168 protein-coding genes and 5 pseudogenes (1 of these 173 running past the window's edge) are annotated in these 190078 nt (G+C 72.1%); 105 read left to right on the top strand and 68 right to left on the bottom strand.

The features are described from left to right. Positions 1 to 726, top strand: a 726-nt coding sequence (locus tag ACZ7DL_RS23060) for a thioesterase domain-containing protein (protein ID WP_470776517.1), incomplete at its 5' end; no start/stop codon positions are given. A gap of 204 nt (positions 727 to 930) precedes the next feature. Here the strand turns inward: ACZ7DL_RS23060 and ACZ7DL_RS23055 are convergent. Continuing rightward, complete coding sequence (locus ACZ7DL_RS23055; RefSeq protein ID WP_470776516.1) at positions 931 to 1995, bottom strand: IS701 family transposase; 1065 nt, start codon at positions 1993 to 1995, stop codon at positions 931 to 933. A 646-nt stretch (positions 1996 to 2641) separates the two neighbouring features. Between ACZ7DL_RS23055 and ACZ7DL_RS23050 the strand changes: the two genes are divergently transcribed. After that, on the top strand, positions 2642 to 3259 hold the full coding sequence (locus tag ACZ7DL_RS23050) for an LmbU family transcriptional regulator (protein ID WP_470776514.1): 618 nt from the start codon (positions 2642 to 2644) through the stop codon (positions 3257 to 3259). A 239-nt stretch (positions 3260 to 3498) separates the two neighbouring features. Here ACZ7DL_RS23050 and ACZ7DL_RS23045 read toward each other — a convergent pair whose 3' ends face one another. Together ACZ7DL_RS23045 and ACZ7DL_RS23040 are read right to left on the bottom strand one after the other, a co-directional pair. After that, positions 3499 to 4446, bottom strand: a complete 948-nt coding sequence (locus ACZ7DL_RS23045; RefSeq protein ID WP_470776512.1) for an FMN-binding negative transcriptional regulator — start codon at positions 4444 to 4446, stop codon at positions 3499 to 3501. A 371-nt stretch (positions 4447 to 4817) separates the two neighbouring features. After that, a complete protein-coding gene (locus ACZ7DL_RS23040) occupies positions 4818 to 5507 on the bottom strand; it encodes a TetR/AcrR family transcriptional regulator (RefSeq protein ID WP_470776510.1) in 690 nt (229 codons plus the stop codon). Between the two features lie 262 nt (positions 5508 to 5769). Here ACZ7DL_RS23040 and ACZ7DL_RS23035 point away from each other — a divergent pair, with 262 nt between their 5' ends. Continuing rightward, positions 5770 to 6546: an SDR family NAD(P)-dependent oxidoreductase gene (locus tag ACZ7DL_RS23035; protein ID WP_470776509.1), complete on the top strand. Its 777-nt coding sequence runs from the start codon at positions 5770 to 5772 to the stop codon at positions 6544 to 6546. 489 nt (positions 6547 to 7035) lie between these two features. Further along, the gene (locus ACZ7DL_RS23030; RefSeq protein WP_470776507.1) at positions 7036 to 8001 is read left to right on the top strand and encodes an ABC-2 transporter permease; all 966 of its coding nucleotides are present in this window, start codon (positions 7036 to 7038) and stop codon (positions 7999 to 8001) included. A gap of 175 nt (positions 8002 to 8176) precedes the next feature. Here ACZ7DL_RS23030 and ACZ7DL_RS23025 read toward each other — a convergent pair whose 3' ends face one another. Both ACZ7DL_RS23025 and ACZ7DL_RS23020 read right to left on the bottom strand, forming a co-directional pair. Continuing rightward, a complete protein-coding gene (locus tag ACZ7DL_RS23025) occupies positions 8177 to 8872 on the bottom strand; it encodes a GntR family transcriptional regulator (RefSeq protein WP_470776505.1) in 696 nt (231 codons plus the stop codon). 41 nt (positions 8873 to 8913) lie between these two features. Next, positions 8914 to 10263 carry a sensor histidine kinase gene (locus tag ACZ7DL_RS23020; RefSeq protein WP_470776503.1) on the bottom strand — a complete coding sequence of 450 codons (1350 nt, stop codon included), beginning with the start codon at positions 10261 to 10263 and terminating at the stop codon, positions 8914 to 8916. On the opposite strand from ACZ7DL_RS23020, the gene ACZ7DL_RS23015 reads away from it, so the two are divergent. From ACZ7DL_RS23015 to ACZ7DL_RS23005, 3 genes are read left to right on the top strand one after another with little or no spacing between them, the layout of a single operon-like run. Next, positions 10262 to 10975, top strand: a complete 714-nt coding sequence (locus tag ACZ7DL_RS23015; RefSeq protein ID WP_470776501.1) for a response regulator transcription factor — start codon at positions 10262 to 10264, stop codon at positions 10973 to 10975. The genes ACZ7DL_RS23020 and ACZ7DL_RS23015 overlap by 2 nt on opposite strands. After that, a complete protein-coding gene (locus ACZ7DL_RS23010; RefSeq protein ID WP_470776499.1) occupies positions 10972 to 12420 on the top strand; it encodes a sensor histidine kinase in 1449 nt (482 codons plus the stop codon). Before ACZ7DL_RS23015 ends, ACZ7DL_RS23010 begins: the two co-directional genes overlap by 4 nt. Positions 12421 to 12444: 24 nt before the next feature. Beyond that, positions 12445 to 14430 (top strand): glycoside hydrolase, encoded by a 1986-nt coding sequence (locus tag ACZ7DL_RS23005; protein ID WP_470776497.1) that lies wholly within the window; start codon positions 12445 to 12447, stop codon positions 14428 to 14430. A 48-nt stretch (positions 14431 to 14478) separates the two neighbouring features. On the opposite strand, the gene ACZ7DL_RS23000 is transcribed toward ACZ7DL_RS23005, so the two are convergent. After that, entirely contained in the window at positions 14479 to 15342 is an 864-nt protein-coding gene (locus ACZ7DL_RS23000; protein ID WP_470776495.1) for an alpha/beta fold hydrolase, read from the bottom strand. A 337-nt stretch (positions 15343 to 15679) separates the two neighbouring features. Next, positions 15680 to 16759 carry an alkene reductase gene (locus ACZ7DL_RS22995; RefSeq protein ID WP_470776493.1) on the bottom strand — a complete coding sequence of 360 codons (1080 nt, stop codon included), beginning with the start codon at positions 16757 to 16759 and terminating at the stop codon, positions 15680 to 15682. Positions 16760 to 17000: 241 nt separating this feature from the next. On the opposite strand from ACZ7DL_RS22995, the gene ACZ7DL_RS22990 reads away from it, so the two are divergent. Next, complete coding sequence (locus ACZ7DL_RS22990) at positions 17001 to 17540, top strand: MarR family winged helix-turn-helix transcriptional regulator (RefSeq protein WP_470776492.1); 540 nt, start codon at positions 17001 to 17003, stop codon at positions 17538 to 17540. A gap of 272 nt (positions 17541 to 17812) precedes the next feature. Here the strand turns inward: ACZ7DL_RS22990 and ACZ7DL_RS22985 are convergent, their stop codons facing one another. The 4 genes and pseudogenes from ACZ7DL_RS22985 to ACZ7DL_RS22970 form a co-directional block, all read right to left on the bottom strand. After that, a complete protein-coding gene (locus ACZ7DL_RS22985) occupies positions 17813 to 18682 on the bottom strand; it encodes an NmrA/HSCARG family protein (RefSeq protein ID WP_470776490.1) in 870 nt (289 codons plus the stop codon). 117 nt (positions 18683 to 18799) lie between these two features. Next, a pseudogene (locus ACZ7DL_RS22980) lies at positions 18800 to 19092 on the bottom strand (ADP-ribosylglycohydrolase family protein); the annotation flags it as partial. A 357-nt stretch (positions 19093 to 19449) separates the two neighbouring features. After that, a complete protein-coding gene (gene gap / locus ACZ7DL_RS22975; protein ID WP_470776487.1) occupies positions 19450 to 20448 on the bottom strand; it encodes a type I glyceraldehyde-3-phosphate dehydrogenase in 999 nt (332 codons plus the stop codon). A gap of 105 nt (positions 20449 to 20553) precedes the next feature. Next, on the bottom strand, positions 20554 to 21510 hold the full coding sequence (locus ACZ7DL_RS22970) for a GlxA family transcriptional regulator (protein ID WP_470776486.1): 957 nt from the start codon (positions 21508 to 21510) through the stop codon (positions 20554 to 20556). Positions 21511 to 21931: 421 nt separating this feature from the next. On the opposite strand from ACZ7DL_RS22970, the gene ACZ7DL_RS22965 reads away from it, so the two are divergent. Both ACZ7DL_RS22965 and ACZ7DL_RS22960 read left to right on the top strand, forming a co-directional pair. Then, the gene (locus ACZ7DL_RS22965; RefSeq protein ID WP_470776484.1) at positions 21932 to 23617 is read left to right on the top strand and encodes a ribonuclease J; all 1686 of its coding nucleotides are present in this window, start codon (positions 21932 to 21934) and stop codon (positions 23615 to 23617) included. A 942-nt stretch (positions 23618 to 24559) separates the two neighbouring features. Further along, the gene (locus ACZ7DL_RS22960) at positions 24560 to 25402 is read left to right on the top strand and encodes an RNA polymerase sigma factor SigF (protein ID WP_470776482.1); all 843 of its coding nucleotides are present in this window, start codon (positions 24560 to 24562) and stop codon (positions 25400 to 25402) included. A 425-nt stretch (positions 25403 to 25827) separates the two neighbouring features. Here ACZ7DL_RS22960 and ACZ7DL_RS22955 read toward each other — a convergent pair whose 3' ends face one another. Both ACZ7DL_RS22955 and ACZ7DL_RS22950 read right to left on the bottom strand, forming a co-directional pair. Beyond that, positions 25828 to 26739, bottom strand: a complete 912-nt coding sequence (locus ACZ7DL_RS22955) for a YihY/virulence factor BrkB family protein (RefSeq protein WP_470776480.1) — start codon at positions 26737 to 26739, stop codon at positions 25828 to 25830. 253 nt (positions 26740 to 26992) lie between these two features. Further along, a complete protein-coding gene (locus ACZ7DL_RS22950; protein WP_470776478.1) occupies positions 26993 to 27166 on the bottom strand; it encodes a CsbD family protein in 174 nt (57 codons plus the stop codon). Positions 27167 to 27303: 137 nt separating this feature from the next. Here ACZ7DL_RS22950 and ACZ7DL_RS22945 point away from each other — a divergent pair, with 137 nt between their 5' ends. Then, positions 27304 to 27474, top strand: coding sequence for a hydrophobic protein (locus ACZ7DL_RS22945; RefSeq protein WP_470776476.1), 171 nt, complete (start codon positions 27304 to 27306; stop codon positions 27472 to 27474). Between the two features lie 314 nt (positions 27475 to 27788). Here ACZ7DL_RS22945 and ACZ7DL_RS22940 read toward each other — a convergent pair. Further along, positions 27789 to 28001, bottom strand: a pseudogene (locus tag ACZ7DL_RS22940) (DNA cytosine methyltransferase); the annotation flags it as partial. 268 nt (positions 28002 to 28269) lie between these two features. Here ACZ7DL_RS22940 and ACZ7DL_RS22935 point away from each other — a divergent pair. The 11 genes and pseudogenes from ACZ7DL_RS22935 (at position 28270) to ACZ7DL_RS22885 (ending at position 38135) form a co-directional block, all read left to right on the top strand. Beyond that, positions 28270 to 28758 (top strand): GNAT family N-acetyltransferase, encoded by a 489-nt coding sequence (locus tag ACZ7DL_RS22935; protein ID WP_470776474.1) that lies wholly within the window; start codon positions 28270 to 28272, stop codon positions 28756 to 28758. A 485-nt stretch (positions 28759 to 29243) separates the two neighbouring features. Continuing rightward, complete coding sequence (locus tag ACZ7DL_RS22930; protein WP_470776472.1) at positions 29244 to 29612, top strand: VOC family protein; 369 nt, start codon at positions 29244 to 29246, stop codon at positions 29610 to 29612. Positions 29613 to 29879: 267 nt separating this feature from the next. Then, positions 29880 to 30131, top strand: a pseudogene (locus tag ACZ7DL_RS22925) (hypothetical protein); the annotation flags it as partial. A 190-nt stretch (positions 30132 to 30321) separates the two neighbouring features. Further along, positions 30322 to 30561, top strand: coding sequence for a hypothetical protein (locus ACZ7DL_RS22920; RefSeq protein WP_470776470.1), 240 nt, complete (start codon positions 30322 to 30324; stop codon positions 30559 to 30561). Continuing rightward, entirely contained in the window at positions 30561 to 32834 is a 2274-nt protein-coding gene (locus tag ACZ7DL_RS22915; protein ID WP_470776468.1) for a heavy metal translocating P-type ATPase, read from the top strand. Before ACZ7DL_RS22920 ends, ACZ7DL_RS22915 begins: the two co-directional genes overlap by 1 nt. Continuing rightward, complete coding sequence (locus ACZ7DL_RS22910; RefSeq protein WP_470776467.1) at positions 32831 to 33352, top strand: copper chaperone PCu(A)C; 522 nt, start codon at positions 32831 to 32833, stop codon at positions 33350 to 33352. Before ACZ7DL_RS22915 ends, ACZ7DL_RS22910 begins: the two co-directional genes overlap by 4 nt. 166 nt (positions 33353 to 33518) lie before the next feature. Next, positions 33519 to 34187: a hypothetical protein gene (locus tag ACZ7DL_RS22905; protein ID WP_470776465.1), complete on the top strand. Its 669-nt coding sequence runs from the start codon at positions 33519 to 33521 to the stop codon at positions 34185 to 34187. Positions 34188 to 34366: 179 nt separating this feature from the next. Next, positions 34367 to 34981, top strand: coding sequence for a sigma-70 family RNA polymerase sigma factor (locus tag ACZ7DL_RS22900; protein ID WP_470776463.1), 615 nt, complete (start codon positions 34367 to 34369; stop codon positions 34979 to 34981). A gap of 183 nt (positions 34982 to 35164) precedes the next feature. Continuing rightward, positions 35165 to 36244 (top strand): ABC transporter substrate-binding protein, encoded by a 1080-nt coding sequence (locus tag ACZ7DL_RS22895; RefSeq protein WP_470776461.1) that lies wholly within the window; start codon positions 35165 to 35167, stop codon positions 36242 to 36244. Between the two features lie 2 nt (positions 36245 to 36246). Continuing rightward, on the top strand, positions 36247 to 37320 hold the full coding sequence (locus ACZ7DL_RS22890) for a FecCD family ABC transporter permease (RefSeq protein WP_470776459.1): 1074 nt from the start codon (positions 36247 to 36249) through the stop codon (positions 37318 to 37320). Beyond that, positions 37317 to 38135 (top strand): ABC transporter ATP-binding protein, encoded by an 819-nt coding sequence (locus tag ACZ7DL_RS22885; protein ID WP_470776457.1) that lies wholly within the window; start codon positions 37317 to 37319, stop codon positions 38133 to 38135. The genes ACZ7DL_RS22890 and ACZ7DL_RS22885 overlap by 4 nt, the downstream gene beginning before the upstream one ends. Positions 38136 to 38201: 66 nt before the next feature. Here ACZ7DL_RS22885 and ACZ7DL_RS22880 read toward each other — a convergent pair whose 3' ends face one another. Beyond that, positions 38202 to 38417: a heavy-metal-associated domain-containing protein gene (locus ACZ7DL_RS22880; RefSeq protein ID WP_470776455.1), complete on the bottom strand. Its 216-nt coding sequence runs from the start codon at positions 38415 to 38417 to the stop codon at positions 38202 to 38204. 347 nt (positions 38418 to 38764) lie between these two features. Between ACZ7DL_RS22880 and ACZ7DL_RS22875 the strand changes: the two genes are divergently transcribed. The 14 genes from ACZ7DL_RS22875 (at position 38765) to ACZ7DL_RS22810 (ending at position 52464) form a co-directional block, all read left to right on the top strand. Then, on the top strand, positions 38765 to 38929 hold the full coding sequence (locus tag ACZ7DL_RS22875; RefSeq protein WP_470776454.1) for a hypothetical protein: 165 nt from the start codon (positions 38765 to 38767) through the stop codon (positions 38927 to 38929). A 131-nt stretch (positions 38930 to 39060) separates the two neighbouring features. After that, a complete protein-coding gene (locus ACZ7DL_RS22870; protein WP_470776452.1) occupies positions 39061 to 40476 on the top strand; it encodes an MFS transporter in 1416 nt (471 codons plus the stop codon). A gap of 17 nt (positions 40477 to 40493) precedes the next feature. Then, positions 40494 to 42320, top strand: a complete 1827-nt coding sequence (gene asnB, locus ACZ7DL_RS22865; protein ID WP_470776450.1) for an asparagine synthase (glutamine-hydrolyzing) — start codon at positions 40494 to 40496, stop codon at positions 42318 to 42320. 11 nt (positions 42321 to 42331) lie between these two features. Then, the gene (locus ACZ7DL_RS22860) at positions 42332 to 43594 is read left to right on the top strand and encodes a cytochrome P450 family protein (RefSeq protein WP_470776448.1); all 1263 of its coding nucleotides are present in this window, start codon (positions 42332 to 42334) and stop codon (positions 43592 to 43594) included. Between the two features lie 149 nt (positions 43595 to 43743). Beyond that, the gene (locus tag ACZ7DL_RS22855; RefSeq protein WP_470776446.1) at positions 43744 to 44703 is read left to right on the top strand and encodes an L-tyrosine/L-tryptophan isonitrile synthase family protein; all 960 of its coding nucleotides are present in this window, start codon (positions 43744 to 43746) and stop codon (positions 44701 to 44703) included. A 537-nt stretch (positions 44704 to 45240) separates the two neighbouring features. Next, on the top strand, positions 45241 to 45852 hold the full coding sequence (locus ACZ7DL_RS22850; protein WP_470776444.1) for a transposase: 612 nt from the start codon (positions 45241 to 45243) through the stop codon (positions 45850 to 45852). Between the two features lie 3 nt (positions 45853 to 45855). Then, the gene (gene pcaDC, locus ACZ7DL_RS22845) at positions 45856 to 47190 is read left to right on the top strand and encodes a bifunctional 3-oxoadipate enol-lactonase/4-carboxymuconolactone decarboxylase PcaDC (RefSeq protein WP_470776442.1); all 1335 of its coding nucleotides are present in this window, start codon (positions 45856 to 45858) and stop codon (positions 47188 to 47190) included. Positions 47191 to 47229: 39 nt separating this feature from the next. Beyond that, on the top strand, positions 47230 to 47865 hold the full coding sequence (locus ACZ7DL_RS22840) for an MBL fold metallo-hydrolase (protein WP_470776440.1): 636 nt from the start codon (positions 47230 to 47232) through the stop codon (positions 47863 to 47865). 41 nt (positions 47866 to 47906) lie between these two features. After that, complete coding sequence (locus tag ACZ7DL_RS22835; protein ID WP_470776437.1) at positions 47907 to 48686, top strand: exodeoxyribonuclease III; 780 nt, start codon at positions 47907 to 47909, stop codon at positions 48684 to 48686. 15 nt (positions 48687 to 48701) lie between these two features. Next, on the top strand, positions 48702 to 49121 hold the full coding sequence (locus ACZ7DL_RS22830; protein WP_470776436.1) for a DUF6278 family protein: 420 nt from the start codon (positions 48702 to 48704) through the stop codon (positions 49119 to 49121). 138 nt (positions 49122 to 49259) lie between these two features. After that, positions 49260 to 50003, top strand: a complete 744-nt coding sequence (locus ACZ7DL_RS22825) for an amino acid ABC transporter ATP-binding protein (protein ID WP_470776435.1) — start codon at positions 49260 to 49262, stop codon at positions 50001 to 50003. An 18-nt stretch (positions 50004 to 50021) separates the two neighbouring features. Then, complete coding sequence (locus tag ACZ7DL_RS22820; protein WP_470776433.1) at positions 50022 to 50933, top strand: glutamate ABC transporter substrate-binding protein; 912 nt, start codon at positions 50022 to 50024, stop codon at positions 50931 to 50933. 11 nt (positions 50934 to 50944) lie between these two features. Continuing rightward, the gene (locus ACZ7DL_RS22815; RefSeq protein ID WP_470776431.1) at positions 50945 to 51589 is read left to right on the top strand and encodes an amino acid ABC transporter permease; all 645 of its coding nucleotides are present in this window, start codon (positions 50945 to 50947) and stop codon (positions 51587 to 51589) included. After that, positions 51586 to 52464, top strand: a complete 879-nt coding sequence (locus ACZ7DL_RS22810; protein ID WP_470776429.1) for an amino acid ABC transporter permease — start codon at positions 51586 to 51588, stop codon at positions 52462 to 52464. The genes ACZ7DL_RS22815 and ACZ7DL_RS22810 overlap by 4 nt, the downstream gene beginning before the upstream one ends. Positions 52465 to 52513: 49 nt before the next feature. Here the strand turns inward: ACZ7DL_RS22810 and ACZ7DL_RS22805 are convergent, their stop codons facing one another. Continuing rightward, positions 52514 to 54133: a CocE/NonD family hydrolase gene (locus ACZ7DL_RS22805; protein WP_470776427.1), complete on the bottom strand. Its 1620-nt coding sequence runs from the start codon at positions 54131 to 54133 to the stop codon at positions 52514 to 52516. Positions 54134 to 54242: 109 nt separating this feature from the next. Then, complete coding sequence (locus ACZ7DL_RS22800; RefSeq protein WP_470776425.1) at positions 54243 to 54989, bottom strand: hypothetical protein; 747 nt, start codon at positions 54987 to 54989, stop codon at positions 54243 to 54245. Between the two features lie 107 nt (positions 54990 to 55096). Here ACZ7DL_RS22800 and ggt point away from each other — a divergent pair, with 107 nt between their 5' ends. Next, on the top strand, positions 55097 to 56899 hold the full coding sequence (ggt, locus tag ACZ7DL_RS22795) for a gamma-glutamyltransferase (protein ID WP_470776423.1): 1803 nt from the start codon (positions 55097 to 55099) through the stop codon (positions 56897 to 56899). 79 nt (positions 56900 to 56978) lie between these two features. Here the strand turns inward: ggt and ACZ7DL_RS22790 are convergent, their stop codons facing one another. Next, the gene (locus tag ACZ7DL_RS22790) at positions 56979 to 59516 is read right to left on the bottom strand and encodes an ATP-dependent Clp protease ATP-binding subunit (RefSeq protein WP_470776422.1); all 2538 of its coding nucleotides are present in this window, start codon (positions 59514 to 59516) and stop codon (positions 56979 to 56981) included. Between the two features lie 161 nt (positions 59517 to 59677). Further along, positions 59678 to 60454: a type I methionyl aminopeptidase gene (gene map, locus ACZ7DL_RS22785; protein WP_470776420.1), complete on the bottom strand. Its 777-nt coding sequence runs from the start codon at positions 60452 to 60454 to the stop codon at positions 59678 to 59680. Between the two features lie 53 nt (positions 60455 to 60507). Between map and ACZ7DL_RS22780 the strand changes: the two genes are divergently transcribed. The 12 genes from ACZ7DL_RS22780 to ACZ7DL_RS22725 all read left to right on the top strand — a co-directional run bounded on the left by ACZ7DL_RS22780 (position 60508) and on the right by ACZ7DL_RS22725 (position 76786). Next, positions 60508 to 60759, top strand: a complete 252-nt coding sequence (locus ACZ7DL_RS22780) for a helix-turn-helix domain-containing protein (RefSeq protein WP_470776418.1) — start codon at positions 60508 to 60510, stop codon at positions 60757 to 60759. Positions 60760 to 60892: 133 nt separating this feature from the next. Continuing rightward, the gene (locus tag ACZ7DL_RS22775) at positions 60893 to 62476 is read left to right on the top strand and encodes a hypothetical protein (RefSeq protein ID WP_470776416.1); all 1584 of its coding nucleotides are present in this window, start codon (positions 60893 to 60895) and stop codon (positions 62474 to 62476) included. A gap of 205 nt (positions 62477 to 62681) precedes the next feature. Beyond that, a complete protein-coding gene (locus ACZ7DL_RS22770) occupies positions 62682 to 63524 on the top strand; it encodes a nitrilase-related carbon-nitrogen hydrolase (protein ID WP_470776414.1) in 843 nt (280 codons plus the stop codon). Continuing rightward, on the top strand, positions 63521 to 64813 hold the full coding sequence (locus tag ACZ7DL_RS22765) for an aspartate aminotransferase family protein (RefSeq protein ID WP_470776412.1): 1293 nt from the start codon (positions 63521 to 63523) through the stop codon (positions 64811 to 64813). The genes ACZ7DL_RS22770 and ACZ7DL_RS22765 overlap by 4 nt, the downstream gene beginning before the upstream one ends. Positions 64814 to 64866: 53 nt before the next feature. Then, positions 64867 to 66453 carry a PucR family transcriptional regulator gene (locus ACZ7DL_RS22760; RefSeq protein WP_470776411.1) on the top strand — a complete coding sequence of 529 codons (1587 nt, stop codon included), beginning with the start codon at positions 64867 to 64869 and terminating at the stop codon, positions 66451 to 66453. Between the two features lie 155 nt (positions 66454 to 66608). Then, the gene (locus ACZ7DL_RS22755) at positions 66609 to 67451 is read left to right on the top strand and encodes a nitrilase-related carbon-nitrogen hydrolase (protein ID WP_470776409.1); all 843 of its coding nucleotides are present in this window, start codon (positions 66609 to 66611) and stop codon (positions 67449 to 67451) included. 76 nt (positions 67452 to 67527) lie between these two features. After that, positions 67528 to 68931, top strand: coding sequence for a dihydropyrimidinase (gene hydA, locus ACZ7DL_RS22750; RefSeq protein ID WP_470776408.1), 1404 nt, complete (start codon positions 67528 to 67530; stop codon positions 68929 to 68931). Positions 68932 to 68942: 11 nt separating this feature from the next. Further along, the gene (locus ACZ7DL_RS22745; protein ID WP_470776407.1) at positions 68943 to 69962 is read left to right on the top strand and encodes a TIGR03842 family LLM class F420-dependent oxidoreductase; all 1020 of its coding nucleotides are present in this window, start codon (positions 68943 to 68945) and stop codon (positions 69960 to 69962) included. A gap of 113 nt (positions 69963 to 70075) precedes the next feature. After that, positions 70076 to 71602 (top strand): NCS1 family nucleobase:cation symporter-1, encoded by a 1527-nt coding sequence (locus tag ACZ7DL_RS22740; RefSeq protein WP_470776406.1) that lies wholly within the window; start codon positions 70076 to 70078, stop codon positions 71600 to 71602. Positions 71603 to 71790: 188 nt separating this feature from the next. Next, complete coding sequence (locus tag ACZ7DL_RS22735) at positions 71791 to 75468, top strand: CHAT domain-containing protein (protein WP_470776404.1); 3678 nt, start codon at positions 71791 to 71793, stop codon at positions 75466 to 75468. Beyond that, positions 75465 to 76136 (top strand): serine/threonine-protein kinase, encoded by a 672-nt coding sequence (locus ACZ7DL_RS22730; RefSeq protein WP_470776402.1) that lies wholly within the window; start codon positions 75465 to 75467, stop codon positions 76134 to 76136. Before ACZ7DL_RS22735 ends, ACZ7DL_RS22730 begins: the two co-directional genes overlap by 4 nt. A gap of 32 nt (positions 76137 to 76168) precedes the next feature. After that, entirely contained in the window at positions 76169 to 76786 is a 618-nt protein-coding gene (locus ACZ7DL_RS22725; protein WP_470776400.1) for an RES family NAD+ phosphorylase, read from the top strand. A 72-nt stretch (positions 76787 to 76858) separates the two neighbouring features. On the opposite strand, the gene ACZ7DL_RS22720 is transcribed toward ACZ7DL_RS22725, so the two are convergent. The 3 genes from ACZ7DL_RS22720 to ACZ7DL_RS22710 all read right to left on the bottom strand — a co-directional run bounded on the left by ACZ7DL_RS22720 (position 76859) and on the right by ACZ7DL_RS22710 (position 79912). Next, complete coding sequence (locus ACZ7DL_RS22720; protein ID WP_470776398.1) at positions 76859 to 78424, bottom strand: hypothetical protein; 1566 nt, start codon at positions 78422 to 78424, stop codon at positions 76859 to 76861. Then, complete coding sequence (locus ACZ7DL_RS22715; protein WP_470776396.1) at positions 78399 to 79160, bottom strand: hypothetical protein; 762 nt, start codon at positions 79158 to 79160, stop codon at positions 78399 to 78401. The genes ACZ7DL_RS22720 and ACZ7DL_RS22715 overlap by 26 nt, the downstream gene beginning before the upstream one ends. Before the next feature lie 71 nt (positions 79161 to 79231). Further along, a complete protein-coding gene (locus ACZ7DL_RS22710) occupies positions 79232 to 79912 on the bottom strand; it encodes a hypothetical protein (RefSeq protein ID WP_470776393.1) in 681 nt (226 codons plus the stop codon). Between the two features lie 237 nt (positions 79913 to 80149). Here ACZ7DL_RS22710 and ACZ7DL_RS22705 point away from each other — a divergent pair, with 237 nt between their 5' ends. Further along, positions 80150 to 80827, top strand: coding sequence for a 4Fe-4S single cluster domain-containing protein (locus tag ACZ7DL_RS22705; RefSeq protein ID WP_470776391.1), 678 nt, complete (start codon positions 80150 to 80152; stop codon positions 80825 to 80827). Here ACZ7DL_RS22705 and ACZ7DL_RS22700 read toward each other — a convergent pair. Continuing rightward, entirely contained in the window at positions 80802 to 81995 is a 1194-nt protein-coding gene (locus ACZ7DL_RS22700; RefSeq protein ID WP_470776390.1) for a macro domain-containing protein, read from the bottom strand. The two genes, ACZ7DL_RS22705 and ACZ7DL_RS22700, sit on opposite strands and share 26 nt — an antisense overlap. Before the next feature lie 167 nt (positions 81996 to 82162). Here ACZ7DL_RS22700 and ACZ7DL_RS22695 point away from each other — a divergent pair, with 167 nt between their 5' ends. The 4 genes from ACZ7DL_RS22695 to ACZ7DL_RS22680 are packed head-to-tail and all read left to right on the top strand — an operon-like array spanning position 82163 to position 89085. Further along, positions 82163 to 84826: a serine/threonine protein kinase gene (locus ACZ7DL_RS22695; RefSeq protein ID WP_470776388.1), complete on the top strand. Its 2664-nt coding sequence runs from the start codon at positions 82163 to 82165 to the stop codon at positions 84824 to 84826. Beyond that, entirely contained in the window at positions 84823 to 86457 is a 1635-nt protein-coding gene (locus ACZ7DL_RS22690) for a hypothetical protein (protein WP_470776386.1), read from the top strand. Before ACZ7DL_RS22695 ends, ACZ7DL_RS22690 begins: the two co-directional genes overlap by 4 nt. A gap of 59 nt (positions 86458 to 86516) precedes the next feature. Next, a complete protein-coding gene (locus ACZ7DL_RS22685) occupies positions 86517 to 88529 on the top strand; it encodes an AAA family ATPase (protein WP_470776384.1) in 2013 nt (670 codons plus the stop codon). Beyond that, the gene (locus ACZ7DL_RS22680) at positions 88504 to 89085 is read left to right on the top strand and encodes an FHA domain-containing protein (RefSeq protein ID WP_470776382.1); all 582 of its coding nucleotides are present in this window, start codon (positions 88504 to 88506) and stop codon (positions 89083 to 89085) included. The genes ACZ7DL_RS22685 and ACZ7DL_RS22680 overlap by 26 nt, the downstream gene beginning before the upstream one ends. A 90-nt stretch (positions 89086 to 89175) precedes the next feature. On the opposite strand, the gene ACZ7DL_RS22675 is transcribed toward ACZ7DL_RS22680, so the two are convergent. The 9 genes from ACZ7DL_RS22675 to ACZ7DL_RS22635 all read right to left on the bottom strand — a co-directional run bounded on the left by ACZ7DL_RS22675 (position 89176) and on the right by ACZ7DL_RS22635 (position 97605). Then, entirely contained in the window at positions 89176 to 89847 is a 672-nt protein-coding gene (locus ACZ7DL_RS22675; RefSeq protein WP_470776380.1) for a hypothetical protein, read from the bottom strand. A gap of 214 nt (positions 89848 to 90061) precedes the next feature. Beyond that, entirely contained in the window at positions 90062 to 91126 is a 1065-nt protein-coding gene (locus tag ACZ7DL_RS22670) for a lipoate--protein ligase family protein (RefSeq protein WP_470776378.1), read from the bottom strand. Positions 91127 to 91388: 262 nt separating this feature from the next. Then, positions 91389 to 92336, bottom strand: a complete 948-nt coding sequence (locus ACZ7DL_RS22665; protein ID WP_470776376.1) for a hypothetical protein — start codon at positions 92334 to 92336, stop codon at positions 91389 to 91391. Between the two features lie 141 nt (positions 92337 to 92477). After that, on the bottom strand, positions 92478 to 92750 hold the full coding sequence (locus tag ACZ7DL_RS22660; RefSeq protein ID WP_470776374.1) for a DNA-binding protein: 273 nt from the start codon (positions 92748 to 92750) through the stop codon (positions 92478 to 92480). Next, positions 92747 to 93466, bottom strand: a complete 720-nt coding sequence (locus ACZ7DL_RS22655; protein WP_470776372.1) for a hypothetical protein — start codon at positions 93464 to 93466, stop codon at positions 92747 to 92749. The genes ACZ7DL_RS22660 and ACZ7DL_RS22655 overlap by 4 nt, the downstream gene beginning before the upstream one ends. 52 nt (positions 93467 to 93518) lie before the next feature. Beyond that, complete coding sequence (locus ACZ7DL_RS22650; protein WP_470776370.1) at positions 93519 to 95594, bottom strand: hypothetical protein; 2076 nt, start codon at positions 95592 to 95594, stop codon at positions 93519 to 93521. Next, entirely contained in the window at positions 95584 to 95913 is a 330-nt protein-coding gene (locus tag ACZ7DL_RS22645) for a hypothetical protein (RefSeq protein ID WP_470776368.1), read from the bottom strand. The genes ACZ7DL_RS22650 and ACZ7DL_RS22645 overlap by 11 nt, the downstream gene beginning before the upstream one ends. 32 nt (positions 95914 to 95945) lie before the next feature. After that, on the bottom strand, positions 95946 to 96764 hold the full coding sequence (locus tag ACZ7DL_RS22640) for a hypothetical protein (RefSeq protein WP_470776366.1): 819 nt from the start codon (positions 96762 to 96764) through the stop codon (positions 95946 to 95948). A gap of 184 nt (positions 96765 to 96948) precedes the next feature. Then, positions 96949 to 97605, bottom strand: coding sequence for a Crp/Fnr family transcriptional regulator (locus tag ACZ7DL_RS22635; RefSeq protein WP_470776364.1), 657 nt, complete (start codon positions 97603 to 97605; stop codon positions 96949 to 96951). 276 nt (positions 97606 to 97881) lie between these two features. Here ACZ7DL_RS22635 and ACZ7DL_RS22630 point away from each other — a divergent pair, with 276 nt between their 5' ends. From ACZ7DL_RS22630 to ACZ7DL_RS22610, 5 genes are all read left to right on the top strand, one after another. Then, complete coding sequence (locus ACZ7DL_RS22630) at positions 97882 to 99729, top strand: gamma-glutamyltransferase family protein (protein WP_470776362.1); 1848 nt, start codon at positions 97882 to 97884, stop codon at positions 99727 to 99729. Between the two features lie 96 nt (positions 99730 to 99825). Beyond that, entirely contained in the window at positions 99826 to 100671 is an 846-nt protein-coding gene (locus tag ACZ7DL_RS22625) for an inositol monophosphatase family protein (protein WP_470776360.1), read from the top strand. Between the two features lie 98 nt (positions 100672 to 100769). Beyond that, entirely contained in the window at positions 100770 to 102179 is a 1410-nt protein-coding gene (locus ACZ7DL_RS22620; protein WP_470776358.1) for a phytoene desaturase family protein, read from the top strand. Next, positions 102176 to 102685, top strand: coding sequence for an O-acetyl-ADP-ribose deacetylase (locus ACZ7DL_RS22615; protein ID WP_470776356.1), 510 nt, complete (start codon positions 102176 to 102178; stop codon positions 102683 to 102685). The genes ACZ7DL_RS22620 and ACZ7DL_RS22615 overlap by 4 nt, the downstream gene beginning before the upstream one ends. Beyond that, a complete protein-coding gene (locus ACZ7DL_RS22610) occupies positions 102682 to 102981 on the top strand; it encodes a DUF7144 family membrane protein (protein ID WP_470776539.1) in 300 nt (99 codons plus the stop codon). The genes ACZ7DL_RS22615 and ACZ7DL_RS22610 overlap by 4 nt, the downstream gene beginning before the upstream one ends. An 80-nt stretch (positions 102982 to 103061) precedes the next feature. Here ACZ7DL_RS22610 and ACZ7DL_RS22605 read toward each other — a convergent pair whose 3' ends face one another. Then, positions 103062 to 104900 carry an aminotransferase-like domain-containing protein gene (locus ACZ7DL_RS22605; RefSeq protein WP_470776354.1) on the bottom strand — a complete coding sequence of 613 codons (1839 nt, stop codon included), beginning with the start codon at positions 104898 to 104900 and terminating at the stop codon, positions 103062 to 103064. 45 nt (positions 104901 to 104945) lie between these two features. Next, entirely contained in the window at positions 104946 to 105653 is a 708-nt protein-coding gene (locus ACZ7DL_RS22600; RefSeq protein WP_470776352.1) for a B3/B4 domain-containing protein, read from the bottom strand. 332 nt (positions 105654 to 105985) lie between these two features. Between ACZ7DL_RS22600 and ACZ7DL_RS22595 the strand changes: the two genes are divergently transcribed. The 3 genes from ACZ7DL_RS22595 (at position 105986) to ACZ7DL_RS22585 (ending at position 108959) form a co-directional block, all read left to right on the top strand. Further along, positions 105986 to 106792: a methylenetetrahydrofolate reductase gene (locus tag ACZ7DL_RS22595; protein ID WP_470776537.1), complete on the top strand. Its 807-nt coding sequence runs from the start codon at positions 105986 to 105988 to the stop codon at positions 106790 to 106792. A gap of 187 nt (positions 106793 to 106979) precedes the next feature. After that, positions 106980 to 108458, top strand: a complete 1479-nt coding sequence (locus ACZ7DL_RS22590) for an AlkA N-terminal domain-containing protein (RefSeq protein WP_470776350.1) — start codon at positions 106980 to 106982, stop codon at positions 108456 to 108458. Between the two features lie 9 nt (positions 108459 to 108467). Beyond that, positions 108468 to 108959 carry a methylated-DNA--[protein]-cysteine S-methyltransferase gene (locus ACZ7DL_RS22585; RefSeq protein ID WP_470776348.1) on the top strand — a complete coding sequence of 164 codons (492 nt, stop codon included), beginning with the start codon at positions 108468 to 108470 and terminating at the stop codon, positions 108957 to 108959. A gap of 5 nt (positions 108960 to 108964) precedes the next feature. Here the strand turns inward: ACZ7DL_RS22585 and ACZ7DL_RS22580 are convergent, their stop codons facing one another. Continuing rightward, the gene (locus ACZ7DL_RS22580; protein WP_470776346.1) at positions 108965 to 109702 is read right to left on the bottom strand and encodes an SIR2 family NAD-dependent protein deacylase; all 738 of its coding nucleotides are present in this window, start codon (positions 109700 to 109702) and stop codon (positions 108965 to 108967) included. A 130-nt stretch (positions 109703 to 109832) separates the two neighbouring features. Between ACZ7DL_RS22580 and ACZ7DL_RS22575 the strand changes: the two genes are divergently transcribed. Beyond that, positions 109833 to 110033, top strand: a complete 201-nt coding sequence (locus ACZ7DL_RS22575) for a DUF2191 domain-containing protein (RefSeq protein WP_470776345.1) — start codon at positions 109833 to 109835, stop codon at positions 110031 to 110033. Between the two features lie 4 nt (positions 110034 to 110037). On the opposite strand, the gene ACZ7DL_RS22570 is transcribed toward ACZ7DL_RS22575, so the two are convergent. After that, positions 110038 to 110532, bottom strand: a complete 495-nt coding sequence (locus tag ACZ7DL_RS22570; RefSeq protein ID WP_470776343.1) for an NUDIX domain-containing protein — start codon at positions 110530 to 110532, stop codon at positions 110038 to 110040. Positions 110533 to 110560: 28 nt separating this feature from the next. Next, a complete protein-coding gene (locus tag ACZ7DL_RS22565) occupies positions 110561 to 111634 on the bottom strand; it encodes an ADP-ribosylglycohydrolase family protein (RefSeq protein ID WP_470776341.1) in 1074 nt (357 codons plus the stop codon). Positions 111635 to 111784: 150 nt separating this feature from the next. Here ACZ7DL_RS22565 and ACZ7DL_RS22560 point away from each other — a divergent pair, with 150 nt between their 5' ends. Further along, positions 111785 to 112936: a glycerate kinase gene (locus ACZ7DL_RS22560; RefSeq protein WP_470776339.1), complete on the top strand. Its 1152-nt coding sequence runs from the start codon at positions 111785 to 111787 to the stop codon at positions 112934 to 112936. A 449-nt stretch (positions 112937 to 113385) separates the two neighbouring features. Here ACZ7DL_RS22560 and pssA read toward each other — a convergent pair whose 3' ends face one another. From pssA to ACZ7DL_RS22515, 9 genes are all read right to left on the bottom strand, one after another. Beyond that, positions 113386 to 114246 (bottom strand): CDP-diacylglycerol--serine O-phosphatidyltransferase, encoded by an 861-nt coding sequence (gene pssA / locus ACZ7DL_RS22555; protein ID WP_468381940.1) that lies wholly within the window; start codon positions 114244 to 114246, stop codon positions 113386 to 113388. Continuing rightward, entirely contained in the window at positions 114233 to 114889 is a 657-nt protein-coding gene (locus ACZ7DL_RS22550; protein WP_470776337.1) for a phosphatidylserine decarboxylase, read from the bottom strand. Before ACZ7DL_RS22550 ends, pssA begins: the two co-directional genes overlap by 14 nt. A 170-nt stretch (positions 114890 to 115059) precedes the next feature. After that, positions 115060 to 116265, bottom strand: a complete 1206-nt coding sequence (locus tag ACZ7DL_RS22545) for an acyl-CoA dehydrogenase family protein (RefSeq protein WP_470776335.1) — start codon at positions 116263 to 116265, stop codon at positions 115060 to 115062. 2 nt (positions 116266 to 116267) lie between these two features. Next, complete coding sequence (locus tag ACZ7DL_RS22540) at positions 116268 to 116780, bottom strand: MaoC family dehydratase (RefSeq protein WP_470776333.1); 513 nt, start codon at positions 116778 to 116780, stop codon at positions 116268 to 116270. A 4-nt stretch (positions 116781 to 116784) separates the two neighbouring features. After that, on the bottom strand, positions 116785 to 117747 hold the full coding sequence (locus tag ACZ7DL_RS22535) for an HpcH/HpaI aldolase/citrate lyase family protein (RefSeq protein ID WP_208897818.1): 963 nt from the start codon (positions 117745 to 117747) through the stop codon (positions 116785 to 116787). Further along, on the bottom strand, positions 117744 to 119771 hold the full coding sequence (locus ACZ7DL_RS22530; RefSeq protein ID WP_470776332.1) for a protein meaA: 2028 nt from the start codon (positions 119769 to 119771) through the stop codon (positions 117744 to 117746). Before ACZ7DL_RS22530 ends, ACZ7DL_RS22535 begins: the two co-directional genes overlap by 4 nt. A 9-nt stretch (positions 119772 to 119780) precedes the next feature. Next, complete coding sequence (gene ccrA / locus ACZ7DL_RS22525) at positions 119781 to 121118, bottom strand: crotonyl-CoA carboxylase/reductase (RefSeq protein WP_470776535.1); 1338 nt, start codon at positions 121116 to 121118, stop codon at positions 119781 to 119783. A 429-nt stretch (positions 121119 to 121547) separates the two neighbouring features. Then, positions 121548 to 122387: a TetR family transcriptional regulator gene (locus ACZ7DL_RS22520; RefSeq protein WP_470776331.1), complete on the bottom strand. Its 840-nt coding sequence runs from the start codon at positions 122385 to 122387 to the stop codon at positions 121548 to 121550. Between the two features lie 142 nt (positions 122388 to 122529). Then, entirely contained in the window at positions 122530 to 124344 is a 1815-nt protein-coding gene (locus tag ACZ7DL_RS22515) for a 3-hydroxyacyl-CoA dehydrogenase family protein (RefSeq protein ID WP_470776329.1), read from the bottom strand. A gap of 420 nt (positions 124345 to 124764) precedes the next feature. Here ACZ7DL_RS22515 and ACZ7DL_RS22510 point away from each other — a divergent pair, with 420 nt between their 5' ends. Continuing rightward, on the top strand, positions 124765 to 125346 hold the full coding sequence (locus tag ACZ7DL_RS22510; protein ID WP_470776327.1) for an adenylosuccinate lyase: 582 nt from the start codon (positions 124765 to 124767) through the stop codon (positions 125344 to 125346). Positions 125347 to 125353: 7 nt separating this feature from the next. Here the strand turns inward: ACZ7DL_RS22510 and ACZ7DL_RS22505 are convergent, their stop codons facing one another. The 4 genes from ACZ7DL_RS22505 to ACZ7DL_RS22490 all read right to left on the bottom strand — a co-directional run bounded on the left by ACZ7DL_RS22505 (position 125354) and on the right by ACZ7DL_RS22490 (position 129059). Further along, complete coding sequence (locus ACZ7DL_RS22505; protein WP_470776532.1) at positions 125354 to 125848, bottom strand: GNAT family N-acetyltransferase; 495 nt, start codon at positions 125846 to 125848, stop codon at positions 125354 to 125356. 20 nt (positions 125849 to 125868) lie between these two features. After that, positions 125869 to 126087, bottom strand: coding sequence for a hypothetical protein (locus tag ACZ7DL_RS22500; protein ID WP_470776325.1), 219 nt, complete (start codon positions 126085 to 126087; stop codon positions 125869 to 125871). Positions 126088 to 126305: 218 nt separating this feature from the next. Continuing rightward, positions 126306 to 127868, bottom strand: a complete 1563-nt coding sequence (locus tag ACZ7DL_RS22495) for an alpha/beta hydrolase (protein WP_470776323.1) — start codon at positions 127866 to 127868, stop codon at positions 126306 to 126308. Positions 127869 to 128015: 147 nt separating this feature from the next. After that, positions 128016 to 129059, bottom strand: a complete 1044-nt coding sequence (locus ACZ7DL_RS22490; protein ID WP_470776321.1) for an Rv2578c family radical SAM protein — start codon at positions 129057 to 129059, stop codon at positions 128016 to 128018. Between the two features lie 135 nt (positions 129060 to 129194). Here ACZ7DL_RS22490 and ACZ7DL_RS22485 point away from each other — a divergent pair, with 135 nt between their 5' ends. The 9 genes from ACZ7DL_RS22485 (at position 129195) to ACZ7DL_RS22445 (ending at position 141469) form a co-directional block, all read left to right on the top strand. Continuing rightward, complete coding sequence (locus tag ACZ7DL_RS22485) at positions 129195 to 129638, top strand: SRPBCC family protein (protein WP_470776319.1); 444 nt, start codon at positions 129195 to 129197, stop codon at positions 129636 to 129638. Between the two features lie 162 nt (positions 129639 to 129800). Next, complete coding sequence (locus ACZ7DL_RS22480) at positions 129801 to 132197, top strand: MFS transporter (protein ID WP_470776317.1); 2397 nt, start codon at positions 129801 to 129803, stop codon at positions 132195 to 132197. Between the two features lie 142 nt (positions 132198 to 132339). Then, entirely contained in the window at positions 132340 to 134802 is a 2463-nt protein-coding gene (locus ACZ7DL_RS22475) for an ATP-binding SpoIIE family protein phosphatase (protein WP_470776315.1), read from the top strand. 214 nt (positions 134803 to 135016) lie between these two features. Further along, positions 135017 to 135742: a methyltransferase domain-containing protein gene (locus ACZ7DL_RS22470; RefSeq protein WP_470776313.1), complete on the top strand. Its 726-nt coding sequence runs from the start codon at positions 135017 to 135019 to the stop codon at positions 135740 to 135742. Between the two features lie 32 nt (positions 135743 to 135774). Continuing rightward, on the top strand, positions 135775 to 136608 hold the full coding sequence (locus ACZ7DL_RS22465; protein ID WP_470776312.1) for a M55 family metallopeptidase: 834 nt from the start codon (positions 135775 to 135777) through the stop codon (positions 136606 to 136608). Continuing rightward, positions 136601 to 137905, top strand: a complete 1305-nt coding sequence (locus tag ACZ7DL_RS22460) for a M20/M25/M40 family metallo-hydrolase (protein WP_470776310.1) — start codon at positions 136601 to 136603, stop codon at positions 137903 to 137905. Before ACZ7DL_RS22465 ends, ACZ7DL_RS22460 begins: the two co-directional genes overlap by 8 nt. 16 nt (positions 137906 to 137921) lie before the next feature. Continuing rightward, positions 137922 to 139916, top strand: a complete 1995-nt coding sequence (locus ACZ7DL_RS22455; protein WP_470776308.1) for a dipeptidyl-peptidase 5 — start codon at positions 137922 to 137924, stop codon at positions 139914 to 139916. After that, entirely contained in the window at positions 139913 to 140836 is a 924-nt protein-coding gene (locus tag ACZ7DL_RS22450; protein WP_470776306.1) for a S66 peptidase family protein, read from the top strand. Before ACZ7DL_RS22455 ends, ACZ7DL_RS22450 begins: the two co-directional genes overlap by 4 nt. A gap of 81 nt (positions 140837 to 140917) precedes the next feature. Beyond that, the gene (locus tag ACZ7DL_RS22445; protein WP_470776304.1) at positions 140918 to 141469 is read left to right on the top strand and encodes a GNAT family N-acetyltransferase; all 552 of its coding nucleotides are present in this window, start codon (positions 140918 to 140920) and stop codon (positions 141467 to 141469) included. Between the two features lie 66 nt (positions 141470 to 141535). On the opposite strand, the gene ACZ7DL_RS22440 is transcribed toward ACZ7DL_RS22445, so the two are convergent. Then, positions 141536 to 141883, bottom strand: coding sequence for a VOC family protein (locus ACZ7DL_RS22440; protein ID WP_470776302.1), 348 nt, complete (start codon positions 141881 to 141883; stop codon positions 141536 to 141538). 81 nt (positions 141884 to 141964) lie between these two features. Here ACZ7DL_RS22440 and ACZ7DL_RS22435 point away from each other — a divergent pair, with 81 nt between their 5' ends. Next, complete coding sequence (locus ACZ7DL_RS22435; protein ID WP_470776300.1) at positions 141965 to 142390, top strand: phage holin family protein; 426 nt, start codon at positions 141965 to 141967, stop codon at positions 142388 to 142390. Positions 142391 to 142415: 25 nt separating this feature from the next. Here ACZ7DL_RS22435 and ACZ7DL_RS22430 read toward each other — a convergent pair whose 3' ends face one another. Beyond that, positions 142416 to 143372, bottom strand: coding sequence for an LLM class F420-dependent oxidoreductase (locus tag ACZ7DL_RS22430; RefSeq protein WP_470776298.1), 957 nt, complete (start codon positions 143370 to 143372; stop codon positions 142416 to 142418). 249 nt (positions 143373 to 143621) lie between these two features. Here ACZ7DL_RS22430 and ACZ7DL_RS22425 point away from each other — a divergent pair, with 249 nt between their 5' ends. The 13 genes from ACZ7DL_RS22425 (at position 143622) to ACZ7DL_RS22365 (ending at position 153445) form a co-directional block, all read left to right on the top strand. Then, complete coding sequence (locus ACZ7DL_RS22425; protein ID WP_470776530.1) at positions 143622 to 145238, top strand: NAD(P)/FAD-dependent oxidoreductase; 1617 nt, start codon at positions 143622 to 143624, stop codon at positions 145236 to 145238. 33 nt (positions 145239 to 145271) lie between these two features. Beyond that, positions 145272 to 147119, top strand: a complete 1848-nt coding sequence (locus tag ACZ7DL_RS22420) for a transketolase (protein WP_470776296.1) — start codon at positions 145272 to 145274, stop codon at positions 147117 to 147119. Next, positions 147116 to 148051 carry a non-homologous end-joining DNA ligase gene (gene ligD, locus ACZ7DL_RS22415; RefSeq protein WP_470776294.1) on the top strand — a complete coding sequence of 312 codons (936 nt, stop codon included), beginning with the start codon at positions 147116 to 147118 and terminating at the stop codon, positions 148049 to 148051. The genes ACZ7DL_RS22420 and ligD overlap by 4 nt, the downstream gene beginning before the upstream one ends. A 105-nt stretch (positions 148052 to 148156) precedes the next feature. Continuing rightward, the gene (locus ACZ7DL_RS22410; protein ID WP_470776293.1) at positions 148157 to 148534 is read left to right on the top strand and encodes a gas vesicle protein GvpO; all 378 of its coding nucleotides are present in this window, start codon (positions 148157 to 148159) and stop codon (positions 148532 to 148534) included. 62 nt (positions 148535 to 148596) lie between these two features. Continuing rightward, positions 148597 to 149019 (top strand): gas vesicle structural protein GvpA, encoded by a 423-nt coding sequence (locus ACZ7DL_RS22405; RefSeq protein WP_470776291.1) that lies wholly within the window; start codon positions 148597 to 148599, stop codon positions 149017 to 149019. Continuing rightward, the gene (locus ACZ7DL_RS22400) at positions 149016 to 149786 is read left to right on the top strand and encodes a GvpL/GvpF family gas vesicle protein (RefSeq protein ID WP_470776290.1); all 771 of its coding nucleotides are present in this window, start codon (positions 149016 to 149018) and stop codon (positions 149784 to 149786) included. Before ACZ7DL_RS22405 ends, ACZ7DL_RS22400 begins: the two co-directional genes overlap by 4 nt. 30 nt (positions 149787 to 149816) lie before the next feature. Next, positions 149817 to 150074, top strand: coding sequence for a gas vesicle protein GvpG (locus tag ACZ7DL_RS22395; protein ID WP_470776288.1), 258 nt, complete (start codon positions 149817 to 149819; stop codon positions 150072 to 150074). 1 nt (position 150075) lies between these two features. Then, a complete protein-coding gene (locus ACZ7DL_RS22390) occupies positions 150076 to 150711 on the top strand; it encodes a DNA primase (RefSeq protein ID WP_470776286.1) in 636 nt (211 codons plus the stop codon). After that, positions 150708 to 151892: an SRPBCC family protein gene (locus ACZ7DL_RS22385; RefSeq protein ID WP_470776284.1), complete on the top strand. Its 1185-nt coding sequence runs from the start codon at positions 150708 to 150710 to the stop codon at positions 151890 to 151892. Before ACZ7DL_RS22390 ends, ACZ7DL_RS22385 begins: the two co-directional genes overlap by 4 nt. Continuing rightward, positions 151889 to 152224 (top strand): gas vesicle protein, encoded by a 336-nt coding sequence (locus ACZ7DL_RS22380; protein WP_470776282.1) that lies wholly within the window; start codon positions 151889 to 151891, stop codon positions 152222 to 152224. Before ACZ7DL_RS22385 ends, ACZ7DL_RS22380 begins: the two co-directional genes overlap by 4 nt. Then, the gene (locus ACZ7DL_RS22375) at positions 152221 to 152982 is read left to right on the top strand and encodes a GvpL/GvpF family gas vesicle protein (protein WP_470776280.1); all 762 of its coding nucleotides are present in this window, start codon (positions 152221 to 152223) and stop codon (positions 152980 to 152982) included. Before ACZ7DL_RS22380 ends, ACZ7DL_RS22375 begins: the two co-directional genes overlap by 4 nt. Further along, entirely contained in the window at positions 152979 to 153167 is a 189-nt protein-coding gene (locus ACZ7DL_RS22370) for a gas vesicle protein (protein ID WP_470776278.1), read from the top strand. The genes ACZ7DL_RS22375 and ACZ7DL_RS22370 overlap by 4 nt, the downstream gene beginning before the upstream one ends. Beyond that, the gene (locus ACZ7DL_RS22365) at positions 153164 to 153445 is read left to right on the top strand and encodes a gas vesicle protein K (protein WP_470776276.1); all 282 of its coding nucleotides are present in this window, start codon (positions 153164 to 153166) and stop codon (positions 153443 to 153445) included. Before ACZ7DL_RS22370 ends, ACZ7DL_RS22365 begins: the two co-directional genes overlap by 4 nt. 6 nt (positions 153446 to 153451) lie before the next feature. Here ACZ7DL_RS22365 and ACZ7DL_RS22360 read toward each other — a convergent pair. The 3 genes and pseudogenes from ACZ7DL_RS22360 to ACZ7DL_RS22350 form a co-directional block, all read right to left on the bottom strand. After that, positions 153452 to 153622, bottom strand: a pseudogene (locus ACZ7DL_RS22360) (hydrophobic protein). A 43-nt stretch (positions 153623 to 153665) separates the two neighbouring features. Further along, positions 153666 to 154487: a class I SAM-dependent methyltransferase gene (locus ACZ7DL_RS22355; RefSeq protein WP_470776274.1), complete on the bottom strand. Its 822-nt coding sequence runs from the start codon at positions 154485 to 154487 to the stop codon at positions 153666 to 153668. Between the two features lie 119 nt (positions 154488 to 154606). Next, positions 154607 to 156100 (bottom strand): phosphatase PAP2 family protein, encoded by a 1494-nt coding sequence (locus ACZ7DL_RS22350; RefSeq protein WP_470776272.1) that lies wholly within the window; start codon positions 156098 to 156100, stop codon positions 154607 to 154609. Positions 156101 to 156181: 81 nt separating this feature from the next. Here ACZ7DL_RS22350 and ACZ7DL_RS22345 point away from each other — a divergent pair, with 81 nt between their 5' ends. The 3 genes from ACZ7DL_RS22345 to ACZ7DL_RS22335 all read left to right on the top strand — a co-directional run bounded on the left by ACZ7DL_RS22345 (position 156182) and on the right by ACZ7DL_RS22335 (position 159120). Next, positions 156182 to 156838, top strand: a complete 657-nt coding sequence (locus ACZ7DL_RS22345) for a histidine phosphatase family protein (RefSeq protein ID WP_470776270.1) — start codon at positions 156182 to 156184, stop codon at positions 156836 to 156838. A 73-nt stretch (positions 156839 to 156911) separates the two neighbouring features. Next, a complete protein-coding gene (locus ACZ7DL_RS22340; protein WP_470776267.1) occupies positions 156912 to 158531 on the top strand; it encodes an ATP-binding cassette domain-containing protein in 1620 nt (539 codons plus the stop codon). Positions 158532 to 158832: 301 nt separating this feature from the next. Beyond that, on the top strand, positions 158833 to 159120 hold the full coding sequence (locus tag ACZ7DL_RS22335) for a DUF6158 family protein (protein WP_470776265.1): 288 nt from the start codon (positions 158833 to 158835) through the stop codon (positions 159118 to 159120). A 63-nt stretch (positions 159121 to 159183) separates the two neighbouring features. Here the strand turns inward: ACZ7DL_RS22335 and ACZ7DL_RS22330 are convergent, their stop codons facing one another. The 4 genes from ACZ7DL_RS22330 to ACZ7DL_RS22315 all read right to left on the bottom strand — a co-directional run bounded on the left by ACZ7DL_RS22330 (position 159184) and on the right by ACZ7DL_RS22315 (position 162638). After that, a complete protein-coding gene (locus ACZ7DL_RS22330) occupies positions 159184 to 159726 on the bottom strand; it encodes a type 1 glutamine amidotransferase domain-containing protein (RefSeq protein WP_470776263.1) in 543 nt (180 codons plus the stop codon). A gap of 5 nt (positions 159727 to 159731) precedes the next feature. Continuing rightward, positions 159732 to 160385 (bottom strand): diguanylate cyclase, encoded by a 654-nt coding sequence (locus ACZ7DL_RS22325; protein WP_470776261.1) that lies wholly within the window; start codon positions 160383 to 160385, stop codon positions 159732 to 159734. Continuing rightward, positions 160382 to 160759 (bottom strand): DUF2795 domain-containing protein, encoded by a 378-nt coding sequence (locus ACZ7DL_RS22320; RefSeq protein ID WP_470776258.1) that lies wholly within the window; start codon positions 160757 to 160759, stop codon positions 160382 to 160384. Before ACZ7DL_RS22320 ends, ACZ7DL_RS22325 begins: the two co-directional genes overlap by 4 nt. Before the next feature lie 82 nt (positions 160760 to 160841). Then, positions 160842 to 162638 carry a thiamine pyrophosphate-requiring protein gene (locus ACZ7DL_RS22315; RefSeq protein WP_470776256.1) on the bottom strand — a complete coding sequence of 599 codons (1797 nt, stop codon included), beginning with the start codon at positions 162636 to 162638 and terminating at the stop codon, positions 160842 to 160844. 322 nt (positions 162639 to 162960) lie between these two features. Between ACZ7DL_RS22315 and ACZ7DL_RS22310 the strand changes: the two genes are divergently transcribed. The 3 genes from ACZ7DL_RS22310 (at position 162961) to ACZ7DL_RS22300 (ending at position 166416) form a co-directional block, all read left to right on the top strand. After that, the gene (locus ACZ7DL_RS22310; protein ID WP_470776254.1) at positions 162961 to 163854 is read left to right on the top strand and encodes a hypothetical protein; all 894 of its coding nucleotides are present in this window, start codon (positions 162961 to 162963) and stop codon (positions 163852 to 163854) included. Positions 163855 to 164092: 238 nt separating this feature from the next. Next, complete coding sequence (locus tag ACZ7DL_RS22305; protein WP_470776252.1) at positions 164093 to 165352, top strand: aminotransferase class I/II-fold pyridoxal phosphate-dependent enzyme; 1260 nt, start codon at positions 164093 to 164095, stop codon at positions 165350 to 165352. Further along, complete coding sequence (locus ACZ7DL_RS22300; RefSeq protein WP_470776251.1) at positions 165349 to 166416, top strand: MBL fold metallo-hydrolase; 1068 nt, start codon at positions 165349 to 165351, stop codon at positions 166414 to 166416. Before ACZ7DL_RS22305 ends, ACZ7DL_RS22300 begins: the two co-directional genes overlap by 4 nt. Positions 166417 to 166510: 94 nt before the next feature. Here ACZ7DL_RS22300 and ACZ7DL_RS22295 read toward each other — a convergent pair whose 3' ends face one another. Together ACZ7DL_RS22295 and ACZ7DL_RS22290 are read right to left on the bottom strand one after the other, a co-directional pair. Continuing rightward, positions 166511 to 167131 carry a DedA family protein gene (locus ACZ7DL_RS22295; protein ID WP_470776249.1) on the bottom strand — a complete coding sequence of 207 codons (621 nt, stop codon included), beginning with the start codon at positions 167129 to 167131 and terminating at the stop codon, positions 166511 to 166513. Continuing rightward, a complete protein-coding gene (locus tag ACZ7DL_RS22290; RefSeq protein WP_470776528.1) occupies positions 167128 to 167901 on the bottom strand; it encodes an MBL fold metallo-hydrolase in 774 nt (257 codons plus the stop codon). The genes ACZ7DL_RS22295 and ACZ7DL_RS22290 overlap by 4 nt, the downstream gene beginning before the upstream one ends. An 84-nt stretch (positions 167902 to 167985) precedes the next feature. Between ACZ7DL_RS22290 and ACZ7DL_RS22285 the strand changes: the two genes are divergently transcribed. The 4 genes from ACZ7DL_RS22285 to ACZ7DL_RS22270 all read left to right on the top strand — a co-directional run bounded on the left by ACZ7DL_RS22285 (position 167986) and on the right by ACZ7DL_RS22270 (position 172390). Continuing rightward, the gene (locus ACZ7DL_RS22285; RefSeq protein WP_470776247.1) at positions 167986 to 168417 is read left to right on the top strand and encodes a hypothetical protein; all 432 of its coding nucleotides are present in this window, start codon (positions 167986 to 167988) and stop codon (positions 168415 to 168417) included. A 138-nt stretch (positions 168418 to 168555) separates the two neighbouring features. Beyond that, positions 168556 to 170751 (top strand): phage holin family protein, encoded by a 2196-nt coding sequence (locus tag ACZ7DL_RS22280; RefSeq protein WP_470776245.1) that lies wholly within the window; start codon positions 168556 to 168558, stop codon positions 170749 to 170751. Positions 170752 to 170831: 80 nt separating this feature from the next. Further along, complete coding sequence (locus ACZ7DL_RS22275) at positions 170832 to 171839, top strand: ATP-binding protein (RefSeq protein ID WP_470776526.1); 1008 nt, start codon at positions 170832 to 170834, stop codon at positions 171837 to 171839. A 125-nt stretch (positions 171840 to 171964) separates the two neighbouring features. Further along, a complete protein-coding gene (locus tag ACZ7DL_RS22270; protein ID WP_470776243.1) occupies positions 171965 to 172390 on the top strand; it encodes an OsmC family protein in 426 nt (141 codons plus the stop codon). Positions 172391 to 172643: 253 nt separating this feature from the next. Here ACZ7DL_RS22270 and ACZ7DL_RS22265 read toward each other — a convergent pair. Next, positions 172644 to 172828 (bottom strand): annotated as a pseudogene (locus ACZ7DL_RS22265) (transposase); the annotation flags it as partial. A gap of 622 nt (positions 172829 to 173450) precedes the next feature. Between ACZ7DL_RS22265 and ACZ7DL_RS22260 the strand changes: the two are divergent. Continuing rightward, complete coding sequence (locus ACZ7DL_RS22260; RefSeq protein ID WP_470776241.1) at positions 173451 to 174752, top strand: cation:proton antiporter; 1302 nt, start codon at positions 173451 to 173453, stop codon at positions 174750 to 174752. A gap of 99 nt (positions 174753 to 174851) precedes the next feature. Here ACZ7DL_RS22260 and narJ read toward each other — a convergent pair whose 3' ends face one another. The 3 genes from narJ to ACZ7DL_RS22245 form a co-directional block, all read right to left on the bottom strand. Beyond that, positions 174852 to 175346, bottom strand: coding sequence for a nitrate reductase molybdenum cofactor assembly chaperone (narJ, locus tag ACZ7DL_RS22255; RefSeq protein ID WP_470776240.1), 495 nt, complete (start codon positions 175344 to 175346; stop codon positions 174852 to 174854). A gap of 216 nt (positions 175347 to 175562) precedes the next feature. Beyond that, positions 175563 to 176426, bottom strand: coding sequence for a helix-turn-helix domain-containing protein (locus tag ACZ7DL_RS22250; RefSeq protein ID WP_470776238.1), 864 nt, complete (start codon positions 176424 to 176426; stop codon positions 175563 to 175565). A 100-nt stretch (positions 176427 to 176526) separates the two neighbouring features. Then, complete coding sequence (locus ACZ7DL_RS22245; protein WP_470776236.1) at positions 176527 to 177354, bottom strand: helix-turn-helix domain-containing protein; 828 nt, start codon at positions 177352 to 177354, stop codon at positions 176527 to 176529. Positions 177355 to 177524: 170 nt separating this feature from the next. Here ACZ7DL_RS22245 and ACZ7DL_RS22240 point away from each other — a divergent pair, with 170 nt between their 5' ends. Together ACZ7DL_RS22240 and ACZ7DL_RS22235 are read left to right on the top strand one after the other, a co-directional pair. Further along, on the top strand, positions 177525 to 177830 hold the full coding sequence (locus ACZ7DL_RS22240; RefSeq protein ID WP_470776234.1) for a 4a-hydroxytetrahydrobiopterin dehydratase: 306 nt from the start codon (positions 177525 to 177527) through the stop codon (positions 177828 to 177830). 5 nt (positions 177831 to 177835) lie between these two features. Continuing rightward, entirely contained in the window at positions 177836 to 178621 is a 786-nt protein-coding gene (locus ACZ7DL_RS22235; RefSeq protein WP_470776232.1) for a class I SAM-dependent methyltransferase, read from the top strand. 83 nt (positions 178622 to 178704) lie between these two features. Here ACZ7DL_RS22235 and ACZ7DL_RS22230 read toward each other — a convergent pair whose 3' ends face one another. Beyond that, on the bottom strand, positions 178705 to 181362 hold the full coding sequence (locus ACZ7DL_RS22230; protein WP_470776231.1) for a cellulose binding domain-containing protein: 2658 nt from the start codon (positions 181360 to 181362) through the stop codon (positions 178705 to 178707). Positions 181363 to 181430: 68 nt separating this feature from the next. Then, positions 181431 to 184346 carry a glycoside hydrolase family 48 protein gene (locus ACZ7DL_RS22225; protein WP_470776229.1) on the bottom strand — a complete coding sequence of 972 codons (2916 nt, stop codon included), beginning with the start codon at positions 184344 to 184346 and terminating at the stop codon, positions 181431 to 181433. Between the two features lie 260 nt (positions 184347 to 184606). Here ACZ7DL_RS22225 and ACZ7DL_RS22220 point away from each other — a divergent pair, with 260 nt between their 5' ends. The 3 genes from ACZ7DL_RS22220 (at position 184607) to ACZ7DL_RS22210 (ending at position 188959) form a co-directional block, all read left to right on the top strand. After that, the gene (locus ACZ7DL_RS22220) at positions 184607 to 186082 is read left to right on the top strand and encodes a cellulase family glycosylhydrolase (RefSeq protein WP_470776227.1); all 1476 of its coding nucleotides are present in this window, start codon (positions 184607 to 184609) and stop codon (positions 186080 to 186082) included. A gap of 31 nt (positions 186083 to 186113) precedes the next feature. Then, entirely contained in the window at positions 186114 to 187874 is a 1761-nt protein-coding gene (locus ACZ7DL_RS22215; RefSeq protein WP_470776225.1) for a glycoside hydrolase family 6 protein, read from the top strand. A 179-nt stretch (positions 187875 to 188053) separates the two neighbouring features. Then, positions 188054 to 188959 (top strand): class I SAM-dependent methyltransferase, encoded by a 906-nt coding sequence (locus ACZ7DL_RS22210; RefSeq protein ID WP_470776224.1) that lies wholly within the window; start codon positions 188054 to 188056, stop codon positions 188957 to 188959. Positions 188960 to 188970: 11 nt separating this feature from the next. Here the strand turns inward: ACZ7DL_RS22210 and ACZ7DL_RS22205 are convergent, their stop codons facing one another. Further along, positions 188971 to 189666 (bottom strand): glycoside hydrolase family 75 protein, encoded by a 696-nt coding sequence (locus ACZ7DL_RS22205; protein ID WP_470776222.1) that lies wholly within the window; start codon positions 189664 to 189666, stop codon positions 188971 to 188973. A 208-nt stretch (positions 189667 to 189874) separates the two neighbouring features. On the opposite strand from ACZ7DL_RS22205, the gene ACZ7DL_RS22200 reads away from it, so the two are divergent. Next, positions 189875 to 190078, top strand: partial view of a hypothetical protein gene (locus ACZ7DL_RS22200; protein WP_470776220.1) — the beginning only. Its footprint extends 408 nt past the window's final position; 204 of the gene's 612 nt are visible here — the first part of the coding sequence; the start codon lies at positions 189875 to 189877; its stop codon lies off the right edge, out of view.

Below are 190078 nucleotides of genomic sequence, written 5' to 3'. Positions count from 1 at the left end.
TTCGCCCCGCTGCTTCACCTCCGCGGTGGTGGTGAGCGGGAACCGGTGTGGTGGATCCATCCCGGCGGTGGCATCTGCTGGCCCTACTTCGGCTTCGCCGCCCTGCTTCCGCAGGACCGCCCCGTCTACGGCATCCAGGCCCGCGGCTTCCTGCCCGGCAGCACGCTGCCGGGCTCGATCGAGGAGATGGTCACCGACTACACCGAGCAGATCCTCGCGGTCCAGCCGCACGGGCCGTTCCACCTCGCGGGATTCTCCGTCGGCGGGACCCTCGCCCACGCCGTCGCCTGCGAACTGCGCCGGCTCGGGCACCGGGTCGGTCTGCTCGCCCTGCTGGACTCCACCCCGGCCCACTACCTGGCCACCCACACCCCGCCCAGCCCCGACGAGATCCGCGCCTACTACGCCGAACACCTCACCAACGCCGCCGGCACCCAGGACTACCAGGCCTTCGTCGACAACGCCGTCCAGGTCATCGCCAACCACACCACCCTGATGACCCGCTACACCTCACCCGCCTACGACGGCGACGCCGTGCTCTTCAATGCCGTACCCAAACCCGAAGGATCCTTCGCCGGCCTCTGGCAGCCCCACATCCAAGGAACCCTCGAAACCCACGACATCCACACCACCCACGAGGACATGTACCTCCCCGGCCCCGCCACCCACATCACCCGCATCATCACCCGCAAACTCCAGACGGAACACGATGCGGCAGCGGGGTGAGAGCCGTAGCCCGACCGACCGATCAACCGCCCGCCCGACCGCTCGCCCGATCAACCTCCCGCCCGCCCGCCCGACCGGCCGCCGCAGCAGGCTCGTCCGGTGAGCGGGGCGGGGGGCGAATGGGGACAATGTCCTGTCGACAGGACGGCGATGGGCGAGGCGCCTACGCGTGATGTCCCGAGGGCCCCGTCCGGCAGCCGGGCGTCACGGAGCGGTACGGGTGAGGCGTGCGTAGGCGAAGGCGCAGGAGACGAGGCTCATGTGGTGGTGCCACCCGGGAAAGGAGCGCCCTTCGAAGTCAAGTAGCCCGAACCGACGGGCCATTGCGGACACCGCGGTGCCGGGGCCGTCCGCCGTGGCGGCCAGCGCCATGGCCTCCGGCAGGGCACGCGGGGGCAGGTTGGTGATCCACACGGGCCCTGGAGAGTTGTGCCAGCCGCCGTCCGTGAACAGCAGGTAGGGGCGTTCCGCCGGAGCACCACCCGTGGGCACGGAGAGGTGCACGGGTAGGGAGAAGCCAGGGGTGCCATGGTGCTTGGGTCCCCTCAGGGCGCTGGCGGGCAGAGGCCCCTGCTGGGCGCTGCTCTCGGCGAGCGGGGAGCGTTTGCCGAGCCACACCTGGAGGTGTGGGGGGACGGAGAGGACGAAGGTCTGTGCGCGCTGGTCGAGTTGGTGGGCCAGGAGGCCGGCGTCGGTGTCGTCGCTCAGATCGGCCACCACGGGTGCGGGTGTCGTGCGGGCGCGAAGCGTGTTCACCAGACTGAGAGCGTGGGCCCAGGGTGGACGGTACCGTTCGCTGTCCGGTATGCGGGTGGCGCGGCGCAGTTGGGGGTCGTCGCTCCAGGGCCCGGGCAGGGACAGCTCCCAGACGACCGGAACGAACTCCTCGCCGATGCGCAGGAACGCTCCATAGCCGAGCTGACAGTTCAGGGTCCGGCCGGTCGACGGGTCGTAGTGGCGGTGCGCGCCGACGGATCGGTCGCCGCGTTTGGGCAGCAGAGCCCGCCCGATCGACCACGAGAGCACCTGGCCCTGCTCGCCCGCCCAGTCGGTGAGGGCGTGGAGGACGGATTGTGAGTTCCACGGGCTGGCGTTGACGAATTGCCGTAGTGCCTGCGCGGTGGCCGGGGACGCCGAGATGCTGCGGGCGAGCCGGCGGATGGACTTCTTGCCCGGCGTGCTGAGCAGGGCGGTCAGATAGGCGAAGGCCCAGGCGCGCTGGTCGGCGCGCGCGAGGTCGGCGAAGAGTCGCTCGCTGAAGGCCTTCAAGGTCGGATCCTGTGCTATTGGCGCGGCAGCTTGCTTGACCGCATTCGCCGGCGCCTCCGCTGTATTCGCCATGGTTCCCCCGTCGTGCCGAACGTGATCCGGTGACTGACAGGCAGAATAAGCGACCATCCTCCGCACCGAGTGCAGACGGCGCCCTCACCTGTCGGTATTCCCGACGGTGGCTTGAACCGTGCGGTCGCGGGCGCTGTGTTGCCGGGTGATGCGTGAATTCCGTCGGTGAACATCATGGTTGGCGCTGTAATGTCTGATTTAGGGGTGAATAAAGTGGCCACCTGATCAAACATCGACAAGTCGCGTCGCGTACAGTTGTGACTCTTGCAACCTCGATGCCTGCTGGGTTTGACTGGATCCGGCCAGCTTGGTCTCGGTCGAGTAACGGGGGTGACGCGAGGATCGGCCAACGTGTCGTCGACTGACACGGTGAAGGCAGAAGGCTTTTGACCCTATCTTGAATGCGACGCGCTGACCAATCGTCGTTCTTCGGTTCCAGTTGCGGTGACATGGGGGAAATATGAGCATGGGCGATGCGCATTCGACCGGATCAGGTTCTCGTACCCGGTCGACGCCTCCCGTCTATCGAGAGGCGAGGCAATTAAGCCGGAATTCCTCACGCGCCGGTGGTGAGGTGCTGACCACGCGCGTAGGGTTGCAGATACCCATGGGTCTGAGTTTCGAGACCTGGGAGCGAGCCGGACGTCAACTGGCGGGAATCATCGATTCGTCCGCATGGTGGCTGGGTGACTGGCTCGTGTACGGCAAGGACAACTATGCCGATCGGTACCAGCGGGGAATTCGTGCGGCCGGACTGAAATATCAGACGCTGCGCAACTACGCATGGGTATCCCGGCGCTTCGAAATCAGTCGGCGCCGCCATCGGCTGACCTTTCAGCACCACGCCGAGGTCGCTTCGCTTCCGCAGGAGGAGCAGGAGCGCTGGCTGGACCAGGCCGAGAAGATGCGGTGGACCACCAAGCAGCTGCGTAACTCGATTCAGCAGACGCGGGACAGCGGCCGGAAGGTGGATGACCGGTCCACGGGGACGCGCCGTCTCGCCGTGCCGGACAATCACCTCGAATGGTGGCACAAAGCTGCCGAGCGGTCGGGAATCGACTTCGAGAAGTGGGTGCTCATCACCCTGGACCAGGCGGCCGGACAGGTTCTGGAGGACGACCCCGCCCTGGCGGAGCAGGAGGGGCTGGCGGAACTCGAGGTGCTGGAGCCGTCTTTGGACCGTAGCGCGTAAGCGGCAGGCGCCACCCCGCACAGGCGCCACCCACGCAAGCCCCACACACGCAAGCCCCACACACGCAGGCCCATCCCACCAGTCCCCACCCCGCCCGGTCGCCCCTTGCCGCTCCCCACCGGATGGCCGCAGGGCCGGCCGGGCGGTGCGGCCACGCATGGTCGGGTGGTGCGGCCCACGCCCGGCCGGGTGGTCCGGCCATGCCCGGCCGGGTAGTGCGGTCACGCCCGGGCGGCCGGTCAGGGCAGGCGGCTCATGAGGTCGGCGGTCTCCCGGTGGCGACTGCACGGCCGCTCGGCGAAAGAGCGCTGCACGCGGTCGCGGATCCCGGGCTCCTGTTCCTGGCTGAGTTTGAACATGCCTTCGGCCCGGGACACCGTCACGCGGAATGCCCCCACGCCGGGCACGATGCGGCGGAAGTAGTCGACGGACTGGGTCATGTCCCAGCCGGCGCCGAATTCCCCCTCGAATGCCCGCACCGTCGCCTTCACCACCTCCAGTGTCTCTTCCTGTGACTCGATTTTCTCGACCACGCCGTGCACATGCACCGATGTGAAGTTCCAGGTCGGTGCCGCCGGCGTGGTCCGGTAAACCGTCGGTGACACATAGGCGTGCGGCCCGGTGAAGACGAGCAGTACCGGATCGCCGTCCCGCAGGGCAGCCCAGTGCGGATTCTGCGCGTTCATGTGCCCGAGAAGGAGGGTGCCCGAAAGGTCGTCGGTCCGCTCGCCGGCCTGGTGCGGGTCGTGAATGACGGGCAGATGCGTGGCCAGCGGCCCGTGGCCCGCCGGGCCGTTGGTCGTCAGCAGGGCCAGCGGGCTCCGAGTGATCAGGTCGACCAGCCAAGACGCGTCCGGCTCGCGATATTGGTGGGGAACGAACACGAGGGTTCCTTTCGAGGGAAACTCCTTTTCTGGCACGGTAGTTCTCTTGAGCGGCCCGACGCCAGCGGCGAGCCCTCCGGATTGGCTGTCCGCTCTCATGTCCTGTTGCCGGGACATCAACACGCCACTGTCCGAGAACTGCTTGATCCGGCCTTTCTGGCTGATTTCTTCCGTTTCTTTCGGTGCTCGGTGATTGAGGGGGGGGTGTTTACCTTGCCGGCCCATTTCAGCGCCGCCCGCTCCACGGAGGCGATGACCGGAAACATGTTTATGGCGCATGCAGCGCACCCGTATCCGTGCCATGGCCGTCGCGTGCGCCGCGGTCCAGGGCTTCCTCTCCTCGTGCGTGCCAGCCCCCGTCGCAGGGCCGGCTGCGACACATGGGAATGTGAACCCTCGGTACGACACGCCACAGGTTGTAACGGCTGTCCGTGGGCGTCCATGTACGTCGACGACGGTCGCCGGCCTGCCCAGCATCACCACCGAGGACTTTGCCCGCTTCACCGGGCAGCCCTCTCGTTCCGCTGGCTTGATGGCGAGTGGCGTCGTTCCCGTCGCCGGCTGCCGAACGTTGCCCGCAACCCGGGGCCTGACCTGGCACTCAGGGCTGTCGTGCAACGATGCCGTCCGCCTTCCTTGTGGCCCCCGCTGCTGCCAGGGCGCCCTGAGCTGGTTCAGACGTTGGCGTGGCCCCGACCTAATTCCGTTTCCTTGGCGGTGTGGAGGTGGGCGGTGAGTTCTTCGTGGGTGGGGGCTGGGGGGAGCGGCTGGGTGCTGTCTGGGCGTAGGCCGTCGAGGAAGATGCGCACGTGGCGGGTGGCGAGGGCGCTGGCCTGTTCGGTGGGGAGGTAGGGCAGCGGGCGGCAGGCCAGCGCTGCCGTGGTGATCAGGTCCACTGCCGTCACGTCGGGGCGCACGTGGCCCTGGGAGCGGGCGGTGGTCAGGAGGTCTTCCAGGGCGGTGGCGATCTGCCGTTGGAGTTCGACGGCTTCGGGGGCGTCGACGACGGGACCGCCGATCAGGGGCAGGACGAGCATGTCCCGCTGGTCGACCAGGTGTAGGAGCAGTTCTTCGATGGCGGCCAGAGGGTCCCGCGAGGCGGTCTTCAGGGCGCTGCGAGCGGTTTCGAGTACCAGGGTGAAGCCGTCGATGACGACCTGCCGGACGAGGGCATCACGGTCGGGGAAGCGGCGGTAGAGCGTGGCGATGTTGACTCCGGCGCGGCGGGCGATCTCGTCCAGTGGGACGGCGGTTCCCAGTTCCCGGAAGGCGGTGCGTGCGGCGGCCAGGACCTGAGCGCGGTTGCGGGCGGCATCCGCCCGCAACCGCGGCCTGCCGCCCTGTCGGGATGCGTCGGGAGTCACCCGGGGCCCTTCCATTCGGTGATCGCGCTGGTGAACGTATCGAGGTTACGTCAGTGGTGAGCCACCCAGGACAGATAAGTGAAGGATTTCCTTCGGTTAATGTTAGGGTCGAAGACGCCGGTGACCTGGGCGGCACAACGCGAGGGACGCCCTTTACCTGTGGGTGGCCCTATCGCCCGGGCCGGTCCGGGCCCCGGGCGCCGAAGGCGTAGCCCGGCGATCTTTCCCCCACGTGTGCGAGAGAAGAGAAGTGGTGGCATCCGTGCAGAGCTCACGTTTCCAACGCAAGACGGCCGTGGTCACGGGTGGCAGCCGGGGCATCGGCGCGGCCGTCGCGAGGCGACTGGCCGCTGAGGGCGCCGCGGTCACCATCGGTTACCGGGGCAACAAGGAGGCGGCGGACACGCTGGTCGCCGAACTCAACGGCGCGGGCGGCCGGGCGGTCGCCGTGCAGGCCGACGCCGCCGACTCGGAGCAGACTCGGGCGCTGATCGAGCGTGCGGTGGCTGAGTTCGGTCGGCTGGACGTGCTCGCGTCGTGCGCCGGAATCGAGCATTTCGATGCTCTGGAGAAGATCACGCCGGCTCACTTCGACCGTGTCTTCGCCGTCAACACCCGCGGGCAGTTGTTCGCCGCCCAGTACGCCGCAGCACACATGAGCGAGGGCGGCCGGATCGTGCTGACGTCTTCGGTCAGCGCTTCCCGGGCGGTGTTCGGGCACACCCTGTACGCCGCCAGCAAGGCGGCGGTGGAGTCGATGGTGCTCAACCTGTCCGCCGAGCTCGGACGGAAGGGGATCACCATCAACGCGATCGCTCCGGGCGGTACCGCCACCGATATGGCCGCGGAGCACGGGGTCAGCTACCAGCACCCTGATCTCTCCGGAAAGATGTCCATGTCCGAGTGGCTGAACGTCCAGGTCGCGCTGCGGCGGCTCGCGGAGCCCTCCGAGGTGGCCGCCGCCTACGCCTTCCTCGCCTCCGACGACGCCGCCTACATGACCGGCCGCACCCTCCAGGTCGACGGTGGGATGTTCTAGCCGGACCCGGGGCATCGACCCGGCGAGTCCAGCCCGACCGCCCGCAGCCCCGGGGGAGTGGCACGCCACCCTCCCCTCGGGGCTGCGGGCCTGTCGGGCAGCGGGCGTGGCCGACAGGTGGAGGGCAGCCGCGATCGTACGACCGCAGTCGCCGCGATCTCCGGCCGATGAGCGCCATGTCTCGTAGTCCACCACTGCTCGCGGCGTCGGCGTCGGCCACGGTTCCGCACGCGAGTGACCACCCGTAGGTCCCACCGGTCACCACCCCGGCCGAGATCACCTCGCGCGCCATGCGCACATGCAGAAAGTCATTCCTTCATGCAGCACAGCACCGAATTTCCTCCCGCCGCGCCGTCGGCCCCCGAACCACACGATCCAGCCGCCCGACCGACGACCGATCGCCCTGCGCGCGCCCGGCACACCTTGGCCGATACGGAACCAGGCATCCCCGCCCCAGTACTCGCGGCAGCCGCCGGAATACGCAAGGCAATGCTGGTGCCGGTCGTCACCGCGCTGGCGATCGGCACTATATTCGTCGCCGTCTACCTGGCGGCCTTCCACGCACCCACGGCACGCCACCAGCCTCTCGGCATCGCGACGTCCGACACGGTGGCCGCCCACACGGAACTCGCCCTCAACAGCGCGTCTCCCAACGCCTACACCTTCTACCGTTACAAGGATGCCGAGGCAGCCCGCTGGGCCATCACCCACGACAAGGTTCCGGCCGTCCTCGTCGCCAACGGCCATCACTTCCGGCTGCTGGCAGCCGGAGCGCAGGGCCCGTCCACCATCTCAGGTCTCGCCGCGGCGGTGAACGAGGCAGTCGGTCATCCCGTTCCCGTAGACGACGTGAGGCCGTTGGTGGCGGGAGACGCTCGTGGGTTGTCGGCGTTCTACGCGGCCTTCGGCGTCGTGCTTGCCGGTTTTCTCTTCGCGGTGTCCTCTTACCAGATCGCTCCGCGCCTGCCGCTGACTGCCCGGATCGCGTCGATGATGGCCTTCGCCGTCGCCTCAGGAGTAGTGGTCGCGCTCGTCGCGCACACCGCCATGAATGCGCTCCCGGCATCCTTCTTCATCGTTGCCATGCTGGTGGGGTTGCTGGCGTGGGCGAGCGCCGCCGCGACCGGCGTGCTGCTGCGGTTGTTCGGACCGGTCGGCATGCCGGTCGCCTCCGTGGTGCTGCTGATCCTCGGCAACGCCACGTCCGGCGGCATCCTGCCCGCCACTTTCCTGCCCGCCTGGCTTTCCCCGCTGGCGCAGGTCCTGGCCCCGGCGGCCGCGATACGCGGCCTGCGCGGTGCCGCGTACTTCCACGATGCCCACCTCATCGGCTCCCTGCTCACCCTTGCCGCCTGGGTGGTGGGCTGCCTGACCTTCCAGTACGTTCTGGACCGGCTCGCCGCCCGCCGTGCCTCGATTCCGGTCCCTGCCCCCAGTATCACGGGGGGTCGATGAGCGCCATGCGGTTCGGCACTTATCTCGCTGTCTGCCTGATGTGAGAGAAGGCCCGCGTCGACGACGTGGGCCGGAGCATCGTCGAGGGCGGGGATCCCTGAAGGGCTGGGCTTCCCGCCGCCGGTCGGTGAGGAGCCCGGCCGTTCGAGTTGCTCCACGAGGGCGCGGGGATCGGTTACGACGGGGTGCCTTCCGGCCGGCTTGCGGCGTGGTCGAGGCGCTGGTTGACGCGCGCCCCGTGCTCATCGAGGTGTTGGAGAGCGCGGGGCCGGTCTCCTGTGGTGCAGGCGTCGAGGAGGGGGCCCCAGTCGGTTTCGTGGCCGCTCGGTGAGGAGAGGTGGAGGCGACGGGCTCGCTTCCATACGGGTGCGAGGTGGGTGACGGCGTCGTACAGGGGCCGGTTGACACAGGTGAGGACGATGGTTTCCCACAACGCCGCTTCATCGGCAGCGGCTTCGGAGCTGTCGCCGCGGGCGGCGGCTTCCGCGTGCGCGGCGGCGCAGTTGCGCAAAGCCTGGAGGCGGTCATCCGTCATGGGCCAGGGCGCGGTGAGCAGGGCGGTGCGGTACAGGCCGTGCAGGACGGCGGCGATGTGCCGGGCTTCGGTGATGTCGGTGTCGGTCACGCGCGCGGTTTCGGCGCCGGTGTACTCGACCAGCCGCTGGAAGGACAGGGCGAGCAGGGCTTCGCGTACGCCCGGGCGGGGGACGTGCAGCCGCCCGGCGGTGTGCTCCTCGTCCAGGTCGGTGCCCGGCGGCAGTGTTCCGTCGACGATCTCCATGAGCAGGCTCTCGTGGATGCGCGTGCGCAGGGCGTGGCGATCGTCGGCGCCGAAGCGCGGGGAGAGGGGAGTGCGTACTTCGTGGGTCATGGCGTCCTCGTGGGGTGCTGACGGAAAGGGAAAACGAGCGGTCATCGCGTCGTTGGCGGCAAGGGTGCCGGAGAGGGAGGGTTCGCGGTCGGTTGTCGGCGCTGAGGGGTGCCCGGGCCGGTGCCGGGATCGTGGACGGCCCGGTCGTCATGAGTGGTGAGGAGGCCGTCGAGGGGGAGGTGGGCGCTGACCCGGTATCCGCCTTCGGTGTCCGGTCCGGCGGTCAGCCGGCCGCCGAGCAGGGCGACACGCTCACGCATGCCGAGCAGTCCGTGTCCTGAGCCGGGGGAGGGTGCGGGCGGTGTGGTGGGCGCGGTGTTGGTCACCTCGATGCCCAGTGCCGTGTCGGTCTGGCGGAGGCTGAGGTGAACGTGTGAGCCGGGCGCGTGGCGCAGGCAGTTGCTGAGGGCTTCCTGCACGATGCGGTAGGCGGACAGCCCGGCGCCCGGCGCGAGTTTCCGGGGAAGCCCACCGGTGATGTCGGTGGTGAGGGACAGTCCGGCCGCGCGCACGTTGGCCACCAGCGCCTCCAGGTCGTTCAGGGTGGGCTGGGAGCCGTGATGGTCCTGGTGGCCGGCGACGTCCTCGGAGCGCAGTACTCCTAGCATGCGGCGCAGCTCGGTCAGCGCGTCCAGGGCGTTGTTCCTGATGCCCGCCAGATTCTGCGTCAGTTCCGCAGGGCTGTCGATCAGGTGCGGGGCGACCTGGGCCTGGATGGAGATCACTGGCATGTGATGGGCGACGACGTCGTGCAGTTCACGGGCGATACGGCCGCGCTCCTCCAGCAGGGTGCGCCGCGCCCTTTCCCCTTCGGTCAGATCGGCTTGCTCGGCCAGCCGGGTGCGGGCCTCGCGCCGGCTCCGCACAGTGATGCCGAAGATGACGGTGAGGCAGAAGATCACCAAATCGGGGAGGGAGTTGCTCTGGTGAGGACTCCCGCCGGCGGTGAGCTCGATCAGAGCGGGGATGAGGACCGACATGCCCAGGGCCGTGGCAGCCGAGCTGGTGGGCAGGCGCAGGGAGAGCAGCAGGAGTACCCCGGCGTGTGCGCACAGGCCGGGGACGGTCCGGGGCCAGGGCGTGTTCTCGATGAGATGGGGGGGCGCTGGCGTGGGCGGCGACGGCTGTTGCTGCCAGGCGGCCGGACCGTTCAAGAGCCGGCGGCGGTGATGCCCGTGCACTTCATCGCCTTCGATGTCCTGCAGATCGACGTCGGCCTGGAGGCAGTCGCCGCTGCCGTCACGGTGTTCGTGACGAACAGCAGCGGCTACTTCCACCACCGTCACCCGCTCGCCGAAGCCCGCCGCCACCTCGCCGCCGTTCTGCGCGGTCGGGCAGCGGTGGGCCTGGAAAGCGGTGGGCGAGACGGGGTTTGGCAGGCTGTTCTCCATGAGTACCGCTGGCGGCCACGTGAGAGCGCCGAAAATCCTGGTCGTGGACGACGAGCCCGAGGTGCGCGACGCCGTGCTGGACGGACTCGCCGTCGAGGGCTACGACGTGCGCGCGGCCGGGGACGGCTCGGCGGCGCTCGCTGCGGTCGGCGACTGGGAGCCCGACGCCCTGGTGCTCGACGTGATGATGCCGGGCCTCGACGGCCTCGCGGTCTGCCGTCGGCTCCGGGCCCTGGGGGACCGCACTCCCGTACTGGTACTGACGGCCCTGGACTCGGTGAGCGAACGGGTGGCCGGCCTCGACGCCGGTGCGGACGACTATCTCGTCAAGCCCTTTGCCTTGGACGAGCTGCTGGCACGCGTCCGGGCGCTGCTGCGCCGCAGCGCGCCCGCCGGGCCGGCGACCGGACCCGAGCAACTGGCCTTCGCCGATCTCGTGGTGGATCCGGCCACCCGGACCGGCCTGCGCGGACCACGCGCCGTCGAGTTCAGCAGGACCGAGTTCTCGCTGCTGGAACTGCTGCTCCAGCATCCCGGACAGGTACTGCCGAGGGAGACGATCCAGGAGCGTGTGTGGGGCAGCGACTTCGGCCACACATCGAATTCCCTGGCGGTGTACATCGGCTATCTGCGGCGCAAGCTGGAGGCCGGGGGCGAGCCACGGCTCGTGCACACCGTGCACGGTGTCGGTTATCGGCTGGATCTGCCGTGAGGGGCGTCCGCGGGCGCGCACCGCGGGAGGGCGGGCGCTCGCACGCCCGCTGGCCGCGCCGCCGGCCGCTGCGCGCCCGGCTGACCCTCGCGGCGTCCTGCGCTGTCGCGGCCGTGGTGGTCGGCGTGTGTGCAGCGGCGTTCCTGGTGATCCGTCACCAGCTGCTCCACCAGCTCGACCTTCACCTGACCCAGTCCGCCCGGCTGGACGCGCAGCAGTACCGGCGTGAACCTCTGGGCGTGGTGCAGGGCGAATGCCGCTACCTCGCCGCACCGGCCTGCGCCCAGATGGTGCCCGCGCGGCCCGGCGACGACCCCGCCACGCCCTATCTGTTGCCCGTGACCGGCGGCACCCGCCGGGTCGCCGCCGGGAGGCACGGCCCGTACTACAGCGGGATCCGCCTCGCCGGCCACCGTGCCCGGATGCTCACCACGCCCCTGGGCGAGGGCCGCGCCCTTCAGGTGGCGGTGCGCTCTGACACCGTCGACGAGGGGGTGCGGCAGGCCGCCGGCCTGCTCGCCGCCGTCGGTGCGGCCGGGGTGGTGCTGGCCGGTGTTCTCGGCTCCTGGGTCTCGCGTACGGGCCTCGCCCCCGTCAGCCGCCTCACCGCGACCGCCGAGCGCATCGCCATCACCCGCGATGCCCGGCACCGCATCGAGATGCCGCCGGAGCGCGCGGGCCGCGAGGACGAGATCACCCGGCTCGCGGCCTCCTTCAACACCATGCTCGAAGAACTGGAGAAGTCCGTCACCGCCCAGCGCCGCCTGGTCGCCGACGCCTCGCACGAACTGCGCACCCCGCTCACCGCGCTGCGCACCAACGCCGAGCTGCTCGCCCGCTCCGCCCGCCTCACCGACGCCCAGCGCGAGCGGGCGGCCGCGGCGCTCGGCCGCCAGCTGCGCGAGGTCACACTGCTGGTCAACGATCTGATCGAGCTGGCCCGCGAGGAGGAACCCGATCCGCTCGTCGAGCAGGTACGCCTGGCCTCGGTCGTGGCCCAGGCCGTCGAAGCGGCTCGTGACCACTGGCCGGACGTGCCTTTCGAGCTCTGCGTGGACCACGACGCGTACACCGCGACGATCGCGGGTGTCCCGGCCCGGCTCTCCCGCCTGCTGTCGAGTCTCCTCGACAACGCGGCGAAGTTCAGTCCGCCCGGTCGTCCCGTCGAGGTGACGCTCACCCGTCCCGCCGGCCGGCTGGACCTTGTCGTCCGCGACCACGGACCGGGCATCGCCGAGGAGGACCTGCCGTACGTCTTCGACCGCTTCTACCGCGCCCGCTCGGCCCGTGCCCTGCCCGGTTCCGGCCTCGGACTGGCCATGGCCCGCCAGATCGCCCGCGCGCACCACGCCGACCTCACCGTCGAACACGCCCCCGGCCGCGGAGCCCTCTTCCGCCTCCGCGTCCCGGCACCGACAGGGCCGGCGTTCTCACAAAGTTCTTAGTGCCCGTCAGCACACTGGCCGACCGTGAAGACGAGGAAGCTCAAGAGGACCAAGAACAAGGTCATCGCGCTGAGCAGTGCGCTGACGGTGATCGGTGTGGTCGGCGCTGCCACCGCGTTCGGCACGGGCACGGACCGCGCACGGGTCGACGTGCGAGGGGACCAGGTCGCCGTACGGGTTGCCGGGGGACGAGCGGTGCTGGACGTCGGCTCGCTGGCCGTGCGCGCGCAGGCCGACGACGGCTCCGCCTGGCAGCTCTCCGCGCCCGCGGCGGGCACCCTGGGCCCCGCCGGGAAGGTCTCGGTGCACGGCGCGACGGCCACCTGGCGTTACCCGGCGAAGGGGCTCAAGGTCACCGCGTCCGCGCGGGACGGCAGGCTCGCGGTGACCGTGCGCTCCACCCGGGAGGCCACCCTGAGCTGGCCTGTCACGGCGACCGACCCGGCCACGAAGGAGTTGCAGATCCCGCGCGGTGAGGGCTTGTCCGTGCCGGTCGCCGACCGGTGGTGGAACAGCGACTCGGCGGGGCTGGCCGGATCCGAGACGGGCATGGCCGACGGTCTGACCATGCCCTTCTGGGGAACCAGCCTGTCCGGGCGGCACGGTGTGAGTTATATCGCCGAGTCCGACATCGGGACCACGCTGAAGTTCGTCTCCTCCCGCGGTCGCCTGCACACCGAGACCGAGCACGCGTTCTCGACGCGGGAGGGTACGGGGCAGTACTCGGTGACCTTCGCGCTCACCGACGGTTCGCCGGTGGCCGCGGCACAGGACTACCGCGCGTGGCTGCTCCGCCACGGCGGCATCACGACGCTGCGTACGAAGATCGCCCGGAATCCCGAGGTCGGCAGGCTGGCGGGCGCCTTCCACGCCTACGTCTGGGGCCAGGCGCGCACTGCCGAGGGCGTACGGCGGCTGCGGGAGCTCGGCATCGGCCGGATGTGGCTCGGTTACGATGCCGACGGCTCCCCCATGAGCCGCGAGGCGACGACCCTCGCCGAGCGGGCCGGCTACCTGGTCGGACCGTACGACTCCTGGGCCAACGCGCAGGATCCCGCCACGGCCGACACCTCGGTGTCGAAGTGGCCCGCCCCGGTGTGGCAGGACGCCTGTGTGCACCGAGCCGACGGCAGGATGGTCACCGGTTTCGGTGGCCGAGGCTGCTATGTCAGCTCCGAGGCCCTCCGGCGCGCCGAGCCGTCTCGGCACTATCTGGCCGACCGTACCCGGCAGATGACCGCGTCGGGCGCCGACAGTTACTTCCTGGACGTCGACGCGGCCGGGGAGCTGTTCACCGACCACTCACCAGCGCACCCGATGACCCAGGCACAGGACCGCCGCAACCGCCTGCGGCGCATGGCGTGGCTGTCGGGCGACCGCAAGCTGGTGCTCGGCTCGGAAAGCGCCGGTTCCTGGGCGAACGGGGTGCTGTCCTTCAGCCACGGCTCCGGCACCCCCGTCGACGATCGGCTGTGGGCGCTGGAGCGGGACCGGCAGAGCTGGGGCGGATACGCGCCGGGCACGGCACCCGCGACCTTCTTCAAGCCGGTCCACCTCCCGGCCGACGTCGCGAAGGCGATGTACGACCCGAGGTACCGGGTGCCGCTCTACCAGACGGTGCTGCACGACTCGGTCATCAGCACCGAACGATGGGAGCTGTCCTGGTCGAAGCTGCCGGACCAGAGCCGCACCCGAGCCCTGCTGGCGATGCTCTACAACGTCCCCCTCAATCTCGTGCTGAGCCAGTCCGAACTCGATCGGCACGGCCGACAGATCGCCCGGCTGCAGCGGTACTTCGAGCCGCTGCACAAGACGGCGGCGACCGAGCCGATGACCGGCTTCCGCCGGCTGACGTCCGACGGTCTGGTGCAGCGGACGACCTTCGGCGACCACGCGCTGACCGTCACCGCCAACTTCTCCGCCACGGCTCACGACGGGCTGCCGGGCGGCTGCGTCGACGCGGTGCTCCACGGCGGCAAGCCGCGACGGCTCTGCCCGGCCGGGTTGTGACAGGCGGGTGTTCCGCGTCGGGCAGCCCGAAGTGGTGCCGTGCTGGGCTCAGCCGAAGAACTGTGTGAGTTCGTCGGTGAGTTCTTCGGGCTGCTCCTGGGACAGGTAGTGACCGGTGTCCTTGAACTCCACGTAGTGCACGTCGGTGGCCTTGCCGTCCAGCAGGGGGTGGACGAAGTCGAAGTTCATGCCGCCCATGGCAAGGACGGGCATCCTCAGGGGCTCGTAGGTGCGGGCGTCTTCGATGTCCTGGCCGAAGGTCTGGTACCAGGCGTTGGAGGCGCGGACCGCGCCGGGCTGCTCGTAGGCGGCGGCATAGATCCTCCGGCTGGTCTCGTCGATCGCGTCGGGGTCGCGGGTCTCGTTTTCGATGACGTAGTCGAGCAGGAGCCGGTAGCGGCCGGCGAGGAGCTTTTCGGGCAGGTCGTCGACCTGGTTGAAGGCGAACCACCACAGGTGCGGCCGGTCTGGCTGGGGCAGCATGCGCAGCTCGTGGAAGATCTCGCCGGGGTGCCCGACCTCCCACATGGCCAGTTTGTTCGTCGCCTCGGGGTGGTTGGCGGCGAAGGCGAAGGCGACCATCGCGCCGATGTCCTCCCCGGCGATGTTGACTTTCTCGTGGCCGAGGTGGCGGACGAGTTCGTAGACGTCGCGGGCCATGGTCTTCTTGTCGTAGCCCGCGTCGGGCTTGGCCGACGTGCCCATGCCCCGGACGTCGACGGCGATGACGCGGTAGCGAGCCGCCAGCGCGGGCATGATCTTGTGGAACTGCCACCAGGTCTGCGGCCAGCCCGGCAGAAGCACCAGGGGCTCTCCCTCACCGCCGGTTACGTAGTGCAACCGGGTGCCGTTCACGTCGGCGTAGTGGTGCGCGAATCCCTCGAGGGCGGGTTCCGGGGCGGGGGTGGTCATGTCGCTTCTCCTCATGTTCGAGTCGGGCAGGTGTGCGGGGCCGGGAAGTGGCCCTGCCTGGGCGTGCATCGGGTGGCCGGGTCTTCGGTGGACTCGCCGGAAACCTGTGCGGCATGTGCAGCGTCTGCTGCTGTCTCTGCGCGATCAGCCCACCATTGCCGGCGCGCATCAGGTCGGCGTACAGCACCACGCCAGCGGTTCTTCGTCATAGCAGGTTGCGCATCTGATCCGCGGCAACGGGCGAAAGAGGGCTTCGTGTCGTCGGCCGGCTGGCGGTCACGCGCCACGGGTGGCGCGTGACCATGCTTCGAGCCGTAGAGGCGCGCGCTCAGCAGGATCAGGCGGACAGGGCGGGGTAGTCGGTGTAGCCGCGGTCGTCGCCGCCGTAGAAGGTGCTCTGGTCGGGGGCGTTGAAGGGTCCGCCCGCCTTGAGGCGCTGGGGCAGGTCCGGGTTGGCCAGGAACAGCATGCCGAAGGAGACCAGGTCCGCAGTGCCGTCCTCGATCAGCGTCAGCGCTTCGGGGCCGGTGGGCTTGGGGTGGGTGAAGGGGTTGAGGATGAAGGCGTTCGGCCACGCCTTGCGCAGGCGCAGGGTGAGCTCACGGTCGGGACCCTCCATCAGATGGAGATAGGCCAGGTTCAGCGGTGCCAGCCTGTCCACCAGCGGACCGTAGGTGGCGTCCGGTTCCTCCTCGGCGATGTCGTTGTAGGGGTTGCCGGGAGACAAGCGGATACCGGTGCGGTGGCTGCCGATCGCGTCGGCGACGGCCGCGCTCACCTCGACGGCGAACCGGATCCGGCCCTCGACGGTGCCGCCCCAGATGTCGGTGCGCTGGTTGGTGTTGGGCGCGAGGAACTGGTGGACGAGATAACCGTTCGCGCCATGGATCTCCACCCCGTCGAACCCGGCGGCGATCGCATTGCGTGCTGCGGCGGCGAAGTCCTCGATCGTCCGACGGATCTCGGAGTCCGTCAGCTCCTCGGGGGTCACCATGTCCTTCGGGCCCTCGTGAGTGAAGACCTGGCCCTTGGCGGCGATCGGGGACGGCGCGACCGGAACCATCCCGCCGGGCAGCAGGGCCGGATGGCCGATGCGACCGGTGTGCATCAGCTGCGCGAAGATCACACCGCCTTCCTGATGCACCGCGTCGGTCACCGTCCGCCAGGCGGCAACCTGCTCGGGGGAGTGCAGGCCCGGCGTGTCGGGATAGCCCTGACCGACGACCGACGGCTGGACCCCCTCCGTGACGATCAGCCCGGCGCTCGCCCGCTGCGCGTAGTACGTGGCCATGGAAGCCGTGGGAGCGGCGCCGGCGCCGTAGGCGCGGCTGCGTGTCATCGGGGCCATCGCGATGCGGTTGGCCAGGCGCCTGCCGCCCAGTTCGAACGGTTCGAACGGTTCGAAAGTGGTCGTCATGATCAAGTCCTCCAGAGAAGCGGCCAGGACCTCCGCCTGACCGTCATTGCCCGCGGTAGCTGTCGCCCCGCACGGATTTACCTGTCTGAACAAGTAAACCGGATCCGGCATTCCTCGGCGTGCGTGACGCTCACCACGTGGCTGGTAAGGCAGGCGCAATCGCTGGTACCTCGCTGGCCGCCAGGGCGATGGCTATGCTGGGAACTGTCCGAACACATATGGGGAAGGTGGGTCGCGGAGCATGGATGAACCACCCAGCGAAGACGTCGAGGCCGCGGCGCAGGATGAGGCAGCGGGTGGCATGGCGACAGTCCCGCTTCCCTCGGCCGCCCGTACCGGCCGGATCAGCCACGCGATCTTCCGGGTCGCCCGCCTGCATCGCATGCTCGCCGGCCAGCTCCTGCGCCGTGTCGGCCTGCACCCCGGCCAGGAGCTGGTGATGATGCACCTGTGGGAACAGGGCCCCCAACGCCAGACCGACCTGGTGCGCCTGCTGGACTCCGATGCCGCCACCATGACCCGCACCGTCCGGCGCCTGGAACATGCGGGCTTCGTACGCCGCCGCCCCTGCCCCACCGACAAACGCGCTGCGCTGATCGAGGTCACGCCGGCCGGCCAGGCTCTGCGCACGGCAGTCGAACACGTCTGGGCCGAACTCGAAGCTCACACCACCGCGGATCTGAGCCCGGAGGACCAGGACACCGCCTTGCGCGTCCTCGAACGGTTCGAGCGAAACCTCACCCGCACCCCGCCGCCCTCAGGGGGCCCGGGAACGTCCTGACAGGACGGGCGGACGGGCGGCTTTCGATGCGGTCGCCCACCGGACCGCCCGGTCCGCGGACCCGCGCGGTTACCGCTCAGAGATCATTTCCGTCAGCCCTCGCCGCCCGCCAGGCTCCTCGAAGCCTCGTGGACGGGTCGCAGCTCCCTCGATCTGCCAGGGTGACCACGACATCTGGTCGATCGTCCTGATGCCGAGGCCGACTGTGCTCCGAGTCGGTGATCACTCGATGGAGGTGCTTCGGGGGCGCCGGTCTGCCGACGCTGTGACGGTCACGTATGCCAGGAGTGGGTGCGAAGGTAGCCTTCCAGCGACAGCATTCCTGGGTGGATCTCCCGCAGTCGGCCCGGGTCGGCTTCGTAGCCGCTGGTCTCGAACCACCGGTTCATGACGTACATCTCCTCGCCCTGCTGGGCGCGGAAGTCCTCCCATGAGATGTGCCGCACTTCGACCGGGCTCCGCAGGACCCGGGCGAAGGTATCGGCGGACTGCGCCATCGACAGTTCGTCCCCAGCCAGGTCCACCGATCGTCCCTTCCAGTGGTCGGGTCGGCTCAGTGCCAGGAGGGTGAAGGCGCCGATGTCCTCGACGCTGACCTGCTGCACCGGTCGCTCAGGCGACAGTGGGGTCACCAAACGGCCGCTTGTGATCTCCTGTCGGCGGCCCTCCCAGTTCTCCATCAAGAACACCGGTCGCAGCACCGTGTAGGGGACCGAGGCCTGCGCGAGATGCCGTTCGATCTCGTACTTGCTGTCGAAGTGCGGAATGCCGGTGTTCTTGTCGGCGCTGCCCACCGAGCTGAACACAAAGTGCCCGATCCCGGCCTGCGCGGCGAGGTCGACCATCAGCCGGCCCTGGGCCACCTCCCCCTCATAACCCGCTGTGAAGAACTGCGTCACGCAGAACACCGCATCTGTACCTGCCAAAGCCGCACGCAGCGAGTCCGCGTCCCCCAGATCACCGGCCACCACCTGCGCGCCTCGATCCGCCAGGACTCGAGCGGCCGGCTTGCCCGGATCGCGGGTCAGCGCCCGCACCGGCCAACCTGCCGCCAGCAGATGCCGCGCCACCGCTCCCCCCTGCTGGCCCGTCGCTCCGACCACCAGCACCACGCCGCGAGGCTCGTCGGCTTCAGACGTCATCGCTACCTCCCTCTCGGCCCGCCCAGCCCCACCGGGCACTTCGAGAGCAGTCCAATGCCCTTCAGCAGTAACGGCTCATCGGTACCACCAGCCGGTTGCAGGGCAAACCAAGGCAGCCGCACCGTTGAACTCGGCCGCCTGATCGGGGTGCCGGCCGGGCGTGAGGACTGTGGCGTAGCGGCCGCGGTGGTCGGGGTGGACAAGAGCCAGGAGGTCCGGGAGCGCGGTGAAAGAGTCGGTGTCCTCGCACGTACCGCGGATGAGTTCGTGGAAGATCGCGGTGCCTTCCCAGGCCGCGCGGTCACCGTGGGTGAGGCAGCGATGCGGCGGGCCGCGTCCATGGCGGCTTCTTGGCCGGCGGCCGCGCAGCGGACCGCGCAGGTCGATGCCCGCATCAAGGAGCCGTTTCCCCTGCTGGTTCACCTGCACCGCCTCCGCGCATCTCGTCTACGGAGGGGTTGGGGCTCCTTGGAAAAGCCCAGCCCTGCTCTTCGTCCCCGCTTGGTTGTGGGCTCGACCAGGGGGGCGGGTCCGTCTGACAGCCGCCAGATTCGAGGGGCGTCGCGGACTGGGGTGGCCATAGGCCATCGCGGGGCGACGCTCGAAGAGTGCCTTGACCGGCCGGGGCGCTCCCGCACCCTCCGGAAGCCGGGCGGACCCGCTTCTGTGACCGGGCGCGCTGGTCGGCCCGATTGGTCGACCAGAGCGCCCGAAGGAAGTGCCGGCCGGCGCGGTCGCCGGAGGCGGGGCACCACCCCGGCGTCCGGTCAGCGGGTGGCGAGGAACTCGAGCGTGTCGATCACGCGGTTCGAGAAGCCCCACTCGTTGTCGTACCACGCGACCACCTTGACGTGGCGGCCGTCGACGCGGGTGAGGGCCGAGTCAAAGATCGACGAGGCGGGATTGCCCGTGATGTCGGACGACACGAGCGGGTCGTCCGAGTACTCGAGGATGCCGGCGAGCGGTCCCTCCGCTGCGGCGCGGTACGCCGCCAGCACGTCGTCGCGCGTCACGTCGCGGGCGACGGTCGTGTTGAGTTCGACGATCGAGCCCACCGGCACCGGTACGCGGATCGAGTCGCCCGACAGCTTGCCCTCGAGGTTCGGCAGCACCAGGCCGATCGCCTTGGCGGCGCCGGTCGTGGTCGGCACGATGTTGACGCCGGCGGCCCGGGCGCGACGGGCGTCGCGGTGCGGACCGTCCTGCAGGTTCTGCTCCTGCGTGTAGGCGTGCACCGTCGTCATGAACCCGTGTTCGATACCGGCGAGTTCGTCGAGGACCGCGGCCAGCGGCGCGAGCGCGTTGGTGGTGCAGGAGGCGTTCGAGACGATCGTGTGCACGGCCGGGTCGTAGGCGTCGGTGTTGACCCCGAACGCGAGGGTGACGTCGGCGCCGTCCGACGGCGCGCTGACGAGTACCTTCTTCGCGCCCGCGTCGAGGTGGGCCCGGGCGGCCTTGGCCGAGGTGAAGCGGCCGGTGGCTTCCAGGACGAGGTCGACGCCGAGTTCGGCCCAGGGCAGCTGCGCCGGTTCGCGCTCGGCCAGCACCGTGATCCGACGGCCGTCGACGACGAGGGCGTCCCCGTCGACGGTCACCGGGCGCCCGAGCCGGCCGGCCGTGCTGTCGTAGGCGAGCAGCCGGGCGAGAGTGGCGGGCTCCGTCAGGTCGTTGACGGCGACGATCTCGAGGGCGCTGTCGCGCTCCAGCAGCGCGCGCAGCACATTGCGTCCGATGCGGCCGAATCCGTTGATGGCGATGCGAGTCATGAGTGATGTCCCTTTCCTTCGCCATCAGGCTCGCCCGCGGCCGGCGCCGCTGACAGTGGCGGGATCGCCACGGTTCAAAAGGATCTCGCCACGCGGCGCCGGGGGTCACTCGCCCCGGGTGAAGGTGCGCCGGTACTCGCTCGGTGTGGTGCCGAGGATGTGCTGGAAGTGCAGGCGCAGGTTCGCGCCGGTGCCGAGCCCGACGTCGGCGGCGATCTGTTCGACACTGCGCTGCGAGCGCTCCAGCAGTTCGCGGGCCAGGTCGATGCGGGCGCGCATCACCCACTGCATCGGTGTGTAGCCGGTCTCCTCGACGAAGCGCCGGGAGAACGTGCGCGGCGAGACCCCCGCCTGCCGCGCCAGTATGTCGAGGGTGAGGGGTTCGCCGAGCCGGTGCAGGGCCCACTCGCGGGTGGCGCCGAAGCGCTCGCCGAGCGGCTCGGGGACGCTGCGCGGCACGTACTGGGCCTGCCCCCCGCTGCGGTAGGGGGCCGCGACCAGACGCCGGGCCGCGTGGTTGGACGTTGCCACCCCGAGGTCGCCGCGCAGGATGTGCAGGCAGAGGTCGATGCCGGAGGCGGCGCCGGCCGAGGTGAGCACGCTGCCCTCGTCGACGAACAGCACCTTCTCGTCGACCTGGACGAGCGGATGCCTGGCCACGAGGGCCCGCGTGTAGTGCCAGTGCGTCGTGGCGCGCCTGCCGTCGAGCAGGCCCGTGGCGGCGAGCGCGAAGGCGCCCGTCGAGATGGCGGCGAGCCGCGCGCCCCGGTCGTGGGCGGCGATCAGTGCCTCGACGACGGCCTGCGGCGGGTCGTCGCGGTCCGGGAACCGGTAGCCGGGGACGAAGACGATGTCGGCCCACGCAAGCGCGTCGAGGCCGTGGGCGACGTAGTACGCGAGGCCGTCACCGCCGGTCACGAGACCGGGTGTCGCTCCGCACACCCGCACCTCGTACGGCATGCTCGCGCGGGTCGTGAAAACCTGCGCGGGAATTCCGACATCGAGCGGCTTCGCACCCTCGAGCACAAGGACGGCGACGCGATGCAGGCGGGGTGCAGGCACAGGAAGAGGTTACGTGAGGCGTGACTTCGATACGCCCACTGCGCGGACCGGGCAGACGACACACCGGCCGGGCCGTCTTCCACGTCGCAGCCCACCGCCTGACGCGTACCTGCGGGACAGCGGCTTCACAGCGCCGCCCGCGGGCTGCCTCGATACCGCCTGTACCTGAGTGGACCCGCGCCGAGGCGCACCAGGAGGCCGCGGAGACCGGCCACCACGACAAGGGGCACGAGATCTCCGCCGGCACACCCGGGCGTACGGCTCACCCACGGAAGGGGGTACCGCCTTCACCAGTCCCTGTCCGGCCGCCGGCGTCATCCGATCCATCCCGGGCACCCTTTGTGGTGCCCCGACCCTGTCGGCAGAAGAGATCACACAGGCAATGGATCACCCCGCCCCACTCTCCGGGTAACGTCAAGGTATGAGTCATCCGCACCCCGAACTTAAAGCCGCCCCGCCCCTGCCCGAGGGAGGGCTGCGGGTCGTCGCCCTGGGCGGCCTGGGTGAGATCGGCCGCAACATGACCGTCTTCGAGTACGCCGGCAAGCTGCTCATCGTCGACTGCGGCGTGCTGTTCCCCGAGGAGACCCAGCCCGGCGTGGACGTGATCCTGCCGGACTTCACCTCGATCCGGGACCGCCTGGACGACATCGTGGCCGTGGTCCTCACCCACGGCCACGAGGACCACATCGGCGGCGTGCCGTACCTGCTGCGCGAGCGGCGCGACATCCCCGTCGTCGGTTCCAAGCTGACGCTGGCGTTCCTGGAGGCCAAGCTCAAGGAACACGGCATCCGGCCGCGCACGGTGCGGGTGCGGGAGGGCGACCGGCGCGGCTTCGGGCCCTTCGACTGCGAGTTCGTGGCGGTCAACCACTCCATCCCGGACAGCCTCGCGGTCGCGATCCGCACCGGCGCCGGGATGGTGCTGCACACGGGCGACTTCAAGATGGACCAGTTCCCTCTCGACGACCGCATCACCGATCTGCGCGCCTTCGCCCGCCTCGGCGAGGAGGGCGTCGACCTGTTCCTCACCGACTCCACCAACGCCGAAGTACCCGGCTTCACCACTTCCGAGCGTGAGCTGAACCCGGCGATCGAGCAGGTGATGCGCACCGCGCCGCGCCGGGTCATCGTCTCCAGCTTCGCCAGCCACGTGCACCGCATCCAGCAGGTCCTGGACGCCGCCCACCAGCACGGCCGCAAGGTCGCCTTCGTCGGCCGGTCGATGGTCCGCAACATGGGCATCGCCCGTGACCTGGGCTACCTGAAGGTGCCATCCGGTCTGGTCGTGAGCACGAAGGAGCTCGAGAAGCTCCCGGAGCACCAGATCACTCTGGTGTGCACCGGCTCCCAGGGCGAACCCATGGCCGCGCTGTCACGGATGGCCAACCGCGACCACATGATCCGCATCGGCAAGGGCGACACCGTCCTGCTCGCCAGCTCCCTCATCCCCGGCAACGAGAACGCCATCTACCGGGTGATCAACGGACTCACCCGGTGGGGTGCCCACGTGGTCCACAAGGGCAACGCCAAGGTGCACGTCTCCGGGCACGCCAGCGCCGGCGAACTCGTCTACTGCTACAACATCGTCAAACCGCGCAACGTCATGCCCGTGCACGGCGAATGGCGTCACCTGCGGGCCAACGGCGACCTCGCCATCCGTACCGGCGTCGATCCCGACCGGGTCGTCATCGCCGAGGACGGCGTCGTCGTCGACCTCGTCGACGGGCGTGCGTCCATCACCGGCAAGGTCCCCGCAGGCAACGTCTACGTGGACGGCATGGAAGTCGGCGGCGCCACCGAAGCCTCCCTCAAGGACCGCCTCACCCTCGCCGCCGAAGGCGTGGTCACGGTGGTGGCGATCGTCGACGCGGACACCGGCGCCCTCGCCGAGGCCCCCGACTTCCTGGCCCGCGGCTTCGTCCACGACGACACCACCTTCGAGTCGGTCATCCCCGTCATCGAGAAGACCCTGGCCACCGCGGCCGAGGAAGGCGTCGGGGACGCGCACCAGCTCGAACAGCTCATCGCCCGCGCCGTGGCGAACTGGGCGTTCCGCACCCACCGCCGCAAGCCCCTCATCATCCCGGTCATCATCGACGCCTGAGCCACGGCCCGGCAGCAGAACCGATCTCACCGGCCGACATCCGTGGCATCGAAAGGCGCATGGATGAGCCCGCGTCTCGAAGAGATCGACTGGCGCCGGACCCCGCCGGAGGGAGGGGGACATCAGCTCGTGGCGTCGTGGCGTCGTGGCGTCGCGGCGTCCGGGGTCGGACGCCGATGTGTGCGAGGTGAAACCCGGCGACGAGTTCCTGATGTCCAGCCTCTTCACCGGCCCGCTGGGTCGGCCTGTACGAACAACCGCGCGCACTGCTGCACACCGGCCGCGTCGTACGCGTCGACCACCCCGCCCCGGCCTGTGGGCAGATGACGTCATCTCCCCGGCCCGGACGTAAGCCGTCTTCGTCCTCACGGCCACGGCCACCTCGCTCGCCGCCCTCGCCGGCAACGTACGGCTGTGTGGGCTGGGCCCGGACGCCGGCTACCGCCTGCGCCCGCTGTCTCCCGCCGACCGAGCGCCCGGCATGGAACGCGGCACCACCGCAGGCGCTCGACTTCGCGCGTCGAGTGCGCGGCGATCCTGGAGCACGCCCAGCTTGGTTGCCCTGGGGCTTTACCGCCTGCCGTCACTCGGTCGGCTTGTCTCCGGACCGCCGACATGTGGAGGTTACTGGCGATAGGTGCGGCGAGGGGAACGACCGGTGACCTGCGGCGGCGTCCGGGAGCAGTCGGGTCTGCCCGAGTTCGGCACCGTGCTCGCCCGCCCCGACGTCGTTGTCGCAGCCGAAGCGATCGGCATCACCGGCATCCGTGTGACCGACCCGGCCGGGAGAACGCCGTGCGACGCGCCTTCCCCACTCCCGGCCCACTGGGGGGCGACCGGGGACTGACAGCAGTTGGAGGAATGCCGGACGGTGACCGGGGTAGGCGAATGCTCGCCGGACGATGGACCGGCGACGACGAAGCGATCGAAGGGGAGGGACGCATGATGACGACGACCGTGCAGATCACCGGGCAGACGGTGGACGTTCCGGAGGTCGCGGACCCTTCCAGGGTCGCACCGAAGGACGCGCGGGAGTTGTCGAAGGTGTTCTTCGACCAGCTCGCGGTGCTGGAGGAGGGGACGCCCGAGTACCAGTACGCCCGTAACACGCTGATCGAGATGAACATGTCCCTCGTCCGCTACGCGGCCGGCCGGTTCCGCAGCCGCGGCCCCGAGGAGATGGAGGACATCGTCCAGGTCGGCATGATCGGCCTGATCAAGGCGATCGACCGGTTCGAGCTGACCCGCGAGGTCGAGTTCACCTCCTTCGCCGTCCCCTACATCGTGGGGGAGATCAAGCGCTTCTTCCGCGACACCTCCTGGGCCGTGCACGTACCGCGCCGCCTCCAGGAAGCCCGCGTCCAGCTCGCCCGCGCCAACGAGGAACTGCGCAGCCGGCTGGGCCGGACGCCGACGACCGAGGAGCTGTCCGAGCTGATGTGCCTTCCGAAGGACGAGGTCGTGGAGGCCCAGCTCGCCTCCAACGGCTACAAGTCCGCCTCGCTGGACGCGGCGATCAGTGGCAGCGAGGACGGTGAGGCCGCGCTGGCGGACTTCATCGGCGACGAGGACGCCGCGCTCGGCCTGGTCGAGGACTTCCACGCCCTGGCCCCGATGATCGCCGAACTCGACGAACGTGACCGCAAGATCATTCACTGGCGGTTCGTGGAGGAACTCACCCAGGCCCAGATCGGCGAACGGCTCGGCGTCTCCCAGATGCACGTCTCCCGGCTGATCTCCCGTCTCCTGGGCCGCCTGCGCGAAGGCATGCTCAGCACCGCCTGACGGCCGTCGGCCCGGCAGCCGGACGTCGCCCGATGTTCCTCGCGGAGCGGCGCAGAGGCCGGGCGTCGTGCCTCACGTCGCGGGGTCCTGCCGGTCGGGCGGGGCCCCGCAACGGCGGGCGAGGGCGCCGGTGCCGTGGCTGTACGCCGATGAGCGTGTCCCGTTCCGTCAGCTGGAAGATCAGCGCCACCGACCGGGCATCGTCGTCGGCCGTGACACGCTCTCCTTGGCGGACAGCGCCGGCAGACGGAGATCCGCCCCCTCACGCCCGAGGGGTCACGGAGGGCGAGGGCACCGCGTCGGTCAGCGGCAGCCCGGGCCGGGGAAGCGCCGCCAGGACCTGATCTGCCGCCTCCGCCTCCCGCGCTGCGGAAGCCCAGCTCACCGCGCCGCGCGACAGGCAGCCCCGGCGCGTGAGTGCCGTCTCATTCTCCTTGCACGGGTTCCCCTCGCACAGGCTTCATCAGCTCTGCGTTGAACTGAGCGCCGACCAGCAGAGCCAGGTTGGACAGCCACAGCCACACCAGGAAGACCACGACGCCTGCCAGTGAACCGTACAGGCGGTGATAGGTGCCGACATGGGCGGTGTAGAGGGCGAAGCCGAGTGAGGCGGCCAACAGGAGCGCTACCGCCAGTGTGCCGCCGGGCGCCATCTTCCCGACAGGGCGGGAGGACGCCGGGCCCGAACGGTACAGGACGAGCACCAGAGTGACGGCGACCACGGCCACGACCGGCCACCGCAGTGTGTCCCAGGCGTCCTGCAGCCCGGTACCCAGCTGCAGCGCCCGGCCCAGACGCCGGGCCAGGCTCCCGGTGAGAAACAACGCGAGGGTCGACGTGAGAAGCAGGAAGATCAGGACGAGCGCCGTGGCGATGATGCGCGGAGCGGTGCGCCAGACAGGCCGGTGCGCGCTGACTTGATGCATGGCGTGCAACGCCCGGCGGAAGACGCTCAGATAGCTGCATCCCGACCACAGGGCTCCCGCCCCTCCGAAGAAGATCAGCGTCCATGCCGCTGACGACTGTCCGGCCATCTGCCGCAGGGTGCTGCGCAGCAGCGCGCGGGACGCGACCGGGGCGGCCCGCGACATGCGGTCGATGAGCTCCGGCTGGGCCGTGGGCATGGTCAGCCCCAGGATCGAGACGATCACCAGCAGCAAGGGAAACAGGGCCAGGACCGCGTAATAGGTCAGCGCGGCTGCCCAGTCCGTGACGTCATCGTTCCAGACGGCCACCGGCGTCCGGCGCAGCGCCGCCCACCATCGAGCCCGGTGACCGTTTCCGTCATCCATGACGCGGATGCTCTCACCTTCGGTCAATGTGCGTGTGACCGGCACGCGTTCCGAGCCGCCGGTCCGGCCGGCGGACGGTCACAGCGGGCCAGGGCTTCTGTCCCTCGCCTCTCTCAGCCACCGTGCGATGGACACGGCCGTCGGCACGCTCCCGTGCTCGCCGGGAACGTGGGGGCGCGGACTCGGTGTCGACCTGGGCGACGGCCCGGGGAGCAACACGATGATGCCAACGAAAAGGGGCCCTCCCGCGATTACGCAGGGCAGGCCCCATTTCAAGATTCTCGGCGGGGAGGGGTGATCAGTGCTTGAACGCGTCCTTGGCCTTTTCCTTGGCCTCACGGGCATCCCCCGCGCTCTTTTCCGCCTGTCCCTCAGCAGCCATCCGGTCGTTTCCGGTAGCGCTTCCCAGGGCTTCCTTTGCCTTGCCCTTGGCCTGCTCGGTCTTCGCCTTGGCCTTCTCGCCGGCAGTCATGGAAAAGCACCTCCTGATAGGTCTGTCCGCTGTCGCGGTAACCCGCTTGTGCCCCGGCGTTCCCTTCACAAACAAAGCGTCGTGGACGAATGAAAGAGGATATGTGGGATAGGCGAGCGTGCGGGAGGTTGATAAACATGGTTCCCCTGCTGCTAGTTCTGCTTCTTGCACTGGTCCTCTTCGGCGCGGGCTTCGCCGTCAAGGTCCTCTGGTGGGTTGCTGTCGCCGTCCTGGTGCTGTGGCTTCTCGGCTTCGTCATGCGTTCCACCACAGCCGGTGGTGGCCGAGGCCGCTGGTACCGATGGTGATCTGACCCGCGTCACCCCTCATCACGGGGCCCGGCCGACATGTCGGCCGGGCCCCGTGGACTACTACATGGGGGCAGTGTGACAGCGGGTGATACGGCGGAGCCCCTTGGGAACCATCCGGAGCACCTTGCCGAGCCAGGCGCTGCGTTCGGTGTGCTCGGCCGGGCCAGGGGCGGACCGGGCACGCAGTGCGAACACGGCGGCGTGATCGGTGGTCTCGGCTGGATCAGGGGCCGGCAGGGCACGAATGCCGGCGGACACCTCGGCGTGCGCCGGGATGGGGAACGCGTCTCGGCCGCTGCCGGTCACGCGCACGCCTGGCACGGCGGAGAGGCGGTCAGCCCGGGAAACCGACCGGAGAAGATCCAGACGGTATAGCGGGCGACATCGGTCTGGATCCTCAACTGAACGACTCGAACCCGGGTTTTGCAGGCCCAGTTGTCCCACTCCAAGCCGATGTCCCGGGCCCCGGGGACGGTGAGGGCGTGGCTCCAGCCGCCGGGGCCGACGAACAGGTCGAGGATGATCCGCCTCACGAGGCCGGCTCTGAATTTTCCTGTACCAGCTCGGCTTCGCCCCGGCAGGCCCAGGGAGAGCAGCCGTCGAACCACGCCGTTCTCCAGCTGCTCCGCATCGGTTCGGGCATCCGGTCGCTGCCGGCGGGCGGCCGATTCGGCGGCAGTGCGGTGGCCGATCGGGGCCTGGGCGAGCGGTTCCCGGGAGCGGTGCAGGAACGCCTGCCCGAGCAGCCGACCCGCCGCACGAAGGCACTCCCCGGTGCGAAATACTCTCCCGATGAGTTCACGCACTTCCCCGACCAGCCGGCCGATCACGATACGGCGGGCCGTCGCGCGGGACGCCAAACGGCTCACGCGGCTCGTGCGTGGCTCAGGCGCCTACGAGGGTAAGTACGCAGCCGCAGTCGCGGGCTACCGGGTCGGTCCTGATTACATCGAAGCCCACCGCACCTTCCTAGCCGTCGGCGCCGACGAGCATGGAGGCCGGGTCATCGGGTTCTACTCGCTCGTCCTCGCTCCACCGGAGCTCGACCTGCTGTTCGTCGCCGACGAAGCGCAAGGACGGGGTATCGGACGGCTGCTCGTGGCGCACATGCAGTCCGAGGCCCGTGCCGCCGGGCTCGACCGTCTCAAGGTCGTGTCGCATCCTCCCGCCGAGGACTTCTACCACCGCGTCGGTGCGGTGCGGACCGGGACCGCGCTCGCGAACCCGCCCGCCGTGCCGTGGGACCGTCCCGAATTCGAGTTTCGCATTCCTTCGGAATGACGCGGTGCGCCGGTCCGCAGGGCACCGGCTCCGCCTGCATGGTGGCCGGCATGCAGGAGCCGCTGGACGCCGCGCGCTCCGTGTGTGCCGTCGACTCTGCCTTGGCGGGGGCGTCTGCGCCAGCGGCCTCTCCCGGCGACTCCCTCGCCTCCGGCATTCCCAGAGCGTTGAGCTCGTCCCTCAGCCTCTCCCGTTCAGGTGGCCGAAAACGAGAATGCAAAAGCACCACCTCCGGCCCGCTTCTGCGAACGAGTCTGTCCAACGCCGCCTGAACCGCCACGGCGCGCTCCACCGTGTTGAACAGTGAGGCTGCGCCCTCTTGAAGTGGCTGGTCAGCACGGGTGGTGTGCCCCCGCTTCGGGCTGCTCGTACAGGTCGCGGGCGGCAGTCTGGGGTGTAGATCGTCTGGCAGGGCGGTTTTGCCGATGAGTTCACCGTCCTCGAACGGTCCACCCAGCGACACGACCGTTCTCGACAGGAGTGCCATGTCCACCATCCAGCCAGTGATCATCACTGCCGACCAGGACGTCCTGCTCGGCTTCTATACGAAATTGTTCCGCGCCGAGGAGATCTTCCGGGTACCGGCGGAAGGCCCGGCCTTGTACCTCGGCTTGCGCATCGGCGACACCGACCTGGGGCTGGTGGCCAAGGCGAACCCGGGGACCGGGGCGGTACCGCGGATCCTGCTCAGCATCGGTGTTGAGGACGTCGACGAGACGCTCGGCCGGGTGGAGGCGCTGGGCGGCTCGGTCCGCGGCGCCCCCAACGACATGCCGTGGGGACAGCGCGTCGCCCACATCCAGGACCCCGACGGCAACCCGGTGAACCTCACTCAGCCGATCCCGGCCCGGTGACGCTGTTTTGGGGGCATGTGCTGATCGTGGTCTACCTGCGGTAGAGATCAATCGGATTGCACCTTGTCTTCGACGCCTGCGAGCCCCATCACGCCGCGATGGTCATGCACGGCATGCGGATGGTCCAGCCTCATGCGCTGACGCCGCACGCCACCGCCGCGCATGCCGGGGCGGCCCTGCTGCTGACCTGGTGGCTGCGGTGCGGCGAGGCGGCACTGTGGTCGCTGCTGCGGTGGGCGGTCGCGTTCGTGCCGGGGCTTGCCGCCTGGTGGCCAGGAGCCGGAGAACCCGGCCCCCGTGCTCAAGCTCACCGCCAAGGGCGCGGAGGACGGCGGTGGCACCTCGACCGCTTCGACGGCGAGTTCGAAGGGCTCCGAGAGTGCCAAGCCGACCGCATCGGCCAGCGACTCGACCGCCCGCGGTCTGGGCATCGCCGGGCTGGTCGTCGGCGTGCTGGGTTTGGCAGCGGCGGGCTTTGCTGTCGTGCGCGGCCGTTCCGCCGGGTCCCAGGCGGAGTAGCGCACCTGCCCTGCCGACGGTAGCCGTCGGCAGGGCAGCGTTCCGTAGCCGTGGCCCTCGCGCACAGTTGTCCCCTACGTGACGCGTACCACAACGCTGCTCCGGAACTCGTCCCCCGGCGGCCCCGACTCCTGATGCAGTACGGCGCGATCCGACCGACGCCGTACGACGTGATCTGGAGACGCGGTTGATGGACGAGTCCAGGCAAATCTCCTCCGGCGCGGGTGCGGTGTTGCGGAAGCCCGTGCCTCCGCCCGCCCTGTGCGGATTCCTTCTCCTGCTGGCGCTGATGTTCGCAGTGTCGTATGCCGTCGGTGCCGCCGCAGGGCCTGTCGCGCCCGGCATGCACAGCACCGACACGAGCCGGGGTGACGGCGATCCCGGCGGCACCACGGACGACATGGGAGACATGCACGGGGGTGGCCACTGATGGGCGGGGAATCAGTGGCCGTGGACCTGGTGACGACCGACCTGACCGTCGGCGGCATGACCTGCGCGGCCTGTGTGAGGCGCGTCGAGAAGAAGCTCGGCACGCTGGACGGGGTCACGGCGACCGTCAATCTGGCCACTGGACGGGCGCGTGTGAACCACCCGCCCGGGATCAACCCCGGGGAACTCGTCGCCGCCGTCGAGAAGGCCGGCTACACGGCTGCCCTTCCCGAAACGCCCGAACAGCCCGAGACGCGCGAGGGCAGGGACGCGGGCGAGCCCGAGGAAGCTCGCCAGGAGCGGGGCCGGCTGCTGATCACCGCGCTGCTCGCGGCGCCCGTGCTCGTGCTGTCGATGGTGCCCGCGCTACAGTTCCGTAACTGGCAGTGGCTGTGCTTCGCGCTGGCCGCGCCGGTCGCCGTGTGGGGCGCGTTGCCCTTCCACGTGCGTGCGGCGCGTGGGCTTCGGCATGCGGCGGCGACCATGGACACCCTGGTGTCGCTAGGAGTGGTGGCGTCCTTCTCCTGGTCTGCGTACGCGCTCTTCCTCGGCGGTGCGGGAGAGCCCGGCATGCGGATGCCGTTCACCCTGGTGCCCTCGGCTTCGGATGGTGCGGCGCACCTCTATCTGGAAGCGGCCGTCGGCGTACCTCTGTTCGTGTTGGCGGGGCGGTTCCTGGAGGCGCGGGCCCGGCGTGGGACCGGGGCGGCACTCAGGTCGCTGGCCCAACTCTCCACCAAAAAAGTGACGATCCGTGACGACAACGGCGAACAGCTTGTCCCGGTCGGGCGGTTGAGGGTGGGGCAGGTTTTCGTGGTGCGGCCGGGGGAGCGCGTGGCCACCGACGGCCAGGTCGTGGAAGGCAGTTCAGCCGTCGATCTGTCCCTGGTCACCGGCGAGAGCGAACCCGTCGAGGTCGGGCCAGGTTCGGCGGTGGTCGGCGGCGCCGTCAACGCCGGCGGGTTGCTGCTGGTGAAGGCCACGGCCGTCGGCGCCGACACACAGCTCGCCCGGATCACCCGGCTGGTGACCGAGGCCCAGGCCGGCAAGGCGCGGGCGCAGCGGCTGGCCGACACGGTGGCAGGCGTGTTCGTCCCCGTCGTGCTGACACTGGCCGTCACCTGTCTCGGCTTCTGGCTCGGCGCCGGCGCCGACCCGCAGGCCGCCGTCACCGCGTGCGTGGCCGTCCTCGTCGTGGCCTGCCCCTGCGCGCTCGGCCTGGCCACGCCGACCGCGCTGATGGCCGCGACCGGCCGCGGCGCCCAACTGGGCGTCCTCGTCAGCGGACCCCAGGCACTGGAGGGGCTCCAGCACATCGACACGGTCGTCCTGGACAAGACCGGCACACTCACCTCCGGCCACATGACCGTCGCCCGCGTCACGGTCGTACCCGACGGACCGGGCAAGGAGGCGCTGCTGCGACTGGCCGGGGCCGTCGAGCACGGCTCGGAGCATCCCCTGGGTCGCGCGATCGCCTCCTACGCCCGGCGGGAACTCCCCGAGAGGCCGCTGCCGGACGTGAGCGAGTTCGCCGCCGTGCCGGGGCGGGGCGTACGCGGCCTGGTCGAGGGCCGACTCGTGGAAGTCCTCTCCCCGGACGGTGAGTTGCCCACCATCCTGGAGGACGCGCTGTTGGGAGCGGAGGCTGCCGCCCATACCCCTGTTCTGGTGCGGGTGGACGGTGTGGCCGAGGCACTGATCGAGGTCGGGGACGTGGTACGGCCCGGAAGCTACCGTGCCGTCGACCGGCTGCGGCGCCTCGGCGTGCCTGCGGTGCTCGCCACCGGTGACCGTGAGGCAGCCGCGCAGGCCGTGGCCGCAGCCCTGGGCGTCGACGAGGTGCACGCCCGCTGCACTCCCGAGGCCAAGGCCGACCTCGTACGGGGCCTGCAGGAGCAGGGCTACCGCGTCGCGGTCATCGGCGACGGAGTGAACGACGCCGCAGCCCTGGCCGGCGCCGACCTAGGCATCGCCATGGGCAGCGGCACGGACGTGGCCATCGGGGCCGCCGACGTGACGTTGGTACGCGGGGACATCGAGGCGTTGGCGGACGCGGTCCGGCTCGCCCGGCGCACGCTGGCCACGATCCGGGCAAACCTCGCCTGGGCCTTCGGCTACAACCTCGTGACCGTGCCTCTCGCCATGGTCGGCCTGCTCAATCCGATGCTCGCCGCGGCGGCGATGTCGGTGAGTTCCCTCCTGGTCGTGGGCAACAGCCTGCGGCTGCGCGCCTGGCAGCCTTCGCCCGCTCCCGCCCGGAGGTACACCCGATGACCGAGCGGAACCTCTGGCGGCCCACTCGCCGCCGACTGACCGACACCCTCCTCGCCGCGCTCGCGCCCGTGGCCGCGTGCAGCCTCGCCCTCGGCGGGCTGACCACCTGGACCGGGGCCGGGAAGGCGGGCAGCCCGGCCCGGATCACCGTCTCGAACGGGCGGGTCCTCCTGCCGTACGGGGACAGCACGGACACCGCGGCGCTCTTCGACATCGCCAACGTCGGTGGCGCGGACGACCGCCTGGTGAACGTGACGTCCACCGCCACGCACGGCCGGATCACCCTCAGCGGGCACCGCATGCTGGGCGGCCGGGCCGCCTACAAGGCGGACGTAACCGCGGCCGCCGTCCCTGCGGGCGGCGTGCTGTCCATGTCGCCGCGCGGGGTGGACGTGACGCTGCGGGCGGGGGCCGGCTGGCGGGCAGGTGACCTCGTGCCGTTCACGCTGCACTTCGCGCGCAGCGCACCGGTCGAGACGATCGCGGTCGTGCTCCGGCCGAGCGACAGCGGTCCATGATCCCCCCGAGAGCGGAGAAGACCTCTCCTAGACGTCGGGGCAGAGTGTCGTCGAGTTCCAGCAGGTTGTCGTGGTCTGGATCACATCCTGCGGATTGAGTGCGGTCCCCCGTGGATGCCCGTACCCACGCATGACGAGCGAACCCCGGATGCGAGGATGAGGCGCCATGACAGCAGGGTGGTGTGCTCGCGCGATACGGGCCGCGGTGTTCGCGGCCATGTGCGTGCTGCTTGCTGCCCTGGGCCACGTCCTGATGTCGGGCAGCGACGTGCCGACGTGGGCGCTGGCGGCCGGCGGTGCCGTGACCGGGTTCGTGGGCTGGTGTCTGGCGGGGCGTGAGCGCGGGCTGCCGTTGATCGTGACGGTCGTGGTCGCCGCCCAAGCGGCGCTGCACGAGGCGTTCGCCTACGCCCAGTCGACGTCCGGCACGTCCGACGGCTCCGCCTCCATGGGCATGAGCGGCATGGGCTCCATGGACAGCTCCATGGACATGGGCGTCATGCCTATGCACCACACGGGCATGAGCCCCATGGATCACATGGGGCACTCCATGAACGGTGGTTCGTCGTCGTTCGGCATGCTCTCCGCCCACCTGCTCGCCGCGGTGCTGTGCGGCCTGTGGCTGGCGTGCGGCGAAAAGGCCGTCTTCCGGATCCTGCGGGCAGCGGCCGGATGGCTTGCGGCGCCACTGCGGCTGCTGCTCGCCCTGCCCGCCACCCCCGACCGCCCGCGCGCCCACCTGCGGCGCCGCCGCTCGGACCGGGCGCCGCGGCTCCTCCTCCTCGTCCACGCGATCACTTCTCGGGGTCCGCCCGTGGGAACGGCTGTCGTCTGAAGGCAGCTGCTTTCCCGAGGCCGCCCGGCTCCCCGTGTGCGCCCCGGGCCACGGCCGTACGCCCGCACAGGCGCTGTAGCGCCACAGCGGCGCCGTAGGGCCGTCTTTCCCACTTTCACCGGACCGCGCGCTGTCGCGCGCCCAGGTCCGGATCACGGTTGACCCGAGAAGGACACCACGTGATTACCTCTGCCCTGCCCACCTCGCGCACTCGGAGCGACATCCCGGCGGCGCTCGACGAATCGATCACCGCATGGGCGCTTGCCGCCCGAGGCGGTGACGCGCACGCGGTCGAGCAGTTCGTGCGCGCCCTGCACCGGGACGTCCAGCGCTATGTCGCCCATCTGTGCGGCGATCCGCAAGCTGTGGACGATCTGGCGCAGGACACGTTCCTGCGGGCGCTCGGCAGCCTGCACCGCTTCGAAGGGCGTTCCTCGGCCCGGGCCTGGCTGCTGTCCATCGCCCGCCGGGCGGTGATCGACAGCTATCGGCACGCCGCCACCCGGCCACGCCTGGCCGACGTACCGGACTGGCAGGTGGCCGTCGAGCTGGCCCAGCCATGCGACCTGCCCGGCTTCGACGACGGCATCGCCCTGCTCGATCTGCTGGCCTCACTGCCCGACGACCGTCGGCAGGCGTTCATCCTCACGCAGCTGCTCGGCCTGCCGTATGCGGAGGCCGCCGAGATGAGCGACTGCCCGATCGGCACGGTCCGCTCCCGCGTGGCCCGCGCCCGCGCAACGCTGATGGGCTTGCTGGACGAGGAGGACCAGCCTGCCGCGCTGGCGGCCTGACTGCCGGGAGGGTGCCGGTGCCGGCTGGAAGAACGGCACCGGCACCCTCGCTGGCGGAGTACCGGGAGCGGTTCACCTGAGCCGGATCGCCAACTGGCAGGGAACTCAGGGCACCTTCGCTCCGACTACTGGAGCGGGTGGCGAAGGCTCGCCCGTGTACCGAGTGGATCCGGGAGTTGTTCGATGCGTTCACGTGTGTGGGGCGGTACCGCGGCCGTCGTACTGGGCGGCCTGCTGGTGGCGGGCTGCGGCGGCGGGGGAAAGGACACGGCGGACGGGAACGCGGGGCAGGCCGGGAAGGCGGCTTCCGGCGGCTACCCGGTGTCCGTCACCGACTGCACAGGCGCCAGGACCACCTTCTCCAGCGCCCCGAAGAGAATCGTCACCAGCAACGCCTCCAGCCTGGAGCTGCTGCTGCGCCTCGGCGTCGGCGACCAGGTGATCGGCACGGGTTTCCCGCCCGGCAAGGGCACGCTGCCCGGCGCGCTCGACGCACAGGCGCAGAAGGTCAAGGTGCTCAGCCAGTCCGTGATCCCGAAGGAGAAGCTGCTCGGTTCCGGCGCCGACCTCTACATCGACACCTTCGCCTCCATGGGGAGCATGGGCGGCGGAGGGATGGGTGACGCGCCGACGGCGGAGGAGTTCCAGGCGGCTGGGATCAAGCACATCTACCTGAAGTCCACCGCCTGCACCGCCCAGAGCAAGACCCCGGTGACCGATCTGTCAGCTGTCGAGGCCGACATCACCTCCCTCGGCGCGGTCACCGGCACGAGCGCTCAAGCACAGAAACTCGTCGCCGGGATGAAGGAGAAGGTGGGCGCGGTCCAGAAAGTCGTCGGCGGTACGGCGGAGAGCAGCCGGCCGACGTACTTCTTCTTCGACTACGACGCCGGTACCAAGCAGCCCTCCGTCACCTGCAACCGCCAGGTCGCCAACGCCGTGATCACCCTGGCCGGAGCCCGCAACGTCTTCGCCGACTGCGACGGCGACTACAAGCAGGTCGGCTGGGAGGACGTCATCGCCAAGAACCCTGACTGGATCCAGCTAGGGGTGCGCAACCGGGGCAGCGAGGTGGCGAACAAGAAGGCGTTCGACGAGGCCGAGCAGTGGCTGAAGTCGAACCCCGCCACCAAGGGACTGAAGGCGGTCAAGGAGGGCCACTTCGTGCGCATCGGCTCCGAGCAGACCACCATCGCGGGAGTCGAGAACGCCGACACGGTCGAGGCCATCGCCAAGACCCTCTACCCCGGCAAGGTCGCCTGATCGTGGCCTTCACACTGGTGCGCCGGAAGGCCGTGGCTGCGCACGAGCGCGGCAGCCTGCCCGCTGGCCCGCTCGCGGCGGTTCTGACCGTGGCGCTGCTGGCCGCGCTGACGGCGGCCGTGGCCTGGGGCTCGACGTCCATCGCGCCCGGCGAGGTGTGGAGCGTGATGTGGCGACGGCTGTCCGGCGAGGCTCCGCGCCCCGGCACGGACGACCTCATCGTCTGGCAACTCCGAGTCCCTCGCGCCTTGCTCGCCGCCCTCGTCGGCGCCGGCCTCGGTCTCGTCGGTACGGCCGTCCAGGCGCTGGTGCGCAACCCGCTGGCCGACCCATATCTGCTGGGCATCTCCAACGGCGCCTCCCTCGGCGCGGTCGCCGCGATCGTCCTCGGCCTCGGCGCCGGCGGGGCACTGGGACTGGGGTTGTCCGGCGCTGCTTTTGCCGGTGCGCTGGCGACGTTCGTCCTGGTGTGGACGGTGGCCCGGCGCGGCGGGGGATTCGCGCCGCTGCGCCTGGTCCTGGCCGGGGTCGCGATCGGCCAGTTCCTCTCCGGGTTCACCAGCTACCTGGTGCTGCGGGCCGGGGACGAGCAGCAGACGCACAGCGTCCTGTTCTGGCTCATGGGCAGCCTCGGCGGAGCGACCTGGGATCTGCTCGCGGTACCCGCCGTCGCCGTTCCCGTCGCGCTGCTGTGGCTCCAGGCGCGTGCCCGGGGCCTGAACGCTCTGCTGATGGGAGACGAGACGGCCGCGGGACTGGGCATCGAAGTCACCCGGCTGCGCCGCGAGCTGTTCACCGTGACCAGCGTGCTGACAGGTGTGCTGGTCGCCGTCTCCGGCGCGATTGCCTTCGTCGCGCTGATGGTGCCGCACGCCTGCCGCCTGGTCGTCGGCGGCGACCACCGACGCCTCCTGCCGATCTCCGCATTGTTCGGGGCTCTGCTCCTGGTGGTGGTCGACATCGTGTGCCGTACGGCGATGGACACGCAGGAGCTGCCGGTGGGCGTGGTCACCTCGCTGCTCGGGGCTCCGGCCCTGCTGTATCTGCTGGACCGACGTTTGGGGAGCGGCAGTTGAGGATCGACATCGAGGACCTGTCCGTCGCCTACGCGGGCCGTAGGGTCGTCGCGGGTGCTCAGCTGATCGCGGCCGAGGGCGAGATCACCGGTCTGGTCGGCCCGAACGGCAGCGGCAAGTCCACGCTCCTGCGCACCGTCTACCGGCACCTGAAGCCCGCAGCCGGGCGGGTCCTGCTCGCCGGCACCGACCTGCGGGAGATGACCCCGCTCCAGTCGGCGCGGCACGTGGCGGCCCTGCCGCAGGAGCGGGGGAGCGACTTCGAGCTGGCCGTGCGCGAGGTCGTCGCCATGGGCCGTACGCCCTACAAGCGTGCCTTCGCCGGGGAGGACGCCACCGACCGGGATATCGTCGCCCGCGCCCTGGCCGACGTCGGCATGGCGGAGCAGGCCGGGCGCCGCTTCACGGCCCTGTCCGGTGGTGAGCGCCAACGTGTTCTGTTGGCAAGGGCGTTCGCCCAGGACCCGGACGTCCTGGTGCTGGACGAGCCGACCAACCACCTCGATATCCGCCACCAGGTCGACCTGCTCGCGCTCCTGCGCGCCCAGCGCCGTACGACCCTGGTGTCGCTGCATGACCTGAATGCCGCGGCCTCCGTATGTGACCGTCTCCACGTCCTGCATGATGGAGCGGTCGTCGCCTCCGGCCCGCCGCGGGAAGTCCTCACGCCTGCGCTGATGGCGGAGGTGTTCGGGGTGCGAGCGGCGTTGGTCGACCATCCCCTGACCGGTGACCCGCTCATCGCCTTCGACCACCGGGAGCCGGTGGACGAGGCACCGGCGGCTGTACCGCTGGAGACGCCCACCCGGGGATGAACGGGCTGATGAACGGGCTCGGGCAGGACGACGGTCGCGTCCTGCCCGCTCGGCCGTCTGCCGGGCTCAGGCGGCGATGGAGTCGGCGATGCCGTACCCGGCCTCGACGATCGCCGCGCGCAGCCGCTCGTCGTCAAGGTCCGTGCCGTGCACGGTGACGGCTTTGGCGGCGAGGTCGACCGCGACCTCGCTCACCCCGGGTACCTCGCAGACCTCTTCCCTGATGCTCGCCGCGCAGTGCTCGCAGCTCATTCCCGTGACGTTGTACTGCTTCTGCTCCATGGCGCAACTCCTGGATGCGGATGAGACTTCGGCGTGGCGTACGGGTGCCCGAACACGGATGTCCAGGTCGACGCCGTCGCCTCAGTAGTCGGCTGAGCGGAGCGTGGAGTTCCGCCGTAGGCATGCCGATTCGATGTCCGGTGGGAGGGAAGGAACCCTCCGCGGCACGCACCGGGCAGCGGGCGTGTTCAGCACGGTGGGGGGGGGAGGGCAGTCGGATGGCGCGGCTCCGGCACCACGTGCACGGCGGTTCCCACGCGGTATGGCCTTGGGATCCTGAGCCCAGGACGATCCGGACCGGCTGGGCGCGGTTCGACGGGGGAGCCTGGCCGTTGCTCTCGGCCACCGTGTCCGTTCTCGTAGCCGGGTACGGCCGGCTGGGATCCGTCGTCGACGGAGCGTTCGGCGCGGCTGTGGGCTGTGCCGCCGGGCTGATTCTTTGCGCGCTGCTGTACCTGCCGGTGGAGTCGGCCGTGTCGAGCATGCCGGCACGCGGCGGCCGCCGCGACTGATCGGCGCGGGCAGTTTCAGCCTGCCCGCCATGATTTTTGGACGTGCCCGGGAACTCGTATGCGATCCCTTCCGACTTGTGGGACGAGGCTGCCGTCCGGCAGCCCACCCACGACCGTGAGGGGCGGCAACGGTGACAGGCCACAGTCCCGGTTCGGAACAGCCCGGCCACATACCCGTCGGCGGCGAGGACCGCTGGCTGCTCGTTGCGGTGGCCGGCCTGCTGTCGTTCGTGGCGATGTTCGACATGAACATCGTCAACGTGGCCCTGGCGGACATCGCCGACAGTCTGCAGGTCTCCGCCGCGACCGCCCAGTGGGCGGTCCTGGGTTATCAACTGCCCGTGGCCGCCCTGCTGTTGCCTGCCGGCCGGTGGCTGGACGGGGTCGGGATGCGCTCCGCCCTGCTGGTCGCGACCGCGGGCTTCGGTCTGTGCAGCGCGCTGGCGGCCGCCGCACCCTGGGCGTCCTGGCTGATCGCCGCCCGCCTCGCCCAGGGCGCGTTCGGGGCCGTGCTCTTCGTGCTGATGCCGGTTCTCGCCCTGCGTTCGGTACGGCCGGAACTGCGCGCGCGGGCCATGAGCGTGCCCGCGACGCTGGGCCCGCTGGGCGCCGTGACCGGCCCGGCGGTGGGCGGACTGCTGCTGGACCACCTGGGCTGGCGCGCCGTCTTCCTGGTCAAGATCCCCTTCTGTCTACTTGCTCTGGTCGTGGCGGTGAGGGCGATGCCGAAGGACGGGGGCCTGCGCTTGCCCGACCGGCGGTCGGCGGCGGATGTGCTGCTGGTCGGTTCCGGGGTGGCCGCCCTGCTGCTGGCGCTGACCCTGGCGCCGGGAAGCCCAAGGGCGCTGGTGCTCGCGCTTGCCGCCGTACCGCCGTTGTGGTGGTGGCTGCGGGGACCGGGCGGCCGTCCGGTGGCCGGCGTACTGCGGGCGGCGGGGCTGTTCCGGGCGCACACGGCGGTGCTGGCGCTGGCGGCCGGGTTCGCGGCGATGCACTACGTCGTCGCCCTGCACCTCCAGCGCGACGACGGCGTCAGCGCCACCACGACCGGGCTGACCGTGCTCGCCTTCCCGCTCGGCATGGGGCTGGCCGGACCGCTCGGTGGTCGCCTCGCCGACCGGTGCGGGGCCCGGCCGGTGGCGGTCATCGGCGCCGCACTCACCGCCGCCGGTCTGCTCCTCCTCGTTCCGCTGGGGAGCGACTGGTCACCGGTGGACGTGGCCTGGCGGCTGGCGCTGGCCGGCCTCGGCATGGGCCTGAACGGCGGCCCCACCCAGGCCCTCGTCCTGGGCGCCGCCCCAGCGGACCGCACGGCGACCGTGGGCTCCTCCGTACAGCTGGCCCGCAGCCTCGGCTTCACCCTCGGCCCGGCCCTGGCCACCGCCGCCTGGGGCATGGCCGGCGGCGATAACGGTGTAACGGCCGGGCTGGCCCTGGCGGCAGCCGCCGCCTGTCTCGCCGTACCCCTGCTCGCACTGCGAGAACGCAAGCCGGCGCTCGCGCAAGAGACGTCCACCGACGCGGCTCCCGCCGCCCACCAACACTGACCGAGGAGTCGTTTTCCATGTGCGGAATCACCGGCTGGGCGTCCTTCCACAGCGACGCCCGCACCCAGGCCCCGGTCATCGAGGCCATGACCGCCACCCTCACCCCGCGCGGCCCCGACGCCGGAGGCGTCTGGCTCGGCGAGCGGGCCGCGATCGGCCACCGCCGACTGGCCGTCATCGACCTCGAAGGCGGCGTACAGCCCATGACCGACCGGCCCGACCGGCCGGCCATCGTGCTCAGCTACAGCGGCGAGGTCTACAATTACCACGCGCTGCGGACCGAACTGCGCGGCCGGGGCCATGTGTTCCACACGCGCAGCGACACCGAGGTGGTGCTGCGCGCGTACGCCGAGTGGGGCGAGGCGGTTGCCGAGCACCTGCAGGGCATGTTCGCCTTCGCCGTCTGGGACGACCGCGCCCAGCGGCTGCTCCTGGTCCGCGACCGGCTCGGGGTGAAGCCCCTGTTCTGGGCCGCCGTCGACGGCGGCCTGGCCTTCGCCTCCGAGCCCAAGGCGCTGTTCGCCCACCCGGAGATCCGGCCGCGGTTGGACGCGGACGGGCTGCGGGAGGCGTACAGCCTGCTGTTCAACACCGGTCCGACGGTGTGGTCCGGAGTCAGGGAAGTCGAGCCGGGTGGCGTGCTCGTCCTGGACGGGGCCGGCATCCGCGAACGCCGTTACTGGCAGCTGGAGGCCACCGACCACACCGACGACCAAGACACGGCCATCGAGCAGATCCGTGCCCTGGTCGGCGGCGCGGCCCGCAGCCAGCTCGAAGCGGACGTCCCGCTGTGCAGCCTCCTCTCCGGCGGTATCGACTCCACCGTCCTGACCGCCCTGCTCGCCGACGAACTCCGCTCGAGCGAAGGCCCGGACGCCCGCATCCGCTCCTACGCCGTCGACTACAGCGACCAGACGGAACGGTTCACCGGCGACGTCCTGCGCACCGGCCACGACACCCCGTACGCCACCGAGGCCGGCGCCTTCATCGGCACCGACCACAGCACCGTCGTCCTCGACCCGCGCGCCCTGCTCGACCCGGAGCACCGCAGGGCCGTCGTCGTGGCCCGCGACTCACCCATCGGTGTCGGAGACATGGATACCTCGCTGTACCTGCTGTTCGGCGAGATCCGCAAGCACTCCACCGTCGCCCTCTCCGGCGAGGCGGCCGACGAGGTCTTCGGCGGCTACCCCTGGTTCCACAACCCGAAGGCCCTGGCAGCGGAAACCTTTCCGTGGCTGCTGGTGACGGGTGACGAGGCCGCCATGCCGCTGAACCCCGAACTCGACCTGCGCATGGGCGAGTTCCGCGATGACACCTACCGCACCGCGCTGGCCGCCGTACCGCACGTCGACGGCGAGACCCCCGCCGAACACCGTCAACGCGAGATGCAGCACCTGTCCCTGACCCGCTGGCTGCGCCAGCTCCTGCACCGCAAGGACCGCCTCAGCATGGCCCAGGGCCTGGAGGTACGCGTCCCCTACTGCGACCACCGGCTCGTCGACTACGCCTTCAACGTGCCCTGGGCGCTGAAAAGCTTCGACGGACGGGAGAAGAGCCTGCTGCGCGCGATGGGCGTCGGCCTCGCTCCGGACTCGGTTCTGCACCGCCCCAAGAACCACTACCCGGCCACCCACCACCCCGACTACAACCGCGGCCTGCAGCAAATGGCCCGCGACGCGCTCGCCACCGAACAGGTCCGCGCCCTCGCCGACGAGACCCGCATCAAGCCCTGCCTCGACACCCCGCCCGACCGACTGGAGTGGGGCCACCGCCTGCGCCTCGAACGCGTCGTCGACCTCTCCCTCTGGCTGGACCACCACCGGCCCGAAATCGCCCTCTGAGGAGCCTCCCCATGACCTTCCAGGAACAGCAGCCAGTCCAAGATCCGGACACCCTGCCCGACCCGGTACCGCTGATGGGCTGCCCTTACAAGAGCAACCCCTACCCCCTGTACGAGCAGATGCGCGAGGGCGGCCCCGTCCACCGGGTCCTCTTCCCCAGTGGCGTCCGAGCCTGGCTCGTCACCGGTTACGACGCCGCCCACGCCGCGCTGAACGACGACCGCCTCGGCAAGAACCACGACCGCGGCAACGACCGCTGGCGAGCCCGCGCCTCGATCATGCCCGAGCCGCAGCACTCCCAGCTCCAGGTGCACCTCCTCCATCAGGACCCGCCCAAGCACACCCGGATGCGCCGCTTCGTGACGGACGCCTTCACCCCCCGCCGCGTCGAGCAGCTCCGCCCGCGCTTCCAGGAACTGGCCGACGCCCTCGTCGACGCACTGCCGGAGCACGGCCCCGCGGACCTCGTCACCGGCTTCGCCGCCCACTTCCCCTTCCAGGTCCTCGCCGAAGTCATCGGCCTCCCGCGGGAACTCGCGGCCCGCTTCGACCGCGACTGGGGCAAGGTCGTCCAGCCGGTCGGCCCCACCGACCCTGGACGCCCCCTCTACGAGGCACGCCTGTACGGCCTGCAGAGCTACATCGCCGACGTCGTGACCCACAAGCGCGACCACTGGGAAGACGACCTGCTCAGCCGCCTCGTCGTGGCCCGCGACCGCCGCGAACTGTCCCAGGAGGAGCTGGACTCGATGATCTTCCAGCTCCTCGTCGCGGGCCAGGAGCCGGTCACCAACCAGATCACCACCGCCCTGATCGCCCTGTTCCGCAATCCGCAGGAGCTCGCCCGCCTGCGCGACAACCCGCACCTGCTGCCCCGCGCCGTCGAGGAACTCCTCCGCTACGACAGCGCCTTCGAACTCACCACCTGGCGCTTCTTCGCCACGGACAGCGACCTGCACGGCACCGAGGTCCCGGCCGGCGACTCGGTGATCGTCTCCCTGTGCGCCGCCAACCGCGACCCACGCCGCTTCCCCGCTCCTGACACCCTGGACCTCGACCGCTCGCCCAACCCGCACCTCGCCTTCGGCCACGGCATCCACTTCTGCCCCGGCGCCGCCCTGGCCCGCGCCGAAATCAAGATCGCCCTCGGCACCCTCCTCGCCCGCCTGCCCGGCCTCCATCTGGCCATCAGAGACGAGGACATCGAGTGGATCCCGGCCGTCCTCGGCCGCGGCACCAACCACCTCCCCGTCGGCTACGAACGCCGCCTCTGACACCGACGTACCGCTGACCGGGCCCGGCCACACCAGCCGACCCGGCCCCAGCCAACCCACGCGCACCGACCCCAGGCGCCTGGCTTCCCCTCCCGCCACGGCGCCATGTCGACGTGCCCTCGTACGCCCTGTACCCCAGGAGGAACGACATGCCACTGACGACCGCGCCGGACACCCTTCCCACGAACATCGCCACCGAGATCCTGAACCTGCTCCTGCCCCACCACCGCACGACCGACCCCGCCCCCGCGCCAGCGGAAGCGTTCCCGCATCAGCTGCGCCGCATCGCCGCCTTCGTACGCGACGGCGGCCCCATCGTCTTCACGCTGCCCGGCTTCCCCTGCAAGTCCCCCAACCCGGCCAAGGTCCTCGGCCACCTCCCTGACCAGGGCGAACGCCTTTCCCTGGCCTTCCTGAACACCCTGTGCACCGAGATCGAGCGGATCTACCCGCCCGGCGCCCGCGTGATCATCTGCTCCGACGGCCACGTCTTCGGCGACCTCATCGGCGTCCCTGACGACCACATCGATGCCTACGCCGACGACCTGCGCATACAGATAGGCCGGATGGGCCTGCACAGACTGTCCGTCTTCGATCTCCGCGATGTCCTCGGCGACCTCCCCCACGACACGAAACGCACCCACATCCACGAGCGCTACGCCCCCACTCTGGAGGCCCTCCGCGCCGAGACCCGCGCCGACGACCAGGCCCTCGCCCTGTACCGGGGCATCACCCGCTTCCTCGTCGAGGACACCGCCGACTGGGCCGGAACCCGCTCCGCCCTCCAACGCGCCTGCCGACAACGGGCCTACGGCGTCATCCAACGCAGTCGCGCCTGGGGCACCCTGATCGCCGAACACCACCCCCGTGCCGTACGCCTCTCCATCCACCCCCAACCCGTCGGCGCCCCGAAATTCGGCATCCGCCTCCTCGACGCCTCCGACGCCTGGACGACCCCCTGGCACTCCGCCGCCTTGCGCCGTGGCGACGGTAGGTGGACTCTCATGCCCGTAGCCGAAGCCGCCCGGATGGGTCGACTGGTGCGGCAAGGCGGCAGAGACAGTCACTTCGACCAGAACCGGGCGGCTTGCCTGCCTGGGGCTCAGTGAGGATGCACCGACGTGACCCGGACGGGGGTGGCCCCGGCCGCGTTCGAGGCCGTTCGTGCCGTGGGCGATGAAGGACAGCCGGTAAGGCGGGCCACACGGCTGCCCGTCAAGGCCGTGAGTGGACGAAAAGTCCACGCAGTGTCAGCCCGTCCGGACCAGGTTGAGCACCGGTTCGAGCGAAGCCATCCGGCAGTGATCGAGTCATGCGGTTGTGTCCGGATCAATGCGACGGTTGCACAGTGCTGTCCCGGGCCCATGGTCTGACTCATGATATTTCTGACCGAAGCGTCTCGATCACACGGTGTCGGCTGTTGGTCGGGGATGGTGCGTTGCCGGTGCCGGGCTGGCGGGCTGTGTCCCGATAGGGGCCTGTCGATAGTTGTGGCGTCCTCACGATTCTGACCGTCCGACGCGGTCCGGTACCGGCAACGCGATACGCCATCGGGCCGGATCGTCGTCGGCGCGGTAAATCGGATCCGCTCGATGCCCGGAATGCTGCGCGAGCTGTGCTGAGCGGGCGGGCCTGTGCTCCCCGCCTTGCGGGAGGAGCTGGCCGGACTGGGCAATGCCGGACTCTTCCGCACCTGCGCGCGGTTCGCGGACGTGAGCGGTCACGAGGAGGCCGGTGAGGAGTCGGTGCTGCAGGCCACTCGGATCACGGTGGGTTGGCTGGCTCATCGGATCGGCCAGCTCTCCGAGCAGATCCGGGACGTGGAGACTCGTCTTGCCCGGCTCGTGGAATGCCGTGCGCCGCAGCTGCTCGGCGTGGTGGGGAACGGCCCGGACACAGCGGTCACGTTGCTGATCACGGTGGGGGACAACCCGGAACGCCTGGACAGTGAGGCGTCCTTCGCCGCGCTGTGCGGGGTCAGCCCTGTCGAGCGTTCCTCGGGCAGTCGGCAGTACCGTCGCCTCAACCGCGGCGGCGACCGGCAAGCGAACGCGGCCCTGCACTGGATCGTGCAGACCCGCCTGCGCGTCGACCCGCGCACCCAGGACTACTACGAACGCCGCAGCAAGGAGGGCAGGACCGACGCGAAATCGTCCGATGCCTCGAACGCTACGCTGCCCGGGAGGTCTTCCACCTGGTCAGCCCCGTACAGTCGTGCCCCCGTCATAGGGGCGGTCGTGAGACGTGAGATGGTCTGACGCGTGAGTGAGACACCCCCGAACACCCTCCAATACCGCTTTGACGGGCCAGAAGACGCTCCGGTCCTCATCCTGGGTCCCTCACTGGGTACCACATGGCACATGTGGGACCGCCAGGTGCCGGAACTGATCAAGCAGTGGCGGGTCTTCCGCTTCGACCTGCCCGGCCACGGCGGCGCCCCCGCCCACCCGGCCAGTTCGGTCGCCGAGCTGTCCGCCCGTCTGCTGGCCACGCTGGACGCGCTCGGCGTGCAGCGGTTCGGCTACGCGGGCTGTGCGCTGGGCGGCGCGATCGGCATCGAGCTGGCCCTGCGCCACCCCGAACGGGTCGCCTCGCTCGTCCTGGTCGCGGCCTCCCCCCGGTTCGGTACCGCCGACGAGTTCCGCCAGCGCGGCGTGGTCGTCCGGACCAACGGGCTGGAGCCGATCGCCCGGACCGCGCCCGACCGCTGGTTCACCGGCGGGTTCGCCGCCGCGCAGCCCGCGATCACCGAGTGGGCGGTGCAGATGGTCCGCACCACCGACCCCGGCTGCTACATCGCCGCCTGCGAGGCCCTCGCCGCGTTCGACGTCCGGTCCGAGCTGGGCCGGGCTGGCGTACCCACGCTGGTGCTGGTCGGCTCGGACGACCAGGTCACCGGCCCCGCCGAGGCCCGTACCCTGGTCGCCGGCATCCCGGACGCCCGGCTCGCGGTTGTCCCCGGCGCCTCCCACCTGGTGCCGGTCGAGCAGCCGGCCGCCGTCACCGACCTGCTCGTGCACCACTTCTCCACCGCCTGGCAGCAGCCCTTCGACACCGGGCAGACCGCCCTGCCGGGCGCCCCGGCCGTCCCGGTCCCGGCCGTACCCCCGCAGGCCGTACCCCCGCAGGCCGTACCCCCGCAGGCCGCGCCCCCGCATGCCGCGCCGGTCGCCGAGATCGCCCCGGCGGCCGTACCCGCTCAGCCCGCCGGACCGCCCGACCGGTACGAGACCGGGCTGAAGGTCCGGCGCGAGGTCCTCGGCGACGCGCATGTGGACCGGGCGCTGGCGCAGGCCGACGAGTTCTCCGGGGACTTCCAGGAGTTCCTCACCCGCTATGCCTGGGGCGAGATCTGGGACCGGCCCGGCCTGGACCGCCGTACCCGCAGCTGCATCACGCTCACCGCGCTGGTCGTGGGCGGCCACCAGGAGGAGCTGGCGTTGCACACCCGGGCGGCCCTGCGCAACGGGCTGACCCCGGACGAGATCAAGGAAGTGCTGCTCCAGGCGGCCGTCTACTGCGGCATCCCGGCCGCCAACAGCGCGTTCCGCGTGGCTCAGCAGGTCGTCAAGGAGGAGACCACACCCGCGGAGTAGTGCCGCGCAGCGCGGCGGTACGCGGCAGGATGGGGAGACATGAAGCTCACGAAGAAGTCCCACGCCTGCGTCCGGCTCGACAAGGAGGGGAGGACGCTCGTCATCGACCCGGGCGGGTTCTCCGAGGAGGACGCGGCGGTCGGCGCGGACGCGATCCTGGTCACGCACGAGCACCCGGACCACTTCGACGAGGGCCGGCTGCGGGCCGCGCTGGAGGCGAATCCGGCCGCCGGGATCTGGACCCTGAAGGCGGTCGCCGACCGGATCGCGGCGGCCTTCCCGGGCCGCGTGCACACCGTCGGCCACGGCGACACCTTCACCGCCGCCGGTTTCGACGTACAGGTCCACGGCGAGCTGCACGCGGTGATCCACCCGGACATCCCGCGCGTCACCAACGTCGGCTATCTGATCGACGGCGGGAAGATCTTCCACCCCGGCGACGCCCTCACCGTCCCGGACCACGCGGTGGAGACGCTCATGCTCCCGGTGATGGCGCCCTGGAACAAGATCGCCGAGGTGATCGAGTACGTCCGCGAGCTGAAGCCGCAGCGTGCGTACGACGTCCACGACGCCCTGCTCACCGACCTCGCCCGCCCCATCTACGACGGCCACATCGGCCGTCTGGGCGGCACGGACCACCAGCGGCTGGCGCCGGGGGCCCATGCCGACCTGTGAGCCGGGACCGGGTGTCACACCCGCCAGGTAGGTTGTGAGACATGCGCATCGCTACCTGGAACGTGAACTCGATCACCGCCCGCCTTCCCCGGCTGCTGGCCTGGCTGGAGAGCAGCGGCACCGACGTGCTCTGCCTCCAGGAGGCCAAGATCGCCGAGGAGCAGTTCCCGTTCGACCAGCTGCGCGAGCTGGGCTACGAGGCGGCGGTCCACGCGACCGGCCGGTGGAACGGCGTGGCGGTGCTCTCCCGCGTCGGTATCGAGGACGTGGTCAAGGGCCTGCCCGGCGACCCGGGCTACGACGGCGTGACCGAGCCGCGCGCCATCTCGGCGACCTGCGGCCCGGTCCGCGTCTGGTCGGTGTACGTGCCGAACGGCCGCGAGGTCGACCACCCGCACTACGCGTACAAGCTCCAGTGGTTCGAGGCCCTGAAGGCGGCCGTCTACGGCGACGCGCAGGGCAGCCGCCCGTTCGCCGTGCTGGGTGACTACAACGTCGCGCCGACGGACGACGACGTCTTCGACCCCGCCGCCTTCGTGGGCTCCACCCACGTCACCCCGGCCGAGCGCGCCGCGCTCGCCACCCTGCGCGAGGCGGGCCTGGGCGACGTCGTGCCGCGCCCGCTGAAGTACGAGCACCCGTTCACGTACTGGGACTACCGCCAGCTCTGCTTCCCGAAGAACCGGGGCATGCGCATCGACCTGGTGTACGGCAACGAACCGTTCGCCAAGGCCGTCAAGGACGCCTACGTCGACCGCGAGGAGCGCAAGGGCAAGGGTGCCTCCGACCACGCGCCGGTGGTGGTCGACCTGGACGTCTGATGCCACGCTGGGTCCATGCACCTTCCGTTCCTGGGCCCCCGGCACAAGAAGAACGGTGACACGGCGCTCCCCGCCGACCCCGAGGCGGTCGCCGCGCTGCTGTCCGAGTGCGAGCTGCTCCGCTCGCAGGCGGCCCGGGCCGGGGTACGCCTCGACGACACCCCGGCTTCCCTGGAGGCCCTGGACCAGATGGTCCCGCGCTGGCGGGACGACGCCGAGACGCTGCCCTGGCTGGGACATGACGCCGGGCTGTATCTGGGCACGGTCATGGTGCGCACCGTGCCCGGCGCCGCCTGGCAGATCCGGTCCGACGGCGAGCCCGTCGTACGGCTCGCCTCCGGCCGGGCGGTCGAGGTGGTGCCGGCCGGGCAGGAGTGGGCCGCGAGCGGTGTCCCCGAGCTGTCCCAGCTGTATGCCGAGATCGCCGAGAACTGACCCGGCCGGGCCCCCGGAGCCCACCCGAATGACGTAAATACGGCTAATGCCCGAAAAGTGCGTGTCGGTCGTCAACTCCGCTGCCGTCTGGATAGGTTGCGGCAACCACGACACAGCTGAGAGTGAGTAGGGCTGCGGATGGCCGTCGATCCGTTGATCGAACTGCGGAACGTCAACAAGTACTACGGAGAGCTGCATGTTCTGAGGGACATCGACCTGACCGTCGGCAAGGGCGAGGTGGTCGTGGTCATCGGCCCGTCGGGGTCGGGCAAGTCGACGTTGTGCAGGACGATCAACCGGCTGGAGACCATCCAGTCCGGCACCATCGCGCTCGACGGGCGGCCGCTGCCCGAGGAGGGCAAGGCCCTTGCCCGGCTCCGCGCCGAGGTCGGCATGGTCTTCCAGTCCTTCAATCTCTTCGCCCACAAGACGGTCCTCCAGAACGTCTCCCTCGCCCAGGTCAAGGTCCGCAGGAAGAACAGGGACGACGCCGACCGCCGCTCCCGCGAACTCCTCGACCGGGTCGGCCTGCTGAACCAGGCGGCCAAGTACCCCGCCCAGCTCTCCGGCGGCCAGCAGCAGCGCGTCGCCATCGCCCGCGCGCTCGCCATGGAACCCAAGGCGATGCTCTTCGACGAGCCCACCTCCGCCCTCGACCCCGAGATGATCAACGAGGTGCTGGAGGTCATGCGGCAGCTCGCCCGGGACGGCATGACCATGATCGTCGTCACCCACGAGATGGGCTTCGCCCGCGCCTCCGCCAACCGCGTCGTCTTCATGGCCGACGGCCGCATCGTCGAGGACCGCAGCCCGGAGCAGTTCTTCACGAACCCGAGCAGCGACCGCGCCAAGGACTTCCTCTCAAAGATCCTCAAGCACTGACCCGGGGGAGTGCGACCCGTGTTCCGTATCACCCGTGTGCCCCGCGCCCTGTGCGTTCTCCTTCCGCTGCTGGCCGCCGCCTGCGGCAAGGCGGGCAGCCCGCCGAGCAAGGGCCCGGCGCCCGAGCAACTCCCGCACTATCACGTCGCCCAGAACGTCACCCTCCCCGCATCCCGGACCTGGGCCCGGGCGAAGAAGCGCGGCTACTTCGTCGTCGGCGCCAAGGAGGACCAGCCCTACCTCGGCGAGCGGGACCCGGCCACCGGCACCTACTCCGGATTCGACATCGAGATCGCCAAGATGATGTCCGCCTCCCTCGGCTTCCCGCCGAAGACGATCCACTTCCGCACGATCGCCTCCGCCAACCGCGAGACCGCCCTGCAGAACGGGCAGATCGACTACTACGTCGGCACCTACACGATCAACGACAACCGGAAGAAACTCGTCGGCTTCGCCGGCCCCTACTACATGGCCGGCCAGTCGCTCCTGGTCCGCAAGGACGAGAACGACATCCACGGCCCGCGGGACCTCGCCGGCAAACGCGTCTGCTCGGCGGCCGGCTCGACGCCGTACCAGCGCATGAAGACCGACTACCCCGAGGCGATCCTGGTCGCCTACGACACCTACTCGGTCTGCGTCGACAACCTCCTCACCTACCAGGTCGACGCGGTCACCACCGACGACGCCATCCTGATCGGCTACGCGGCCAAGGTCCCCGACGAACTCAAGGTCGTCGGCAAGCCCTTCTCCGAGGAGCCGTACGGCATCGGCGTTCCGCGCACCGACAACGCCCTGCGCTTCGCCCTCGACGACGCACTCCGGGCACGCGAGGAGAACGGCGACTGGAAGAAGGCGTACGACGCCACGCTCGGCCTCTCGGGCGTGCCCGCACCCCACCCGCCCGCCATCGACCGCTACCCGGCGAGCTGAGCGAGGACGGCATGAACGTACTCACGGACAACTTCCCGACCTACTGGGAGGGCTTCCTCGGCACGGTGCAACTGACCGCCTACTCCTCCCTGCTGGCCCTCGCCCTGGGCTTCCTGATGGCCTCCTTCCGGGTCGCCCCCGTCGCCTCCCTGCGAGCCTTCGGCACGGCCTGGGTCACCGTCCTGCGCAACACCCCGCTCACTCTGCTGTTCTTCGCGGTGCTGCTCGGACTGCCCCGGTTCGGACTCGTACTGCCCTTCAAGGTCTTCGCCGTCCTCGCCCTCGGCTGCTACACCTCGGCGTTCATCTGCGAGGCGCTGCGCTCCGGTATCAACACCGTGCACAAGGGCCAGGGCGAGGCGGCCCGCAGTCTCGGGATGACCTTCGGGCAGACCCTGTCGCTGGTGGTGCTGCCCCAGGCGTTCCGGTCCGTGATCCCGCCCGTCGGCTCGACCCTCATCGCACTGGCCAAGAACTCGGCGATCGCAGGCGCGTTCAGCGTGACCGAACTGCTCGGCACGTACAAGACGATCAATGAACTCGGCTACAACATCGTCTGGACGTTCGTCTGGATCGCCGTCGGCTACCTGATCATCACGCTCGCCATCAGCGCCCTGTTCCGCGCGCTGGAACGGAAGTCCGGAGTCGCCCGATGACCGAGGCCACCGCGCTCTACGACGTCCCGGGCCCGCGCACCCGGCGACGGCACGCCCTCTACGGCGTCCTCGCCACGGTCGCCCTCCTCGCGCTCGTCGCCTGGATCCTGTATCTGCTCTTCGACTCCGGCCAGTTCACGCACACCAAGTGGATGCCCTTCGCGTACCAGGGCATCCAGGAACTGCTGCTGCGCGGCCTCGGCAACACCCTGAAGGCGTTCGCGTTCGCGGCCGTCCTCTCGCTCGCCCTCGGCGGGGTGCTGGCCACCGGACGGCTTTCGGACCACCGGCCGGTGCGCTGGGCGGCCACCCTCGTCGTGGAGTTCTTCCGCGCCATGCCGGTCCTGGTGATGATCTTCTTCATCTTCGTGGCGCTGAAGGTGCAGCCGCTGCCCGCGCTGGTCGCCGGACTCACCCTCTACAACGGCTCGGTGCTCGCCGAGGTGTTCCGCTCCGGCATCAACGCCGTCGAACGCGGCCAGCACGAGGCCGCGTTCGCGCTCGGCATGCGCAAGACCCAGGTCATGGCGCACGTCCTCGTACCGCAGGCGGTACGCGCCATGCTGCCCGCCATCATCAGCCAACTGGTGGTCGCGCTGAAGGACACCTCCCTGGGCTTTCTCATCACCTACGAGGAGTTCCTCCATGCCGGGAAACTCATCGCCTCCAACCTCGACTACGATTTGCCGTTCATCCCTGTGGTGATGGTGATCTCGCCGATCTACATCGGGATGTGCATGCTGCTCTCGTGGTTCGCCGGCTGGGTGTCCCGCCGTGAGCAGCGCAGCCCCAAGACCGAGGCCGTGGCGGTCGCCACGGCCGGCCCTGGGGCGCTGCTGCCAGGTGGGGAGCCCCCCATGGCCCCGAAACCGTAAGGGGGGCGGCAGTTCACACGGGCCAGGCTCGTCCGGCGGCAGCCGGAGATCACTGCTCGCCGAGCGGGACGGACACGTACGACGGGTCGTCCGCGGGCGAGGAGAAGGTCAGCTGCGCGCCGGACGGGTTGTGCTCGGCGTAGAGCGGGTCGACCGTGTCGACCACCAGCGCGAGGCGGTGCCCGGCGGGCACGTCGTAGGCCGTGGAGAACAGGTCCAGGTCGACGTCGAACGGTTCGCCGGGCGTCCGCCCGTGCCAGGTGTAGGGCGCGTGGGTGACCAGCTTGCCGATGCCGAGCGGGCCGACGTCGTACAGGTAGGCGATGAGCGTGCCGCTCTCCCTGGTGGGGGTGAGCGTGGTGTGCAGCGTGGTGGTGCCGCGCACCCGCTGGGCGCTGCCGGACCGCTCCGACTGCCACACCGCCGCCCAGCGGCGCGGCAGCAGCGGCATGGAGGCGAGGGGCGGCAGCTGGGCGACCTGGTCCAGGATGCTGGAGAGGAACACGATCCCACCGTCCGCGCCGGAGTCGACGTTCGTGTGGATGGTGGTCGAGCCCGCGAGCGCGATCTTCTTCCGGGTCGCGGTGACCGACTTCCAGTCCGGGTAGCCCTCGTATCCCCCCGCGCTACGGGACTTCAGCCGGACCGGCTGCTCGCGGTCGACGCCGTTGCCGGCTCCCTTGAGGTAGTGGTCGAACCAGCGCTCGGTGTCCGTCCACACGTCGTTGGGCAGCCCGAACAGGCCGGTCAGCTCCGGGGTCGCGTGGTCGCCGGGGCGCAGTTGGAGCCGCTTGGGGACGGTCAGCTTCTCGTAGAAGGAGGCGTACTGGTTCGCCGGGAAGACGGTGTCGCCCCAGGCGTTGGCGAGCATGACGGCGGGGCCGTTCTGGTTCAGCTGGTCGACATAGGTCGCGGCGGAACGTTTCCGCCCCCAGTCGATCATCTGCTGTTCCGTGGCCAGGTCCGAGGAGTAGAGGTTGTCGAAGATCTCGCGCAGCTCGGGGCTCTCGCGGCCGGTGAGGGTGGCCGCGCCGTCCAGCACGGCAGCCGCCTGGAGGTGCTGGGTGCGGCCCGAGTAGATCGAGTCGATCAGGTCGGCCCAGCCGCTCAGCGCGGCCACGGCCTTGACGCGCTTGTCGTGGGCGGCGGTGAGCAGGCTGATCCCGGCGCCGTACGACACCCCCGCCATGCCGATGTGCTCGGGGTCGGCCGGGGTGTGGGCGAGGGCCCAGTCGATGACCTTGGAGGCGTCCGCTACATCGGGCGGACCGGCCACTTCTATCCGGCCGCCGGACTGCCAGAAGCCGCGCACGTTGTAGGTGAGCACCACATAGCCGGAGTCGGCGAGTTTCTGTGCCTGGGCCAGGTACTCGATCTGGGGCAGGCCCCAGCTCGTGGGCAGCACGATGAGCGGGTAGTCGCGCGAGCCGTCGGCACCCTCGGGCGTGAGGACGTTGGCCTTCAGTACGGTGCCGCCGTCGCCGGCGATGTCCACGAAGCGGACGGACGGGGCGGCCTCGGCGGCCGGTGCCAGGCCGACGACGGTTCCCGCGACCAGCGCCGCCGATACGGCTCCGGCGGCTGCGGTGCGCAGAGCGGTGCGACCGTGCCCGCCCGTCGCCCGCCACGGCCCTGTTCGATGGTGCTTCGCGCCGCCCTCTTGAATCATGGGTCACTCCTTCACTCGTGTCAGTGCAAAGTGACCCGACGGTAACCTTTCGGCCTTACCGCAGGTAACCCGTCGGTAAGTTACGTACGGGTAAAGATTGTTGAACCGCTTACGGCGCCTCGGCGGTCTCGGGCTCCGGCAGGGGAGCCCGTGCCGCCCGGGTCACGTCGGCCACCAGCTCCACCACGTCGGGGCCGTACGCATGCGAGTTGACCACCTTCAGCAGCAGCACGAAGGAGCCGGTGCCGTACTTGCGGGCCAGCCGTTCGTGGTTGCGGGCGAGATAGCGCGTCGCGGCCTGGTTGGTGATCGCCCGCTGACCGCAGAACAGGAACACCGGCCGGCCGTCCCGCCGGGTGTTCGCCGTCAGCCGGGCGAGCAGCACGTATTCGCTGACGCCCCGGTCCATGCGGTACTGCTCGCCGCCGATGCGGAACGCGCCGCGCTCCTGTCCGGGTTCAGTGTCCACGTTCACCCGCACACCGGGCAGGAGCGAGGACAGGTGCGCGGCCATGCGGCGATTCGAGGAGGGGCCGCCGAGGCAGAACTCCGTGCGCTCGCCGAAGCCCTGCTGGGCGGCGTCGTGCGCGACCACCTGGGCATGCGCGTTGCAGTCCTTGATGAGGGCGGACAACTCCAGCAGAGCGAAGACGTCATGCCGGGTCACCGTCAGTTCCGGACCGCCCGCGTCGCGGTTGACCACCAGCAGCGACTCCGAGTTGTCCGGCATCCCGAAGAACGCCTGCTTGCGCCGCAGCCGGCGCTTCCACAGATACGTCCGGGACAGCCAGCCGAGCGCGGCGGAGACGCCGGCGGCTATGACCCCCAGGACGATGTTGCGCACGTCGTCGTTCATGGCCGCGCATGGTAGCGGGCCCGGGCGACGGCTACGGTGGCCAGGCGTACTGTCGGTAGTGCGGCAATCCGGTTACGCTGCGCGGACTGTCCCGACGGGAGGTTCGGATGGGTCGTCCTGGTACGCGGAAACTGGCGGTCCTGGCGGTCTCGGCCGCCGTGGTGTCGATGGGGGCGGCGGCGCCACCCGCCGCGACAACGGACAAGACGGCCGGCAAGGTTCCCGTGGCCGTCGGCTACGGCGGTGCCGTAGCCAGCGTCGACCCGGACGCCTCGGCCGCCGGTATCGAGGTGCTCAAGCGCGGTGGCAACGCCGTCGACGCGGCCGTCGCCACCGCCGCCGCGCTCGGCGTCACCGAGCCCTACTCCGCCGGCATCGGCGGAGGCGGCTACTTCGTCTACTACGACGCCCGGACCCGTACGGTCCACACCATCGACGGCCGCGAGACCGCGCCGCTGTCCGCCGACGCCGACCTGTTCACGGAGAGCGGCAAGCCGCTCGCCTTCGCCGACGCCGTCAGCAGCGGCCTGAGCGTCGGCACCCCGGGCACGCCCGCCACCTGGCAGAAGGCGCTGGACGAGTGGGGCAGCAAGAGGCTCGGCACGGTCCTGAAGCCCGCCGAGCGGATCGCCCGCGACGGCTTCACGGTGGACGACACCTTCCGTTCGCAGACCGCGGCCAACGAATCCCGGTTCCGCTACTTCCCGGACACCGTCAAGCTGTTCCTGCCGGGCGGAAAGCTGCCCGTCGTCGGCTCCACCCTCAAGAACCCCGAACTCGCCCGCACCTACGAGCAACTGGGCCGCGAGGGCGTCGGCGCCGTCTACCGCGGCGACATCGGCGACGACATCGTCAAGACGGTCGAACACCCGCCGGTGGACCCCGCCTCCGGCTGGAACGCCCGCCCCGGCAAGCTCGCCGAGAAGGACCTCGCCGTCTACCGCGCCAAGCTCCAGGCGCCCACCAGGACGTCGTACCGCGGCCTGGACGTGTACTCCATCGCGCCGTCCTCCTCAGGGGGCACGACGGTCGGTGAGGCCCTCAACATCCTGGAGAACACCGACCTCTCCAAGGCGAGCCAGGCACAGTACCTGCACCACTTCATCGAGGCGAGCCGGATCGCCTTCGCCGACCGCGGCCGCTGGGCCGGCGACCCCGCCTTCGAGGACGTACCGACGAAGCAGCTGCTGTCCCAGCGGTACGCCGACTCGCGGGCCTGCCTGATCAAGGACGACGCGGTGCTCAGCAGCCCGCTGGCGCCCGGCGACCCGCGCCACCCGGCGGCCTGCGGCCAGGGCGGCACGGCGGCCCCCACGACCTACGAGGGCGAGAACACCACCCACCTCACCGTGGCGGACAAGTGGGGCAACGTCGTCGCGTACACGCTCACCATCGAGCAGACCGGCGGCAGCGGCATCACCGTGCCCGGCCGGGGCTTCCTGCTCAACAACGAGCTGACCGACTTCTCCTTCGCCCCGGCCAACCCGGCCGTGCACGACCCGAACCTGCCGGGCCCGGGCAAGCGGCCGCGCTCCTCGATCTCCCCGACGATCGTCCTGGACCGGCACGACCGGCCCGTGGTGGCCGTCGGTTCGCCCGGCGGCGCGACCATCATCACCACCGTGCTCCAGACGCTCACCGGGTTCCTGGACCGGAACCTGCCGCTGGTCGACGCCATCGCCGCACCGCGCGCCAGCCAGCGCAATGCCGCCCAGACCGAACTCGAACCGGCCCTGTACAACGGCGACCTGAGGGCGCAGCTGGAGGCGCTCGGGCACAGCTTCAAGCAGAACCCGGAGATCGGCGCGACGACCGGTGTGCAGCGGCTGCCGGGCGGGAAGTGGCTCGCCGCCGCCGAGAAGGTACGGCGCGGCGGCGGCTCGGCGATGGTGGTGAAGCCGGCGCCGTAGCGACCGCTGGTCTCACACCTCGGGTAGCGACCGCAGGTCTCACACCTCGGGTGCGGGCGGCCGGTCGCGACCGTGGGTCTTACAACTCGGGTGCGGGCGGCCGGCTTTCCGCGCTGCGGAAGTCCAGCCGCCCGTCCGCGACGTCCACCGTCACCCGGCCGCCCTCGGAGACCGTGCCGTTCAGCAGCAGCCGGGACAGCTGGTTGTCCACCTCCCGCTGGATGGTGCGGCGCAGCGGCCGGGCGCCGTACTCCGGCTGGTAGCCGCGCTCGGCGAGCCAGTCGACGGCCGCGCTCGTGAACTCGACCGTGACGCCCTGCCCGTCCAGCAGCCGCCGGGTGTTCTCCAGCAACAGGTCGGTGATCTGCCGCAGTTGCTCGCTCGTCAGCTGCCGGAAGACCACGATCTCCTCGATGCGGTTGAGGAACTCCGGCCGGAAGTGCTCGCGCAGCGGCCTGAGGATCCGCTCCCGCCGCGCCTCCTCGTCCGCCTCCGCGCCCCCCGGGCCGAACCCGATCCCGCCACCGCCCCGGGTGATCGCCTCGGAGCCCAGGTTGCTGGTCATCACGATGACCGTGTTGGTGAAGTCCACCGTCCGGCCCTGGGAGTCGGTGAGCCGGCCGTCGTCCAGCACCTGGAGCAGGATGTTGAAGACGTCCGGGTGCGCCTTCTCCACCTCGTCCAGCAGGAGCAGCGAGTACGGGTGCCTGCGCACCACCTCGGTGAGCTGCCCCGCCTCCTCGTGGCCGACGTACCCGGGCGGCGCGCCCACCAGCCGGGAGACGGTGTGCCGCTCCTGGTACTCGCTCATGTCGAGCCGGACCATCCGGTCCTCGCTGCCGAACAGCGCCTCCGCGAGAGCCCGGGCCAGCTCTGTCTTGCCGACGCCGGTCGGCCCGAGGAAGAGGAAGCTGCCGATCGGCCGGTTGGGGCTCGCCAGCCCCGCACGGGACCGCAGGACCGCCTCCGCCACCACGGCGACCGCCTCCTCCTGGCCGACCACTCGCTGGTGCAGGTGCTCCTCCAGGCCGAGCAGCCGTTCCTTCTCCTCCTGGGTCAGCCGGCTGACCGGGATGCCGGTCTGCCGGGACACCACCTCGGCGATGGCCTCGGCCGTCACCTCCAGCTGCCCCTCGTCGGCCTTGTCGTCGTCGCTGGCCCGGGCGATCCGCTCCTTCAGCTCGCCGATCCGGTCGCGCAGCTCCTTGGCCTTGTCGTAGTCCTCGTCCGCGACCGCCTGGTCCTTGTCCCGGACCAGCTGTTCGACCTCGCGCTCCATCGCGCGCACGTCCGTGCCCTTGGTCCGGGCGCCGAGCCGGACCCGTGCGCCGGCCTGGTCGATCAGGTCGATCGCCTTGTCCGGCAGCCGCCGGTCGGTGAGATACCGGTCCGACAGCTCGACGGCGGCGACCAGTGCCTCGTCGGTGTACTGGACCTGGTGGTGGGCCTCGTACCGGTCGCGCAGCCCGCGCAGGATCTCGATCGTGTCCTCGATGGTCGGCTCCGGCACCAGGATCGGCTGGAAGCGGCGGGCCAGCGCCGCGTCCTTCTCGATCCGCCGGTACTCCTCCAGCGTGGTCGCGCCCACGATGTGCAGCTCGCCCCGGGCGAGGGCGGGCTTGAGGATGTTCCCGGCGTCCATCGCGCCGCCCTCCCCGCCCGAACCCGCGCCGACGACGGTGTGCAGCTCGTCGATGAACACGATCAGCCGGTCGGAGTGGGCGCGGATCTCCTCCACGATGTTGTTCAGGCGCTCCTCGAAGTCGCCCCGGTAACGGGTACCGGCCACCACCCCGGTGAGGTCCAGGGATACGACCCGGCGGCCCGCCAGGACGTCCGGCACGTCCCCGTCCGCGATCCGCTGGGCCAGGCCCTCCACGATGGCCGTCTTGCCGACGCCCGCGTCACCGATGAGCACCGGGTTGTTCTTGCCGCGCCGGGACAGCACCTCGATGGTCTGCTCGATCTCCATGTCCCGGCCGATGACCGGGTCGATCCGGTCCTGCCGGGCCAGTTCGGTCAGGTCACGGCCGTACTTGTCCAGGGTCGGCGTGCCGGTGGGCCGCTGCCGCTCCGGGCGGGGCTGGGTGCTCTCCTGGGCCTCGGGCGGGAGCGCGCCCGCCGAGAACCGGGCCGCGTGCAGGATGTGCCCGGCCGCCGAGTCCGGATTCGCGGCCAGCGCGCTCAGCACATGCTCCGGCCCGATGTACCCGGCGCCGCTGGCCCGGGCCATGTCGTGCGCGTCCAGCAGGGCCCGCTTGACGGCCGGGGTCAGCGACAGCGAGGTCGGCGGCGGCACCTCGCCCGGCGGATGCTGGACCGGGCCCGCCCGGTCGTCGATCTCCGTCGCGAGCGAGTCCGGGTCCGCGCCCGCCCGGCTCAGCAGGCTCCGGGTGGGCTCCGTCGACACGGCCGCGCGCAGCAGGTGCTGGGTGTCCAGGTCCCGGCTGCCGTGCTCGGCGGCGTACTGGGCGGCTCCTCTGACCAGCTCCCGGGCCGGCTGGCTGAGCAGGCGGCCGATGTCGATGTGGCGGCGCCCCTGCGCTCCGCCGACGGCTCCGCCGAAGAAGCGGGCCAGGAATTCACCGAAGGGGTCAGGAGGGTAGCCGTTGGTCATGGCGTTCCGTTCCTTCGCTGGCGACGTGCGGAGCGGCCGGGTAACCCGGGTGCGGGCTGTCCATGCCCACGATGACACGAGCTTTCGCGAAGGGCATGTGCAGGAACGCCCAAGTGAAGAGGTGCTTGCGCAGGTCGCGCGGGTGCGGATGGGATGGGTCCTCAGCGGTTTTCCCTTGCGGTCAGGATCCTGGGACCGTTCTCCGTGATCGCCACCGTGTGCTCCACGTGGGCCGCCCGGGAGCCGTCGCTCGTGCGCAGGGTCCAGCCGTCGTCCGCCGCGTGGTACGCGTCCCCGCCGCCCGCGATCAGCATGGGCTCGATGGCGAGGACCATGCCGGGCCGGAGCGGGAGGCCGCGGCCGGGGCGGCCCTCGTTCGGCACCTCGGGGTCCTCGTGCATACGGCGGCCCACGCCGTGGCCGCCGAAGCCGTCCGGGATGCCGTAGCCGGCCGTACGGCAGATCCGGCCGACGGCGTGGGCGATGTCGCCGATGCGGTTCCCGGCCACGGCCGCCTCGATGCCCGCCGCCAGCGCCCGCTCGGCGGTCTCGATCAGCCGCAGGTCCGCCGGGCGAGGGCGGCCCACCACGAAGCTGACCGCCGAGTCGCCGGCCCAGCCGTCCAGTACGGCGCCGCAGTCGACGGAGAGCAGGTCGCCGTCGCGCAGGCGGTACCGGGTGGGGATGCCGTGCACGATCGCGTCGTTCACCGAGGTGCAGATCACGGCCGGGAAGGGGGTCGGGGCGAAGGAGGGGCGGTAGCCGAGGAACGGCGAGGACGCACCCGCCTCCCGCAGCACCTCCCGGGCCACCTCGTCCAGCTCCAGCAGTGAGACGCCGACGCGGGCGGCCTCCCGTACGGCCGTCAGGGCCCGACCCACGACCCGGCCGGCCGCGTGCATCGCGTCGATGGACGTGTCCGTCTTCAGTTCCACCATGCCAATTACTATACCGGCTTTTAATGGGGTGGGGTGGCGGGCAGAATGGGGGCATGGTGCGCACCCCCCTCACCCCCGAAGAGCGTGAACGCGGCGAGCGGCTCGGGCGGCTGCTGCGCGAGGCGCGCGGCGGCCGGAGCATGACCGAGGTCGCCGCCGCGGCGGGCGTCTCGGCCGAGACGCTCCGCAAGATCGAGACGGGACGGGCGCCGACGCCGGCGTTCTTCACCGTGGCCGCACTGGCGGGCGCCCTCGGCCTGTCGCTGGACGAAGTCGTCGCCCGGTGTGCGCTGGTGGTCGTCTGAGGGGCGCCGCGCATCGGTCGGGATCCCGCAATGAGCTGTCCGCGCGCTGCCGGAAAACTCTGCGTAGCAAGCCCGTAACACACCTGGTGTTGCCTACCGGACGGAGTGCTGGCGGTCGGGCGGGAGCTGGGCGATGGCTGTGGAACAACTCCCCGTGGCGGTGCGGGAGTTCGCGAGCTACCTGGACGGCCTCCTGGCGCGCCTCGATCCGCGTGGCGGCTGGAGCGGGGTCTTCTGGCAGCGGGACCCCGAGGGGATGCGGGCCTGCCTGGACGGCCGCGAGGTGCCCCCGTGGGACGTCGTGGAGGCGCTGCTGGGGGACCTGGGCGCGGCGTACGGGCCCGCCGTCGCGGCGGCAGAGCGGGACCGGGCCCGCGCACTGCACGCCGCCGCGCTCACCGCGTACGACACCCGGCCCGGCGCCCGGGACGCCCTGGCCGACCGGCTCGACGTCATGCTCCGCGAGCAGCGGTACGCCGCCGAACGCCAGGCCGAACTGAGCCGCCTGCTGTCCGCGCCGGCCTCCGAGGAGGAGGCCCAGTCCCTCCGCCTCGACCTCGCCTGGGCCCGGGACGACCACGACCGCGCCACCGCCCGCTGCGCCGAACTCCGCGCTCGCCTCTCCCGCTTGGACCACCGGGTGACGCCCGGGGTGTGGGGTGCTCCCGGCGCAGAGGGGCCGCGTACCGAGCGGGTCGCCGGTGTCCGTCACTCCGGGGAGGGGGGCGGCCGGGTCGCTGATGGCGGTCGGGTGGGGCACGTTGCCCGGGAAGAGCAGGACTCCGGCGCGTCCGTGCAGGGGGGCACGCGAGTCGGAGAGGGCACCGGCGCGAGCGCGGGGGAGGGTGCGCGTGGCGGGTGGGGTGTTGATGGGGGGTCGGTGGGGGGTGCGGGGCATGGCGAGCAGGGTGCCGGCGCGAGCGCCGGGCAGGGCGTGCATGGCGGGTGGGGTGCCGAGGGGGGTCCGGTCGCTTCTGCCGTGGACCCCGCCAAGTCCCGCAAGCGGCGCCGTGGCAGTGCGCGGTTCGCCGGAATGGCCGAGGAGGAGGGGGGTGCCCCGGTCGTCGTGCCGCGGGAGCCCGCGCCGCCCGATGCCGCGGAGGGGCGTCGTGCGCCGCGCGGGGCCCGGTTCGCCGGGGCCGGGGAGCCCGGCGAGCCGGCGCCGCCCGACGCCGGGGTGGTGGACGAGGAGGCCGGCGCCGTGGTCGCCGGGGCCGTCGCGCGGCTGGCGCGGCTGCGGGCCGAGGGACGCAGTGGGGAGGCGCACGTGCTGCTGGTCGAGGCCACGCAATGGCCCGCCGGCCGGCTGCCGCTGCTCGCGGACGCCCTGCATCGGGCCGGGCTGGGTGCCGACTGGACCACGCTGCTGTGGGAGGCCGCCGCGCTGCCCGCCGAGCGGCTGGTCGCCGCCGCCGACGCGCTCGCCGCGGCCGGCCGGGACGGCGACGGCCGGCAGATGCTGCGGCAGGGCGTGGCGCGGCCCGCGGACCAGATCGGCGCGGCCGTGCTGCGGCTGGACGGCGAGGGGCGGCGCCGGGAGGTGCGGGCTCTGCTGGACGCCTACGTACGCGTCCGCGCCCCCGAGGAGGCCGCCCGGTGCGTCGCCGCCGACCCCCGGCGCCTCGTGCCCCTGCTGCTGGAGGCCGCGCTCGGCGTATCCGACGAGCGGCAGTGGGACCTCGTGCACGCGCTGCGCGTCGCCGGGCACACCACGTGACCGGAGGCGGTCGGCAGCGTCCCGATCTGCCCCGATCCGCCCCCTCGGCCGGAGGACAGGCTCACCCACAGGAGTGTGAAACGTGATCGACTCCGCGGGTTGACGACGATGGTCTTGGCAAGGGCCTCGCGGAGGCTTACGTTCGTGCCTCTACGGCCTGCTCTACGGGCGTAGAGGCTCTGACGTCGTGTCGAAGGAGCAGCTCATGGCCAACGTCGTCCGCGCCGCTCTGGTCCAGGCCACCTGGACCGGCGACACCGAGTCCATGGTCGCGAAACACGAGGAGCACGCCCGCGAGGCGGCCCGCCGGGGCGCGCGGATCATCGGATTCCAGGAAGTTTTCAACGCGCCCTACTTCTGCCAGGTCCAGGAGCCGGAACACTACCGCTGGGCCGAGCCGGTGCCCGACGGGCCGACCGTCCGCCGTATGCGGGAGCTGGCGCGCGAGACCGGCATGGTGATCGTCGTACCGGTCTTCGAGGTCGAGCAGTCCGGCTTCTACTACAACACCGCGGCGGTGATCGACGCCGACGGGACCTACCTCGGCAAGTACCGCAAGCACCACATCCCGCAGGTCAAGGGCTTCTGGGAGAAGTACTACTTCAAGCCCGGCAACCTGGGCTGGCCCGTCTTCGACACGGCCGTCGGCAAGGTCGGCGTCTACATCTGCTACGACCGGCACTTCCCCGAAGGCTGGCGTCAACTCGGCCTGAACGGCGCCCAGCTGGTGTACAACCCGTCGGCCACCCACCGGGGGCTGTCCGCCTACCTGTGGCAGCTGGAGCAGCCCGCCGCGGCCGTCGCCAACGAGTACTTCGTCGCCGCCATCAACCGGGTGGGCCAGGAGGAGTACGGCGACAACGACTTCTACGGGACGTCGTACTTCGTGGATCCGCGCGGGCAGTTCGTGGGCGAGCCGGCAAGCGACAAGACCGAGGAACTCCTCGTCCGCGACCTGGACTTCGACCTCATCGAGGAAGTGCGGCAGCAGTGGGCCTTCTACCGCGACCGCCGCCCCGACGCCTACGAAGGGCTGGTGCAGCCGTGAACGACCTGTACTCCCGCCACCGCAGGGTCATGCCCGACTGGCTCGCCCTGTACTACGACGACCCGATCGAGATCACCCACGGCGACGGGCGCCACGTCTGGGACTCCGCCGGCCGCAGGTACCTGGACTTCTTCGGCGGCATCCTGACGACGATGACCGCGCACGCGCTGCCCGAGGTGACCAAGGCGGTCAACGAGCAGGCCGGCCGGATCATCCACTCCTCCACCCTCTACCTCAACCGGCCGATGGTGGAACTCGCCGAGCGGATCGCCCAGGTGAGCGGCATCCCGGACGCCCGGGTGTTCTTCACGACCTCCGGCACCGAGGCCAACGACACCGCCCTGCTGCTCGCCACCGCCCACCGGCACAGCAACACCGTCCTGGCCATGCGCAACAGCTACCACGGCCGGTCCTTCAGCACGGTCGGCATCACCGGCAACCGCGGCTGGTCCCCGACCTCGCTCTCCCCGCTCCAGACCCTGTACGTCCACGGCGCCGTGCGCACCCGCGGGCCGTACGCCCACCTCGACGACCGCGCCTTCATCGACGCCTGTGTCGCCGACCTGAAGGACATCCTCGGCCACACCCGGCCGCCCGCCGCGCTGATCGCCGAACCCATCCAGGGCGTCGGCGGGTTCACCTCCCCGCCCGACGGACTGTACGCGGCCTTCCGCGAAGTGCTGAACGCGCACGGGATCCTGTGGATCGCGGACGAGGTGCAGACCGGCTGGGGCCGCACCGGCGAGCACTTCTGGGGCTGGCAGGCGCACGCCCGCAGCGGCCCGCCGGACATCGTCACCTTCGCCAAGGGCATCGGCAACGGCATGTCCATCGGCGGGGTCATCGCCCGCGCCGAGATCATGAACTGCCTGGACGCCAACAGCATCTCCACCTTCGGCGGCACCCAGCTCACCATGGCCGCCGGTCTCGCCAACCTCACCTATCTGCTGGAGCACGACCTCCAGGGCAACGCACGACGGGTCGGCGGACTGCTCATCGAGCGGCTGCGGGCCGTCGCCGTCCAGCTGCCCGGCGTGCGGGAGGTGCGCGGACGCGGACTGATGATCGGCATCGAGCTGGTGAAACCGGGCACCGACGAGGCCGATCCGCAGGCGGCCGCCGCCGTGCTGGAGGCGGCACGGGAGAGCGGGCTGCTCATCGGCAAGGGCGGCGGGCACAACACCAGCGCCCTGCGGATCGCCCCGCCGCTGTCGCTCACCGTCGCCGAGGCCGAGGAGGGCGCGGCGATCCTCGAACGCGCGCTGCGGAGCACGTACGAGAGCGGCTGAGCCACCCCCAGCACGCCGTCGGGGAGTACGCACGAGAGAACAGGTGTACGGCCATGACCACCACCCCGGAGTCCCGGCACACCGGGCGGCAGCCACCCGAACCCGCCCTCTCCGTGCGCCAGGTGCTGACCCTGGAGCGGGTGCTCGCCGGGGAGCCCGAGGTGGTGGCCGGTGCGGGAGGTCTCGACCGGGCGGTGCGCTGGGTGCATGTCGCCGAGGCCGCCGACGTCGGGGTGATGCTCAGCGGCGGCGAGATGGTGCTCACCACCGGGGTGCTCCTCGCCGGTGACGAGGCCAAGCAGGCCGAGTACATCCAGTCCCTGCACCGCGCGGAGGCCGCCGCCGTCGTCCTCGGCCTCGGGCGGGCCTTCCCCGCGCCGCCCGAGGTGATGCGGCGGGCCGCCGAGCGGTGCGGGCTGCCCCTGGTCGTGCTGCACCGGCCGTTCCCCTTCGCCGAGCTGACCGAGGAGGTCCAGTCCCGGCTGGTACGGCACAAGTTCGCCGCCGTCAGCCTGTCGGAGACCGTCCGCACCGCCCTGACCGGGCTGATCACGGCCGGTGCTCCGCTCCAGCGGCTGCTGGACGAGGTCGCCCGGCACAGCGGCTGCCCGGTGGTCCTCACCAACCTCGCCCACCGGGTCCTCGCCACGGCGGGGGAGCGGCCCGCGGTGGACGACGTACTGCGCGACTGGGAGCGGATCGCCCGGCAGGCCGGGGCCGCCGCGGGCGACGAGTGGATCAGCGCCGAGCTGGGCGGGCGCGGGGAGCGCTGGGGCCGGCTGCTGCTGTGCGGCTACCGGGGCGGGACGACCACCGGGCGGCTGCTCGCCGACCGGGCCGCCGAGGCGCTGGTCCTGCACCGCATGCTCGCCGGCGGCTCCGCGCAGAGCTGGGAGGAGCAGTCCGCACAGAGCCTGCTGACCGACCTCGTCTCCGGTGTCGTACCGGCCCGGCAGCTGCTGCCCCGGGCCCGGGCGGCGGGGCTGCCGGTCAACCGGCGCACCTTCGTCCCGCTCGTCGTACCCGGTGCCGATCCGGCCGGACTAGACCGGCTGCTGCGGGTGCTGGGGCTGTCCGGGCTGGTCGCCGAGCCGGCCGGCGGCGCCACCGCCGTGCTGCTCAGCCTCGCCCGCGACCAGGACGCCGAGGCGCTCACCGCGCACTTCGCGGCCCGGCTGCGCGGCGCTCCCGGGGCCGGGCCCGCGGTGGTCGCCGCCGCCGATCCACGCACCTGCTGGGACGACGTCCCGGCCGGGCTGCGCGAGGCCCGGCATGTCGCCGACGCCGTCGCCGACTCCGCCGCCGCGCTCGACCTGCCGGCCGTCGTGCGCCTCAAGGACGTCCATCTGCGCGGACTGATCCGGCTGCTGCGCGATGACCCGCAGGTGCAGTCCTTCGCCGAGCGCGAGCTGGACGGGCTGCTCGGCGAGGCCGACCCGGAACTCCTCGGCGTCCTGCGGACCTACCTCGCGACCGGCCGCAACAAGTCCCGCACCGCCCAGCTCCACCATGTCTCCCGGCCCGCCCTCTACCGCCGCCTGGAAGCCATACAGGCCCGCCTCGGCGTCGACCTGGACGATTTCGAACAGGCGGCCTCCGTACACATCGCGCTCCTCGCGCACGACGCGCAACAGCGGTGAAACATGCGACGACCTGCGACAACGGCGGTGAAACATGAGACCGCGCACACGTGACACGGTGGCACGCCGACCACCCGCGGACGTGACACGCTGCCCATCGAACCGGCCCTTCCGGCTTTCTAGGCTCACCGCACACCGACCTACCGGAGGTCCCGATGAGCCGAGTGATCCGTGCCGCCCTCTTCCAGACCGCCTGGACCGGCGACAAGGAATCCATGATCCAGGTCCACGAGCAGGCGGCCCGCGACGCCGCCGCCCAGGGCGCCCAAGTCCTCTGCTTCCAGGAGCTGTTCTACGGCCCGTACTTCTGCCAGGTCCAGGACAAGGCGTTCTACGAGTACGCCGAGCGGATCCCGGAGGGCCCGACCGTCCGGCGCTTCCAGTCCCTCGCCCGCGAGCTGGGCATCGTCCTCGTCCTGCCCATGTACGAGGAGGAGCAGCCGGGCGTGCTGTACAACACCGCGGCGGTGATCGACGCGGACGGCTCCTACCTCGGCAAGTACCGCAAGACCCACCTCCCCCAAGTCCGGGGATTCTGGGAGAAGTTCTACTTCCGCCCGGGCAACAGCGGCTGGCCCGTCTTCGACACCGCCGCCGGCCGGATCGGCGTCTACATCTGCTACGACCGCCACTTCCCGGAGGGCTGGCGGGCGTTGGGCCTCGCCGGTGCCGAGATCGTCTTCAACCCCTCGGCCACCTCGCGCGGCCTGTCCCGCTATCTGTGGCAGCTGGAGCAGCCGGCGGCGGCGGTTGCCAACGAGTACTTCGTCGGCGCGATCAACCGGGTCGGCGTGGAGGACCTGGGCGACAACGACTTCTACGGCACCACGTACTTCGTGGACCCCGAGGCCCAGTTCGTCGGCGAGGTCGCGAGCGACAAGGAGACCGAACTCGTCGTCCGCGACCTGGACCTGGCCACACTCCGCGAGGTCCGCGACCGCTGGCAGTTCTACCGCGACCGGGAGCCGGGGACCTACGGACCGCTGACGGCGCCGTAGGGCGCCCCGAAGGGGCGCGGGGAGCTGCGCGACAAGCCCCCAACGACCCGCACGCGACCACGAAGGAGAGGGCCCCATGACCCGCCGTACCGTCATCCGCGGTGGTCTCGTCATCACCGCGTCCGACGAGATCCACGCCGACGTCCTGATCGAGGACGCCCGCGTCGCCGCCCTCGCGGCGTCCGGCACCCCCGCCGCCGAGGCGTTCACCGCCGACCGGGTCATCGACGCCACCGGGAAGTACGTCATCCCGGGCGGCGTCGACGCCCACACCCACATGGAGCTGCCGTTCGGCGGCACCTCCGCCTCCGACACCTTCGAGACCGGCACCCGGGCCGCCGCCTGGGGCGGTACGACGACCATCGTGGACTTCGCGGTGCAGGGCGTCGGCCACACCCTGCGCGAGGGCCTGGACACCTGGCACGCCAAGGCCGAGGGCAACTGCGCGATCGACTACGCCTTCCACATGATCGTCTCCGATGTGAACCAGGAGACGCTCAAGGAGATGGACCTCCTGGTCGAGGAGGGGGTGACGAGCTTCAAGCAGTTCATGGCCTACCCGGGGGTCTTCTACTCCGACGACGGGCAGATCCTGCGCGCCATGCAGCGCTCCGCCGAGAACGGTGGGCTGATCATGATGCACGCCGAGAACGGCATCGCCATCGACGTGCTGGTGGAGCAGGCGCTCGCCCGCGGCGAGACCGACCCCCGCTATCACGGCGAGGTCCGCAAGGCCCTGCTGGAGGCCGAGGCCACCCACCGCGCCATCCGCCTCGCCCAGGTCGCCGGCGCCCCGCTGTACGTCGTGCACGTCTCGGCCATGGAGGCGGTCGCCGAGCTGGCACGGGCCCGCGACGAGGGACTGAACGTCTTCGGCGAGACCTGCCCGCAGTACCTGTTCCTGTCCACCGACAACCTCGCCGAACCCGGCTTCGAGGGCGCCAAGTACGTGTGCAGCACACCGCTGCGGCCGCGTGAACACCAGGCGCGGCTGTGGAGGGGACTGCGGACCAACGACCTCCAGGTCGTCTCCACCGACCACTGCCCCTTCTGCTTCGTGGGCCAGAAGGAGCTGGGCCGCGGCGACTTCTCCAGGATTCCCAACGGGCTGCCGGGTGTGGAGAACCGCATGGACCTGCTCCACCAGGCGGTCGTGGACGGGCACATCTCCCGCCGCCGCTGGATCGAGATCGCCTGTGCCACCCCGGCCCGGATGTTCGGCCTGTACCCGAAGAAGGGCACCATCACCCCGGGCGCCGACGCGGACGTCGTCGTCTACGACCCGCACGCCGAGCAGGTGATGTCCGCCGAGACCCACCACATGAACGTCGACTACTCGGCGTACGAGGGCACACGCGTCACCGGCCGTGTCGAGACGGTTCTGTCGCGCGGCGAACTCGTCATCGACCAGCGGGAGTACACCGGACGCGCCGGGCACGGCGTCTACACCCCGCGCTCCACCTGTCAGTACCTCACCTAGGAGTGCCCGCTATGGACTTCGGACTCGTCCTCCAGACCGACCCACCGGCCTCCCGCGTCATCAGCCTGATGAAACGGGCCGAGCGCAACGGCTTCACGTACGGATGGACCTTCGACTCCGCCGTGCTCTGGCAGGAGCCCTTCGTGATCTACAGCCAGATCCTGGCCAACACCTCGAAGCTCAAGGTGGGCCCGATGGTCACCAACCCGGGCACCCGCACCTGGGAGGTCACCGCCTCCACCTTCGCCACCCTCAACGACATGTTCGGCAACCGGACCGTCTGCGGCATCGGCCGCGGCGACTCCGCGATGCGCGTGGCCGGCCGCAAACCCAACACCCTCGCCCGGATCAGCGAGGCGATGAAGGTCATCCGCGCCCTCGGCCGCGGCGAGGAGGCCGACCTCGGCGGCACGAAGATCCGGTTCCCGTGGATCAAGGAGGGCGCCGAACTCCCCGTCTGGATGGCCGCGTACGGCCCGAAGGCGCTGAAGATGACCGGTGAGGAGGCCGACGGGTTCATCCTCCAGCTCGCCGACCTGTACCTGACCGAGTACATGGTGAAGGCCGTCAAGGACGCGGCCGTCGCCGCCGGCCGCGATCCGTCCGAGGTGCGCATCTGCGTCGCCGCCCCGGCGTACGTCACCGAGGACGATTCGCCCGAGGCCCTCGCCCACGCCCGCGAACAGTGCCGCTGGTTCGGCGGCATGGTCGGCAACCACGTCGCCGACCTGGTGTCCAAGTACGGCGCACACTCCGCCCAGGTCCCCGACGTACTCACCGACTACATCCAGGCACGGCAGGGCTACGACTACGCCCACCACGGGCGCAGCGGCAACCCGGACACCGCGTTCGTGCCCGACGAGATCGTGGACCGGTTCTGTGTCATCGGCCCGGCCGAGAAGCACATCGAGAAACTGACCGCGCTCCGCGCACTGGGCGTCGACCAGTTCGCGGTGTACGACATGCACGACGCCCAGGAGGCCACCATCGACGCCTACGGCACGACGGTGATCCCGGCCCTCCACGCCTGACCCCGTTCCCCGAGCCCCCACGCCCCTCTTGGTCTCCCCTCCCCGCCGTCCCGGGGAGGGGGCTGGTGCCCGCACGGCCTCTCCCGATCCGCCTCTCCCCGATTGGCCAGCCCATGACCGACACCGCTCCCACGGCCATACCGATATCCGGCCAGGTCACCCTCCCCGACGGGCGCGTGGAACTCGCCCCCGGCACGCCCCCGCCCAGCGGCCCCTACGCCAACGAGGACCTGCTCCCGGTCCCCGCGGCGAGACGCACCTGGACCACGTACAACTTCTCCGCCCTGTGGGTCGGCATGGCCCACAACACCGCGTCCTGGACCCTCGCCTCCGGGCTGATCGCGGTGGGCATGGACTGGAAGCAGGCGGTGTTCACCATCGCCCTCGCCAACCTGATCGTCCTGGTCCCGATGCTGCTGACCGGGCACGCGGGCCCCAAGTACGGCATCCCCTTCCCCGTCTTCGCCCGCGCCTCCTTCGGCGTGCGCGGCGCCAACCTGCCCGCCGTCGTACGGGCTTTGGTGGCGTGCGGCTGGTTCGGCATCCAGACCTGGATCGGCGGCGAGGCGATCTACTTCCTCGCCGGGAAACTGATCGGCGACAGCTGGTCGAACGCCGCGCACCTCGGCGGCCACGCGTGGACCATGTGGCTGTCGTTCGCGATCTTCTGGGCCGTCCAGGTCGCGATCATCCACCGGGGCATGGAGACCATCCGCCGCTTCGAGAACTGGGCCGCGCCCTTCGTCCTCGTCGGCGCGTTCGTGATGCTGTGGTGGATGAGCAGCAAGGCCGGCGGCGTCGGCCCGCTCTTCGACCAGCCGTCCAGGCTCGGCTGGGGCGGCGATTTCTGGAAGCTGTTCTGGCCCTCCCTCATGGGCATGATCGGCTTCTGGTCCACGCTGTCGCTGAACATCCCCGACTTCACCCGCTACGGCAGGAGCCAGCGGGCGCAGACCTGGGGCCAGGCCCTCGGTCTGCCGACCACCATGACCCTCTTCGCCTTCCTCTCGGTGCTGGTGACCTCCGGCTCGCAGGCGGTCTACGGCAAGCCGGTCTGGGATCCCGTGCAGCTGGCGGCCAAGACGGACAACGTGGCCGGGCTGCTGTACGCGCTCGTGACCGTCCTGGTGGCGACCCTGTCGGTGAACATCGCGGCCAATCTGGTCTCCCCGGCCTTCGACTTCTCCAACGTAGCTCCCCGCAAGGTGAGTTTCCGCGCCGGCGCCCTGATCACCGCGGTCCTCGCCGTGCTGATCTTCCCGTGGAAGCTGTACTCCGACCCGCAGGGCTACATCTTCACCTGGCTCGGCCTGGTCGGCGGCCTGCTCGGCACGGTCGCGGGCATCCTCGTCGCCGACTACTGGCTGCTGCGCCGCACCCGCCTGGACCTCGCCGACCTCTACCGGGCGGGCGGCCGCTACTGGTACGCGGGCGGCTGGAACTGGCGGGCGGTCGTCGCCTTCCTGGCCGGCGGTGTCCTCGCGGTCGGCGGGGCGAGCTTCGAGCCCCTCATCGACGGCCGCCCGGTCCCGGCGCTGTCCTCCCTCGCCGACTACGGCTGGGCGGTGGGCCTCGGCACCTCCCTGGTGCTCTACCTGACGCTGACCCTGGCCACGGGCCGGGACCGGCGAACCGGCTGAACGGCCGGCCGGGGGCGCCGGCCCCCGGCGCGGCGAGCGGCGGACGGGATCCGGCCGTCCGGTGCCGCGGCGGACCGGGCGGAAACCGGCCGGGAGCCGGGCGTTGTCCGGCAGGATGCCGGTGAGGTGCGCCGGACCCGGCTGCCGGCTCAGGGAAACGGGCACCATGGAGGCGGAGGGGATGACGCATGAGTGACGCCGGGACCGCACCCGTGGCCGACCGCGCCGCCGCCGCGCTCGCCCGCGCGGACGGGTTCTCCGTACCGGTCGAACCGGCGGCGTACCAGGGCCTGCGAGGACCGGAACTCGACGCTCTCACCGGCGAACTGGAGTCACTGTCAGCCGAGTCGACGGGCGCGGAGGGCGGTGCGGCAACGGCCGCCGCGGTGGCGGCACGGCTCGGCCGGTGCCGGGCCGTGCGGTTCCTCCTGGCTGGCGACCCGGCCGACCGGGAGCGGGCGCTGGCCCTGCTGACCGAGGCCCGTACCTCGGCCCTGCTCGGCGCGGAGCAGCGGGAGGCCGCCTACCGGGACCTCGTCGCCCTGGTCGGCTCGCGGATGGTGCGGCTGAGCGCCGATGTCACCGCCGAACCCTCGCACGGGATGACCACCGACCGGCTGCTGTCCTTCGTCACGCTCGGCAGTCCCCTCACCGAGGGCGGTCCGGGCCTGGTGGAGGACAGCGCCCTGCTCGTCCGGCTGCTGCTGGAGCGCGAGCACCCGCAGATGACGCCCCAACTCCGCGAGAGGCTGCGCACGTTCGGCGAGATGAGCGACGCGCTCCTGGCCGGTGACATGCGAACCGTCGTCCGCGGGGGCCGGCACATCCTCGACACCATGGCGGGCGCAGCGCTGCCGTCACCGCTCAGCTCCCTGCTGCCCTTGCTGCTCGGCCACATGGAGCATTCCCTCGCCGCGCCCGTGTCACAGCCGCAGGAGCCCGGCGGCACGCCGCCCGACGACGACACCGACACCTCCGTGCACGTCCGGCACACCATGACCCAGCTCCTGGCCATGGCCGAGGTGACGTCACCCGGGACCGTGGAGTCCCGGAACATGTCCGAGCTCCTCGCCGAACTGTCGGGAGAGCGAACCCAGGGGGAGGACGGCCGAGCCCCCCTGCCGTCCAGGATGGTCGCCGCCCTCGTCCATGTCGCCCTCGCCGTACGGACCGGCGACCTGGGCGGCTTCCGGGAGGCGCTCCGGCTGATGCACGAGGCGTCGGCGCACGGAGAACTCGACAGCCGCACACACGGCGAATGGCTGCGCACCGTGGTGCCCGGACTGCTCCTCGCGGCCGCCCTCACCGGCGGCAGCCTCCAGGACGAGGACATGGCCCGGGAGCTGTTCGAAGCCCTGCGGTGGGACGACGACCCCACGAGTGTCATCGCCGCCAACCTGCGCATGTGCGGGGAGGCCTTCCGCTGCCAGGTGCGGCTGACGTCCGCCCTGGACCGGGGCGACGCCAGGGCCGTCGAGGACGTCATCGACACCGTGTGCGAGCTGGAACTGGACGAGACCTACGACGCCGCCGAGGACTGGACCGGCGCCCTGACCGGCTTCGTTCTCGGTCTCGCCTACCTGGGCCGCGTCGTGCTCGCCACGACGGCGGAGGACCGGACCACCGAGCTGCGCGCGGCCGTGCACCACCTCCGGCGGGCCGTGGAGACGTCGGTCGACATGCCCGTCCTGCGCAGCCTCCTGGACATCACCTGGGCCCCGCTGATCACCCTCACCGCGATCGCCGAGTCGGACCCGAGCCGCATCGCCGACGGCGTACGGCGCGCCAGGGCCGCCCTGGAAACCGCCGGATTCACCTCCGACTTCCGGCCGCGGGCACGCGCCGGCATCGCGCTCGCCCTGGACACCCTGCACCTGTTCACCGGGGACGCCGAGGCGCTGGACGAGGCGATCGCCGAGCTGGCGCAGGCGCTGACGGAACTGCCCGACGGCGGGCCGGGCGGCGCCCGGCTCACCTGGGACCTGGCCGCGCTGCGCGCCAAGCGCGCCTCCCTGCGGGCCGGCGCGCCGGGCGCCGACGACGACCTGCGGGCCGCCGTCGGGCTCGCCCGCACCTCCCTGCGGCTCTCCGCCGACGACGTGCTGCTCCAGCAGGGCGTCGGCCGCGGCCTGCGCATCGCGCGCGCGGCGGCCGACCGGGGCCGCGCGGCGGCCTTCTGGGCGCTGCGCGCCGGACTCGCCGAGGAGGCGATCGGGTGTCTGGAGGCGGGCCGTTCCCTGGTGCTCGGCGCGGCGGCCGTCTCGGCGGGCGTCGCCGACCGGCTGGCGGCCCTCGGCGAGCGGGAACTGGCCGAGCGCTGGCGCGCCGCCGCCGACCCCGCCGGAGAGCCGGGCGACGACCGCTCCCTCCTGGAGCTGTCCGCCGACGCGGGCACCCCCGGTGAGCTGTGGAGCCGCTCCCCGCTGGAGGTGCTGGCCGCGGCCGGCGCGGGCGCTCCCGGCCTCCCCGGCGACCTGCGCCGCCGCTCGCTGGACGTGCTGCGGGCGCGGGACGGGGCCGGCGTACAGCCGGTGCTCGCCACCGTGAGCGACCTGCGCGCCGGGTTGCGGGCCACCGGGGCGGACGCGCTGCTGTACCTGGTTCCCGGCCTGGACACCGCGGACGGAGCCGTCCTGGCCGTGACCCGCGACGGCCCCGTCGAGGCGCTGTCCCTGCCCGCGCTGACCCCCGACGGCCGCCGGCCCGTCACCGCGTACCTGGCGGCCGGGGCGGACTTACAGGACCTGCTCGCCGCCGACGGCACCGCGGGCCCGAGGGACGGGGACAGTGCCGAACGGCGCCGCCGGCTGCGCGCCCTGGACGACATGTGCGCGTGGGCCGGCGAGGTCCTCGGCCCCGCCCTGGACCACCTCGGCCTGTGGGACCGCGCCCTCACCGAGGCCGGCTTCCGCACCCCCTCGGCGCCGGCCCCCGGCACCGACGCGGTACGCCTGGTCCTGGTCCCCTGCGGCGAGCTGGGCGTCGTACCGTGGCAGGCGGCCGTGCTGGAGCCGCCCGCCGGCCATGACGTGCCGCGTCCCGTCCGGGCCTGCGAGGTCGCCGTCCTCACACATGCCGCCTCCGGGCGGGAGTTCCTGCGCGCCGCGGCCCGCCGGCGCATGCCCCTCGCCGAGCGGCCGGCCCTGGTCTTCCACGGCGGTGCCGATCTGGAGTGGGCCGAGGAGGAGATCGACACGCTCGCGGCCGTCCTCTACCCGGGTGCGGTGATCCACCGCCCCTACGAGGACCCCGCCACCCCGGAGACGGTCCTCGCCCTGCTCGGCGCCCGGGCCGCCGCCCCCGCCACCCTGGTCCATATCGCCAGTCACGGCCTGGCCGGTCCTGACCCCACCCGGTCGGCCATCCGGCTGGCCGCGCCGGCCGGGGCCGGGACGTCGCCCGGCGCCGACGCGGAACTCACGCTGAGCACCCTGCTGGAGACGCCCGCCGAGGGCGACGCCTACCGCTCGGCCGGCCCCCTCGTGGTGTGCGGCGGCTGCGAGACGGACCTCACCACCCGCGACCACGACGAGGCCCTGACCGTCACCTCGGTCATGGTCCACCGGCTGGCCGCCGACGCCATCGGCTCCCGGTGGAAGGTCGACGACATGCGGTCGGAGCTGCTCATGCTCGTCCTGCACGATGCGCTCGCCCGCGGGCTGGCCCCGCCGGACGCGCTGCGCGCCGCCCAGCGCTGGATGCTCACCCCGCCGGACGAACGCCCGCCCGTCCCGGCGCTGAAGGGCATCGCGGCCCGCCGTCTCGCGGAGGACTTCCGCGACCGGCCCGACACCTGGGCGGCCTTCGTCCACCACGGCAATCCGGCACCGGCGGCACCCCGGCGAGAGAAGGGAGAACCCGTATGACAGCGGAGGACCTGCTGAAGCTCCTGGAGAGCCACTGGACCACGGTCATCACCGGGCTCGACGACGACGAACTGGCCCGACTCGCCGACGCACTGGGCGAGGTGAGGGAGCAGGCCGCCGTGCCGAACCCGCCGGGCGTCGAACGCGCCGTACGCCGGCTCAAGCGCACGCTGTCCGCACTGCCACCCGACCACCCCGTGTCCGAGGCGCTCGGCGGCGACCGCTACGCCGCCGGCCCCCGTGAACTGCCCGCCCTCACCACGGTCGACGCGGTGATCGACGTCCTCGGCACCCCGCCGCCCGACCCCGGTGAGCTGCTGCGGGCGGCCCGCCGGCGGCTCCTCGCCGTACCGGCGCTGACCGAGGACGAGCACGCCGCGCTGGCCGGGGCCGGGCACGACCCCGGACGCGCGGGGCTGATCCGGCTCCGCGACCCGGAGCGCGGCATCCGCTACCCCCGCTTCCAGTTCCGGCCCGGTACGGCCGAACCGCTGCCGGTCGTCCGCCGGATCAACGAGCTGCTCCGCGCGGACCGCGACCCCTGGGGAGCCGCCGACTGGTGGCTGGGCGGCAACCGGTGGCTGGGCGGCGTCCCCGCGGAGCTGCTCGGGTCCCTCCCCGACGACGCACTGGAACGCGCCGCCGCCGAACTGGTGGGAGCGTCCTGATGGGGGGCCAACTTCCGCCCCGGGGTGTCGCCATGAAACCGCGGCTCCACACCCTCCCGGCGGGCACCGTGCTGTGGCGGTGCCACGAGGAGCGGTACGCGGCCGCCGAGTTCAACCCGAACGTCGCGCACGAGTTCTTCAAGGGCAGCCGCTTCGACCCCACCGAGAAGGACCCCTACCCCTACCTCTACGCCGCCCTCGACCCGGTCACCGCACTCTCCGAAGTGCTGCTGCGCTCCGTGGAGTTCGGCGACGACGGGGTGCGCCAGATTCCCTGGGCGCAGGCGTCCCGGTACGTGCTCTCCGCCGTCCGCACCACGGCGGACCTCTTGCTGGTGGACCTCACGACCGCCGAGGGGCTGGCCGCCGCCTGGCAGGACGACTGGCTGATCGACACCGAGGAGTACGCCGGCACCCGCTACTGGGTCCGGGTGATCCGCGAACGCTGCGGCGAGGTGCAGGGGCTGTGGTGGACATCCAAACGGTGCCGGCCCCGTCCGGCGCTCCAGCTGTTCCAGGACCGCTGCCCGGACGCACCCCTCGACCCCCGTCCGCGGGAGTGCCTGCGGCTCGCGTCCACGGACGACGTACGCAAGGTCAACCGGCTGCTGGCACCTCTGCACGCGGTCGTCTCCAGCCCGGAGCGGTGACGAGCACGACGTGATCCGCCCCGGCCCTCCGAGGGGGGCCGGGGCGGTTCTGGTCCGGTGTTCCGAGGATCCTCAGCGGCCCCGCACCGGTGCCGGCAGCAGCGGCCAGTTCCGGGACAGGCGCATCGCCGACTCGGTGACGGCGGTGTCCTTCGAGGCCGTCATCACCCCGTCGAGATACTCGTGAGCGGCGGCCTCGTACAGCTGGCGGGCCGCGGCGATCCGCTCGTCGGCGGCCTCCCTGCGGTCCTCCTGCCGGGACTCGGCCGTCTCCTGCGCGGCCCGGGCCCGCTCGGTGGCGGCGACGCTCCGCTCGCGCCGCCCCAAGAGCTCCGCACGCCTTTCCACCGCCGTGCGGTACGCGTCGAGGAACGGGTGCTCCCGGAACAGCCCGAGCAGCAGGCCGACCCCGCCCGACAGCAGCAGCAGCGCGGTGAACAGCCAGGTCACCGTATGGGTCGTCAGGTGCAGCCGGTCCACCAGGGTGGTGGTGTCGGCGCCGCCGAGCCCGCGGAAGCCCGAGACGTCCTCGGCGGCGGCCGGAGTGTCGTGCTGCATCACGAACTTGGCGCGCAGTGTGCCGAGCAGCCAGGTCAGGCCGCCCCACACGCCGAGCAGCGAAAGCGCAGGGAGCCAGCCGCTGCGCGGCGATCCGGTCGCCGACCGCCACCGCAGCAGATGCCCCGCCAGGTGCGGCAGGATCAGCATGATCACGGCGGACGAGACGGCGAGCGTACCGGACATCAGGTCCCCACCCGTGCTGCCGACCCCGTGGAAGGGCTGGTACGCGACCCAGTACACCGGCACTTCGACGGCCATGATGACGAGCAGCAGGGTCAGGGTCAGCCAGCGGGGCAGACCGGGGCGGGTCTGCAGCCCCTCCCAGCCCTCGACCGACCCGATGCCGCCGGTCTCCCGGCGGGCGGCGCGGTACTCCTCCCGCAGCGTGGCGTTGGTGGCGGTGGCCGCCGTGGCCACCGACTGCCAGTCGTCGCCCGGGTCCGCGCCCTCCTCCTTGCCGGCCGCCTGCCCGGTTCCGTTCTCGTCCCTGGTGCGGACGGCCTGCGGTCCGTCCGGGTCCGGGAAGCGGGCGCGCAGCCAGCGGTCCTCCACCCGTTCGCGCAGCCGGTCCCGGAAGCGGAGCCAGCGTGAGGAACGGATCGCGAGGAGGTTGAGCTGGCGCCGGGCCGCTTCGATGTCCCGGTCGGCCTCCCGCAGCCGCTCGTCCAGGAGCCGGGTCTCGGTCTCGCCCGCCGTCACGTCGGAGGCCGCCTGGGCGTCCTGGAGCCGCGCCGTCTCCTCCCGCAGCCTCAGCTCCTCCTCGATCCGGTGGACCACCGCGTCCCGTACGGAGGCCAGCTGCGCGAAGTACGGCAAGCGGTCGCCGCTGTTGAGCACCCACGGGTCCAGCGTCCTTTTCCTGCCGGCCTGCCGGCCCCTCTTCAGCGCCTCGCGGAGCAGGCTGCCCTCGGCCGCGTGATCGAGGACCAGGGGCCTGCGGCCGGCGAGCCCGCCGCCGGCCGTTCCGGGCCGGGGCCGGGGGGTGGGCTGTGCGGTCCGCCCGGGGAACGGCACAGCGCGCGTGAGCCGCCGGCGGCGCGGCCGTGCCCCGTCACCGCTTGTAGTGGGTGTCGACATGTGCCTTGGCCCTCCCTTCGAGTGCTTCCACCCAGAAGGACTCGAAGTCGTCGGCCTCGCTGGGTTTCGCCGAGTACTGCATGCCGAGCCCGACGGGGAAGACGTCCATTCCCTTGATGCCGGGCAGACCCCGCTTCTTCACGAGCGAGTCGATGACCTTGGCCCGCCCGGCCTCGGTGGTGAGGTCCTGACGGGACAGGGAGAACTCCGGGTCGGCCTGGTCGAAGTCGCTCACCACCAGCAGCTTCGGCTGCCCGCCGTCGTCCGGGACGGTCTCCCCGATGCGGGCCAGAGCCCCCCACACGTCCGAACCGTTCTGCTTGCGCGCGCACGTGAGCTCGGCGAGCGCCGCGACGGCGGCGTCCCGCCGGGCGTTCGCCCGCTGCACCTGCTGGTCGGTGTTCGCCTGGTGCGGCGGATCGAGGTCGACCTGGCCCTGTCGGCAGGAGGAACTGCGGGAGGAACGGGTGACGGGGGCGAAGTCCACGGTTCCGCACTTCTGGTCGGTGAGGAACTCGATGAGGCTGTCCCTGAGTTTGGCCTCCGAGTCGAAGCCCTTCTTCACCGCGGCGGCGGACCCCGAACCGTCGACGACCACCCCGCAGGGCGTGGTGAGGGCTTCCTCCTGCTTGGTGCAGGACACGAGGGCGGCGAGCGCGCACACGAGCGGGACGACGGCGAGCCGGCGGGCGGCGCGGACGGTGGACCGGTGACCGGTTTGGGCCGAGTGATGCACGATGACGGTCCCTGGCCTTCCTGGGAGACGGGGAGCGGTGGGGCGGCGGGCGGGAGGCGGCTGCGGAACGGTCATGCCCGGCGGACGCCGCTCGTGGCGCCGCCGCGCGCCGCCTGGTGGTCGAGGATGTGCAGGGCCTGGGCGACGGCCGACGCGTCGGTGTCGTGCCCGGTCCGTTCCGGGGCGTACCAGCGGTCGCTGAGCAGGCTGTCGTCGAGCCGGGCCCAGGTGCGGTCCAGGGTGATCTGCCCGGGCAGCCAGCCCGTGGGCCGCGGCCCGCTGACATGGCCCTCGCGCCGGCTGCCGCCCCAGGCGCCGTCCCAGTAGCAGGCGATCAACTGGTTGGCTTCGTCGGCGAGTTGCTGGGCCTGCTGACGGCAGACCGAGGCGGCCGAGCGCCACTCCCCGACCATCTGCCCGAACCGGGCGAGCGCGGCCGGTGCCGGCTCCGCGCGCACGGTGTACTGGGTCACCACCCGCACCGACTCGGCCTGGATCCGGATGTGCAGCGCGCGGTGCGCCGCGAACGTGCGCGAGCGCAGCCGTGCAAGGCTGCGTCCCACCTGCGCGCGCAGGCCCAGGATGTACGGCGGCAGGCTGTCGTCGGCCGGGGTGCCGCCCGCGGCCGCGTCCGTGAGGAATTCCCGGAGATCGGCCGCGTCCCGGCGGCCATGGAACCGGGCGCGGGCCGATGAGAGACGCCCGGCTTTCAGCCGTCTAACCCGGACATTTATTCGACCTTTGTTGATCATTTCGAATAGCCCCCATTCGTCGCGGGCGATCCGGGTGGAAATGCGCCGCGATGGGGAGAGAGTAGCGGAGCAAATCCCCTAGCGGGACACGTGATTGAGGGGAATCGATCATTCTTTAGTGGCGTTCCGGAAAACAACCGGATCGCGCCCGGCGGAGAGCCGGATGGGTGCCTTCCGGCAATTGCGGGCGCCGCACGGCCCGCTGGATACTCCAATCCGGTCCGAGGAGGAGATGCCGTGGAATTACGCCTCGACGGGACGCACTACCCGTTGGAAACGCTGGGCCCGGGAAAACGGCTCGGCGTCTGGTTCCAGGGCTGCTCGCTGGCCTGCCCCGGATGCATGTCCCGGCACACCTGGGACCCGGAGGCGGGGCGGCGCACCACGGTCCCCGAGGTGCTCGCGCTGTGGCGGCGGGCCCTCGCCGACGGCGCGGACGGCCTCACGGTCAGCGGTGGTGAGCCCCTCCAGCAGGCGGCGGCGCTCGCAGCACTCCTGGCCGGTGCGGCACGCCTGCGGGACGGGGCCCGGCGCCACGAGGGGAGCGCCGGGCCCCAACCCGCCGACCTGCTGGTCTACACGGGATACGAGGCCGGGGAGCTGACGCCGGGGCAGCGGACCGCCCTCGGCGGGGCGGACGCCGTGATCACCGGCCGCTTCCGGGTGGCGGAACCCACCCGGCTGGCCTGGCGCGGCTCGGCCAACCAGCGGATCGTCCCGCTGACGCCGCTCGGCACCGCCCGCTACGCCCCGTTCGTGACCCGGGAGGCACCGGGCCCGCGCCTCCAGGCCGCCCCCGGCGAGGACGGCGGGCTACGGCTCTACGGCGTCCCGCTGCGCGGTGAACTCGTAGCGCTGGAGCGGCGGTTGAGGCAGGGTGGGGTGGCCCTCACGGAGCGGAGCTGGCGGCCATGAGCAGACGGGCGTGGCTCTCCTCCGGGGTGACCAGCAGGACCGACCAGGACGGGTCCCGGCGCAGCTCCGCCCGGATCGCGCCGAGCAGCAGGCGGGTCACCGTCTCGACGGGCAGCCCGCCCCGGCCGGTGCCCAGCAGCGGAAAGCAGATCGAGGACATCGGCAGAGAGAGGAACTCGCTTTCGTGGCGGGCAAGTTCGAAGGACGTACGCACCGCCTCGCCCAGCACGGCGGGGGACACGTGGTAGCGGTCGCCGTCCCCGACCGGGGTCGCGATCGCCGCGTGATGGATGCGCCGTACCCCCTGCGCGGCCAGGGCGCCGGACGAGGTGGCGACGACCGTGCCCGGCCGCACGGGCATGCCCGTCCTGCCGTGCGTCCGCAGCCACACGCCCAGCTCACGGGAGAGGACGTCGTCCACGATCTCGCCCGCGGCGTCCCGCAGGGCGGCGGCCCGGCGCAGGGCGCCGGACACCGTGGGGCGGAAGGTCTTGGACATCTCCAGATACGTGTTCTCCGAGGAGACCAGGATGTCCACGTCCCGCACGTCCTCGATCGGGCACACCCGCACGGTGATCCGGCCCACCGGGGCCGCCGGCGCGGTGGTGGCCGGCCGGGTGCCCGGCCGCGGGTGGCGCCGGGGCGGGAGCCCGGCGACGAGCGGCGCCGCGTGCACGGGGGGCGTCGTCGGCACCTGCGTCACCAACTCATGTGCTGCCGGGCCCGATTGACCCGCTATCCCGCCGGTGCCCGCCTCCCGGGCCACGGCCAGGACCGCCGCCGCCAGTTCGGCGACGACATCGTGCTCCTGGCTCTTGCGGAAGCGCTCGGTGGTCACACCGTAGACAGCCGCCGCGGCCTTGCGCCGGTCGGTGCCCGGCACCCCGCGGCGCGCGGCGAAGATCCCGAAGGAGTGCGCGGCGGCGCGGGCCAGCGGGTCGCAGGAGTCGTCGTCCCGCACGGGGTGCCCGCCGGCCAGCCGCCGCACCGCCGTGCCCAGCAGCTCCTCGATGCCGGTCTGCTCGTCGTCCGGCCCGGTGCACAGGCCGGCCGCGACGGCGGCCTGGCGCAACGCGTCCCGGGCGCAGTGGCGCAGCCCGGGCAGGCCGCGGCGCCGCAGCTCCCTGAGTTCGGCGACGAGGCTTTCGTGCGAGGGCAGGGGGTGCATGCTGCGCATCGTAGCCCCGGCCGGGCATTCGCTGAAGATCCGGGAAACTTCCCGTTGTTTCCAGGCAATCGGGCTGTGCTCCACGTACCGTGGCCTGCCCGGCGGGCCGGTTCGCTCGCCCGTGTGGCCCCCCGGTTCACCCCGCGCGTTTCCCGGAAGGCGGGAAGATGACGACCACGCCACCCACCCGATTCGTCGACGCCGCGGACGGGGGTTTCACCCATGCCCGGGTCATCGAGACCCGTCCGGTCCGAGCCGAGGTGCCCGGCGAACTGGCGGACCGTTTCCCGCTCGTCGCCGTACTGTCCGCGGCGCGGCGGCCCGCCGAGGCCGTCGTGCTGCGCGTCCGCGACCTGACGGCCCGGCACGGACCTGCGGACCTACCCCTGGTCCTCAAGTGGTACCACCGGCTGCACGCCCCCGACCCGCACGTCGAACAGGAGCTGCGGGACCTCGCCGAGCGCCCTTCCCCCCATCTGGAACGGCTCCTGGAGACCGGCGACGCCCACGGGCACCCCTGGCACCTGTACTGGTCGCACGGCGAGGAGACCCTGGAGAAGTACCAGGAGGACCACCCCGACGGCCTGCCCCCCGACGCCGTCCGGGCCGTGGTGAGCCAGCTCCACGACGCGGTCACCGCCCTGCACGAACGGGGCGTCGTCCACCGGGACATCACCCCCGACAACATCATGGTGCAGACCCGCCGCGGTGACACGGCCGACCTCGTCCTCGTCGACTTCGGCGCCGCCGTCCACCGGCCCGACGAGGCGCTGGAGCCCCGGACCGACTGGCGCGGCAAACCCCTCTACCTCGCGCCGGAGGCCGGACTGCTCCGGCAGACCGTCTCCGAGGCCGGCGACTGGTGGTCGCTCGGCATGGTCGTCGCCCAACTGGCCCTCGGCCGGCACCCGATCGAGTTCCGCCGGGACGAGGACGTGCTCGCGGAGATCGCCACCCACGACCCCGACGTCACCGGCATCACACACCGACGCACCCGCATGCTCTGTGAGGGCCTGCTCACCCGGGCCCCGGAGCACCGCTGGCAGGCGGCGCAGGTGCGTGAGTGGCTGGACGGCGCGGATCCCGACGTCGCCCCGCGCACCGACGGGCGGATGTTCCCCGACGACCCCGGCCGCCCCGTGATCCGGCCCCTCCCGTTCATGGGCGAGGAGTTCACCGGGACCGACCGGCTCGCCGTCCACCTGGACCAGAACCACGTCTCGGCGGCGCGCATGCTGGCCGACGACGACGACCGGGCCCGGCTCGTCGGTTGGCTGGGCCAGTTCGAGACCGTCGGCGACCGCAGCCCCGAGGAACTGCGCCGGCTCGCCGCCCTGCGCACCGAACTGGAACGACCCCCGTCCGTCGAGGGCGTCGTACGGCTGCTGAACTGGCTCGGCCCCGGCCTGGACGTCTCCTGGCACGGAGCCGGCCTGGACGCACAGCACATGCGCCGGCTGTGCCAGGGGGCCCGGGACGGGCACGCCGACGCGGTCGCGCTGCTCCGGCACCTCGCGGACCACCCCGAGGTCCTGACCGGACTCGCGCAGCGGCCGGGCGGCCACGGACTGGACGAGACCGACCGCACCTGGCGGGTGCTGCGAGCCCGCTGGGAGCCCACGGTCCGGGAGCTGGCGCACGGCCGCCGGGACCGGGCCGCCCTCCAGCGCACGGTGGCGGTGGACGCCTGGCTGCTCCAGCTGGCGCGCGAACCGGAACGCACCCGGGGCCGGCTCACCGACCTGCTGCTGCGCATGCGCGCGGAGCTCCCGGAGCGGGTGCCGTGGTTCGACGCGCTGCTCGCCGCCCAGGACGACGACCTGCGCCTCGTCGCCGCCCAACTGCTCAGCGGCCGTGCCAGGGACGAGGCGCAGGAGCTCAGGCGCAGGCGGGTCGCCGAGGAGCACGAGCGGCTGCTGGCGGCGGACCAGGACGGACTCCTCGCCGTACTGCGCCGGCTGGACCGCCTGCCCACCCTGGGCTGGGCGCTGCTCGGCGCCACCGCCGTCACGGCCCCCTGGAGCTTCGTCATCGGCCTCGCGGACGTCCTGGGCCGCGCCTCCCAGGAGGCGGTCGTCACGGCGTGGCTGGAGACGCTGCCCGCCGCCGCGTTCGTCTTCGTGGTCGAACTGTGGACCGCGGTGTACATCGGCCCGCCCTTCTACCACCCCGACCGATCGCTGGCGGGCCTCCTGATCCGCAGCGCGGAGCGCCCCGGCCGGCTGGCCCGCACCCGGATCGGCCGCTGGCTCGGGGCGGCGCTGCTCGTACTCGCCGGTCTCGTCGGGTTCTACGCGATCGCCGTCGCACCGTGGCTGTGGCCACTCGCCTCGGCCGCCGCCGTCACCGTATGGAGCCTCCGCCGCGGCTGGGCCTGGCGGCGCCTGCGACGCGCACACCGCGCCCGGCGGACGGCCCGCCGCCACGGCGGCGAGTGGCGCCCCGGGCGGAACGAGCGGCGGACGCTCCGGATACTCCGGGAGCGGGACTGGGACTGGCGGCGACCTTGGCGGCTGCCGCGGCGGCGCGAGCGCGGGACGGAGCCGGGGGCAGGCCGCCGGAGCCGGGAGTGGCTGCGCCGGTGGCGCGGACCTGGGGTGGCGCAGCGGGTCCGCGGCCGGAGCTGGAAGTGGCTGCCGTGGCGGCGAGGGCACGGGGTGTCGTCGGGGATGCGTCGCCGGAGCCGGGAGTGGTGGGGCGGTCAGCGGGTGCGGCAGGCGGGTCGTCCTCGCCGCTGGGCCTGGTGGCGGCTGTGGCCCGAGCACCGGGCGCGGCGGGCGGCACGACGGCCGGCCGGGACGACGAGCGACACGACAGGAGAGCAGGGATGAGTTCGGGTCTTGCCTTCCCCACGATCCAGACGGTGGCACCCGCCGTGCACTTCACACCGCCCCCGCCGCCCGTCGACCCGGCGGCGCTGCCGCACACCGGCCTGCTGCACCTGCACGACGCGGCCGGCCAGGCCTCCACCCACCTCGCCGACGCGGCCGGGCACGCGGCGCACCAGGCAGCCGACGCGGCGCTCCAGGCGCTCGGCTCGCTCAGCGGCGTCCTGCTCGTCGGACGGGCCGCCCTGCTCGGCACCCGGCTCCTCGCCGCGGCGGCCGTACGGGCCGCGGAGGAACAGCGGTGCCTGGAACGGCAGCAGCGGCTGGCGGCCACGGCCGCCGAGCAGTGGGAGGCCGCCGCGTTCGCCGCCGTCCGGGTCAACGCCCGCAGACGCGCCCTGCTGGCGCGGGTGGCGCGGGCCGCGGCCGGCGGCGGTCCGCCCGGCCCGCCGCCGCGCCCCGACGTACCGCCGCCGCTGACCCCCGTCGGCGAACGGCTGGGCGACCTGCGCCGCGAACTGGCCCGCGCCGAGGAGGCCCTGCGCCACGCGGAGGAACGGCAGGCCGCCTGGGAACAGCAACGGCTCGCCGCCCTGCTGCGGCTGGACGAGGACCAGGACGACGACTGGCAACGCGCCCTGCGCCAGAGCCGGGTGAGCGCGCTGCACCGGTTCACCGCCGAGCGCACGGCCGACGCCGAGGCACGGCGGCTGCCCCGGCAGCCCGCCGACCGTCGCACCCACACGGCACCCGGCCCCGAGGAGGTCCGCCGCACCGGGGCGGAGATCCTCGGCGCACTGGACCCGTACGCCGCCGCCGAGACCACCGAACTCGCCGCGCAGGCCGTCCGGCACGCCGTGCGCCGCGCCGCCGACGACCCCCGCCGGGCGCGTATCCACCTCACCGAGGCGCGCAAGTTCGTCCGGGACGCCAACAAGCAGGCCCAGGAGACCCGCCAGGCCCAGGAAAGTGCCGCGCTGCACTACGACTTCCTCGTGTACGACACCCCGGAGGGCGCCGAGGACCTCACCCCGGCACCGGAAGCCGTGGCCCTGCTCCGGCGGACCCTGGCGGACGGTGTTCCGCTGACGCCGGCCGAACGCGAGCTGGTCGAACGCCAGGTGGAGGAGCGGCTGCGCGCCCTGGAGGCGATCTACGTCCGGGAGCAGTGCGCCGGCGCCGTCGCGGAGCTGGCCAGGAGGTACGGCGGCGAGGCCGGGGCGGGACGGCCCGCCGGACAGGAGATCCGCCTCGACTGGACACCGGAGGGCTGGGACCCCGGCCACTGGCTCCGGGCGACCCTGGTCGACGGCCGGCTCAGCGTGGCGACCATGTACCGGGGCGGGCCGCAGGAACGGACACCCGAACAGCGCGCCCTGGACGACGAGCGCTGCGCCGAGACCCGGGAGCGGCTCGCCCGGTTCGAGGAGATCACCGGCGCGCTGGGCCTGGGACTGGAGTTCCAGCTGGTACGCACCGAGGGCGCGCTGCCGGGCGTGCTGGGGGAGGGCGCCCTGGTGCTCGACGTCCCGGTCGAGGAGGCCGTCCGGGCGGCCGGCGAGCGCCGGGACGTACCCCGGGACGCCCGGGAAGCGCCCCGGCACCGGACCGTCGACGGCGACGGCCGCCGCTGAGAACACCGCCGCACCATGGCAGGCGCGCGGCCCGCAACAGCGCGCATCGGGGAGGAACGATGGACCTGTCCAAGGAAGACCGGCTCCCGCCCTTCGTGGAGGAGCTGATCGGAACGCTCGGTGTGCACGCGCAGTACGTCCTGCACGGCAACATCCGTGATCTGCACCTGGTGCGCCGGCGCGGCCGGGACCGGTTCCACCCCCTGCTCGACGTGCTGTGGAACCCGCTGCGGGAGAAGGGCTACGAGGCACTGGTGCTGTGCGACCAGGTGAGCGGCTTCCGCGTGGCGCCGGCCGGGGAGGGCGAGGCCGTGGCAGCCGTGACGGAACTGCTGCAGGGGCCGCGCGAGTTCCCCGGCCAGGCGGCCGCGCAGCGCCAGGCGGTGCTGGAGCAGCTGCGGAACATCACCAACGGGTGGGCGCGGCAGCGGGACGAGACGGTGCGTGACGGCCGCCGGCAACGGCCGCTGCGCGTCGCCCTGGTGATCGACCACGCCTCCCGCCTCCTCACCGACCCGTCCCGGCTGACCCCCGACGAACGGGACTTCTTCCTCGCCTGCCTCAAACTCGCCCACGAGGCCGATCCGTTGCCGCCCCGGACCGGCACCGCCGTCGTACCGATGGCGCCGGGCCTGTTCAACCCGGTGATCTGGCTGGCCGAGGGGGAGCGGGACGTACCCGGATGGCTGATCTCCGGCAGCGAGCGGATCCGCGCGGTCGCCGTGCCCGAGCCGGACGCGGACGAGCGCACGACCATGGCCCGCCTGCTGCACGGACGCTATGAGCGGTACGCGGGCCACGGCACCCGCGACGGCGCCGCCGCACCCGCCGGTGCGGACGCCGAGGAGGCGGCGCGAGCGGTCGGCGCCTTCGCCCGGGCGGCCTCCGGCCTGAGCCTGCGGGCCATGGAGGAGAGCGTGAAGCTCGCCCGCTCCCGCGGCCTGCCCTTCGCCGGCATGCCGGACGCCGTACGGATCTACCGGCTCGGTGTGGAGAAGAACCCCTGGAGCCGGGACGAGATCCGCCAGCGCATCCTCCGCGGCGAGGACCCCGGCCATGAGCGGTCCATCCCCAACCGGGTGCTGGGGCAGGAGGCGGCCGTGGCGATGACCCTGGACATCCTCAAGCGCGCCGCGCTGGGGCTGTCCGGGGCGCAGGCCACCAGCCCCGGACACCGGCCGCGCGGTGTGCTGTTCTTCGCCGGGCCCACCGGAACCGGCAAGACGGAACTGGCGAAGGCCGTGGCCGCGGTGCTGTTCGACAGCGACCAGGCGTATCTCCGCTTCGACATGAGCGAGTTCTCGGCCGCGCACTCCGCCGACCGCCTGGTCGGCGCGCCCCCGGGCTACGTCGGCTACGAGGCCGGCGGCGAACTGACCTCCGCCGTCCGGGAGAACCCCTTCCGTGTCATTCTCTTCGACGAGATCGAGAAGGCCGACAAGGGCATCCTCGACAAGTTCCTCCAGGTGCTGGAGGACGGCAGGCTCACCGACGGACAGGGTGTCACCACCTACTTCAGCGAGTGCGTGCTCATCTTCACCTCCAACCTCGGCGTGCAGCGCACGGATCCGGACACCGGCGAGCGGGAATGGATCGTGGAACCCGGCACGCCGTACAAGGAGTTGGAGACCACGGTCCGGGACAACGTCAAGAAGCACTTCGAGCAGATCATCGGCCGGCCGGAGTTGATGAACCGGATCGGCGGCAATGTCGTCGTCTTCGACTTCATCTCCGACGACGTCGCCGAGCAGATCTTCGATCTCCAGATCCGCAACATCCAGCGCCAGCTGGCACAGGGCCACCAACTCGTCCTCCGGATCGAGGACAAGGCCCGGCGCGCCCTGCTGGAACACTGCACCCGGGACAAGTGGAACGGCGGCCGGGGCATCGGCATGGTGCTGGAGACGCATCTGGTCAACCCGCTCGCCCGGGAGCTGTTCGCCGCGCCCGACCTCGGGCCGGGCACCACGGTCGTGGTGACGGACGTCCGGGAGGCGGACAGCGGGCGGGTGGACACGACGGTCGTCCTGAAGAAGGGAGACGCTGTTGGCGGAGGTACGCGACTGGGATGACGAGGAGGAGGACGACGGGTGGGAGAGCGTCCTCGATGTCGCACCCCCCGTCCGCTCGCCCCACCCGCCCCCGCCGTCCGTCGGCGAGCGGTGCCCGAGGTGCTGCGTGGTCGTCCCCGCCGGTACGGCCGAGTGCCCCGCCTGCCTGTCCCCGCTCGTCGCGCCCGGGCGGGCCGGGGCGGGCCGGCGGCCGGAGCGGCTGGCCGGTGGTGTGCTGCGGCTGGTGTTCCGGGCCGGTGGCCGGCACCTGGACGTGCCGCGCGGCGCGGAGGTCAGGCTGGGCCGCAGCGGCAGTTGGGCCCCCGTGGCGTCGGTGCTGCTGGCCGACGAGGAGACCGTCTCGGCCCGGCACGCGACCGTGCGGCACACCGCGGACGGGGCGGCCTGGGTGACGGAGGTCGCGCAGGGCGCCACCAACGGCACCCGGGTCAACGACCGTGTCCTGGTGCCGGACCGGCCCGTCCGCCTGCGCAACGGCGACCGGGTCGACCTCGGCCCCCGGGTCTCCTTCGTGGTCCGCGGCATCGAGGACGAGCCGGCCGGACCACCGGACTGAGCCCCGGCGCACGGGGCTCAGGCGCAGCTGTGCAGCTGTACGGGGCTCGGCGCACCTGTGGTACGGGGGCTCGGCGCAGGCGTACGCGGCTCAGCCCTGACCGTCGTCCAGCGCGGCGACCGCGGACTTCGCCGCCTTGATGGCCCCCTTGTTGATCTCGTCGGTGCCGGGGGCCTTCTTGGTCTCGAAGTCGCTGCCGTTGTAGGTGACGATGACGAGCGCGTTGGCGGCGCGGACCAGCACCACGCCCTCGCGGGTCTGCTGCTTGTCCTCCTCGGTGAGGTTCACGACGGAATAGGCGCTGTCCCCGAGCCCGGGGACGGCCCCGCCGCCGCTCTTCTCGGCGACCCGCTGCTCGTACTCCTTCTTCGCGTCCTCGTCGGAGTCGCTGATCTCGTACGACACGTCGAGCCAGCGGTAGTCGTAGCCCTTGAGCGCGTTCCAGGAGCACGTGCGGCGCAGGCCGGTGTCCGTCGAGGGGATCTCCTTGCCGGCCGTCTTCGCCCCCGGCACCAGGGACTTGACGGTGGCCACCGGCACGCCGGCGCAGGGGGCGGGAGCCGCGGTGTACGTCTTCGCCGCCGCGGTGGACGACGGGGCCGTGGAGGAGGAGGACCCGGCGGGCGTGTTCTGGGCCGTCTGGTGCCCGGCGGCCGCTGGCGGCGCGGCCGGGCCGGACGTCAGTGCCCAGCCGGCGCAGGCGAGCACCGCGACCGGCGACAGACGCGCGGTGAGAGCGAGCGGCAGAGGAAAGGAACGCACAGCGCACTTCTCGTGGGGGAGGGGTACGGAAGGGGCCCGCAGGGTGGACGGGGACGACAGTGTCACACGACTGCCTGTGGGGCGGAAGTGTCAACGCGCTGCGTGCCCGGCCGGTCACGGCGGCGCGCTCCCGACGTACTCCTATGTCCCTTATGCCCGTTGACGTCTCGCCGCCCACGGCCCACAGCTCACCGCGCCACCGGCCGGCGGCGGGCTACGGCACCCTCGCCGTCCACTCGCGGGAGGAGAACTTGGTGCGCGCCAGCTCCTCCGCACGGGCCAGCTCCGCACCGGTGACCGTGCCCGGTGCCAGGCCGTAGCGCGCGCGGAAGGAGTCGATCATCCGCTCGATGACGTCCTCGCGCGGCAGCCCCGTCTGCCGCCGCAGCGGATCGACCCGCTTCTTCGCGCTCTTCGTCCCCTTGTCCGACAGCTTCTCCCGCCCGATCCGCAGCACCTCGACCATCTTGTCCGCATCGATGTCGTAGGACATGGTCACGTGGTGCAGTACGGCACCCGGGCCGCCGTCCGGGCCCACGATCCGCTTCTGGGCCGCGCCCGCGATCTTGCCCTGGTCGGTGGCGATGTCGTTCAGCGGCTGGTACCAGGCCCGGATGCCCATCTCGCCGAGGGCGCCGAGCACCCAGTCGTCCAGATAGGCGTAGCTGTCCTGGAAGGACAGGCCCTGGACGAGGGACTCGGGCACCGACAGCGAGTAGGTGATCGTGTTGCCCGGCTCCACGAACATCGCGCCGCCGCCGGAGATCCGCCGCACCACCTCGATGCCGTGCCGGGCGGCGCCCTCCGGGTCCACCTCGTTGCGCAGCGACTGGAAGCTGCCGATGATGACCGCCGGGGCACCCCACTCCCACACCCGCAGCGTCGGCTGACGCCGGCCCGCGGCCACCTCGGCGGTCAGCACCTCGTCCAGCGCCATGTGCAGGGCCGGCGGCTGCGGGGCCTCGTGGATCAGCTGCCAGTCGTAGTCGGTCCAGTCCGTGGCGCGCGCGAGCGCCCGGCGCACCGCGACGCCGACGCCCTCCGACGTCAGGCCGTACATCACCGTCCCCGCGGGCAGTGCCGCGTCGATCCGCGCGGCCAGCCCCGCCGCGTCGGTGTCCGCCGGGGCGCCCTCCAGCGCGCGGTTCACCGCGTCCAGTGCCTCGTCCGGCTCCAGGAAGAAGTCTCCCGCCACGCGCACGTGCCGCAGCACGCCGTCCTCGACGTCCACGTCCACGACGACGAGCTTGCCGCCCGGCATCTTGTACTCACCGTGCACTGCCTGGGCCTCCGTTCCCGCCGCACGAGATCAACGTCTGCCCCGGCCGGGGTGTTCCCGGGCGTACCGGGTCCGATCGTGACGAGCCCCGGCGGCCCGACGGTCACCGATCCCGGCGGGCCGACCGTCACCGAGACCGGCGGACCGAGCGTCACACACCCGGCGGGCCGCCCGCCGCCAACCCCGGCGGGCCGGCCGGCCCGAGGACACCGGGACCGGCCGGCCCGGGGGCGCCGGGACCGGCCGGCCCGCGCCGGCCGGGTCAGCCCTGCTTCAGCGTGTAGGCCATGCGCTCGCACTCCTCGAACGGCGACAGGATCCCGAGGAGCGTGCGGAGGGAGGCGGCGATCTTCCGGCTCGGCTTGCGCAGCCGGCTGCTGGTCCGGCCGATCCACAGGAGCATGGGCCCGAACTCCTCGACGGTGGTGGCCGCCTCCCGCATCTCCCGCGCCTGCTCGATCACCTGGTCGAGCAGGGGGTCGACGTTGTCCGGCCACTCCGAGCGCGGGGTGTCCCGGGCCCATTCCAGGAACGCGCGCAGCGCGCCGAGCGTGAGTTCCATCCGCGCGGCGAGCCGCCAGGCCGCCGCCTCCAGTTCGTCCGAGGGGCCCTCGATGGACTTGGCGAACCGGTTGACGGCCGCCAGCTGAGCGCTCATCGGGGTCCCCGGCATGTTGGCCCGCACCATGTCCTCGGCGGACAGCTCACCCATCGCGGCCAGGTCCTGGAAGGCCGCCTCCACCATCGCCATGTCCTCCGCCATGGCCTCCATCTCGGTCTCGGCCGCGACCGCCAGCTCCAGCACTCCGAGGCCGCTCTCCTCCAGCGCGGCCGGAACCTCCGCCCCCGCGTGCGCGGCCTCGTCGCCGTCCCGGTCGTCCGCCGGTACGGCGGCCAGGTCCAGCGCCTCGGCGAGGGCCTCCCGGAGCAGGGCGCGCGCCTCGGCCCGGCCGAGGGGCAGGGGCGGGAACTCGAGGGCCGGGAGCGCCCCGAGGTCCGCCGGCAGCGTCCCGGCCTGCCCCAGGAGCACCGTGCGCCGGCCGGCGGCATGCCGGACACCGAGCCCGACGACCACCGACGGATGGCCCCCGGTGAGATCGGCGACGACCACGTCCTCCTCGAGGAGGTGCCGGACGAGCCGGTCGCCCAGCGGGCTCGGGTCGGTGAGCTGGTCGGCACGGATCAGGGACAGTTCCAGTTCTTCGCACACGGGTCGCACGACCTCCTCGTGAAAGAGTGCCGTGGGACCGAGGGCGAGACATGTGGGCATGACGAAGTACCTCCGGTGGGTGAACAGTCGGGAAGAAGCGGTGAGCCTCGGGGCGGCGCGGACGGGCCCGCCCGGGGCGGCTCAGTCGAAGAGGGTCAGCGCCACGCCGTCGCCGAGGTCGTCGGCGTAGACGGGCCGCTCCTCGATGCCCAGCGCGGACAGCAGATGGGCGGTGAGGACGCGATGACGGTGGCCGACCCGGACCGTCTCGCAGGGGAAGGTACCGAGGGCGATCAGCCGGTAGGCGGTGGCCATGCACATGCCGTACGCCCTGGCCGCCGTCCTCAGGTCGACACTGACCGGCAGATCGAGAACCTCACGGAAGGTCAGCGGGGTCAGCGGGCGCCCGGTCATCCGCGGCTCCTGGGCCGCAGGGACAGCGTGCCGACCCGGCGGCCCCGCTGGAGCCGGCGGGCCGTGGCGACCCGTTCGGTCAGGCCCCACTCCCCGGCCAGGGCGCCGACGCGGACACCCTCCGCGCGGTCGGCCGGGACGGTGATCCGCAGGGTCGCGGCGAGTCCGTCCGGCCGGTCCCGGCCGTCGAACTCGGCCTGCCACAAAGCTCCCCGGCCGGGCAGGGCGTCCGCCGTGCACTGGATGTCCTCCACGGGCCTCTCGGGCCGCGCCTGCCGGGCGGTGTTCCAGGCACGGGTGCACGCGGAGCGCAGCAGCACCGAGCCGGGATCCGGGGTGTGCGGCTCGAGCGTCCGCAGGGCTTCGAGAAAGGCGGTCAGCATCTCCGCCTCGACGTCGTCCCGGTCGGTGCCGAACCGGTGGACGATGGTGGCGGCGTGGCGGCGCAGACCGGGCAGCGCGAGCCACACCGCGCCCAGCCGCCAGCCGTCTTTGTCCGTGTCCTCGTGGGACAGTGCGGCGATCCGGTGCCACAGCGCGCTGCGCACGGCGGCCGGCGCCGAGCGGTCGTAGAGCACGCCGCGGGCCTCGGCGGGGGTCAGGGCGGTGCCGGCGGTGCCGGATCCGTCGTCCAGCCGGAGTCCGGTCAGCGGCTTCCGGCTTCCCAGGTCCCGCTCCACGCGGGCGAAGAGACTGGAGTACGGGGATGACGACATCGTCGATCTCCTTGTCCTCGGGGGCATGGGTGTCCTGCATGGCGGGGGAGGATCACGCGGGCCGGCCGGCGGCGGCCGCCCCGGGTCCGCCGCGCCACTCGGCGAGGGACCGTTCGGCGAGCGCCTTGCCGGGAGTGGTCTCTCCGGCGCGCTCGATCGACATCAGCAGCCGCAGGCAACCGGGCCGGCGGCCGGCGACGAGCCGGGCGAACAAAGCGTCCAGCTGTCGCTCGCGTGCCGCGGCCCCGGCCGCACCGGCGCACCACATCAGCAGCGCGTCCCGCATGGCCTGATAGGCCGCGGCCTCGTCCAGGGCGGCGCCGACGAGGGCGACGACGGGATCCGCGGCCTCCCGGCCGGCGGACAGCCGGTCGCCGAACCAGCTCCAGTCCTCGGCGACGAGGGCCGGAAACACGAGGGTGGCCAGCAGTCCCGCCAGGTCCTCGGTGTGCGCCCAGGCGGCCAGCTCCCGCACGATCGCCTCGCGCGTCCCGCTCGTCCCGGCGGCGAACCGGAGCACCAGCGTCCCCGACACGTGCAGGGCCGTCGCAGTGGCGTCCTCGTCGCCGCCGAGGGCGTCCACCACCCGGCGCAGCAGCCGCAGGGCGGACGCCGCCGGCAGTCCCTCCGTGTCCGGCCGGCACGCGACCACGACCGCGGAGCGCACCGCGCGTTCGGGCGCGCCGCTCCACCGGTCCAGCAGCGCGTGCGCCTTGGCGGCGGCGGGGGAGCGGCCCGCGGCCGCGGCGAGGGCACGGCCCGCGACCTCCACGGCCGTCTCCGGCCCGGTGCCGAGGAGGTCCCCGAGGAGTTCCAGACTCCGCCCGGCCGTGCGGACGGCCAGGGCGGTCACCGCGCGCCCGGCGCACTCCGCCTGCTCCTCGCTCTCGGCCGCGCCGAGCCAGCTGTGCAGCGGGGGCAGCCACTCGGCCCGCTCCCGGCAGACCTCGTCCCAGACGGCCTCGCTCACCGCGGGCCACAGGAAGGCGACGGTCCCGTTCGCGTCGCCGTCCTCGGGGACCGTGCACCGCGCCCCGACGTCCGCCAGGCGACCCGGTGCCGAGGACGGTGCCCCGGTCCAGGCGGACCGCGGCAGGGCGAGCGCCGGCCGGTTCGCGCCGCCGGCGTGCGGCGCCGTCTGCGGCGGGGACCCGAGGTCGAGCCGGGTGCGGAGCATGCCGAGCAGGTCCGCCGCCCGGCCGAGGACGGTGTCCCGGTCCAGGCCCTCGTGGACGCAGACCGCGAACAGCAGGGCCGTGCGGCCGGGGTCGCCCTCGGCGCGGGCCAGCAGCCGCGTGGCCTCGGCCCTGGCGAGCCGGGCCGTCAGCTCCGCGGGGCGCACCCGGCCGTCGGGCCCCACACGGGCCAGGGCCTCGGCCACCTGGACCGCTCGGCCCGGCGGCAGACCGGGCGGCAGGAGAGCGGCGAGGGCGTCCGGCCCGAGCTGCTTGCGGCGGCGGGCGCGCTCCCGGGAGTCCGGGCACAGGCCCGCGAAGTGCGCCGAGAAGACCTCCATCGGATCCGGCGGCCGGTGGCGCAGCACCCGCACGCCGAGGCGGTCCTCCAGCGCGCGTGCCAGGCCCGGTGTCTCCTCCAGGACCACGACCAGCCGCGCGCCGGCCTTGGCCAGGTGCGCCTCGAGGTCCGCCACGTCCCAGGACCGCAGGGCGAGCGGATCGCTCAGGTCCATGACCAGATAGCCGTCGACACCGCGCGCACGAGGCCGCCAGTGGGCCAGCTCCACGGCACCGTCGACCTGGACCAGCGCCGGGTCGGCGCAGCCGTGCGCCAGAAGGCTGAGCGCCAGCGTCTGCCGGCCGGTGCCGGGCGCCCCGAGGACGAACAGGACGCCGTGGTCGAGCGCGTCGAGTCCCTCGGTGTAGCCGGTGGGCCGGGCGAAGCGCTGCCGGGCCGCCTGGAGCTCCTTCGCCCGCACCGGTCCCTGGCGTGCCGGCGCCACGTCCCGGCCGTCCTGCGCGGGAGACGCGGTCCACACGGTCCGCTGACCGCCGTGCACCTCACCGGTGTTGACGGTTCCCTGGGGGGCGACGATCACCGTCGCCCGGTTGCGGGCGAGTTCCGGCAGGAGGGTGCCGAGGCTGTCGTCCGTACCGGTCTCAGGCCCCACGGTCCGCCTCCCGGACCGGACGGCCGGACACGTCGACGTGGGTGAGGTACTGCCCGCCGTGCGCGGCACCGGTGTTGATGGTGCCGCGCTCCGCACCGAGCACCGTGACGTGCGCCGCCGCGGCTCCCGGCCCGGCGGCGGTGCCGGCCGCCGGTTCCGTGCGCTGTTCCCGGGCCGCGGTCTCGCCGCCGTCCTCGTCGTGCCGGTCTGCGCCGGCCGGGCCCGGCCAGGGGTACGGAAGACCGGCCGGTGCGAGGAAGGCGGGTGTCCTCCGGCGGACGCCCGCCCCGGGCTCGGCCGCCTGTTCGTGATCGCGCATGGCTGTTTCCTTCGCTGACAGGAGGATCGGACTCAGTGGTGGTGGGTGCTGACGCTCTGGCCTCCGTGCACCGTGCCGGTGTTGACGTTTCCGTGCGGGGCGCTGACGATCCGCATCCGGCACGCCCCGTCGCGACCCGCCGCGGGGCCGGGGTTGTCCTGTGGCGCCGCCGGGGCGCCCTGGTCCGGCAGCGGACCGGACGGCAACGGCACATGGAGCCAGGCCCGTTGGGTGAACGTCTTGCCGTCGACGGTCGCCGGGACCTCGATGAAGTGGTCGGGGTGCCGCCCGGTGTACCCGCTCGCGACCGCGTCCTGGTAGCAGCGGTCGGACAGGATGGCCGCCACATGCGTGACGTTCTCGCTGGACCGCGCCAGGACGGCTTTGACGGGACGGGAGTCGAGCAGGCGGTGGGTGTCGTTGCGTGCGGTTCCGTTGCCGCCGAACGCGTCCTTGGTGTCGGGCAGCGGGCCGATGTGCAGGCTGACCCGCAGCCTGATCCGGGCCGTGCCGAGGGCGTGGACGTTCAGTTCCGCGACGACGTCCTGGAGCGTGTCGAGCCAGGGGTGGATCACCAGGGGCATCAGCGCGGGATCGAAGCCCAGGACGTAACCGTCACCGGTGGTGGCGGGGAACAGCCGGCCGTTCCACACGTCCGCCAGCCCGGCGCGCTCCAGCGAGGTCCGGAGCAGTTCGGGCACCGCCCGGCTGATCACCTCGTGCTCGATGGCCGGACGTCCGGTGAAGCCCTTCATGTCCACGGCCAGGATGCCGCGGTAAGGGGGAAGCGGCCGGCTGCGGGAGTAGGGGACCGCAGTGGCCGGGGGCAGTTCGAAACCGCTGTCGTGCATCGTGTCTCCTCCGCGAAGGTCCGCCGGGCTCAAGGGGGTTGGAGCCGCTTGTGGCGGACGTGGGGGCGCCGGTGGCCGGCCCCACGAGCTTCGCGGAGGAACGGGGAGGGTTCTGCTCCCTCAGAACCGATGGAGCGTGACGGGCATCACGGTCGGCTCCGGCGCTGCTCCGGGAGGCTTCGGCTCAGGCGGCGGGCCGCTGCCCGAGCGCACGGCGCAGTCCCCCCTCGTCGATGATCTCGATGGAGGTCCGGCCGGCCCGCACACAGCCCGGCCCGAGGCGCCGCAGCGCCTCGCTGACGGACCCGCGGCCCACATCGAGGTGCTGGGCCAGTTCCAGTCGGGTGAGGCGGAAGGAGTGCTCGCCGGACAGGGCCATGAGGCGCAGCAGAGTCGCCGCGAGCCGCTGATCGAGGTCTCCCTCCCCGGCCTCGGTCTGCTCCCGCAGCCGGCTCAGCGCGAGCCGGTTCAGCTTCTCCGTGAGGTCGTAGTCCTTCACGAGGGCCCGGAACGCGGCCGCCGGAACGCAGGAGACTTTGCAATCCGTAATAGTTTGGACGTCGGCGAGCCGGGCGTCCCCGTCCTGGACCGCCATCTCGCCAAGCACTTCTCCGGGCCCGCGGAAGGACAGCAGTTTGTCCCGGCCGTCCACACTCCTGCGGACCACCTTCACCATGCCCTGGATCAGGGCCAGTACATGCGTCCCGGCTTCTCCCTGGCGGAGCAGGGTCTGCCCGGCCGGGTGCGGCCGGACGGGGAAGGCCGTCAGCTTCCGCCACGCCGCCACGGGGGCCAGGTCGCGCAGCGTCGTGGGCGGCGAGAGAGGGCTCTGTTCGCTCATGCGATGAAAAGTAGAGGACGGACGGAGCTCTCGGGGCCGATTGATCGTTTCTGTCTCCCGGCTGTCCTCTCCTGCCGGATGAGGCCCGCTTGCGCTCAAGATACGGCCCCGAGCGGCGGGCGTGATCGTACGAGCCTGATCACCGCCGCCGGTGCTCGATAGCCTGCACGCTGATCGGACCAACCGAACGGCCTCGCCGGGGCGCACGCTCCCGAGGGCGCGGGGCGGACGCGGACCGCTCGCCGAGCGCGAGGCCCGTCGACAGCGAGGTGAGAGATGCAGTTCACCACCCGTCCCACCCTCCAGGGCACCTTCGGCATGGTCTCCTCCACCCACTGGCTGGCCTCCCAGTCGGCGATGGCGGTGCTGGAGGACGGAGGCAACGCCTTCGACGCCGCCGTGGCCGGTGCGTTCGTCCTGCACGTCGTGGAACCGCATCTCAACGGGCCGGCCGGTGAGGTCCCGATCCTGCTCGCCCCGGCGGGCGGCGCGGTGCGCGTCCTGTGCGGGCAGGGCGTGGCCCCGGCCGGCGCCAGGGTGGCCCACTACCGGGGGCTGGGGCTGGACCTCGTACCCGGCACCGGACCGCTCGCGGCCGCCGTGCCCGGCGCCTTCGACGCCTGGCTGCTGCTCCTGCGCGACCATGGCACCAAGTCCCTCGACGACGTCCTGAAGTACGCCATCGGATACGCCGAACACGGGCACGCGCCCGTGGAGAACGTCGGCCTGACCGTCGAGAGCGTACGGCGGCTGTTCGAGACCGAGTGGACCTCGTCGGCGGAGCTGTACCTGCCCGGCGGCAGGGCACCCCGGCCCGGCACGCTGCTGCGCAACCCCGCGCTCGCCGCCACCTGGAAGCGGCTGCTGACGCAGACCGCCGGCGCGGGCGGCCGGGAAGCCCGGATCGACGCCGCGCGCGAGGTGTGGCGCTCCGGCTTCATCGCCGAGGCGCTGGTGCGGCAGTCCCGGCGGCCCACCATGGACACCAGCGGTGAGCGGCACGCCGGCACGCTCACCGAGGCCGACCTCGCCGGCTGGTCGGCGACCTACGAGACCCCCGTGACGTACGACTGGAACGGCTGGACCGTGTGCAAGGCCGGGCCCTGGAGTCAGGGCCCCGTCCTGCTCCAGCAACTCGCCCTGCTGCCGCCCGAGTTGCCCGCCCACGGCTCCGCCGACCACCTCCACCTGCTGATCGAGGGCTGCAAACTCGCCATGGCCGACCGCGAGGCCTGGTACGGGGACGCCGCCGAGGTGCCCCTCGCGGATCTGCTGTCGGACGACTACAACGCCGCGCGGCGGGCCCTCGTCGGCGAGCGCGCCTGTCACGACCTGCGCCCCGGCAGCCCCGGCGGGCGTACCCCGCGGCTGCCCGCGCAGGCACACGCGTGCGTGCCGGCCGGCGCGGAGCGCGGCTTCGACCCGATGGGTGCCGGCGAGCCGACCGTCGCCGGCCTGTCCGGCGAGCCGGCCGTCACCAGGCCGCCCGGTGAGCCCGAGGTCGCCGCCGACGGACCGACCCGCGGCGACACCTGCCACCTGGACGTCGTCGACCGCTGGGGCAACATGATCGCGGCCACGCCCAGCGGCGGCTGGCTCCAGTCCAACCCCGTCGTCCCCGAGCTGGGCTTCCCGCTCGGCACCCGCCTCCAGATGGCCTGGCTGGAAGACGGGCTGCCCAATTCCCTCACCCCCGGGCGCCGCCCCCGCACCACCCTCACCCCGTCCCTGGCGCTGCGCGACGGCGTGCCGGTGATGGCGTTCGGCACACCCGGCGGCGACCAGCAGGACCAGTGGCAGCTGCACTTCTTCCTGGCCGTCGCCCTGCGTTCCCCCGTCCGCGGCGGCCTCGATCTCCAGGGCGCCATCGACGCCCCCAACTGGCACAACGACAGCTTCCCCAGCTCCTTCCACCCGCGCGGCCGGCGCCCCGGCAGCGTGACCGTGGAGTCCCGCACCGCCCCCCGCGTGATCGAGGAGCTGCGGCGGCGGGGCCACGACGTCACCGTCGGCCCCGCCTGGTCCGAAGGACGCCTGTGCGTGGTGGCCCGGGACCCGGAGACCGGCGTGCTGTCGGCGGCGGCGAACCCGCGCGGGATGCAGGGGTACGCCGTCGGCCGCTGACGGCCGCGCCGGGGCCCCCGTTCTTCACCCCCGATCCACCCCGCGTACACCGGCCGGGGGCGGGGATTGTCAGTGGGGCGTGCTCTCATGGGGGACATGATCGAAGAGACGGAAACCATCGAGGAGTTTCTCGCCCGCTGCTCGGCCGACGTGGAGGAAGCGGTCCGCAAGGCCGCCGCGGCCGAGATCCTGCCCCGCTTCCGCCGCCTCGCCGCGGACGAGGTGGACCAGAAGAGCGGCCCGCACGACCTGGTGACGGACGCCGACCGCCTCGCCGAGCTGCGGCTCGCCGAGGACCTCGGCGCCCTGCTGCCCGGTTCGGTGGTGGTCGGCGAGGAAGCGGTCCACGCCAACCCGGCGGTGTACGAGGCGCTCCAGGGCGACGCACCGGTCTGGATCATCGACCCGGTCGACGGCACCCGCCAGTTCGTGCACGGTGACGACGGCTTCTGCACCCTGGTGGCCCTCGTCCAGCGGGGTGTCGTGGCCGCGTCCTGGACCTACGCGGCGGCGCGCGACCAGTTCGCCACCGCCGTCCGCGGCCGGGGCGCCTTCCTCGACGGGGAGCGGTTGTTCGCCGGCCCGCCGGCGCCCGGCCGGGACCTCGTCGTCGCCACCTCTCACCCGGACTACACCACCGACGAGCAGAAGCGCGCGCTGCGCGCCCTGTGGACCGACGGCCTCGCCCCGCGCCCGTGCGGCTCCGCGGGCCTGGAGTATCTCGCCGTCGCCCGGGGTGAGTTGGACGCGGTCGCGTTCTCCTGGGAGGCCGCCTGGGACCACGCGGCCGGTCTGCTCCTGGTCGAGGAGGCGGGCGGCACGCACCTCACCATGACCGGCGAGCCGTTCCGCGTCACCGGCGGCAACGCCCTGCCGTTCACCGCCGCCCGGGACGCCGCCACCGCCCGCCGGGTGGCCGGCCTGCTGCGCAGCGCGTCCTGAGCCCTCCGGGGCCACCCGGTCCGGGGGAGTGCCGGTCCTCCGGCATATCCTGATCTCGAATGGCCATCGGCTGACGAAGGGGTCCGAAGGTGCCGTCGATGCTCGATGCGGTCGTGGTGGGTGCGGGACCGAACGGACTGACCGCTGCCGTGGAGCTGGCCCGCCGCGGCTTCTCCGTGGCCCTCTTCGAGGCGCAGCCCACCGTGGGCGGCGGCGCCCGCACCGAGGAGCTGACCCTCCCCGGCTTCCGGCACGACCCGTGCTCGGCCGCCCACCCCCTGGGCATCAACTCCCCGGCCTTCCGCGCCCTGCCGCTCGACCGGTACGGCCTGGAATGGCTGCACGCCCCGCTGCCCATGGCCCACCCCTTCCTGGACGGCACCGCGGCCGTACTGTCCCGGTCGGTGGCCGAGACCGCCGCCTCCTTCGGACCGCGCGACGCGGGCCCGTACCGCAGACTGGTCGAGCCGCTCCTCGCCCACTGGGACATGCTTGTACAAGACTTCATGTCCCTGCCGCTGACCGCGCTCCCGCGCGACCCCGTCACCCTGGCCCGGTTCGGCCTGGTCGGGCTCCCGCCGTCCACGTGGCTGATGCGCCGCTTCAGGGACGAGCGGTTCAAGACCCTCTTCGCCGGCCTGGTCGCCCATGTGATGGCGCCCCTCGACGGCCTGGCCACCAGCGCCATCGGACTGGTCTTCGCCCTCTCCGCCCACGCCCGCGGCTGGCCGGTGCCCCGCGGCGGCTCCCAGGCCATCTCCGACGCCCTCGCCGGCTACCTCACGGACCTCGGCGGCGAGGTGCACACCGACTACGAGGTCAAGCGCCTGGACGACCTGCCGCCCGCCCGCGCCTACATCTTCGACACCTCGCCCACCGCGCTCGCCCGCATCGCCGGCTTCGGCGATTACTACGCGAACTACCGCTACGGCCCCAGTGTCTTCAAGATCGATTACGCGCTGGACGGCCCGGTGCCCTGGACCGCGCCCGAGGCCCGCGTCGCCGGCACCGTCCAGATCGGCGCGAGCAAGGCCGAGATCGGCTCCGCCCTGCGCGCCGCCTCCCGGGAGGGCCGCGCCCCCGACAAGCCGTTCATGATCACCGTGCAGCCCAGCGTCGCCGACCCCACCCGCGCCCCCGAGGGCAAGCACGTCTTCTGGGCCTACGGCCATGTGCCGAACGGCTGGTCCGGTGACCTCACGGACGCCATAGAACGCCAGCTGGAGCGCTTCGCCCCCGGCTTCCGCGACCGCGTGCTCGCCCGCGCCACCGCCGGACCCGCCGAGATGGCCGCGCGCAACGCCAACTACGTCGGCGGCGACATCGCCTGCGGCGCGGCCTCCGGGCTCCAGCTGCTGCTGCGCCCCAAACTGTCCCTGTTCCCGTACCACACCCCCCACCCGGCCGTCTTCATCTGCTCCTCGGCCACTCCGCCGGGCCCCGGCGTCCACGGCATGTCCGGTCACAACGCGGCCAAGGCCGTGTGGCGGAGGCTGCGGCAGACATGACCACCCTCACCCTCGTCCAAGGCGACATCACCCGGCAGAGCGCCGACGCGATCGTCAACGCGGCCAACTCCTCCCTCCTCGGCGGCGGAGGGGTGGACGGCGCGATCCACCGCCGCGGCGGCCCCGCCATCCTGGAGGAGTGCCGCAGGCTGCGCGCCTCCCGGTACGGCAAGGGCCTGCCCACGGGCCAGGCGGTCGCCACCACGGCGGGCGCGCTGGACGCCCGCTGGGTGATCCACACCGTCGGCCCGGTCTGGTCCGCCACCGAGGACCGCTCCGACCTGCTCGCCTCCTGCTACCGCGAGTCCCTGCGCGTCGCCGACGAGCTCGGCGCCCGTACCGTCGCCTTCCCGGCCGTCTCCACCGGCGTCTACCGCTGGCCGATGGAGGACGCGGCCAGGATCGCGGTGGAGGCGGTGCGGAGCACGCCGACGGCCGTGCAGGAGGTCCGGTTCGTGCTCTTCGACGAGCGGGCGTACGAGGCGTTCGCCCGCCTGGCCGGCTGACGGCCGCTGCCGCGGCACAGCGGCCCCGGACTCACCCGAACGGCGTCATCCACGCCGTCTTCCGCGGGATCGCCGCGATCGCCGGGGACGACGTCCACCTCCGCATCGGCGCCTGCGTCTGCAAGACGGACCTCACCGGCTCGGGCACGATCCACATCATCATCGGCGCCCTGGTCCTGCTGACCGGCATCGGACTGCTCAGGGACATGGCCCGGGCCCGTCTCGCCGGCCTGTTCCTCGTGTCGCCCAGCATCGCGCAGTTCCTGTTCTGCCGTACGCGCCCGCCTGGCCGGTGATCACGATGGCGATCGACATCTTCGTGATCCGGGTCCTGGCGTCCCGTCAGGAACTGGTCGGCTGCGGCCCGAAGCGCCGGTCAGCCCAGCGCCCGCAGGGTCGTGCCGAGCAGCGCCACGCCCTCGGCGATGACACCGGGCGGGGCGGCCGCGTAACCGAGGACCAGGCCGGGACGGCCGGGCGACTGCCGGTGCCAGGAGAGCGGTTGGCACTTCACACCGCGGGCGAGCGCCGCCGCGGCGAACTCGGTGTCGGGTACGTCCGAGACGTACGTGACCGTCAGATGCAGGCCCGCCGCGGCGCCGTGCACCCGCGCGCCCGGGAGATGCTCGGCGAGGGCGGCGATCATCGCGTCCCGGCGCCGGCGGTGGCGCCCGCGCACCATCCGCAGATGCCGCTCCAGTTCACCGGACTCCATCAGCCTGGCCAGCACCAGCTGCGGCAGCACGGCGTTGCCGAGATCGTTGAACCGCTTGGCGTCGACCAGCCTCGCGCGATGGCGGGCCGGTGCCACCATCCAGCCGATCCGCAGTGCGGGCGCCAGCAGCTTCGACACGCTGCCCATGTAGCAGACCCGGTCGGCGAGCAGCGCCCGCAGCGCGGGCACCGGGGGCCGGTCGTAGCGGTGCTCCGCGTCGTAGTCGTCCTCCAGGATCAGACCCCCGTCCCGCGCCCATTCCAGCAGCTCGCGCCGACGTTCGCCGCTGGTCACCACGCCGGTCGGGAACTGATGGGCGGGCGTCAGCAGGACCGCCCGGGCGCCGGTCGCCCGCAGCGCGTCGACCCGTACGCCCTCCTCGTCGACCGGCACCGGCGGGGTGGCCAGACCCCCGTTCCCCAGGTGCTGGCGGGCCCCGAGCGAGCCGGGGTCCTCCACCGCCACCGCGTCGACGCCGTCCGCCCGCAGCACCGGGTGCAGCAGTGTGAGCGCCTGCGCCGTGCCCGCGACGATCAGCACCGCGTCCGGCTCCACCCGTACGCCCCGCACGCGCGCGAGCCAATCGGCGACCGCCCGCCGCAGCCGGGGCGCGCCGCTCGGGTCGCCGTACCCGAGATGCTCGGCGGACAGCTCGCCCAGCACGGCCCGCTCGGCCCGCAACCACGCGGCCCGCGGAAACGTACTCAGATCGGGCCGGCCGGGCGTGAAGTCGACAGCGGCCGGGACGGCCCGCAACACGTCGAAAACCTCGGCACCGGGTTCACCCCCGAAGAGCCCGCCGACGTCACCGGCGCACGGCCCACCGCCCCCACCACCAGCCTGCCCGGCACACGGCCCACCGGGACCCGCGGCCCGCGCTGTACCGAACCGCACGGCGTGCCGCCCACCCGACCCCTCTTCCGGCCCTGCCCCGGGCTGTCCGGCGTACCGCCCGCCTGGGGCACCCGCCTGCGCTCCGCCGGGCCCCTGGGCCGCCGGCCCCCCGACGACACCCGCGCGCGACTTGCCGGGCGCGTCCTCGCGACGCCCGGCCCCGCCATCGCGCCCCCGGGCCGACGGTCCACCAGCGGTATCCGCGGCACCACCGTCCCCGGCGCCCGGCGCCCCCATGCCGGTCGCCGCCCGATCCGCGGTCTCCTCGCCCGGAAGCGTGGGTGCCGTCGGGAACGGTGCCGCGAGGACCACCGTGCCTCCGCGTCGGCGGCCCGCCAGGTGGCCGTCCTCGGCGAGGCGCCGGTACGCCTCGGTCACCACCCCGCGCGAGACACGCAGTTCCGCGGCGAGCACCCGAGTGGGCGGCAGCCTGCTGCCCACGGCCAGCCGGCCGTCGGCTATCGCCTGCCGCAGCCGTCCGGCCAGCCACTCCGTCTTCCCGCCTGCGGGCACGTCATCGACCGCCAGCTGAAGGAAGTCGGAGCCGCGCGCCGGCACGTCCGCCGCCGGCTCCGCCGGGTCCCGCCCCTCGTCCACCCTGCTCATGCCTGCTCATGCTGTCACGCGCCGCCGCCGTCCCGGCGGGCCCGGTCACTGCCCGAACACGAACTCCGGTGCGGCCACGGTGAGCACGGCCGACGCCGTGGCGGCCGCCCAGTGCGCCGCCACCTCCTCCTCGACCGTCTTCAGCACCTCGGCGACGGTCTCCGCGCCGCCGTCGTGCATCGCCTCCGCCACCACCAGCACCCGGCCGGTGCGTTCGCCGACCGCCGAGTGCCCGCTCTGCCGATGGGTCCAGCGGCGGGCGTGCGCCCGGCCCGCCGAGTCGGCGAAGGTCACCTCGCCGGGCGCGGGATGCTCGGTGCCGCCGCCGAACGCGGTGTACGTCTCGTCGCCGCGGGCCTGGCGGACCTCCAGCAGCGGCCCGGTGATCCGGTCGACGTCGAGCGCCGCGACCGGAACGGCGTACGCCACCGAGATCGCGTTGCACAGGTCCACCAGCGGATGGATGCGCGGCAGTGCCCCTTCCTTCCGCAGCCGGCGCAGCAGCGACTCCGACGCGGAGCGGTACTGCGTCGGTTTCAGCCCCATCCGGGTGAAGGCCCGCCGCCACGCCAGCACCTCGGGAAACTCGCCCTCGGTGGCGTGAGCCAGCCGTGCCACGGCCCGGGCGGTGTACGCGGCGGCGCGCGGCCCGGTGTCCGTGGGGGTGCCGATGCCGGTGGCGTACAGCGCGCCGGCGGCCAGTTCGGGATAGGCGGCCCAGACCGGGGCGGCATGCCGGAATCGCACGGTCACGCCACCTCCGCTCGCGTACGGGGGTCGGACGAAACGCTCAACAGGTCCTCCTCGGTGATCGGATTCACCACCCTGCCCAGCTCTTGGCCCCTTGGCCAGGGCCAAACAGGGCCTGGGCGACCGGTCCATAACCGCGGCCGGCGGCCCTGGCGACAGGCCCCGGCGGACCGCGTGACATCATCGGCCGGGGCCAGGACCACAGCCGTACGAGGAGTACGAGGAGCACGATGAACCCCGCTCTCACCGCCCCCTCCGAGGGCGGTCCCCCCCGCTCGCACGGCGCCGGGAGCCCGGGGCAGGGCACCTCCCTGCTGGACGACTTCTCCCTGGAGATGACCGGCAAGGACGTGCCCGGGCTGGAGGAGGCGCGCGACAGCATCCCGCCGGGCACCCGCATCAACATCACCTTCCTGGCCGGGGAGGACACCGGTACGCGTCTCGCGGCCGCCCGCGCGGCCAAGCGGCTCGGTTTCGTGCCCGTACCGCACATCTCCGCGCGGCGGCTGCCCTCCCGGCTCGCCCTGGAGGAGTTCCTGACCGGGCTGGCCGCCGACGGCACCGCCGAGAACGTGTTCGTCGTCGGCGGCGACCCCGCCCGGCCCGAGGGCCCCTACGCGGACGCGCTGGCCGTACTGCGCACCGGGCTGCTCCGGCACCACGGCGTGCGGCACGTCGGCATCACCGGCTACCCGGAGGGCCACCCCGGCATAGCCGAGCCGGACCTGTGGTCGGCGCTCACGGACAAGGCGGCGGCCATCGGGGCCCACCGGTTCACCGGCGACGTCATCACCCAGTTCGGCTTCGACGTCGGCCCCGTCCTCACCTGGCTGGAGGCCCTGCGCGCCCGGGGGGTGCACCTGCCCGTCCGCATCGGCGTCCCCGGCCCGGCGGGCGTGCGCCGGCTGCTCGGCTACGCCACCCGCTTCGGCATCGGCACCAGCGCCTCCGTCGCCCGCAAGTACGGGTTCTCGCTGACCAACCTCATGGGTACGACGGGCCCGGACCGCTTTCTGCACACCCTGGCCGAGCGGTACGACGCCGCCCGGCACGGCGAGGTGAAGGTGCACTTCTACACGTTCGGCGGACTGCGTGCCACCGCCGAGTGGATCACCCGGTTCCGCCAGCAGAGCCTGTCCTAGGACGCCGCCCGTTCCCGAGACGCCACCCCCGGACCGATTCCCGTGCCGGTCGGTGCGGCGGCGAGGAGGACTCCTGTCCCACGCACCGCCGGGTCCCTGGCCGGATACCGCCGGGTCCCTGGCCAGACCCACGTACATGTCGGATTTCCGCCAGCGGCCGGGGTGGGCGGTGGCCGATGCTGGACGCATGCAGACAGGGATGCACCTCGACCGGGAGCACTGCGTGCGCGCCGTGCAGTCCAAGGACGCACGGTTCGACGGCTGGTTCTTCACGGCCGTGCTGACCACCCGGATCTACTGCCGGCCGAGCTGCCCGGTCGTGCCGCCCAAGCCGGAGAACATGACGTTCCACCCGAGCGCAGCCGCCTGCCAGCAGGCCGGGTTCCGGGCGTGCAAGCGCTGCCGGCCCGACACCAGCCCCGGCTCCCCGGAGTGGAACCAGCGCGCCGACCTGGTCGCCCGCGCCATGCGGCTGATCGCCGACGGGGTCGTGGACCGCGAGGGCGTCCCCGGACTCGCCGCCCGGCTCGGATACAGCGCCCGGCAGGTGGAGCGGCAACTGCTGGCCGAGCTGGGCGCCGGACCCCTCGCGCTCGCCCGCGCCCAGCGCGCCCAGACCGCACGGCTGCTCATCGAGACCACCCCGCTGCCCATGGCGGAGGTCGCCTTCGCGGCCGGCTTCTCCTCCATCCGCACCTTCAACGACACCGTCCGCGAGGTCTTCGCGCTGTCCCCGAGCGAGCTGCGCGGCCGGGCGCCGAGGAGCGGCGCGGGTACGCCGGGCGTGCTCACCCTGCGGCTGCCGTTCCGCGCCCCGCTCAACCCCTCCAACCTCTTCGGCCACCTCGCCGCCACCGCCGTGCCCGGCGTCGAGGAGTGGCGCGACAGCGCCTACCGGCGCACCCTGCGGCTGCCCTACGGCCACGGCATCGTCGCCCTCGCCCCCCGCCCCGACCACATCGCCTGCCGGCTGACGCTCAGCGACCTGCGCGACCTCCCCGTGGCCATCAGCCGCTGCCGCCGTCTGCTCGACCTGGACGCCGACCCGGTCGCCGTCGACGACCGGCTGCGCACCGACCCGCTGCTCGCGCCCCTGGTCGACCGCGCCCCGGGCCGCCGGGTGCCGCGCACGGTCGACGAGGCCGAGTTCGCCGTCCGGGCCGTGCTCGGGCAGCAGGTGTCCACGGCCGCGGCCCGCACCCACGCGGCCCGCCTGGTCACCGCCCACGGCAAGCCACTGGACGACCCGGAAGGCGGCCTCACCCACCTCTTCCCCACTCCCGAGGCGCTGGCCGGTATCGACCCCGAGACGCTGGCGATGCCCCGCACCCGGCGCGCCACCCTCACCACCCTCGTCCGGCAACTCGCCGACGGGGACCTGCACCTGGGTGCGGAGGCCGACTGGGCTGAGGCCCGCGCCCGGCTGCTCGCGCTGCCCGGCTTCGGGCCGTGGACGGTGGACGTCATCGCCATGCGCGCCCTGGGCGACCCCGACGCGTTCCTCCCCACCGACCTCGGTGTCCGGCGCGCCGCACGGGAGTTGGGTCTGCCGTCCACCCCGGCCGCGCTCACCGCCCGCGCGGCGAGCTGGCGGCCCTGGCGGGCGTACGCGGTGCAGTACCTGTGGGCGACCGACAGCCACCCGATCAACTTCCTTCCGGAGTAAGGGACTTCCGTGAACCACCACACCACGACCGACAGCCCCTACGGTCCGCTCACCCTCGTCGCCGACGCCGACGGCGCCCTGTGCGGCCTGTACATGGCGGACCAGCGGCACCGACCCGGCGAGGAGAGGTTCGGCCCGCGCGACGACACCCTGCCGGTGTTCGCCGAGACGGCCGAGCAGCTGAGCGCCTACTTCGCGGGCGGGTCCAGGGAGTTCACCGTACGGCTCGGACTGCGCGGGACGCCGTTCCAGCGCAGCGTCTGGCAGCAGCTGACGCGGATCCCGTACGGCGAGACCCGCACCTACGGCGAACTCGCCGCCGCCCTCGGCAATCCCGGCGCCTCCCGGGCCGTCGGCCTCGCCAACGGTCGCAACCCGATCGGCATCATCGTCCCCTGCCACCGCGTGATCGGCTCCGACGGCAGCCTCACCGGCTACGGCGGCGGCCTGCACCGCAAACAGCGCCTGCTGGACTTCGAACGCGGCACCGCGCTGTTCTGACGCCCCTAGTCGCCGAACTCCCGGGCCAGCCCCCGCAGCAGCGGGGGCAGCGCGGTGCCGATCGGTTCCCGGACGACCTGGTGCGCGAGCTCGTCGTACGGTGTCGGCTCGGCGTTGACGATGATCAGGTGGGCGCCGTTGTCGGCGGCGACACCGACCAGACCGGCGGCGGGCTGCACCTGAAGACTGCTGCCGACGGCCAGGAACACCGTGCACGCCTTGCTGATCGAGAGAGCCTGGCCGAGCACCACCGGATCCAGCCGCTGCCCGAACATCACGGTCGCCGACTTCAGGATGCCCCCGCACGTCAGGCACGCCGGGTCCTCCTCACCGGCCTCCACCCGGGCGAGCGCCTCGTCCATCGGCCCCCGCGCCCCGCACCCGGTGCACAGCACACTGCGCGCGCTGCCGTGCAGTTCGAGCACCTTGCGGGCGGGCATCCCGGCGAGCTGGTGCAGCCCGTCCACGTTCTGCGTGAGGACCCGCACCGGGACGCCGGACCGCTCCAGCTCGGCGACGGCCCGGTGCGCCGCGTTCGGCTCGGCCCGGAGCGCGTGGTTCTTCCGCCGCATCTGCCAGGACCGCCGCCGGATCTCCGGATCCGCCATGTAGTGGTCGTACGTCACGAGCTTCTCGGCCTCCGGATCCCGCCGCCACAGCCCGTTCGGGCCGCGGTAGTCGGGAATCCCGGAGTCGGTGGAGATACCGGCCCCGCTGAGCAGGGCGACGAGAGGCTTGGCCATGCCCACGAGGGTAGGCCGGGCCCGTGGGCTCCCGCGAACGGATATCGCCCGGCCGAGCCGGCGCGCGGACCGGTCACCGGGGTCGGCGGATCCGGGTCCGGCGGGGCGCAGCCGGTGCTAGCGTCCCGGCATGGCCAAAGTGACCGTCTCACTCGATGCCCAGCTCGTCGTGGAAGTCATGGTGCTCGCCGGGGTCGGCAACCCGCAGGACGCCATCGAACTGGTCGTCCGGGACTACATCGAGCGCGGGCACCGGACCGAGGCGCGGGCCGCCACCCGGGACGAGGCGCTGCGCGAGGTGGACGCGCGGCCGCGGGACCCGGAGGGCTGAGCGGTCACGCCACCCGGTGGCCGTTCTCCAGCTCCGCCGTGCCGGAGCCGTCCGCGAGGACGTCCAGGGCGGTCAGGACGCGGCGGCCGAGGGCGCCGGGCAGGTGGTCGGTGATCTCCTCGCGGGAGACCAGGCGCCAGGACAGCAGCTCCTCCTCCTGGAGCCGGATGGCCTTCAGGTCGGTCTCGGTCAGGACACCGCCGTCGTACAGGTACGCCACCAACGGCGGCCGGCCCGCGCCGTGCACCCAGTCCACGGCCAGCAGCCGGCCGAGCTCGCGGTCGAGCCCGATCTCCTCCAGCGTCTCCCGGCGGGCACCCTGCCGCGGCGTCTCCCCGTCGTCGGACTCGACGGTCCCGCCCGGAAGCGCCCAGCCCTCACGGTAGTTCGGCTCGACGAGCAGCACCCGCCCCTCGGCGTCCCGGAAGAGCGCGGCGGCACCGGCGAGGACACGGGGCAGGCCGGCGATGTACGCGGCGAAGTCAGGAGTGGTGGTCATTCAGGAAGGGTAACCAGCCACTGCGCCGCTATGTCCCGCTCGTCGCCAGGCGCAGGGTGCGTTCGGCCAGCGCACTGATCCGTACGCCGTCGAAGCCGAACACCGCGCTGCGGACCGTGTCCTGCAGCGGATCCCGCCACTGGGCCGGGATGGCGTCCGCCCCGGTGAGGACGCCGGCCACCGAGCCGGCCGTCGCCCCGTTGGAGTCGGTGTCCAGGCCGCCCCGCACGGTCAGGGCGATGGTCCGCGTGAAGTCGCCGTCCCCGTACAGCAGCCCGGCGGTGAGTACGGCCGCGTTCGGCACCGTGTGGATCCAGCCGAGCCCGGCGGTCTCCGCGGACACCGTGGCCAGGGTCTCCTCCCAGGGCAGGCGCGTCTCGTGCAGGGTCATGACCCGGCGGACGGTACGGGCCAGACGGCTGCTCGCCGGGACGACCGTGAGCGCGGTGTCCAGGGCGTCCCGGACGGTCGGCGCGGTGAAGGCCGCCGAGATCAGCGCGGCGGCCCACATGGCGCCGTAGACGCCGTTGCCGGTGTGCGACAGCACCGCGTCCCGGCGGGCCAGTCCGGCGGCCCGCCCGGGATCGCCGGGGCAGATCCAGCCGTAGACGTCGGCCCGGATCAGCGCGCCGATCCACTCCTGGTACGGGTTGTCGTACGTCGCCGTCAGCGGGGGCTTCAGCCCGTTCGCGAGGTTCCGGTACGCCGCCCGTTCCGCCGTGAAGGTCTGCAGATACGGCAGCCTGAGCAGCCACAGGTCGCCGACCTGCTCGGTACTGAAGCCGAGGCCATGGGTCTCCAGCAGGTGCAGACCGAGGATCGCGTAGTCGACGTCGTCGTCCCGGCAGCTGCCGTGGATCCGGCCGCGCACGCAACAGCGCCACTCCGGACGCAGCACGGCGGCTTCGGCCGGGTCGGCGGGCTCGGGCAGGTAGTCGGTCAGCGGCAGGGCCGCGGCCCGGCGCAGATAGCGGTCGATACGGTCGCGGGTCCACACCTCGCCCTGCTCGACCGGCTTGCCGAGCATGTTGCCCGCGATCCGGCCGAGCCAGCCGCCGTGGACGCGGTCGGCGAGGTCCGGTCGGGTGCGCTCGGTGTTCATGGCAGGGGTGTACCCACTTTGCCCAGCCGGCTCTCAGCGGTTTCCCAGGGTTCGGGCGGGGCATGACGGCGGGGGTGTCCTGCGGTTATCGTCACAGCGGCGCGACTGGCCCCGACGTGTGCGGGGCCCGGAGAGCAAGGGGAAGACAAGGTGGCGGACGCTGGAGAGAACGAGACCCGTCGGGTGCTCGTCGCAGCGGACAAGTTCAAGGGCTCACTGACGGCCGTGCAGGTCGCCGAGCGGGTGACGGCCGGGCTGCGCCGGGTCGTGCCGGACCTTCAGGTCGAGGCGCTGCCCGTGGCCGACGGCGGCGACGGGACCGTGGACGCGGCCGTGGCGGCCGGCTTCGAACGACACGAGATCAGGGTCGCCGGACCGCTCGGCCAGGAGGTGACGGCCGCGTTCGCGTTGCGCGAGGGCACCGCGGTCGTGGAGATGGCCGAGGCGAGCGGACTCCAGCGCCTCCCGGCCGGGGTCTTCGCCCCCCTCACCGCCTCGACGTACGGCTCCGGGGAGCTGCTGCGCGCCGCGCTGGACGCGGGCGCGCGGACGATCGTGTTCGGCGTCGGCGGCAGCGCCACTACGGACGGCGGCGCGGGCATGCTGTCCGCGCTGGGCGCCCGGTTCCTGACCGAAGAGGGTGAGCCGGTGCCCCCGGGCGGCGGCGGGCTGGCCGCGCTGGCTCGCGCGGACCTCTCCGGCCTGGACCCGCGGCTGTCCTCGGTCGAGCTGGTACTCGCGAGCGATGTCGACAACCCGCTGACCGGGCCGAAGGGCGCGCCGGCGGTGTACGGCCCGCAGAAGGGCGCTTCGCCGGAGGACGTCGAGACGCTGGACGCGGCGCTGGCCCACTTCGCGAAGGTCCTGGAGGCCGAGGTCGGGCCGCGGGCGGCGGAGTACGCGGCGTCCGCGGGCGCGGGTGCCGCCGGCGGCATCGGGTACGGCGCTCTGCTGCTCGGGGCTCGGTTCCGGCCCGGCATCGAGGTCATGCTGGACGTCCTGGGCTTCGCGCCCGCCCTGGAACGGGCCTCGCTGGTCATCACCGGCGAAGGGTCGCTGGACGAGCAGACGCTGCACGGGAAGGCGCCGGCGGGGGTGGCCGCGGCGGCTCGCTCCGCGGGGAAGCCCGTGGTCGCGGTGTGCGGGCGGCTCGCTCTGCCCACGGAGGCGCTGCTGCGGGCCGGGATCTCCCAGGCCTACCCGCTGACGTCGGTCGAGCCGGACGTGGCCAAGTGCATCGCGGACGCCGGACCGATCCTGGAGCGGGTCGCGGCCCACATCGCCGAGAACCACCTGCACTGAGCCCCCCGGGGCTCCGCACCAGACCCCCTGCCCCCACCCACCCACCCACCCACCTCGGCCGACCGCAGGACTCCCGTCCCAGGCACCGCCCGTCACACGACTCCCATGGCGGCCGTCGTGACTCCCATGGCGGCCGTGGTGAGTCACACGGCGGCCGTGGCGAGCCACATGGCGGCCGTCGCGAGTCCCGCCGCGGCCGTCGCGCGTCTCCCCGTGGCTGCGCGTCCCACGGGTCCCGCCGCAGCCGTCGCGCGTCGCGCGAGTCCCGCCGCGGTCTCGGGCCGACTGCCCGGGCGGGCCGATTGTCCAGGCGGGCCGATTGCCCGGGCCGACTGCCCGGGGCGGCTGGTCGGGCCGATTGCCCGGGCCGCCTTCCCCCCTCGGGGTGGTCGGGACAGCGAAGGGCCCCGAACCCTTACCCGGGTTCGGGGCCCTTCGTACAAGCGCCGCTACGGCAACTGCGCCGCCCGTGCCTCACGGCTCTCGCGCCGGTTGTCACGGAAGGTGTTCACCCGGCGCGCCGTCGCGAACAGCGGGATGGTCGCCGCCATCACGATCTGCAGCGCGCAGCCCATCTGCAGCAGCACCTGGCCGCCCGGCGCGTCGAACGCCCACGCCGCCAGCAGGCCCATGGCCGAAACGATCCAGCCCAGCACCGCCGCCGCGAGGACGCCCCGCGGCTTCGGGTACTCCACCCGGCTCACCATCAGCCAGGCGGTACCGACGACCGCCAGCAGTGTCGCCTCGAACGGCAGCTCGAGCAGCACGATCGAGACGACCGTGAGTGCACCGAACGGCGAGGGCATGCCCTGGAACGTGCCGTCCTTCACGGTGACGCACGAGAAGCGGGCAAGCCGCAGCACCACCGCCAACAGCACCACGATCGCGCCCACCGCGGCGACACGCTCGTGCGCGTCCCTCGCGACCATGCCGTACACGAGCACGAAGTACGCGGGCGCCAGACCGAAGCTGATCAGGTCGGAGAGGTTGTCCAGCTCCGCACCCATCGGCGACGACCGCAGCTTGCGGGCCACGAGGCCGTCGAACAGGTCGAAGACCGCCGCGCACAGCATGAGTATCACGGCCGTGGCCGCGCTGTTGCGGGCCATGCCCGAGTCGTCGCCCGAGAGGTGCGGGATCAGGATGCCGGTGGTGGTGAAGTACACCGCCATGAAGCCGCACGTGGCGTTGCCCAGGGTGAGGGTGTCCGCTATCGACAGGCGGAGCGAGAGGGGCATCTCCTCCTCGTCGTCCGCCTCGTCGGCCTCGGGCACCCAGCCCGCCTGGGTCTCCGGATCAATCACGGTCAATGCGAGTCACCCCAGCCACGGTCTTCTGCCCGACCTCGACCGCGACCTCCACGCCCTCGGGCAGGTAGAGATCGACACGCGAGCCGAAGCGGATCAGACCGATCCGGTCGCCCTGCTCGACCTTCGTGCCCTCCGGGATGTAGGGCACGATGCGGCGGGCCACCGCGCCGGCGATCTGGATCATCTCGATGTCGCCGAGTTCGGTGTCGAAATGCCAGACTACGCGCTCGTTGTTCTCGCTTTCCTTGTTGAAAGCCGGAACGAAGCCGCCGGGGATGTGCTCGACCGACGTCACGGTGCCCGCGAGGGGCGCGCGGTTGACGTGGACGTTGAGCGGGCTCATGAAGATCGCGACGCGGGTGCGTCCGTCCTTCCACGGCATGATGCTCTGCACCACACCGTCGGCCGGCGAGATGACGCGGCCCTGGGCGATCTCGCGCTCGGGGTCGCGGAAGAACCACAGCATGCCCGCCGCGAGCGCGGTGGCGGGCACGGCGACGGCCTTGGCGACGCCCGAACGGCGAGCGCGGGCCAGGCTGAGGGCTGCGGTGGCGACGGTCGGGAGAAGCCACGGCGATGCTCCGCGCGCGAGGCGTGCGCCTACCAGGCTGTCGCGGTGTGCAGAGATTTGGCTGTGGGGCATGGATGACCTTCGTAGCGGATGATGCCGCGCTCTGACGGGGGACGGCGGCTTTCCGGGGATCGTACCGGTCGCGGGCTACAACTGGGCAAGCCAGTCAGCCGAGTCGGCGGCTGAAGACCGCCTACGGGGTGTGATCTTCTTCTCGGAGAAAACACCCCGTACCCGGACAATCAGCCCTGGAATCGATACTCTTCGAGCAGCCTGCGACCGATGATCATTTTCTGGATCTCGGCGGTACCTTCACCGATCAGCAGCATCGGAGCCTCGCGGTAGAGGCGCTCGATCTCGTACTCCTTGGAGAAGCCGTAGCCGCCGTGGATACGGAAGGCATCCTCCACGACCTCCTTGCAGTACTCGGAGGCGAGGTACTTCGCCATCCCGGCCTCGAGGTCGTTTCGCTCCCCGGAGTCCTTTTTGCGTGCCGCGTTGACCATCATGGCATGCGCGGCCTCGACCTTGGTAGCCATTTCGGCCAGCTTGAACTGGATGGCCTGGTGCTGGGCGATCGGCTTGCCGAAAGTGTGCCGCTGCTGGGCGTACCGGACGCCGAGTTCGAAGGCGCGCTGAGCGACGCCGCAGCCACGGGCCGCCACGTTGACCCGGCCGACCTCGACGCCGTCCATCATTTGGTAAAAACCTCGCCCGGTGACCCCGCCGAGCACCCGATCGGCCGGTAGGCGCAGGCCGTCCATGATGAGCTCGGTGGTGTCGACACCCTTGTAGCCCATCTTGTCGATCTTGCCGGGGATGGTGAGACCCGGGCGGACCTCGCCGAAGCCCGGCTCCTTCTCGACCAGGAAGGTGGTCATCGACTTGTGCGGGGCCGTGCCCTCGGGGTGTCCTTCGTCACTCCGGACGAGAACGGCCACCAGGGAGGAGGTGCCGCCGTTGGTCAGCCACATCTTCTGGCCGTTCAGGACGTACTCGTCGCCGTCCTTCACCGCCTTCGACGTGATGGCCGACACGTCGGAGCCCAGGCCCGGCTCCGACATCGAGAAGGCGCCCCGGATGTCGCCGGCCGCCATCCTGGGCAGGAAGTGGTCCTTCTGCTCCTGGGTGCCGTGCTGCTTGAGCATGTACGCGACGATGAAGTGGGTGTTGATGATGCCGGAGACCGACATCCAGCCGCGGGCGATCTCCTCCACGCACAGTGCGTAGGTGAGGAGCGACTCGCCCAGGCCCCCGTACTCCTCGGGGATCATCAGACCGAAGAGCCCGAGTTCCTTCAGGCCGTCCACGATCGCTTGCGGGTACTCGTCGCGGTGCTCCAGCTCGGTCGCGACAGGAATGATCTCTTTGTCGACAAAGTCCCGGACGGTGGAGAGGATCTCCTGCTGGACGTCGGTCAGACCGGCGGTCTGGGCGAGACGGGCCATCGTCACTTCTCCTGCTGCTTCAGCTCCGGGCGGCCCGGCTGTTCGCCGCCGCGCTCCTTGATGTACGTCTCGGTCGGCACCATCACCTTGCGGCGGAAGATGCACACCAGGGTGCCGTCCTGCTTGTAGCCCTTGGTCTCGACGTAGACGATCCCGCGGTCGTTCTTCGACTTGGACGGCCACTTGTCGAGCACGGTCGTCTCGCCGTAGATCGTGTCGCCGTGGAAGGTCGGCGCGACGTGCTTGAGCGACTCGATCTCCAGGTTGGCGATCGCCTTGCCGGAGATGTCCGGCACGCTCATGCCGAGCAGCAGGGAGTAGATGTAGTTGCCCACGACGACGTTCTTGCCGAAGTCCGTCGTCTTCTCCGCATAGTTCGTGTCCATGTGGAGCGGGTGGTGGTTCATGGTGAGGAGACAGAACAGGTGGTCGTCGTACTCCGTGACCGTCTTGCCCGGCCAGTGCTTGTACGTCGCCCCGACCTCGAACTCCTCGTAGGTGCGTCCGAACTGCATGGCCCTACGCCTCCGGGATCTCGAACTTGCTGGTGCGCTGCATGCCGGCGGCGCGGCCCTTGCCGGAGATGACCAGGGCCATCTTGCGGCTGGCCTCGTCGATCATCTCGTCGCCGAGCATCGCGGAGCCCTTCTTGCCGCCCGCCTCGGACGTGTAGTAGTCGTACGCGTCCAGGATCAGCTCGGCGTGGTCGTAGTCCTCCTGGGAGGGGGAGAAGATCTCGTTGGACGCCTCGACCTGGCCCGGGTGCAGCACCCACTTGCCGTCGAAGCCGAGGGCGGCGGCGCGCTGGGCGACCTCGCGGTAGCCGTCGATGTTGCGGATCTGCAGGTAGGGACCGTCGATCGCCTGGAGGTTGTTGGCGCGGGCGGCCATCAGGATCTTCATCAGGATGTAGTGGTAGGCGTCCGCCGGGTAGCCGGGCGGCTGCTCGCCCACGACGAGCGACTTCATGTTGATCGACGCCATGAAGTCGGCCGGGCCGAAGATGATCGTCTCGACGCGCGGGGAGGCCTGCGCGATCGCGTTGACGTTGTTCAGGCCCTGCGCGTTCTCGATCTGCGCCTCGATGCCGATCTTGCCGACCTCGAAGCCCATGGTCTTCTCGATCTGGGTGAGCAGCAGGTCCAGCGCGACGACCTGCTCGGCGTTCTGCACCTTCGGCAGCATGATGCAGTCGAGGTTCTGGCCGGCGCCCTCGACGACCGTGACGACGTCCCGGTACGTCCACTCGGTGGTCCAGTCGTTGACCCGGACCACCCGGGTCTTGCCGGTCCAGTCGCCCTCGTTGAGGAACTTGACGATGGTGTGCCGCGCCTCGGGCTTGGCGAGGGGCGCACAGGCGTCCTCCAGGTCGAGGAAGACCTGGTCCGCCGGGAGGCCCTGCGCCTTCTCCAGGAAGCGCGGGTTGCTGCCCGGCACGGCCAGGCAGGAGCGCCGCGGGCGAAGGCGGTTGACGGTCGTCATGCGGGGACCTCCAGGGGGTCGAGCTTGTTCGCTTTCCGGATCTCGTCCACGATGCGGCCGATGATTCCGGTGATGTCGAAGTCCTTCGGGGTGAACACCGCGGCCACTCCGGCGGCCCTGAGCTGTTCGGCGTCACCGTTCGGGATGATGCCACCTGCGATCACGGGTATATCTGTGGCACCGGCCACACGCAGCCGCTGGAGGACGTCCGGGACCAGCTGGGCGTGCGAGCCGGAGAGGATCGACAGGCCCACGGCGTGCACGTCCTCGGCCAGGGCCGCGTCCACGATCTGCTCGGGCGTCAGCCGGATGCCCTGGTAGACCACCTCGAAGCCGGCGTCGCGGGCGCGCACGGCGATCTGCTCGGCGCCGTTGGAGTGCCCGTCCAGGCCCGGCTTGCCGACCAGGAAGCGCAGCTTGCCGACGCCCAGGTCGCGGGCGGTGGCGTCGACCTTGGCGCGGACCTCCGCAAGGGCGGAGCCGGCCTCGGCGGGGATGGCCACCGGCGCGGAGGAGACCCCGGTGGGCGCCCGGTACTCGCCGAACACCTCGCGCAGGGCACCCGCCCACTCGCCGGTGGTGACCCCGGCGCGGGCGCACTCCAGCGTGGCCTCCATCAGGTTGTCGGTGCCCTTCGCGGCCTCCTTCAGCCGCTCCAGCGCCTTGCACGGGCGCGGGTGGTTGAAGGGCGGCTGGTAGCGGGTGTCCCGCCAGCCCTGAAGGGCCTCGACCACCCGGGCCTCGACCGCCGGGTCCACCGTCTGGATCGCGGTGTCCAGGTCGGCCGTCAGCGGGTTCGGCTCGGTGCCCTCGAAGATGTTGACACCGATGATCTTCTCCTGGCCGGACTCGATCCGGGCCCGGCGCTCGGCGTGCGAGGCGACCAGCTGGGACTTCAGGTAGCCGGACTCCACGGCGGCCATCGCGCCGCCCATCTCCTGGATGCGGTCGATCTCGGCGAGGACGTCCTCGACCAGCGCGTCCACCTTCGCCTCGATCACCTTCGAGCCCTCGAAGATGTCGTCGTACTCCAGCAGATCGCTCTCGTAGGCGAGCACCTGCTGGATGCGCAGGCTCCACTGCTGGTCCCACGGGCGGGGCAGGCCGAGGGCCTCGTTCCAGGCGGGCAGCTGCACGGCACGCGCGCGCGCGTCCTTGGAGAGGGTCACGGCCAGCATCTCCAGGACGATCCGCTGGACGTTGTTCTCCGGCTGCGCCTCGGTCAGGCCGAGCGAGTTGACCTGGACGCCGTAGCGGAAGCGGCGCTGCTTGGGGTTCTCGATGCCGTACCGCTCGCGCGTGATCTTGTCCCAGATGCGGCCGAACGCCCGCATCTTGCACATCTCCTCGATGAAGCGGACGCCCGCGTTCACGAAGAAGGAGATGCGGGCCACCACATCGCCCATGCGCTCCTGCGGCACCTGGCCGGAGTCGCGCACGGCGTCCAGTACGGCGATCGCGGTGGACATCGCGTACGCGATCTCCTGCACCGGCGTGGCCCCGGCCTCCTGCAGGTGGTAGCTGCAGATGTTGATCGGGTTCCACTTCGGCATGTGGGAGACCGTGTACGCGATCATGTCCGTCGTCAGGCGGAGCGAGGGTCCCGGCGGGAAGACGTGCGTCCCGCGGGACAGGTACTCCTTGACGATGTCGTTCTGGGTCGTGCCCTGGAGCTTGGTGATGTCCGCGCCGTGCTCCTCGGCGACGACCTGGTAGAGCGCCAGCAGCCACATGGCGGTGGCGTTGATCGTCATCGAGGTGTTCATCTGCTCCAGGGGGATGTCCTGGAACAGCCGGCGCATGTCACCGAGGTGTGCGACGGGCACACCGACCCGGCCGACCTCGCCGCGGGCGAGGATGTGGTCGGGGTCGTAGCCGGTCTGCGTCGGCAGGTCGAACGCCACCGACAGACCCGTCTGACCCTTGGCGAGGTTGCGCCGGTACAACTCGTTGGACGCCTCGGCCGTGGAGTGGCCGGCATACGTCCGCATGAGCCACGGACGGTCCTTCTGACGCTCTGTCATCTATGGCCCTCAGATGTTCCGGAAGCGGTTGATGGCGTCGATGTGCTTCGCGCGCATCTCCTCGTCGCGCACGCCCAGACCCTCCTCGGGAGCCAGGCAGAGGACGCCGACCTTGCCCTGGTGCAGGTTGCGGTGGACGTCGTAGGCGGCCTGGCCGGTGTCCTCCAGCGAGTACACCTTCGACAGGGTCGGGTGGATCTTGCCCTTGGCGATCAGGCGGTTGGCCTCCCACGCCTCGCGGTAGTTGGCGAAGTGCGAGCCGATGATCCGCTTCAGCGACATCCACAGGTAGCGGTTGTCGTACTCGTGCATGTAGCCCGAGGTCGAGGCGCAGGTGGTGATCGTGCCGCCCTTGCGGGTGACGTAGACGCTCGCGCCGAAGGTCTCGCGGCCGGGGTGCTCGAAGACGATGTCGATGTCCTCGCCGCCGGTGAGCTCGCGGATGCGCTTGCCGAAGCGCTTCCACTCCTTCGGGTCCTGGGTCTGCTCGTCCTTCCAGAACTTGTAGCCCTCGGCGCTGCGGTCGATGATCGCCTCGGCACCCATCGAGCGGCAGATGTCCGCCTTCTGCTCGCTGGAGACGACGCAGATCGGGTTGGCGCCACCGGCCAGCGCGAACTGGGTGGCGTAGGATCCCAGGCCGCCGCTGGCGCCCCAGATGAGCACGTTGTCGCCCTGCTTCATGCCGGCGCCGTTGCGGGAGACCAGCTGGCGGTAGGCGGTGGAGTTCACCAGGCCCGGCGCGGCGGCCTCCTCCCAGCTGAGGTGGGCCGGCTTCGGCATCAGCTGGTTGGACTTGACCAGCGCGATCTCCGCGAGGCCGCCGAAGTTGGTCTCGAAGCCCCAGATGCGCTGCTCGGGGTCGAGCATGGTGTCGTTGTGGCCGTCGGAGGACTCCAGCTCGACGGACAGACAGTGGGCGACGACCTCGTCACCCGGCTTCCAGGCGTTCACGCCCGGGCCGGTGCGCAGGACCACGCCCGCGAGGTCGGAGCCGATGATGTGGTACGGCAGGTCGTGGCGCTTGGCCAGCTCGTTGGTGCGGCCGTAGCGCTCCAGGAACCCGAAGGTGGACAGCGGCTCGAAGATCGAGGTCCACACCGAGTTGTAGTTGACCGAGGAGGCCATGACGGCCACCAGGGCCTCGCCCGGGCCCAGTTCGGGCACCGGCACCTCGTCCAGGTGGATCGACTTGCGCGGGTCCTTGTCGCGGGTCGCCAGGCCCGCGAACATCTCCGTCTCGTCCTTGTGCACGGTGATCGCACGGTACGACTCGGGGATCGGCAGGGCGGCGAAGTCGGCGGGCGTGGCGTCCTTCGACTGGATCGCGTCCAGGATGTCCTTCACGGTCACGGTGTTGCCTCCGGCGGTGAGCGCCCTGAGGGAGGGGCGCTGAGGGTTCGTCGGTGCTGCGATGAGTGCTGCTGAGGGTTTTCGGGGTGTGCCGTCGGTTCGGCTCGGTGGTGCTTCGGCAGCGCTTTGTGGCGCGGGAGGGTGCCTGTGACGCAGGCGTCCGGGCGCGCAGGCGTGGGCTTGCGGGGACAGCCGGCGAGCGAATGGTCTCTGCTCGCCGACCGCCCGGACACCTTCAACGTATGACACCGCGTGTCAGGTGACAAGGCACTGAGTGCCAGAACTTGCTCTCAGATGAAATCTTTACGTAACAAATGAGCGATGATCGATCGAACGGCTCCTGGAATCTCCTCGAAAACGGCCCCTGACATGCCAAAACGGCCACCCCGAAGGGTGGCCGTCGTCACAGGGCGAGCGGAGCCGTCAGCGCTCCTTCAGCGCCTCCTCGATGGTCCGCATGACCTCGTCCAGTGGAGCATCGGTACGGGCGACCGTCACCAGCACCTCGCCGTGCGCGGAGGCCGTCGCCGCTGCGGGCGCGGCGGCCGGCCGGCCGGCGGAGCCGCGGCCGGCCCCGATACCGGTGCCGAACGTCTTGCGCACGATCGCGAAGGCGTGGTCCAGCTGCGCCTCCACGTCCCCCTGGCCGCCCGCCCGCAGCCAGCGCCTGAGGACGTGGTTGTGGGCGGTGACCACGGCGGAGGCGGCGACCTCGGCCAGCAGCGGGTCGTCGTTGGCGTCGTCGGCGTGCGCGTGCTCGTCGAAGTGCCCGAGCAGATAACGGGTGAACAGGCGCTCGTAGCGGGCGACGGAGGCGATCTCGGCCTCGCGCAGGGTGGGCACCTCGCGCGTGAGCTTGTAACGGGCTACCGAGATCTCCGGGCGGGCCGCGTACATCTTCATGACTTCCTTGATGCCGCGGCACACGGTGTCGAGCGGGTGCTCGTGCGCGGGGGCGGCGTTGAGGACCGCCTCCGCGCGGATCAGCGTGTCGTCGTGGTCCGGGAAGATCGCCTCTTCCTTGGAGCGGAAGTGACGGAAGAACGTGCGGCGGGCGACCCCGGCGGCCGCCGCGATCTCGTCGACGGTGGTGGCCTCGTACCCCTTGGTCGCGAACAGCTCCATGGCTGCTGCCGCCAGTTCTCGGCGCATTTTGAGCCGCTGGGCGGCGGCGCGACTGCCTGCGGCACTTTCCGGCGCGTCGGGCGTAGCTGGTGTACGTGAGGACTTGGCGGGCTGGGACATGACCCGAACGTACTGCATGCGCCCAGCTCGGTGCGCAGGTCCGGGGTGTCCCCCGCCCGTGGAGGGCGGGGGACCACCGGGCCGGGCGGGCGGGGGAGAGCCGCCCGGCCCGAGCAGTCCGCCCCAGTCCGTCTCCGTCCGGAACCAGTCGCCGACGCCGTCAGCGGCGGGCATACTCGCGGAAACCGCGGCCCGTCTTGCGGCCGAGGCAGCCCGCGGCCACCAGGTGCTCCAGGAGCGGCGCGGGGGCGAGGCCGGGGTCGCGGAACTCGCGGTGCAGCACCTTCTCGATGGCCAGCGAGACGTCCAGGCCGACCACGTCCAGCAGTTCGAACGGGCCCATCGGGTAGCCGCCGCCGAGCTTCATCGCCGCGTCGATGTCGTCGAGCGACGCGTAGTGCTCCTGCACCATCTTGATCGCGTTGTTGAGATACGGGAACAGCAGCGCGTTGACGATGAATCCGGCCCGGTCGCCGCAGTCCACGGCATGCTTGCGGATCTTGGCGCAGACGTCGCGGACGGTCGCGTGCACGTCGTCGGCCGTCAGGACCGTGCGGACCACCTCGACCAGCTTCATGGCCGGCGCCGGGTTGAAGAAGTGCATGCCGATCACGTCCTGCGGGCGCGAGGTGGCGCGGGCGCAGGCGACGACGGGCAGCGACGAGGTGGTGGTGGCCAGCACCGCGCCCGGCTTGCAGACCTTGTCCAGGGCCGCGAACAGCTGCCGCTTGACCTCCAGGTCCTCCGCGACCGCCTCGACGGCCAGGTCGACGTCCGCGAACGCGTCGTAGGAACCGGCCGGGGTGATCAGGTCCAGGGTCCGGGCGGCGGCCTCGGCGGTCAGCCGGCCCTTGTCGACGGAGCGGGCGAGCGACTTGCCGATCCGGGCCTTGGCCGCCTGGGCCTTCTCCTCGCTGCGGGCGGCCAGGACCACCTCGTAGCCGGCCTTGGCGAACACCTCGGCGATGCCGGAGGCCATGGTGCCGGAGCCGGCGACGCCGACCGAGCGGACCTCCCGGCCCGGGGTGAGCGCATCGCCCGCCGCCGGGGTCAGCGCGTCCGGCACGACCGTGGCGCTGCCCGGTGCCTCGTAGGTGTAGAAGCCGCGCCCGGACTTGCGACCGGTCAGGCCCGCCTCGCTGAGCTGCTTCAGGATCGGGGCGGGCGCGTGCAGCCGGTCCCGGGACTCGGCGTACATGGCTTCCAGGACCGTACGCGCGGTGTCGACGCCGATCAGGTCCAGCAGGGCGAGCGGGCCCATCGGCAGGCCGCAGCCGAGCCGCATGGCGGCGTCGATGTCCTCGCGGGAGGCGTACTTCGCCTCGTACATCGCCGCGGCCTGGTTCAGGTAGCCGAAGAGCAGCCCGTCCGCGACGAAGCCCGGGCGGTCGCCGACCGCGACCGGCTCCTTGCCCAGCTCGATCGCGAGCTCGGTGACGGCGGCGACGGCCCCCGGCGCGGTCAGCACCGAGGAGACGACCTCCACCAGCCGCATCGCCGGGGCCGGGTTGAAGAAGTGCAGGCCGAGCACGCGCTCGGGGCGGGCCGAGTCGGCGGCCAGCCGGGTCACGGACAGCGCGTTGGTGCCGGTCGCGAGGATCGTCTCCGGGCGGACGATGCCGTCCAGCGCCCGGAAGATCTGCTGCTTGATCTCGTACGACTCCGGAGCCACCTCGATGACGAGGTCGGCCTCGGCCGCCGCGGCCAGGTCGGTGGCGGTGCGGACGCGGGCCAGTGCCCCGGCGCGCTCCTCCTCGGTGAGCCGGCCGCGCGCCACGGCGCGGGCGGTGGCGGCCTCCAGGGTGGCGAGCGCCTTCGCGGTCTGCGCCTCGCTGATGTCGATGCCGATCACCTCGCGGCCGGCCTTCGCGAGGACCTCGGTGATGCCGGTGCCCATGGTGCCGAGGCCGACGACGGCGATCGTCTTGAGCGGGGACAGCGGGGACAGAGGGGTGTCGGACAGGGGAGTGGCCATCGCGGGACTCCAGGAATGAGGGTGACGACGAGGAGCGCGCCGGGTGCGCCGGAAGACGCACCGCGGTGCGGGGAAATGAGTGCGGGTGTTGCCGGGCTGCGAGCGCACACGCCCGGTGCTGCCGGTGCCACGGGCGTGCACACGCCCGGCAACGGCGGAACTTCCGACCGGCTCTGTCCCGAAGCCAGGTCGTACTGCGGCACACGAGATGCCGAACCGACTGCTCTCCCACTGCCGCGAAGGCGTGGGAGGTGGTCCCCAACGACGGCCGCGTCACCAAACCGTCGCCAGTGGATGTGCGAGAGGGTTACTCGCTCGTCTGAGCTTAACCGGCGGGTAACGAGCGCGCCAGTCCCTCGCGGGAAGCCGACTTTGTGATGTGCCTCCCTCGGTCGCCGCGACCCGCCTACGCTGAGGCCCGTGGACGAAGAGTTGCGATCGCTCACGGAGCGCTTACGGCAGGAGTCGGGCGGCTCGGCGGCGTTCGACCGCCTGCTGGCGACCGAGGACCACGACGCCCTGGCGGAGGTGCTCACCGCGCCGGGACAGCCGCTCTGGGCCAGGGAACTGGCCGCGTTCCGCCTCGGCCGCGCGGGCGACCGGCGCGCCTTCGAGTCCCTGGTGCTGCTCCTCAACCACCGCGACCCGCCCCGCTGCGCCTCCGCCGCGCACGCCCTGGCCCGCCTCGACGACCCGCGCACGGCCCGGGCCGCCGCCGCCCTCGCCACCAACGAACTCCGCGTCGCCTACGCCCTGCACCCGGTACGGCTCCTGGTCGTCCTGCGCGCCCCCGAGTCCGTGCCCGCGCTGATCACCACCCTGGAGCGGCGGCTGCGCCCGCACGACCCCTACCGCAGGGTCGCCCTCGCCTGCGTCGAGGGCCTGGGCGCGCTCGGCGACGCCCGCGCCCGGCGGGTCCTGAGCGAGGCCCTGGCCCACCCGGCACTTGCGGAGGCGGCGGTGCACGCGCTGGCGCGGATCCCGCAGCAGCAGCCGGGGTGACGCCCGGTCAGCCGCGCAGACTCCTCACGTACCGCACCTCGGGCACCGGCACGCCGCCCGCCTCGAAGGGCTCCTCGGCGCCGTCGGCCCGGAACCCCGCGCGCTCGTAGAAGCGGCGGGCGGGGGCGTTGTCCTTGAGAACCCACAGCAGCATGCGGGGAGACCCCGGGCACCGCTCGACCGACGCGGCCAGCAACGCTCGCCCGATCCCGCCGCCGAGGTGGGCCGGGTCGACGTAGATCGCGTAGAGCTCGGCGTCTTCCGTGCGGGTGTCACCGTCCCGGTACGGCCCGCAAGCCGCCCACCCGACGACCCTGCCGCCCCGCTCGGCGACCAGGTTCACCACCGGACCGTCGCCCTGCCCCAACCGGGCCCGCCGCCGCTCGGCATCCGCCGTGACGCTGAGCCCGTCGAGATACGGCTGGGGCATGAGCCCTCGGTAGGCGTGCTGCCAGCCGCGGATCCGGATCTCGGAGACGCGGTCGCAGTCGGCGAGCCGCATCTCCCGGACCGTCGGGGCCCTCACGCGAGCACCTGCCCGGCCCGGGCCGCCGGATCGCCCGCCCCGGCCGGCTTCCCGTCCTCGTCGAGCGTGAGCCGGCCGGAGACCGCGACGAGTCGGCCGGTCGCGGTCACCATCGGGGTTCCCCCTGTTCGAGGGAAGCCGAGCACGTGAGGGAGGGTGCCCTGGGCGGCGGGGATCAGCCCGTCGGTGGCGGCGATGCGGGTCCGTTCGCTCATGCGTACATCGTGGACCACCCCACGGACAACGCTCGTGCGAGCCGGGCCGGTTGCCTAGGGGGCTTCGTTTGGATCAGCCCGGGTCCGCGACGCCCGGCACGGCACCTCGCCGCGTTGTCGGACCACCCGAGTACGCCCAGTACGCGGGTGATCCTCCGCCTTGCGATGCACCGCACCATGCGCCGCGGCCTGATCCGACCTGATCCAAACGAAACCCCCTAGTGGCGGAAGCCCAGCATGCCGTGCAGGGTCGAACCGCGGGGCGCCGTCGACGCCGACTTCCCCTTCAGCGGCTTCGGATCCGGCGACTTCGCACAGACCGCGTCGGCCGGGCCGGCACCCCGCGGCACCTTGCCGCTGCTCAGGTACGCGGCCAGGTGCCCGTCCAGGCACTTGTTGCCGCTCAGCGTGATGCCGTGGTTGCCGCCGCCCTCCTCGACCACCAGGCTGGAGCGGGCCAGCAGCCGGTGGACCGTGGCGCCCCCGGCGTACGGGGTGGCCGCGTCGTCGGTGGCCTGGAAGAGCAGCGCCGGCGGCAGCTTGCCGTTGGCGACGTTCACCTGCTGCCGCGCGGGCGTCGGCCAGAACGCACAGGGCGCGTTGTACCAGGTGTTGCTCCAGGTCATGAAGCGCGACTTGGCGTACGCCTCCCAGGCGTCCGCGCGCCACCGGTTCCAGCTGCGCGGCCAGGCGGCGTCACGGCACTGCACGGCCGTGTACACGCTGTAGCCGTTGTCGCCCGAGGCGTCCACGGCGGCGAGGTCCTCGTACGCCTCCACCAGCGGCCCGGTGTCCTTGTGGTGGACGTAGGCCGCGAACGCCTCGGCGAGGTAGGGCCAGTAGCCGTTGTAGTAGCCGCCGGGCACGAAGGTGTCCTCCAGCTCGGCGGCGCCGACCTTGCCGCCGGCCGGCTTCCTCGCCAGGGCCGCCCGCATCGCGTACCAGCGGGCCTCGATCCTCTCGGGGTCCTTGCCGAGCCCGTACCGGGCGTCGTGCTTGGCGATCCAGGCCATCAGCGCGCGGTGGCGGTCGTTGAAGGCGTGGTCCTGGCCGAGGTTGTCCTCGTACCAGACGCCGGTCGGATCGACGATCGAGTCCAGCACCAGGCGGTGCACCCGCTGTGGGAACAGCTTCGCGTAGACCGCGCCGAGGTAGGTGCCGTAGGAGTACCCGAAGTAGCTGATCCTCGGCGCGCCGAGGGCCCGGCGCACGGCCTCCAGGTCGCGGGCCGCGCTGACGGTGTCCATATAGGGCAGGACGTCGGCGTACTTCCGGCCGCAGGCTGCGGCGAAGGACTTGGCGCGGTCGAGGTTCGCCCGCTCCAGCGCGGGGGTGGCCGGCACGGAGTCCGGGCGGCGCGGCTTGAAGTGGTGGGGCGCGCAGTTCAGGGCGGGCGTGCTCCGCCCGACCCCGCGCGGGTCGAAGCCGATGACGTCGTACCGGGCGGCCACGCTCTTCGGCAGCGCGGAGGACACGAACCCGGCGAGCCTCAGCCCGCTGCCGCCCGGGCCGCCGGGGTTGACCAGCAGCGGGCCCTCGGAGCGCCGCGCGGTGTGCGGGACCCGGGACAGGGCGAGCGTGATCTGCCGGCCCGACGGGTGCGCGTGGTCCAACGGCACCTTCAGGGACGCGCACTGGAGCCGGGGATGGTCGGTGGTGCCGCACTTCTTCCAGGCGAGCTTCGGCACGGACGCGGTGCCGTACGCCTGGGCGGGATGGGCGGTGAGCGAGCCCGCCACCACGGCGGCGGCCGCGCACAGCACGGCTGCGCGTGTTCTCATACGGGTCCTCCCGGGACGGAGGTTTCGGCGAACCGCGAGGCTCGCGGTTCTCGCCGGATCGTCCCGGAATCGAGGCCCTGAAGAACGTGTTCCTCCGATACTTGACCCAATTGGGCCGTGGGATGCCCCCTAACGCCCCGGACGTGCTCACATGAGGCTGAGCTGGGTCGGCTCGGATCCGGCCGGGGGTGCGGCGGGCGCGGCCGGCCGGATCCGGCGGGCCAGTCCCGCGCGCGTGGGCCCGATGCCGTACTCCTCGGCCAGCTCGTGCACCTGACGGGTGATCCGGCGCTGGTACCACTTCGGCGCGTAGGCGCCCTCCGCGTACAGCCGCTCGTACCGCCGCACCAGGTGCGGATGGTGCTGCCCGAGCCACGCCGTGAACCACTCCCGGGCGCCCGGCCGCAGGTGCAGCGCCAGGGGGGTGACGGAGGTGGCCCCGGCCGCCGCGATCGCCCGAACCGTCGCCCGCAGCTGGGCCGGGTGGTCGCTCAGGAAGGGGATCACCGGTGCCATCAGCACCCCGCAGCCGATCCCGTGCTCCCCGAGGGTGCGGACGACGTCCAGCCGGCGCTCGGGCGCGGGCGTGCCCGGCTCCACCGTGCGCCACAGCTCGGTGTCCAGGAAGCCGACGGAGACCGAGATGCCCACGTCCGTCACCTCGGCCGCCCGGACCAGCAGCTCCAGGTCGCGCAGGATCAGGGTGCCCTTGGTGAGGATCGAGAACGGGTTCGCGTGGTCGGTGAGCGCGGAGATGATGCCCGGCATCAGCCGGTACCGGCCCTCGGCGCGCTGATAGCAGTCGACGTTCGTGCCCATCGCCACGTGGTCGCCCTGCCAGTGGCGGGATCCCAGCTGGCGGCGCAGCACCTCGGGGGCGTTCACCTTGACCACGATCTGGGTGTCGAAGCCGATGCCCGTGTCCAGGTCCAGGTAGCTGTGCGTCTTGCGGGCGAAGCAGTAGACGCATGCGTGCGTGCAGCCGCGGTAGGGGTTGACCGTCCACTCGAACGGCATGCGCGAGGCGCCCGGCACCCGGTTCAGGACCGAGCGGGCCCGGACCTCGTGGAAGGTGATGCCGCGGAATTCCGGCGTGTCGAACGTACGCGTGGTCACGGCGCCCGCGCCGAACAGCACGGCATCGGCGGCCCGGCCGTGTTCGCTCTCGTCCGTGAGGTTGTCCCAGCGCATGACGCCTCCTCGTTCTCGCCCGGCCACAGAATAGAACATGTGTTCCCATCATCGTGCGAACCCCGATTTGGGTGGCCGGGCGCCGGGGTGGTTGGCTTGCCCCAACCCCGAGAAACCAGGTCCTGGAGGAACGCAATGGCGCAGGTCGAGGCCACTACGGAGCGGGTCGTCGCGGCGGACGCGGAGAAGGTGTTCGACGCCCTCGCCGACTACCGCGGCACGCGGCAGAAGCTGCTGCCCGAGCACTTCAGCGAGTACGAGGTGCGCGAGGGCGGCGACGGCGAGGGCACCCTCGTCCACTGGAAGCTCCAGGCCACCAGCAAGCGGGTGCGCGACTGCCTGCTGGAGGTCAGCGAGCCCACCGACGGCGAGCTGGTCGAGAAGGACCGCAACTCCTCCATGGTCACCACCTGGCGCGTCACCCCCGCCGGCGAGGGGACGTCCCGCGTGGTCGTCACCACCACCTGGCAGGGCGCCGGCGGCATCGGCGGCTTCTTCGAGCGGACGTTCGCGCCCAAGGGCCTCGGCCGGATCTACGACGCCCTGCTCGCCAACCTCGCCGCCGAGGTCGAGAAGTAGCTCCAAGGGCCCGCCGGTGAAGGGGCGTTGACCTCCGGTTGACCCCTTCACCGGTTCGAGTGGATCCCCGTCCCTCACCGGGCGGTGCCGTAACTCGCCGCAGTTGTTCGCAGTTGTCGCCTTACGCGGGAAATGTGACAGGTGTGACGAGGGGAGTGGTCCGTGGGCGGGACGACACTGGTGGAGCACGAGCCGGTCGTGGCGCCGGCTGTGGAAGAGCAGACCGCCGCCCCGCCGCCCCCCGCGCCGCCCGCCGGACTCGGGCCGCGCCGCATCCGGTTGGTGTTCTCCGGGCTGATGCTGGCGCTGCTGCTGGCCGCCCTGGACCAGATGATCGTCGCCACCGCCCTGCCGAAGGTCGTCGGCGAACTGCACGGCCTGGACAGGATGTCCTGGGCGATCACCGCCTATCTGCTCACCTCCACCATCGGCCTGCCCCTGTACGGCAAACTCGGCGACCTGGTCGGCCGCAAGGGCGTCTTCCAGTTCGCCATCGCCGTCTTCGTCCTCGGCTCCGCGCTCGCCGGCCGGGCCGGCACCATGGACCAGCTGATCGCCTTCCGCGCCCTCCAGGGCGTCGGCGCGGGCGGGCTCATGATCGGCGTGCAGGCGATCATCGCCGACATCGTGCCGCCCCGCGAACGCGGCCGGTACATGGGCCTGATCGGCGCCGTCTTCGGCCTCGCCTCCGTCGCCGGGCCGCTGCTCGGCGGCTACTTCACCGACCACCTCACCTGGCGCTGGTGCTTCTACGTCAACGTCCCCTTCGGCCTGGTCACCTTCGCCGTCGTCACCGTCGTGCTGAAACTCCCCAGGACGCGCGTGCGGGCCCGGTTCGACGTCCTCGGCGCGCTGCTGCTCGCCGCCGCCTCCACCTGCCTGGTCCTGCTCACCAGCTGGGGCGGCACCGAATACGCCTGGGGCTCCCGGCAGATCCTCGGCCTCGGCTCCGGCGCCCTCGCCGCCGGCGTCCTCTTCCTCGTCGCCGAGCGCTTCGCCGCCGAACCCCTCATCCCGCTGCGGCTGTTCCGCGACTCCGTCTTCACCATCAGCGGCCTGGTCGGGCTGGTGATCGGCGTCGCCCTGTTCGGCGCCGCCAGCTATCTGCCGACCTTCCTCCAGATGGTCGACGGGGCCAGCGCCACCGAGTCCGGGCTGCTGATGCTGCCGATGATGGCCGGGATCGTCGGTGCGTCGATCATCGGCGGCCAGCTCATCAGCCACACCGGCCGCTACAAGATCTTCCCCGTGCTCGGCGGCGCCGTCTCCGTCGTCGGCATGTGGCTGCTGTCCCGGCTGGAGATCGACACCCCCCGGCTGCACTACAGCATCTGGATGGCCGTCCTCGGCGCCGGCATCGGCCTGGTCATGCCCGTCCTCGTCCTCGCCGTGCAGAACTCCGTGCGCCCCGCCGACCTCGGCAGCGCCACCAGTGCCAACAACTACTTCCGGCAGATCGGCGGCAGCGTCGGCGCCGCCGTCTTCGGCACCCTCTTCGCCGACCGGCTCGCCGACGCCCTGCGCCGGGAGCTGCCCACGCGTGCGGGCGCCGGGCTGCCCGACCCCGACTCGCTCACCCCGCAGCTCGTCCACGCGCTGCCTCCGGCGCTGCGCGACGCCTACATCCGCGCCTACGCCGACGCGATGCCCCGGATCTTTCTCTACCTCGTCCCGGTGCTCGTCCTCGGCCTCCTCATCGCCTTCTTCCTCAAGGAGAAACCGCTGGTGTCCCACAACACCGCCGAAACGGAGCCGCAGACCGTGACCGCCCCGGTCCCGCACGCCCGGACCTCGAACGCCGCCGGAATCCCCGTCTGCGGCACGGTGCAGCACCCGGACGGCACCGTGGTGCCCCGCGCGGCGCTCACCCTCATCGACATCGCCGGGCAGCAGATCGGGCGGGGCGCCAGCGGCGACGACGGGCGGTACGCGCTCAGCACACCCGGCTCCGGAGCGTACGTGCTGATCGCCGCCGCCGGCGGACACCAGCCGCAGGCCGTCTCGGTCACCGTCGGCGAACGCCCCGTCGAACTCGACGTCGTCCTCGGCGGCGCCGGCCGGCTCGCCGGCAGCGTGCTCACCGCCGACGGCAGCGCCGTCCGGGACGCCACCGTCACCCTGACCAACGTGCACGGCGAGGTCGTCGCCGCCACCCGCAGCGGACGCGAGGGCGGCTACGTCATCACCGAGCTGGTCGCCGGCGAGTACACCCTCGCCGCCAGCGCCCCCGCCTTCCGGCCCGCCGCGCTCCCGGTCACCGTGCAGGCGTCCCGGGAGACCCGGCAGGACATCGAACTCGCGGGCGGCGCCGTGCTGAGGGGTACCGTCCGGGCGAGCGGCGGCCGGGCCGTGGAGGACGCGCGCGTGACGCTTCTGGACGCCGCCGGCAACGTCGTCGACACCCTCACCACGGGCACCGACGGAACGTTCCGGTTCGTGGACCTCTCCTCCGGCGAGTACACCGTCATCGCCGCAGGTTACCCACCGGTCGCCACGGTCTTGCAGGTCGCGGGCGGTGGCCGCACCGAGCGCGATCTCCAGCTGGGGCACGAGGACTGACCGGACGCGCCGGATCGTGCGCCGGTGTCAACCGGTGAAACCAATTCCAGGATTGCCACACATCGCGACCGGCCGCCGCCGTACCGTAGTGGCGGGCGGCACAGATCGTTTGCGGACAGCCGTGGGAGAAAGGGCCTGGGCCATGAACCGTGGCAGCGAACGGGACACAGCTCCCGGGCGCGACGCCGACGCCACCGCGGCGGGCCGGATTCCGCTGGCCGTGGTCGTCGTCGACCGCGCCGGCCTGGTGTCCCACTGGAGCAGCGGCGCGCGGCGCCTGTTCGGCGTGCGCAGAGGGGACGCCGTCGGACACCCCGCGGCGGACCTGCTGCCGGTCTCCGGCGCCCTCCCCGACGACCCGCACGACGCGGCCGGCGAGCCGATGCCGGACGCATACACGGCGTACGTCGGCCCCGGCCCCGACCTGGACGTGTCGCTCGGCGGACACACCGGCTACGCCACGGCCGGCCGCGCCCGCCTCCGCCCGCCCCGGCAGAGCCCGGACGGCGAGCGGATCGACGTGCTCTGGTGGGCCTACCCGCTGGTCGGCCCGGGCCCCGCCCGGCTGCTCGTGCTCGCCGCCGACGCCACCCGGCTGTGCGCTGAGCGCGGCCACGACGACGAGACCGCCGAACGCATCGCGCCCGGCTTCGCCCGCCACACCGAACTGCCGGCCTCCGAGGAACTCGAACGGCGACTGCCCGAGATTCTGCCCAACATGGGCCCCGGACTCAGCGCCCGCATCGTCTCCCAGATCCTCGAACTCGGCTATCCGGTCCTGGAGTTCAGTCAGTTCGACCGGGTGCCCGTGACCCCGTACTGGGGCGTGCCGCGGCGCCGCGGCCGCACGCGCGCCGAAACCGTCGTACCCCAGGACCGGGCCGCCGCGGCCCTGGTCCCGGCCGGCGCCGAGCTGGACCTGGAGTACGCAGCCGTCCGCGAACGGCTGGAGTTCCTCAACGAGGTCAGCTCCCGCATCGGCTCCTCCCTGGACCTCGGCGCGACCATCCGCGAGGTCACCAGCGCCGCCGTGCCCCGGTTCGCGGACTTCGCCGGCACCCACCTGCGCGCCGCGGTGCTGGCCGGCGAGGACTTCCCGGACGGTCCGCCGGACGCCACCACCGTGATGTTCCGCGTCTGGGTCGAGCACAACGACGAACCGGGCCGCTGGGACGACACCGTGCCGGTCGGCGAGGCGTTCGCCTTCCCCGAACACACCCCCTTCTACCAATGCATGGTCACCGGCGAACCGGTGCTCATCCCGCGGGTCACCGAGGAGCTGGCGCACCGGATCGCCGGCGAGTTCGAGAAGCGCGACCTGCGGCCGCTGATCACCGACCGGTCGCTGCTGATCGTCCCGCTCAAGGCGCGCAACGTCGTCCTCGGCTTCATGGTGCTGATGCGCCGCTCCGACCGCCCGCAGTTCGACGACATGGACCGCACCACCGGCGCCGAACTCGCGGCCCGTGCGGGCCTGGTGCTCGACAACGCGCGTATGTACACCTACCAGGAGAACGTCGCCGACACCCTCCAGGACAGCATGCTGCCGCGGGTGGCCCCGCGGATGGCCGGCTGCGACATCGCCACCCGCTATCTGCCCGGCACCCGGCTCGGCCGGATCGGCGGCGACTGGTTCGACACCATCAAACTGCCCGGCTCCCGCACCGCCCTCGTGGTCGGCGACGTCATGGGTCACGGTCTCAACTCGGCCGCGATGATGGGCCAGTTGCGCACCGCCGTGCAGACCATGGCCACCCTGGAGACCCCGCCCGCCCAGCTGCTGCGCAACCTGGACGACCTGGCCCGCAGGCTCGGCGACAGCTACCTCGCCACCTGCCTGTACGCCGTCTACGACCCGATCCGCGGCGAGCTGACCCTCGCCAACGCCGGCCACATCCCGCCCGTGCTGGTCCGCGCCGAGGACGGCAGCAGCGCACTCCTCGACCTGCCCACCGGTGCCCCGATCGGCGTCGGCGGCGTCGCCTTCGAGGTCACCCACGTCAAGGTCGCGCCCGGCGACCGGCTGGTGCTGTGCACCGACGGCCTGGTCGAGGTGCGCGGCTCCGACATCGGCGAGGGCCTGGCCGCACTCTGCGAGTCGGCCGCCCACCCAGCGGCCTCGATGGACGACGCCTGCGACACCATCATCCGCGCCCTGAACACCCACGGCGGCCGCAAGGACGACGTCGCCCTGCTCATGGCCCGCCTCAACGGCATCCCGGACGACCACGTCGCCGGATGGCGGCTGGACGCCGACCCGCGCGAGGTGGCCCGGGCCCGCCGCCTGGTCCGGGACCGGCTGCTGGAGTGGGGCCTGCCGCAGGCGGTGGAGACGGCGGAGCTGCTGGTCAGCGAGGTCGTCAGCAACGCCGTCCGGCACGCCGCGAGCGACGGCATCGGGCTGCGTGTGGTCCGCACGGACGCGCTGCTGTTCGAGGTCACCGACGACGAACCCGCCCTGCCCGCCATGCTCGCCACCGGCCCTCACGACGAGTCGGGCCGCGGGCTGCGCGTGGTCAGCCGGCTGGCCCGGGAGTGGGGCGCCAGCGCCACCGGACACCGCAAGACCGTCTGGTTCGAACAGTCTCTCACCGAGGGGCGCTGAGCCCGAGGCGCGCTGAGCCGGAAACGCCCTGAACCGAGGCGCGGTGACCGAGGCGCGCTGAGCCGGAGGCGCCCTGAACCGAGGCGCGCGGCCGGGCCGCGCGCCTCGCCGGGTGTCCGGAGCCGGTACATCTCGTGAAGGTGCCGCGCGGCTCTTGCCCCGCCCCAGGTCACCGCGATATCCCGAGCACGGAACCGAACCGTGGGGAGATCGCATGAACGTCTCGGACAACTACCGCAACGCATGGGAGAGTTACTGGCGTGAAACGTCCGATGCCCGGGGCGAGGCGATATGGGACGCCGATCCCTCCCTGACCGCCGCACCGCACAGCGAACTGCTCCTGCCCTACGCCGACCCCGAACGCGCCATCGTCGACCTCGGCTGCGGCAACGGCACCCAGACCCGCTACCTGGCCACCCGGTTCGCCCGCGCCGTCGGCGTCGACCTCTCGCACGCGGCGGTCGAGCACGCCCGCCGTGCCGCGAACGGCGACCCCGTCGAGTTCCGCCAGCTCGACCTGACCGACACCGACGCCGTGCGCGACCTGCACCAGCGGCTCGGCGACAGCAACGTCTACATGCGGGCCGTCATCCACCAGAGCGAACCCGCCGCGCGCCCCGCGGTGGCCGCGGCCGTCGCCGAGCTCCTCGGCAGCGCCGGACGCGCCTTCGTGGTCGAGCTCACCTCCGGCTCCCGGGACGTCCTGGGGCGCGCGGCCGCCGAGCCGGCCGGCCCGCCGCCCAAGCTCCGGCGCGTCTTCCACCACGGGCTCAAGCCGGCCGACGCCTCCGACGACGAAGTCCCGCGGCTGCTGGGCGAGGCCGGCCTCACGATCCTGGCCGACGGCGAGACGACCCTGCCGCAGACCGAGTACCTCGCCGACGGCACCCGCATCGACCTGCCGGCCCGCTGGTTCGTGCTCGCTCCGGCGGGGTCGTAGCCTCACCGCCGCTCGGCGCGTAACGTGACGGCATGAAGATCCTCATCAGTGCCGACATGGAGGGTGCCACGGGCGTCACCTGGCCCGCCGACGTGCTGCCGGGGACCCCGCAGTGGGAGCGGTGCCGGTCGATGTTCACCTCGGACGTGAACGCGGCCGTGGAGGGCTTCTTCGACGGCGGGGCCGACGAGGTGCTCGTCAACGAGGCCCACTGGACCATGCGCAACCTGCTCCTGGAGCAGCTCGACGAGCGGGTGGAGATGCTCACCGGCCGGCACAAGGCGCTGTCCATGGTGGAGGGCGTCCAGCACGGTGACGTCGACGGCATCGCGTTCGTCGGCTACCACGCGGGCGCCGGCACGGAGGGCGTCCTCGCCCACACCTATCTCGCCAACCAGATCACCGGGGTGTGGCTGAACGACGTCCGGGCCAGCGAGGGTCTGCTCAACGCGCATGTCGTCGCCGAGTACGGCGTCCCCGTCGTGCTCGTCACCGGTGACGACGTCGCCTGCGAGGACGCCCTCGGATACGCGCCGGAGGCGCTGAAGGTCGCCGTCAAGGACCATGTGTCGCGGTACGCGGCGGTGTGCCGGACCCCGGCCCGGACCGCGGCCGACATCCGGGCGGCGGCCAAGGAGGCCGCGCAGCTGGCGGTCCGGCACGAGCCGGTACAGGGCGGGCCCTTCACGGTGGCCGTCGAGTTCGACGCCGAGCATCTGGCGCAGGTCGCCACCGTCGTGCCCGGCGTGGCGCGGATCGGGGAACGGAAGGTGGCGTACACCAGCGCCACCATGTACGAGGGGATCAGGACGTTCAAGGCGGTCACCACGATCGTCTCTGCCGCCGTGGAGGAGCAGTATGGCTGACCAGCAGGCCCTGGACGAGGTGGTGGAGTACACCTCCGGTCTGATCCGCATCGACACCACCAACCGGGGCGGCGGGGACTGCCGGGAACGGCCCGCCGCCGAGTACGCGGCCGAGCGGCTGGCCGGGGCGGGCCTGGAACCCCTGCTGCTGGAGCGCACCCCGGGCCGCACCAACGTGGTCGCCCGGATCGCGGGCACCGACCCGTCCGCCGACGCGCTGCTGGTCCACGGCCATCTCGACGTGGTGCCCGCCGAAGCCGCCGACTGGCGTGTGCCCCCGTTCTCCGGCGAGGTCCGGGACGGGGTGGTATGGGGCCGGGGCGCCGTCGACATGAAGAACATGGACGCGATGATCCTCGCGGTGGTCCGGTCCTGGGCCCGGCAGGGCGTACGGCCACGCCGGGACCTCGTCATCGCGTTCACCGCGGACGAGGAGGCCAGCGCCGAGGACGGCTCCGGGTTCCTCGCCGACCGGCACCCCGAGCTGTTCGAGGGCTGCACGGAGGGCATCGGCGAGTCGGGTGCCTTCACCTTCCACGACGGGGCCGGCCGGGAGATCTACCCGATCGCCGCGGGGGAGCGGGGCACCGGCTGGCTGAAGCTCACCGCGCGCGGCCGCGCCGGGCACGGCTCGAAGGTGAACAGGGAGAACGCGGTGACCCGGCTCGCCGCCGCCGTCACCCGCATCGGCGAGCACGAGTGGCCGCTCAGGCTCACCCCGACCGTGCGGGCCGCCCTCGCCCAACTCGCCGCGCTGTACGGCATCGACGCCGACTTCACCGACGTGGACCGGCTGCTCGACAAGCTCGGCCCGGCCGCCCGGCTGGTCGAGGCGACCGTCCGCAACAGTGCCAACCCGACGATGCTGGACGCCGGTTACAAGCTCAACGTCATCCCGGGCGAGGCGGTCGGGTATGTGGACGGACGCTATCTGGCAGGCGCCGAGGAGGAGTTCGTCGCCACACTGGACGAGCTGACCGGCCCGGACGTCCAGTGGGAGTTCGCGCACCGCGAAGTGGCCCTCCAAGCACCGGTGGACGCCCCGCTGTTCGCCAGGATGCGCGCCGCCGTCGAGGAGTTCGCGCCGGGCGGGCACGTGGTGCCGTACTGCATGTCGGGCGGCACGGACGCCAAGCAGTTCTCCCGGCTCGGCATCACCGGCTACGGTTTCGCCCCGCTGAAGCTGCCCGCGGACCTCGACTACCAGGCGCTCTTCCACGGCGTGGACGAGCGCGTGCCCGTGGAGGCGCTGCACTTCGGGGTGCGCGTCCTGGACCGCTTTCTGCGGACGGCCTAGCCGGTTGGGGGACGAGATGCTGAGATCGCCGTACGGCTCGTGGCCGTCGCCCATCGACGCGGCGCTCGCCGCCGCGCACGACGGCCGGCCGGAGTGGGTGGATTTCGTCGGGGACGAGATCTGGTGGACCGAGCCCCGGCCGGCCGAGGGCGGCCGCCGGGCCCTGGTGCGGCGGCGGGCCGACGGGACCGAGGAGCCGGTGCTGCCGGCACCGTGGAACGTGCGCAGCCGGGTCATCGAGTACGGCGGCCGGCCCTGGGCCGCGGCGATCCACGACGGCCGGCCCCTGATCGTCTTCGTGCACTTCGCCGACCAGCGGCTGTACCGGTACGAGCCCGGCGGCGAGCCCCGACCGCTCACCCCGGTGTCCCCGCTGGGCGGCGGGCTGCGCTGGGCGGAGCCCCGGGTGGACCTCGCCCGCGGCGAGGTGTGGTGCGTGCTGGAGGAGTTCACCGGGGACGACCCCGGTGACGTGCGGCGCGTCCTCGCCGCCGTACCGCTGGACGGCTCGGCCGCCGGGGACCGCGGCGCCGTCCGTGAACTCACCGACGGCCGGCACCGGTTCGTCACCGGCGCCCGGCTGTCGCCCGACGGGCGGCGCGCGGCCTGGCTCGCCTGGGACCATCCGCGGATGCCGTGGGACGGCACGGAGCTGCTGGTCGCCGACGTGACGGACGACGGCCGGCTGACGGGCGCACGGACCGCCGCCGGCGGACCGGACGAGGCCGTCGCGCAGGTCGAGTGGTCCGCGGACGGCGGGCTTCTGTACACGAGCGACCGCAGCGGCTGGTGGAACCTCTACCGCGACGACGCCCCTCTTCCACCCTCCGGGCGGGGGGACCCCCATCTCGCTTCGCTCGCCCCGCGCGAAGAGGAGTTCGCCGGACCGCTGTGGCTGCTCGGCTTCCGCTGGTTCGCGCCGCTGGACAACGGTCTGATCGCCGTCGTCCACGGCAGAGGGCCGACCGTACTCGGGATACTGGACCCGGAATCCGGTGAGATCGTCGACGCGGCGGGACCGTGGACCGAATTCACCGGCATGCTCGCGGTACACGGCGCGCGCGTCGTCGGCGTGGGCGGCAGCCCGCGCACCGCCTACGAGGTGGTCGAGCTGGACACCGCCACCGGCCGTGCCCGCGCCGTCGGCGCCCGGCACCGCGACCCCGTCGACCCCGCCTACTATCCCGAGCCGCAGATCCGCACCTTCACCGGCCCGGACGGCCGCGAGGTGCACGCCCACGTCTACCCGCCGCACCACCCCGGCCGGGCCGCGCCCGACGGCGAACTGCCGCCGTACGTCATCCGGGCGCACGGCGGGCCCACCAGCCGGGTGCCGCTCGTGCTGGACCTGACCATCGCCTACTTCACCTCCCGGGGCATCGGGGTCGCCGAGGTGAACTACGGCGGCTCCACCGGCTACGGCCGGGCCTACCGCGAGCGGCTGCGCGAGCAGTGGGGCGTGGTCGACGTCGAGGACTGCGCGGCCGTCGCCCGCGCCCTCGCCGACGAGGGCACCGCCGACCCCGCCCGGCTGGCCATCCGGGGCGGCAGCGCGGGCGGCTGGACCACCGCCGCCTCCCTGACCACCACCGACATCTACGCCTGCGGCACCGTCCTCTACCCGGTGCTCGACCTCGCCACCTGGGGCCCCGGGGAGACCCACGACTTCGAGTCCCGCTACCTGGAGTCGCTGGTCGGCCCGCTCGCCGAGGTGCCGGCCCGGTACGCCGAACGCTCCCCGACCACCCACGCCGACCGGCTCACCGCGCCCTTCCTGCTGCTCCAGGGCCTGGATGACGTGATCTGCCCGCCGGCCCAGTGCGAACGCTTCCTCGCCCGGATCGCGGGCCGGGGCGTGCCGCACGCCTACCTCACGTTCGAGGGGGAGGGGCACGGGTTCCGGCGGGCCGAGACCATGGTGCGCGCCCTGGAGGCCGAGCTGTCCCTGTACGCCCAGGTGTTCGGGCTGCACCCGACGCCGGAGATACCGAAGGTGGAGCTGACGCCGTGAAGGAACTCGTACGCCCGCGCCGGCTGGCCCCCGGGGCGCGCGTCGCCGTCGTCGCCACCAGCGGGCCGGTGCCCGAGGAGCGGCTCCAGGCGGGCCTCGACGTGCTGCGCGGCTGGGATCTCGACCCGGTGGCCGGCCCCCACGTCCTGGACCGGCACGGTGAGTTCGCTTACCTCGCCGGCCCGGACGCCGACCGGGCCGCCGACTTCCAGAACGCCTGGTGCGACCCCTCGGTGGACGCGGTGCTGTGCGCGCGGGGCGGGTACGGCGTGCAACGGATGATCGACCTGCTCGACTGGGACGCGCTGCGGGCGGCCGGGCCGAAGGTCTTCGTCGGCTTCAGCGACCTCACCGTCCTGCACGAGGCCATCGCCACCCGCCTGGGCCTGGCCACGCTGTACGGACCGATGGCGGCCGGCATCGACTTCGTCAAGAACGCCCGGGCCCAGGAGCATCTGCGGGCCACGCTCTTCGCGCCCGAGACCGTGCGCACCATCGCCTCCGGCGGTACCGCGCTCGTGCCCGGCCGGGCCCGGGGTGTCACCCTCGGCGGCTGTCTGTGCCTGCTCGCCGCGGAGTGCGGCACCCCCTTCGCCCGGTCCTCGGCGCGCGGCGGACTGCTCTGCCTGGAGGACGTGGGCGAGGAGACGTACCGGCTCGACCGGTATCTCACCCAGCTGCTGCGCTCCGGCTGGCTGGAGGGGGTGAGCGGAGTGCTGCTCGGCTCCTGGGAGGGCTGCGCGGACTACGCCGAGCTGCGGCCCCTGCTGGCCGACCGGCTCGGCGCGCTCGGCGTCCCGGTGGCGGAGAACGTCGGTTTCGGCCACTGCGAAGGGGCGCTGACGATTCCGTTCGGGGTCGCCGCGGAACTCGACGCGGAGTCGGGAACGTTGACGCTGGACGAGCCCGCGCTGCGCTGACCGCCCGCCACCGGGCCGACCGGGGCGGCGCCGGGCACCTCGCGCGGGGCGCGGCTGCCGGTGACATCGTAGGCTGGCCGGATGCCGCACTCCGAGTCCCGCCACCGCGCCGAAGGCCCCCGCGTCGGCATCCGTCCCTTCACCCTCGCGGACGGACCCGAGTTCGCCGCGCGGGCCCGGGAGAGCAAGGACCTGCACCGGCCCTGGCTGTTCCCGCCGGACAGCGAGGAGGCGTACGCCGACTACGCCGGCCGGCTGATCGAGGACCCGGCCCGGGCCGGTTTCCTGGTGTGCGAGAAGGACGACGGGGCCATCGCCGGCTTCATCAACATCAACAACATCGTGCGGGGCGGCTTCCAGTGCGGTGCCCTCGGCTACGGCGCCTTCGCACACGCCGCCGGGCGGGGTCTGATGCGCGAGGGACTGGAGCTGGTGATCGGGCACGCGTTCGGGCCACTGGGCCTGCACCGGCTGGAGATCAACGTACAGCCCGAGAACACCGCCTCCATCGCCCTCGCCCGGGGCGCCGGGTTCCGCCTGGAGGGCTTCTCCCCGAACATGATCTACATCGACGGGGCCTGGCGCGACCACGAACGCTGGGCGCTGACCACGGAGATGCGCACCGCCGGCTGACCCCGTCCCGCGCCTTTGCGCAATCCTGACCGGCAGCTCCCTGGCCGCCGGACTCCGCGTGAGCGGTCAGCCGCGCTGGTCCACGTACTCGAAGACCGAGCCGTCCGGATGCACCGCGAGCAGGTTGCGCCCCACCGGCGTCGGCACCGGCCCGGCGACGATCCGGGCGCCCAGCTCGGTCAGCAGCCGGTGCGCCTCGTCCAGGTCCTTGACGGCGATCGTCGCCGCGACCTTGCGCAGGATCTCCAGCTCCGACTCCGGCCCGCTCATCAGCAGGAACGAGCCGACCGCCGCGACCTGGACGTCACCGCGCCGGAACCGCAGCGCATCGCCGCCCGCCAGACGCTCGTAGAAGGGTATGGCGGCTTCGAGGTCGTCGACGCAGATGCGCAGCGAGGCGCCCAGAATCTCCATGCCGACGAGCCTAGTTGGGGACGCCGGGAGCGCGCAGGGCCCCCGGCGTTACCCGCTGTGTCCGGCGGGTACCCGCATGGTATGGACCGTTTGGATCACCTGGAACACCTGGACAAGCACCTCGTCGAAGAGCTGGCTCAGGTGGCACGCGAGACGGTACGCGACGAACTGCGGGAGCAGACCCGCAAGCGGCGCCGCACCGCCATGCTGTACGCCGCGTCCGGCGCCGCCGCGCTGTACGCGGGCGGCGCGGTGGCCCTCGCCGTGGGCCTGGCCCTGGCGATCGGCCTGCCCGGCTGGGCATCCGCCCTGATCACCGCCGCGCTCCTGGGCGTGGTGGCCTTCCTGCTGCGCGGCGCCGCCCACGCCGGGCACGGGCCGCACGCCCCGCACCGCGTGGTCGGCGGCACCGCACCCGGCGCACCGCCCAGCGGCCTCGGCATGCCGTACCCGCCGATGCCCCCGTACCCCCCGACCGACCCCGACGCCCCCCACCACAGGGCCTGACCGCGAAGGTGGCGCTGCCGCCTCGTCATCCGGCGAGCCGCGGCAGCACCTTCGCGCGGTAGAAGTCGAAGAACCCCTGCTGGTCCGGCCCGATCTGGTTCACGTACACCCGGTCGAACCCGGCGTCGGCGAACTCCCGCAACGCGCCGACGTGCTGGTCGACGTCGTCGCCGCACACCACGCTGTCCCGCACCATGTCCTCGCCGACCAGCGAGTGCAGCTGCTCGAAGTGCCGCGGCGAGGGCAGCACCTGGCCCATCTCGCCGGGCAGCAGCTCGTTGTACCAGAGCTTGTGCACCGTACGGACGCAACTGTCGCGGTCGGTGCCGTAACACACCTTCGTGCCGCCGCTGACCGGCTTGGCCCCGCCGCCGCCCTTGCGGAACCGGGTGACCATCTCCTCCTCCGGCATCATCGTGATGTAGCCGTCGCCCACGCGGGCGGCCAGCGAGGTCGCCTTCGGGCCGAAACCGGAGATGTCGATCGGGACGGGCTCGTCGGGCACGGTGTAGAGGCGGGCGTTCTCCACGGTGTAGTGGGTGCCGTGGTGGGAGACCTCCTCGCCGGTGAACAGCCGGCGCATCACCTGGATCGCCTCCTCCAGCATCTCCAGGCGCACGTTCAGCGGCGGCCAGCGGTCGCCGAGGATGTGTTCGTTCAGCGCCTCGCCGGTGCCGACGCCGAGCCGGAAGCGGCCCTGCGTCATCACCGCGCTGGTCGCCGCGGCCTGCGCCACGACCGCCGGGTGCATCCGCACGGTCGGGCAGGTCACCGCCGTCTCGATGGGCAGGGACACCGCCTCGGACAGCGCGCCGATCACCGACCACACGAACGCGCTCTGCCCCTGCGCGTCGTTCCACGGGTGGTAGTGGTCGGAGATCCACAGCGCCTGGAAGCCGGCCTGCTCGGCCATCCGAGCCTGTTCGACGAGGGCTGCGGGGTCGTGTTCCTCGCTCGCCAGGAAATAGCCGTACTCGGGCATGGGGGAACCTCCGCGCGGGCGAAGCCGAATGATGGTGTGATCCCGGTCGTGGTGTGATCCGGACCCGGGCCGGGTAACCGGGGGCGACCCGGCGAAACTCCGCCACGGCGCGGTGCGCGGGAGGGCGTTCGGGTGCTGCGACCGGCGTACGGGTGACCGGCCCGGCGTTTGGGTGCCCCTGCCCCGGTTACGCGGAAAACCTCGGACGAGCCACACCGCCGGAGGCGCACCGTGAGCCGACCTCGCGTCGTGATCGTCGGCGCCGGTTTCGCCGGGTACCGGGCTGCCCGCACACTGGCCCGGCTGACCCGGAACCGGGCCGACATCACGCTGCTCAACCCGACCGACTACTTTCTGTACCTGCCGCTGCTGCCGCAGGTCGCCGCCGGCGTCCTGGAGGCCCGCCGGGTCACCGTGTCGCTGCCCGGCACACTGCGCGGGGTCCGGCTGGTGCTCGGCGAGGCGGACCACGTCGATCTCGACGCGTGCACCGTCCACTACACCGATCCCGAGGGCGGCATCGGCACCCTCGGCTACGAACGTCTGGTACTGGCCGTCGGCAGCGTCAACAAACTGCTGCCCGTGCCCGGCGTCGCCGGGCACGCGCACGGCTTCCGCGGGCTGCCCGAGGCGCTGTACCTGCGCGATCACGTGACCCGGCAGGTGGAGCTCGCCGCCGACGACGACCCGAAGAGCTGCGCCGCCCGGTGCACCTTCGTCGTGGTCGGCGCCGGCTACACCGGCACGGAGGTGGCCGCCCAGCTCAAGATGCTCACCGATCGGCTGGCCCGCCGGCAGCCGCTGCCCGCCGGGGTACGCCCGCGCTGGATCCTGCTGGACGTGGCACCGCGGGTGCTGCCGGAGCTGCATGAACGGCTCTCCCGTACGGCGGACCGGGTGCTGCGGACCCGGGGCGTCGACGTGCGGATGGGTACGTCGGTACAGGAGGCCACCCAGGACGGGGTACTGCTCACCGACGGGGAGTTCGTCGCGTCCCGGACCCTGGTGTGGTGTGTGGGCGTGCGGCCCGATCCGCTGGTGGAGGCGGTCGGGCAGCCGCTGGAACGCGGGCGGCTGATCGTCGACCCGTATCTCCAGCTGCCGGGCCGGCCCGAGGTGTTCGCCTGCGGGGACGCGGCCGCCGTGCCCGACCTGGAGCGGCCGGGGGAGTTCACGCCGATGACGGCGCAGCACGCCTGGCGGCAGGGCCGGGTGGCCGGGGAGAACGTGGCCGGCTCGCTCGGCCTCGGCCGGCGCCGGCGCCCGTACCGGCACCGGGACCTGGGCTTCGCCGTCGACCTGGGCGGGGCCCAGGCCGCCGCCAACCCGCTCGGCATCCCGCTGTCCGGCCCGGCGGCCGGCGCGGTGACCCGCGGCTACCACCTGGCCGCGCTGCCCGGCAACCGCATCCGGGTGGCCGCCGACTGGCTGCTGGACGCCGTCCTGCCGCGCCAGGGCGTCCAGTTGGGCCTCGTACGGTCCTGGTCGGTCCCCCTGGACACGGCCTCGCCGGAACTGGCGCGGGTACCGGGCGGCCGGGAGCGGCCGTCCGCCCACACAGGAGACGAACCCATGACGCACGAGAGCGAACCGGCCCGCCGGACCAGCGCGGAGACCACGACCCCGGAGCCGGCGAGAAACCAACCGGGCGGGGAGCCGGCGAGGAACCAACCGGGCGGGGAGCCGGCGAGGAACCAACCGGGCGGGGAGCCGGCGAGGAACCAACCGGGCGGGGAGCCGGCGAAGAGCCGGCCCGGCGGCGATCCCGCCAGGGGTGGGGCGGATCATCCGGCCCCCGGCCCCGTCAAGCGCACCGACCCCGCCACCCCTGCCGACCCCGCCGACCGCCCGAACGCACCCGACTGAGCGCGACCGAGCGCAAGGAGACCGAGGAGATTCATGAACACCGACCAACTCGCCGAACTGGGCCAGCAGTTGCGCGTGGACAGCGTGCGGGCCGCCGCCGCCGCGGGATCCGGGCACCCCACGTCGTCGATGTCCGCCGCCGACCTGCTGGCCGTCCTGCTCGCGCACCATCTGCGCTACGACTTCGAGCGCCCCGACCACCCCGCGAACGACCGCTTCGTGCTGTCCAAGGGACACGCCTCGCCGCTGCTGTACGCCGGGTACAAGGCGGCCGGTGCGATCGAGGACGGCGAGCTGGTCACCTTCCGCAAGCTCGGCAGCCGCCTGGAGGGGCATCCGACGCCCCGCCGGCTGCCCTGGGTGGAGACGGCCACCGGCTCCCTGGGGCAGGGCCTGCCGGTCGGGGTCGGTATCGCCCTGGCCGGGAAGCGGCTGGACCGCACCGGCTACCGGGTGTGGGTGCTGTGCGGCGACAGTGAGCTGGCGGAGGGCTCGGTGTGGGAGGCGGCCGAACACGCCGGCTACGAGAATCTGGACAACCTGATCGCCATCGTGGACGTCAACCGGCTCGGCCAGCGCGGCCCCACCCGGCACGGCCACAACCTGGACGCCTACGCCCGCCGCTTCCAGGCCTTCGACTGGCACACCATCGAGATCGACGGCCATGACGTCGACGCGATCGACCGGGCCTACGGCGAAGCGCTGTCCACCACCGGACAGCCCACCGTGATCCTCGCCCGCACCCTGAAGGGCAAGGGCGTGGCCGCCGTCGAGGACCGCGAGGGCCTGCACGGCAAGCCGCTGCCGGAGGCCGAGGAGGCCATCGCCGAGCTGGGCGGGCCGCGCGAGCTGCACGTGCGCGTGAGCGAGCCGCCGGCCGCCGCCGCGCTGCGCTCGCTGACCACCGAGGTCCTCCAGCTCCCGCGCTATGACCAGGGCGAGGAGGCCGCCACCCGGGACGCCTTCGGCGAGGCCCTCGCCGCGCTCGGCAGCGCCCGCGGCGATGTGGTCGCCCTGGACGGCGAGGTGGGGGACTCCACCCGTACCGAGGAGTTCGCCAAGGCGCACCCCGACCGGTTCTTCGAGTGCTACATCGCCGAGCAGCAGCTCGTCGCCGCGGCCGTCGGCATGGCCGCGCGCGGCTGGGTGCCGTACGCCTCCACGTTCGCCGCGTTCCTCACCCGCGCCCACGACTTCGTGCGCATGGCGTCCATCAGCGGCGCCGGGATCAACCTGGTCGGCTCGCACGCCGGTGTCGCGATCGGGCAGGACGGGCCGTCGCAGATGGGTCTGGAGGACCTGGCGATGTTCCGGTCCGTGTACGGCTCGACGGTGCTGTACCCGTGCGACGCCAACCAGACCGCCCGGCTGGTCGCGGCCATGGCCGGCCTCGACGGCGTCCGCTATCTGCGCACCTCCCGCGGCAAGACCCCGGTGATCTACGGTCCCGAGGAGGAGTTCGAGGTGGGCGGCAGCAAGACGCTGCGGTCGAGCGAGGAGGACCGGCTGACCGTCGTCGCGGCCGGGGTGACAGTCCCCGAGGCGCTCGCCGCCGCCGACCGGCTCGCCGCGGACGGCATCCGGGTGCGGGTGATCGACCTGTACTCGGTCAAGCCCGTCGACGCCGAGACCCTGCACCGGGCCGCCGAGGAGACGGGCTGCCTGCTCACGGTCGAGGACCACCACCCGGAGGGCGGCCTCGGGGACGCCGTCGCGGAGGCGTTCGGCGACGGCCGGCCGGTGCCCCGGCTGGTCCGGCTCGCGGTGCGCACCATGCCGGGCTCGGCCGCACCCGACGAGCAGCTGCACGCGGCCGGCATCGACGCCGTGGGCATCGCGGCGGCGGCCAGGCTGCTGGTCGAGGAGGCGGTCGTGCGATGAGCGAGGACGGCGCGCGGGCCGTACGGGCCGGCCGCCGCACGGTGCGGATCCAGCGGCCGGGGAAGGTGCTCTTCCCCGGCGGCGGGGGCGCGCAGGAGTACACCAAGGGCGACCTCGCCGACTACTACCGGTCCGTCGCGCCGTATCTGCTGCCGCACCTGCGGGGCCGTCCGCTGATGCTGGAGCGGTATCCGGACGGCCTGGACGGCCAGCGGTTCATGCAGAAGAACACCCCGGAGCACTACCCGGAGTGGATCACCCGCGCCGAGGTCGGCAAGGAGGGTGGCACGGTGACGCACGTCGTCTGCGACGACACCGCCACCCTCCTCTACCTCGCCGACCAGGCCTGTCTCACCCTGCACCGCTGGCTCTCCCGCACCGACCGGGCCGGCGGCCCGGACCAGCCCGACCGGCTGGTCTTCGACCTCGATCCTCCCGGTGACGACTTCGCCCCGGTGCGCGAGGCCGCCCGGTGGCTGCGTGAGCTGCTGGAGGAGCTGGGCCTGCCCGCCGCGCCTATGACCACCGGCTCGCGCGGCCTGCACCTCGTGGTCCCCCTGGACGGCCGCCAAGGCTTCGACGAGGTACGGCAGTTCGCCCATGACGTCGCCGGGCTGGCCGCCTCCCGGCATCCGGACCGGCTCACCACCGCCGCCCGCAAAAAGGACCGCGGGGGCCGTCTCTACCTCGACGTGCAGCGCAACGCCTACGCGCAGACCGCCGTCGCCCCGTACACCGTCCGCGCCCGGCCAGGCGCCCCGGTCGCCGTCCCCCTAGCCTGGAGGCAGGTGGACGACCCCGCACTCGACGCCCGCCGGTGGACCATCGCCGACGCCGTCGACCAGGCCCGCACCGACCCGTGGGCCGACCTGCCGCACCGGGGCCGCGCGCTGGGACCGGCCCGGCGCCGCCTGGCAGCCATGGATGGCTGACACACGCATCCCCGCCGACCAGGGCTGATGGGCGTTCCCACAGGATGCGTTCCCTCCCGCAGGTTTGGCCAAGGATGTGAGGGCCACACGCAGGGAGAGGTGGCCATGTCGAACACAAAGAACACACCGCAATCACAAGGTTCACGGGAGTCACATGAATCCCGGAACTCACAGGAAACACAGAAGGACGCAGAGAAGCACGCGGCGGACCACCACCGGCCCACCCCCATGGAGGTGCTGCGCCAGGCGCGCAGCCAGCTCGCCGAACTCACCGGCCTCACACCGGAGTCGGTGTCCTCGTTCGAGCAGACGGAGGACGGCTGGTCGCTGGAGGTCGAGGTCCTCGAAATGGCGAGGGTGCCCGACACCATGAGCCTGATGGCGAGCTACCAGGTGGACCTCGACCCCGACGGACAGCTCGCCGGATACCGGCGCGTCCGCCGCTACGAGCGCGGCAGGGCCGACCCGCGCGGTGGCCGTTAGACCACCACGGGTTCCCGCCCGTAAGACCGTGGACCGACTAGGCAGAAGGAGGAATCGCCGGCATGACTGTTGTTCCGGCACAGCAGACCGGAGGCGGAGGCGGCAGCAGCGGTCTCTATGACGTACTTGAGCTGGTCCTGGACAGGGGACTCGTGATCGATGCGTTCGTACGCGTCTCCTTGGTCGGCATCGAGATCCTGAAGATCGACGTCCGGGTCGTCGTGGCCAGCGTCGACACCTATCTGCGCTTCGCCGAGGCGTGCAACCGCCTCGACCTGGAGGCCGGCCCGCGCAAGAGTCCGGGCCTTCCCGAGATCGTCGGCGAGGTCACCGAGTCCGGCGCCCGCGGCAAGTCCAAGGGGGCGCTCTCCGGCGCCGCGCAGACCATATCCGAGGCCTTCAACCAGGCACGCCAGGAGGGTGAGACCGAGTCCCGGCCGCGCGCCCGCAAGGCTCCGGCGCGCCGGAAGGAGGAGCAGGAGTGAGCACGTACGTCTACGGCATCACCGCCCGGTCACACCCGGCACTGCCGGAAGGTATGACGGGCGTCGGCGAGCCGGCCCGCCCGGTGCGCGTGCTGACGGCCGGCGACCTCGCCGCCGTGGTCAGCGACGCCCCCGAGGACCTGCGCCCCAAGCGCAGGGATCTGCTCGCCCACCAGAACGTCCTCGCCGAGGCCGGCGCCGCGGGCTGCATCCTGCCCATGCGCTTCGGCAGCGTCGCCGACGGCGACGATGCCGTGACCCACGTGCTCACCGAACGGGCGGAGCACTACCTGGAGCGGCTGCGGGAGCTGGACGGCAAGGTCGAGTACAACATCAAGGCCACCCACGTCGAAGAGGCCGTCCTGCATCTGGTGATGGCCGAGAACGCGGACGTGCGCGCCCTCGCCGAGGCCAACCGCCGTTCCGGTGGCGGCAGTTACGACGACAAGATCCGTCTGGGCGAGATGGTCGCGGCCGCCGTCAAGGCCAAGGAGACCGAGGACGCGAACGAGGTGCAGGGCCTGCTGGCACCGGCCGCCAGCGCGGTCAGCGTGGGCCCCGAGTCCACCGGCTGGCTGGTGAACGTGTCGTTCCTGGTCGCCCGGGACACAGCCGAGCGCTTCCTCGGCACGGTGGAGGAGCTCCGCAAGAGCCACCCCCACCTGGATCTGCGGGTCAACGGGCCGCTTCCGCCGTACAGCTTCGTCGAGCCCGGCCCCTCGGCGCCGGCGGGCACCGCGGCCGGCGCGGACACCGGAGCGCAGTAGCGTTCCCGGCCCGAACGGAAGGAGACCACCGTGGGACTGATCGGCGAAGTGCTGATGCTGCCGTTCGCCCCCGTGCGAGGCAGTGCGTGGGCCATCAGACAGGTGCTCCGCGAGGCGGAACGGATCTACTACGACCCCGCCACCGTACGGGCCGAGCTCGCCCGCCTCGAGGAGCAGCTGGAGGCGGGCGAGATCACTGAAGAGGAGTTCGACCGGCGCGAGGACGAACTGCTGGACCGGCTGGAGGTCGCTACGCGCTCCGGCGACACCACAGGCAACGGGACGTGACATGAACCGAATGGCACTGGGCCTCGCGGTAGGGGCCGGATACTTCCTCGGACGCACCAAGAAGCTGAAAATGGCACTCGCGGTCGGTTCCCTGGTGGCCGGGAAGAAGCTGAACCTGAGCCCGCGGGCACTCGCGGATCTGGCGCAGCAGCAACTGAAGAACAACCCGCAGTTCAAGGAGATAGGCGACCAGCTGCGCCAGGACATGCAGGGCGTCGGCAAGGCCGCCACCGGAGCGATGGTCGAGCGGCAGATGAGCACGCTCGCCGACCGGCTGCACAGCCGTACCACCAAGGTGCGCGACCAGATCTCCGGCGCGGCGCCCAGCGGCTCCGGCGACGAGCAGGACGACGAGAACGGTCAGGAGGAGTCCGCCGAGGAGTCCACCGGGCGGGCGGACGACGACCGCGAGGGCCGGGAGGGCGAACGGCGCGGCGAGAAGCCGGCCGGCAGGGCGCCGGCGAAGAAGCCGGCCCCCGCCAAGAAGGCCGCGGCCAAGAAGACGGCTCCCGCCAAGAAGACGGCGACCAAGAAGACCGGCGCGGCCCGCAAGACGGCCGCGAAGAGCACGGCCGCGGCAGGCGGCGCCGCCCGCGACGCCGCTTCGCGGCCGTCGAAGGGTGGCGATGACCGATGACCGAGACCCTCGGATCCGCCACCTCGGCGGCCGGCAAGGCCACCGGGGCGGCGAAGGGCAACCCGCTGACCGACCTCGCCCACAGCGAGGCCGCCGACCGGCTCAAGGCGGAGGCCCAGGAGTATCTCTCCGCCCAGGCCCAGCGCATGCTGACCGGCCTCGGCCGCAAGCTCGGCGAGACCACCGTCAAGCTCAACGACATCGCCGAGGGCAACAGCCCGGGCTTCGCCAAGCTCGCACTCGACGGCGGACGCAAGCTCGCGGAGGGCAAGGGCCCGCTGCGCTCCGCCCTGGAACTGGGCGCCTCCCGCGCCAAGGAGAACGTGATGGGTGCGCTGAAGAACCTCGGGGGCGGCAAGGGGAAGAGAAAGAGCGGTGGGGGCAACAAGCCCACCGTCATCATGGAGTCCATCGACGTGGGCGTGTCGCTGCGCACCGCCTACGACCAGTGGACCCAGTACAAGGACTTCTCCAGCTTCGCCAAGGGCGTCAAGAGCGCCAGCCGGGCCGGCGACACGGACTCGGACTGGCAGGCGAAGATCTTCTGGTCCAGCCGCAGCTGGAAGGCGCACACCACCGAGCAGATCCCCGACTACCGCATCCAGTGGACGTCGGAGGGCGCGAAGGGCAGCGTCAAGGGTGTCGTCTCCTTCCACTCGCTGGAGGAGAACCTCACCCGGGTCCTGCTGGTCATGGAGTACTACCCGAGCGGCCTGTTCGAGAAGACCGGCAACATCTGGCGCGCGCAGGGCCGCCGGGCCAGGCTGGACCTGAAGAACTTCGCCCGCTTCATCACCCTCAAGGGCGAGGCGGAGGACGGCTGGCGCGGCGAGATCCGCGACGGCGAGGTGGTCCGCAGCCACGAGGACGCCGTGGCCGAGGAAGAGCAGGAGCAGGAGCAGGGCTCCGAAGCATCCGGTGAGGCCGAGGAAGAGGGCGAGGAAGAGTACGAGGGCGAGGAGCCCTACGAGGACGAGAACGGGGAACCGGAAGAGGCGGAGGAAGAAGAAGAGGAAGAGGGCGAGCCCGAGGAGTACGAGAGCGAGGAAGAGGGCCCCTACGAGGGCGAGGAACCCGAGGAGGGCGAGGAGCCCGAGGAGGGGGAGGAGCCTGAGGCCGAGGCGGAGGAGTACGAGGAGGAAGAGGAACCCGAGTACGCCGAAGGCCGGAGCCGTCGATGACGACTGCCAGCCGTTTCCCCGAGCCCTACGGCCAGAGCTCGGGGGCGAACCTCGCCGACATCCTCGAACGGGTTCTCGACAAGGGCATCGTCATCGCTGGTGACATCAGGATCAACCTGCTCGACATCGAACTGCTCACCGTCAAACTGCGGCTCATCGTCGCCTCGGTCGACAAGGCCAAGGAGATGGGCATCGACTGGTGGGAGACCGATCCGGCGCTCTCCTCCCGGGCCCGCCGGGACCAGCTGACCAGGGAGAACGCCGAGCTGAGAGAACGGCTTGCCCGGCTCGAGGAGCTTGAGCCGGGTCGCGCCCCGAAGGAGGCACCATGACCGGACTGCGGTACGTCTACGCCGTCTGCCGCCCCTTCGGGACGCCCCTGCAGGCCGAGCTCACGGGCATCGGGGGCGCCCCGCCTGCGCTGCTGCACCACCACGGGCTGGTCGCGGTCGTCAGTACGGTCCCGGAGGCCGACTTCTGCGAGGAGGCGCTGAAGGCCCGTCTGGAGGACCTCGACTGGCTGGCCGCGACCGCCCGTGCCCATGAGGGCGTGATCGACGCGCTCACGACGGTCACCACCCCGCTGCCGCTGCGGCTCGCGACCGTCTTCCGGGACGACAGTGCCGTACGGACGATGATCGAGACCCGCGAGGACCATTTCCGGCGCCTGCTCGACCGGCTGCACGACCGGGTGGAGTGGGGGGTCAAGGTGTATCTGGAGACCGAGGCCGCCGAGCCCGCGCCCGCCGTCGCGGCCAAGCCCGCGAGCGGCCGGGACTATCTGCGCCGGCGCCGCGAGAGCACCCACGCCCAGGAGGAGCGGTGGCAGCGCGCCGAGGTGTTCGCCCGGTCGCTGCACGAGCGTCTCTCCCGGTACGCCGAGGAATTCCGGCTGCGCGCCCCGCAGAATTCCGTGCTTTCCACGGTGCCCGGCCGTAATGTCCTCAACGCGGCTTATCTGGTGACCCGCGCGCATTCCGAGGAATTCGTGGAACTGGTCGACCGGACAAAGGATGAGGAGCCCGGAATGCGGGTGGAACTCACCGGACCCTGGGCCGCTTATTCGTTCACGGGGGAGGCGGAGTCGTGACCGTCGTCGAACGGCGCGAGATCGCGCTCGTCGACCTGCTCGACCGGCTGCTGGCCGGCGGAGTCGTCATCACCGGCGACATCACCCTGCGGATCGCGGACGTGGACCTGGTCCGCATCGACCTGAACGCGCTGATCAGCTCGGTCAACCAGTCGGTCCCCTCACCCTTCGAGGAGGGCGTGTGACCCCGCGCAACCGGCTTGACCTGGAACCCGACACAGTGGAGCGCGACCTGGTGAAACTCGTGCTCACCGTGGTGGAGCTGCTGCGCCAGCTGATGGAACGGCAGGCGGTACGGCGGTTCGACACCGGTGAGCTGACCGAGGAGCAGGAGGAGCGGATCGGGCTCACCCTGATGCTGCTGGAGGAGCGGATGGCCGAGCTGCGGGACCGCTACGGCCTGCGGCCCGAGGACCTGAACCTGGACCTCGGGCCGCTCGGACCGCTGCTTCCCCGCGAGTAGCTCACCTCACCACCGGTACCACCGGCCCCTGCCGCCGCCGGCGGTCGTACCGCGGACCAGGAAACCCAGCAGCCAGAGGACCAGTACGGCCAGTGCAATCCATCAGAGAATCTTCACCGCGAATCCGACGCCGAAGAGAATCAGCACCAGAAGCAGCACCAGCAGGATGGGGACCATAATGTGAACCTCCTGTGGCGCGGGTTTCCCGAAATCCCGCGGATCAGGCTTCTTTCCGGCACAGAATCTCTCCGTGCAGGACCGAAAACCAGCCGTCCTCGTACCGCCCCCATTCCCGCCAGGCCGCCGACACCGCCCGCAGCTGCTCCTCGGTCGCGTGTCCCCCCTGGGTGGCGCGGTCGGCGTAGGCGGAGTCCAGTGTGCGGTCCGCCCATAGACCGCTCCACCAGGCGCGCTCCTCGGGGGTGTGGAACGTCCAGGTGCTGGAGGTGGCCGTGACGTCGCGGAGGCCGGCGGCCCGCGCCCACGCCGTCAGCCGGCGTCCGGCGTCGGGTTCGCCGCCGTTGGCACGGGCCACCCGCTCGTACAGATCCAGCCAGTCGTCCAGGCCGGGCAGTGCGGGATACCAGGTCATCGCCGCGTAGTCGGCGTCCCGTACGGCGATGAGGCCGCCCGGCCTGGTCACCCGCTGCATCTCGCGCAGCGCCTGCACCGGATCGCCGACGTGCTGGAGCACCTGGTGGGCGTGGACCACGCAGAAGGTGTCGTCCGGATAGTCCAGGGCATGCACGTCGGCCACCGCGAAGTCCACGTTGGCCAGGCCCCGGGCGGCGGCGGTGGCCCGGGCCTGCTCCAGGACGCCGGGTGCCTGGTCGATGCCGGTGACATGGCCGTCCGGAACCAGTGCGGCCAGGTCGGCGGTGATGGTGCCGGGGCCGCAGCCGATGTCCAGGATCTTCATGTGGGGCTTGAGCGAGCCGAGCAGATAGGCCGCGGAGTTGGCGGCGGTCCGCCAGGTGTGCGAGCGCAGCACGGACTCGTGGTGCCCGTGCGTGTAGACGGCGGTCTCCTGTGCTTTCGGCATGGCCGTACCCCTTCGTCCCTCGTCGGCGGACCGGCCGGACCCGTCCGCCGGTACGCCTCACGGTACGCCCGGTGGCCGGCATGTGAGACCCGCGTTTCGCGATATGGACTGACGGTTCGTCAATCCACCGTGTCGAGCGGGCGGTAGACCGTCAGGGCCTCCGGCAGATTCTCCAGCGTCACCTCGTCCGACACCGTCATGACCTCGCCGTCGTACGCCAGCGGCGTGCCCGGGGCGACACCGGTCAGCCGCAGCCGGTTCACCTGCACCGCCGCATGCGCCGGCGAGCGGGTCAGCGGGCCCGCGGCGGCCGCCGCGAGCAGCCTCAGCGCGGGCCGGCGGCTGCCGTGCACCACCCGCACGTCCAGCAGGCCGTCCGCCAGATCGGTACGCCGGCCCGGCCCGAGACCCATCCGGTGATAGATGCCGTTGCCCACGAACAGCAGCCACAGCGGCCGCCGTTCACCGCCCACCTCCACCTCCAGCGGATGCCGGCCGGCGCGCAGGACGCGGAGCGCGCCGAGCACCCCGGCCGGCCAGCCGCCGATCCGGTGCGACCACCGCTCCCGGGCCCGCACCAGCTCCGGGTACACCCCGAGGCTCAGCGTGTTGAGGAACAGGCCCTCCGTGCCCCCGGTGACGAACCGGCCCGCGTCCACCCGGACCGCCTCGCCGTGCCGGACCGCCCGCGCCAGCTGGCGTTCGTCCTCCACGCCCAGGTCGTAGGCGAAGTGGTTGAGGGTGCCGCCCGGCAGCACCGCGAGCGGCAGGCCGTGCCGCAGGGCGCACATCGCTGCCGTGTTCACCGTGCCGTCGCCGCCGCACACCCCGAGCACCCGCGCCCGCGCCGCCGCCTTCGCCAGCTCGTCGGCGACGTCCTCCGGCGCGCACTCCACGATCTCCGCCTTCGGCAGCGCGTCGTGCAGCGCGCGCACCCGCTCCGCCGTCCCCGATGCCCGGTTGGCGACCATCACCAGACCGTCGCCCTCGGCCAGCGCCGGAGCCTCGGCCCGCGGCCGGGCCGGCCACCTGACCTGGGCGCGGGTCGGGACCAGGCGCCGGACCAGGAAGGCGGCGCCCGCGCCGAGCGCCGCCCCGGCGAGCACGTCGCTCGGGAAGTGCACCCCCGTGTACACCCGGGACATCGCCACCGAGAACGCCACCGGCGCCACCGCCGCACCCCACGCCGGGGACTCCAGGGCGACGCCCGTCGCGAAGGCGGCCGCGGAGGCCGAGTGCCCGGACGGGAAGGACGTGGTGATCGGCTGCCGCCTCAGCTGCCGCACCAGCGGCACCGGGTCCAGCACCGGGCGGGCACGCCGTACCGAACGCTTGCCGAGCGTGTTGATCGTCAGCGAGGCCAGGCCGAGCGAGGCCAGCCCCCGGACCGCGGCCCGGCGTGCCCGGGGCGTCCGGCTCACCGCCATCGCGGCGGCCGTGGCGAACCACAGCACCCCGTGGTTCGCGCTGCGACTGAGCCGGGGCAGAACGCGCTCGGCGCCCGGCCAGTGCCGGGCGGCGGCGGTCTCGAACAGCCGGCCGTCGAGTTCGAGGGCCGCCCGCAGGGGGCTGCGGGCGGTCCGGGGGGCAGTCAGGTCCAGGTCTGGGCTCATGGGGTGCGGTTACCCTGAAGTGCCCGTTTCTTGTGCCCCCGTGCGCCGGCCGCTCGCCCGCGCGAGAGGAGAATCCCCCGGATGCGCCTGCTCCTCGTCCGCCACGGCCAGACCCCGTCCAACCTGCACCATCTGCTGGACACGGCCGTGCCGGGACCGGGACTGACGCCGCTCGGCCAGGCACAGGCCGCCGCCCTGCCGGAGGCACTCGCCGGCGAGGACATCGAGGCCCTCTACGCCTCCACGCTGATCCGCACCCAGCTGACGGCCGCCCCACTGGCCGCCGCCCGCGGCCTGGACGTGATCGTCCGCGCCGGCATCCGCGAACTGTCCGCCGGCGACCTGGAGATGCTGCCCGGCCACACCCCGCAGGGCGAGCGGTATCTGCGCACGGTGTTCGCGTGGGCGGCCGGGGACACGGCACTCCGCATGCCCGGCGGGGAGAGCGGCGAGGAGGCCCTCGGCCGGTACGACGCGGTGGTCGCCGAGGCCGCCGCGAGCGGGGCGCGGACCGTCGCCATGGTCAGCCACGGCGCCGCCATCCGGGTGTGGACCGCCGCCCGCGCCCACAACGTCGACGTCGCCTTCGCCGCGGCCCGCCCCCTGGAGAACACCGGCGTGGTCATCCTGGAGGGCTCCCCGTCCGACGGCTGGAAGGCCCTGACCTGGGAAGGCGCCACCGTGGAGCCGGCCGGCGAGGGCGGTCCGGCGGGGGAGCCGCTGGACACGGCCGGATAGCCGAAAGGCCCGCCCGGTCCCGGCCGGATATGCGTTTGCCCCCGCTCCCGGGCACCCCGGAGAATGCCTGCCCATGGGACATCTGGAAGCCGCGCACCTCGAGTACCACCTCCCCGACGGGAGGACGCTGCTCGGCGATGTGTCCTTCCGGGTCGGCGAAGGGGCCGCCGTCGCCCTGGTCGGCCCGAACGGCGCCGGCAAGACCACCCTGCTGCGGCTGATCTCCGGCGAGCTGAAACCGCACGGCGGCACCGTCACTGTCGGCGGCGGCCTCGGCGTGATGCGCCAGTTCGTCGGCTCCGTCCGGGACGAGACGACCGTACGGGACCTGCTCGTCTCCGTCGCCCCGCCCCGCATCCGCGAGGCCGCCAGGGCCGTGGACGAGGCCGAGCACGCCCTCATGACCGTCGACGACGAGGCCGCCCAGCTCGCCTACGCCCAGGCCCTCGCCGACTGGGCCGAGGTGCGCGGCTACGAGGCCGAGACCCTCTGGGACATGTGCACCACCGCCGCGCTCGGCGTGCCCTACGAGCGCGCCCAGTGGCGGCAGGTGCGCACCCTGTCCGGCGGCGAGCAGAAACGCCTCGTGCTGGAGGCTCTGCTGCGCGGCACCGACGAGGTGCTGCTGCTGGACGAGCCGGACAACTACCTCGACGTGCCCGGCAAGCGGTGGCTGGAGGAGCAGCTCCGGGAGACCCGCAAGACCGTCCTGTTCGTCTCCCACGACCGGGAGCTCCTCGCCCGCGCCGCCGACAGAATCGTCTCCGTCGAACCGGGCCCGGCCGGCGCCGACGCCTGGGTGCACGGCGGCGGCTTCGCCACCTACCACCAGGCCCGCCGCGAACGCTTCGCCCGCTTCGAGGAGCTGCGCCGTCGCTGGGACGAGAAGCACGCCCAGCTGAAGAAGCTGGTGCTGAACCTCCGTCAGGCCGCCGCCGTCAGCCATGAGATGGCCTCGCGCTACCAGGCCGCGCAGACCAGGCTGCGCAAGTTCGAGGAGGCGGGCCCGCCGCCGGAGCCGCCCCGCGAGCAGGACATCACCATGCGGCTGAAGGGCGGCCGTACCGGCGTAAGGGCCGTCACCTGCAAGGGACTTGAGCTGACCGGCCTGATGCAGCCGTTCGACCTGGAGGTCTTCTACGGCGAGCGGGTCGCCGTCCTCGGCTCCAACGGCTCCGGCAAGTCCCACTTCCTCCGGCTGCTCGCCGGTGACGACGTCGCACACACGGGGGAGTGGAAGCTCGGTGCCCGGGTGGTCCCCGGCCACTTCGCCCAGACCCACGCCCACCCCGAACTCCAGGGCCGCACCCTGCTCGACATCCTGTGGAAGGAGCACGCCCAGGACCGGGGCGCGGCCATGTCCCGGCTGCGCCGCTACGAGCTGACCCAGCAGGCCGAGCAGGTCTTCGACCGGCTGTCCGGCGGGCAGCAGGCCCGCTTCCAGATCCTGCTGCTGGAGCTCGAGGGCGCGACCGCGCTGCTGCTCGACGAGCCCACCGACAACCTCGACCTGGAGTCCGCCGAGGCCCTCCAGGAGGGCCTGGAAGCCTTCGAGGGCACGGTCCTCGCGGTCACCCACGACCGCTGGTTCGCCCGCTCCTTCGACCGCTTCCTGGTCTTCGGCAGTGACGGCCGGGTCCGCGAGACCCCGGAACCGGTCTGGGACGAACGCAGGGTCGAGCGGGCCCGGTGACCCGGGTCCGCTCCTCCGTACGGCGGGCCGCCGGCTGATCCGGCTCCTCGCCGATCCACACCTCGCGGTGCGTGTCCGGCCTGTCCGGGAGGATCAGCAGCTGCTTCGGCAGCTGCCCGTGCACCGGCCGGCACGCCCGGTCCTCCTCCCACGGAATCAGCTGTCGTGCCGGGGCAGGCCGACGTATGCGGAGGCCCTGGACCCCGGATGTTCGTACAGTGGATTCAGGAACACGAGCTCCTTGGAATTCCTCCCGGAAATCGCTCGGGGGCAGTGCTTGCCGGGCGGGTACCCGTAGCCCATGAACGAACACGACGAGCGGGGCACCACGATGACCGGAGTCGACGCCAGCCGGCTGGACGACCAGCAGCTCATGAAGGAGCTGGAGACGATCCACCGCACGCGCCACGACACGCTCCTGTACGGCTCGAACGACGCCCTGCGCGCCCACAACGAGCGCATGGCACAGCTGGAGGGCGAGTACCTGCGCCGCAACCCGCGCCGCCTGGTGAGCGCGGGCCGGACCCGCGAAGGCGCCCGCGAGCGCAGCTGCGGCGAGGCGGCGACTCCGGGCACATCCGGCACCTGACCGGCACCACACACCGAAGGGGCCGGCCCGTACGACGGGCCGGCCCCCCACATCCCGGGTCGGTCAGCCGGCCTCCCCGGCGAACACGTGCACGAACGCGTCGCAGAACGCCTTCAGATCGTCCGGCTTGCGGCTGGTCACCAGCTGGTTGGAGCCCTGGTCGCAGATCTTCACCTGCTCGTCCACCCAGGTGCCGCCGGCGTTGCGGATGTCCGTCCGCAGACTCGGCCAGGAGGTGAGCACCCGGCCGCGTACGACGTTTGCTTCCACCAGCGTCCACGGGGCGTGGCAGATCGCGGCGACCGGACGGCCCTGCTCGAAGAAGTCCTTCACGAACGCGACGGCCTTCTCGTCCATCCGCAGGAAGTCCGGGTTGGCGACCCCGCCCGGCAGCACCAGACCGCCGAACGAACCGGCCGACGTCTCACCCACCACCTCGTCCACGGGGAACGTGTCCGCCTTGTCCAGATGGTTGAACGCCTGGATCTTCCCGGACTCGGTCGACACCAGCACAGGCTCGTGCCCGGCGTCCGAGACCGCCTTCCACGGCTCGGTCAGCTCGACCTGCTCGACGCCCTCGGGTGCCACCAGAAACGCGATACGCATAGTCCTCAGCTTCCTTTCACTCGCCGCAGCGCCGCCCGGTGAGCGCGGGCGCGCCGCTTCCTGGCCCGGGCCGCCCGCCGGCAGCGCACCAGCTCCTCGCCGTACGGCAGCAGCACGCACGCGCCGATCGCGAGACCGATGCCCGCCAGATACCCGGGCGACAGCGGGCGCCGGCGCGGCACCAGACGCCACGCGTCCGGGTCCCCGCGCCCGCCCCGCAGCAGCGACCGCACCTGGTCGGCGTGCAGGCACATCAGCGAGACCAGCCCGCCGAACGGCAGCGACTCCAGGAAACTGTGGATGTGCTGCTCGATCGGCTTGACCTCGCGGTCGCTGTCGACGGCCGTGCGGACGTCCCACAGCGCCGTCGCCTCGTGCACCGCCGCCGCGCCCAGTTGCACGGTCAGCAGCAGCGGGTTGATCTCGTAGCGCAGGGTGAGCGCGATGGGCACGCCCACCTCGGCCATCATCAGGGAGTGGATCAGGGACTCCTTGGTCCCCGCCGTGTCCTCGATCCGGGTGCGCCGGTGCATCGCCCAGTCGGCGAGCCCGGGCGCGAACCAGCCGGGCAGCAGCCCGTACAGCAGAAACCGCGTGGTGGCGTCGCCCACGTCGCCCGTGGTGCCGCGCGCGATCTCGGCCGCCTGACTCCGGCTCATGCGCCGCCCACCAGCGCCACGGCCAGCTGCTGCATGTTCTCGTACCGGTCGCCGTGCGGCAGCCGGGCCACCGCGTCGACCAGCGAGCCCGGCGCGTTGTCCCGGCGCAGCGCCCGGGCCACCTCGCCCGGCTTCGCGGGGAAGGCGTGCCGGCTCAGATGCCGGGCCAGCTCCGTCCGGGTCCGCTCCAGCGACGCCGGGGAGCCCAGACCGCCCACCGGACCGCTCCAGACCTCAGGGTCGTCGTCCGCGGCCGGCTCCGGGTCGTGCCACTCCTCGACGCGCGTGGGATGGCCGGACCGGAGCAGACCCTTCAGCTCGTGCTTCATCTCGTCGTCCCGGTGCACGCTCAGCCGGTCGCTGCCTCGCTGCATGTCTCTCCCTCCAAAGGGTCCAAGGTCCGCACCGCGTACCCGGTGCCGCACATGCGACACGGGATCCGGGCCGCGCGCACGGTCACTGCTTCGTCCGGCCCGGCAGAAACTCCTGCATCTTCGCCTTCAGCCCCTGCTTGATCAGCGAACCCCGATCGGCGTCGCCCTTGAGGACCGACGCGGCCGTCGCCTGCATCTGCTCCCAGGTGGCGTGCGGCGGGATCGGCGGTACGGCGGGGTCGGTCAGGAACTCGATCACCACCGGCCCGTCCGCCGCCAGGGCCGCCCGCCAGCCCGACTCCACGTCCTCCGGCTTCTCCACCCGGATGCCGGTCAGTCCGAGCGAGCGGGCGAACGCCGCATACTGCACGTCCGGGATCGACTGCGACGGCAGGAACGAGGGGGCGCCCTCCATCGCTCGCATCTCCCACGTGACCTGGTTCAGGTCCTGGTTGTTCCAGACGGCCACCACCAGCCGCGGATCCGACCAGCGGTCCCGGTACTTGGCCGCCGTGATCATCTCCGTCAGGCCGTTCATCTGCATCGCCCCGTCCCCGACCAGCGCGAACACCGGCCGGTCCGGGTGGGCGAACTTCGCTCCGATCGCGTACGGCACCCCCGGGCCCATCGTCGCCAGCGTGCCGGACAGCGAACCGCGCATGCCCGGCCGCATGGTGATGTGCCGCGCGTACCAGTTGGCGACCGAACCGGAGTCCGAGGTGAGGATCGCGTCGTCGGGCAGCAGCTGGTCCAGCGCCCGGGCCACGTACTCGGGATTGATCGGATCGGCCGACAGCCCGGCCCGCCGCTCCATCGTCTCGTGCCAGCGCCTCACGTTCGCGCACACCGTGTCGTACCACTCGCGTCCGCCCCGGTCCGTCGTGAGCAGCGGGATCAGCCGCCGCAGCGTGGCTTGGGCGTCACCGACCAGGTTCACCTCGTACGGATACCGCATGCCGATCATGTGCGGGTCGATGTCGATCTGCACCCCGCGCGCCTTGCCGAAGTCCGGCATGAACTGCGTGTACGGGAACGACGAACCGATCGTCAGCAGGGTGTCGCAGTCCCGCATCAGCTCGTACGAGGGCCGGCTGCCCAGCAGCCCGATCGGCCCGGTCACGTACGGCAGCTCGTCGCTCAGCACGTCCTTGCCGAGCAGCGCCTTCGCCACGCCCGCGCCGAGCAGCTCGGCGATCTCCTGCACCTCCGCGACGGCGCCCGCGGCACCCTGCCCGACCAGGATGGCGACCTTGTCGCCCGCGTTCAGCACGTCCGCCGCCCGGCGCAGCGCCTCGTCCGTCGGGGTCGCGGTGTAGTCGCTCATCCCCAGGCTGGAGGGCACCATCTTGAACTCGTGGGTCGGCGCCGCGTAGTCCAGCTCCTGCACGTCACCGGGGATGATCAGCGCGGTCGGACAGCGCCGGGCGTACGCGGTCCGGATCGCCCGGTCCAGCACGTTCGGCAGCTGCTCGGGCACCGTCACCGTCTCCACGAACTCCGAGGCGACGTCCTTGTACAGCGTGTGCAGGTCGACTTCCTGCTGGTAGGAGCCGCCCATCGCGCTCCGGTTCGTCTGGCCGACGATCGCCAGCACCGGCACATGGTCCAGCTTCGCGTCGTACAAGCCGTTGAGCAGATGGATCGCGCCCGGTCCCGACGTCGCCACGCACACACCGATACGGCCGCTGAACTTGGCGTACCCGACCGCCTCGAAGGCGGACATCTCCTCGTGCCGCGACTGGATGAAGCGTGGCTGGTCCTCGGCGCGGCCCCAGGCGGCGAGCAACCCGTTGATGCCGTCGCCCGGATAACCGAAAACCTGGTCCACGCCCCAAGCGCGCAGGCGCTCGAGGATGTGGTCCGAGACCTTGGTGCTCATGAAGAGACCTCCCCGGTGCAGTGCGAAGCAGACGATCCGGTCAGCGGATACCGAGTCACCTGCGGGGGAGACGGAAAACCTCCGCGGCGGCCCCGGAGCACCCGGACGGCTGTGTCTTCCGCCCGCCGTCACCCGTCCGGCCGCGCGTGTCCCGCGAATGGGGTCCGGCCGCGCGCGGTACGGCGCCGCGCGGGCTGTCATGGCAGCGAGGGCACGACCCGTGTCCCCGTCACCCGGGCGCCGCACGGCGTTGCCGTACCGGTGCGCCGGCGTCCCGCCGTCCGATCGTCCCGCCGCCGCAGCCCGCCGAGGAGCACCTCCCATGCGCCGCACCGCCCGCGCCCTGCCCGTCGCCTTCGCCGCCGGTGCCGTGCTAGCCCTCACCGGCCCCGCCGCCTCCGCCGGCCCCGCCCTCGAGGCCGGCCCCGGCACCACCCCCGTCTCCGTGTCCTGCCACCCGCTCACCGCACCGGTGCCGGACGCTCCCGACGCCGCCGCACCGGCCCTCGCCGACGGCGCCCCCTCCCTGGACCCGGTCACCGGCGGCGGTGCGGACGGCAAAGCCTGCGGCGAGGAGGCTCAGTGCCCGCAGGGGCAGTCCTGCGCGGTGGACGCGGCGTCGATACCGGCCTGCCGCGAGGACGAGCTGTGCCCGGAGCGCACCCCCTGCCCGACGGGCGAACAGTGCCAGGGCGCCGGCCAGGACAGCGGACAGGAGCGTGGCGGGCAGGAGAACGGCGGCGCTGCCCGGCAGGAGGGTGGCACGCAGGACGCCGCCCGGCAGGAGGGCGGCGGACACGACCCTGCCCGGCCGGAGGACGGCGGGCACGACACCGCCGGTCAGGTCGGCGGCGCGCACGACGGCACCGGGCAGGACGGCGCCCGGCAGGAGAGCGGCGGGCGGGACGGCGCCCGGCAGGACGGCGGCGGCCGCGAGTGCACCGGGTCCGGTCCCTGCGCCGACGGCGGCCACCGGTGCGGGGAGTCCGGCAGCGCGTCCTGCCCGGACGGTCACAGCTGCCGTGAGCCGCACGACAGCGGCGGCTGCGCCGCGGCCACCGTCCAGCGGGGCGTGGACGCCGGGCAGGGAGGCACCTTCAACGACTCGGTCCCGGCACTCGCCGCCGGCGCCGCCCTCATCGCCGCCGCCTGCGCGGGCGCCGGCTACCGGGTGTACGGCCGCAGGCGGACGGCGGCCCGGACCGCGCGGAGGTGATCCGGGCAACTCGGGGCGCCACCCATGGAGGGCCGTCCGGCGGGTACACCCCATCCCACAGACCCAGGCAGGACACCCCGGCACCGACAGCCGCGCATCCGGCACGACACACCAGACAGCACAGACCAGAGCAGAGTTCGGCACACAGCGGCCCACGAGGACAGCACAGCGATCCCGCTCGGACGCCACCGTCCGGACAGGGCGGCACGACGGCACCACGGACTGCGCGGAGGCGGACATGCGGCGGACGGACCCCGGCGAGGGCCACGGCCCGGTCCGCTACGGCCCACCCCTTCCCGGCGACGGCCTGCCCGTGCTCCCCGAACTCTCCGCCGTCCTGGCCGCCGCCGCGGGCCGCGCCGACGCCCCGCCCGTCGGCGGTCCCCCCGCCCTGCTGGAGGCCGCCTGCGGCTACTGGACCCGGCGCGGACTGCCCTGCGCCCCGGACCGGGTGGCCGCCGGACCCGGCGCCCCCGCCCTGCTGCTCGCCCTGACCGCCGCGCTCGCGGGCGACGGCGCCGACATCCTCGTACCCCGCCCCTGCGCGGCCTGGTGGGCACCGTACGCCCGGATTCTCGGCCGACCCGCCTACCATGTGCCGACCCCCGCCGAGAGCGGCGGCGTCCCGGACCCGTACGCCCTGCTGGAGACCGTCCGCCGGGTCCGCGCCGAGGGCGGCGACCCTCGGCTGCTGGTGCTGTCCGTCGCCGACGACCCCACCGCCACCGTCGCCCCGCCGGAACTGCTGCACGAGACCGTCGAGGCCGCCACCGCCGAGGGCCTGCACCTGGTCAGTGACGAGACCTGGCGCGACACCCTGCACGCCCCGCGCGAGACCGTGCTGCTCAGCCCCGCCGAGATGTGGCCCGACCAGGTCACCGTCGTGACCGACCTGGCCGGCGCCCTGCTGCCCTCGGGCTGGCCCGCCGCCGTCGCCCGCTTCCCGGCCACCGACAGCGGACGGCACCTCCACGCGCGCGTGCTCGACATTCTCACCGCCCTCGGGGCCCGCATCGCCGCACCGGTCGCCGCGGCCGCCGGCTACGCCCTCGACGAACCCCCGCCCGTCACCGAGCGCCGCGAGGCCACCGTACGGCTGCACGCGCGCGTGGCCGCCGCCGTGCACACCGCGGTCGTCGCCGCCGGAGCCTTCGCCCGGCCGCCGCAGGCCGGTCGCCACCTGTACGCAGACTTCGCGCCGCTGCGCGAACCGCTCGCCGCCCAGGGCGTCGGCGACGCCCAGGAACTGGAGGACCTCCTCACCGCCCGGCTCGGCATGCCCGCGCCGGGGGGCCACCGCTTCGGCGACGACCTGGGGGCGCTGCGCGTACGGCTCGCCACCGGGCCGCTGCTGGGCGGCACGGACGAGGAACGCACGGAATGCCTCACGTCACCCGCACCGTTGGAACTGCCACACGTGCAACGCGCGTTGATCTCCTTGAGGTCGGCCTTCGACGATCTCCGCGACGACGCTCAGCGATGGGAGCCTCCTCGATGACGCAGCAGACGCATGAGCCCGGCCCGGCCACGACGACCACGACGGCCCCGACAGTCGGCGAACCCGGCACGCCGGCCCCCCTCGCGCCCCCTTTCCCCCCACTGGCCGAGCCCCGCCCCCTGGGCGAACACCGAGTGTGGCCACGGACCTTCCACGACCGGCTCACCGCTCCGCTGCCCGGCCTGAAGGCCCTCGCCCGCTTCGCCCGCGAGGGCGCCGTGCGCCCCGGCCCCGACGGCCTCGCCGACGTCCCCCGCCTGCCGTACGCACCGGCCCCGCTGCCCCGCGTCGGCACCCGCACCCTCGCCGTCACCTGGGCGGGACACGCCAGCTGGATCGTCCGCATCGGCGGACTCACCGTCCTCACCGACCCCGTCTGGTCCCAGCGCATCCTCGGCACCCCGGCCCGCATCACCCCGGTGGGTGTGCCCTGGGAGTCCCTGCCCCGCGTCGACGCGGTCGTCATCAGCCACAACCACTACGACCACCTGGACGCCCCCACCCTGCGCCGGCTCCCGCGCGACACACCGGTGTTCGCCCCCGCCGGACTCGGCCGCTGGTTCCGCCGCCGCCGGTTCGGCTGCGTCACCGAGCTGGACTGGTGGGAGGGGGCCGAACTGTCCGGAGTCCGCTTCGACTTCGTCCCCGCCCACCACTGGTCCAAGCGCACCATGACCGACACCTGCCACAGCCTCTGGGGCGGCTGGGTCCTCACCGCACCCGACGGCAGGCGTCTCTACTTCGCCGGTGACACCGGCTACGGCCACTGGTTCTCCCGCATCGGCCGCCGCTACCCCGGTATCGACCTCGCCCTGGTGCCCATCGGCGCCTACGACCCCCGCTGGTGGCTCAGCGACGTCCACTGCGACCCCGAGGAGGCGGTCCGGGCCACCCTGGACCTCGGTGCCCGTCGCATGGCGCCCATGCACTGGGGCACGTTCATCCTGTCGGCGGAGCCGGTCCTGGAACCGCTCACGCGAGCGCGGGCGGCCTGGGAGAAGGCCGGCCTGGAGCGCGAGGACCTGTGGGATATGCCGGTGGGCGCGTCAAGAGTCCTGGAGTGAGGCACGCCCCGAAGGAGCGCCGGCCCGCGTCGACATGCGGCTGCGCCGCGTGGGCGAGACCGGCCGGCACGCAGCCGCACTCCGCAACGCGACCTCAGTCGGCAGCTCGAACCCGCCGCCACACACCGGGCGCCACGCTGATGACGACGGTCAGCACCACCGCCAGCACAACCCCCTCCCACGGCTCCGCGAACAACGAACCTCCCACCACACCGATCACTTGATAGGTGGCCGCCCAGGCAAGACACGCGGGCGCGTTCCCCCGCGCGAACCGCCTCAGCGGCCACTCCGCCATCAGACAGGCCAGCATCACCGGCAGACGACCGGCAGGCACCAACCGGGACAGCACCAGCACCGCGACCCCGTGCTCGGCCAACTTCCCCCGCGCCTGCGCGAGCCGCTCCTCAGGCGCCCGCGACCGGATCGCCTCCAGCCACCGGGACCCGTTCGCCGACCGTATCCCGCGCCGCCCCAGCCAGTACAGGGCGATGTCCCCGAGGAACGCCGCCAGGGAGGCCGTCACGAACACCAACCCCAGGGCGAGCGGGACCGTCTGATGAAACGCCACCACCGCCGCCGAACTCACCAGCGCCCCGGTCGGCACCACCGGCACCAGCGCCCCGATCAGCACCAGCAGGAACAGCGACGGATAGCCCGCCGCCTGCTGCGTGGACTCGGGCGTCACGCTTGTCGACGCCTCGGCGAGCCACGTCACCGGGCGACCTCCAGCCGCACACTCTCCCCGTGCCCCAGCTTGTGCACCGCCACCCGAGGAGCGGCCGCCGCCGCCAGCCGCACGAACTCGTCACCCGGCGCGTGGAACTCGTGCGGGCGCACCGCGTCCATGCCGATCGGCCAGTACGTGCCGTAGTGCACCGGCACCGCGGCCCGCGGAGCCAGCCGGGCCAGCGCCCGCGCCGCCCGCCCCGCGTCCAGATGCCCCTCCCCGAGATACGGCCCCCAGCCGCCCACCGGCAGCAGCGCGACGTCCACCGGACCGACCCGCTCGGCCATCGCGTCGAACAGCCCGGTGTCCCCGGCGAAGTAGGTCCGCGCCTCGCCCTCCACGACGTATCCCAGCGCGGGGGAGCGCTGCGGTCCCACCGGCAGCCGCCGCCCGTCGTGTTGCGCCGGAACCACCCGGATCCGTACGGCACCGATCCGCACCTCGTCCCCGGGGACCACCTCGGTGATCCGCAGCTGTCGCAGCCGGCGCAAGCCGGGCACGGCGCGTCGTGCGCCCCGGGGCACGAGCAGGCGCGTGCCCGGGTCGAGACAGGCCAGGGAGGGCAGATGCAGGTGGTCGGCGTGCAGATGGGAGACGAGCGCCACATCGGCGCGGCGGGCCTCGGCGGGCGGCACGGCGCCCCGGCGGCGGCGCAGATGCGCCAGCCGGCGGGCGAACAGGGGATCGGTGAGCACCCGGATGTTCGCATCCTCCACCGTGCAGGTGGCGTGCCCCCACCAGGTGATCTCCACGGGCACCTTCTTCGCCTCCTTCACGCGACTCCCCGAAGCCTACGGGCAGGAGTAGGGTCGGCGGCGAAACCCGGAGGTGAGGGGGACGCCATGGGACAGCTGCGGGGTGCCGTCGGCGCGCTCACGACGGTGCGAGTCACCGCCATCGCCAGCCTGACACCTCTGGAGGAGCTGGAGGCCGACCCCTTCCTCGTTGACTCGCGCAGCCAGCACGCGATGTGCGCCCGCTGGGCCGCCGAGCGCGGTTATGTGATCGCGCGGGAACTCCTCGTCGGCGGACTGCGTTTCGACCATTGCGCACTGTGGGACGGCGTCCGGCCCGGGGTGGACGTGTTCGTCGCGCCCAGCCTCCGGGTGCTGCGCCGGGCCCTGTCGTCGGTGGAGGAGTTCACCGCCGAGTGCGCGCGCCGGGGGGTGCGGGTCGAGACGGTTGGGCGGGCCGAGCCGTCGTACGACGCGCAGATGAAGGCACGGGTGCACCGGAGGCTGTCGATGCCGACGGCGGGGTACGACGGCCGCTGACGCCACCGGCCCGCCCGAGCGGGCATGTCCCGGTGTGACAAGGTGGAGCCCGGCCCGGCCCGGGCGGTCGGGCGAAGCGGCATGGGCTTCTTACCGCCGGCACGGCGGGAGAGGGCCGGGACGTGAGGTGTACGGGGCGTGCGAGGCGTACGGTGGCGGCGGATCGCCAGTCAGATCGGTCGGAGCGTCTCCGTGTGGGCGGTCTCCACGCTCACCATGCTGGTCCTCGCCGGGCTGCTGCCCGACTTCCAGCTCCAGTCCGCCGACGGCGACAGCGCCACCCGCATCGCCGTCACCGCCGCCTCGGGGGCCGGTGCCTTCGGCATCCTCTCGGCCGTGGTCTGGCCGCTCCTGGTCCGTCTGCTACTGCTCGTGCCCGCCTTCGTCCTCGGCCTGCTGGTCTTCTTCCTCAACGGTTCCCTGCTGCTGCTCGCCCTGCGCATCAACCCCTCCGGCCGCGGCGAGGCCGCCCCGGAGACCGCGGTCATCGTGGCCGCCGTGATGTCCGCCGTCGCCTCCGCCACCGGCGCGGCCCTCGCCGTCCGCGACGACGAGACCTACCGGCGCCGCCTGCACCGCCTCGCCACCCGCAACCGCCGCGCCCAGCCGCCCTGCCCCAGCGCCCCCGGACTGGTCTGTGTCCAGCTCGACGGCGTCGGCCACGACGTCCTCACGGACGCGGTCCGCAAGGGCCTGATGCCGACGGTCGCCCGCTGGCTGTCCACCGGCGACGGCACACAACCGGTCGGCGGCGCCGTACAGCCGACGGGCGACGGCCCAGGGCCGGCGGACCACGGCATGGACGCGGCGGGCGACCGCGGCCGGCCCGCCCACCGGTCCCCTCACCGGCTCGCCCACCGGCCCACCCACCGTCTCACCCCCTGGCGCACCGACTGGTCCAGCCAGACCGGCGCCAGTCAGCTCGGCATCCTGCACGGCAGCACCTTCGACGTGCCGGCCTTCCGCTGGTACGAGAAGGACCGGGGCGAGGTGATGGTGTGCAACCGGCCGACGAGCGCCGCCGAGCTCCAGCGCCGGGCCGCCCTGCGCACCGGCGACGGCGGACTGCTCGCCGTGGACGGCGCCAGCCGCGGCAACCTCTTCAGCGGCGGCGCCGGCGAACAGGCCCTCGTGCTGTCCATCGCCACCCGCCGCCGCGGCCGGGCGAACCGGTCCCGCGCCGGCTACTTCGCCTACTTCTCCGACCCCGCTGGCGCCGTCCGCACCGCCCTGTCCTTCGTCGCCGAGGTGGCCCGCGAGATCGGCCAGTCCACCCGCGCCCGCGTCCGGGGGCAGCGACCGCGCGTGAGCCGAGGCGGCCTCTACCCCTTCGTCCGGGCCTTCGCCACCGTCGTGGAACGGGACGTCGTCGTCGCCGCGGTCATGGGCGACATGCTCGCCGGCCGCACCGTCGTATACGCCGACCTCGTCGCCTACGACGAGGTCGCCCACCACTCCGGCCCGTGCAGCCGCGACGCCGAGAAGGTCCTCCAGCGCCTCGACCGGTCCCTCGCCCTCCTCGAACGGGTCGCCGAACACGCCCCCCGCCCCTACCGGATCGTCGTCCTCTCCGACCACGGACAGAGCCCCGGCGAAACCTTCCGCACCCGCTACGGCCTCACCCTCGGCGACCTCGTCCGGGCCGGCTGCGGACTGCCCGTCCCGCGCCGCGCCGGCCACACGCGTAGCGGCGCGGAAGCCCGCGCCGCCGTCCGCGCCGCCCTGCACCGGCCGGTGGAGGAGGAGGGCGAGCACCACCGCCCTGCCCGCGGCCGGGAACCGATCGTGCTGGCCTCCGGCAACCTGGGCCTGGTCTCCTTCCCCGACGTCCCGCACCGCATGACCAAGGAGGAGATCGACGCCCGCCACCCCGCCCTGCTCACCACCCTCGCCAACCACCCCGGCATCGGCTTTCTGCTGGTGCGCAGCGCGGAGCACGACGGCGTGGTGCTGGGCGCCCACGGCGCCGAGATCCCGCTGGCCGAGCTGGACGACGAAGCCGGCCCGCTGGCCCGCTTCGGCCCCGGCGCCGCCGACGCCGTGCGCCGCACCCACTCCTTCCCGCACACCGCCGACATCATGGTGAACTCCGCCCTCGACGCCGCCGACGGCGAAGTCCTCGCCTTCGAGGAGCAGATCGGCTCCCACGGCGGGCTCGGCGGCGCCCAGTCCCACCCGTTCCTGCTCTCCCCGCGGGAGCTGTCCGCGCCGGTCGCCGACGGGGAAGAACTCGCCGGCGCCGAGCACATCCACCGCGTACTGCGCCGCTGGCTGCGCGAACTGAACGGCCCACAGATCCCCGTGGCCACCGCCGAGGAGGAGCGGGCGGCCTGAAAACCGGCTGCGCCCGCACGGCGCACCTCCCACACTGTTCGAGTCGTACGTCGCTCGAACACCACTGAGGAATGCCCGCCTTGCAGGCTGCCGTCACCGTCACCCCCGCCCGCGTCCCCGACCTCCTCCTCGGACTCGCCACCGTCCGGCCCGTCTACCTCTGGGGCGCTCCCGGGATCGGAAAGTCCTCGCTGGTGCGGGAGTTCGCCGCCTCGCTCGGTCTGGAGTGCGTGAGCCTGCTCGGCACCCAGCCGGCCTCCGAGGACCTGATCGGCGTGCCGCAGATCCGCGACGGACGCTCCGTGTTCTGCCCGCCGGAGGCGATCGCCCGGGACGAGCCGTACTGCCTGTTCCTGGACGAGCTGAACGCGGCCACCCCGGATGTGCAGAAGGCGTTCTACTCCCTGATCCTGGACCGCCGCATCGGCAGTTACGAGCTGCCCGCGGGGTCCATCGTCATCGGCGCCGGGAACCGTGCCACCGACAACGCCCTGGCCCGGCCGCTCGCCTCCGCCCTGGTCAACCGGCTCGCCCACGTCCACCTGGAGGTCTCCGCCGCGGACTGGCTGGCCTGGGCCGCCGGCAACGGCATCCACCCGTGGATCGTGGACCACCTCACCGACCGGCCGGACCACCTGTGGTCCAAGCCGCCCAAGACCGAGGAGCCGTTCTCCACGCCCCGCTCCTGGCACATGCTCTCCGACGCCCTGCACTCCTTCGGCCCCGACCTGGACGAGCCGACCCTGACCGTCCTCGCGCACGGCACGCTCACCCCCGCGCACGCGACCGCCTTCTGCGGCTACGTCAAGGTCGTGCGCAGCCGGTACGGGATCGAGGCCATCCTCAACGGCGACGCCCGCTGGCCGCACCGCTTCCAGGGCCGCGACCTGCTGTACCACCTCGCCGAGTCCTTCCGCGGCCGGCTGGTGAAGGAACTGCCCGGGTGCACGGACGCGGCGGTACGGTCCTCCAGCCCGGCATCGACCTGCTGCACCGGGCCGAGGACTTCCCGCCCGCCGCGCCGGTGCTGGTCATCACCGACGGCTGGTGCGATGCGCTGCGGGTGCGCCGGGAACGCGCCTATCTGATTCCGCAGGGAAGTCACCTGCCGTTCACGCCGCGTGGGCCGGTCTTCAGAGTGCGATGAGCCCGAATGTGATCGGATAGGAGATCCGGGAACCCCGGAACCGCGACACTCGCGAAAGGAAGCATCGTGGCCACCACGCGCACCGCACACACCGTCTGGGAAGGCGAACTGCTCTCGGGCAGCGGCGTCGTCACCTTCGACTCCTCCGGCATCGGCTCGCAGCCGGTGTCGTGGCCGTCGCGCGCCGAGCAGGCGAACGGCAAGACCAGCCCCGAGGAGCTGATCGCCGCCGCCCACTCCAGCTGCTTCTCCATGGCGCTCTCGCACGGCCTGACCGGCGCCGGCACCCCGCCCACCCGGCTGGAGACCAAGGCCGACGTCACCTTCCAGCCCGGCGAGGGCATCACCGGCATCCACCTCACCGTGCGTGGCGCGGTGCCCGGCCTGGACGCGGAGGGCTTCGCCTCGGCCGCCGAGGACGCCAAGAAGAACTGCCCGGTCAGCCAGGCCCTGACCGGTACGACGATCACCCTGACGGCCGAGCTGGCCTGACGCCGGACGGCACCGGATGCCGCGCCCCGCCCCGGGGCGCGGCACCGGCATGCCGGGACGCCTCAGCCTGTACGGAACGAACGCGATCAGCACCGTGCCGACGCGGCGCCCCTAGTAGTGCTTCGTCGGGTTCCAGCCGTGGTTCTCCTTGCGCTGAGAGGGCGGCCGCAGGTGGCGCATGCGCCGGTCCAGCACCTCAGCAGGTCCTGGATGACGTCCAGGACCTGGTAGAGGGTCAGGCGGGCATGTGTGCTTTTTCGCCGTGGCCTGCACCACTTGGAAGTCCGCACCTGGCGCGGCCGGCAACAGGAACAGCTCCCACTCCAGCGGGCACGATGCGGTGTCGGTGGCCGCGTGGACGCTGACCGCGACGTGGCAGTTCGCCCGCTTGCCCAACGCTCCGCAGTACTGCCGGGCCAGCCCCCAACGGCTCGATCCGCGCCCACTGCGCATCTGTTCGCGGCACACCCGGACTGACGACCGACTGATCCAAACGAACCTGCCAAGCCCTCGTACAGCGTGACGGCGCCGGGTCGGGAGCCGTTTACGATGCCGGACCCGACTGACGGCCGAAAGGTGATGGCCCGCAGATGTCAACGGGGCCTGTCCGGCCAGCCAGGGCCTAGTTCCGGACATTCAGTCGGTACATCCCCGGCCGCGCCGGGGTCGCTCCTACGATGAGCGCTCTGTGGCGCAGGTTGGGTCAGGAGCGCTCGGTTCTCCGGGGGGAGGGAGCCAATTTTGCTTTGTGTATACCGGTATGTCCTGAGAGGCGCAAAGCAGTGAGTGTGTAGTCACGTCCTGGACGTGACATCAGCGCCGTGCCGCGCCGGGGCCCAGTCGGCAGCAGCGTCTCCGGAACGACTCGGAGAGTCCTGAATGCCCTCGCCCGCGGCCTCTCCGTGTGTACACCGCCATTCCGACGCTTCGTTCCCCTGCGCCCGAACGCCGCCCAAAAGCCCCGCCTGCCCCGCCTTCCACACCGTTCACCTGACCATCCTGCCCGTCCCCACTCCCAGACGAGGACGTGGACGGGACTGCCAAGGACGGATTCGGACACATGACCACGCAACAGACCACATCACTTCTCGTCGGCCTCGCCATCATGGTGCTCCTGGCGCGCGTGCTCGGCGCACTGGCACGCCGCCTGGGCCAGCCCGCAGTGATTGGCGAGGTCCTCGCCGGCATCGCGTTGGGACCGACCCTTTTCCACGGGGCCATATCGGACGCACTCTTTCCCGACACCACAAGGCCACTGCTCGGTGCCCTCGCCGCGGTCGGCGTCGCAGTCTTCATGTTCATCGTCGGACTCGAGTGGGACGTGGCACTGATCCGGGGCAGCGGGGCCATCGCCCCCGCCGTCTCCATCAGCTCCATCATCCTGCCGTTCGGACTCGGCACGGCTCTGGGCCTCTACCTGATGGACAATCACGGCAGCGGTGACAAGACAGCCTTCATGCTGTTCATCGGCATCGCCATGTCGATCACCGCGTTCCCCGTGCTGGCCCGCATCCTCACCGACCGCGGGATGACCCGCACACCCCTGGGTGTGGTGGCGCTTGCCTGTGCCTCGATCGACGATGTCCTAGCCTGGTCACTGCTCGCCGCCGTCGTCGCCATCAGCGGATCAGCAGGCCCCGACCAGTGGCGCATCCTCCTCGCCATTCCCTACCTGCTCGGCATGCTGTTCGTGCTGCGCCCGCTCCTGCGCCGGTGGGCGGACCGTCAGGCGTCGCTGAGGCTCAACCCGACGGTCTTCGCGTTCATCCTCGCCGGCCTGCTGCTGTCGGCTGCCGCCACCGAGTGGGTCGGCCTGCACTACATCTTCGGTGCGTTCCTCTTCGGTGCCATCCTTCCGCGCTCCGGTACCGAGCGGCTCCGCCATGACGTGCACGAACGTCTGGGCCAGATGAGCAGCACCCTGCTTCTGCCGGTGTTCTTCCTGGTTGCCGGCCTCCGGGTCGACCTGTCCGGGCTCGATGCGGGTGGGCTCGGTGACCTGGGGCTGATCCTGCTGGTGGCCGTGGGCGGAAAGTTCATCGGCGCGTTCGCTGCCGCCCGCCTGAACCGTATGCCGCTGCGGCAGTCCGCCGCGCTGGCCACATTGATGAACACACGTGGCCTCACCGAACTGATCGTCCTGAACGTCGGTCTGCAGATGGGCTTCCTCCAGCAGAAGCTCTACTCGCTCATGGTTGTCATGGCTGTGGTGACCACCGCGATGGCGGGTCCGCTGCTGACCTGGCTTCTGGGCCGGCCGACCTCGAACGACCTCATCGACCCCGATCTCGACACCGCACCCACCGCCGACGTCGCCGGGGCCACCGGCAAGCACGGCCAAGCAACAGGCTCCACAACCTGAAGCCAAGCCGGTAGTACCGTGACCCGGCTGTCCCGGCTCCGCTGAGAACCGGGACAGCCGCGAAGGCGATGCGGGGCAGGCGCCCCTACAGGAGTGTGGTCATGAGCGCACGTCGGTGCAGACGGCCGGGAGGGTGGCGCACACCGCGTCCAGGACACTGGCGTACGGTGTGCCGAAGCCGGTCAGCCGCGTCCGCAGCTGCTCCAGGCCGTCGCGGTACTCGGTGAGCAGGCCGGTGTCGCCGGTCCGGGCGGTGAACTCCAGCACCGCCGGGAGGAAGTCCGGCAGCTCCTCGCCGCTGAACTCCAGGCCGTGCCGGCGGTAGAGGTCCTTGAAGCGGACCAGGGACATTCCGCGCCGCCGGGTGTCTCCGTCGTGCCAACAGCTCAGGTAGAGGCTGTGCCGGTTCCTGAAGTCGAAGACCCGCACGTAGTGGGCGGCCAGTTCCGGTTGTGGGGTGAGGGCCGCGTGGTCGGTGAACGCCCGCAGCTGCGGGGCGGCCTCGCGCAGCAGCGGCAGCCGGGCGATGAGGTCGTCGTCCGGGTAGGTCAGGCAGAGGGCCGCCGCCTGGTAGAGCACCGCGTCCGAGGGCATCAGGCCTCCTTCGCGTCGTCGGACGTCTGCCGCCTGCGCAGCAGGTGGAAGTTCTCCACCGGAAGAAGCGTGCGGCGGGCAGCAGGGCCGCGCCGGGCTCCCCGGGCGGTATCCGCGTGTCGCTCACGTGCGCTCCCTGGGTTTCACCCCGTACTCAGAACCTAGGGGCGGCCCGGAAAACGCACCTGTTCGCAGACCCGTACGGGTCACCCGGGCTCAGAGCCCCTCGCGGTGCTCCCGCAGCAGTTCCAGCGTGCGCCGGGCGGACGCGGCCCGGGCCGTCATGTGGTCCAGGACCTCCAGATGCGCGGCCACCTCCCGGCGCGAGTCCAGGTAGAGGGCGCCGGTCAGATACTCGGTGAACACCATGTCCGGCAGCTCCGGCTCGGCGAACCGGAACAGCGTGAACGGCGCGTACGTCCCCGGATGCGGGCCCGCGGCGAACTCGGCGACCTGGAGGGTGACCCGGTCCCGCTCGGCGTACACCAGCAGCCGGTCCAGCTGATGCCGCAGCACCTCGGGCCGCATGCTCACCGGGCGCCTGAGCACCGTCTCGTCCATGATCACCCACAGGTGGGGCGGGTCGTCCCGCTCCAGCAGCCGCTGCCGTTCCATGCGCAGCGACACATGCCGCTCGATAGACTCGGGCGAGGTCTGCCCGATCGTCCCGGCCTCCATCACCGCCCGTGCGTAGTCCTCGGTCTGGAGCAGGCCGGGTATGAAGTGCGGTTCGTAGGAGCGGATGATCCGGGCGGCGCCCTCCAGACTGACGTACAGGCTGAACCAGTCCGGCAGCACGTCGTGGAAGCGCTGCCACCAGCCCGGCTGGTTCGCCTCCTCGGCGAGCCGGACGAACGCGTCGGCCTCCTCCTCGGCCACCCCGTAGGTGGTCAGCAGCACCTGCACGTAGGGGATCTTCAGCGCGACCTCGGCCATCTCCATCCGCCGTACGGTCGCCGACGCCACGCGCAGCACCCGGGCGGCCTCCTCGCGGCTCAGCCCGGACGCCTCCCGCAGCTCCTGCAACCGCTTGCCGAGCACCACCTGACCCACGGTCGGCGCAGCCCGCCGCTCACTCACGCCACGCCCTCCCCTGTGCGCCGACGTACGCGGGCAGCAGTCTGTCACGTGTTGCCGTCTCGCACACGTGCCCGAGGCAACGAGATGCCCAAGAAGTCGATCAACCGGCCAGGGCGTGCAGGTACGTGGCGGTCGCCGGGTCCGCCGGCAGGAACGTCTCGATGGCGAGCTCCGCGACCGTGACGTCCATCGGGGTGTTGAACGTGGAGATCGAGGACACGAACGACAGGGTCCGGCCGGCGTGCTCGATGCGCATCGGCAGCGCGAAGTACGGCACGGGCTCGGCCGGTTCGGCACCGGCTGGCTCCTCGGGCACCGGGTAGGCCGCCACCTCCTCGTACAGCGCGCGGAGCCGGTCCGAGCGGTGCAGGGCGATCTCCCGCTCCATCTGGGCCAGCAGATGCCCGCGCCACTGCGGCAGATTGCGGATGCGCGGCGCCAGGCCCTCCGGGTGCAGGGTCAGCCGCATCGCGTTCGGCGCCGGGCGCAGCAGCTTCTCCGGCACGCCCTCCAGCAGCATGGCGATACCCCGGTTCGCGGCGACAACCGTGTACCCGGCGTCGACCACCAGCGCCGGGTAGGGCTCGTAGCCCCGGATGAGGCGCTCCAGGCCGTCGCGCAGCGCGTCCAGCGCCGGATCGTCCAGCGGCGTCTCCGGATAGCACGGAGCGTAACCGGCCGCGAGCAGCAGGGCGTTGCGTTCCCGCACCGGCACGTCCAGCCGCTCGGCCAGCCGCAGCACCATCTCCTCGCTCGGCCGGGACCGCCCGGTCTCGATGAAGCTGATGTGCCGCGCGGAGGAGTCGGCGCGCAGCGCCAGCTCCAGCTGGGAGATCCGGCGCCGCTCCCGCCAGGCGCGCAGCAGCGGGCCGACGCCCTTGCCGGTGACGGCGGCGGACGCGGTCGGACCGGACGCGACGATCGTCATACCGCCGACCCTAGTCGAGGACGGCGCGCCGGAAGGAGCCGGTGGTCCGGCCAGGGGTGCCCGGGACGCGTCGGCGCACCGCCCGCGCCACCGGCGTGGCAGGCTGAACCCGTAGCGGGTACAAGCCCGCAGGGGGACATGCACCGTACCGTCACGGAGGGAGTCCGGCCATGGCCGTCGAACCGCTGTCGCAGAAGGAGATCGAGGACCGGCTGGCCGAGCTGCCCGGCTGGTCGGTGGACGGCGACCGCCTCACCCGCTCCTACCGGCTCGGCTCGCACTTCGCGGCGGCGGCGCTGGTCGTGCACATCGCCGGCATCCAGGACGAGCTGGACCACCACTCCGACCTCACCCTCGGCTACAACACCGTCTCCCTCAGCGTGAACACCCACAGCGCAGGCGGTGCCGTCACCGGGAAGGACTTCTCCCTCGCCCGCAGGGTGGAGGACATCGCACCAGGTCACGGGGCACACTGAGCGACGTGCTCGACTACGAGAAAGAAGCCGGTGAATACGACCTCTCCCGCGGCGGCGAGGCCCGCGCCGAAGCGGCCGCGCAGGCCGTCCTCGGCCTGATACCCCCGGGGCCGGGCCGCCTGCTCGACGGCGCCTGCGGCACCGGGATCGTCACCCGGCGGCTCGCCGCCGCCCGTCCCGGGCTGCGGGTGACCGGTACGGACCTCACGCCGGCCATGGTCCGCATGGCCTCGGCTCGGCTGCCCGGCGCGATCGTCCGGGCCGACAGCCGCCGACTGCCGTTCCGCGACGGCACGTTCGACGCGGTCACCACCGTCTGGCTGCTGCACCTGCTGGACGACCCGGAGGACGTGCGCGCCGTCGTCGCCGAGTGCGCCCGTGTGCTGCGGCCCGGCGGGGTGTACGTCACCACCGTCGACAAGGCCGCCGCGCACGACGTCGGCAGCGACATCGACGCCGTTCTCGCCACCCGCCCGCGCCGCCGTGCCGCCGACGCCGCCGGGACCGTGACCGCCCTGGCCGCCGGGCACGGACTCCGGCCGGCCGGCCACGGCTCCTTCCGCGGTACCGGACAGGGCCGCAGCCCGCGCGGCACCATCGCCGACCTGGCCCGCGGCTGGTTCACCGTGCTGCCGCCGGGCGAGCCGCGCACCGAGGAGTTCGCCGCGCGCCTGGCCGGGCTCCCGGACCAGGACCGCCCGCGCCCCGACCCGCACTTCAGCGTCCGGGCCTTCCGGAAACCGGCGGCCGGCGAACTTGCCGGCAACTCCCGGGCGAACGGCGGCGACTGACGGAGGACCTTGTCCGATCACCTTCGACGGCAGGCCGGATGACGCACCCGCACCGCAGGTGCCTGCCCTCGCCGCCCGGCCGGTCAGGTGACCGTGCAGGTCGCGCCGCCCAGCCTGAACGACGTCGGTTTCGTGTTCGTCCCCGACCAGTCGCCGGTGAAGCCGAAGGCCACCGACGAGCCCGCTGCCACGGTGCCGTTCCAGGTGATGTTCTTCGCCGTCACCGAGGCACCCGACTGGGTGTAGCCGGCGTTCCACAGCTGGGTGACCTTCTGGCCGTCCGGGAACGTCCAGTCGAGGGTCCAGCCGTTCCAGGTGGTCGAGCCGGTGTTGGTCAGCTGCACGTCCGCCTGGAAGCCGCCCGACCACTGGTTGGTGATCTTGTAGGTCACGGCACAGGCGCCGGTGGGCGTCGGGGTCGGGTCCGTACCACCGTCCCCGCCACCGGTGTCGGAGGTGTCGCCGTAGACGACGCCCCGGCCGTTGGTCCCGATGTACACGCGGCCGTACACCCGTGGATCGCCGGTGATCGTGGCGCCGGTCCAGCCCCACCGGTGCGCGTCGTCGTTGATGCGGGTCCAGCTCGCGCCCTTGTCGGTCGAGCGGAAGATGCCGCGCACTGCGCCGATCTTCGCGCTGGTGTAGAGCGTCTGGTACGAGGCGCCGGTCGCCGCCTTGCCGAAGCCGATCGTGTCGGCCTGCTCGACGTTCGGCAGCTTGGCGAAGCTCGCGCCGCCGTCCGTGGAGTGCCACAGGCCGTACGCGCCGTCCGCCGACCCGCCGGCCAGCCATACGTCACCCCTGGTGCCGGGCAGCGCCTTGAAACGCACGCTGTCCCCGCTCGGCAGACCGGTGGCGGACGAGGCGGTGAAGGTCGCGCCGCCGTCCGTACTGACGTAGAACTTCCCGGACTTGAAGCCGTAGAAGGTCTTCGGATCCACCCGGTCCGACTCGACGAGCGCGCCGGACGGGATGCCGCTCGACGCCGACCAGGACGTGCCGAAGCCCGTCGTGTGCTGGACGCCCGTGCCGGCCGGGCTCCAGACGAACCGGGTGCCGTCCGCGGCCGCCGCCACCGTGCCGCCGCCCGAGACGCCCGAAGGGTCGGTGCCGGCGAACCAGTTGGCGCCGTTGTCCGTCGAGAAGGCGATGTGCGGGCCGGAGTCCAGATCGCCCACCCGGACCACCGTGCCCGGGTTCGTCTCCGCGAAGTCCAGGCTCGTGGTCGTCGTGAACGCCGGGGACGTGTACATCATCGACGGCACCTCGGCGAGGTCCGTGTGCCGGAAGCCGCCGACGTCGCCCAGCGCGCTGAACAGCACGGCGCCGCCGGAGGGCGGTGCGGCGAGGTCGTTCACCGCCGTCTCCTCCAGGCCCCGCACCATCGGCTTCACCGTGAGCGTGCCGCCGCTGTCCCACTCGGCCAGATTCTCGGTGCCGTAGATCGTGGCGCCCGTCCCGTACATCATGCGGGAGGAGTTGAACGGGTCGATCTCCAAGGCCTCGGTCATCCAGCCCAGTTTCGGGGTCTGTTCGGGTGGGGACGGGTTCGCGCCGAAGGCCAGCCAGGGTGCGGAGGACACGTCCATCGTGTACCGGTTCGAGCGGTTCGGGTACGACGTGTAGTCCCAGGCTTTCGTCCAGGTGGCGCCGCTGTCCGTGGACCGGAAGAGCTGGGTGTCCGGCCACCAGGAGGAGTAAGCCGTGGCCATGACGGTGGACGGGTGCTGACGGTCGACCGTCAGGCCGCTGAAGCCGTAGTAGGTGTCCCCCTCCGCCACCGGGCTGATGTCCGTCCAGGTGCCGGTCGCCGTCGCGTACCGCCCCAGCCGGCCCTTGCCTCCGTCGTACGGGCCGCCCTTGTCGCTGTACGCGACATAGAGGAACCCGTTCTTCGTGTCCAGGACTCCCCTGTGCGGCAGGTACCCGGTCGGCTGGCCCGCCAGCCGGGTCCAGGTGGCGCCCGCGTCCGTCGAGCGGTAGACCGCGTTGTCCTTGTCGGCCACCCCCACGTAGATCGTCTTCGTCGCGTTCCCGGACGTGCCCGTCGACTCGTCGAAGGTGACCCAGACGACGCCCTGGTTGTCGCTCGCGTACCCGCTCGTATCGGTAGGATCCTGCTGGTAGTTGCCGGGGTTGGGGAAACTCGTCACCTGCGACCAGGTCGCCCCGGAGTCCGTCGACCGCCACAGGCCCTTGCCGCTGGGCGCGCCCAGGTACAGCACGCTGTCCTTGTTCGGGTCGATCGCGAGGCGCTCGCCCATGCCCCGGCCCGGCATGTTGCCGCCCAGCTTGAACGGCAGGTCCGCCTTCTGCCAGCTCGCCCCCCGGTCCGCGGAGCGCAGGACCGCGCCGTTGGCCGGATCCCAGCTGTTGGTGTACGTCCCGACGGCCGCGTACACCTTGTCCGGATCGACCGGGTCGGAGGCCAGGCTGACGACACCCGTGTGTCCCCAGTCGTTCCAGCCGACCGAGTCCAGCAGCGGGGTCCAGGTCTTCGTCGCCTCCTGCCAGCGGTAGGCGCCGCCGATGTCGGTGCGGGCGTAGACCAGGTTCTTCTCGGTGCGGTTGAACACGATCCCGGGGACGAAGCCGCCGCCGTCGATCCGGGCGTTGTGCCAGGTGTAGGTGTCCGCGGCGACGGTCACCCGAGGGGCGGACGCGGCCAGTGCGGACGGGGTGCCGGCGAGCAGGCCGGCGGTGAGGGCCAGCACGGCGGTGAGGATGCGGGTTCTTCGCATGGGGGGTCCTCTCATGAAAGGGGGCGGCCCCCAGTGCGGGTGGGGGCCGCCCGTGAAGAGGTGCCGGCCTATTCCAGGAGCTCCGCGTACGAGCCCATGGCCAGCGCGATGTCCGCCTGGGCCCAGAAGCGGTGGTACGTGAAGACCGGCGCGGCGCCGCCCTTCAGATACGCCTCGATCTTCGACCAGGCCGGGTCGCTCTTGTAGAAGGACCTGAGCGAGGCGAAGGTGGACGAAGAGCTGATCGAGTCGCCGTTCGGCATGGTGCCGGTCCAGCCGCTCGGCACGTACACGCTGTCGTCGAACCGGCTGTAGTCGGTGCGGGTTTCGGGGACGGCGATACCGAGGCTGTCCTGGTAGTGGTCCCACATGCCGTCCAGCAGCGCCTTCGCCGTGGACTTGGCGGTGGCGTCACCGGACTTGGCGGCGTAGTACGTCAGGGTCTTGGCGTACGCGGCGGCCACGCCGACGTCGTCGGTGTAGTCGGCGACGGTGACGTGCAGTCCGCTGTTGGAACCGGGACTCGAGGCGTTCCAGGTGTCGGGCTGGCCCGACCACTGGAGGGTCGAGGGGATCCGGTAGGTGCCGTCCGGGTTGATCGTGGTCTTGGACAGCGCCCACTTCACCCACTTGTCGAGGACCGCCTTGGCCGTGGCGTTCCCGGTCTGCTGGTAGTACTCGGCGACCCGCTCCATCGACCACGCCTGGAACCCGAACCACTGGTTGGAGGGCGGGTCGTGGTAGACGGGCTGCCAGTCGTAGTACATGCCGTAGAAGGTGGAGGTGCCGGCCGGCGGGGTGGCGTACCGGCCCTGCCAGCTGTTGGTCGCGCCGCCCGCGATCGCACCCTCGGACGACTGGAGCCACTGGTAGAACTCCAGCTGGCGCTTGAGCGACGTGGACCAGTCGGTCGCACCCGTGGCCGACTTGGGCTTCAGGTCGGTGTTGGAACTGAGCGCGTACGCGGCGAGCGGGTTCTGGTAGCCGCCGTGGACATGGCTGGAGCCGATCCGCCAGGCCCAGCCTGCGCTGGTGTCGGTCGCGCCGCCCCAGGCGTAGTACCAGGACAGCAGGTAGTGCGAGGCGTCCTTGCCGGTGCCGGCCGGGCAGGCCGACGGACCGGCACAGTTGCCGATCTTCTTGAAATACTTGTCGTACATCGCGTAGCGCAGGTAGTCGCCCATCTTGGCCGCCTTGGCGACCGTCCCAGAGACGTCCGCGCCCTTGCCCTGCTGCTTGGCCCACACGTCGGCCCAGTACGCGGCCTGCACCGCGCGTGAGTCCGCGTCCGGGGCGTCGGTGTACTTCCACTGCTTGGCGTAGGAGGAGTCGCCGGTGAACAGGTCCAGATAGCCGTTCCTGCCGCCGTACTTGAAGGCGTCGCAGGTCGGCTGCGGGACCGTCTCCCAGACGGACTCCTGCGGGCCGCGCTGGAAGGTGTTGATGTAGGACGGTCCGGTGGCCGTCGGGCCCGCCTCGCACTTGCCGGGCTCGTTGCCGTAGCCGTAGACGTTGTCCACGTCCTGGATCCAGTGCATGCCGTAGACGTCGTCCGTGCCGTACGCGCTCTTCAGTTCACCGGCGATCGGGTCGGAGCCCACCGACACCGACGTGTCCAGCTTCGCCGGATACTCGTTCGGCGTGTCGTACTCGGGTGCGTACGTCGCCGGCTTGGAGGCGGTGTAGAAGGAGTTCGTCGGCTGGTCGGCGTGCGTGGGGATCATGTACTTCTCCATGATCTCCCAGGCGCCGTTGAACTTCGACCAGTCGCCGGTGACCTTGCCGTACATCGCCTGCAGCCAGAGCAGGTAGCTGTACGCCTCGGACGTGGTCTCGTGGCCGTGGTCCGGGGCCTCGACGATCAGCGTCTCCACCGAGTGGTACGGGATGCCCTCGGGGGAGAAGTAGCCGTTCGCCGGGTTGGTGATCTTCCCGTACAGGTCCAGGAAGCGGGCGTCGTACGCCTTCGCGGCGGGCAGCTCCGTGACCGTGACCGTCGCCTTGGTGTGGCCGGTGGCCGACGCGGTGAAGGTGGCGCTGCCGGTGCCGGAGGAGTCCGCCGTGATGGTCACGTTCTGCGCGGTGTTCCAGTTCGACGGGGTGAAGGTCAGCGAGGAGCCGCCCGTCACGGACAGGCCGGTGTTGCCGTCCGTGCGGGCCGTGCTCACCGTCACGTTCGCGCTCGGCTGGGTCGACAGCTTCACCGAGAACGTGCCCGTCTTGCCCTGCTGGACGCCGAGCTGCGTCGGCGAGGCGACCACGGCCGGACCGGAGGCGACGGTGATGCCGACCGGTGTGGACGCGGCGGACGCGCCGAGGCTGTCGTACGCCTTTGCCACCAGGGAATGACTGCCCGCCGCCAGGCTGGAGACCGAGAGCGAGTACGGCGCGCTCGTGTCCGTGCCCAGCAGCGTGGTGTCGTCGTAGAACTCCACCTTGCTGATGGTCGCGTTGTCGGCCGCCGCAGCGGTCGCCGCGAGCGGTACCGCGGTCCCCTGCGTGTAGACCGCGCCCGCGCTCGGGCTGGTCAGCACGGTCACCGGCGGCTGGTGGGCGCCGGCGCAGGTGGTGCCGTCGACCGCGAAGGAGGTGGGGGCGGTGTTGGTGCCGCTGTAGGTGAACTGCCCGCCGGTGGAGACGGCGGCGCCCGCGGCGATGGTGGCGTTGTAGGAGGCGTTCTTCACGGTGACCGTCTGGCCGGACTGGGACCAGGTGCCGTTCCAGCCGTTGGACAGCTTCTGGTTGCCCGTGTAGGCGTACGTCAGCGTCCAGCCGTTGATGGTGTCCGTGCCACGGTTGGTGATGGTGAGGTCGGCGGTGAAGCCGGAACCCCAGTCGTTGGTCTTGTAGTCGACGCTGCACTGCACGGACGCCGCGTGCGCGGCCGGGGTGCCGGTGGCGAGCATAGAGAGCGGCAGGGCGAACACGGCGGCCGCCGCGGTCCACAGCCGCCGCACGGCTCTGCCTCTGCGTCCGGGATCCATGTGCTGGTTCCTCCTTGCGGGCTTACGGCTCGGGAGAAGTCAAGGCTTGAACCAGTGGGAGCGCTCCCATAGTGGGGACGAGGTAAGGGGCGGTCAAGATGCTTGAAGAGTCGAAAAGATTCGACGGATCCGGTTGAGGAAAGTCAAGCAATTCCCCTGGGCATTCCGGCCCCTTGGCGCTACCTTCACTCGCACCAGTGGGAGCGATTCCGTTCAGTCGACGCGTCCGTCACGGCGCGCCACACTGCAAGGAGTCGCTCATGCGACACCCCCCGCGTTCAGTACTTTTAGCCGCCGCCGGTGCGGTCGCGCTCGTGACGAGCGTGCTCGTCCCGGTGGTCTCGGCCCAGGGGGCCACCCCCGCGTGCACGGTGGAGTACGCCGTCACCAGCCAGTGGGACAGTGGCTTCCAGGGATCGGTGAAGATCACCAACAACCAGGCCGCGCTCAGCGGTTGGAAGCTCACCTTCGACCTCGCCGGCGGCCAGAAGGTCTCCCAGGGCTGGAACGCCAAGTGGTCCCAGTCCGGCACCACCGTGACCGCGGCCAACGAGAGCTGGAACGGCACGCTCGGCAGCGGCGCGAGCGTCAGTGCCGGATTCCTCGCCTCCTGGTCGGGGAGCAACAGCGCGCCGTCCGTGTTCAAGCTCAACGGCACGAGGTGCAACGAGGATTCCGACCCGACGACCCCGCCGCCGACGACACCACCCCCGTCCGACGGCACCGCGCCCGCCCTGCGCGTCGTCGGCAACAAGCTCGTGGACTCGGGCGGCACCACCCGCCGCCTGCTCGGCGTCAACCGGTCCGGCGGCGAGTTCATGTGCGTGCAGGGCTACGGCATCTGGGACGGCCCGGTGGACGACGCGGCGATCAAGGCGATCGCCGACTGGAAGGCGAACACGGTCCGCATCCCGCTCAACGAGGAATGCTGGCTCGGCCTGTCCAACATCAAGCCCGAGTACGGCGGCGCCGGCTACATCTCCGCCGTCAAGGACCTGGTGGCCCGGGTCGAGGCACACGGCATGACCCCGGTCCTCGAACTGCACTGGTCCTACGGCCGGTACACCGGTAACTCGGCCGGCTGCTCCGACGTGCACGCCACCTGCCAGAAGCCGATGCCCGACATGCAGTACACCCCGTCGTTCTGGGCGTCGGTGGCCGGCACCTTCAAGGACGACCAGGCCGCCGTGTTCGACCTCTTCAACGAGCCGTACCCGGACCGGGCGACCTCCAGTGTCACGGACGCCTGGAAGTGCTGGCGGGACGGGGGCACCTGCCCCGGGATCTCCTACGAGGTCGCCGGCATGCAGGACCTGGTCGACGCCATCCGCGGTACCGGCGCGAAGAACGTCATCATGGCCGGCGGGCCGGCGTACTCCAACGACCTCAGCCAGTGGCTGACGTACAAGCCCACCGACCCGGCCGGCAATCTCGCCGCCGCCTACCACGTCTACAACTTCAACACCTGCTCTAGCGAGAGCTGCTGGAACTCCACCCTCGCCCCGGTGGCCGCCCAAGTCCCTCTGGTGGCCGGGGAGATCGGCGAGAACACCTGCTCCCACGGGTTCGTGGACCAGGTCATGAAGTGGTTCGACGACCGGAACCTGTCCTACCTGGGCTGGACCTGGAACACCTGGGACTGCTCCTCCGGTCCGTCCCTCATCTCCGCCTACGACGGCACGCCCACCGCGTACGGCATCGGGCTGCGTGACCACCTGCGCGCCCTCAACCCGTAGATCCCACGGAACACCGAAGGAACCCGCACTCATGAGTCGTACCCGTACAACCTTGCTGGTAGCGCTGGGGCTCCTCGCCGGAGCCTCCGGAACGGCGTTCGCGGCCCTGCCGTCCGGCTCCGGCGCATCCGCCGCCGCCGTGCCCTGCGCCGTCGACTACAAGATCCAGAGCCAGTGGGACACCGGCTTCACCGCCGCCGTGACCATCACCAACAACGGCGCCGCCAAGTCGAGCTGGGCGCTGAAGTGGACGTACGGCGGCACCCAGAAGGTCACCAGCGGCTGGAACGCGAAGATCACCCAGAGCGGTACCGCGGTCACCGCCGCCAACGAGAGCTACAACGGCACGCTGGCGACCGGCGGCACGGTCAGCTTCGGCTTCAACGGCTCCTGGAGCGGAACCAACTCCGTCCCCGCCACCTTCACGCTCGACGGCGTCACCTGCAACGTCGACGGCGGCACCGGTGGCAGCACCGGTGGAGACACAGGCGGCAGCACTGGTGGCAGCACCGGCGGCGGAGGCGGTGGCGACACCGGCAGCCGCGTCGACAACCCCTACACCGGCGCCAAGGGCTACGTGAACCCCGAGTGGTCGGCCAAGGCCGCCGCCGAACCGGGCGGCAGCCGTGTCGCCAACCAGCCCACCGCGGTCTGGCTCGACCGGATCGCCGCCATCAACGGTGTCAACGGCGGCATGGGCCTGCGCGCCCACCTGGACGAGGCGCTGAAGCAGAAGGGCTCCGGCGAGCTGGTCGTCCAGCTGGTCATCTACGACCTGCCCGGCCGCGACTGCTCCGCCCTTGCCTCCAACGGCGAACTGGGGCCGGACGACATCGACAAGTACAAGACCCAGTACATCGACCCGATCGCGTCGATCCTCTCCGACGCCAAGTACGCGGGCCTGCGGATCGCCACCGTCATCGAGCCGGACTCGCTGCCCAACCTGGTCACCAACGCGGGCGGCACCGCCGGCAGCACCGACGCCTGCGCGACCATGAAGTCCAACGGCAACTACGAGAAGGGCGTCAGCTACGCCCTGGACAAGCTGGGCGCCGTCCCGAACGTCTACAACTACATCGACGCCGGCCACCACGCCTGGCTCGGCTGGGACTCCAACCTCGGACCCACCGTCCAGGAGTTCTACAAGGTCGCCACCACCAACGGCGCGAGCCCGAGCGACGTGACGGGCTTCATCGTCAACACCGCCAACTACAGCGCCACCAAGGAGCCGTACTTCAAGGTCACCGACAGTGTCAACGGGCAGACCGTGCGCCAGTCGAAGTGGGTCGACTGGAACCAGTACGTGGACGAGCAGTCCTTCGCCCAGGCGCTGCGCGACAAGCTGGTCGCGGCCGGGTTCAACAGCGGCATCGGCATGCTCGTCGACACCTCCCGCAACGGCTGGGGCGGCTCCGCCCGGCCCACCAAGTCCGGCCCGCTGACCTCCGTCGACGACTACGTCAACGGCAGCCGCGTCGACCGGCGCATCCACGCCGGCAACTGGTGCAACCAGAGCGGCGCCGGCCTCGGTGAACGGCCGACCGCGGCCCCGGCGGCCGGGATCGACGCCTACGTGTGGGTCAAGCCCCCGGGGGAGTCGGACGGAGCCAGCTCCGCCATCGACAACGACGAGGGCAAGGGCTTCGACCGGATGTGCGACCCGACCTACGGCGGCAACGCCCGCAACGGCAACAACCCCTCCGGCGCGCTGCCGAACGCACCGCTGGCCGGGCACTGGTTCTCCGCCCAGTTCCAGCAGCTGATGCAGAACGCCTACCCGGCGCTGCCGTAGCCGGCTGAGCATCCGCCGGGGTCAGGCCCGACCGGCCGGGCCCCGGCGGATCGCACGCTCCGCCGACGAGGCGGGACCGTGCCGGAACGCATCCTGCTTTTGCCGCATCGGCAACACCGCTGGCCTCCGCCCGGCGTGCCGTCGCACCCTGGCCGCATCCGGAAGAGAGGCTGACCACCATGGCGCACGACCACCACGAGCACCGGCACGGACACCAGCACGGCCACGGCCACGCGCACGGCACGGACATCGACTGGAACGAGCTGGGCCCCCTGCTGGAGTCGCAGGCGGAACTGTTCACCCCCGTCTACGAGCGGGCCATGGCGTGGCTCGCGAAAGAGGTGACCGAGCCCGGGCTGATCGTGGACGCGGGCAGCGGCCCGGGAGTCGTCTCCTGCCTGTTCGCCGAGGCGTTCCCCGGGGCCCGGGTCGTCGCCGTGGACGGCACCGCGCCGCTGCTGGAGCGCGCCCGCGCCCGGGCCGCCCGCCAGGGTGTCGCGGACCGCTTCGCCACCGTCGCCGGTGAACTGCCCGAGGTGCTGGACGAGTTGGACTACCCGGCCGACCTGCTGTGGGCCAGCCGCAGCCTGCACCACCTCGGCGACCAGCGGGCCGCGCTCGCCGCGTTCACCGAACGGATCGCTCCCGGCGGCACGCTGGCCCTCCTCGAAGGCGGCCTGCCCTCCCGCTTCCTGCCCCGGGACATCGGCATCGGCCGCCCCGGCCTGCAGGCCCGGATGGACGCGCTGGAGGAGGAGTGGTTCGCCCGGATGCGGGCCGACCTGCCGGGCTCCGTCGCCGAGACCGAGGACTGGCCCGCCCTGCTGAGCGCCGCCGGCCTCAAGCACAGCCGTACCCGCACCTTCCTGCTGGACCTGCCCGCCCCGGTCCCGGACCGGGCCCGCGCCTACGTCACCGCGCATCTGACCCGCCTGCGCGAGGGCATCGGGGACGCCCTGGACGCCGACGACCGCGCCACCCTCGACCGCCTGCTCGACCCGGCCGACCCGGCGAGCGTGCGGGTACGGCCGGATCTCTTCGTGCTGGGGGCGTACACCGTGTACACGGCGGTCCGTCCCGTGTAGCCCGGCCGGGCTCAGTTGTCGGCGATGAACTGCTTGGCCAGCCGGTCCCCGAGGGAGACCGCGGCGCTGTGGCTCTCGATGGGGGAGACCTTGGAGTTCTTGAAGAGGATGTAGGTCACGCCCGAGTCGGTGCCGCCGGTCTCCGGGTCGGGGTCGATGCCGAGCGCCTTGGCGGTGGCGTAGGACGCCTCACCGATGATCTTCGTGGGGCCGGTGTCGCCGACGACGGCGTACTCGACCTTGTTGTTGTAGACGACCGCGACCACACCGCCGCCCTGGATACCGGCGCCGGAGTAGTTCCAGATGCTGCTGGAGCTGGGCACGACGACGTAGGGCAGCGTCTCCGCCTTCAGCGGCTTGCCGTCGGACTGGTGGAAGGCGGTGTCGTCCTGGTACCAGGGGTCGCGGTCCTCGTTGCAGTTGGTGGTGCGCTGGCCGTCGCAGTCGATGTCCATGTCGGCCTTCCAGAACACCGCGCCGTTCTTGCCGCACACGGGGATCGTGGCCGACGTCTCGTCGTCGGTCCGGTACTTGCCGTTGGAGATCTGCGAACAGTTCGTCACCTTGGCGAGCAGGTCGGCCGCGCTGACCGTGCCCTCCTGTGCGGACCGGGGCGAGGCGGTGGCGGAGGCATGCGCGGGGAGGAGTCCGGCGGCGAGCAGGGCGGTGCCGGAGGCCGCGGCGAGGGTGAGGGTTCGAAGACGCACGGGGGAGGACCCTTCTGTTAGGAAAGTTTCCTTACCGAGTGTCGTCCACCGTGGCGTCACCGGCATGCCCTCGTCAAGCCTCGGGTTGCGATCGGCTGAAACCTGTGCGTATTGCGGTGAGTTCCCGCGCCAGTGAGACTGGTGAGGCGGGGCATGTCTCTGATATCCGGCATATGCGTCTGTTCCCGTCACCCGGGAGGCGAGGCTCATGTTCGTACGCACGGTGTACGCGACCGGCGATCCGGCGCTGCTCGACACGGCCCTTCGGTCGCTGAACAGCGAGGGACGGGACCTGCTGGAGGAACGCCCGGGGTATCGCGGCGCGGGCGTGTTCACGGACCGGCAGCTCGGCAAGATCCTCGCGGTGAGCTGGTGGGAGACGGAGGAGGGGCGGCGCAACAGCGACGAGGTG

It is taken from the genome of Streptomyces sp. NPDC036984, from assembly GCF_055607665.1.
Note: the sequence above shows the minus strand (reverse complement) of the source record. Positions and strands in the feature narration are given on the sequence as shown.

Excerpts from the sequence above, each read along its gene's own strand:
- ACZ7DL_RS22740 (WP_470776406.1), top strand. The coding sequence starts at position 70,076 with ATGACCGACACCGCTCCCACGGCCATACCGATATCCGGCCAGGTCACC.
- ACZ7DL_RS22730 (WP_470776402.1), top strand. The coding sequence starts at position 75,465 with ATGACAGCGGAGGACCTGCTGAAGCTCCTGGAGAGCCACTGGACCACG.
- ACZ7DL_RS23020 (WP_470776503.1), bottom strand. The coding sequence starts at position 10,263 with ATGGAGAACAGCCTGCCAAACCCCGTCTCGCCCACCGCTTTCCAGGCC.
- ACZ7DL_RS22630 (WP_470776362.1), top strand. The coding sequence starts at position 97,882 with ATGCAGTTCACCACCCGTCCCACCCTCCAGGGCACCTTCGGCATGGTC.
- ACZ7DL_RS22880 (WP_470776455.1), bottom strand. The coding sequence starts at position 38,417 with ATGGAGCAGAAGCAGTACAACGTCACGGGAATGAGCTGCGAGCACTGC.
- ACZ7DL_RS22710 (WP_470776393.1), bottom strand. The coding sequence starts at position 79,912 with ATGATCAACAAAGGTCGAATAAATGTCCGGGTTAGACGGCTGAAAGCC.
- ACZ7DL_RS22620 (WP_470776358.1), top strand. The coding sequence starts at position 100,770 with ATGCTCGATGCGGTCGTGGTGGGTGCGGGACCGAACGGACTGACCGCT.
- ACZ7DL_RS22445 (WP_470776304.1), top strand. The coding sequence starts at position 140,918 with ATGCCGCACTCCGAGTCCCGCCACCGCGCCGAAGGCCCCCGCGTCGGC.
- ACZ7DL_RS23000 (WP_470776495.1), bottom strand. The coding sequence starts at position 15,342 with ATGACCACCCCCGCCCCGGAACCCGCCCTCGAGGGATTCGCGCACCAC.
- ACZ7DL_RS22300 (WP_470776251.1), top strand. The coding sequence starts at position 165,349 with ATGACGCAGCAGACGCATGAGCCCGGCCCGGCCACGACGACCACGACG.
- ACZ7DL_RS22775 (WP_470776416.1), top strand. The coding sequence starts at position 60,893 with ATGGCTGTGGAACAACTCCCCGTGGCGGTGCGGGAGTTCGCGAGCTAC.
- ACZ7DL_RS22390 (WP_470776286.1), top strand. The coding sequence starts at position 150,076 with ATGAACCGAATGGCACTGGGCCTCGCGGTAGGGGCCGGATACTTCCTC.
- ACZ7DL_RS22915 (WP_470776468.1), top strand. The coding sequence starts at position 30,561 with ATGGGCGGGGAATCAGTGGCCGTGGACCTGGTGACGACCGACCTGACC.
- ACZ7DL_RS22755 (WP_470776409.1), top strand. The coding sequence starts at position 66,609 with ATGAGCCGAGTGATCCGTGCCGCCCTCTTCCAGACCGCCTGGACCGGC.
- ACZ7DL_RS22540 (WP_470776333.1), bottom strand. The coding sequence starts at position 116,780 with ATGCAGTTCGGACGCACCTACGAGGAGTTCGAGGTCGGGGCGACGTAC.
- ACZ7DL_RS22550 (WP_470776337.1), bottom strand. The coding sequence starts at position 114,889 with ATGCCCCACAGCCAAATCTCTGCACACCGCGACAGCCTGGTAGGCGCA.
- ACZ7DL_RS22910 (WP_470776467.1), top strand. The coding sequence starts at position 32,831 with ATGACCGAGCGGAACCTCTGGCGGCCCACTCGCCGCCGACTGACCGAC.
- ACZ7DL_RS22645 (WP_470776368.1), bottom strand. The coding sequence starts at position 95,913 with ATGCGCGATCACGAACAGGCGGCCGAGCCCGGGGCGGGCGTCCGCCGG.
- ACZ7DL_RS22855 (WP_470776446.1), top strand. The coding sequence starts at position 43,744 with ATGCCACTGACGACCGCGCCGGACACCCTTCCCACGAACATCGCCACC.
- ACZ7DL_RS22535 (WP_208897818.1), bottom strand. The coding sequence starts at position 117,747 with ATGACGACCGTCAACCGCCTTCGCCCGCGGCGCTCCTGCCTGGCCGTG.
- ACZ7DL_RS22245 (WP_470776236.1), bottom strand. The coding sequence starts at position 177,354 with ATGACGATCGTCGCGTCCGGTCCGACCGCGTCCGCCGCCGTCACCGGC.
- ACZ7DL_RS22345 (WP_470776270.1), top strand. The coding sequence starts at position 156,182 with ATGCGCCTGCTCCTCGTCCGCCACGGCCAGACCCCGTCCAACCTGCAC.
- ACZ7DL_RS22210 (WP_470776224.1), top strand. The coding sequence starts at position 188,054 with ATGGCGCACGACCACCACGAGCACCGGCACGGACACCAGCACGGCCAC.
- ACZ7DL_RS22490 (WP_470776321.1), bottom strand. The coding sequence starts at position 129,059 with ATGCGCTGGGACAACCTCACGGACGAGAGCGAACACGGCCGGGCCGCC.
- ACZ7DL_RS22905 (WP_470776465.1), top strand. The coding sequence starts at position 33,519 with ATGACAGCAGGGTGGTGTGCTCGCGCGATACGGGCCGCGGTGTTCGCG.
- ACZ7DL_RS22990 (WP_470776492.1), top strand. The coding sequence starts at position 17,001 with ATGGATGAACCACCCAGCGAAGACGTCGAGGCCGCGGCGCAGGATGAG.
- ACZ7DL_RS22545 (WP_470776335.1), bottom strand. The coding sequence starts at position 116,265 with ATGGCCCGTCTCGCCCAGACCGCCGGTCTGACCGACGTCCAGCAGGAG.
- ACZ7DL_RS22405 (WP_470776291.1), top strand. The coding sequence starts at position 148,597 with ATGACTGTTGTTCCGGCACAGCAGACCGGAGGCGGAGGCGGCAGCAGC.
- ACZ7DL_RS22965 (WP_470776484.1), top strand. The coding sequence starts at position 21,932 with ATGAGTCATCCGCACCCCGAACTTAAAGCCGCCCCGCCCCTGCCCGAG.
- ACZ7DL_RS22220 (WP_470776227.1), top strand. The coding sequence starts at position 184,607 with ATGCGACACCCCCCGCGTTCAGTACTTTTAGCCGCCGCCGGTGCGGTC.
- ACZ7DL_RS22340 (WP_470776267.1), top strand. The coding sequence starts at position 156,912 with ATGGGACATCTGGAAGCCGCGCACCTCGAGTACCACCTCCCCGACGGG.
- ACZ7DL_RS22505 (WP_470776532.1), bottom strand. The coding sequence starts at position 125,848 with ATGCGGCTCGCCGACTGCGACCGCGTCTCCGAGATCCGGATCCGCGGC.
- hydA (WP_470776408.1), top strand. The coding sequence starts at position 67,528 with ATGACCCGCCGTACCGTCATCCGCGGTGGTCTCGTCATCACCGCGTCC.
- ACZ7DL_RS23015 (WP_470776501.1), top strand. The coding sequence starts at position 10,262 with ATGAGTACCGCTGGCGGCCACGTGAGAGCGCCGAAAATCCTGGTCGTG.
- ACZ7DL_RS22790 (WP_470776422.1), bottom strand. The coding sequence starts at position 59,516 with ATGACCAACGGCTACCCTCCTGACCCCTTCGGTGAATTCCTGGCCCGC.
- ACZ7DL_RS22500 (WP_470776325.1), bottom strand. The coding sequence starts at position 126,087 with ATGAGCGAACGGACCCGCATCGCCGCCACCGACGGGCTGATCCCCGCC.
- gap (WP_470776487.1), bottom strand. The coding sequence starts at position 20,448 with ATGACTCGCATCGCCATCAACGGATTCGGCCGCATCGGACGCAATGTG.
- ACZ7DL_RS22760 (WP_470776411.1), top strand. The coding sequence starts at position 64,867 with ATGACCACCACCCCGGAGTCCCGGCACACCGGGCGGCAGCCACCCGAA.
- ACZ7DL_RS22260 (WP_470776241.1), top strand. The coding sequence starts at position 173,451 with ATGACCACGCAACAGACCACATCACTTCTCGTCGGCCTCGCCATCATG.
- ACZ7DL_RS22945 (WP_470776476.1), top strand. The coding sequence starts at position 27,304 with ATGGTTCCCCTGCTGCTAGTTCTGCTTCTTGCACTGGTCCTCTTCGGC.
- ACZ7DL_RS22580 (WP_470776346.1), bottom strand. The coding sequence starts at position 109,702 with ATGGCCAAGCCTCTCGTCGCCCTGCTCAGCGGGGCCGGTATCTCCACC.
- ACZ7DL_RS22420 (WP_470776296.1), top strand. The coding sequence starts at position 145,272 with ATGAACACCGACCAACTCGCCGAACTGGGCCAGCAGTTGCGCGTGGAC.
- ACZ7DL_RS22695 (WP_470776388.1), top strand. The coding sequence starts at position 82,163 with ATGACGACCACGCCACCCACCCGATTCGTCGACGCCGCGGACGGGGGT.
- ACZ7DL_RS22350 (WP_470776272.1), bottom strand. The coding sequence starts at position 156,100 with ATGAGCCCAGACCTGGACCTGACTGCCCCCCGGACCGCCCGCAGCCCC.
- ACZ7DL_RS22320 (WP_470776258.1), bottom strand. The coding sequence starts at position 160,759 with ATGCAGCGAGGCAGCGACCGGCTGAGCGTGCACCGGGACGACGAGATG.
- ACZ7DL_RS22325 (WP_470776261.1), bottom strand. The coding sequence starts at position 160,385 with ATGAGCCGGAGTCAGGCGGCCGAGATCGCGCGCGGCACCACGGGCGAC.
- ACZ7DL_RS22240 (WP_470776234.1), top strand. The coding sequence starts at position 177,525 with ATGGCCGTCGAACCGCTGTCGCAGAAGGAGATCGAGGACCGGCTGGCC.
- ACZ7DL_RS22655 (WP_470776372.1), bottom strand. The coding sequence starts at position 93,466 with ATGTCGTCATCCCCGTACTCCAGTCTCTTCGCCCGCGTGGAGCGGGAC.
- ACZ7DL_RS22460 (WP_470776310.1), top strand. The coding sequence starts at position 136,601 with ATGGCTGACCAGCAGGCCCTGGACGAGGTGGTGGAGTACACCTCCGGT.
- ACZ7DL_RS22935 (WP_470776474.1), top strand. The coding sequence starts at position 28,270 with ATGAGTTCACGCACTTCCCCGACCAGCCGGCCGATCACGATACGGCGG.
- ACZ7DL_RS22590 (WP_470776350.1), top strand. The coding sequence starts at position 106,980 with ATGCAGACAGGGATGCACCTCGACCGGGAGCACTGCGTGCGCGCCGTG.
- ACZ7DL_RS23025 (WP_470776505.1), bottom strand. The coding sequence starts at position 8,872 with ATGACCCACGAAGTACGCACTCCCCTCTCCCCGCGCTTCGGCGCCGAC.
- ACZ7DL_RS22355 (WP_470776274.1), bottom strand. The coding sequence starts at position 154,487 with ATGCCGAAAGCACAGGAGACCGCCGTCTACACGCACGGGCACCACGAG.
- ACZ7DL_RS22690 (WP_470776386.1), top strand. The coding sequence starts at position 84,823 with ATGAGTTCGGGTCTTGCCTTCCCCACGATCCAGACGGTGGCACCCGCC.
- ACZ7DL_RS22520 (WP_470776331.1), bottom strand. The coding sequence starts at position 122,387 with ATGCAGTACGTTCGGGTCATGTCCCAGCCCGCCAAGTCCTCACGTACA.
- ACZ7DL_RS22485 (WP_470776319.1), top strand. The coding sequence starts at position 129,195 with ATGGCGCAGGTCGAGGCCACTACGGAGCGGGTCGTCGCGGCGGACGCG.
- ACZ7DL_RS22470 (WP_470776313.1), top strand. The coding sequence starts at position 135,017 with ATGAACGTCTCGGACAACTACCGCAACGCATGGGAGAGTTACTGGCGT.
- ACZ7DL_RS22895 (WP_470776461.1), top strand. The coding sequence starts at position 35,165 with ATGCGTTCACGTGTGTGGGGCGGTACCGCGGCCGTCGTACTGGGCGGC.
- ACZ7DL_RS22860 (WP_470776448.1), top strand. The coding sequence starts at position 42,332 with ATGACCTTCCAGGAACAGCAGCCAGTCCAAGATCCGGACACCCTGCCC.
- ACZ7DL_RS22565 (WP_470776341.1), bottom strand. The coding sequence starts at position 111,634 with ATGAACACCGAGCGCACCCGACCGGACCTCGCCGACCGCGTCCACGGC.
- ACZ7DL_RS22435 (WP_470776300.1), top strand. The coding sequence starts at position 141,965 with ATGGACCGTTTGGATCACCTGGAACACCTGGACAAGCACCTCGTCGAA.
- asnB (WP_470776450.1), top strand. The coding sequence starts at position 40,494 with ATGTGCGGAATCACCGGCTGGGCGTCCTTCCACAGCGACGCCCGCACC.
- ACZ7DL_RS22330 (WP_470776263.1), bottom strand. The coding sequence starts at position 159,726 with ATGCGTATCGCGTTTCTGGTGGCACCCGAGGGCGTCGAGCAGGTCGAG.
- ACZ7DL_RS22515 (WP_470776329.1), bottom strand. The coding sequence starts at position 124,344 with ATGGCCACTCCCCTGTCCGACACCCCTCTGTCCCCGCTGTCCCCGCTC.
- ACZ7DL_RS22835 (WP_470776437.1), top strand. The coding sequence starts at position 47,907 with ATGCGCATCGCTACCTGGAACGTGAACTCGATCACCGCCCGCCTTCCC.
- ACZ7DL_RS22920 (WP_470776470.1), top strand. The coding sequence starts at position 30,322 with ATGGACGAGTCCAGGCAAATCTCCTCCGGCGCGGGTGCGGTGTTGCGG.
- ACZ7DL_RS22440 (WP_470776302.1), bottom strand. The coding sequence starts at position 141,883 with ATGGAGATTCTGGGCGCCTCGCTGCGCATCTGCGTCGACGACCTCGAA.
- ACZ7DL_RS22770 (WP_470776414.1), top strand. The coding sequence starts at position 62,682 with ATGGCCAACGTCGTCCGCGCCGCTCTGGTCCAGGCCACCTGGACCGGC.
- ACZ7DL_RS22615 (WP_470776356.1), top strand. The coding sequence starts at position 102,176 with ATGACCACCCTCACCCTCGTCCAAGGCGACATCACCCGGCAGAGCGCC.
- ACZ7DL_RS22380 (WP_470776282.1), top strand. The coding sequence starts at position 151,889 with ATGACGACTGCCAGCCGTTTCCCCGAGCCCTACGGCCAGAGCTCGGGG.
- ACZ7DL_RS22800 (WP_470776425.1), bottom strand. The coding sequence starts at position 54,989 with ATGAACGACGACGTGCGCAACATCGTCCTGGGGGTCATAGCCGCCGGC.
- ACZ7DL_RS22660 (WP_470776374.1), bottom strand. The coding sequence starts at position 92,750 with ATGACCGGGCGCCCGCTGACCCCGCTGACCTTCCGTGAGGTTCTCGAT.
- ACZ7DL_RS22335 (WP_470776265.1), top strand. The coding sequence starts at position 158,833 with ATGAACGAACACGACGAGCGGGGCACCACGATGACCGGAGTCGACGCC.
- ACZ7DL_RS22230 (WP_470776231.1), bottom strand. The coding sequence starts at position 181,362 with ATGCGAAGAACCCGCATCCTCACCGCCGTGCTGGCCCTCACCGCCGGC.
- ACZ7DL_RS22805 (WP_470776427.1), bottom strand. The coding sequence starts at position 54,133 with ATGATTCAAGAGGGCGGCGCGAAGCACCATCGAACAGGGCCGTGGCGG.
- ACZ7DL_RS22810 (WP_470776429.1), top strand. The coding sequence starts at position 51,586 with ATGACCGAGGCCACCGCGCTCTACGACGTCCCGGGCCCGCGCACCCGG.
- ACZ7DL_RS22285 (WP_470776247.1), top strand. The coding sequence starts at position 167,986 with ATGGGACAGCTGCGGGGTGCCGTCGGCGCGCTCACGACGGTGCGAGTC.
- ACZ7DL_RS22825 (WP_470776435.1), top strand. The coding sequence starts at position 49,260 with ATGGCCGTCGATCCGTTGATCGAACTGCGGAACGTCAACAAGTACTAC.
- ACZ7DL_RS22315 (WP_470776256.1), bottom strand. The coding sequence starts at position 162,638 with ATGAGCACCAAGGTCTCGGACCACATCCTCGAGCGCCTGCGCGCTTGG.
- ACZ7DL_RS23030 (WP_470776507.1), top strand. The coding sequence starts at position 7,036 with ATGCTGGTGCCGGTCGTCACCGCGCTGGCGATCGGCACTATATTCGTC.
- ACZ7DL_RS22700 (WP_470776390.1), bottom strand. The coding sequence starts at position 81,995 with ATGCACCCCCTGCCCTCGCACGAAAGCCTCGTCGCCGAACTCAGGGAG.
- ACZ7DL_RS22685 (WP_470776384.1), top strand. The coding sequence starts at position 86,517 with ATGGACCTGTCCAAGGAAGACCGGCTCCCGCCCTTCGTGGAGGAGCTG.
- narJ (WP_470776240.1), bottom strand. The coding sequence starts at position 175,346 with ATGCCCTCGGACGCGGTGCTCTACCAGGCGGCGGCCCTCTGCCTGACC.
- ACZ7DL_RS22930 (WP_470776472.1), top strand. The coding sequence starts at position 29,244 with ATGTCCACCATCCAGCCAGTGATCATCACTGCCGACCAGGACGTCCTG.
- ACZ7DL_RS22950 (WP_470776478.1), bottom strand. The coding sequence starts at position 27,166 with ATGACTGCCGGCGAGAAGGCCAAGGCGAAGACCGAGCAGGCCAAGGGC.
- ACZ7DL_RS22225 (WP_470776229.1), bottom strand. The coding sequence starts at position 184,346 with ATGGATCCCGGACGCAGAGGCAGAGCCGTGCGGCGGCTGTGGACCGCG.
- ACZ7DL_RS22465 (WP_470776312.1), top strand. The coding sequence starts at position 135,775 with ATGAAGATCCTCATCAGTGCCGACATGGAGGGTGCCACGGGCGTCACC.
- ACZ7DL_RS22310 (WP_470776254.1), top strand. The coding sequence starts at position 162,961 with ATGCGCCGCACCGCCCGCGCCCTGCCCGTCGCCTTCGCCGCCGGTGCC.
- ACZ7DL_RS22215 (WP_470776225.1), top strand. The coding sequence starts at position 186,114 with ATGAGTCGTACCCGTACAACCTTGCTGGTAGCGCTGGGGCTCCTCGCC.
- ACZ7DL_RS22455 (WP_470776308.1), top strand. The coding sequence starts at position 137,922 with ATGCTGAGATCGCCGTACGGCTCGTGGCCGTCGCCCATCGACGCGGCG.
- ACZ7DL_RS22815 (WP_470776431.1), top strand. The coding sequence starts at position 50,945 with ATGAACGTACTCACGGACAACTTCCCGACCTACTGGGAGGGCTTCCTC.
- ACZ7DL_RS22375 (WP_470776280.1), top strand. The coding sequence starts at position 152,221 with ATGACCGGACTGCGGTACGTCTACGCCGTCTGCCGCCCCTTCGGGACG.
- ACZ7DL_RS22960 (WP_470776482.1), top strand. The coding sequence starts at position 24,560 with ATGATGACGACGACCGTGCAGATCACCGGGCAGACGGTGGACGTTCCG.
- ACZ7DL_RS22780 (WP_470776418.1), top strand. The coding sequence starts at position 60,508 with ATGGTGCGCACCCCCCTCACCCCCGAAGAGCGTGAACGCGGCGAGCGG.
- ACZ7DL_RS22575 (WP_470776345.1), top strand. The coding sequence starts at position 109,833 with ATGGCCAAAGTGACCGTCTCACTCGATGCCCAGCTCGTCGTGGAAGTC.
- ligD (WP_470776294.1), top strand. The coding sequence starts at position 147,116 with ATGAGCGAGGACGGCGCGCGGGCCGTACGGGCCGGCCGCCGCACGGTG.
- ACZ7DL_RS22625 (WP_470776360.1), top strand. The coding sequence starts at position 99,826 with ATGATCGAAGAGACGGAAACCATCGAGGAGTTTCTCGCCCGCTGCTCG.
- ACZ7DL_RS22385 (WP_470776284.1), top strand. The coding sequence starts at position 150,708 with ATGACCGAGACCCTCGGATCCGCCACCTCGGCGGCCGGCAAGGCCACC.
- map (WP_470776420.1), bottom strand. The coding sequence starts at position 60,454 with ATGGTGGAACTGAAGACGGACACGTCCATCGACGCGATGCACGCGGCC.
- ACZ7DL_RS22725 (WP_470776400.1), top strand. The coding sequence starts at position 76,169 with ATGAAACCGCGGCTCCACACCCTCCCGGCGGGCACCGTGCTGTGGCGG.
- ACZ7DL_RS22830 (WP_470776436.1), top strand. The coding sequence starts at position 48,702 with ATGCACCTTCCGTTCCTGGGCCCCCGGCACAAGAAGAACGGTGACACG.
- ACZ7DL_RS22495 (WP_470776323.1), bottom strand. The coding sequence starts at position 127,868 with ATGAGAACACGCGCAGCCGTGCTGTGCGCGGCCGCCGCCGTGGTGGCG.
- ACZ7DL_RS22430 (WP_470776298.1), bottom strand. The coding sequence starts at position 143,372 with ATGCCCGAGTACGGCTATTTCCTGGCGAGCGAGGAACACGACCCCGCA.
- ACZ7DL_RS22305 (WP_470776252.1), top strand. The coding sequence starts at position 164,093 with ATGCGGCGGACGGACCCCGGCGAGGGCCACGGCCCGGTCCGCTACGGC.
- ACZ7DL_RS22985 (WP_470776490.1), bottom strand. The coding sequence starts at position 18,682 with ATGACGTCTGAAGCCGACGAGCCTCGCGGCGTGGTGCTGGTGGTCGGA.
- ACZ7DL_RS22605 (WP_470776354.1), bottom strand. The coding sequence starts at position 104,900 with ATGAGCAGGGTGGACGAGGGGCGGGACCCGGCGGAGCCGGCGGCGGAC.
- ACZ7DL_RS22570 (WP_470776343.1), bottom strand. The coding sequence starts at position 110,532 with ATGACCACCACTCCTGACTTCGCCGCGTACATCGCCGGCCTGCCCCGT.
- ACZ7DL_RS22995 (WP_470776493.1), bottom strand. The coding sequence starts at position 16,759 with ATGACGACCACTTTCGAACCGTTCGAACCGTTCGAACTGGGCGGCAGG.
- ACZ7DL_RS22745 (WP_470776407.1), top strand. The coding sequence starts at position 68,943 with ATGGACTTCGGACTCGTCCTCCAGACCGACCCACCGGCCTCCCGCGTC.
- ACZ7DL_RS22410 (WP_470776293.1), top strand. The coding sequence starts at position 148,157 with ATGTCGAACACAAAGAACACACCGCAATCACAAGGTTCACGGGAGTCA.
- ACZ7DL_RS23045 (WP_470776512.1), bottom strand. The coding sequence starts at position 4,446 with ATGGCACGGATACGGGTGCGCTGCATGCGCCATAAACATGTTTCCGGT.
- ACZ7DL_RS22475 (WP_470776315.1), top strand. The coding sequence starts at position 132,340 with ATGAACCGTGGCAGCGAACGGGACACAGCTCCCGGGCGCGACGCCGAC.
- ACZ7DL_RS22640 (WP_470776366.1), bottom strand. The coding sequence starts at position 96,764 with ATGCACGACAGCGGTTTCGAACTGCCCCCGGCCACTGCGGTCCCCTAC.
- ACZ7DL_RS22720 (WP_470776398.1), bottom strand. The coding sequence starts at position 78,424 with ATGTCGACACCCACTACAAGCGGTGACGGGGCACGGCCGCGCCGCCGG.
- ggt (WP_470776423.1), top strand. The coding sequence starts at position 55,097 with ATGGGTCGTCCTGGTACGCGGAAACTGGCGGTCCTGGCGGTCTCGGCC.
- ACZ7DL_RS22595 (WP_470776537.1), top strand. The coding sequence starts at position 105,986 with ATGACCGGCAAGGACGTGCCCGGGCTGGAGGAGGCGCGCGACAGCATC.
- ACZ7DL_RS22635 (WP_470776364.1), bottom strand. The coding sequence starts at position 97,605 with ATGAGCGAACAGAGCCCTCTCTCGCCGCCCACGACGCTGCGCGACCTG.
- ACZ7DL_RS22735 (WP_470776404.1), top strand. The coding sequence starts at position 71,791 with ATGAGTGACGCCGGGACCGCACCCGTGGCCGACCGCGCCGCCGCCGCG.
- ACZ7DL_RS22840 (WP_470776440.1), top strand. The coding sequence starts at position 47,230 with ATGAAGCTCACGAAGAAGTCCCACGCCTGCGTCCGGCTCGACAAGGAG.
- ACZ7DL_RS22530 (WP_470776332.1), bottom strand. The coding sequence starts at position 119,771 with ATGACAGAGCGTCAGAAGGACCGTCCGTGGCTCATGCGGACGTATGCC.